Annotated in this window: 194 protein-coding genes, 3 pseudogenes and 1 riboswitch (1 of these 198 running past the window's edge); of the genes and pseudogenes, 105 read left to right on the forward strand and 92 right to left on the reverse strand. The window is 72.2% G+C overall.

Annotated features, from left to right (window positions below):
• A partial coding sequence (locus tag BM076_RS13180) for a type III effector protein (RefSeq protein ID WP_107416955.1) occupies window positions 1-505 on the forward strand: 505 nt, incomplete at its 5' end.
• A gap of 48 nt (window positions 506-553) precedes the next feature.
• Here BM076_RS13180 and BM076_RS13185 read toward each other — a convergent pair.
• Window positions 554-1,684 (reverse strand): glycosyltransferase family 4 protein, encoded by a 1,131-nt coding sequence (locus BM076_RS13185; RefSeq protein ID WP_093713691.1) that lies wholly within the window; start codon window positions 1,682-1,684, stop codon window positions 554-556.
• A gap of 100 nt (window positions 1,685-1,784) precedes the next feature.
• Here BM076_RS13185 and BM076_RS13190 point away from each other — a divergent pair, with 100 nt between their 5' ends.
• Window positions 1,785-3,062, forward strand: coding sequence for a glycosyltransferase family 87 protein (locus tag BM076_RS13190; protein ID WP_093713961.1), 1,278 nt, complete (start codon window positions 1,785-1,787; stop codon window positions 3,060-3,062).
• 9 nt (window positions 3,063-3,071) lie between these two features.
• On the opposite strand, the gene BM076_RS13195 is transcribed toward BM076_RS13190, so the two are convergent.
• The 6 genes and pseudogenes from BM076_RS13195 to BM076_RS13220 all read right to left on the reverse strand — a co-directional run.
• Window positions 3,072-4,247, reverse strand: a complete 1,176-nt coding sequence (locus BM076_RS13195) for a M48 family metallopeptidase (RefSeq protein WP_093713692.1) — start codon at window positions 4,245-4,247, stop codon at window positions 3,072-3,074.
• The gene (locus BM076_RS13200; protein ID WP_245796030.1) at window positions 4,244-5,524 is read right to left on the reverse strand and encodes a hypothetical protein; all 1,281 of its coding nucleotides are present in this window, start codon (window positions 5,522-5,524) and stop codon (window positions 4,244-4,246) included. Before BM076_RS13200 ends, BM076_RS13195 begins: the two co-directional genes overlap by 4 nt.
• A 65-nt stretch (window positions 5,525-5,589) precedes the next feature.
• Window positions 5,590-6,636: a C40 family peptidase gene (locus BM076_RS13205; protein WP_093713693.1), complete on the reverse strand. Its 1,047-nt coding sequence runs from the start codon at window positions 6,634-6,636 to the stop codon at window positions 5,590-5,592.
• Window positions 6,637-6,827: 191 nt separating this feature from the next.
• Complete coding sequence (locus tag BM076_RS13210; protein ID WP_093713694.1) at window positions 6,828-7,856, reverse strand: C40 family peptidase; 1,029 nt, start codon at window positions 7,854-7,856, stop codon at window positions 6,828-6,830.
• A 318-nt stretch (window positions 7,857-8,174) separates the two neighbouring features.
• Complete coding sequence (locus BM076_RS13215) at window positions 8,175-9,548, reverse strand: NYN domain-containing protein (protein ID WP_093713963.1); 1,374 nt, start codon at window positions 9,546-9,548, stop codon at window positions 8,175-8,177.
• A gap of 293 nt (window positions 9,549-9,841) precedes the next feature.
• Window positions 9,842-10,072 (reverse strand): annotated as a pseudogene (locus BM076_RS13220) (hypothetical protein); the annotation flags it as partial.
• A 151-nt stretch (window positions 10,073-10,223) separates the two neighbouring features.
• On the opposite strand from BM076_RS13220, the gene BM076_RS13225 reads away from it, so the two are divergent.
• Both BM076_RS13225 and BM076_RS13230 read left to right on the forward strand, forming a co-directional pair.
• Window positions 10,224-11,003 (forward strand): rhomboid family intramembrane serine protease, encoded by a 780-nt coding sequence (locus tag BM076_RS13225; protein ID WP_093713696.1) that lies wholly within the window; start codon window positions 10,224-10,226, stop codon window positions 11,001-11,003.
• Entirely contained in the window at window positions 11,000-11,281 is a 282-nt protein-coding gene (locus BM076_RS13230; protein WP_093713697.1) for an Lrp/AsnC ligand binding domain-containing protein, read from the forward strand. Before BM076_RS13225 ends, BM076_RS13230 begins: the two co-directional genes overlap by 4 nt.
• 22 nt (window positions 11,282-11,303) lie before the next feature.
• On the opposite strand, the gene BM076_RS13235 is transcribed toward BM076_RS13230, so the two are convergent.
• Both BM076_RS13235 and BM076_RS13240 read right to left on the reverse strand, forming a co-directional pair.
• On the reverse strand, window positions 11,304-11,891 hold the full coding sequence (locus tag BM076_RS13235; protein WP_093713698.1) for a TetR/AcrR family transcriptional regulator: 588 nt from the start codon (window positions 11,889-11,891) through the stop codon (window positions 11,304-11,306).
• Between the two features lie 118 nt (window positions 11,892-12,009).
• Complete coding sequence (locus tag BM076_RS13240; RefSeq protein WP_177246436.1) at window positions 12,010-12,549, reverse strand: GNAT family N-acetyltransferase; 540 nt, start codon at window positions 12,547-12,549, stop codon at window positions 12,010-12,012.
• Window positions 12,550-12,633: 84 nt separating this feature from the next.
• Between BM076_RS13240 and BM076_RS13245 the strand changes: the two genes are divergently transcribed.
• Complete coding sequence (locus BM076_RS13245) at window positions 12,634-13,518, forward strand: NAD(P)-dependent oxidoreductase (RefSeq protein WP_093713700.1); 885 nt, start codon at window positions 12,634-12,636, stop codon at window positions 13,516-13,518.
• 15 nt (window positions 13,519-13,533) lie between these two features.
• On the opposite strand, the gene BM076_RS13250 is transcribed toward BM076_RS13245, so the two are convergent.
• The 6 genes from BM076_RS13250 to ctaE all read right to left on the reverse strand — a co-directional run bounded on the left by BM076_RS13250 (window position 13,534) and on the right by ctaE (window position 20,746).
• The gene (locus BM076_RS13250; RefSeq protein WP_093713701.1) at window positions 13,534-14,904 is read right to left on the reverse strand and encodes an aminotransferase class V-fold PLP-dependent enzyme; all 1,371 of its coding nucleotides are present in this window, start codon (window positions 14,902-14,904) and stop codon (window positions 13,534-13,536) included.
• Between the two features lie 157 nt (window positions 14,905-15,061).
• Window positions 15,062-15,179: riboswitch (SAM riboswitch) on the reverse strand.
• Window positions 15,180-15,321: 142 nt separating this feature from the next.
• Window positions 15,322-16,386 carry an anthranilate phosphoribosyltransferase gene (gene trpD, locus BM076_RS13255; RefSeq protein WP_093713702.1) on the reverse strand — a complete coding sequence of 355 codons (1,065 nt, stop codon included), beginning with the start codon at window positions 16,384-16,386 and terminating at the stop codon, window positions 15,322-15,324.
• Between the two features lie 171 nt (window positions 16,387-16,557).
• Window positions 16,558-18,192, reverse strand: coding sequence for a cytochrome bc1 complex cytochrome b subunit (gene qcrB, locus BM076_RS13260; RefSeq protein ID WP_093713703.1), 1,635 nt, complete (start codon window positions 18,190-18,192; stop codon window positions 16,558-16,560).
• Window positions 18,189-19,253, reverse strand: a complete 1,065-nt coding sequence (qcrA, locus tag BM076_RS13265; RefSeq protein WP_093713704.1) for a cytochrome bc1 complex Rieske iron-sulfur subunit — start codon at window positions 19,251-19,253, stop codon at window positions 18,189-18,191. Before qcrA ends, qcrB begins: the two co-directional genes overlap by 4 nt.
• The gene (qcrC, locus tag BM076_RS13270) at window positions 19,250-20,059 is read right to left on the reverse strand and encodes a cytochrome bc1 complex diheme cytochrome c subunit (RefSeq protein ID WP_093713705.1); all 810 of its coding nucleotides are present in this window, start codon (window positions 20,057-20,059) and stop codon (window positions 19,250-19,252) included. The genes qcrA and qcrC overlap by 4 nt, the downstream gene beginning before the upstream one ends.
• Window positions 20,060-20,125: 66 nt before the next feature.
• Entirely contained in the window at window positions 20,126-20,746 is a 621-nt protein-coding gene (gene ctaE / locus BM076_RS13275; RefSeq protein WP_093713706.1) for an aa3-type cytochrome oxidase subunit III, read from the reverse strand.
• 250 nt (window positions 20,747-20,996) lie between these two features.
• On the opposite strand from ctaE, the gene BM076_RS13280 reads away from it, so the two are divergent.
• On the forward strand, window positions 20,997-21,416 hold the full coding sequence (locus BM076_RS13280) for a hypothetical protein (protein ID WP_093713707.1): 420 nt from the start codon (window positions 20,997-20,999) through the stop codon (window positions 21,414-21,416).
• A 54-nt stretch (window positions 21,417-21,470) separates the two neighbouring features.
• On the opposite strand, the gene BM076_RS13285 is transcribed toward BM076_RS13280, so the two are convergent.
• From BM076_RS13285 to ctaC, 4 genes are all read right to left on the reverse strand, one after another.
• Window positions 21,471-22,748, reverse strand: a complete 1,278-nt coding sequence (locus BM076_RS13285; RefSeq protein WP_093713708.1) for a L,D-transpeptidase — start codon at window positions 22,746-22,748, stop codon at window positions 21,471-21,473.
• A 142-nt stretch (window positions 22,749-22,890) separates the two neighbouring features.
• Window positions 22,891-23,289: a cytochrome c oxidase subunit 4 gene (locus tag BM076_RS13290; protein ID WP_093713709.1), complete on the reverse strand. Its 399-nt coding sequence runs from the start codon at window positions 23,287-23,289 to the stop codon at window positions 22,891-22,893.
• Window positions 23,286-25,043, reverse strand: coding sequence for an aa3-type cytochrome oxidase subunit I (gene ctaD / locus BM076_RS13295; RefSeq protein WP_093713710.1), 1,758 nt, complete (start codon window positions 25,041-25,043; stop codon window positions 23,286-23,288). Before ctaD ends, BM076_RS13290 begins: the two co-directional genes overlap by 4 nt.
• On the reverse strand, window positions 25,040-26,032 hold the full coding sequence (ctaC, locus tag BM076_RS13300; RefSeq protein ID WP_093713711.1) for an aa3-type cytochrome oxidase subunit II: 993 nt from the start codon (window positions 26,030-26,032) through the stop codon (window positions 25,040-25,042). Before ctaC ends, ctaD begins: the two co-directional genes overlap by 4 nt.
• A gap of 247 nt (window positions 26,033-26,279) precedes the next feature.
• Between ctaC and BM076_RS13305 the strand changes: the two genes are divergently transcribed.
• Window positions 26,280-27,704 (forward strand): cysteine desulfurase/sulfurtransferase TusA family protein, encoded by a 1,425-nt coding sequence (locus tag BM076_RS13305; RefSeq protein WP_093713712.1) that lies wholly within the window; start codon window positions 26,280-26,282, stop codon window positions 27,702-27,704.
• Window positions 27,705-27,720: 16 nt separating this feature from the next.
• Here BM076_RS13305 and BM076_RS13310 read toward each other — a convergent pair whose 3' ends face one another.
• Window positions 27,721-28,698: a carbohydrate kinase family protein gene (locus BM076_RS13310; protein ID WP_093713713.1), complete on the reverse strand. Its 978-nt coding sequence runs from the start codon at window positions 28,696-28,698 to the stop codon at window positions 27,721-27,723.
• Window positions 28,699-28,847: 149 nt separating this feature from the next.
• On the opposite strand from BM076_RS13310, the gene BM076_RS13315 reads away from it, so the two are divergent.
• Together BM076_RS13315 and BM076_RS13320 are read left to right on the forward strand one after the other, a co-directional pair.
• Window positions 28,848-29,072, forward strand: coding sequence for a hypothetical protein (locus tag BM076_RS13315; protein WP_093713714.1), 225 nt, complete (start codon window positions 28,848-28,850; stop codon window positions 29,070-29,072).
• Between the two features lie 126 nt (window positions 29,073-29,198).
• Complete coding sequence (locus BM076_RS13320) at window positions 29,199-30,827, forward strand: hypothetical protein (RefSeq protein ID WP_245796031.1); 1,629 nt, start codon at window positions 29,199-29,201, stop codon at window positions 30,825-30,827.
• Between the two features lie 90 nt (window positions 30,828-30,917).
• Here BM076_RS13320 and BM076_RS13325 read toward each other — a convergent pair whose 3' ends face one another.
• Window positions 30,918-31,274: a HesB/IscA family protein gene (locus BM076_RS13325; RefSeq protein WP_093713715.1), complete on the reverse strand. Its 357-nt coding sequence runs from the start codon at window positions 31,272-31,274 to the stop codon at window positions 30,918-30,920.
• Window positions 31,275-31,529: 255 nt separating this feature from the next.
• On the opposite strand from BM076_RS13325, the gene nadA reads away from it, so the two are divergent.
• Window positions 31,530-32,702 carry a quinolinate synthase NadA gene (gene nadA, locus BM076_RS13330; RefSeq protein ID WP_093713716.1) on the forward strand — a complete coding sequence of 391 codons (1,173 nt, stop codon included), beginning with the start codon at window positions 31,530-31,532 and terminating at the stop codon, window positions 32,700-32,702.
• 32 nt (window positions 32,703-32,734) lie between these two features.
• Entirely contained in the window at window positions 32,735-33,613 is an 879-nt protein-coding gene (locus tag BM076_RS13335) for a GNAT family N-acetyltransferase (RefSeq protein ID WP_093713717.1), read from the forward strand.
• Window positions 33,614-33,725: 112 nt separating this feature from the next.
• Here BM076_RS13335 and BM076_RS13340 read toward each other — a convergent pair whose 3' ends face one another.
• The 4 genes from BM076_RS13340 to BM076_RS13355 all read right to left on the reverse strand — a co-directional run bounded on the left by BM076_RS13340 (window position 33,726) and on the right by BM076_RS13355 (window position 37,073).
• Window positions 33,726-34,445, reverse strand: a complete 720-nt coding sequence (locus BM076_RS13340; protein WP_093713718.1) for a response regulator transcription factor — start codon at window positions 34,443-34,445, stop codon at window positions 33,726-33,728.
• The gene (locus BM076_RS13345; protein WP_093713719.1) at window positions 34,442-35,824 is read right to left on the reverse strand and encodes a sensor histidine kinase; all 1,383 of its coding nucleotides are present in this window, start codon (window positions 35,822-35,824) and stop codon (window positions 34,442-34,444) included. Before BM076_RS13345 ends, BM076_RS13340 begins: the two co-directional genes overlap by 4 nt.
• Window positions 35,825-35,931: 107 nt before the next feature.
• Complete coding sequence (gene pspAA, locus BM076_RS13350; protein WP_093713720.1) at window positions 35,932-36,210, reverse strand: PspA-associated protein PspAA; 279 nt, start codon at window positions 36,208-36,210, stop codon at window positions 35,932-35,934.
• A gap of 71 nt (window positions 36,211-36,281) precedes the next feature.
• Complete coding sequence (locus BM076_RS13355) at window positions 36,282-37,073, reverse strand: PspA/IM30 family protein (protein WP_093713721.1); 792 nt, start codon at window positions 37,071-37,073, stop codon at window positions 36,282-36,284.
• A 205-nt stretch (window positions 37,074-37,278) separates the two neighbouring features.
• Between BM076_RS13355 and BM076_RS13360 the strand changes: the two genes are divergently transcribed.
• Window positions 37,279-37,863 (forward strand): DUF3043 domain-containing protein, encoded by a 585-nt coding sequence (locus BM076_RS13360; protein ID WP_093713722.1) that lies wholly within the window; start codon window positions 37,279-37,281, stop codon window positions 37,861-37,863.
• 284 nt (window positions 37,864-38,147) lie between these two features.
• Window positions 38,148-38,882 (forward strand): class I SAM-dependent methyltransferase, encoded by a 735-nt coding sequence (locus BM076_RS13365; RefSeq protein WP_093713965.1) that lies wholly within the window; start codon window positions 38,148-38,150, stop codon window positions 38,880-38,882.
• Between the two features lie 30 nt (window positions 38,883-38,912).
• On the opposite strand, the gene BM076_RS13370 is transcribed toward BM076_RS13365, so the two are convergent.
• Complete coding sequence (locus BM076_RS13370) at window positions 38,913-39,626, reverse strand: SDR family NAD(P)-dependent oxidoreductase (RefSeq protein ID WP_093713723.1); 714 nt, start codon at window positions 39,624-39,626, stop codon at window positions 38,913-38,915.
• A 111-nt stretch (window positions 39,627-39,737) separates the two neighbouring features.
• Here BM076_RS13370 and BM076_RS13375 point away from each other — a divergent pair, with 111 nt between their 5' ends.
• Window positions 39,738-40,364 carry a TetR/AcrR family transcriptional regulator gene (locus tag BM076_RS13375; protein ID WP_093713724.1) on the forward strand — a complete coding sequence of 209 codons (627 nt, stop codon included), beginning with the start codon at window positions 39,738-39,740 and terminating at the stop codon, window positions 40,362-40,364.
• A 145-nt stretch (window positions 40,365-40,509) separates the two neighbouring features.
• The gene (locus BM076_RS13380) at window positions 40,510-41,613 is read left to right on the forward strand and encodes a S1C family serine protease (protein WP_093713725.1); all 1,104 of its coding nucleotides are present in this window, start codon (window positions 40,510-40,512) and stop codon (window positions 41,611-41,613) included.
• Window positions 41,614-41,732: 119 nt separating this feature from the next.
• Here BM076_RS13380 and BM076_RS13385 read toward each other — a convergent pair whose 3' ends face one another.
• On the reverse strand, window positions 41,733-41,942 hold the full coding sequence (locus tag BM076_RS13385) for a hypothetical protein (protein ID WP_093713726.1): 210 nt from the start codon (window positions 41,940-41,942) through the stop codon (window positions 41,733-41,735).
• Between the two features lie 170 nt (window positions 41,943-42,112).
• Here BM076_RS13385 and BM076_RS13390 point away from each other — a divergent pair, with 170 nt between their 5' ends.
• The 14 genes from BM076_RS13390 to BM076_RS13460 all read left to right on the forward strand — a co-directional run bounded on the left by BM076_RS13390 (window position 42,113) and on the right by BM076_RS13460 (window position 61,940).
• Window positions 42,113-43,300: a bifunctional adenosylcobinamide kinase/adenosylcobinamide-phosphate guanylyltransferase gene (locus BM076_RS13390; protein WP_093713727.1), complete on the forward strand. Its 1,188-nt coding sequence runs from the start codon at window positions 42,113-42,115 to the stop codon at window positions 43,298-43,300.
• A 433-nt stretch (window positions 43,301-43,733) separates the two neighbouring features.
• A complete protein-coding gene (gene cobT, locus BM076_RS13395; RefSeq protein ID WP_093713728.1) occupies window positions 43,734-44,873 on the forward strand; it encodes a nicotinate-nucleotide--dimethylbenzimidazole phosphoribosyltransferase in 1,140 nt (379 codons plus the stop codon).
• Window positions 44,874-44,930: 57 nt separating this feature from the next.
• Entirely contained in the window at window positions 44,931-46,664 is a 1,734-nt protein-coding gene (locus BM076_RS13400; protein ID WP_093713729.1) for a phosphatidylglycerol lysyltransferase domain-containing protein, read from the forward strand.
• Entirely contained in the window at window positions 46,661-47,434 is a 774-nt protein-coding gene (locus tag BM076_RS36590; RefSeq protein ID WP_245796032.1) for a hypothetical protein, read from the forward strand. The genes BM076_RS13400 and BM076_RS36590 overlap by 4 nt, the downstream gene beginning before the upstream one ends.
• A gap of 22 nt (window positions 47,435-47,456) precedes the next feature.
• Entirely contained in the window at window positions 47,457-48,233 is a 777-nt protein-coding gene (locus BM076_RS13415; protein ID WP_093713731.1) for an adenosylcobinamide-GDP ribazoletransferase, read from the forward strand.
• A gap of 254 nt (window positions 48,234-48,487) precedes the next feature.
• Complete coding sequence (locus BM076_RS13420; RefSeq protein ID WP_093713732.1) at window positions 48,488-49,993, forward strand: leucyl aminopeptidase; 1,506 nt, start codon at window positions 48,488-48,490, stop codon at window positions 49,991-49,993.
• A gap of 249 nt (window positions 49,994-50,242) precedes the next feature.
• Complete coding sequence (lpdA, locus tag BM076_RS13425; protein ID WP_093713733.1) at window positions 50,243-51,631, forward strand: dihydrolipoyl dehydrogenase; 1,389 nt, start codon at window positions 50,243-50,245, stop codon at window positions 51,629-51,631.
• A gap of 51 nt (window positions 51,632-51,682) precedes the next feature.
• Window positions 51,683-53,491, forward strand: a complete 1,809-nt coding sequence (sucB, locus tag BM076_RS13430) for a 2-oxoglutarate dehydrogenase, E2 component, dihydrolipoamide succinyltransferase (protein WP_093713734.1) — start codon at window positions 51,683-51,685, stop codon at window positions 53,489-53,491.
• A 110-nt stretch (window positions 53,492-53,601) separates the two neighbouring features.
• Window positions 53,602-54,240, forward strand: coding sequence for a GntR family transcriptional regulator (locus BM076_RS13435; protein ID WP_093713735.1), 639 nt, complete (start codon window positions 53,602-53,604; stop codon window positions 54,238-54,240).
• Window positions 54,241-54,756: 516 nt separating this feature from the next.
• Entirely contained in the window at window positions 54,757-57,429 is a 2,673-nt protein-coding gene (aceE, locus tag BM076_RS13440) for a pyruvate dehydrogenase (acetyl-transferring), homodimeric type (RefSeq protein WP_093713736.1), read from the forward strand.
• Window positions 57,430-57,615: 186 nt separating this feature from the next.
• On the forward strand, window positions 57,616-58,611 hold the full coding sequence (locus BM076_RS13445) for a GNAT family N-acetyltransferase (protein WP_093713737.1): 996 nt from the start codon (window positions 57,616-57,618) through the stop codon (window positions 58,609-58,611).
• Window positions 58,612-58,862: 251 nt separating this feature from the next.
• A complete protein-coding gene (locus BM076_RS13450) occupies window positions 58,863-59,375 on the forward strand; it encodes a DUF4240 domain-containing protein (protein ID WP_093713738.1) in 513 nt (170 codons plus the stop codon).
• A gap of 118 nt (window positions 59,376-59,493) precedes the next feature.
• The gene (locus tag BM076_RS13455) at window positions 59,494-60,390 is read left to right on the forward strand and encodes a TIGR01777 family oxidoreductase (protein WP_093713739.1); all 897 of its coding nucleotides are present in this window, start codon (window positions 59,494-59,496) and stop codon (window positions 60,388-60,390) included.
• 296 nt (window positions 60,391-60,686) lie between these two features.
• Window positions 60,687-61,940, forward strand: coding sequence for an NAD(P)/FAD-dependent oxidoreductase (locus BM076_RS13460; RefSeq protein WP_093713740.1), 1,254 nt, complete (start codon window positions 60,687-60,689; stop codon window positions 61,938-61,940).
• 473 nt (window positions 61,941-62,413) lie between these two features.
• Here BM076_RS13460 and BM076_RS13465 read toward each other — a convergent pair whose 3' ends face one another.
• Entirely contained in the window at window positions 62,414-63,910 is a 1,497-nt protein-coding gene (locus tag BM076_RS13465) for a regulator (protein WP_093713741.1), read from the reverse strand.
• Between the two features lie 259 nt (window positions 63,911-64,169).
• On the opposite strand from BM076_RS13465, the gene lipB reads away from it, so the two are divergent.
• The 4 genes from lipB to BM076_RS13485 all read left to right on the forward strand — a co-directional run bounded on the left by lipB (window position 64,170) and on the right by BM076_RS13485 (window position 67,407).
• Entirely contained in the window at window positions 64,170-65,003 is an 834-nt protein-coding gene (gene lipB / locus BM076_RS13470) for a lipoyl(octanoyl) transferase LipB (protein ID WP_093713742.1), read from the forward strand.
• Between the two features lie 140 nt (window positions 65,004-65,143).
• Window positions 65,144-66,121, forward strand: coding sequence for a lipoyl synthase (gene lipA, locus BM076_RS13475; RefSeq protein WP_093713743.1), 978 nt, complete (start codon window positions 65,144-65,146; stop codon window positions 66,119-66,121).
• 325 nt (window positions 66,122-66,446) lie between these two features.
• The gene (locus BM076_RS13480; RefSeq protein WP_245796033.1) at window positions 66,447-66,686 is read left to right on the forward strand and encodes a hypothetical protein; all 240 of its coding nucleotides are present in this window, start codon (window positions 66,447-66,449) and stop codon (window positions 66,684-66,686) included.
• A gap of 31 nt (window positions 66,687-66,717) precedes the next feature.
• Window positions 66,718-67,407: a DUF4191 domain-containing protein gene (locus BM076_RS13485; protein ID WP_093713744.1), complete on the forward strand. Its 690-nt coding sequence runs from the start codon at window positions 66,718-66,720 to the stop codon at window positions 67,405-67,407.
• 85 nt (window positions 67,408-67,492) lie between these two features.
• Here BM076_RS13485 and BM076_RS13490 read toward each other — a convergent pair whose 3' ends face one another.
• Complete coding sequence (locus BM076_RS13490; RefSeq protein ID WP_093713745.1) at window positions 67,493-67,960, reverse strand: RDD family protein; 468 nt, start codon at window positions 67,958-67,960, stop codon at window positions 67,493-67,495.
• A 200-nt stretch (window positions 67,961-68,160) separates the two neighbouring features.
• Between BM076_RS13490 and glnA (BM076_RS13495) the strand changes: the two genes are divergently transcribed.
• A complete protein-coding gene (gene glnA, locus BM076_RS13495) occupies window positions 68,161-69,570 on the forward strand; it encodes a type I glutamate--ammonia ligase (protein WP_093713746.1) in 1,410 nt (469 codons plus the stop codon).
• Between the two features lie 406 nt (window positions 69,571-69,976).
• Here the strand turns inward: glnA (BM076_RS13495) and BM076_RS13500 are convergent, their stop codons facing one another.
• Window positions 69,977-70,768 (reverse strand): alpha/beta hydrolase family protein, encoded by a 792-nt coding sequence (locus BM076_RS13500; RefSeq protein WP_093713967.1) that lies wholly within the window; start codon window positions 70,766-70,768, stop codon window positions 69,977-69,979.
• Between the two features lie 226 nt (window positions 70,769-70,994).
• Between BM076_RS13500 and BM076_RS13505 the strand changes: the two genes are divergently transcribed.
• The 3 genes from BM076_RS13505 (at window position 70,995) to BM076_RS13515 (ending at window position 72,977) form a co-directional block, all read left to right on the forward strand.
• Entirely contained in the window at window positions 70,995-71,951 is a 957-nt protein-coding gene (locus BM076_RS13505; RefSeq protein ID WP_093713747.1) for a sigma-70 family RNA polymerase sigma factor, read from the forward strand.
• Window positions 71,952-72,006: 55 nt separating this feature from the next.
• Window positions 72,007-72,564, forward strand: coding sequence for a dihydrofolate reductase family protein (locus BM076_RS13510; protein ID WP_093713748.1), 558 nt, complete (start codon window positions 72,007-72,009; stop codon window positions 72,562-72,564).
• 200 nt (window positions 72,565-72,764) lie between these two features.
• On the forward strand, window positions 72,765-72,977 hold the full coding sequence (locus BM076_RS13515) for a hypothetical protein (RefSeq protein ID WP_093713749.1): 213 nt from the start codon (window positions 72,765-72,767) through the stop codon (window positions 72,975-72,977).
• Window positions 72,978-73,080: 103 nt separating this feature from the next.
• Here the strand turns inward: BM076_RS13515 and BM076_RS13520 are convergent, their stop codons facing one another.
• Together BM076_RS13520 and BM076_RS13525 are read right to left on the reverse strand one after the other, a co-directional pair.
• Entirely contained in the window at window positions 73,081-74,157 is a 1,077-nt protein-coding gene (locus tag BM076_RS13520) for a trypsin-like serine peptidase (RefSeq protein WP_093713750.1), read from the reverse strand.
• A 311-nt stretch (window positions 74,158-74,468) separates the two neighbouring features.
• Window positions 74,469-74,903: a VOC family protein gene (locus BM076_RS13525; RefSeq protein ID WP_093713751.1), complete on the reverse strand. Its 435-nt coding sequence runs from the start codon at window positions 74,901-74,903 to the stop codon at window positions 74,469-74,471.
• A 45-nt stretch (window positions 74,904-74,948) separates the two neighbouring features.
• On the opposite strand from BM076_RS13525, the gene BM076_RS13530 reads away from it, so the two are divergent.
• On the forward strand, window positions 74,949-75,467 hold the full coding sequence (locus BM076_RS13530) for a hypothetical protein (protein WP_093713752.1): 519 nt from the start codon (window positions 74,949-74,951) through the stop codon (window positions 75,465-75,467).
• A gap of 17 nt (window positions 75,468-75,484) precedes the next feature.
• On the opposite strand, the gene BM076_RS13535 is transcribed toward BM076_RS13530, so the two are convergent.
• Complete coding sequence (locus BM076_RS13535; protein ID WP_107416956.1) at window positions 75,485-76,285, reverse strand: FG-GAP repeat domain-containing protein; 801 nt, start codon at window positions 76,283-76,285, stop codon at window positions 75,485-75,487.
• 45 nt (window positions 76,286-76,330) lie between these two features.
• On the opposite strand from BM076_RS13535, the gene BM076_RS13540 reads away from it, so the two are divergent.
• From BM076_RS13540 to BM076_RS13570, 7 genes are all read left to right on the forward strand, one after another.
• Window positions 76,331-76,771 carry a VOC family protein gene (locus tag BM076_RS13540; RefSeq protein ID WP_093713753.1) on the forward strand — a complete coding sequence of 147 codons (441 nt, stop codon included), beginning with the start codon at window positions 76,331-76,333 and terminating at the stop codon, window positions 76,769-76,771.
• A gap of 63 nt (window positions 76,772-76,834) precedes the next feature.
• Window positions 76,835-77,761 carry an alpha/beta fold hydrolase gene (locus BM076_RS13545; protein WP_093713754.1) on the forward strand — a complete coding sequence of 309 codons (927 nt, stop codon included), beginning with the start codon at window positions 76,835-76,837 and terminating at the stop codon, window positions 77,759-77,761.
• A 112-nt stretch (window positions 77,762-77,873) separates the two neighbouring features.
• Window positions 77,874-78,641: a VOC family protein gene (locus BM076_RS13550; RefSeq protein ID WP_093713755.1), complete on the forward strand. Its 768-nt coding sequence runs from the start codon at window positions 77,874-77,876 to the stop codon at window positions 78,639-78,641.
• 144 nt (window positions 78,642-78,785) lie between these two features.
• Window positions 78,786-79,700: an Fpg/Nei family DNA glycosylase gene (locus tag BM076_RS13555; protein ID WP_093713756.1), complete on the forward strand. Its 915-nt coding sequence runs from the start codon at window positions 78,786-78,788 to the stop codon at window positions 79,698-79,700.
• Between the two features lie 366 nt (window positions 79,701-80,066).
• Complete coding sequence (locus tag BM076_RS13560) at window positions 80,067-80,762, forward strand: response regulator transcription factor (protein WP_245796034.1); 696 nt, start codon at window positions 80,067-80,069, stop codon at window positions 80,760-80,762.
• A 192-nt stretch (window positions 80,763-80,954) separates the two neighbouring features.
• Entirely contained in the window at window positions 80,955-82,730 is a 1,776-nt protein-coding gene (locus tag BM076_RS13565; RefSeq protein ID WP_143120564.1) for a hypothetical protein, read from the forward strand.
• Between the two features lie 178 nt (window positions 82,731-82,908).
• Window positions 82,909-84,162 (forward strand): serine hydrolase domain-containing protein, encoded by a 1,254-nt coding sequence (locus BM076_RS13570; RefSeq protein WP_093713759.1) that lies wholly within the window; start codon window positions 82,909-82,911, stop codon window positions 84,160-84,162.
• 53 nt (window positions 84,163-84,215) lie between these two features.
• Here BM076_RS13570 and BM076_RS13575 read toward each other — a convergent pair.
• Window positions 84,216-84,467: pseudogene (locus tag BM076_RS13575) on the reverse strand (discoidin domain-containing protein); the annotation flags it as partial.
• A gap of 273 nt (window positions 84,468-84,740) precedes the next feature.
• Here BM076_RS13575 and BM076_RS13580 point away from each other — a divergent pair.
• Entirely contained in the window at window positions 84,741-85,928 is a 1,188-nt protein-coding gene (locus BM076_RS13580; RefSeq protein ID WP_177246437.1) for a serine hydrolase, read from the forward strand.
• 19 nt (window positions 85,929-85,947) lie between these two features.
• On the opposite strand, the gene BM076_RS13585 is transcribed toward BM076_RS13580, so the two are convergent.
• On the reverse strand, window positions 85,948-86,439 hold the full coding sequence (locus tag BM076_RS13585) for a DUF5990 family protein (RefSeq protein WP_093713970.1): 492 nt from the start codon (window positions 86,437-86,439) through the stop codon (window positions 85,948-85,950).
• A gap of 49 nt (window positions 86,440-86,488) precedes the next feature.
• Between BM076_RS13585 and BM076_RS13590 the strand changes: the two genes are divergently transcribed.
• Window positions 86,489-87,232, forward strand: a complete 744-nt coding sequence (locus BM076_RS13590; protein WP_093713760.1) for a phosphotransferase family protein — start codon at window positions 86,489-86,491, stop codon at window positions 87,230-87,232.
• 380 nt (window positions 87,233-87,612) lie between these two features.
• Window positions 87,613-87,885: pseudogene (locus BM076_RS37985) on the forward strand (globin); the annotation flags it as partial.
• A gap of 54 nt (window positions 87,886-87,939) precedes the next feature.
• Here BM076_RS37985 and BM076_RS13600 read toward each other — a convergent pair.
• Both BM076_RS13600 and BM076_RS13605 read right to left on the reverse strand, forming a co-directional pair.
• A complete protein-coding gene (locus tag BM076_RS13600; protein WP_093713971.1) occupies window positions 87,940-88,311 on the reverse strand; it encodes a hypothetical protein in 372 nt (123 codons plus the stop codon).
• A gap of 136 nt (window positions 88,312-88,447) precedes the next feature.
• Window positions 88,448-89,314 carry a Gfo/Idh/MocA family protein gene (locus BM076_RS13605; protein WP_093713761.1) on the reverse strand — a complete coding sequence of 289 codons (867 nt, stop codon included), beginning with the start codon at window positions 89,312-89,314 and terminating at the stop codon, window positions 88,448-88,450.
• A gap of 246 nt (window positions 89,315-89,560) precedes the next feature.
• Between BM076_RS13605 and glnII the strand changes: the two genes are divergently transcribed.
• Together glnII and BM076_RS13615 are read left to right on the forward strand one after the other, a co-directional pair.
• Complete coding sequence (gene glnII, locus BM076_RS13610) at window positions 89,561-90,580, forward strand: glutamine synthetase (protein WP_093713762.1); 1,020 nt, start codon at window positions 89,561-89,563, stop codon at window positions 90,578-90,580.
• Between the two features lie 203 nt (window positions 90,581-90,783).
• The gene (locus tag BM076_RS13615; RefSeq protein ID WP_093713763.1) at window positions 90,784-92,805 is read left to right on the forward strand and encodes a hypothetical protein; all 2,022 of its coding nucleotides are present in this window, start codon (window positions 90,784-90,786) and stop codon (window positions 92,803-92,805) included.
• A 37-nt stretch (window positions 92,806-92,842) separates the two neighbouring features.
• On the opposite strand, the gene BM076_RS13620 is transcribed toward BM076_RS13615, so the two are convergent.
• Window positions 92,843-93,355: a GNAT family N-acetyltransferase gene (locus BM076_RS13620; RefSeq protein WP_093713764.1), complete on the reverse strand. Its 513-nt coding sequence runs from the start codon at window positions 93,353-93,355 to the stop codon at window positions 92,843-92,845.
• A gap of 157 nt (window positions 93,356-93,512) precedes the next feature.
• Window positions 93,513-98,972: a pullulanase-type alpha-1,6-glucosidase gene (gene pulA / locus BM076_RS13625; RefSeq protein ID WP_407640654.1), complete on the reverse strand. Its 5,460-nt coding sequence runs from the start codon at window positions 98,970-98,972 to the stop codon at window positions 93,513-93,515.
• A 481-nt stretch (window positions 98,973-99,453) separates the two neighbouring features.
• Here pulA and BM076_RS13630 point away from each other — a divergent pair, with 481 nt between their 5' ends.
• From BM076_RS13630 to BM076_RS13655, 6 genes are all read left to right on the forward strand, one after another.
• Window positions 99,454-100,755, forward strand: coding sequence for an extracellular solute-binding protein (locus tag BM076_RS13630; protein ID WP_093713766.1), 1,302 nt, complete (start codon window positions 99,454-99,456; stop codon window positions 100,753-100,755).
• A 181-nt stretch (window positions 100,756-100,936) separates the two neighbouring features.
• Window positions 100,937-101,917 (forward strand): carbohydrate ABC transporter permease, encoded by a 981-nt coding sequence (locus tag BM076_RS13635; RefSeq protein WP_093713767.1) that lies wholly within the window; start codon window positions 100,937-100,939, stop codon window positions 101,915-101,917.
• A 13-nt stretch (window positions 101,918-101,930) separates the two neighbouring features.
• Window positions 101,931-102,842, forward strand: coding sequence for a sugar ABC transporter permease (locus BM076_RS13640; RefSeq protein ID WP_093713768.1), 912 nt, complete (start codon window positions 101,931-101,933; stop codon window positions 102,840-102,842).
• An 83-nt stretch (window positions 102,843-102,925) separates the two neighbouring features.
• Window positions 102,926-104,746 carry a glycoside hydrolase family 13 protein gene (locus BM076_RS13645; protein ID WP_093713769.1) on the forward strand — a complete coding sequence of 607 codons (1,821 nt, stop codon included), beginning with the start codon at window positions 102,926-102,928 and terminating at the stop codon, window positions 104,744-104,746.
• Window positions 104,747-104,780: 34 nt separating this feature from the next.
• Entirely contained in the window at window positions 104,781-105,872 is a 1,092-nt protein-coding gene (locus BM076_RS13650; protein ID WP_245796036.1) for a LacI family DNA-binding transcriptional regulator, read from the forward strand.
• Between the two features lie 37 nt (window positions 105,873-105,909).
• Window positions 105,910-106,809 (forward strand): phosphatase PAP2 family protein, encoded by a 900-nt coding sequence (locus BM076_RS13655; RefSeq protein WP_093713771.1) that lies wholly within the window; start codon window positions 105,910-105,912, stop codon window positions 106,807-106,809.
• A 37-nt stretch (window positions 106,810-106,846) separates the two neighbouring features.
• On the opposite strand, the gene BM076_RS13660 is transcribed toward BM076_RS13655, so the two are convergent.
• Window positions 106,847-107,665 (reverse strand): thioesterase family protein, encoded by an 819-nt coding sequence (locus tag BM076_RS13660; protein ID WP_093713772.1) that lies wholly within the window; start codon window positions 107,663-107,665, stop codon window positions 106,847-106,849.
• A gap of 102 nt (window positions 107,666-107,767) precedes the next feature.
• On the opposite strand from BM076_RS13660, the gene BM076_RS13665 reads away from it, so the two are divergent.
• Window positions 107,768-108,103, forward strand: a complete 336-nt coding sequence (locus BM076_RS13665; protein ID WP_245796037.1) for a winged helix-turn-helix transcriptional regulator — start codon at window positions 107,768-107,770, stop codon at window positions 108,101-108,103.
• Between the two features lie 53 nt (window positions 108,104-108,156).
• Here the strand turns inward: BM076_RS13665 and BM076_RS13670 are convergent, their stop codons facing one another.
• Window positions 108,157-111,168, reverse strand: a complete 3,012-nt coding sequence (locus tag BM076_RS13670) for a bifunctional [glutamine synthetase] adenylyltransferase/[glutamine synthetase]-adenylyl-L-tyrosine phosphorylase (protein WP_093713773.1) — start codon at window positions 111,166-111,168, stop codon at window positions 108,157-108,159.
• Window positions 111,169-111,445: 277 nt separating this feature from the next.
• Here BM076_RS13670 and BM076_RS13675 point away from each other — a divergent pair, with 277 nt between their 5' ends.
• The 3 genes from BM076_RS13675 (at window position 111,446) to BM076_RS13685 (ending at window position 114,798) form a co-directional block, all read left to right on the forward strand.
• The gene (locus BM076_RS13675; protein WP_093713973.1) at window positions 111,446-112,315 is read left to right on the forward strand and encodes an alkaline phosphatase family protein; all 870 of its coding nucleotides are present in this window, start codon (window positions 111,446-111,448) and stop codon (window positions 112,313-112,315) included.
• A gap of 3 nt (window positions 112,316-112,318) precedes the next feature.
• Window positions 112,319-113,698 (forward strand): MFS transporter, encoded by a 1,380-nt coding sequence (locus BM076_RS13680; RefSeq protein ID WP_177246438.1) that lies wholly within the window; start codon window positions 112,319-112,321, stop codon window positions 113,696-113,698.
• A gap of 77 nt (window positions 113,699-113,775) precedes the next feature.
• The gene (locus BM076_RS13685; RefSeq protein WP_093713975.1) at window positions 113,776-114,798 is read left to right on the forward strand and encodes a TolB family protein; all 1,023 of its coding nucleotides are present in this window, start codon (window positions 113,776-113,778) and stop codon (window positions 114,796-114,798) included.
• A gap of 21 nt (window positions 114,799-114,819) precedes the next feature.
• Here BM076_RS13685 and BM076_RS13690 read toward each other — a convergent pair whose 3' ends face one another.
• From BM076_RS13690 to glnA (BM076_RS13700), 3 genes are all read right to left on the reverse strand, one after another.
• On the reverse strand, window positions 114,820-115,041 hold the full coding sequence (locus tag BM076_RS13690) for a helix-turn-helix domain-containing protein (protein WP_093713774.1): 222 nt from the start codon (window positions 115,039-115,041) through the stop codon (window positions 114,820-114,822).
• Window positions 115,041-115,532, reverse strand: coding sequence for a DUF2975 domain-containing protein (locus BM076_RS13695; protein WP_093713775.1), 492 nt, complete (start codon window positions 115,530-115,532; stop codon window positions 115,041-115,043). Before BM076_RS13695 ends, BM076_RS13690 begins: the two co-directional genes overlap by 1 nt.
• A 119-nt stretch (window positions 115,533-115,651) precedes the next feature.
• The gene (gene glnA, locus BM076_RS13700; RefSeq protein WP_093713776.1) at window positions 115,652-117,013 is read right to left on the reverse strand and encodes a type I glutamate--ammonia ligase; all 1,362 of its coding nucleotides are present in this window, start codon (window positions 117,011-117,013) and stop codon (window positions 115,652-115,654) included.
• A gap of 275 nt (window positions 117,014-117,288) precedes the next feature.
• Between glnA (BM076_RS13700) and BM076_RS13705 the strand changes: the two genes are divergently transcribed.
• Genes BM076_RS13705 through BM076_RS13715 form a run of 3 tightly spaced genes read left to right on the forward strand, consistent with a single transcriptional unit; the run spans window position 117,289 to window position 121,977 of the window.
• On the forward strand, window positions 117,289-118,407 hold the full coding sequence (locus BM076_RS13705) for an iron-siderophore ABC transporter substrate-binding protein (protein WP_143120565.1): 1,119 nt from the start codon (window positions 117,289-117,291) through the stop codon (window positions 118,405-118,407).
• On the forward strand, window positions 118,400-120,208 hold the full coding sequence (locus BM076_RS13710) for an ABC transporter ATP-binding protein (RefSeq protein WP_218160068.1): 1,809 nt from the start codon (window positions 118,400-118,402) through the stop codon (window positions 120,206-120,208). Before BM076_RS13705 ends, BM076_RS13710 begins: the two co-directional genes overlap by 8 nt.
• Window positions 120,205-121,977, forward strand: a complete 1,773-nt coding sequence (locus BM076_RS13715) for an ABC transporter ATP-binding protein (RefSeq protein ID WP_177246439.1) — start codon at window positions 120,205-120,207, stop codon at window positions 121,975-121,977. The genes BM076_RS13710 and BM076_RS13715 overlap by 4 nt, the downstream gene beginning before the upstream one ends.
• 71 nt (window positions 121,978-122,048) lie before the next feature.
• On the opposite strand, the gene BM076_RS13720 is transcribed toward BM076_RS13715, so the two are convergent.
• The 15 genes from BM076_RS13720 to BM076_RS13790 form a co-directional block, all read right to left on the reverse strand.
• Complete coding sequence (locus BM076_RS13720) at window positions 122,049-122,798, reverse strand: hypothetical protein (RefSeq protein ID WP_093713778.1); 750 nt, start codon at window positions 122,796-122,798, stop codon at window positions 122,049-122,051.
• Window positions 122,799-122,830: 32 nt separating this feature from the next.
• The gene (locus BM076_RS13725) at window positions 122,831-123,451 is read right to left on the reverse strand and encodes a hypothetical protein (protein ID WP_245796038.1); all 621 of its coding nucleotides are present in this window, start codon (window positions 123,449-123,451) and stop codon (window positions 122,831-122,833) included.
• A gap of 46 nt (window positions 123,452-123,497) precedes the next feature.
• Window positions 123,498-124,127 carry a hypothetical protein gene (locus tag BM076_RS13730; RefSeq protein WP_093713779.1) on the reverse strand — a complete coding sequence of 210 codons (630 nt, stop codon included), beginning with the start codon at window positions 124,125-124,127 and terminating at the stop codon, window positions 123,498-123,500.
• A gap of 19 nt (window positions 124,128-124,146) precedes the next feature.
• Complete coding sequence (locus BM076_RS13735) at window positions 124,147-124,659, reverse strand: hypothetical protein (RefSeq protein WP_093713780.1); 513 nt, start codon at window positions 124,657-124,659, stop codon at window positions 124,147-124,149.
• Window positions 124,656-125,978, reverse strand: coding sequence for an MCE family protein (locus BM076_RS13740; RefSeq protein WP_093713781.1), 1,323 nt, complete (start codon window positions 125,976-125,978; stop codon window positions 124,656-124,658). Before BM076_RS13740 ends, BM076_RS13735 begins: the two co-directional genes overlap by 4 nt.
• Complete coding sequence (locus tag BM076_RS13745; protein ID WP_093713782.1) at window positions 125,975-127,186, reverse strand: MCE family protein; 1,212 nt, start codon at window positions 127,184-127,186, stop codon at window positions 125,975-125,977. The genes BM076_RS13740 and BM076_RS13745 overlap by 4 nt, the downstream gene beginning before the upstream one ends.
• On the reverse strand, window positions 127,183-128,367 hold the full coding sequence (locus BM076_RS13750) for an MCE family protein (RefSeq protein ID WP_093713783.1): 1,185 nt from the start codon (window positions 128,365-128,367) through the stop codon (window positions 127,183-127,185). Before BM076_RS13750 ends, BM076_RS13745 begins: the two co-directional genes overlap by 4 nt.
• Window positions 128,364-129,470, reverse strand: a complete 1,107-nt coding sequence (locus BM076_RS13755) for an MCE family protein (protein ID WP_093713784.1) — start codon at window positions 129,468-129,470, stop codon at window positions 128,364-128,366. The genes BM076_RS13750 and BM076_RS13755 overlap by 4 nt, the downstream gene beginning before the upstream one ends.
• Window positions 129,467-130,501: an MCE family protein gene (locus BM076_RS13760; RefSeq protein ID WP_093713785.1), complete on the reverse strand. Its 1,035-nt coding sequence runs from the start codon at window positions 130,499-130,501 to the stop codon at window positions 129,467-129,469. The genes BM076_RS13755 and BM076_RS13760 overlap by 4 nt, the downstream gene beginning before the upstream one ends.
• Window positions 130,498-131,817: an MCE family protein gene (locus BM076_RS13765; RefSeq protein WP_093713786.1), complete on the reverse strand. Its 1,320-nt coding sequence runs from the start codon at window positions 131,815-131,817 to the stop codon at window positions 130,498-130,500. Before BM076_RS13765 ends, BM076_RS13760 begins: the two co-directional genes overlap by 4 nt.
• The gene (locus tag BM076_RS13770) at window positions 131,814-132,701 is read right to left on the reverse strand and encodes an MlaE family ABC transporter permease (RefSeq protein WP_245796039.1); all 888 of its coding nucleotides are present in this window, start codon (window positions 132,699-132,701) and stop codon (window positions 131,814-131,816) included. Before BM076_RS13770 ends, BM076_RS13765 begins: the two co-directional genes overlap by 4 nt.
• Window positions 132,702-132,704: 3 nt before the next feature.
• Entirely contained in the window at window positions 132,705-133,553 is an 849-nt protein-coding gene (locus BM076_RS13775; protein WP_093713787.1) for an MlaE family ABC transporter permease, read from the reverse strand.
• Window positions 133,550-134,530, reverse strand: a complete 981-nt coding sequence (locus BM076_RS13780; protein ID WP_093713788.1) for an ABC transporter ATP-binding protein — start codon at window positions 134,528-134,530, stop codon at window positions 133,550-133,552. Before BM076_RS13780 ends, BM076_RS13775 begins: the two co-directional genes overlap by 4 nt.
• A gap of 18 nt (window positions 134,531-134,548) precedes the next feature.
• Window positions 134,549-136,435 (reverse strand): DUF6801 domain-containing protein, encoded by a 1,887-nt coding sequence (locus BM076_RS13785; protein WP_245796040.1) that lies wholly within the window; start codon window positions 136,433-136,435, stop codon window positions 134,549-134,551.
• A 259-nt stretch (window positions 136,436-136,694) separates the two neighbouring features.
• Entirely contained in the window at window positions 136,695-137,327 is a 633-nt protein-coding gene (locus BM076_RS13790) for a hypothetical protein (protein ID WP_245796041.1), read from the reverse strand.
• Window positions 137,328-137,854: 527 nt separating this feature from the next.
• On the opposite strand from BM076_RS13790, the gene BM076_RS13795 reads away from it, so the two are divergent.
• Window positions 137,855-139,114: a helix-turn-helix domain-containing protein gene (locus BM076_RS13795; protein WP_093713789.1), complete on the forward strand. Its 1,260-nt coding sequence runs from the start codon at window positions 137,855-137,857 to the stop codon at window positions 139,112-139,114.
• 21 nt (window positions 139,115-139,135) lie between these two features.
• On the opposite strand, the gene BM076_RS13800 is transcribed toward BM076_RS13795, so the two are convergent.
• Window positions 139,136-141,388 carry a galactose-binding domain-containing protein gene (locus tag BM076_RS13800; RefSeq protein ID WP_093713790.1) on the reverse strand — a complete coding sequence of 751 codons (2,253 nt, stop codon included), beginning with the start codon at window positions 141,386-141,388 and terminating at the stop codon, window positions 139,136-139,138.
• A gap of 170 nt (window positions 141,389-141,558) precedes the next feature.
• On the opposite strand from BM076_RS13800, the gene BM076_RS13805 reads away from it, so the two are divergent.
• The 6 genes from BM076_RS13805 to BM076_RS13830 all read left to right on the forward strand — a co-directional run bounded on the left by BM076_RS13805 (window position 141,559) and on the right by BM076_RS13830 (window position 150,075).
• On the forward strand, window positions 141,559-142,584 hold the full coding sequence (locus BM076_RS13805) for a LacI family DNA-binding transcriptional regulator (RefSeq protein ID WP_093713791.1): 1,026 nt from the start codon (window positions 141,559-141,561) through the stop codon (window positions 142,582-142,584).
• A 339-nt stretch (window positions 142,585-142,923) separates the two neighbouring features.
• Entirely contained in the window at window positions 142,924-144,333 is a 1,410-nt protein-coding gene (locus BM076_RS13810) for an ABC transporter substrate-binding protein (protein WP_093713982.1), read from the forward strand.
• 84 nt (window positions 144,334-144,417) lie between these two features.
• A complete protein-coding gene (locus BM076_RS13815; protein ID WP_093713792.1) occupies window positions 144,418-145,374 on the forward strand; it encodes a carbohydrate ABC transporter permease in 957 nt (318 codons plus the stop codon).
• 14 nt (window positions 145,375-145,388) lie between these two features.
• Window positions 145,389-146,279 (forward strand): carbohydrate ABC transporter permease, encoded by an 891-nt coding sequence (locus tag BM076_RS13820; RefSeq protein WP_093713793.1) that lies wholly within the window; start codon window positions 145,389-145,391, stop codon window positions 146,277-146,279.
• Between the two features lie 66 nt (window positions 146,280-146,345).
• On the forward strand, window positions 146,346-148,049 hold the full coding sequence (locus tag BM076_RS13825; RefSeq protein ID WP_093713794.1) for a glycoside hydrolase family 13 protein: 1,704 nt from the start codon (window positions 146,346-146,348) through the stop codon (window positions 148,047-148,049).
• Window positions 148,050-148,320: 271 nt separating this feature from the next.
• The gene (locus BM076_RS13830; protein WP_093713795.1) at window positions 148,321-150,075 is read left to right on the forward strand and encodes an NAD+ synthase; all 1,755 of its coding nucleotides are present in this window, start codon (window positions 148,321-148,323) and stop codon (window positions 150,073-150,075) included.
• 48 nt (window positions 150,076-150,123) lie between these two features.
• Here BM076_RS13830 and BM076_RS13835 read toward each other — a convergent pair whose 3' ends face one another.
• The 3 genes from BM076_RS13835 to BM076_RS13845 all read right to left on the reverse strand — a co-directional run bounded on the left by BM076_RS13835 (window position 150,124) and on the right by BM076_RS13845 (window position 153,603).
• A complete protein-coding gene (locus tag BM076_RS13835) occupies window positions 150,124-151,044 on the reverse strand; it encodes an endonuclease/exonuclease/phosphatase family protein (protein WP_407640655.1) in 921 nt (306 codons plus the stop codon).
• 334 nt (window positions 151,045-151,378) lie between these two features.
• On the reverse strand, window positions 151,379-152,005 hold the full coding sequence (locus tag BM076_RS13840) for a TetR/AcrR family transcriptional regulator (RefSeq protein WP_093713797.1): 627 nt from the start codon (window positions 152,003-152,005) through the stop codon (window positions 151,379-151,381).
• Complete coding sequence (locus tag BM076_RS13845) at window positions 152,002-153,603, reverse strand: MFS transporter (RefSeq protein WP_093713798.1); 1,602 nt, start codon at window positions 153,601-153,603, stop codon at window positions 152,002-152,004. Before BM076_RS13845 ends, BM076_RS13840 begins: the two co-directional genes overlap by 4 nt.
• A 159-nt stretch (window positions 153,604-153,762) precedes the next feature.
• Here BM076_RS13845 and panB point away from each other — a divergent pair, with 159 nt between their 5' ends.
• From panB to BM076_RS13870, 5 genes are all read left to right on the forward strand, one after another.
• Complete coding sequence (gene panB, locus BM076_RS13850; protein ID WP_093713799.1) at window positions 153,763-154,662, forward strand: 3-methyl-2-oxobutanoate hydroxymethyltransferase; 900 nt, start codon at window positions 153,763-153,765, stop codon at window positions 154,660-154,662.
• 510 nt (window positions 154,663-155,172) lie between these two features.
• Window positions 155,173-155,664, forward strand: a complete 492-nt coding sequence (locus BM076_RS13855) for a sigma-70 family RNA polymerase sigma factor (protein WP_245796043.1) — start codon at window positions 155,173-155,175, stop codon at window positions 155,662-155,664.
• On the forward strand, window positions 155,661-156,344 hold the full coding sequence (locus tag BM076_RS13860) for a zf-HC2 domain-containing protein (protein WP_093713801.1): 684 nt from the start codon (window positions 155,661-155,663) through the stop codon (window positions 156,342-156,344). The genes BM076_RS13855 and BM076_RS13860 overlap by 4 nt, the downstream gene beginning before the upstream one ends.
• Before the next feature lie 121 nt (window positions 156,345-156,465).
• Window positions 156,466-157,542, forward strand: coding sequence for an ATP-binding cassette domain-containing protein (locus BM076_RS13865; protein WP_093713802.1), 1,077 nt, complete (start codon window positions 156,466-156,468; stop codon window positions 157,540-157,542).
• Window positions 157,539-158,372 (forward strand): ABC transporter permease, encoded by an 834-nt coding sequence (locus tag BM076_RS13870; protein WP_093713803.1) that lies wholly within the window; start codon window positions 157,539-157,541, stop codon window positions 158,370-158,372. The genes BM076_RS13865 and BM076_RS13870 overlap by 4 nt, the downstream gene beginning before the upstream one ends.
• 51 nt (window positions 158,373-158,423) lie before the next feature.
• On the opposite strand, the gene BM076_RS13875 is transcribed toward BM076_RS13870, so the two are convergent.
• The gene (locus tag BM076_RS13875) at window positions 158,424-162,005 is read right to left on the reverse strand and encodes an AfsR/SARP family transcriptional regulator (RefSeq protein ID WP_093713804.1); all 3,582 of its coding nucleotides are present in this window, start codon (window positions 162,003-162,005) and stop codon (window positions 158,424-158,426) included.
• 287 nt (window positions 162,006-162,292) lie between these two features.
• Between BM076_RS13875 and BM076_RS13880 the strand changes: the two genes are divergently transcribed.
• On the forward strand, window positions 162,293-163,084 hold the full coding sequence (locus BM076_RS13880) for a site-2 protease family protein (RefSeq protein WP_093713805.1): 792 nt from the start codon (window positions 162,293-162,295) through the stop codon (window positions 163,082-163,084).
• Window positions 163,085-163,123: 39 nt separating this feature from the next.
• Here the strand turns inward: BM076_RS13880 and BM076_RS13885 are convergent, their stop codons facing one another.
• Both BM076_RS13885 and npdG read right to left on the reverse strand, forming a co-directional pair.
• Window positions 163,124-163,330: a hypothetical protein gene (locus BM076_RS13885; RefSeq protein ID WP_093713806.1), complete on the reverse strand. Its 207-nt coding sequence runs from the start codon at window positions 163,328-163,330 to the stop codon at window positions 163,124-163,126.
• Between the two features lie 79 nt (window positions 163,331-163,409).
• Window positions 163,410-164,126 (reverse strand): NADPH-dependent F420 reductase, encoded by a 717-nt coding sequence (npdG, locus tag BM076_RS13890; RefSeq protein WP_093713807.1) that lies wholly within the window; start codon window positions 164,124-164,126, stop codon window positions 163,410-163,412.
• A gap of 103 nt (window positions 164,127-164,229) precedes the next feature.
• Between npdG and BM076_RS13895 the strand changes: the two genes are divergently transcribed.
• Together BM076_RS13895 and BM076_RS13900 are read left to right on the forward strand one after the other, a co-directional pair.
• A complete protein-coding gene (locus BM076_RS13895; protein ID WP_093713808.1) occupies window positions 164,230-164,814 on the forward strand; it encodes a hypothetical protein in 585 nt (194 codons plus the stop codon).
• Between the two features lie 319 nt (window positions 164,815-165,133).
• Window positions 165,134-166,441: an MFS transporter gene (locus BM076_RS13900; RefSeq protein WP_093713809.1), complete on the forward strand. Its 1,308-nt coding sequence runs from the start codon at window positions 165,134-165,136 to the stop codon at window positions 166,439-166,441.
• Between the two features lie 13 nt (window positions 166,442-166,454).
• Here the strand turns inward: BM076_RS13900 and BM076_RS13905 are convergent, their stop codons facing one another.
• Window positions 166,455-166,700, reverse strand: coding sequence for a hypothetical protein (locus BM076_RS13905; RefSeq protein WP_093713810.1), 246 nt, complete (start codon window positions 166,698-166,700; stop codon window positions 166,455-166,457).
• Between the two features lie 80 nt (window positions 166,701-166,780).
• Here BM076_RS13905 and map point away from each other — a divergent pair, with 80 nt between their 5' ends.
• Both map and BM076_RS13915 read left to right on the forward strand, forming a co-directional pair.
• Complete coding sequence (gene map / locus BM076_RS13910; RefSeq protein WP_093713811.1) at window positions 166,781-167,638, forward strand: type I methionyl aminopeptidase; 858 nt, start codon at window positions 166,781-166,783, stop codon at window positions 167,636-167,638.
• The gene (locus BM076_RS13915; protein ID WP_093713812.1) at window positions 167,635-168,603 is read left to right on the forward strand and encodes a hypothetical protein; all 969 of its coding nucleotides are present in this window, start codon (window positions 167,635-167,637) and stop codon (window positions 168,601-168,603) included. Before map ends, BM076_RS13915 begins: the two co-directional genes overlap by 4 nt.
• Window positions 168,604-168,643: 40 nt before the next feature.
• On the opposite strand, the gene BM076_RS13920 is transcribed toward BM076_RS13915, so the two are convergent.
• Window positions 168,644-169,306 carry a biliverdin-producing heme oxygenase gene (locus tag BM076_RS13920; protein WP_093713813.1) on the reverse strand — a complete coding sequence of 221 codons (663 nt, stop codon included), beginning with the start codon at window positions 169,304-169,306 and terminating at the stop codon, window positions 168,644-168,646.
• A 209-nt stretch (window positions 169,307-169,515) separates the two neighbouring features.
• Here BM076_RS13920 and BM076_RS13925 point away from each other — a divergent pair, with 209 nt between their 5' ends.
• Window positions 169,516-170,301, forward strand: a complete 786-nt coding sequence (locus BM076_RS13925) for a bifunctional DNA primase/polymerase (RefSeq protein WP_093713814.1) — start codon at window positions 169,516-169,518, stop codon at window positions 170,299-170,301.
• 89 nt (window positions 170,302-170,390) lie between these two features.
• Here the strand turns inward: BM076_RS13925 and BM076_RS13930 are convergent, their stop codons facing one another.
• Window positions 170,391-171,935 (reverse strand): HtaA domain-containing protein, encoded by a 1,545-nt coding sequence (locus BM076_RS13930; protein WP_093713815.1) that lies wholly within the window; start codon window positions 171,933-171,935, stop codon window positions 170,391-170,393.
• Window positions 171,936-171,999: 64 nt separating this feature from the next.
• Window positions 172,000-173,463, reverse strand: coding sequence for an HtaA domain-containing protein (locus BM076_RS13935; protein WP_093713816.1), 1,464 nt, complete (start codon window positions 173,461-173,463; stop codon window positions 172,000-172,002).
• A 253-nt stretch (window positions 173,464-173,716) separates the two neighbouring features.
• On the opposite strand from BM076_RS13935, the gene BM076_RS13940 reads away from it, so the two are divergent.
• The 6 genes from BM076_RS13940 to BM076_RS13965 all read left to right on the forward strand — a co-directional run bounded on the left by BM076_RS13940 (window position 173,717) and on the right by BM076_RS13965 (window position 181,030).
• On the forward strand, window positions 173,717-174,772 hold the full coding sequence (locus BM076_RS13940) for a heme/hemin ABC transporter substrate-binding protein (RefSeq protein ID WP_093713983.1): 1,056 nt from the start codon (window positions 173,717-173,719) through the stop codon (window positions 174,770-174,772).
• A gap of 71 nt (window positions 174,773-174,843) precedes the next feature.
• The gene (locus tag BM076_RS13945) at window positions 174,844-175,887 is read left to right on the forward strand and encodes a FecCD family ABC transporter permease (protein WP_093713984.1); all 1,044 of its coding nucleotides are present in this window, start codon (window positions 174,844-174,846) and stop codon (window positions 175,885-175,887) included.
• Window positions 175,884-176,735, forward strand: a complete 852-nt coding sequence (locus BM076_RS13950; RefSeq protein ID WP_093713817.1) for a heme ABC transporter ATP-binding protein — start codon at window positions 175,884-175,886, stop codon at window positions 176,733-176,735. The genes BM076_RS13945 and BM076_RS13950 overlap by 4 nt, the downstream gene beginning before the upstream one ends.
• A gap of 612 nt (window positions 176,736-177,347) precedes the next feature.
• Window positions 177,348-178,169 (forward strand): dimethylargininase, encoded by an 822-nt coding sequence (ddaH, locus tag BM076_RS13955; RefSeq protein ID WP_366564604.1) that lies wholly within the window; start codon window positions 177,348-177,350, stop codon window positions 178,167-178,169.
• A gap of 61 nt (window positions 178,170-178,230) precedes the next feature.
• Window positions 178,231-179,838 (forward strand): phytoene desaturase family protein, encoded by a 1,608-nt coding sequence (locus BM076_RS13960; protein WP_245796044.1) that lies wholly within the window; start codon window positions 178,231-178,233, stop codon window positions 179,836-179,838.
• Between the two features lie 25 nt (window positions 179,839-179,863).
• Window positions 179,864-181,030, forward strand: coding sequence for a magnesium and cobalt transport protein CorA (locus BM076_RS13965; RefSeq protein WP_245796045.1), 1,167 nt, complete (start codon window positions 179,864-179,866; stop codon window positions 181,028-181,030).
• A 26-nt stretch (window positions 181,031-181,056) separates the two neighbouring features.
• Here BM076_RS13965 and BM076_RS13970 read toward each other — a convergent pair whose 3' ends face one another.
• Window positions 181,057-182,103 (reverse strand): small ribosomal subunit Rsm22 family protein, encoded by a 1,047-nt coding sequence (locus BM076_RS13970; RefSeq protein WP_245796058.1) that lies wholly within the window; start codon window positions 182,101-182,103, stop codon window positions 181,057-181,059.
• A gap of 274 nt (window positions 182,104-182,377) precedes the next feature.
• Between BM076_RS13970 and BM076_RS13975 the strand changes: the two genes are divergently transcribed.
• Entirely contained in the window at window positions 182,378-183,898 is a 1,521-nt protein-coding gene (locus BM076_RS13975; protein WP_093713820.1) for a sugar transferase, read from the forward strand.
• Here the strand turns inward: BM076_RS13975 and BM076_RS13980 are convergent.
• A complete protein-coding gene (locus tag BM076_RS13980; RefSeq protein WP_093713821.1) occupies window positions 183,895-184,857 on the reverse strand; it encodes a GDP-L-fucose synthase family protein in 963 nt (320 codons plus the stop codon). The genes BM076_RS13975 and BM076_RS13980 overlap by 4 nt on opposite strands.
• A 105-nt stretch (window positions 184,858-184,962) precedes the next feature.
• Between BM076_RS13980 and gmd the strand changes: the two genes are divergently transcribed.
• The 4 genes from gmd (at window position 184,963) to BM076_RS14000 (ending at window position 189,960) form a co-directional block, all read left to right on the forward strand.
• The gene (gene gmd, locus BM076_RS13985; RefSeq protein WP_093713822.1) at window positions 184,963-185,976 is read left to right on the forward strand and encodes a GDP-mannose 4,6-dehydratase; all 1,014 of its coding nucleotides are present in this window, start codon (window positions 184,963-184,965) and stop codon (window positions 185,974-185,976) included.
• Window positions 185,977-186,095: 119 nt separating this feature from the next.
• On the forward strand, window positions 186,096-188,318 hold the full coding sequence (locus BM076_RS13990) for a LamG-like jellyroll fold domain-containing protein (RefSeq protein ID WP_093713823.1): 2,223 nt from the start codon (window positions 186,096-186,098) through the stop codon (window positions 188,316-188,318).
• Window positions 188,315-189,067, forward strand: a complete 753-nt coding sequence (locus tag BM076_RS13995; RefSeq protein ID WP_093713824.1) for a hypothetical protein — start codon at window positions 188,315-188,317, stop codon at window positions 189,065-189,067. The genes BM076_RS13990 and BM076_RS13995 overlap by 4 nt, the downstream gene beginning before the upstream one ends.
• Window positions 189,068-189,135: 68 nt before the next feature.
• Window positions 189,136-189,960, forward strand: coding sequence for a glycosyltransferase family 2 protein (locus tag BM076_RS14000; protein WP_093713825.1), 825 nt, complete (start codon window positions 189,136-189,138; stop codon window positions 189,958-189,960).
• Between the two features lie 103 nt (window positions 189,961-190,063).
• Here the strand turns inward: BM076_RS14000 and BM076_RS14005 are convergent, their stop codons facing one another.
• On the reverse strand, window positions 190,064-191,209 hold the full coding sequence (locus tag BM076_RS14005; protein WP_093713826.1) for a glycosyltransferase: 1,146 nt from the start codon (window positions 191,207-191,209) through the stop codon (window positions 190,064-190,066).
• Between the two features lie 168 nt (window positions 191,210-191,377).
• Between BM076_RS14005 and BM076_RS14010 the strand changes: the two genes are divergently transcribed.
• Window positions 191,378-192,865 carry an O-antigen polymerase gene (locus BM076_RS14010; protein WP_107416957.1) on the forward strand — a complete coding sequence of 496 codons (1,488 nt, stop codon included), beginning with the start codon at window positions 191,378-191,380 and terminating at the stop codon, window positions 192,863-192,865.
• Here the strand turns inward: BM076_RS14010 and BM076_RS14015 are convergent.
• The 3 genes from BM076_RS14015 to BM076_RS14025 form a co-directional block, all read right to left on the reverse strand.
• Window positions 192,834-194,084 carry an MATE family efflux transporter gene (locus tag BM076_RS14015; RefSeq protein ID WP_245796060.1) on the reverse strand — a complete coding sequence of 417 codons (1,251 nt, stop codon included), beginning with the start codon at window positions 194,082-194,084 and terminating at the stop codon, window positions 192,834-192,836. The two genes, BM076_RS14010 and BM076_RS14015, sit on opposite strands and share 32 nt — an antisense overlap.
• A 236-nt stretch (window positions 194,085-194,320) precedes the next feature.
• On the reverse strand, window positions 194,321-196,021 hold the full coding sequence (locus BM076_RS14020) for a lipopolysaccharide biosynthesis protein (RefSeq protein ID WP_093713827.1): 1,701 nt from the start codon (window positions 196,019-196,021) through the stop codon (window positions 194,321-194,323).
• On the reverse strand, window positions 196,018-197,298 hold the full coding sequence (locus tag BM076_RS14025; protein ID WP_093713988.1) for a glycosyltransferase family 4 protein: 1,281 nt from the start codon (window positions 197,296-197,298) through the stop codon (window positions 196,018-196,020). The genes BM076_RS14020 and BM076_RS14025 overlap by 4 nt, the downstream gene beginning before the upstream one ends.
• Window positions 197,299-197,560: 262 nt before the next feature.
• On the opposite strand from BM076_RS14025, the gene BM076_RS14030 reads away from it, so the two are divergent.
• The gene (locus tag BM076_RS14030; protein ID WP_093713828.1) at window positions 197,561-198,016 is read left to right on the forward strand and encodes an adenylyltransferase/cytidyltransferase family protein; all 456 of its coding nucleotides are present in this window, start codon (window positions 197,561-197,563) and stop codon (window positions 198,014-198,016) included.
• On the opposite strand, the gene BM076_RS14035 is transcribed toward BM076_RS14030, so the two are convergent.
• Window positions 197,994-198,674 (reverse strand): CDP-alcohol phosphatidyltransferase family protein, encoded by a 681-nt coding sequence (locus BM076_RS14035; protein ID WP_093713989.1) that lies wholly within the window; start codon window positions 198,672-198,674, stop codon window positions 197,994-197,996. The two genes, BM076_RS14030 and BM076_RS14035, sit on opposite strands and share 23 nt — an antisense overlap.
• 438 nt (window positions 198,675-199,112) lie before the next feature.
• Here BM076_RS14035 and BM076_RS14040 point away from each other — a divergent pair, with 438 nt between their 5' ends.
• Complete coding sequence (locus BM076_RS14040) at window positions 199,113-199,910, forward strand: polysaccharide deacetylase family protein (protein WP_093713829.1); 798 nt, start codon at window positions 199,113-199,115, stop codon at window positions 199,908-199,910.
• Window positions 199,910-201,220, forward strand: a complete 1,311-nt coding sequence (locus tag BM076_RS14045) for a YVTN family beta-propeller repeat protein (RefSeq protein WP_093713830.1) — start codon at window positions 199,910-199,912, stop codon at window positions 201,218-201,220. The genes BM076_RS14040 and BM076_RS14045 overlap by 1 nt, the downstream gene beginning before the upstream one ends.
• A gap of 100 nt (window positions 201,221-201,320) precedes the next feature.
• On the opposite strand, the gene BM076_RS14050 is transcribed toward BM076_RS14045, so the two are convergent.
• From BM076_RS14050 to BM076_RS14060, 3 genes are read right to left on the reverse strand one after another with little or no spacing between them, the layout of a single operon-like run.
• Window positions 201,321-202,409 (reverse strand): serine hydrolase domain-containing protein, encoded by a 1,089-nt coding sequence (locus tag BM076_RS14050; RefSeq protein ID WP_093713831.1) that lies wholly within the window; start codon window positions 202,407-202,409, stop codon window positions 201,321-201,323.
• Window positions 202,375-202,650 carry a hypothetical protein gene (locus tag BM076_RS14055; RefSeq protein WP_407640653.1) on the reverse strand — a complete coding sequence of 92 codons (276 nt, stop codon included), beginning with the start codon at window positions 202,648-202,650 and terminating at the stop codon, window positions 202,375-202,377. The genes BM076_RS14050 and BM076_RS14055 overlap by 35 nt, the downstream gene beginning before the upstream one ends.
• Window positions 202,651-202,679: 29 nt before the next feature.
• On the reverse strand, window positions 202,680-203,930 hold the full coding sequence (locus BM076_RS14060; protein WP_245796062.1) for a multidrug effflux MFS transporter: 1,251 nt from the start codon (window positions 203,928-203,930) through the stop codon (window positions 202,680-202,682).
• Between the two features lie 138 nt (window positions 203,931-204,068).
• On the opposite strand from BM076_RS14060, the gene BM076_RS14065 reads away from it, so the two are divergent.
• A complete protein-coding gene (locus BM076_RS14065) occupies window positions 204,069-205,085 on the forward strand; it encodes a Gfo/Idh/MocA family protein (RefSeq protein WP_093713832.1) in 1,017 nt (338 codons plus the stop codon).
• A 96-nt stretch (window positions 205,086-205,181) separates the two neighbouring features.
• Here the strand turns inward: BM076_RS14065 and BM076_RS14070 are convergent, their stop codons facing one another.
• Window positions 205,182-205,502: a 4a-hydroxytetrahydrobiopterin dehydratase gene (locus tag BM076_RS14070; protein ID WP_093713833.1), complete on the reverse strand. Its 321-nt coding sequence runs from the start codon at window positions 205,500-205,502 to the stop codon at window positions 205,182-205,184.
• Window positions 205,503-205,565: 63 nt separating this feature from the next.
• Between BM076_RS14070 and BM076_RS14075 the strand changes: the two genes are divergently transcribed.
• The 3 genes from BM076_RS14075 (at window position 205,566) to BM076_RS14085 (ending at window position 208,326) form a co-directional block, all read left to right on the forward strand.
• Window positions 205,566-206,321, forward strand: coding sequence for an SDR family oxidoreductase (locus tag BM076_RS14075; protein ID WP_093713834.1), 756 nt, complete (start codon window positions 205,566-205,568; stop codon window positions 206,319-206,321).
• A gap of 55 nt (window positions 206,322-206,376) precedes the next feature.
• A complete protein-coding gene (locus BM076_RS14080) occupies window positions 206,377-207,261 on the forward strand; it encodes a PhzF family phenazine biosynthesis protein (protein WP_093713835.1) in 885 nt (294 codons plus the stop codon).
• A gap of 87 nt (window positions 207,262-207,348) precedes the next feature.
• Window positions 207,349-208,326 (forward strand): acetylxylan esterase, encoded by a 978-nt coding sequence (locus tag BM076_RS14085; RefSeq protein ID WP_093713836.1) that lies wholly within the window; start codon window positions 207,349-207,351, stop codon window positions 208,324-208,326.
• Between the two features lie 78 nt (window positions 208,327-208,404).
• Here BM076_RS14085 and BM076_RS14090 read toward each other — a convergent pair whose 3' ends face one another.
• The 5 genes from BM076_RS14090 to BM076_RS14110 all read right to left on the reverse strand — a co-directional run bounded on the left by BM076_RS14090 (window position 208,405) and on the right by BM076_RS14110 (window position 215,265).
• Window positions 208,405-212,559: a beta-galactosidase gene (locus BM076_RS14090; protein WP_093713837.1), complete on the reverse strand. Its 4,155-nt coding sequence runs from the start codon at window positions 212,557-212,559 to the stop codon at window positions 208,405-208,407.
• 255 nt (window positions 212,560-212,814) lie between these two features.
• The gene (locus BM076_RS14095) at window positions 212,815-213,012 is read right to left on the reverse strand and encodes a hypothetical protein (protein WP_093713838.1); all 198 of its coding nucleotides are present in this window, start codon (window positions 213,010-213,012) and stop codon (window positions 212,815-212,817) included.
• 114 nt (window positions 213,013-213,126) lie between these two features.
• Window positions 213,127-214,308 (reverse strand): GDSL-type esterase/lipase family protein, encoded by a 1,182-nt coding sequence (locus tag BM076_RS14100; RefSeq protein ID WP_093713839.1) that lies wholly within the window; start codon window positions 214,306-214,308, stop codon window positions 213,127-213,129.
• Window positions 214,309-214,428: 120 nt separating this feature from the next.
• Window positions 214,429-214,938 (reverse strand): NUDIX domain-containing protein, encoded by a 510-nt coding sequence (locus tag BM076_RS14105; RefSeq protein WP_093713840.1) that lies wholly within the window; start codon window positions 214,936-214,938, stop codon window positions 214,429-214,431.
• A 6-nt stretch (window positions 214,939-214,944) separates the two neighbouring features.
• On the reverse strand, window positions 214,945-215,265 hold the full coding sequence (locus tag BM076_RS14110) for a hypothetical protein (protein ID WP_143120567.1): 321 nt from the start codon (window positions 215,263-215,265) through the stop codon (window positions 214,945-214,947).
• A 446-nt stretch (window positions 215,266-215,711) separates the two neighbouring features.
• Here BM076_RS14110 and BM076_RS14115 point away from each other — a divergent pair, with 446 nt between their 5' ends.
• Window positions 215,712-218,969 carry an ATP-binding protein gene (locus BM076_RS14115; protein WP_093713842.1) on the forward strand — a complete coding sequence of 1,086 codons (3,258 nt, stop codon included), beginning with the start codon at window positions 215,712-215,714 and terminating at the stop codon, window positions 218,967-218,969.
• On the opposite strand, the gene BM076_RS14120 is transcribed toward BM076_RS14115, so the two are convergent.
• The 5 genes from BM076_RS14120 to BM076_RS14140 all read right to left on the reverse strand — a co-directional run bounded on the left by BM076_RS14120 (window position 218,950) and on the right by BM076_RS14140 (window position 223,067).
• Window positions 218,950-219,741, reverse strand: a complete 792-nt coding sequence (locus BM076_RS14120) for an ABC transporter permease (RefSeq protein ID WP_093713843.1) — start codon at window positions 219,739-219,741, stop codon at window positions 218,950-218,952. The two genes, BM076_RS14115 and BM076_RS14120, sit on opposite strands and share 20 nt — an antisense overlap.
• Complete coding sequence (locus tag BM076_RS14125) at window positions 219,738-220,751, reverse strand: ATP-binding cassette domain-containing protein (protein WP_093713844.1); 1,014 nt, start codon at window positions 220,749-220,751, stop codon at window positions 219,738-219,740. The genes BM076_RS14120 and BM076_RS14125 overlap by 4 nt, the downstream gene beginning before the upstream one ends.
• Window positions 220,752-220,918: 167 nt before the next feature.
• Window positions 220,919-221,728: a hypothetical protein gene (locus BM076_RS14130; protein WP_218160069.1), complete on the reverse strand. Its 810-nt coding sequence runs from the start codon at window positions 221,726-221,728 to the stop codon at window positions 220,919-220,921.
• Window positions 221,725-222,678: an ABC transporter ATP-binding protein gene (locus BM076_RS14135; protein WP_093713845.1), complete on the reverse strand. Its 954-nt coding sequence runs from the start codon at window positions 222,676-222,678 to the stop codon at window positions 221,725-221,727. The genes BM076_RS14130 and BM076_RS14135 overlap by 4 nt, the downstream gene beginning before the upstream one ends.
• Entirely contained in the window at window positions 222,675-223,067 is a 393-nt protein-coding gene (locus BM076_RS14140) for a GntR family transcriptional regulator (protein ID WP_093713846.1), read from the reverse strand. The genes BM076_RS14135 and BM076_RS14140 overlap by 4 nt, the downstream gene beginning before the upstream one ends.
• A gap of 425 nt (window positions 223,068-223,492) precedes the next feature.
• Here BM076_RS14140 and BM076_RS14145 point away from each other — a divergent pair, with 425 nt between their 5' ends.
• Together BM076_RS14145 and BM076_RS14150 are read left to right on the forward strand one after the other, a co-directional pair.
• Window positions 223,493-226,030 carry a carbohydrate-binding protein gene (locus BM076_RS14145; RefSeq protein WP_093713993.1) on the forward strand — a complete coding sequence of 846 codons (2,538 nt, stop codon included), beginning with the start codon at window positions 223,493-223,495 and terminating at the stop codon, window positions 226,028-226,030.
• A gap of 76 nt (window positions 226,031-226,106) precedes the next feature.
• A complete protein-coding gene (locus BM076_RS14150; protein WP_093713847.1) occupies window positions 226,107-227,237 on the forward strand; it encodes an SGNH/GDSL hydrolase family protein in 1,131 nt (376 codons plus the stop codon).
• Between the two features lie 66 nt (window positions 227,238-227,303).
• Here the strand turns inward: BM076_RS14150 and BM076_RS14155 are convergent, their stop codons facing one another.
• Window positions 227,304-228,023 (reverse strand): DUF2470 domain-containing protein, encoded by a 720-nt coding sequence (locus BM076_RS14155; RefSeq protein ID WP_093713848.1) that lies wholly within the window; start codon window positions 228,021-228,023, stop codon window positions 227,304-227,306.
• 293 nt (window positions 228,024-228,316) lie between these two features.
• Between BM076_RS14155 and mscL the strand changes: the two genes are divergently transcribed.
• Together mscL and BM076_RS14165 are read left to right on the forward strand one after the other, a co-directional pair.
• The gene (gene mscL, locus BM076_RS14160) at window positions 228,317-228,784 is read left to right on the forward strand and encodes a large conductance mechanosensitive channel protein MscL (RefSeq protein WP_093713849.1); all 468 of its coding nucleotides are present in this window, start codon (window positions 228,317-228,319) and stop codon (window positions 228,782-228,784) included.
• 228 nt (window positions 228,785-229,012) lie between these two features.
• Window positions 229,013-229,433, forward strand: the 5' end (the start) of a protein-coding gene (locus tag BM076_RS14165; RefSeq protein ID WP_177246441.1) for an ATP-binding protein. Its footprint extends 554 nt past the window's final position; the window shows 421 of its 975 coding nt (coding positions 1-421); its start codon is at window positions 229,013-229,015; its stop codon lies beyond the right edge, outside the window.

Raw genomic sequence — 229,433 nt, forward strand, 5'->3', positions numbered from 1 at the left:
CGCGCCGGATTCCGCCGGCCCCGGAGCGGAACAGGCACTGGCCTCCCTGCTGTTGCTGCGGCAGGTGCGCGAGCGGCTCGCCGGATGGGAGAACGGCCTGATCGAGACCGCCCGGGACGCGGGCGCCAGTTGGGCCGACCTCGCCTCCCCGCTGGGCGTCGCCAGCCGCCAGGCCGCAGAACGCCGCTATCTGCGCGGTCGGCCCGGCCCCGCGGGGACCACCGGGGAACAGCGTGTCCAGGCCACCCGGGGCCGCCGCGCCGCCGAACGCACCACCGCCGCCTGGGCCCGCCACAACGCGGCCGACCTGCGCCGCCTCGCCGGCCAGATCACCGCGCTCACCGATCTGCCCGCCGCCGCCCGCCTGCCGCTCAGCCGGATCCGGGCCGCCCTCGCCCACGACGACCCCGCCGAGCTGGTCCACCCGCTCAACGCCGCCCGCCCGCACCTGACAGCGGGACACCACGACCTGGCCGCACAACTCGACGCCCTCACGCCGCCCTGAGAGCCGCGGACCCCGTCGGCGCACCGGGGCGAGGTCCGTCTCCTCCGGCTACAGCAGTGACCGCAGCCGCTGCGCCAGCAGGTCCCAGCGCCAGGACTCCTCGACCCAGCGGCGGCCCCGCTCGCCCATCCGGCGGCGCAGCTCCGGGTCGTGCAGCAGGGTGAGGACGCGGTCGGCGGCCTGGGTCGGGGAGCCGCCCGCGACCACCCAGCCGGTCTCGCCGTCCAGCACCGCGTCCGGCGCGCCGCCGGAGTCGCCCGCGACCACCGGCAGGCCGGTGGCGGACGCCTCCAGGTAGACGATGCCGAGCCCCTCCACGTCCAAGCCGCCGCGCCGGGTCCTGCACGGCATCGCGAAGACGTCGCCCGCGCCGTAGTGCGCGGGCAGTTCCTCCCATGGCACCGGGCCGGTGAAGCGCACCGCGTGGCTGACCCCGGTCCCGGCGGCCAGCTTCTCCAGGTCGCCGCGGTACGGGCCGCCGCCGACGATCAGCAGCACCGTGTCCGGCACGTCGTGCAGGATCCGCGGCAGCGCCCGGATCAGCGTGTCCTGGCCCTTGCGCGGCACCAGCCGCGACACGCACACCACCACCGGGCGGTCGGCGAGGCCGAGCCTGGCCCGTACGACCGCGCCGCCCGAGCCGGGGTGGAAGGTCTTCTCGTCGACACCCGGCGGCAGTTGGACCATGCGGGCGGCGGCGGCCGGGGTCAGCACGGGGGCGATCCGGGAGCGGGTGTACTCGCCGAGGTAGGTGAGGGTGTCGGTGCCCTCGCCGATCCGGCGCAGCAGCCGGCGGCTGCCGGGCAGCTGCGCCCAGCCCGCCTCGTGGCCGTGCGTGGTGCCGACCAGCCGGCGCGCGCCGGCCTCGCGCAGCGCGGGTCCCATCAGGCCGAGCGGAGCGGCGGCGCCGAACCAGACCGAGGAACAGCCGTGCCGGCGCAGCAGTTCGGCGGCCCTGCGGGTCACCCGGGGCGTGGGCAGCAGCATCGAGGTGCGGTCGCGGACCACAGGGAAGGGCTGCTCGGCGTCGAAGGCCGCGACCTCGCTGCCGTCCTTCCACGTGGAGGCGTAGACGACCACCTGCCCGGGGTCCATGCGCAGCGCCATGCTGTGCACGAAGGACTGGATGCCGCCGGGGCGGGGCGGGAAGTCGTTGGTGACGATCAGGGTCTTGTCCATCCCCGCCGACAGTACCCGTCCGGTGGCCGGGTCCGCGGTTCACCCGGCTGGCGGCGCGGGGGCGCGTCCGTCCGGCGGCGGCACCGCCGTTCACCGCATGATGCATATCGTGACAAACACACATATCAGCAGTCGGAGCTGGGCTGTCATCGTCTGGGTCCTCACCCGCACCGCGTTCCTGCTGTTCGTGTTCGAGGTCGTCCGTTTCCCCGGTCAGTACATCGCCAACGACGTCTCGTCGATCTACCACGGCTGGTACGGGGTGCTGCGCGGCGGCACCTTCCCGCTGCACGACGTGACCTGGCAGTATCCGCCGGGCGCCGCGCTGGTCGTGCTCTCCCCCGGCCTGCTGCCCTTCCTCGGCTACAGCGCCGCCTTCTTCTGGCTGGCCTTCCTCGCCGACGCCGTCGTGCTCGGCGTGCTGCTGCGCGACTCGGCGGTCCGCAGGTCGGGGCGGCTCGCCGCGGTGTGGGTGTGGGTCGGCGGTGTCACCCTGCTCGGCCCGATCGTCTACGCCCGCTACGACGTGATGGTGACCGCCGTCGGCGTGCTCGCGCTGCTCCGCTTCCCGCGCCGGCCGCGGGCCGCGGGACTGCTCGCCGGGTTCGGCGCGATGCTCAAGGTGTGGCCGCTGCTGCTGCTCATCGGGGCGCCGCGCGGCCGGTCCACCCGGCGGTCGTGGCTGACCGCCGCGGCCACCATGGCGGTGCTCGCGCTCGCCTTCCACCTGGCGATGCCGGGCTCGATGTCCTTCCTCACCTTCCAGCGCGAACGCGGCACCGAGGTCGAGTCGCTGGGCGCGATGGTCTTCCACCTCGGGCGGCACCTGGGCTGGCACGGCACCGTGCGGATGAACTACGGCTCGATGGAATTCCTCGGCCCGCACGTGCACCTGGTCAGCACCGCCGCCATGGCGCTGTCGGTGCTCGCCTTCGGCTGGCTGCTGCTGTGGCGGCTGCGGGCCCGGACGTTCACCGTCGCCACGCCGTACGACGCGGCCTTCGCCGCGCTGCTGGTCTTCACCACCACCAGCCGGGTGATCAGCCCGCAGTACATGGTGTGGCTGATCGGCATCGGCGCGGTCTGCGTGACGCTGCGCGAGTCGGTGATGCGGCGGCCGGTCGCGCTGGTGCTGGCGGCGACGCTCTTCACCACGCTGGAGTTCCCGGTCTTCTTCTCCGACGTCGTGGCCAGCGACAAGCTGGGCGTGGCGCTGCTGCTGGTGCGCAACGGGCTGCTGGTCCTCGCCTCGCTGAGCGCCTGCCGCCGGCTGTGGGCGGCCACCGTGCCGCGGCGGGCGGCGCGCGGTCTGCCGGAGCGCGGGATGCCCGCCGCGCGGGACGACCGTACGTCGGTACTGACCTCGACCTCGCGCTGAAACCCGGTCTCAGCCGGGCACCCGCCAGGCGCGGGCCGCGGCGATCCGCTCGGCCGGCGCGGGGTGGGTGCCGAAGAGCAGGTGGAGCGCGCGGGGCGGGCTGGGCTCGCCGACGTTGACGACGGTGAGCCGGCGCTGCATCGCGATGAATCCGGCCGGGTCCGCGGTGAGTTCGAGGGCGTGCCGGTCGGCGCGCCGCTCGACGCGGCGGCTGACGGCCGCGCCCAGCGGCGCGGCGACGGCGCCGCCGACGGAGGCGACCGCCGCGAGCAGCCAGGCCGAGCGCGGGTCGGCGAAGCCGTCGGCGCCCGCCAGGTCGAGCAGCGGCCGCCAGGTGACCACGGCGGCCAGTACGCACACCCCGGCCGCCGCGCCGAGCGCGCCGAGCGCGGTGCCGCGCGGCACGTCCCGGTGCACGACATGGCCGAGTTCATGGGCCACCACCAGCTCCACCTCGCGCGGGTCGGCCGTGCTCAGCAGGGTGTCGTAGACGACGATCCGGCGGGTGCGGCCGAAGCCGGAGACGTACGCGTTGAGGGCGGTGGTACGGCGGGAGGCGTCGGCGACGAGGACGTCCTCGACGGTGACGCCGTCGCGCTCGGCGAGCGCCAGCAGGGCGTCCCTGAGCGGTCCCGGCGCCATGGGCGTGAAGCGGTTGAAGAGCGGTTCGAAGACCAGGGGCGCCGCCCAGGACAGCAGGACGGTCACGGCGGCGGCGCCGAGCGCGGCCCACACCCACCAGTGGCCGGTCACGCCGGCCAGGGCGTAGACGGCGAAGAGGGCGCCGGCGGTGAGCGGCAGCGAGATCAGCAGGCCGCGCAGCACATCGGCCCACCAGCCGCCCCAGCCCTGGGTGATCAGGCCGAAGCGGCGCCGCACCACCCGCCCGCGCGCCCCGAACGGCAGCCCCAGCGCCTCCGGCAGCAGCACCAGCGTCACCGCCGCCCCGGCCACCCGCGCGGCCCACGCCCCGCCGAATCCGGCCACCAGGCCCGCTCCCCCGCCGGTCAGACCCAGGGCCAGCACCAGCCCGAGCCCGGCGGCCCGCCCCCCGACGGCCACGGGCCACACCCCGCGCCGCAACTCCCGTGCCCGCGCGACGTATTCGGCGCTGAAGTCGTCCCCGGGACCGCCGGACACGTCGCCCGGCACATCGGCGGGGACGCGGTCGGGTGGAGGGGTCATGCCAGCTCCTGCTGAAGGTAGGCGCGCCAGCGCGCGGTGAAGGCGGGGAGGGTGAGGCCGAGGGTGGCCCGCAGGTGGCTGTCGACGGAGCCGCCGGCGGCGACGGCGCGGTAGAGATCGGTGAGCCTGGCCGGGGACCACTGGTCCGCGACCATCCGGCAGGCGAGCCAGCCGCCCTCGTAGGCGCGGGAGAGAGCGGCGGCGTCGGTGGCGTGGAAGTCGGCGTCGGCGGGCAGCGCCGCCGGGACCCGGCCCGCGGCGACGGCGGTCGACAGCTCGGCGGCGATCTCCCGGGCGGTGCGCCCGGCGGTGCGGTACGCCGTCCAGTCCGCGACCCCCTCCGACAGCCACAGCGGAGTGTTCGCCGTGGTCGTGGCGCGCGTCGCGACATGCGTCGTCTCATGGGTGAGCGTGGTCTGCCGCCCGAACTCCGACAGCCCCGCGAACGCCTCGGGGTTGATGATCACCCGGTCGGAATGGAAGGTCGCGGTCCCGCCCGCCTCGCCCGCCGTGACGGCGGCGAAATTGCGGTAGTCCGCGGGCTCCGCCCCGAGCAGCGCGGCCATCCGCGCCAGCGACCCCGGCACCTCGACCACGACCTTGCCGGTCCAGCCGTCCGGCCAGGCGTGCCGCACCTGCGGCACCGCCTCGTCCGCCTCGTCGGCGTAGCGGCGCAGCGCCGTGACCGACCCGGGCCCGAGCACCAGGCTGTACCGGCCGCGCACCACCGTCACCGGTCCCTGGTCCCACAGTTCGACGGCGCTGTGCTTCCCGGCCGCCGCGCCGTCGTCGTCACCGGCGACGTACCAGCGGCCGTCCCGGTGCGCGAAGGTCAGGTAATACGTCGCCGAGACCGGCTGGGTGTCGAAACCGGTGAGGCGGTAGCGGAGTTCGACCTGCGCCGCGGTCCGCACGGTGCCGTCCGCGGCCGGCGGCAGCGGGAAGGCACCGGTCGCGACGAGCCGGTAGGACCAGGCCGCCAGCGGTACGTCCGCGAGGTCGTCGAAGACCTTGCGCTGCCGGGTCAGATAGCCGGTCGCGCGCGGGTCGACGGCGGCGAGGAACGCCGGCCGGTCGCGGTGCAGCACGGCCGCCGCCTGCCGGGTGAGCAGCTGCCGCATCCCGGCCTCGGCGGCGTCGGCCGCCGTCGCGGTCGCCTTCGCGGGGTGCGACGAGGGGTGCACGGTGCACTGGAAGAGCAGCGCGAAGAGCGCGGCGAGCACCGCCACCCGGACCAGGGAGGCGGTCAGCGAACGTCTCAGCTGCGCCGCGGCCATGCGCCCGATCGTACGGCCCCGCGCCGCCCCTCACGGCCCCCGCCCACGGGCCGTCCCGCGGCCCCTTACGGCCGGGTCACCGCCGTGATCGGCATCATGCCGACCGGGTCGTAGCGCACCCGCGCGCCGGGGTACGGCGCGTGGATGACCTGGCCGCCGCCGACGTACATCGCGACATGGCTGGCGTCGCTGCGGTAGATCACCAGATCGCCGGGCCGCGCCTGGTCGAGCGGCACCCGCTGCCCGGCGTTCATCTGCTCCTGCGAGGTCCGCGGCAGCGACACCCCGGCGCGCGCGTACGCGTACTGCATCAGGCCCGAGCAGTCGAAGGAGTTCGGCCCCGTGGCGCCCCAGACGTAGGGCCTGCCGATCATCTGCCGGGCGGCTGCCACGGCCATCGCGCCGCGCCCGGAGGCGGCGGGCAGATCCGGGATGTCGGGGGTGGCGCGGTCGCGGGAGGCCCGCTCGCCCATGCCCGGGCGGTAGTCGGCGCGCTGCGCGGCGGGCATCGCGTTGAGCAGCCGCCGCGCCTCGGCGAGCGCCTGCTGCACCGACCGCTTGCGCTTCTGCAGTTCGGTGCGGTTCCGGTCGAGTTCCGCGAGCTTGCCGGTGGCCTGGGCGCGTTGCTGGAGCAGCAGCCGCTCGGCCTCCTGCAACTGCCGCAGCCGCTCGGTCTGCTGGGCGCCGAGCCGGTCCAGGGTGGTGGCCCGGTCCAGGTACTGGTCGGGCTCCGAGGTCATCAGCAGCGCGAGCGAGGGGTCGATGCCGCCGCTGCGGTACTGCTCGGTGGCGAGCGCGCCCATTTCGTCGCGCATCTCGTTGACCTGCTGCTGGCCGCGGGCGGCCCGGTCCTGGAGGGTCGCGAGGTCGGCCCGCAGCTGCTTGGCGTGCTCCTGCGCCGCGTCGTACTTCTCGGTCGCCTGCTCGGCCTGCTGGTAGAGCCGGTCGAGCCGGGACGCCTGGTCGGGCGGGCCGCCGCCGGGGTCGGCCGCCGCGACCTGGGCCGCGGTGCCGGACAGCGCCGCGGTCGCCGCGGCGGCCGCGGACAGCACGGTGACGCGGGTGGTGCGGGCGGCGAGGCCCGGCTGCGTGGAGCGTCGATGGGAAGCCACGAGCGCTGACAGTAGTCAGCAGGACGCGGAGAGTTCAAAGAACCGGGCACACCGGGCTTCGCGCGCCCCGCCTCCGCCGCAGGTCACGTGCCCGGCGCGAGGCGGTGCGCGCAGGTGTTCATCACCCGAACGCCGTAGGTGTCCGAGCCCGGTTGGCGTCCGGACGCCGTGTCGGCTCCGGACGGCGGGTGTCAGATCCGGACGCCGAACTGGAACGGCATGTTGCCGATCGACTCGTAGCGCACCGACGCGCCCGGCTTCGGCGCGTGCAGCACCATGCCGTTGCCCGCGTACAGGCCGACGTGGTGGGCGTCGCCGTAGAAGATCACCAGGTCGCCGACGGCCAGCTGGGACTGGGAGTAGATCCGGGTGCCCGCGTTGGCCTGCGCCTGCGAGGTGCGGGGGATGCTCACGCCCGCCTGGTTGTAGGCCCAGGAGGTGAGGCCGGAGCAGTCGAAGGAGCTGGGGCCGGAGGCGCCGTAGACGTACGGCATGCCGATCCGGGTCTGCGCGGCCGAGAAGGCGGCGGCGGCCCGCTGCGAGGCCGGCTTCGCGTCGCCGAGGTCGACGCGGGTGGTGGAGCGGTTGGCCCGGGCGTCGGCGGCGGCGATGGACGCGCGCTGCGCGGCGGTCAGCGAGTTGAGGATCCGCTGCGCCTCGGCGAGCTTGTCCTTCGCCTCGGCCTTGCGCTTGGCCAGTTCGGTCCGGGTGGACTGCAACTCGGTGAGCTTGGCGGTCGCTTCGGCCCGCTGCTGGTCCAGGGTCCGCTTGGCGTCCTGGAGTTGGCGCAGCGAGTCGGTCTGCAGCGACGTCATCTGGTCCAGGCGGGTGGCCTGGTCCAGGTAGCTGTCCGGGTTGGCGGAAAGGAAGAGCTGCAGCGTCGGGTCGATGCCGCCGTTGCGGTACTGCGAGGCCGCGATGGTGCCGAGGCCGTCCCTGAGCTGGTTCAGGTGCTGCTGCTGGCGCGCCACCTGGTCCTGGAGCGTGCCCGCCTCCTTCTGGAGGGTGTGCAGCTTCTCGTTGGCCCCGTCGTACTTCTCGGAGGCCTGCTCCGCCTGCTCGTAGAGCGCGTCCACCTTCGCCTTGGCGTCCTTGACGGTCGGCTTGGCGGGGGCGGCCTGTGCGGCCTGGGCCGTGAGGGCCACGGCGGCAGCGGCGGTGGCGGTCAGCACGGTGACGCGCGTGCGGTTCGCCGGCTTGGGACGACGGTGGGACGCCACGAAGGCGAGCTCCTTCTTCCTTCAGCCGCCTACCGGTTGACTGGCGGGCGGCCCCCGACGCGCCATCCGGATTGGATGATCGACTGCGCGGAGGTTCGACGCCTGACCCTAGTGACCTTCCTGTGATCGGTTCAAATCCTTGTAGGCAAAATCTCGACCGGTTCGCACATTCTTTACGACCTTCGTACGCGCAGTGAGGGTCGATCAACGCTGGGTTGACGCTGGTGCGTTCGTGAAACGCGCAGGTGTACGAAGCGGGGCCGCAGGTACACGGAGCGGGCCGACGCGGCCCCCGCGGCCCCGTACGGTCCGGGTCGGTCAGACCCGCGCGAGCCGTTTCAGCAGCAGCACCGAGGCGACCGGGCGGGCGCCCGCCTTGGCCACGCCGTCGGCGACCTCGCGGTCGGCGGAGACCACCACGATCTGCCGGCCCGGCGGTTCGGCGCGCACCAGCCGCCGGATCAACTCGTCCGCGGTCTCACCGGCCTTGCTGAACAGCACCCGTACGCCGCGCGGCGGCGCGAGCAGTACCGGCATGTCCAGGTCGGCGCCGTCGAAGACACAGGTGACCTCGGCGCCGCTCTGCGCGGCCAGTGCCGCGAGCCCGCCCAGCAGCCGCAGCCGCTGCTTCTCCAACGGCATCGACGGATAGCCGGTCTTGGTGACGTTGTAGCCGTCCACGACCAGATGCGCCTGCGGCAGCGCGAGCAGCTGGTCGAGCAGCGCCGGGTCGGTCTCGGACAGCGCGCGGGTGGCGATGTCGCGCGGGCTGAAGGCGCCGGGCGCGACCGCGTCCACGGTGTCCGCGGGCCGTACGCCCATGGACTCGCGCGGCGGCAGGGCCAGTTCGCGGCGCAGCCCGGAGGCCGCGTCGAGCACGGTGTCCAGCAGCAGCCGCAGCCGTACGTCCTCGATGCTGCGGCCCTCGCGGGCGGCGCGGCGGCCGGACTCGACGGCCGCCTCGGCCTCGGCGACCCGGGTGCGCAGTCGCCGGGCCTCGGTCTCGGCGGCGGCCCTGTCCCGGTCGGCGGCCGCCCGCGCCTCGTCCAGTTCCGCCTGGATCCGGCGCTGCGCGGCCTCGGCTCGTTTGACGTCGCTGAGCGCGCTGCGCAGTTTGCGGTGCGCCACGTCGCCCTCCTTGCGGACGGCGTCCAGTTCGGCGCGGGCGCGTACCGCCTCGGAGCGGAGCTGGGCGTGCAGGCTCTGCACCTCCTCGCGGAGCTTGGCCAGTTCGCGCAGCGTCTCCTCGTCGGCCCGCTCGGCGTGCGCGCGCTGCGCCTCCTCGCCCGCGGTGGCGACGAGCTTGGCCCAGCCAGCCGGGCGCAGCAGATACGCCGCGGCGGCCACGTCCAGCGGGTCGGCGGCGGGCGGCGGGGTGCCGGCGTCCAGCGCGCCGGTCAGCTCCGGCTGCGCCTCGCGGAGTTTTCCCGCGACCTTGTGCCGGAAGGCGGGGTCGCTCTCCAGAGCGGCGGCCAGTGCGGTGGCCGCGTGTTTCGCCCGTCTTGAGGGGGTGAAACGGGCGTACGGCCGCAGTGGCAGCGGCAGTTCGGCGAAGGTGAAGCTGCCGAAGGCGTCGGCCGCGACGGCGACGACGCGGTGCCGTACGCCTTCCGGCAGCGGCCGGTCGAGCGTCGGCTCCTGGGCGTCGTCGGCCGTCCCGTCCGCCGCCGTGCCGGGTGTCCCGTCCCCCACTGCGTCCGGTGCGTCGGTGACAGCCGTGTCCGGCGCGCCGGTGGCAGCCGTCGGCTCGGCGGCACCCGTCTCGGGCCCGTCCGCCTCGGCCCGTAGATTGCCGCCACTACCGTCCACCAGTCACTCCCGTCGGGTTGCGCGGCGCCTCCCCGGCCCCCTTCGATCCCTCCGGCCGCCGCCTCTTGCATCCATTGTCCCCGTAAGGAGGCTCAACCCTGCCCCGGACCCGCTTCCGTGTCCGTACTGTCGTCCGCGCCGTCGCCGGCCGCCGCCGTACCGTCCTCGGTCCCTGCCGCGCCGGGCCGGTCGACCAGTTCGATCCGGTCCGCGGTGTTGCACCAGCGGCAGCGCACCGACTCGACCGTCTCGCTGAGCACCTCGGTCTCCTCGATCCGCGGCTCGCCGCCGAGGTCGAGGTGGACGTACTCGGTCAGCCGGGTGGACCGGGTCACGTCGAAACGGGTCAGATTGCCGCACTGCGTGCAGCGCCAGCGGGTCGTCGTGGTCGGCATGGGCACCGGCATCGGTCCTGCACCTCTTCCTCGGGGAATTCGGGACTGTCGGGCGTACCTGCGCTGACGGGCGTGTGTCGGGGTCACCCTACGGCCTCGGGCCCGCGACGCGCTGCGGCGAGGCGGCCTATGTCCGTTACGCCCGCTGCGTCATCATCGGTCCATGGTCATCCCGGTGTACGACAAGAACCCCGTCCGCCGCACGCCGGTCGTGACGTACGCGCTGATCGGTCTGTGCACCGTGGTCTTCCTGCTGGGGCCGCTGTCCGGCTTCAACGCCGGTTACGGCACCGGCGACAAGCTGCAGTGCGCGCAGGCCGTCTACTTCGCGCACTGGGGCGTCATCCCGAGCGAGCTGTTCCACGGACAGCTCCCGATGGACCGGCTGGAGCTGCCCACGGGCTGCGCGGCGCCGCACGCGTACACCAAGTCGCCGCTGCTGTCGGTGCTCACCGCGATGTTCCTGCACGGGAGCTGGCTGCATCTGATCGGCAACATGCTCTTCCTCTACGTCTTCGGCGACAACGTGGAGAACCGCATGGGGCGGCTGCGGTTCGCGCTCTTCTACCTGGTGGCGGGCTGCCTGGCGACGTACGGTTTCGCGCTCGCCAACCCGGAGTCGACGCAGAGCCTGGTGGGCGCGTCGGGGGCGATCTCGGGTGCGCTCGGTGCGTATCTGTACCTCTACCCCAAGGCCCGGGTGACCAGCCTCTTCCCCTTCCTCTTCTTCATCCCGCTGCGGTTCCCCGCCTGGATGGTGCTGGGCTTCTGGTTCGTCCTCCAGTGGCTCGCGGCGCAGACCGGCGGCAACGGGCCCGGGGTCGCGTACCTGGCGCATGTCGTCGGCTTCGCCTTCGGGTTCCTGTGCGCCTGGGTGTGCTACCGGCCGCGTCGTAAGCTGAGCGTCGTAGTCGGGTCGACCCAAGGAGACATCCAGCCGTGATCACCGCGATCGTGCTCATCAAGACGTCCGTCGACCGGATTCCGGAGATCGCCGAGGCCATCGCCGCGCTGGACAACGTCAGCGAGGTCTACTCGGTGACCGGCACCTACGACCTGGTCGCGCTGGTGCGCGTCGCCCGGCACGACGACCTGGCCGACATCATCCCCGGCCGGATCTCCAAGATCGCCGGTGTCGAGGCGACCGACACGCACGTCGCCTTCCGTACGTACTCGCAGCACGACCTGGAGGCCGCGTTCGCGATCGGTCTCGACGCCTGAGCCGTACGTCTTCGCCCGGTCCCTACGCGCGCGCCGCGTCCAGCAGCGGGCCGAGTTCGCGGGCGGCGGTGGTGAGGGCGCGGGTGTCCTGTTCCGCCCGGGCGATCAGGATCGCGCCCTCCAGGGTGCTGATCATGAGGGTCGCCAGCGGTACGGACCGCTCCCGCGGGACGCCCATGGCGGCCAGGGCCTCGGCGAGCGGCGCGGTCCAGGCGGCGAAGGCGGCGGCGGTCGCCTCCCGGGTGGACTCGGTGGCCCGCGCGCAGTCCACGGCCGCGGCGGCGACGGGGCAGCCGCCGTCGAAGCCGATCGCCGCGTATTCGTCGGTCCACTGGGTGACCATGCCGGCGAACAGCGCGCTCGGGGCCGGCTCGTCGAGCGCGGCGAGGAAGCGGGCGACGCGCTTGGCCGCGTAGCGCCCGCCCCAGGCCACCGCCTCGTTGACCAGCTGTTCCTTGCCGCCGGGGAAATAGTGCTGGAGCGAGCCGCGCGGCGCGCCCGCGTGGGCGGCGACCTCGCGCATGCCGGTCGCGCCGACGCCCTCGCGCCGGATGAGCTGGGCCGCGCTGAAGACCATCCGCTCGCGCGGTCCGCGGTCGGTTCCCGTCATCGCCGTCCTCCACCGGGCCCGTCGTCCCACTGTTCTCGCTGACACCGCTGACACTGCCGGCACCGCCGCGCGTCCCGTACGGCCGACCCCACGTCCACGCCCACTTCTATACGGTCGGCTATACGGTCGGCGCCAGCTTATAGACGCCGGTGAGGCCGTCCCCGGTGAACGACGCGCGGACCGGCTCCAGTCGGCGGCCGAGGGCCGCCAGCAGCCCGTGCCGGCCCGGCAGCACATTGGCCACGACCTGCTCGACGCCCCGCGCCCGCGCGCGGGCCAGCAGCAGGCCGATCATCGCGGTGCCGACGCCCTGCCGCTGCCACGCGTCCACGACCAGCACGCCCAGCTCACCGCTGCCGGGCCGGCCGTCCGGCCCGGCGGCGAAGCCCGCGATGCCGACCAGCTGGTCCCGGCCGCCGCGGTGGGCGACCACCGCGTCGTGCTCGGCGGGCGGCCCGGCCAGCAGCGCGTCCAGGTGGTCGCGGGGGAATTCGCGGCGGCCGCCCCAGAACCGCAGCCGGACCGTCTCGGCCGAGCAGGCCGCGAAGAGCCGGGCCACGGCGTCCCGGTCGGTGGGCCGCAGCACGTCGATCCCGTCCGGTGCCGCGGGTTCACCGCCCGTGACGACCGGCTCCCCATCCACTATGACGACTGTCATAGCGACCAGTATTATGACGGCTGTCATAAACGGCAAGTGCGGCCCGCCGATCGACCGGCACGGGCCGCGGAAGGCGGTGGCGCGGTGGACATCGGTTTTCTGGGACTCGGGGTCATGGGCCGGCCCATGGCGCTCAATCTCCTGCGGGCCGGCACCCCGCTGACGGTCTGGAACCGCAGCGCGCCCGCCGCCGACGCGCTGCGGGCCGCCGGGGCGAAGACGGCCGACAGCCCGGCCGACCTCCTCGCCCGTACCGACACCGTCTTCGTGATGCTCGCCGACGGTGCCGCGATCGACACCTGCCTCGGCCGCGGCACCCCCGCCTTCGCCGAGCGCGTCGCGGGCCGCACCCTCGTCCACATGGGCACCACCGCGCCGGACTACTCGCGCGCCCTGGAGGCCGACATCCGCGCGGCGGGCGGCCGTTACGTGGAGGCGCCGGTCTCCGGCTCCCGCGTCCCCGCCGAGCAGGGGCGGCTGGTCGCGATGCTGGCGGGCGATCCCGAGGCGGTCGAGGACGTACGGCCGCTGCTGGCGCCGATGTGCCACGAGACCTTCGCCTGCGGGCCGGTGCCCGGCGCGCTGCTGATGAAGCTGTCGGTCAATCTCTTCCTGATCACCACCGTGACCGGGCTGGCCGAGGCCTTCCACTTCGCCGAGCGGCACGGTCTGGACCGCGGCCGGTTCCTCGCGGTGCTGGACGCGGGGCCGATGGCCAGCGGGGTGTCGCGGATGAAGGCGCCCAAGCTGCTGGCGCGCGACTTCGGCGTCCAGGCCGCGGCCGCCGACGTCCTGATGAACAACCGGCTCATCGCCGAGGCCGCCCGCGCCTCCGGGACGGCGACACCGCTGCTCGACATCTGCCACGCCCTGTTCGCCGAGACCAGCGCGGCCGATCCGGCCGCCGACATGATCGCGGTGCTGCGGGCGATCGAGTCCCGCACGGCGGCCGTCGCCCCTGCCGGGTGACCGCCGCCCGCGGCATCAGCCCCGGTCGGGCACGCAACGGCCGTCCTCGGTGCGGTAGCTCCACCGCGCGCCCTCGCGCACCAGGGTGCGCACCGCCGTCAGGAAGCGGTCGATGTGCTCCTCGGGGGTGCCCGCGCCGAAGCTGACCCGGATCGCGTTCAGCGACCGCTCCCCCGGCGCCGCCTCCGGCGCCCCGCACTCCCCCGGGTCGTCGCTCTCGCCGCCGAGCAGCGTCCGCACCAGCGGGTGCGCGCAGAACAGCCCGTCGCGCACCCCGATCCCGTACTCGGCGGACAGCGCGGCGGCGAAGTGCGAGCTGTTCCAACCGCTCACGACGAAGGACAGGACGCCGACGCGGGGCGCGTCGTCGCCGAACAGCGACAGCACCCGCACCTCGGGCACCTCGGCGAGCCCGGCCCGCAGCCGGGCCAGCAACTGCTGCTCGCGGTCGACGAGTTCACCGAAGCCGGCCTCGGTGAGCGCCTTGCAGGCCGACGCGATGGCGTAGACGCCGATGACATTGGGCGAGCCCGCCTCGTGCCGGGCCGCGGTGGTGTGCCACTCCACGTCCACCCCGCCGTCCGCACGCCGGGCGACCTTGCGGCTGGCGCCACCGCCCGCCAGGTACGGCTCGGCCTCGCGCAGCCAGTCGGCGCGGCCGGCCAGCACACCGGAACCGAAGGGCGCGTAGAGCTTGTGGCCGGAGAAGGCGACCCAGTCGACGTCCAGCGCGGCCACGTCCACCGGGTGGTGCGGGGCCAACTGCGCCGCGTCCAGCACGATCCGGGCGCCGTGCCGGTGCGCGGCGGCGGCCAGTTCCCGTACCGGCCACAGCTCCCCGGTCACATTGGAGGCGCCGGTGACGCAGACCAGCTTGGGGCCCTTGGCGGCGCCGTGCAGCGCCACGTCAAGGACGGCGACGGCCTGTTCCGGCGTACGCGGCGCGCTCAGCACGGTCACCCGCACGTCGTCGCGGGTCCGCCAGGGCAGCAGCGAGGCGTGGTGCTCGGTCTCGAAGACGAAGACATGAGTGCCGGCCGGGACCACGGCGGCCAGCAGATTGAGCGAGTCGGTGGTGGACCGGGTGAAGATCACCTGGTCGCCGTCCCGGCAGCCGAGGAAGTCGGCGACGGTGTCGCGGCTCTGCTCGAACAGGTCGGTGGACAGCTGGGAGAGGTAGCCGGCACCGCGGTGCACGCTGCCGTAGTAGGGGGCGTACGCGGCGATGTCGTCCCACACCCGCTGGAGCGCGGGGGCGCTGGCGGCGTAGTCGAGCGCGGCGTACGGCACGGTGCCGCCCGTGACGAGCGGAACGAGGACGTCCCGGCCCAGAACGGGCAGCGGGGTACAAATACGACGGTCGGTGGCAGCAGTGGTCACAGTCATGGCGATCTCCCGGATTACGGCAGGCGAAATCACCGCACACCCGGAGCCGAAAGAAAAGGCTCACCGTACGGGTACGCGGGATGAATACGTCGGGCGGAAAAGGCGGAACCGGGCCGACAGGCCCTATCGCATTCGCTTGCTCATGAAAGAACTCCCCAAGTCCGGCTTGCCGTGAGCCTCGCTGCTTCACGGCCTGGTCATCACCCGGGGCACCCCGCCTCGGACGGAGGGTTGCCGGACAGCGAGCCGGGGCCTTGACGCTGTCACTCGTGACCTGAACAGCATTCTGCCATACGTCCTCAGACGCACAAGACGCCGTCCAGAAATTGGACAGCGTCTTGTGCCACACCCGTCACGTACGGCCGGAATTCGCCCGTACGGCGGCCGTTCCATGGTTCTACGCGATACCGGTGACGGTCACGCGTTGCTCGCCGCGGCCCACCGCTCCAGTGCCGCCGCCGCCGCGCCCGAGTCGATCGACTCGGCCGCCGCCTCCAGGCCGGCCGCGATCTGCTTCTCCAGCGGGTCGTCATTCGGCCGCAGCGCGACCAGCGCCGCCGCCGAGTTGAGCAGCACCGCGTCCCGTACGGGCCCGGTCTCGCCCGCCAGCAGCCGGCGGGCCACCGCCGCGTTGTGGGCCGCGTCGGCGCCGCGCAGCGCCGCCACCGGCACCAGGGGCAGGCCGACGTCCCGCGGGTCGAAGGCGACCCGCTCGACCGCGCCGTCCCGCACCACCCACACCTGCGAGGTGGCCGTGGTGGTCAGCTCGTCCAGGCCGTCGTCACCGCGGAACACCAGCGCGGACGAGCCGCGCTCGGCGAGCACCCCGGCGACGATCGGCGCCATCCGCGGGTCCGCGACCCCGGTGGCCTGGGACCGCACCCGGGCCGGATTGGTCAGCGGGCCGAGGAAGTTGAAGGTGGTGGCCACCCCCAACTCGGCGCGGGCGGTCGCCACATGGCGCAGCGCCGGGTGGAACTTCACCGCGAAGCAGAAGGTGATCCCGGCCTCCTCGGCGACCTCCACGACGCGCTGCGGCGTCAGCTGGAGATTGACGCCGAGCTGTTCCAGGACGTCGGAGGCGCCGCTGGCGGAGGACGCGGCGCGATTGCCGTGCTTGACGACCTTCGCACCGGTGCCGGCCACCACGATCGCCGACATCGTGGAGATGTTCACCGTCTTGGCCCGGTCGCCGCCGGTGCCGACGATGTCCACCGTCGGGCCCGGCACCTCGATGGTGTTGGCGTGCGCGTACATCGCCCGCACCATGCCGGAGACCTCCTCGACGGTCTCCCCCTTCGCCCGCAGCGCGACCGCGAATCCGGCGATCTGCACATCGGTGGCCTCGCCCCGCATGATCGCGTCCATCGCCCACGCGGTGTCCGCCGCGCTCAGGTCCTGCCGGGCCAGCAGCGTGCTGAGCACGTCGGGCCAGGAACGCGTGGCCGGGGTCTCGCCGCCTGCCGGTGTCACAACGCTCATGGTCCACGCTCCTGGTGGTGGGAAAGGGAAACAGCGCTCTCAGCCTATCGGCGCGCCGACCGCCGATTCCCGGTTGACCGCAGTCCGGACAGGCGCGCGAAAGGGCCGGGCCCGGAAGCCCCCGAAGGGTCTTCCGGGCCCGGCCCGTGTGTGGCGAAGCTCAGCGGTCCGTCAGTGGTGACCGTGCCCGCTGGTGATCTCCTCGTACTCCTCGACCGTCGGCTTGGCGATCTGGCCGTTCTCGCCGTAGAAGCCGCGGGACAGCTTGGCCCGCACCTTCGAGACCGGGTTGATCTTCCGCTCGACGCCGTTCTCGTCCACCTCGGGGCCCGGGTCGATCGGCTCCGGCTGGACGTGCGCGGTGAGGACGTGCCGCTGCTCCTGCGAGAGCGGCTCGTGCACCTCGATGTACTCGCCGTGCGGCAGCCGCTTGATGATGCCGGTCTCGCGGCCGTGCAGCACCTTGTCGCGGTCGCGCCGCTGGAGGCCCAGACAGATCCGCTTGGTGACCAGGAAGGTCAGCACCGGCACCACGAAGAAGCCGATCCGCACGAACCAGGTGATCCAGTTCAGCGACAGGTGGAAGTGCGTGGCCCACAGGTCGTTGCCGCCACCGATCAGCAGCACGAAGTACAGCGACAGCCAGGCCATGCCGAGGCCGGTGCGCACCGGACGGTTGCGCGGCCGGTCCAGGATGTGGTGCTCGCCCTTGTCGCCGGTGACCCACGCCTCGATGAACGGGTAGACGGCGATCGCCGCCAGCACCACCGGGAAGATCATCAGTGGGATGAACACGCCGAGGACCAGGGTGTGGCCCCAGGCGTTGATCTCCCAGCCGGGCATCACACGGATCAGGCCCTCGGAGAAGCCCATGTACCAGTCGGGCTGTGCGCCGGTCGACACCTGGTCGGGCCGGTACGGTCCCATCGTCCAGATCGGGTTGATCGACACGGTCGCGGCGATGGCCGCGATCACACCGAAGACCAGGAAGAAGAAGCCGCCCGCCTTGGCCGCGTAGATCGGCAGCAGCGGCATGCCGACGACGTTCTTCTCGGTCTTGCCCGCACCCGGGAACTGCGTGTGCTTGTGGTAGAAGACCAGGATCAGGTGGGCGGTCAGCAGACCGGCCATCAGACCCGGCAGCAGCAGGATGTGGATCGAGTAGAACCGCGCCACGATGTCGTGCCCCGGGAACTCCCCGCCGAACAGGAAGAACGACAGGTACGAGCCGACCACCGGGGTGGCGAGCACCGCGCCGTCGGCGAACCGGATACCGGTGCCGGACAGCAGGTCGTCGGGGAGCGAGTAACCGGTGAAGCCGGTGAACATGCCGAGGAACAGCAGCGTCCAGCCGAACAGCCAGTTGATCTCGCGCGGCTTGCGGAAGCCGCCGGTGAAGAACACGCGCATCATGTGCACGAGCATCGCCGCGATGAAGATCAGCGCGGCCCAGTGGTGGATCTGCCGGATCAGCAGACCGCCGCGGACCTCGAAGCTGATGTGCAGCGTCGAGGCGTACGCCTCCGACATCCGCACGCCCTGCAGCGGCGCGTACGGGCCGTGGTAGACGACCTCGTTCATGCTCGGGTGGAAGAACAGCGTCAGATACACACCCGTGAGGATGAGGATGATGAAGCTGTAGAGGCAGATCTCACCGAGCATGAAGGACCAGTGGTCCGGGAAGATCTTCCGCAGGTTGCTCTTGGCCAGCTTGTACAGGCCCAGCCGGGGGTCAGTCCACTCGGCGGCCCGCTGGCCGACCGGCTTTTTGCCCCGACGGGTCGAGCCTTCCGTCGTCGTACTCATCCGCGCTCCCAGAATGCCGGACCGACGGGCTCCTCGAAGTCGCCCAGAGCGACCAGATTGCCCTCATCATTGACGCTGATCCGAAGCTGCGGCAGCGCGTGACCCGCCGGGCCGAAGATCACTCGGGCCCCGTCCGCCAGGTCGAAGGTCGACTGGTGACACGGGCAGAGCACGTGGTGCGTCTGCTGCTCGTAGAGGCTGATCGGGCAGCCCACGTGCGTGCAGATCTTGGAGAACGCCACGATTCCCTGGTGTGCCCAGTCACGCTCGCGCTTGTCCTTGATGTCCTCCGGCTTGATCCGGATGATCATCAGGGCCGCCTTGGCGATCTGCTCCTGGAAGTCCTCCTGGGACTCCTCCAGACCCTCGGGCATCGCGAAGGTGAGCGAACCCACCACGACGTCCTCGGGGCGCAGCGGCTTGTTGGTGTTCTGGTTGATCAGGACCTTGCCCTTGGACCACAGGGTGTGCCGGAGCTTGTCCTCCGGCAGCGGGCCGAGGTCGCGCAGGATCACGACACCGGCCAGCGGGACCAGGGTGAGCGCACCGAACATGGTGTTGCGGATCAGCTTGCGCCGTCCGAAGCCGCTCTCCTTGGCGCCCTGGATCCACTGCTGCTCGACGTTCTCGCGCAGCGCGTCGTCGGCGCCGGCCGAGTGCCGGTCGTCGGAGAACTCCTCGTCCGACATCAGGGTGCGGGCCCAGTGGACCGCGCCGGCGCCGATGCCGATCAGCGCCACGGCGAGCGTGAGGCCGAGCGAGAAGTTCAGCGCGCTGACGTTGCCGAACGGGAAGATGAAGACGATCTTGTCGACCGGGAAGATGACGAAGCAGGCGATGAAGGCGATGGTGCCGAGCATCGACAGCCCGAACAGACCGGCGGTGACCCGCTCGGAGTGCTTCGCGGCCCGCTCGTCGATGTCCTGACGACGGAACTCGTGCGGGGGGTGGCCGGGGTTGGCGAACGGGTCGTCAGGGACCGCTACGTCGCCACCGTGAGCGCCGTGCTCACTCGGCAGGTTCTGTTCTGGCACGTCGTTGTGGGATCCAGTCTCGCTCATGACTTCTTGGCCTTAGTCGTCCGGGCGGCGATCCAGGTGGCGATGCCGAGCAGGAGGCCGAGGCCGAAGACCCAGGCGACGAGACCCTCGGACACCGGGCCGATGCTGCCCAGCGAAAGACCGCCGGGGTTCTTCGAGGTGCTGCTGTCGACCTCTTTGAGGTACGCGATGATGTCGGCCTTCGTGTCCTGCGGCATCGTGCTGTCCGGGAAGGACGGCATGCTCTGCGGACCGGTCAGCATCGCCTCGTAGATGTGCTTGGGCGCGACACCCTGCAGCGTGGGGGCGTACTTGCCGTTCGTCAGCGCTCCGCCCTTGCCCACGAAGTTGTGGCACTGGGCGCAGTTGGTGCGGAACAGTTCCCCGCCCTTGCCGGCGTCCGCGCCGGTCGGGCTGTACTGGTCCTTGGTCGGTACCGCGGGACCGGGGCCGAGGGACGCGATGTACGCGGCGAGCTGGTCGATCTCGGCCTGGTCGTAGATGACCTTCTTCTTCGGGATCTGCGCACCCGGCTGCTGGGCCGGCATCCGGCCGGTGCCGACCTGGAAGTCAACGGCGGCCGAGCCGACGCCGACCAGGCTCGGGCCGTCGGAACTGCCCTGTCCGGACGTGCCGTGGCAGCTGGCGCAGCCGACCGAGTACAGCTTCTTGCCCTGCTCGATGGCCAGGGACTGGGCCGAGTCGTCGGCCTGCGCCTTCGGCGCCGGCGCGAGCGCGGCGTACAGCCCCCCGGTGACCGCGAGCGCGAGGAGTAGGACGACAAGCGCCGCCAGCGGGTGGCGCCGTCGTGCGGAGAGCTTTTTCACGGATTACCCCGGTGTCAGGATCTCTTGCGTCGATGCTTCTGGATGGTGTGTGCGGTGCGCGACCGGCTACTTGATCAGGTAGATCGTGGCGAAGAGGCCGATCCACACGACATCGACGAAGTGCCAGTAGTAGGACACGACGATGGCTGCGGTGGCCTGCTGGTGGGTGAACCGCTTGGCCGCGTAGGTCCGGCCGAGTACCAGCAGGAACGCGATCAGTCCGCCCGTCACGTGCAGCCCGTGGAACCCGGTCGTCAGGTAGAACACCGAGCCGTAGGGGTCCGAGCTGAGCGAGATCCCGTCCTTCTTGACCAGGTTGGTGTACTCGAAGATCTGTCCGCCGATGAACACCGCACCCATCACGAAGGTCACGATGAACCAGGAGCGGAGCTTCTTCACGTCGCCGCGCTCGGCGGCGAAGACGCCCATCTGGCAGGTGAAGGAGGAGAGCACCAGGATCGTCGTGTTCGTCGCCGAGAACGGGACGTTCAACGCATGGGCGTGTTCCTTCCAGAAGTCGGCACCCGTGACCGACCGAAGGGTGAAGTACATCGCGAAGAGGGCCGCGAAGAACATCAGCTCGGAACTCAGCCAGATGATGGTTCCGACGCTGGTGAGGTTCGGCCGGTTGACCGACGGGTGCGCGTGCCCGGTATCTACTGCTGTTGCTGTCGCCACGTCCGACATTATGTCGGTCGCTTATCTGGCGCTGACTCCGGGGGGTGCCATTCGGTGTGTCAAGCCCTTGAGGAGACCCGCGTGGCCTAGTGCGGCCGTCCCCCGAAGGAGGGATGACGGTCCGTCGAGTCGCGCGGGAAGCGCCGGTCCCGATCTTCCGCGGGTACGAACCCTCCTCGCGAAGCCCCTGGCGGGAGTAGCATCCGACGCACCTTGAGAATGCCTTCACGAGGACACGAGGACACGAGGAGGAGCCACGATGCAGGCGACCGCCACGGTGCTGGTCTACAGCGACGACGCGAACACCCGGGAACAGGTCCGGCTCGCCGTCGGCCGCCGGCCTGCGGCCGACCTGCCGCCGGTGGAGTACGTGGAGTGCGCGACGCTGCCCGCGGTCCTCACCGAGCTGGAGCGCGGCGGCATCGACCTGTGCGTGCTGGACGGGGAGGCCAACCCCGCGGGCGGCATGGGCGTGTGCCGGCAGATCAAGGACGAGATCTTCCGCTGCCCGCCGGTGCTGGTGCTGATCGGCCGCCCGCAGGACGCCTGGCTGGCGACCTGGAGCCGGGCCGACGCGGCGGTCACCCACCCCGTCGACCCGGTGGCCCTCAGCGACGCCCTGGCGGTGCTGCTGCGTGCCAGGCTGGCGCCGAAGGCCAAGGCCGTCGCGACCCGCTGAGCCGGATCCCGGGCCGGGCCGGTCCGTTCCGGACGGTCCGACCGTCCGGGACGGTCAGACCGTCTCGGGCCGCAGCCGGGCCGGGTCCGTGCTGTTGACGGACTCGGCGCCGCCGCCGGACGTCGCGGACTGTCCCGCGTCGCCCAGGGCGCTGCCCTTCTTCCACTGGGACCAGTTCAGGTTCCAGTCGCCGAAGCCGTTGTCGAACGGCGTCATCATGTCGCCGAGGCTGTTGACGACCTGCACGATGTCGCCCTCCCGCACATTGTCGAAGAACCAGTGCGCGTTCTCGGTGCTCATGCCGGTGCAGCCGTGGCTGACGTTGGCGTACCCCTGCGAGCCTTCCGACCACGGCGCGGCGTGCACGTACTCGCCGCTCCAGGTCACCCGGGTGGCCCAGTAGACGGGCAGGTCGTAGGAGTCGGAGCTGCCAGCCGCGATGCCGATGCTTTCGCTCTGCATCCGGACGAACGACTCCTTGCCCAGGACGACCTTGATGCCGTTGCGGGTGGAGAAGCCGGGCTTGCCGGTGGTGACCGGCAGCGTACGGACCACCTTGCCGTTGCGCTTGAACGTCATCTCGTGGGTGCCCGCGTCGGTGAGCGCCTCGACCCGGTCGCCGGTGTGCACCGTCAGGGACTTGTCGGCGCCGCCGTAGAGCCCGTCCTGGACGCGGACGCCGTTCAGCGTGCTGCTGACGTTGATCGTGGCGTGCGCGGGCCAGTACGTGCTCGGCCGGTAGTGCAGGGTGCGGTCGTCGACCCAGTACCAGGAGCCGGCGGCGGCCTGCGGGGACGAGGTGACCTTGAGGTTGCCCTCCACCGCGGCGCGCGCCGCGCGGTCCTTGACGGGCACGCTCAGTTCGGCCGTGATCGGCTCCCCGACCCCGTACGTCCCGGCGTCCGGGCCGAAGGCGACGTGCAGTCCGGCGTCGGCGGGGGTGGTGTCGAAGCCGAGCACCTTGCGGCCGGGCCGGCCGTCGGAGTCCTCGGTGCTCACCCGGACGGTGTAGTGGGCGCCTGCGGCCAGCGCGCCGGTGGAGTGCCAGCTCAGCCCGTCGGCGCTGAGTTCGCCGCGTACGTAGCGTCCTGCGGCGTCGGTGGCGGTCACATCCGTTATCCGGCTGCCGTCGTCCTTGATGGAGACCTGGAGCGGCTTGGAGGGGTCGGCCTTGCCGCCGGCCGCGGAACCGAACGCGACCTTGGCCGCCGCGTCGTACGGGGCGGCGGCCAGCGGATTGCCGCCGCCTCCGCAAGCGGTGAGCCCCACCGCGAGGGGCGCCACCAGCAGGGAGCAGCGCAGCGCGTTACGGCGTCGAGAATTGTGGCTCATGCACCCAAGTTAGGAACAACCGGGTGATTCCGCGCGGTGGATACGTGCAAAAGGGGCGGGCCCGGACACCTGACGCGGTGTCCGGGCCCGGCCCGTACTTCTGTTCCCGTCCCACCGGACGGGACTGCTGCCTGCCGCCGCCCTACTGGGTGCGGTTCTCACCGTGGTAGTACTCGAACACCCAGCCGTACACGCCGATCAGGATGACCGGCAGCGAGACGAACAGCAGCCACCAGCCGAAGATGATGCCCAGGAACGCCAGCGCGCCACCGGCGGCCAGCGCGAGCGGCTGCCAGCTGTGCGGGCTGAAGAAGCCCAGCTCGCCCGCGTCGTCGGCGACCTCCGCGTCCTCCCGGTCCTGCGCGCCGGTGTCGGCCCTGCGCGCGGTGAACGCGAGGTAGAAGCCGATCATCGTGCTCAGTGCGAAGGCGAGGAAGAGCGCTGTCGTACCCGCCGGCTCCTTCGACCACAGGCCGTACACCACGGCCGAGGCCAGGATGAAGACGGCCAGGCCGAGGAACATCTTGCCTTGGATCCTCACTGGCCGGCCTCCTTGCCGTCACTGTGCAGGTCGCCGCTGACGCCGGACAGCGCCTGGTCGGGACCGCGGTTGACCAGCGCGTCGATCGCCGAGATCTCCGGGTGGTGCAGGTCGAACGCCGGGGATTCGGACCGGATGCGCGGCAGCGTGGTGAAGTTGTGCCGCGGCGGCGGGCAGGACGTCGCCCACTCCAGCGAACGGCCGTAGCCCCACGGGTCGTCGACTTCGACCTTCTTGCCGTACTTGGCGGTCTTCCAGACGTTGTACAGGAACGGCAGGATCGACAGGCCGAGCAGGAACGAACTGATGGTGGAGACGGTGTTCAGCGTGGTGAAGCCGTCGGCCGCCAGATAGTCCGCGTACCGCCGCGGCATGCCCTCGGCGCCCAGCCAGTGCTGGACGAGGAAGGTGCCGTGGAAGCCGAAGAACAGCGTCCAGAAGGTGATCTTGCCGAGCCGCTCGTCGAGCATCTTGCCGGTCATCTTGGGCCACCAGAAGTGGAAGCCCGCGAACATCGCGAACACCACGGTGCCGAAGACGACGTAGTGGAAGTGCGCGACCACGAAGTACGAGTCCGAGACGTGGAAGTCCAGCGGCGGCGCCGCCAGGATGACACCGGTCAGACCACCGAAGGCGAAGGTGATCAGGAAGCCGATGGACCACAGCATCGGTGTCTCGAAACTCAGTGACCCCTTCCACATCGTGCCGATCCAGTTGAAGAACTTCACACCGGTCGGTACCGCGATCAGGAAGGTCATGAACGAGAAGAACGGCAGCAGGACTCCGCCGGTGACGTACATGTGGTGCGCCCACACGGTCACGGACAGACCGGCGATGGAGATCGTCGCGGCGACCAGGCCGATGTAGCCGAACATGGGCTTGCGGCTGAAGACCGGGATGACCTCGGAGATGATGCCGAAGAAGGGCAACGCGATGATGTACACCTCTGGATGGCCGAAGAACCAGAAGAGGTGCTGCCAGAGCAACGCGCCGCCGTTGGCCGCGTCGAAGACGTGTGCCCCGAATTTCCGGTCGGCCTCCAGCGCGAGCAGCGCGGCGGCGAGCACCGGGAAGGCCAGCAGGACCAGCACACCGGTCAGCAGCACGTTCCAGCAGAAGATCGGCATCCGGAACATCGTCATGCCGGGCGCGCGCATGCAGATGATCGTGGTGATGAAGTTGACCGCACCGAGGATGGTGCCGAAGCCGGAGAGCGCCAGACCCATGATCCACATGTCCGCGCCGACGCCCGGCGAGCGGACCGCGTCGGACAGCGGCGAGTACGCGAACCAGCCGAAGTCGGCCGCGCCCTGCGGGGTGACGAAGCCGCCGACCGCGATGAGCGAACCGAACAGGTAGAGCCAGTAGGCGAACATGTTCAGCCGCGGGAACGCGACGTCGGGGGCACCGATCTGGAGCGGCATGATCCAGTTCGCGAAGCCCGCGAACAGCGGGGTGGCGAACATCAGCAGCATCACGGTGCCGTGCATCGTGAACGCCTGGTTGAACTGCTCGTTCGACAGGTACTGATTGCCCGGCCGGGCCAGCTCCGCACGCATCAGCAGTGCGAGCACACCGCCGATGAGGAAGAAGGCGAACGACGTGATGAGGTACATCGAACCGATCGTCTTGTGATCGGTGGTGCTCATCCACGTGACGATCACCGAGCCGGGCTTCCGCTTGCGGGCCGGGATCTCGTCCGCGTAGGAGTCGTCCGCCGCGGCGGCGCCCTGCGGTTCGTTGAGAATGCTCATGTGGTCTTGGGCTCCGAGTTCTTCGCGTTGCCCGTGGTGGCGATGCCCGCCGGGATGTACCCGGTCTGGCCCTTCGCCGCCAGGTCCTTGAGGTGCTGCTTGTACTCCTCGGGCGAAACGACCTTCACGTTGAAGAGCATCCGGGAGTGGTCCACACCGCAAAGCTCGGCGCACTTGCCAAGGAAGGTGCCCTCCTTGCTCGGAGTCACCTCGAAGACGTTGGTGTGGCCGGGGATGACGTCCATCTTCATCAGGAACGGAACGATCCAGAAGGAGTGGATGACGTCACGCGAGGTGAGGACGAACCGCACGCTCTCGCCCTTGGGCAGCCAGAGCGTCGGGCCGGGGTTCCCCGTGTCCGGGTTCTTGCTGGCCGGGGTGCCGACGTCGTAGACGCCCTCGGCGCCGGCCGGCATCAGCAGCTTGTTCGTCGGGATCTCGGACAGTTCCTTCGGCACGCCGGTGGGCGTCGCCGGGTTGCCGTCCACGTCCTCGACGTAGTTGAAGCCCCAGCTCCACTGGAAGCCGACCACGTTGATCACGTGCTGCGGCTTCTTGGAGGTGTCCAGGATCTTCGACTCGTCACGGGCGGTGAAGTAGAAGAGCACCGCGATGACGATGATCGGAACGATCGTGTAAAGGGCCTCAAGGGGCATGTTGTAGCGCGTCTGCGCGGGGACCTCGACCTTGGTCCGGCTGCGCCGGTGGAAGATCACGCTCCACAGGATCAGGCCCCAGACGAGGCAGCCGGTCACCAGTGCGGCGGCCCAGGAGCCCTGCCACAGCGCCAGGATCCGGGGTGCCTGTTCCGTGGCCGGACTGGGCATGCCGAGGCGGGGATAGTCCTTGTACGAGCAACCGGTGGCGGTCGCAAGGACCAGGCCCGCGGCCAGCGCCCGCGGCAGCCATCGCCGCATCGGGCGTCGCGACGAGGGGTTACCTCCCACGCCGTTCTGGCCGTGGGGGAGGTCGGAGCCGTTGGGACTCACGTAGCGCCTTCCCGAGAGTCTCGCCCGAGCGTGCCGGGTTCGGCCGCCTGCTGGTCGGTCGCTCCGTGCTTGGGCAATGAGGTGTGGATGTTTATGCGGACCAAACCCTACTGGACGCAATTTGAGGTCACGCGGGGAGGGGGTCCAACGCGCCGGGGCACTCCCCGAAGGGATGGAATCCCGCGCTCAGGACGCCTTCTGACAGTGCGCCCGGCCGGTCCCGCGGGGGTGGTTGTAGCGTGCTGAGGTGTCCTATTTCGATATGGCTTCCGCCGCTCCGCTGCACCCTGTCGCCCGGCAGGCGATGATCGCCGCGCTCGACGAGGGGTGGGCGGATCCGGCCCGGCTGTACCGCGAGGGGCGGCGTGCCCGGCTGCTGCTGGACGCGGCCCGGGAGGCGGCGGCGGAGGCGGTCGGCTGCCGCCCCGACGAGCTGGTGTTCACTCCTTCGGGTACCCACGCGGTGCACTCGGCGGTGTCGGGCGCGATGGCGGGCCGCCGCCGGACGGGCCGTCAGGTGGTGGTCTCGGCCGTGGAGCACTCCTCGGTGCTGCACGCGGCGCAGGCGTACGAGCAGGTGACCGTGGGCGTGGACCGCTCGGGCCTGGTGGCCGCGGACGACGTACGGGCGGCGCTGCGTCCGGACACCGCGCTGGTCTGCCTGCAGTCGGCCAACCACGAGGTGGGGACGGTGCAGCCGGTCGCCGAGGTGGCGGCGGTGTGCCGGGCGGCCGGGGTGCCGCTGCTGGTGGACGCGGCACAGTCGCTGGGCTGGGGCCCGGTGGAGGGCGACTGGTCGCTGCTGACGGCCAGCGCCCACAAGTGGGGCGGGCCGCCCGGGGTGGGGCTGCTCGCGGTCCGCAAGGGCACCCGCTTCGCGCCCCAGGGGCCCGCGGACGAACGGGAGTCGGGGCGCGCGCCGGGCTTCGAGAACCTGCCGGCGATCGTCGCGGCGGCGGCCTCGCTGCGCGCGGTGCGCGAGGAGGCCGAGCGCGAGGCGGCCCGGCTGTCGGTCCTGGTGGACCGGATCAGGGCGCGGGTGCCGCGGCTCGTGCCGGATGTGGAGGTGGTCGGCCACGGCACCCTGCGGCTGCCGCATTTGGTGACCTTCTCCTGCTTGTACGTGGACGGCGAGGCGCTGTTGACCGGTCTCGACCGGGCCGGCTTCTCGGTGTCCTCGGGGTCGTCGTGCACGTCGAGCACGCTCACGCCGAGCCATGTGCTCAAGGCGATGGGGGTGCTGTCGGAGGGCAACGTCCGGGTGTCGCTGCCGCCGGGCACGGTCGCCGAGGACGTGGAAGGCTTCCTCGACGTGCTGCCGGGTGTGGTCGCGGAGGTCCGGTCGGCGCTGGGCGCGCCGGCCGGGGGCGCGATCCCGGACCCCGGTACGGCGGCGGATTCCGGCGCGCCTGGGGAAGCGGCCACGGAGGCGGGCTCCGATCCGGCCACGGCCCTGGTCGTGGACTCGCTCGGCACGCTCTGCCCGATCCCGGTGATCGACCTCGCCCGGGTGATCGGCGATGTGCCGGTCGGCGGCCTCGTCACGGTGCTCTCCGACGACGAGGCCGCCCGGCTGGACATCCCGGCGTGGTGCGCGATGCGCGAGCAGGAGTACGTGGGCGAGCGCCCGGCCGAGCGGGGCACCGCCTACACCGTCCGCCGTCGCGTCTGAAACCTCTGCGAGGGGCTCAGGCGGGCAGGTGGCCGCGCACCTCTTCGGCCGCCTCGTCGCCGTACGCCTTGCTGAAGCGCTGCATGAAGTGGCCGCGGCGCAGCTCGTACTCCTGGGTGCCGACCGTCTCGATGACCAGGGTCGCCAGCATGCAGCCGATCTGCGCGGCGCGCTCCAGGCCGACGCCCCAGGCCAGGCCGGACAGGAAGCCGGCCCGGAAGCCGTCGCCGACGCCGGTCGGGTCGGCCTTGGTCTGCTCCTCGGCGCAGCCGACCACGATCGGCTGCTCGCCCTTGCGGTCGATCCGGACGCCGTTGGAGCCGAGCGTGGTGACCCGGGTGCCGACCCGGTCCAGGATCTCCTCGGCCGTCCAGCCGGTCTTGGTCTGGATCAGTCCGGCCTCGTACTCGTTGTTGAACAGGTAGGCGGCGCCGTCCACCAGGACGCGGATGTCGTCGCCGTCCATCCGCGCGATCTGTTGCGAGAAGTCGGCGGCGAAGGGGATGGCGCGGGTCCTGCACTCCTCGGTGTGCCGGATCATCGCCTCGGGGTCGTCCGCGCCGATCGACACCAGGTCGAGGCCGCCGACCCGCTCGGCGACGGCCTGCAGCTCGATCAGCCGGGCCTCGCTCATGGCCCCGGTGTAGAAGGAGCCGATCTGATTGTGGTCGGCGTCGGTGGTGCAGATGAAGCGGGCGGTGTGCAGCACCTCGGAGATCCGTACCGACGCGGTGTCCACGCCGTGCCGGTCCAGCCAGGCGCGGTACTCGCCGAAGTCGTTGCCGGCCGCGCCGACCAGGACCGGCCTGGTGCCGAGCTGACCCATGCCGAAGGCGATGTTGGCGCCGACACCGCCGCGCCGCACGTCGAGGCCGTCGACGAGGAAGGACAGCGACACCGCGTGCAGCTGGTCGGCGACGAGCTGGTCGGCGAACCGACCGGGGAAGGTCATCAGGTGATCGGTGGCGATGGATCCGGTGACGGCGATACGCACGGCGGCTGACTCCTGCGGGAGATCGACGAGTGGGGTGCGGGTGGCGGCCCGGGATTCCACGCTACCGGTTGCGCCGTCGCAGTCGGACACGGCGAAACTACCCGATAGTAGGGCTTTCTCGATGGTCCGGCCGTGCCTAGGGTCGAGACATGAGCTCTACTCCCCCGGTCACTCCCCGTATCCCGTCCGGTGCCCCGCTCGCCGAGCCGGAGTCGCTCGACCAGCTGATCGGCGACTGCCGCAGGATGGCCGCGCACTGGAACACGCCGGCCGCCACCGCCAAGAAGACGGCCGTCCCGGCCGTCCCGCACGGCATCGTCGTGCCGCCGGCATCCGCGCACGTCGTCAGCGGGATGGCCGAGTTCGGCGACTGATCGCCCGGACGGCCCAAGCCGCCTTCTCCGGTTCGTCGGCCGCGCCCGGGCGGAACCGGTACGCGGTCCGCCACGTCACATCGGCATCTGACGTACATCCGACGTACGGAGCCGAAGGAGCACGCGGTGAGCACCGAACGCGACGACGACACGACGGACCCGGCAGAGCCGACGACGGAGCCGGAGCCGGCACACGACCCGGACGCCCCCGGACGGCCCGCGCGCAGGTCACGGCTGCTGGTGACGGCGGTGGCCGCGGCAGTGCTGCTGGCCGGTGGCGGCGGCGCGTACTGGGCGGCGACCGCGGACGACGGCGGCGGGTCCAAGGCCGCGCCCGCCCCGCTGAAGCTGACCGGCGCCACGGGCGAGGACGCCCCGGCCCAGAACGGCACGGGTGACAGCGGCACGAGCGGCGGTACGGGCACGACGCCGGGCACGGGCAGCGCTCCGGCCGACGGCGCCGGCGGCGGTACGTACACGCTGACCGGCAGCCTGCCCAAGGGCCCGGATTCCGCGGCCGTCTACCGCGGGCACGGCCCGGTGGGCGCCGCGGACGTGCAGCGGCTGGCGAAGCTGCTCGGGATGAGCGGCACGGCCGTCGCGCAGGGCGACTCCTGGCGGGTCGGCCCGGCCAATGGCGCGGGCCCGACGCTGCTGGTGACCAAGGCGGCGCCCGGCACCTGGTCGTACAGCAGGTACGGCGCGTCCGGTGTCGGCCCGGTGCAGCCCGGTGGTCCCGCCTATCCCCCGCTGCCCGTCGATCCGGGCGGCCCGCGGAAGATGGTCCCGATGAAGCCGCAGAGCGACGGCGGCACCGGCTCGGACAGCGGTACGGACTCCGGTACGGCCTCCACGCAGGCGCCGAGCCCGCAGCCGCCGGTCTCCGTACAGCGCGCCGAGGACGCCGCCGCACCCGTGCTGTCGGGTCTCGGGCTGTCCGGCGCCCGGGTGCACGCGGACGAGACCGTGGGCGCCGTCCGGGTGGTGAGCGCGGACCCGGTGGTGGACGGGCTGCCGACGCACGGCTGGAGCACCGACCTGGACATCGCCTCCGACGGGCGGATCACGCTCGGGCACGGCCGGCTGGCGACGCTCGACAAGGGCGACAGCTATCCGGTGGTGAGCGCGGCCCAGGCCCTCAAGGAGCTGAACGGGCATGTGATGCACCCCGATCACGGGATCGCCGCCTGCCCCGCGCAGTCCGCGCCGAAGCCGTCACCGACTCCGACCACGACGCTGCCCGGCCAGGACAAGACCCTCCCGCACACGCTGCCCTGCGTGCCGGGCAACGGGCATCCCCTGCAGGTGCGCGGCGCCGTGTTCGGGCTGACGCTCGACTACGTCTCCGGCGCCCAGGCCCTGGTGCCCGCCTGGCTCTTCGACGTGGCGCAGCCCGGCGTGAGCCGCACCGGCGTGGTCGCGCAGACCGCCGTCGACCCGAAGTACATCCAGCGGGATGCGCCCGGGCAGCCGACCGACCCGAAGCTGCGGCACCGCACGGTGGGCCTGAGCACGTACCACGCGGACGGCAGGACGCTGGAGCTGACCTTCTACGGCGGGGTGTGCAGCACCTACAGCGCGAAGGCCGCCGAGTCGGCGGGCCAGGTGCGGGTGACGGTGACCTCCACGGAGAAGGAGGGCACGGTGTGCGTGGCGCTCGCCAAGAAGTTCACCGAAAAGGTGACGCTGGACAAGCCGCTGGGCGGCCGTACGGTCGTGGACACCTCGGACGGCAAGCCGCTCACGGCCCGCTGACGACCGACCCGCGCACGGCGGGCCCGTACACGGCAGAGCGGCGGCACCCCATCAGGGGTGCCGCCGCTCTTCGGTGTGCCGGAGCGGGACTCAGTGGAAGGAGTCGCCGCAGGCGCAGGAACCGGTCGCGTTGGGGTTGTCGATCGTGAAGCCCTGCTTCTCGATGGTGTCGACGAAGTCGATCGAGGCGCCGCCCAGATACGGGGCGCTCATCCGGTCGGTGACGACCTTGACGCCGCCGAAGTCCTTGACCACGTCGCCGTCGAGCGAGCGCTCGTCGAAGAAGAGCTGGTAGCGCAGGCCCGAGCAGCCGCCGGGCTGGACGGCGACCCGCAGCGCGAGGTCCTCACGGCCCTCCTGCTCCAGCAGGTTCTTCACCTTGGTGGCGGCAGCATCCGACAGGAGGATGCCGTCCGTCTCGGTGGTCGTCTCGTCCTGAACCGTCATGTGCTTGTCTCCCGGGTTGTACGGACTGCTGGCTACCGGTGCCAACCGGCCGCCGCGCGGATTCATTCCGTGTGTGACGGGTGTCCGCTCCGACTTATTCCCCTCCATGCTCGCACACCCCGGCAAGAGGGAGCCGGCAAGAGGGAATGCGTCACATTGACGAAACCGGCATCGTCAATCTGACACGAACGGGCTATCATAGATAACGTCAAGTAGACGAAAAGGTCTGCGCTGCAAAGAAAGGGCTACGGGCCCGTGACCACGACGCAAACGCTGGACGTTCAGCCCACGCCTCTCGCACTGCTGCTGCTCGGCCGGGAGTCCGACCCCCGCAGCGAGCGCGGGGTCGACTGCCCGGGCGACCTGCCCGCGCCGTCCGACCCCGACCTGGTGGCCCGCGCCCGGGCCGCCAAGGCCCGCCTCGGCGACAAGGTGTTCATCCTCGGCCACCACTACCAGCGGGACGAGGTGATCGAGTTCGCCGACGTCACGGGCGACTCCTTCAAGCTCGCGCGGGACGCGGCGGCCAGGCCCGACGCCGAGTACATCGTCTTCTGCGGTGTGCACTTCATGGCCGAGTCCGCCGACATCCTCACCTCGGAGCGGCAGCAGGTCATCCTCCCCGACCTGGCGGCGGGCTGCTCGATGGCCGACATGGCCAGTGCGGAACAGGTCGCCGAGTGCTGGGACGTGCTGGCCGAGGCGGGCGTGGCCGACGTCACCGTGCCGGTGTCGTACATGAACTCCTCCGCCGACATCAAGGCGTTCACCGGTCGGCACGGCGGCACCATCTGCACCTCGTCCAACGCACAGCGCGCCCTGGAGTGGGCCTTCTCGCGCGGCGAGAAGGTGCTCTTCCTCCCCGACCAGCACCTCGGCCGCAACACCGCGGTACGCGACATGGGCTTCGCGCTGGAGGACTGCGTCGTCTACAACCCGCACAAGCCGAACGGCGGGCTGACCGCGGAGCAGCTGCGCGACGCGAAGATGATCCTGTGGCGCGGCCACTGCTCGGTGCACGGCCGCTTCTCGCTGGAGTCGGTGGAGGACGTGCGCGCCCGGATCCCCGGGGTCAACGTCCTGGTGCACCCCGAGTGCAAGCACGAGGTCGTCGCGGCGGCGGACTACGTCGGCTCGACCGAGCACATCATCAAGATGCTGGACGAGGCCCCGGCCGGCTCGGCGTGGGCGCTGGGCACCGAGCTGAACCTGGTGCGCAGGCTCGCCAAGGCCCACGCCGACAAGCAGATCGTCTTCCTCGACAAGACCGTCTGCTTCTGCTCGACGATGAACCGGATCGACCTGCCGCACCTGGTGTGGACGCTGGAGTCGCTGGCCGACGGCAAGCTCGTCAACCGCATCCAGGTCGACGCGGAGACCGAGCACTTCGCGAAGCTGGCCCTCGAACAGATGCTGGCACTGCCGTAACTCCGGGCGCGTTCCGGCGCGATGATGGAGGGGTGATCCTTCGACCGGTACGCGACGACGAGGAGGACGCCGAAGTCGTGCGGGTGATCTCGTCCGCCGCCTTCGGCGCCTCGCACATCCTGAAGGGCGAGGCTCCGGACGGCCCGGCGACGGCCGAGGAGATCGCCGCGCGGCACAGCGTCACCCGGCACCTGGCGCGCACCGATCCCGGCGGCTGCTGGCTGATCGAGGACGAGACCGCGGGCCCGGCGGGCGCGGTGCTGTCCACCCGGCGCGAGGGCACCTGGGGCCTGTCGCTGCTGGCCGTGGTGCCGGGCGCGCAGGGCAAGGGCGTCGGCAAGGCGTTGCTGGCCCGGGCGCTGGTGCACGGCAGGGCGTGTCTGCGCGGCATCATCTGCGGCTCGCGCCACCCGGTGGCGGCCCGTACGTACCGCAGGGCCGGCTTCACGCTGCATCCCGCGATGCGGCTGACCGGGCCGGTGGACGCCTCGGGGCTCAAGCCGCCGGACGGCGCGGTGCACGAGGGCACGGTGCGCCACCGCGACCTGATGGACTCCCTCGACCGCAGGACGCGCGGCGGCGCGCACGGCGCCGACCACGAGGAACTGCTGCGCCACCACCGGCTGTTCGTGGTGGACGACCTGGCGGGCAGCGGCTACTGCTATCTGCGCGGCGGCAGCGTCGAACTGCTCGCGGCGACCTCGCGGCGGCTGGCCGCCCGGCTGCTGACGGCCGCGCTGCTCAGCGTGCCCGAGGGTACGGCCGCCCGCGTCGACCGGCTGACCGCCGAGCAGGACTGGGCGCTGGACGTGGGGATCGCGGCGGGCCTGGAGATCACCAACGCCGGCTATGTGTGCCTGCGCGGCATGCGGCCGCCGATGCCGTACATCCCGTCCGAGGATTTCCTCTGAGCACTTCTCCGCCGTGCGTCTTTTCGCCGGGCGCCCCTGCCCCGGGGACCCCGGCCCCGGGCACCTCGGCCCCGTGCGCCTCGCCTCCGGGCGCCGGGCGTACGGCGCGGGCTCAGCGCGGGTGCGGGCGGACCAGGCCCGACTCGTAGGCGGCGACGACCAGTTGGGCGCGGTCGCGGGCGGCGAGCTTGGCCATGGTGTGGTTGATGTGCGTCTTGACCGTGAGCGGGCTGACGCCGAGCCGTACGGCGATCGCCGCGTTGGACAGCCCGCCCGCCACCTCGACCAGCACCTCGCGCTCGCGCACGGTGAGCGCGTCGAGCCCGGAGACCGCGACCGCCCCGGCGTCACCGTGCTGCTGCGACACGAAGCGGGCGATCAGCGACTTGGTCGCGGACGGCGACAGCAGCGCGTCCCCGGCCGCCACCGTCCTGATGCCGCCGAGGAGTTCGGCCGGCTCGGCGCCCTTGCCGAGGAAGCCCGCGGCCCCGGCGAGGATCGCCTGCACCACGTACTCGTCGGCCTCGAAGGTGGTCAGCACCAGCACCGCGACCCCGTTCAGCGCCGGGTCGGCGGTGATCTCCCGGGTGGCGGCGAGACCGTCGGTCCGGGGCATGCGGATGTCCATCAGCACCACGTCGGGGCCGGCGGTCCTGGCCAGTTCGACCGCCTCGGCGCCGTCGGTGGCCTCCCCGACCACCTCCATGTCCGGCTCGGACTCGACCAGGACGCGCAGCGCGCCGCGCAGCAGCGCCTGGTCGTCGGCGAGCACGACCCGCAGCGGGCGGTCCCCTGCCCGCGGCCGTGCCGGCCGCTCCTCCACCGCGCTCATCCGGTGCCGCCGGACACCGGGTTCTGTGCGGGTGCGGCTGCCGGTGGAGGCTCCGGCGGCGCGGTCAGCGGCAGCCGCACCCAGACCCGGAAGCCGCCGCCGGGCCGGGCGCCGGTGCGGCACATCCCGCCCAGCGCGCTGGCCCGCTCGTGCATGCCGAGCAGGCCGTGCCCGCCCGAGGTGCCGTCCGGCGGGTCGGCCGGGCAGGGGATGCCGGGCGGCAGCACCGCGTCGCCCGAGCCGCGCCGGGGCGCGGGCAGGGCGGGCGACGGGAGCAGCGAGGCGGCCGTGCCGGGAGCGCCGTCGTCGTCCACCACCACTTCGAGCGCGCGGGGTTCACGGCGGATGCGGACGACCGCGCCCGCGCCCGGGCCCGCGTGCTTCTGCACATTCGTCAGCGATTCCTGGATGACGCGGTAGGCGGTGAGGTCGACGCTCGCGGGCAGCGGGGTCGTGGGGCGGTCGCCCGCGTCCTCGGCCCTGTCCGCGGGCTCCTCGCCTTCCGTTCCTTCCGTCCCTTCCTCCACGACGCATTCCACGGTCACCCGCAGCCCCGCCCGCAGGAAGCCGTCGAGGAGCTGGTCGAGCACGGCCAGGCCCGGTGCCGGTTCCATCGGGGCCTCGGGCTCGCCGGACTGGCGCAACAGGCCGACGGTGGCGCGCAGTTCGTGCAGTGCCGAGCGGCTCGCCTCGCGGACGTGCGCGAGGGCCTGCTTGGCCTGGTCGGGACGGTTGTCCATGACGTGTGCGGCGACCCCGGCCTGCACATTGACCAGGGCGATGTGATGGGCGACCACGTCGTGCAGCTCACGGGCGATCCGCATCCGCTCCTCGGCCACCCGCCGCTTGGCCTCCTCCTCGCGGCTGCGCTCGGCGCGCAGCGCCCGTTCCTCGACGGCGGCGACGTACGCGCGGCGGCTGCGGGCGGCGTCACCGGCCGCGGCGGCCATGCCCGTCCAGGCGAAGACGGCGAAGTTGGACTGCCCGTACCAGGGCCCGGGGCCGAAGGACATGGCGAGCGCGGTCAGTCCGACGCAGACCAGCAGTCCGGTCAGCCAGGTGGTGTGCCGGTCAGTGCGGGCCGCGACCGTGCACAGGGCGAGCGCCACGGCGAGGACGACCGGGATCCGGCCGTCGAGCGGGCGCAGCACGATGAACACCACGGACAGCAGACAGGTGAAGCCCAGTACGGCCCACGGCGCCCGGCGGCGCAGCACCAGCGATCCGCAGGCCAGCGCGGCCAGCGCGGTGTCCACGACGCCGAGCCGGTACGCCTGGATGCCCGCCACGGTCCCGGCCAGGATCACCGCGAGGACGACGGCGGCCAGTCCCGCGTCGGCGGTCCCCTGATGCGCCCGCAGCCAACGGCGCGGGCCCACGAGAGGATTCCTCGGCGGATACGGATACTGCACGGTAGCCAACCGTACGGGAAGCCCGGCGCGTCCCGTACCCGTCCGGCAGGCCGCCGCCGGCCCGCGGGCCGCCGTCAGCCCGGGATCAGACCGTCGTCGTTGAGCAGGCCGCGCACCTCTTCGAGGGTCGCGTCCGGCGACGGCAGGATGAGCGTGGACGGCTCCAGGGAGTCGTCCGGCACCGGCTCGCCGAGCCGGCGGACCGCGTCGAGCAGAGCGCCCAGCGTGCGCCGGAAGCCCTCCTCGTCGCCGCGCTGGATCTCGGCGAGCAACTCGTCGTCGAGCTTGTTCAGCTCGACGAGATGGCTCTCGTCGAGTCCGATCTGGCCCTCCCCCATGATCCGCACGATCATGACGGCCTCCTCCGTAGCCCCGCTGACGCTGATTTCCCGCTGACGCCGGTCTGCCGCTCGCCCGCTGCCCGCTACTGCTTGTCGAACCGCGGGGCGTCCTGCGGCTGCGACTGGGCCGACTGGTTGCCCTGGCCGCCCTCGATCGCCTGCGGCGCGCTGCCGCCGGCCAGTTCGGCCTTCATCCGCTGGAGTTCCAGCTCGACGTCACTGCCACCGGAGAGCCGGTCGAGCTCGGCCTGGATGTCGTCCTTGGCCAGACCGCTCGGGTCGTCCAGCGCACCCGAGGCCAGCAGTTCGTCCAGCGCCCCCGCGCGGGCCTTGAGCTGCTCGGTCTTGTCCTCGGCACGCTGGATCGCCATGCCGACGTCGCCCATCTCCTCGGAGATGCCGGAGAACGCCTCGCCGATCTGCGTCTGCGCCTGGGCCGCGGTGTACGTGGCCTTGATGGTCTCCTTCTTCGTACGGAAGGCATCCACCTTGGCCTGCAGCCGCTGGGAGGCGAGCGTGAGCTTCTCCTCCTCGCCCTGGAGCGTGGTGTGCTGCGTCTCCAGGTCGGCGACCTGCTGCTGGAGCGCGGCCCGGCGCGAGAGCGCCTCGCGGGCCAGGTCCTCACGGCCCAGCGCAAGCGCCTTGCGGCCCTGGTCCTCGTAGGTGGCGGACTTCTTCTGCAGCTCGGTGAGCTGCAGTTCCAGCCGCTTGCGGGAGGTGGCGACGTCCGCCACGCCCCGCCGTACCTTCTGCAGCAGTTCGAGCTGCTTCTGGTACGAGTAGTCGAGCGTCTCGCGCGGGTCCTCGGCCCTGTCCAGGGCCTTGTTGGCCTTCGCGCGGAAAATCAGTCCCATCCGCTTCATGACACCGCTCATGGGCCTCGCGCGCCCCCTTCTCCGGCAACTGCTCCAGCATGCCTCAGCACCTCTACAGACCCCAGCCTACGGGCCCTGGTTCCATTACCGCACTGTTCGGGCGCGGATGCGGTCATCCGTAGGGACGATCACGGTTCGGTGACCTCAGGCCCAAGGAGTAGGTGAGGGGCTGGGGGCGGGGCCGCGGACCACGTAACCTGGAGGTGTGTTCCGACGTCGTTCCGAAGATGAGCAGGTCTCGACCACCACCGCGGTGCTCGACGACCAGGTACGTGACCCGCAGGCTCCCAAGGGTCGCCCCACGCCCAAGCGCAGTGAGGCCCAGAGCCAGCGCCGCAAGGCCGCCACGGCGCCCACCGACCGCAAGTCGGCGGCGCGGCAGGCCCGCGACGCCCGGCGGACGGAGATGGCCAAGCAGCGCCAGGCGCTGGCCGGCGGCGACGAGCGCTACCTCCCCGTAAGGGACAAGGGTCCGGTGCGGAAGTTCGCCCGGGACTACGTGGACTCGCGCTTCCGGGTGGCGGAGTTCTTCCTGCCGATCGCGGTGCTGATCCTGATCATGAGCATCATCGGCTCGCTGCAGAGCCTGTCGCTGCTGCTGTGGCTGGTCGTGATCGTGGCCATCGTCGTGGACTCGGTGATCACCGCGGTACGGCTGCGCGGCCAGCTGCGCGCCCGCTTCCCCGACAAGAGTCACAAGGGCGCCGTCGCCTACGGGCTGATGCGCACCCTCCAGATGCGGCGGATGCGGCTGCCCAAGCCGCAGGTACAGCGCGGCGTCAAGCTCTGAACGGCGAAGGCTGGGCCGGATTCGGCCCGCCCGACTTTCCCGGGCCCGACCTCACGGCACCGGGCTCCCCGGGGCCGGACGTGCCCGGCGCCCGGGTCCCGGACGTCCCGGTGCCGGGCATCAGCGCGCCCAGGGGCGCCGGATACGGCAGCGGCCTCGGCACCCCGGCCGGCGGTGTGCCGCTGGGTGAACTGCCGCCCGCGCCCGGCTCGGGCGGTTTCACCGGCGGCGCGGCGAACTGGCTCGCCGGGCTCGGCGGACTGCGGAACACGGTCCGCCAGGAGCTGGTGGCGCGGCAGCTCGACGAACAGCTCGCGGCGCACTTCCCGCCGAGCGGCGGCGCGCACGGCCGCCGCCGGTCGCTGCGGGTGCTGGACATCGGCCCGGGACAGGGCACCCAGTCGCTGCGGCTGGCCCGCGCGGGCCATGTCGTCACCGGCCTGGAGTCCGACCCGGTGATGCTGTCCACGCTGCGCGCCGCCGTCGCCGAGGAACCGCCGGAGGTGCGCGAGCGGATGGCGCTGCTGAGCGGCGACGGCCGGCAGACCGGCCGGCACTTCGGGCCCGCCTGCTTCGACGTCGTGCTGTGCCACGGCGTCCTGATGTACGTGCCCGACCCGGAGCCGCTGCTCGCCGCGCTGGCCCGGGTGCTGGCGCCCGGCGGGATGCTGTCGCTGCTGGTGCGCAACGGCGACGCGCTGGCCATGCGGCCGGGGCTGCTCGGCGACTGGCCGGGGGCGCTGGGCGCCTTCGGCGCCGATGCGTACACCAACCGGCTCGGGCTCGCCACGCGCGCCGACCGGCGCGAGCCGCTGACCGCGATCCTGGCCGGGATCGGGGTGCCGCTCCAGGGCTGGTACGGGGTGCGCGTCTTCACCGACGCCGTGCCCGACAGTGCCCCCGTACCGTCCGACCCCCGCGAGATGGCCGGGCTGCTGGACGCCGAGGAGGCCGCGGGGCGCACCGATCCGTACCGGGCGGTGGCCGCGCTGCTGCATCTGTGCGGGACGCGTACGTAGCCGCCCGCCCGGCTCTTTCCGGCGTCGGCGTCAGGCCCTGGCGTGCACTCCGAGACCGCCGGAGACGACCAGTTCGTCGCCGGTGATGTAGCCGGCCGCGTCCGAGGCGAGGAAGGCGACGGCCTCCGCGATGTCGGCGGGGGCGCCGACCCGGCCGAGCGGTACGTCGGCGGCCCAGGTGTCGAGCATGTCCCGGGTGATGCCGAGCCTGGCGTAGGCGGGGGTGTCGATCATGCCCGGGCTGACGGCGTTGACCCGGATGCGGCGCGGGGCCAACTCAAGCGCGAGGGACCGCACCAGGGGTAGCAGCGCGCCCTTCGCCGCGGTCGTGGCCGCGCCGATCCCCTCGCCCGCGCCGACGGTCACGACGACCGAGGCGCCGTCCTTGAGCAGCGGAAGCGCCTTTTGCAGGGTGAAGAAGGTGCCCTTGACGTTGGTGTCGAACAGCTCGTCGTAGGCGGCCTCGTCGGTCGACTCCAGCGGGCCGGGGCGGGAGACGCCCGCGTTGAGGAAGAGCACGTCCAGCGCGCCGAGGTCGGCCTTCACCCGCTCCATCAGCCGGTCGAGGCCGGGCAGCGAGCGGGCGTCGGCGCGGACGACGGCGATGTCCGCGGGCAGCCCCTCGGGCGTCGTGCCGCCCGTGCCGGTGACCATGACGCGGTGGCCGCGGGAGTGGAGCAGCTCAGCGGTCGCCCGGCCGATGCCGCTGGTGCCGCCGGTGATCAACGCTGCGGGTGCGGACATGACGTTCTCCTTCGTCGGGGTGGCCCTTCCCTGGCAGCGTACGCCCGTTTGGCAGTCACTGCCAAACTGCTAGCGCATGCCATCGTGGCAGCACCCGGATAGGCTGGGCCCATGACGGGCGACACCAGGGCGACGACGGGCGGACCGGCCACCTTGTGGGACCGGACGCGGCAGCTGGCCTCGCGGGAGATCCTCGACACCGCGCTGCGGCTGTTCACCGAGCAGGGCTACGACGCGACGACGGTCGCCCAGATCGCCCGCGAGGCCGGCGTCTCCCAGCGCACCCTGTTCCGCTACTTCGGCGGCAAGGAGGAGCTGCTCGGCGGCGGCCAGGAACGTTTCGGCGCCGTCCTGACCGAGACGATCGGCGCGCTGCCCGCCGACACCGACGTCTGGACGGCGCTGCGCGCGGGCGTCGCGGCCGTCCTCGACCTGCACGACAGCCGCGACCAGGCGCTGCGCCGCTTCCGGCTGCTGCACACCACCGCTTCGCTGCGCGCGGGCTGGCTGGAGAAGCGGCTGCGCTTCCAGGAGGAGCTGCTGCCGCTGGTCGAGCCGCGGCTGGCCGCCGCCGGCGGCGCTACGGACGGCGGGGCCCGCACCGACGCCCGGGCCCGCGCGGTCGTCGCGACGGCATTCGCCTGCCTGGACGCCGCCTCGATGGCGTGGGTCGACCGGGACGGCGAGGGCGAGTTGCTCGACCTGTACGACGAGTGCCTGGCCGCCGTGCGCGGTTGAGGCGGTCCCGGGCGGGTTGAGGCGGTCCCCTACGGTCGGGGCCGTCCCCGTAGGCATGCGGCCGGGATCGTAGCCGTACGGGAGGGGCACCCGGTTGGCCGCGCGGAACGGGTGGCGGGGGCGGCCGAAAGGAACAATTCGGGGCATGAGTCGATCGCGTACCCTCCGGTCCCGTGTCCTGCTGCCCGGCGCCGCCGCGCTCGCGGTGGCCTTGCTCGCCACGGGCTGCAGCTCGGACTCCTCCGGCAAGGACAGTGCCTCCCACCAGGCGGACCGGAGCCCGGTGGCCGCGCACCCGGCGGCCGAGTCGTCGCCCGCGGCGGGCGCGAACGATCTCCAGACCGCCTACCAGGACACCGTGAAGGCGGTGCTGCCGTCGGTCGTGCAGATCACCACCGACTCCGACCTCGGCTCGGGCGTCGTCTACGACGACAAGGGCGACATCGTCACCAACGCCCATGTCGTCGGCGACGCCAAGTCCTTCCAGGTCTCGCTGGCCACCGGCGGCCGGCCGCTCGACGCGACCCTGGTCGCCGCCTACCCGGCGGGGGACCTCGCCGTCATCAAGCTGTCGTCACCGCCGAACGGCCTGCGCCCCGCCACCTTCGCCGACTCGGCGAAGGTGGCGGTCGGCCAGATCGTGCTGGCGATGGGCAATCCGCTGGGCCTGTCGAGCAGCGTCACCCAGGGCATCGTCTCGGCGACCGGACGGACCGTCAGCGAGGGCGCCACCGGCGGCGGGACGGGCGCGACCATCCCCGACATGGTGCAGACGTCGGCGGCGATCAACCCCGGCAACAGCGGCGGCGCGCTGGTCGACCTCGGCAACGAGGTCGTCGGCATCCCGACGCTCGCCGCCACCGACCCGCAGCTCGGCAGCGGCGCCGCCCCCGGTATCGGCTTCGCGATCCCGGCCTCGACGGTCAAGCGGATCGCCGACCAGATCATCAAGGACGGCAAGGTCACCGACTCCGGCCGGGCCGCGCTCGGCATCACCGTCCGCGGCGTGGTGGACAACGGTCTCCAGCCGGCGGGCGCCGCGATCGTCAAGGTCACCTCGGGCGGCGCGGCCGACAAGGCGGGACTGCGGGCGGGCGATGTGATCACCCGGCTCGGCGGCACGGACATCACCACCGCGCAGAGCCTCACCGAGGCGCTGGCCTCGTACAAGCCCGGCGACAAGGTGAAGGTCGCATACCGGCGGGACGGCGACAGCGGGTCCGCCGAGGTCACGCTCGGCTCGCTCTGAGCCGGTACCCCGGCTCCCTCTGAGCCGGTACCCCGGCTCCCTCTGAGCCGGTACGCGGACGGCGGCGCCGTACCCCGAGTGGGGTACGGCGCCGCCGTCGTCGCGTCCGGGACGCGGGGTCAGTCCTCGTCGCCGCGCAGGCTCATCGGGCCGTAGATCTTGGTGTCACCGTCGTACAGGTGCACCTGGTCGGTACCGCCCTCCAGCAGGTCCTTCCAGACCTCGCCCACCCAGGACTCCGCGTCCCCCTGCGTGGTGAACTCGTCGGGCTGCACCGCGGGCTGCACCTCGGTGCCGTCGGCCTTCTCGAACCGCCACGTCCACGCCATATGTGTCTCTCCTCGGTCCCGTCGGTCCACCGTGCCGCCCGCGCGCCTGCCGTACCCGCCGCCGTCAGCGGCGGTCACAGGGTGCGTGCCGCCTGCACCGCAGCGTATCGGGAGTCACCGCATGGCGGACCCCGCGCGCCCGTCGCGGCCGGACGCGAGACGATCGTCACGTGGAACTGACTCTGCTCGGCACCGGCGCGCCCGAGGGGCTGCCGGCGCCCGACTGTCCCTGCGCGGCCTGTGCGCTCGCCGTCGGCGCGGGCGCGCGCGGTGCGACCGCCGCGCTCGTGGACGGGGTGGCGCTGCTCGACCTCACGCCCGGGGTGGCGCTGGCCGCGGCGCGCGCCGGGCACACCCTCGGCGGGCTGCGGCTCGTCCTGCTCTCGCACCCGCACGACGGGCCCGCCGTGGAGATCCCGGCCGGGCTGCCCGCGCCGGCCCGGGTGCCCGACGGCCAGCGGCTGACGCTGATCACCGGGCACGAGGTGGAGGCCGTCGCCATGGACGCGCCGGGCACCGGTTACGCCGTCGAGTCGCCCGACGGGCTGCGCGTGCTCTATCTGCCGCCGGGCGGCGCGCCCGCCGGACTCACCGCCGGTCGGCCGCCGTACGACCTCGTCCTGCTGGACGCCGTCGGCCGGCCGGACGCGCTCGCCCGGCTGCGGGACGCCGGGGCGGTCGGGCCGACGACCGATGTCGTCGCCGTCCACCTCGGCCACGACGCGCCGCCGGAACCCGAGTTGGGCCGGCGGCTGGCCGCTCTCGGGGCGCGGGCCGTCCCGGACGGTACGACGCTGGCCGTCGGCGACTACCAGCAGGTGCCGGACGTGCCGCGCCGCACGCTCGTGCTCGGCGGCGCCCGGTCCGGCAAGTCCGCCGAGGCCGAGCGGCGGCTCGTCGGCTTCCCCGGCGTCGTCTACGTCGCGACCGGCGGGGCGCGGGAGGGTGACGCCGAGTGGGCGCGGCGGGTGGCCGCGCACCGCGAACGGCGGCCGTCGTCCTGGCGCACCGAGGAGACCTGTGATCTTGTGCCGTTGCTCGGGGAGGATTCAGGGCCGCCGCTGCTCATCGACTGCCTCGGGCTGTGGTTGACCGATGCTCTTGACCGGGCTGGGGCGTGGGAGTCCGGGGCGTCCCTCGACCCTGTCCGTGCCCGGACCTCGGCTCTTGTCGATGCCTGGCGCCGCACCCGGCGCACCGTTGTCGCCGTCTCCAACGAGGTCGGGTCCGGCGTGGTCCCCTCCACCGGCTCCGGGCGCCTCTTCCGTGACGAGCTGGGGCGCCTCAACGCTTCTTTGGCTGCCGCCAGTGAGTCCGTCCTTCTCCTCGTCGCCGGCCTCCCCCTCCCCCTGCGCTGACCGCGCCGGCCTCCTGCGGAGTGCGGCGCCCCTCCGGGGGTGCCTGAGGTCTCCTGCGGAGGGAGGGTGCCCCTTCAGGGGCGCGGGGAACTGCGCGCTCAGCCGTAGCGCGCCTTCAGGCAAAAAACCGCCCCCAGCGGGGCAGACGCTGTTGTTTTGCGACCACCGGGCCGGTGGGGGTTGGGCGCGCAGTTCCCCGCGCCCCTATCGGGCACCCACTTCCGCCAGCGCAGCACGCGTCCCCGCGCCCCTAAAAAGACCTCGCTCGCCGCCAGGCGAATACGCACCGCACTCCGCAGGAGATCAGACACCCTCCTCCGCAGAGCGCGGGTAGGGGCCGCGGCCCCGGAGGGGGGGCGTACTCCGCGAGGTGCGGGGACAGGGGTGTGACCCTGGGGGCCGCGCCGGCGAGGCGACCGGTACTGTTCGGCGGGTGAGCGGCATCGACGTGGACGACTTCGGCTCCTTGGTGGAGCGCCCGGACGCAGGCATCCGGCGGGACTCGCAGGAAAGGTGGCGGGAGCTGCTGCTCCCGGCGGGCGGCCTGGGCAAGGCCGCCGAACTGGCGGACTGGCTGGCCGCCGTACAGGGCCAGGTCCCCACCCGCCCGATCACCGCGCCCCGCGCCATCCTCTTCGCGGCCGACCACGGCGTCGCCGCCCTGGACGTATCGGCCAGGACGGCGGGTACGACGAGCGACCTGGTCAGGGCGGTGCTCGACGGCACCGCGCCGGCGAGCGTCCTGGCCCGCCAGTACGGCGCCCATGTCGAGGTCGTCGACATGGCGGTGGACTGCGACCCGGCCGACCTGCCGGAGTACGTCACCGCGCACCGGGTGCGCCGCGGCTCGGGCCGGATCGACATTGAGGACGCCCTCACCCGCGAGGAGGCCGAGCAGGCGTTCCGCGTCGGCATGGCCGTCGCCGACGACCAGGCGGACTCGGGTACCGATCTGGTGCTGCTGGGCGACCTGAGCGTCGGCGGTACGACGCCCGCCGCCGTACTGATCGCCGCGCTGTGCGGCACGGACGCCTCCGTGGTCACCGGCCGCGGCTCCGGCATCGACGACCTCGCCTGGATGCGCAAGTGCGCCGCGATCCGTGACGCGCTGCGCCGGGCCCGCCCGGTGCTCGGCGACCAGATCGCGCTGCTCGCCGCGGTCGGCGGCGCCGACTTCGCCGCGATGACCGGCTTCCTGCTCCAGGCCGCGGTACGCAAGCTGCCGGTGGTGCTCGACGGAGTCGTCAGCGCCGCGTGCGCGCTCGTCGCCCAGCGGATCGCCTTCCGGGCGCCCGACTGGTGGCTGGCCGGCCACGCGAGCGGCGAGCCGGGCCAGGCGAAGGCACTGGACCGGATCTCGCTGGAACCGCTGCTCGACCAGGGCGTGCACTTCGGCGGCGCGACCGGCTCGCTGCTCGCCCTCCCCCTCGTCCAGGCCGCCGCCGCCCTCTCGGCCGAACTCCCGCACCCGGGCGGGAAAGCCGAGGAATCCGGGAAACCCGAGGAAGCCGGAGAGCCGGAAGCCGATCCGGAGCCCGAAGCGGAAGCCGAGGCCGGGACCGACGCCACCTAGACCGGCGGTGCCCCGCCTGACCCAAAAATCGGGCATTACGTCATAAAATCCCCTCTCATGGGAAATCGGCACCCCGCTCCACGCTCGCGGCGCGCAGCCGCCTTCACCACCTGGTACCTGCGCGCCGTCGCCTGCGTGAATCTGCTGGGCGCCGTCTGGGTCTCCCTCGGCCAGGACATCCGCCGCCACAATGTCGAGGACTACTTCACCCCGTACCTGCTGGGCGCGGGCTTCACCTCGGGCGCCTTCACCCTCTTCCTCGCGGTGACGATGCGCCGCCGCAAGCGCGCCGCGTGGCTCCTCAACCTGGTGCTGTGCGGCGTGTTCCTGGCCGCGCTCTCGGTCAGCATGGTGTGGCCGGACATCCACCGGCACGCCCAGAACTGGGTCTCGCTGGCGCTGACCGCCGGCTTCATGGCCGCCCTGCTCGCCGGGCGCGGCGAATTCCGCGCCAAGGGCGACCCGGCCAATCCGCGCGACGCCGCGCTGGTGGCCGCGGCCGGCCTGCCGCTGGCGGCGCTGCTCGGCACCGCCCTGGTCACCGTCACCGACCGCGACCAGGGCGCGGGTTTCACCGACCGCCTCGGCTACGCCGTCCTGCGCCTGGTCTCGCTCGTGCCGGACGACAGCGGTTCGCTGACCATCTCCACGCCCGGCTGGGTGGACGTGGTCATCAACGCGCTGAGCGCCCTGCTCTTCCTGCTCGTGCTCTTCGTCGCCTTCCGCTCGCCGCGCGGCCGGGCCCTGCTGTGCCCGGCGGACGAGGAGCGGCTGCGCCTCCTGCTGGAGCAGCACGGCGAACGCGACTCGCTCGGCTACTTCGCGCTGCGCCGCGACAAGAGCGTCATCTGGTCGCCCAGTGGCAAGGCGGCCATCGCGTACCGGGTGCTCGGCGGGGTCTCGCTGGCCTCCGGCGACCCGATCGGCGACCCCGAGGCGTGGCCGGGCGCCATCGACGCCTGGCTCGCGGAGGCCGCCGCGCACGCCTGGGTGCCGGCCGTGATGGGCGCGGGCGAAGAGGCCGGTACGGTCTACGCCCGGCACGGCCTGGACGCCCTGGAGCTGGGCGACGAGGCGATCGTACGGACCGCCGGTTTCTCCCTCGACGGCCGCGCGATGCGGACGGTCCGGCAGGCGTACAACCGGGTGGCGCGCTCCGGCTGCACCGTACGGATCCGCCGGCACTCCGACATCCCGGCCGCCGAGATGGCGCAGCTGCTCCGGCGCGCCGACCGCTGGCGGGACGGCGCCACCGAGCGCGGCTTCTCGATGGCGCTCGGGCGGCTCGGCGACGCGGGCGACGGGCAGTGCGTGATGGTCGAGTGCCACGACGGCGACGGGGTGCCGCGGGCGCTGCTGAGCCTGGTGCCGTGGGGGCCGCACGGCCTCTCGCTGGACCTGATGCGGCGTGACCGGGACGCGGACAACGGGCTGATCGAATTCATGGTGATCGAACTCGTCCGGCGCGCCGACGAGGTGGGTGTCGCGCGGATCTCGCTGAACTTCGCCATGTTCCGGTCGGTCTTCGAGCGCGGCTCACGGCTCGGCGCCGGGCCCGTGCTGCGGGTGTGGCGGTCGCTGCTGACCTTCTTCTCGCGCTGGTGGCAGATCGAGTCGCTGTACCGGGCCAACGCCAAATTCCGCCCGGCCTGGGAACCGCGCTATCTGCTCTTCGGCAAGGCCGGCGAACTGCCCAGGATCGGCATCGCGGGCGCCCGCGCGGAAGGCTTCCTCGAAGCGCCCAGGATGCCGTCGCCGCTGCGCCGCAAGGATCGGCTCGCCCCCAGGTGAGGGGCCCCGCCGGGGCACCGGGCACGAACAGGCGCGGCGCGGCCGACCGGCTGCGGGATCTCGCGCGCGCCGAATGGGGACCGCTGGCGTACGCCGTACGGGCCCGGCTGCGCGAGCGCGGCCCGCGCGCGCTCGTCCTCACCGCCTCCTCCTGTCTGGGCATCCTCGCCCTCCAGCTCGTCCAGCACGCGCAGGGGCCGGGCGACTGGGTGGACCGGCTCGGCGGCGTCTACTGCACCCTGCCCTGGTGGAAGGCGCTGCTGCGCACCCCGCTCTCGCTGTTCGTGCCCGATCCGACGCTGCCGGTCTGGGGACTGCTGCTCCAGGTCGTGGTGGTGTTCGGGATCTCCGAGGCCGCGATCGGCGCTCCCCGCTGCCTGGGCATCGCCCTCTACGCGACGCTGGCCGGCACGACCTTCGCCCGCTACTCCCTGTGGGTCGGTCCCGACGGCTTCCTCGGTCTGCCCGTCGCCGATCTCATCGGCCGCGACACCGGCCCGTCCGCCGCCGTGGTCGCCCTCGCGGTGTACGTCGCCTGCCGCTACCGCGCCTGGTGGACCGCGGGGGCCGTGATCCTCGCCATGGTCATCGAGGTCGCCGCGCTCACCAATCTGGCCGGCTGCGAGCACCTCACCGCGATCGTGGCGGTCCTGCTGCTCTTCGGCGCCGAGACCTGGCGGGCCGGGCGCCGCCGCCCCCGCCGCCCGTCGGCGCCCGCCGGCCGAACCGACCGTGCCGCGAGCGGTACGGGGCGGCCCCCGCGCGGCTGACCTGGCGCGATAGCCTCACGCGGTGACCGAGCCCGCGCCCTCCGCCCCCACGACGGGCGACGCCCTGCGCTTCGCCTTCGGCACGCTCAGCGTGCTGCCGGTGACGGTACGGCGGTGGGACCGGGCGGCGGCCCGCGGCGGGATGCTCGCCGCGCCGCTGGTCGGCGCCGTGATCGGGTTCGGCGCCGCGGTCGTGGGCGGCGTCCTGGTCGCGCTCGGCGCGAGCCCGCTGCTGGCCGCGGTCGGCGCCGTGGCCGTGCCCGCCGCCGCGACCCGCGGGCTGCACCTCGACGGGCTCGCCGACACCGCGGACGGGCTCGGCAGCGGCAAGCCCGCGCAGGACGCGCTGCGGATCATGAAGCAGTCGGACATCGGGCCGTTCGGGGTGCTCGTCCTCGTCCTCGTCCTGCTCGGCCAGGTCGCCGCGCTCGCCTCCTGCTACGGGGACGGGTGGCGCTACGGGTGCGCCGCCGCCGTGCTGTCCGCCGTCACCGGGCGGGCCGCCCTCACCCTCGCCGCCCGGCGCGGTGTGCCCGCCGCCCGGCCCGGAGGTCTCGGCGCCGCCGTCGCCGGTGTCGTCCCCCCGGTCCTCGCCTTTGCCCTCGCCGGGGCGTGCGTCCTCCTCTGCGCCGCCCTCGCCTCTCTCCGCGGCGGGGTCGCTGCCGCTGTGGCCCTGGCCTGCTCCGAACTTCTCCTGCGGCGGTGCCGGCGCCGCTTCGGTGGGGTCACCGGGGACGTTTTCGGTGCCCTCGCAGAAGTCGCGACAACCGTCACCCTCGTCATCCTGGCCCTGCGCTGACCCTCCCTCCCGCGGAGAGCGGCGCCCCTCCGGGAAGGGGGTGCCTGATGTCTTGAGGGGCACCGTTTTCCGCAGGAGGCATCGGGCACCCCCGGCAGGGGATCAGGCACCGCACTCCGCAGGAGGGAGCAGGCGTAGATTTGGGCCGGAGGCCGTACCGCCCCGCTGATGTGGCGGAATACGATGCCCCGGGCCAGGCCGGGCCAACCACCGGCCGCTGCACAGGACCTCGACCGAATAGGACTCCTTCCACCGTGACTGCTCTGACACTCAGTACCTCCTCCGCCGCAGCGTTGCGTGCGGACGCCGTCGTCGTGGGCGTGACCAAGGGTCCAAAGGGGCCCCAGGTCGCACCGGGGGCGGAAGCGGTGGACAAGGCGTTCGACGGCAAGCTCGCCGCCGTACTGGAGACGCTGGGCGCCTCGGGCGCGGACGGTGAGGTCACCAAGCTGCCCGCCCCCGCCGGCCTGAAGGCCCCGCTGGTGATCGCGGTCGGCCTCGGCGACGCCCCGGAGGACGGCGCCGGCTTCGACGCGGAGGCGCTGCGCCGCGCGGCCGGCGCCGCCGCCCGCGCCCTGAGCGGGGCGAAGAAGGCGGCCTTCGCGCTGCCCGCCGCCGAAGCGGCGGACCTGGAGGCGGTCGCGACCGGCGCGCTGCTGGGCGCGTACGCGTTCACCGCCTATCAGGCCGACAGCGGCAAGAGCACGCTCGGCGAGGTCGCCGTGACCGGTGCGAAGCCGCGTGACAAGGCGCACAAGGCCGCCGCGGCCCGCGCCGCCGCGGTGGGCGCGGAGGTCAACCGGGCCCGCGACCTGATCAACACCCCGCCCAACGACCTCAACCCGAAGGCGTTCGCCACCGCGGTGCAGGCCGCGGGCAAGGAGCACGGCCTGAAGGTCGAGGTGCTCGACGAGAAGGCCCTCACCAAGGGCGGCTACGGCGGCATCCTCGGCGTCGGCCAGGGCTCGGCGACCCCGCCGCGGCTGGTGCGGGTGGCGTACACCCACGCCAAGGCGACCCGCACCCTCGCCTTCGTCGGCAAGGGCATCACGTACGACTCGGGCGGCATCTCGCTGAAGCCCCCGGGGCACAACGAGACGATGAAGTGCGACATGAGCGGCGCCGCCGCCGTGTTCGCCGCGGTCGTGGCGACCGCGAAGCTCGGCCTCGAGGTCAATGTGACCGGCTGGCTCGCGCTGGCCGAGAACATGCCGGGCGGCAACGCCATCCGCCCGGGCGACGTGCTGAAGATGTACAGCGGCAAGACGGTGGAGGTGCTCAACACCGACGCCGAGGGCCGCCTGGTGCTGGGCGACGCGCTGGCGCGCGCCTCCGAGGAGGCGCCGGACGCGATCGTGGACGTGGCGACGCTGACCGGCGCGATGGTGCTGGCGCTGGGCGAGGGCCGGTTCGGCATCATGTCGAACGACGACGGTTTCCGTACCCGGATCCACACCGCCGCGCTCGCCGCGGGCGAGGACTCCTGGCCGATGCCGCTGCCCAAGGAGCTGCGCAAGACCTTCGACTCGCCGACCGCGGACATCGCGAACATGGGCGTACGGCCCGGTGGCGGCCTGATCGCCGGCCTGTTCCTGAAGGAGTTCGTCGGCGAGGGCATCACCTGGGCGCACCTGGACATCGCCGGTCCGGCCTTCCACGAGGGCGCGCCGTTCGGCTACACCCCCAAGGGCGGCACCGGCACCGCGGTGCGCACCCTGGTGAGCCTGGCCCACCAGGCGGCGGACGGGAATCTTCTCTGACCGGCGCGCGCCACCCTGCTCCGATCGGGTGAGATCGGTCACGTACGGCCCCGGATGTCATGTCCGGGGCCGTACGCGGTCCGTATCTGCTGCGTCTCACCTCACAGCCCGATGACCCGTCCGCCGCCAACAAGTGCGAAGATGTGGATCGGCACGACAGGGCCCCCTTTGAGACAAAGCGGCCGAACTACAGCCGCCGCCCGGTCATGGTGGACCGGCTCCGGCGAACCCATGCATGGAGGACGTGACGTGGCGAACGACGCCAGCACCGTTTTCGACCTAGTGATCCTCGGTGGCGGCAGTGGCGGTTACGCGGCTGCCCTGCGTGCCGCGCAACTGGGACTGGACGTCGCCCTGATCGAGAAGAACAAGCTCGGGGGCACCTGTCTGCACAACGGCTGCATTCCCACCAAGGCGCTGCTGCACGCCGGTGAGATCGCGGACCAGGCTCGCGAGAGCGAGCAGTTCGGAGTGCGCACCACTTTCGAGGGCATCGACATCGCGGCCGTCCACAAGTACAAGGACGACGTGATCGCGGGCCTCTACAAGGGCCTGCAGGGCCTGGTGGCATCGCGCAAGGTGACGTACATCGAGGGCGAGGGGAAGCTGTCCTCCCCCACCTCGGTCGATGTGAACGGCCAGCGGATCCAGGGCCGGCACGTCCTGCTCGCGACCGGTTCCGTACCGAAGTCGCTGCCGGGCCTGACCATCGACGGCAACCGGATCATCTCCTCCGACCACGCCCTGGTCCTGGACCGGGTACCGCAGTCGGCGATCATCCTGGGCGGCGGCGTGATCGGCGTCGAGTTCGCCTCGGCGTGGAAGTCCTTCGGCACCGACGTGACGATCGTCGAGGGTCTGCCGCACCTGGTGCCGGTCGAGGAGGAGAACAGCTCCAAGCTGCTGGAGCGGGCCTTCCGCAAGCGCGGCATCAAGTTCAACCTGGGCACCTTCTTCCAGAGCGCCGAGTACACCGACAACGGCGTGAAGGTCACCCTGGCCGACGGCAAGACCTTCGAGGCCGAGGTGCTGCTGGTCGCCATCGGCCGCGGCCCGGTCTCGCAGGGCCTGGGGTACGAGGAGCAGGGCGTCGCGATGGACCGCGGCTACGTCCTGGTCGACGAGTACATGCGCACCAACGTGCCGACGATCTCGGCGGTCGGCGACCTGGTCCCGACGCTCCAGCTCGCGCACGTCGGCTTCGCCGAGGGCATCCTGGTCGCGGAGCGGCTGGCCGGTCTGAAGACCGTGCCGATCGACTACGACGGTGTCCCGCGCGTCACGTACTGCCACCCGGAGGTCGCCTCCGTCGGCATCACCGAGGCGAAGGCCAAGGAGCTGTACGGCGCGGACAAGGTCGTCACCCTGAAGTACAACCTGGCCGGGAACGGCAAGAGCAAGATCCTCAAGACCTCCGGCGAGGTCAAGCTCGTCCAGGTGCGCGACGGGGCCGTCGTCGGCGTCCACATGGTCGGCGACCGGATGGGTGAGCAGGTCGGCGAGGCCCAGCTCATCTACAACTGGGAGGCGCTGCCCGCCGAGGTCGCGCAGCTCATCCACGCGCACCCGACCCAGAGCGAGGCGCTCGGCGAGGCCCACCTGGCCCTCGCGGGCAAGCCGCTGCACTCGCACGACTGACCCTCCTCCACGCCACCCCATCCGCACAGATCGTTAGGAGTAACCGCAACCATGGCGGTTTCCGTAACCCTGCCGGCGCTCGGCGAGAGCGTGACCGAGGGCACCGTCACCCGCTGGCTGAAGGCCGAGGGTGAGCGCGTCGAGGCCGACGAGCCGCTGCTCGAGGTCTCGACCGACAAGGTCGACACCGAGATCCCCTCCCCCGCGTCCGGCGTGCTCGCGTCGATCAAGGTCGCCGAGGACGAGACGGTCGAGGTCGGCGCCGAGCTGGCCGTCATCGACGACGGCAGCGGCGCCCCCGCGCCCGCCGCCGCCGAGCAGGCGCCCGCCCCGGCCGCCGAGCCGACGCCGGCCCCCGCCGCTCCGGAGCCCGCCGCGGCGGCCCCCTCCACCGAGCAGGCGGCGCCCGCCCCCGCTCCGACCGCGCAGGCGGCCACCGGCGGCAGCGGCGCGAGCGGCACCGATGTGGTGCTGCCCGCGCTCGGCGAGTCCGTCACCGAGGGCACCGTCACCCGCTGGCTGAAGGCGGTCGGCGAGAGCGTCGAAGCCGACGAGCCGCTGCTGGAGGTCTCGACCGACAAGGTCGACACCGAGATCCCGTCGCCGGTGGCGGGCACGCTGCTGGAGATCCTGGTCCAGGAGGACGAGACCGCGGAGGTCGGCGCGAAGCTGGCCGTGGTCGGCGCGGCCGGTGCCGCTCCGGCCGCCGCGCCCGCCCCCGCGGCCCCGGCTCCCGCCGCGGCCCCCGAGCCGGCGGCTCCGGCACCCGCCCCGGCGGCTCCCGCTCCGGCGCCGCAGGCCCCGACGGCTCCGGCCCCGCAGCAGCAGACCGCGCCGGCGCCCGACCCGGCGCCGTCGCAGCCCGCGCCCGCCCCGGCTCCCGCGCCCGCTCCGGTGGCCCCGGCCGCCCCGGCGCCCGCCGCCACCAGCGGTGACGACGGCGCCTACGTGACCCCGCTGGTCCGCAAGCTCGCCTCGGAGAGCGGCGTGGACCTGGGCTCGGTGCGCGGCACCGGCGTCGGCGGCCGGATCCGCAAGCAGGACGTGCTCGCCGCCGCGGAGGCCGCCAAGGCCGCCGCCCCGGCGCCGCAGGCGACCGCGTCCACCGCGAAGAAGGCCCCCGCCCTGGAGGCTTCTCCGCTGCGCGGCCAGACCGTCAAGATGCCGCGGATCCGCAAGGTCATCGGCGACAACATGGTCAAGGCCCTGCACGAGCAGGCGCAGCTGTCCTCGGTCGTCGAGGTCGACGTCACCCGGATCATGCGGCTGCGCGGCCTGGCGAAGGAGTCCTTCGCCGCCCGCGAGGGCGTGAAGCTGTCCCCGATGCCGTTCTTCGTGAAGGCGGCGGCCCAGGCGCTGAAGGCCCACCCGGCCATCAACGCCCGGATCAACGTGGACGAGGGCACGATCACCTACTTCGACACCGAGAGCATCGGTATCGCGGTGGACTCCGAGAAGGGCCTGATGACCCCGGTCATCAAGCACGCCGGTGACCTCAACGTGGCGGGCATCGCCAAGGCCACGGCGGACCTGGCGGGCAAGGTCCGGTCGAACAAGATCACCCCGGACGAGCTGTCCGGCGCGACCTTCACCATCAGCAACACCGGGTCGCGCGGCGCGCTGTTCGACACGATCATCGTGCCGCCGAACCAGGTCGCGATCCTCGGCATCGGTGCCACGGTCAAGCGTCCGGCCGTCATCGAGACGGAGGAGGGCACCGTCATCGGTGTCCGCGACATGACGTACCTGACGCTCTCCTACGACCACCGCCTGGTGGACGGCGCGGACGCCGCCCGTTACCTGACGGCGGTCAAGGAGATCCTGGAAGCGGGCGAGTTCGAGGTCGAGCTGGGCCTGTAGGACCGTCCGGTACCACCACCCGTGACGGAGCCCCCGTCCCTGCCGGGACGGGGGCTCCGTCGCTTCCTGGCCGTATCGTCTATGTCACGCAAACCGTGAAGGAGTGCCCCATGGCTTCTGCCGTCGACCGGCACCTGGTCGTCCACAGCCTGCGTGAGCAGATCCGCGAGCACATCCTCGAAGGCATCGTGAGCGGGCGCTGGAAGCCGGGCGAGCGGATCGTGGAGCGCCGGATCGCGGTGGAGCTCCAGGTCAGCCAGACTCCCGTGCGGGAGGCGCTGCGGGAGCTGGAGACGCTGCGGCTGATCGAGTCCGCGCCGAACAAGGGCGTCCGCGTACGGAGTCTGACGGCAACCGATCTGCGGGAGAGCTATCCGGTGCGGGCCGGGCTCGAACAGGTCGCGGCCGAGCTGGCCGCGGAGCGGCTGGCCGCGGAGCCGGCCGCGCTCGAACGCGAGGTCGCCGCGCTGCGCGCGGCCGATGCGGCGCTCGACAGCGAGGCCCAGGTCAGGCATACGGTGGCCTTCCACCACGAGCTGGTCCGCGCGGCGGACAACGCCGTTCTCCTCCATGCCTGGGAGGCTCTCGGTATCGAGGTCTGGACGACCCTCTCCATCCGCTGGCTCAGCCCCGCGCCGCGCGCCTACGCCGCGGAGCACCAGGATCTCGTCGACGCCTTCACCCGTCGCGACCCCCGCATTTGCGCTCTCCTCAAGTCCCACGTCCTGAGCTGCGCTCCGCAAATCTAATACCCGCACCCTTGCGGAAGAGGGCGCCCCTCCTGCGGAGGGCGGTGCCTGAGTTCTCCTGCGGAGTGCGGTGAGTCAGGTCTTTTAGGGGCGCGGGGAACTGCGCGGCCCGCCCCCACCGGCCGGTGGTCGCAAAACAACAGCGTCTGCCCCGCTGGGGGCGGTCTTTCACCCGAAGCCCCGCGCGGCCTGAGCGCGCAGTTCCTCCCCCAGCTACCGCTGGGAGGTGCCCCCAGCGCCCCTAACGAACCGCACTCCGCAGGAGACCTCACGCACCCGCCGTCCGCAGGAGGGCACCCTCACCCGCGAGGGCGCGGGTTCCGTGACATCCAAGGCCGGGAAGCGCATGGCACCGCGTGCCTAAAGGCATGGCACCCCGTGCCGACTTGGAATTACCGGGCCGGAGGCCATTGATCGATCATCGATCGAAAGCGTATCGTCGTCCCCGGGGAGCAACCTGTCGTGCCGACACGCCCACTTCCCACCCACCCCGCTTCGTTCGGAAGGCGGCACCCCATGCCCGACGACGTACGACCTCGGCTGGCCGGCGGTCAGCTCGACCAGATCCCGGACCGCGACCCGGAAGAGACCAGGGAATGGCTCGCGTCGCTGGACGCGGTCACCAAGGCCGCGGGCCCGCACCGCGCCGCGTATCTGATGCGCCGCACCCTGGAGGGTGCGGGCGCCGGCGTCGGGCTGCCCTCGCTGCTGGAGACGGAGTACATCAACACGATCCCGACCTCCGCCGAGCCCGCGTACCCGGGCGACGAGGCGATCGAGGCCCGGATCACCGCCTGGAACCGGTGGAACGCCGCGGCGATGGTGACCCGCGGCAGCCGGCTGGGCCTCGGCGGCCACATCGCCACCTTCGCCTCGGCGGCCTGGCTCTACGAGACCGGCTTCCAGCACTTCTTCAAGGGCAAGGACGGCGCGGGCAGCGGCGACCAGCTCTATCTGCAGGGCCACGCCTCCCCCGGCATATACGCCCGCGCGTTCCTCGACGGGCGGCTGTCGCAGGAGCAGCTGGACCGCTTCCGCCAGGAGGCGAACGGCGACGGCCTGCCCTCGTACCCGCACCCGCGCCGGCTGCCCTGGCTGTGGGAGTTCCCCACCGTCTCGATGGGCCTCGGCCCGCTCTCCGCGATCTACCAGGCGCGCTTCAACCGCTACATGGAGCACCGCGGCATCAAGGACACCTCGGACTCCCACGTATGGGCGTTCCTCGGTGACGGCGAGATGGACGAGCCCGAGTCGACCGCCGCCCTGGCGCTGGCCGGCCGCGAGGGCCTGGACAACCTCACCTTCGTGATCAACTGCAATCTGCAGCGGCTCGACGGCCCGGTCCGCCCCAACTTCAAGATCGTGCAGGAGCTGGAGTCGCAGTTCCGCGCCGCGGGCTGGAACGTCATCAAGTCGCTGTGGGGCGCCGCCTGGGACGAGGTGCTCGCCCAGGACGTCGACGGCGCGCTGATCAAGCGGCTGCGCGAGGTCCCGGACGCGCAGTTCCAGACGTACGCCACCCGTGACGCGGCCTATCTGCGCGAGCACTTCTTCGGCGCCGACGCCTCGCTGCGCGCCATCGGCGCGCGGCTGACCGACGCCAAGCTGATCGAGCTGTTCCAGCAGTCGCGGGCCGGCCACGAGCCGCGCAAGGTCTACGCGGCCTACCGCGCCGCCGTGGAGCACAAGGGCGCGCCGACGGTGATCCTGGCGCAGACGGTCAAGGGCTGGACGCTCGGCGCCGGCTTCGAGTCGCGCAACGCCAACCACCAGATGAAGAAGCTCACGGGCGCGCAGTTCCGCACGATGCGCGACCTGCTGGAGCTGCCGATCCCGGACAGCGCGCTGGACGCGGACGTGGTCCCGTACTGGCACCCCGGCGAGAACTCGCCCGAGGTCCAGTACCTGCGCGAGCGCCGGGCCGCGCTCGGCGGCCTCGCCCCGGCCCGCAAGGTGGTCGCCAAACCGCTGCCGCTGCCGCCGGAGAAGGCGTACAAGGCGCTGGAGAAGGGCTCGGGCACGCAGGAGATCGCCACCACGATGGCGTTCGTCCGGCTGGTCAAGGACCTGATGCGGGAGAAGGAGACCGGCCGCCGCTGGGTGCCGGTCGTCCCGGACGAGGCCCGTACCTTCGGCATGGAGTCGCTGTTCCCGTCCGCGGGGCTCTACTCCCCCAAGGGCCAGACGTACGACCCGGTCGACCGTGACCAACTGCTGTATTACAAGGAGGCGAAGGACGGCCAGATCCTCAACGAGGGGATCACCGAGGCCGGTTCGCTCGCCGACTTCACCGCCGCCGCCACCGCGTACGCCACGCACGGCGAGCCGATGATCCCGTTCTACATCTTCTACTCGATGTTCGGGTTCCAGCGGACCGCCGACCAGTTCTGGGCGCTGGCCGACCAGCTCGGCCGCGGCTTCGTGATCGGCGCCACCGCGGGCCGCACCACGATGACCGGCGAGGGCCTCCAGCACGCCGACGGCCACTCGCACCTGATCGCCTCCACCAACCCGGCGGCGATCTCGTACGACCCGGCGTTCGCGTACGAGGTCGCGGTGATCGTCCGCGAGGGCCTGCGGCGGATGTACGGCCCCGACGCCGAGGATGTCTTCTACTACCTGACCGTCTACAACGAACCGAAGGTGCAGCCCGCGATGCCCGAGGGCGTCGAGGAGGGCATCCTCAAGGGCCTCTACCGCTACAGCCGGGCGCAGGCCCCGGCGGCGGACGCGGCCCGGCTGCAACTGCTGGCGTCGGGCACCGCGATCCACTGGGCGACCGAGGCGCAGCGGCTGCTGGCCGAGGAGTGGGGTGTGGCCGCCGACGTGTGGTCCGCGCCGTCCTGGACCGAGCTGCGGCGCGAGGCGCTGGAGTGCGACGCGGCGCGGCTGCGCGGCGAGGAGCGGGTGCCGTACGTGACGCGGGCGCTGGAGGGCGCACCGGGTCCGGTGGTCGCGGTCAGCGACTGGATGCGGGCCGTGCCCGACCAGATCGCGCCGTGGGTGGAGCAGGACTGGACCTCGGTGGGCACCGACGGCTTCGGTCTGTCCGACACCCGCGACGCGGCCCGCAGGCACTTCGGGGTGGACCCGCAGTCGCTGGTGGTCGCGGCGCTGGCCGCGCTCGCCCGGCGCGGCGACATCAAGCCCGAGACGGTCAAGGAGGCCGCTCAGCGGTACGGGCTGTAGGACCCCGGCACCTTCCGGAGAACCGGTACGGCCGCGCGCGGACACCCTCAGCCGCGCGCGGCCGTACCGCGTTGCGCGCCGGTACACGCCGGGGCACACCCGGGCGCGCGAAAAGGCTTTCGCACGCCCCTGTCCTGGCCGGAAAATGATTGCGGGCGGTTACAGCTACCGACTACGTTCCACCGGATGCCACCGAATCCCGCTCCCCTGACGTCGCCCACCGCCGAGGACTTCCGTGCCTGGCACCGGGTGCAGTCGGCCGCCCTGGCGCACGACCGGCCCGGCGAGCCGGTCCCGACCGCCACCGCGCTCCAGGCGGAGCTGACCACCACCAGCACCCGCAGCAGGATGCTGCTGTGGCTGGTGCGCAACGCGAACGAGGAGCCGGTGGCGACGGCCACCCTGCGACTGTTCACCGACCCGGGGCGCAGCCACCTCGCCGAGGTGAGACTGACCGTGCACCCCGCCTACCGGCGGCTCGGCACCGGCTCCCGGCTGCTGTCGACGGTGACCGAGGCCGCGGCGCAGGCGGGCTGCCGCAGCGCCGTCACCGAAGTGATGGCGGGCACACCGTACGAGGGATTTCTGGCCACCCGCGGCTTCACCGCGGTGCTGCGGCTGACCTGGCTGCGGCTCGCACTGGACGACATACCCGAGCGGATCGACAAGCTCCCCGACGTCCCGCACCCCGGCTACCGGCTGACCGGCTGGCCCGGCGTCGTGCCCGACGCGCTCGCCGAGTCCTTCGCCCGCGCCCGGCAGGGCATGGACGACATGCCGACCGGCGGGATGGACTTCGGCGAGGTCCGCTGGGACGTGGCCCGGGTCCGCGAGATCGCCGAGGTGGTGGCCCGGCGCGGCGAGCAGTTGCTGACGGTGGCCGCGGTCGCCGAACGGGACGGCGCGGTGGCCGGCTACACCGAACTGGTGGTCCCGCGGGAGGGCGGCGGCACCGCCCAGCAGTACGACACGGCGGTGCTGCCCGAGCACCGCGGCCACGGCCTCGGGCTGTGGACGAAGGCGGAGATGCTGCGCCGGGCGCGGGCGCGGTTCCCCGGGCTGACGGCCGTGCAGACCGACTGCGCCGACGACAACCGGCACATGCTCGCCGTCAACACGGCGCTCGGTTTCCGCCCGCTGCGCCGCACGGTCGAGTATCAGCTCGACCTGGCCCGTCGTTGACCCGGCCCCGGCCCGCTCCCGGCCTGCGGCGCCCACGGCCTTCGGGCCCGGCCGTCACCCGCCCGTACGACGCACCCGCGGCGTCCGTGGCGCGCCCGTACCGCGTCCGTCCGACCTCGCGCGGCGCCGCGCGCCCGGACCTCGTACAGTGGGCGCCCCGCCCCACAGGGACGGCGCGTCCGTAACGACACGGACGCATCAGGGGCACTCCGCGTGCGGGCGCGCGCGGCAACCGGGAAGCTGGACCAGTGATGGACGAGACGGAGTTCTGGGAGATCGTCGACCGGACGCGCGAGGCCGCGGACGGCGATCCCGAGGAGCATGCCGACCTGCTGATCGAGCGGCTGGCGCAGCTGGACCCGGATTCCGTGCTGGACTTCGCCCGGCACTTCGAGACCCGGTTCGTCCGGGCCTTCCGCTGGGATCTGTGGGGCGCGGCGGACATCATGCTGGGCGGCGCCGACGACGAGGCGTTCGACTTCTTCCGCTGCTGGCTGATCGGGCAGGGCCGCCATGTCTTCGAGGGCGGTCTGGCCGCCCCCGACGACCTCGCCTTCCTGGTCGCCGAATTCGACCCGGAGGCGGACGGCGACGCGGAGGACCTGGGATACGCGGCGGACGAGGCGTACGAGCAGCTCACCGGAGTGCGGCTGCCGGACCTCGAACTGCCGCAGCCGGACAGTCCGGAGGGCGAACCGCTGGACCTGGACGACGAGCGGGCGATGGCCGAGCGCTATCCGCAGCTGTGGTCCCGCTTCGGATAGTCCCGTTCGGACCTTTCTGTCCGGTTCCGGTCTTCTGCCGGCCGCTTCCGGCTCCTTACGAGTGGCCGGGCCCGGGTGGTGACGGCGTTCACCGGCCGCCTGTGGGCACAATGCCCCTATGCGTATCGCTGTCACGGGTTCGTCCGGCCTGATCGGCTCCGCTCTGTGCGACTCCCTGGCCGCCGACGGCCACGAGGTCGTCCGGCTGGTGCGGCGGGCACCCGCCGGGCCCGCCGAGGTGCGCTGGGACCCGCGGCGCGGCACCGTCGACGGCGCGGGCCTGGCGGGCTGCGAGGCGGTGGTGCACCTGGCGGGGGCGGGGATCGGCGACCGCCGCTGGACCGACGCGCGCAAGAAGGAACTGGTCGACAGCCGGGTGCTCGGCACCGGCACGATCGCGCGCGCCGCCGCGGGTCTCGACAGCCCGCCGCGGGTCCTGGTGAGCGCCAGCGCGATCGGGATCTACGGCGACACCGGGGACCGGGCCGTGGACGAGGACACCCCGCCGGGCAGCGGCTTCCTGGCCGAGCTGTGCCAGGAGTGGGAGGCGGCGGCCGACCCGGCCCGGGCGGCCGGGATCCGTACGGTGCACCCCCGTACCGGTCTGGTGGTCGCCAAGGGCGGCGGCGCGTGGGCCCGGCTCTTCCCGCTGTTCAAGGCGGGCCTGGGCGGCCGGCTCGGTGACGGGCGGCAGTTCTGGAGCTTCATCTCCCTGCACGACGAGGTGGCCGCGATCCGGTACGCGCTGGACACCGCCGAACTGTCGGGACCGGTCAATCTGACGGCGCCGGAGCCGCTGACGAACCGTGAGATCACCGCGCTGATGGGGAAGGTACTGCACCGGCCGACGGTGGCGGCGGTGCCGGAGTCCGTCCTGCGGCTGGTCCTCGGCGAGCTGGCGCAGGACGTGGTGGGCAGTCAGCGGGTGCTGCCCAAGCGGCTGTCGGAGTCCGGTTTCCGCTTCGCCTTCCCCGCGTTCGAGCAGACGGTGACGGCGGCGCTGAGCGCCGGATAGCGGCGCGCGGCGGCCGCATAGCGACCGCGCGGGCACGGTACGGGCGGCGGCCGGCCACCGGCCGCGCCGACGTGCCGAAAACCGCTGCATAAGGGCTGGAATCGGCGGGTTGCCCCGGCATCAGATGGCTTTGATGAGGGCATGACCCTTACCAGCGTTCTGCGGCACCTGGGGCGTGACGCCGGCGCGAGCGGGGACCGTACCCGACCTCGGGGAGGGGCACAGTGCTCTCACCAGCACGCCAGGGTGTCGCGAACACCGCCGGAATCGTGGATGTCGTCGTGATAGGCGCAGGGATGTCCGGGCTGTCGGCGGCGCATCATCTCGTCGCCGGCGGCCTGTCGGTCACCGTTCTGGAAGCCGCGGAACAGGTCGGCGGCCGGATGGTCACCGATGTCGTGGACGGCTTCCGGCTCGACCGGGGCGCGCATCTGCTCAACACCTCCTACCCGGAGCTGCGCCGCACTCCGGGGCTGCGCGGGCTGCCGCTCGCGCCGCTGGCGCCCGGCGCGCTGGTCAGGGTCGGCGGGCGCGGCCACCGGGTCGGCGACGCGCGCGGTCCGCGCGGCGCCCGCGGCCCGTCCCGCGCGCCGATCGCCTCCACCCTGGACCGGGCGCGGCTCGGTGCCACCCTCAACCGGCTTGCCACAACGCCGACTTCGCGGCTGGCGGCGCGTCCGGAGACGACCGCGGCGCGGGCCCTGACCGCGCGCGGCTTCGCGCCCAGAACGGTCGAGGGCTTCGTCCGGCCGCTGCTGGCCGCGCTGTTGTGCGACCCGGAGCTGCAGACCTCCAGCCGGTGCGCCGACCTGGTGCTGCGCGGCTTCGCCCGGGGGCGTACGTGTCTGCCGGCGACCGGTGCCGCCGCCGTACCGCAGCGGCTGGCCGCCGCGCTCGCGCCCGGCACGATACGGCTCGGCACCCGCGTGGAGCAGGTCGCCGTCAACTGCGTACGGACCGCCGACGGCGCCGAACTGCCCTGCCGGGCGGTGCTCGTGGCCACCGGGGCGCGGGCGGCGGCCGAACTGCTGCCGGGGCTTCGGGTGCCGTCCTTCCACGACGTGACCGTCCTCCACCACGCGGCGCCCGTCGCGCCCGTGCGCGAACCCGTCCTCGTCCTGGACGCCGACCGGCTCGGGCCCGTCTCGCACAGCCTTCCGGTCAGCGAGATCGATCCCGGGCGGGCGCCTTCCGGGCGGGCGCTGATCACCTCCGTCGTCCTCGGGCCGCCGCCCGACGGGACCGGCATCGGCGCCGGCGGCGGCGACAAGTCGGTGCGGGCGCATCTGGCCGAGCTGTACGAGACGTCCACCGACGGGTGGGAACTTCTCGGGGTCCACTACGATCCCGAGGCCGTGCCCGCGATGCCGGCGCCGCACGACTTGCGGCGTCCCGCCCGGTTGCTCGACGGGCTCTACGTCTGCGGTGCCCATCGCACCACCTCGACCCCCCAGGGCGCCCTCGTCTCCGCTCGGCGTGCTGCGCACAGCATCCTCCGCGACCTCCGCGACCGCCCTGCGGGCCGCCCCCCGTCCGAGGAGGCCGCCTGATCTCCCGCGGAGTGCGGTCCCCGATGTCCTTCAGGGCGCCACCCCTGTCCGGCTCCCCTACGGGCGACAGTGCCCGATGTCCCGGCCCGCCAGGGCCGCGGCCCTGTACCCGCACCTCGCGGAGGGTGCCCGATGTCTTTCAGGGGCGCCGCCCCCTGTCCGGCTCCCCTACGGGCGACGGTGCCCGATGTCTTTAGGGGCGCGGGGAACTGCGCGGCCCGCGCCCACCGGGCCGGTGGTCGCGAAACAGCCAGCATCTGCACCGCTGGGGGCGGTCTTTCACCAGCAGCCCCGCGTGGGCTGAGCGCGCAGTTCCCCGCGCCCCTAAAGACATGACTCCCGCACTCCGCAGGAGATCAGGCACCCCCGGCAAGGGATCACGAACCGCCTTCCGCAGGAGGCATCCGGCACCCCGCGCCCGGAGGAGCACCGTCCTCCGGGGGGAGGCGTCGGGCGCCCCCTTGCGAAGGGGGTTACGGGGGCGTGAGGCCCAGGGCGAGGGCGCGGTCGTGGAAAGCCCGTACGGACGCGGCATCGCGATAAGGCTCAAGGCGCCGCCCGAGGTCACGGACGTACTCGACGGCGCGAGCCGACCGCATCTCGACAGCCTGCTGCATCACCTCGATCCCGAGCGAACAGGCGACATCGACCTCGCCGAGCCCGAGCCGGGCGCAGGCGAGGACGGTGCGGCAGAAGAGCCGCGAACGGGCGTACCCGGCGGCCCGCAACTGAAGCGACCGCTCGGCGTGCTGCGCAGCAGCCCGGTGCTGCTGAAGGTCCCGGTGACAGTGCCCGAACTCGTCGGCAAGCTGCGCCTCGTCGAAGAACCGCGCCCACGAGGGCACCTCGTCCCCCGGCCGCGCGGCCCCGAGCGACCGCTCGGCCCGGGCGAGCGCCGCGGAACACGCCCGGATCTCCCCGAGCAGCCCGTGCCCGCGCGCCTCCGCGCTGTGCAGCAGCGCCTGGACGGCGGCCGGCGCCCCGGAGCCGACGCCCTGCTGGGCGACCCGGGCGAGCTGCACGGCCTCGCGGCCGTGCCCGAGGAAGACCGCCTGCCGGCTCATCGTGACCAGCACATAGCCGCCGTAGACCCGGTCGCCCGCGGCCTGCGCGAGCCGCAGCGCCTGCACGAAATAGCGCTGCGCCAGCCCGTGCGCGCCGATGTCGTACGACGTCCACCCGGCGAGCCGGGTGAGGTCGGCGACGGAGGCGAACAGCCGGCGGCCGAGCGCCTCCCCGTAGCTGCCGCGCAGCATCGGCTCGGCCTCGTGCTCCAGGTAGCGGACCAGTGCCTGCCGCGCGTGCCCGCCGCCGTACGCGTGGTCAAGACCGCGGAAGAGGTCGCCGACGGCGCGCAGCGCGGCGACGTCCCCGGCGCCCACCTTGGCGGGCGCCGACCCCGGCCGTCCGCCGCCCGCGCCCCCGGGCGGACCCGTGACCGTACGGCCGCGGCTCTGCGCGGGCACCCGGGCCGCCACGGCCGCGGCCGTGACCCCGGCCTCCGCGGCGCGCGCCACCTTCTCGTCGGCGCGCCCGATCAGCCAGTCCCGGCTGGGCACCACGAGCCCGGCCGGGGTGAAGGCGATCTTCCGCAGCTCCGCCTGATTCCCGGTGTCCTTGCGCCACAGCCCGCTGACGATGTCCACCGCCTCCCCCGGCGACCCGGCGAACTCCAGTCCCGCGTAGACGGGCGCGCACGCATCGAGCCCGAGGTCCTGCGCGGACAGCCGCCGCCCGAGCCGCTGGGTGAACACCTCGGCGATGAGGGCGGGTGTGGTGCCGCGCGGCTGCTGGCCGCGCAGCCAGCGCGTCACGGAGGTCTTGTCGTACCGCAGGTCCAGGCCGTGCTCTATGCCGAGCTGGTCGACCCGGCGGGCGAGTCCGGCGTTGGAGAAGCCTGCCTCCGCGATCAGCGAGGCGAGCCTGCTGTTGGGACGGGTCGGGGTTCGCTGCGTGGAACGGTCCGTCATCGGCAGTGCGGTCCACTTCCTGGGGAGGTCTCCGGAACGGCGCGAATGTAACGGTCAGTGCCGGGAAGCTCACCGTAGGACCTCGTTATTCGCCCGAATGGGCGATAACGACCCTCAACGATCGGCAAACCGTCCTCATCGCCTCAAGTCACCGTGGTAAGGCGACGGCCGCTCGCCGGTACGACGGGCCGCCGCCGTACAGTGGCTGGGGCGTGCATCGAGCCGTCGGAGCAGCGGAGCAGGACGTGGAGGAGTCGTCATGGCGTTGCCGCAGGACGTCGTACCGGCGAGCGGGCAGGCCGACGGACGGGCGGGCGGGCTGCGCTTCGTCCACCTCGGGTTCGGGGCCGACGCGGTGGAGTACACGCGGGCCTGGCAGGAGCAGCGCCAGGTGCACGCGGCGCGCGTCGAGGGAGAGATCCCGGACACCTGCCTGCTGCTCGAGCACCCGCCCGTCTACACCGCGGGGCGGCGCACCGAGGACAGCGAGCGCCCGCTGGACGGCACCCCGGTGGTGGACGTGGACCGCGGCGGCAAGATCACCTGGCACGGCCCGGGCCAGCTCGTCGGCTACCCGATCCTGCGGCTGCCGCAGCCGGTCGACGTCGTCGCGCACGTACGGCGGCTGGAGGAGGCCCTGATCCGCACCTGTGCGGACTTCGGCCTGGAGACCACCCGGGTCGAGGGCCGCAGCGGCGTGTGGGTGCTGGGCGACCCGGTGGCGGAGCGCCCCGCGCTCGGCGGCCTGACCCTGGACCTGGACCCGCGGGTGGACAACGCCGAGTTCGACGCGCGGCTGAGCGGCCCCGAGTACGCGCCCTCCAACGCCGGACAGCGCGGCGAGGACCGCAAGCTGGCCGCGATCGGCATCCGCGTCGCCAAGGGCGTGACGATGCACGGCTTCTCGCTGAACTGCGACCCGGACAACACCTGGTTCGACCGGATCGTGCCGTGCGGCATCCGCGACGCGGGCGTGACCTCACTCTCCAACGAACTGGGCCGCGACATCACCGTCGCCGAGGTGCTGCCGGTGGTCGAGAAGCACCTCACCGACGTCCTGACCTCCGCCGTACCGCTGCCGCACGCCGTGTGACAGCCGTATCGCCGTACAGCCGTACGGAACCGGCGTTCATCGTGAGCCCGCGAATGCCGGTCTGGGAATGCGGGGGCGTACCCTGGCGTTCACATAAGAATTGAAGCCGCAGGCAGAATCTCAGCTTTAGGGAGCCGGTCGTGTCCGCAGTCGCACCCGACGGACGCAAGATGCTGCGCCTGGAGGTCCGCAACAGCCAGACCCCCATCGAGCGCAAGCCCGAGTGGATCAAGACCCGCGCCAAGATGGGCCCCGAGTACACGCAGATGCAGAAACTCGTCAAGAGCGAGGGCCTGCACACGGTGTGTCAGGAGGCCGGCTGTCCCAACATCTACGAGTGCTGGGAGGACCGCGAGGCGACCTTCCTCATCGGCGGCGACCAGTGCACCCGGCGCTGCGACTTCTGCCAGATCGACACCGGCAAGCCGCAGGCGCTGGACCGCGACGAGCCGCGCCGCGTCGGCGAGTCCGTGGTCACGATGGACCTGAACTACGCCACGATCACCGGCGTCGCCCGCGACGACCTGGAGGACGGCGGCGCCTGGCTGTACGCCGAGACCGTCCGGCAGATTCACGCCATGACGGCGGAGCGCGAGGGCGGCCACACCAAGGTCGAGCTGCTCATCCCCGACTTCAACGCCGAGCCCGCGCAGCTCGCCGAGGTCTTCGGCTCCCGCCCCGAGGTGCTGGCGCACAACGTCGAGACGGTGCCGCGGATCTTCAAGCGGATCCGCCCCGGCTTCCGCTACGAGCGCTCGCTCGAGGTGATCACCCGGGCCCGCGAGGCCGGCCTGGTCACCAAGTCCAACCTGATCCTGGGGATGGGCGAGGAGCGCGAGGAGATCAGCCAGGCGCTGCACGACCTGCACGACGCGGGCTGCGAGCTGATCACCATCACGCAGTATCTGCGGCCGTCCGTACGGCACCACCCGGTGGAGCGCTGGGTGAAGCCCGCGGAGTTCGTGGAGCTGAAGGAGGAGGCCGAGGAGATCGGCTACGCGGGTGTGATGTCCGGGCCGCTGGTCCGCTCGTCGTACCGCGCCGGGCGGCTCTTCCAGCAGGCGGTCGACAAGCGGCTGCGGGAGGGCGAGCGGCTCGCGGTGGCCCCCGCCGTATGACCGTGCCGGCCCGCTCTGTCCGGGCCGCCGGATGACCGCCTCGGCCCGCTCCGTACGGGCCGCCGTGTGAGTCCCCTCACCACTGACGACGCCCCGCCGGGCGAGTGACCTGGCGGGGCGCCGTGCTGCCGGACTGAGGCTTTCATGCGAGATTGACCGAGTGGTCACCGGCTGGTAACACATTGTGGCGAGCCTGGTGTCACGCAATCGCTCGACCCGTACGGCCCGCCCCCGTACGACCCCGCAGTTCCCGTACTCCCTGCATTCCCCGCATTCTCCGCACATCCCGCACTCCCCAGCTCTCAGCCGCTACGAGGGGGACGCCATGACGTCCGAGTCCGTGCACATCGCCGCCGCCACGCACCTGCGTGCCGCGCACCTCCGCCCGCGCCGGGCGCTGCGCGCCGTGGAGTCGTTCCTGCTGAGCGGGGGCCAGCAGACGGCCCGCCGCAACGCCTGGGCGGCCGTCGTCGAGGACCGGCGCAGGGCCCGGGACCGGCGCGAGGCGCAGTACGAGATGGACGCCCTGGTGAGTGCCGCACGAGGAAGCGCCCTGAACGACTGACGGGGCACCCCCCTCGCGTATCCTGAGCGGCATGGCGAGGAAGGAAACACCCGAGAACCCCGAGAATTCTGGGCGACTGAAGCAGATCGCTCAGACCTACAAGATGACCAGGCAGGCCGACCCCAAGGTCGGGCTTGTCATTACGGCTGTGGGAATCGTCACCTTCGGTGTCATCCTCGCCCTCGGCTTCTTGATCGGTCACCCCATTTACGCGGCCATCCTTGGCTTCCTGCTGGCCTTCCTGGCGATGGCGATCGTCTTCGGCCGCCGGGCCGAGAAGGCGGCGTTCGGACAGCTGGAAGGCAAGCCCGGTGCCGCGGCGGCCGTGCTGCAGAACGTCGGGCGCGGCTGGACGGTGACCCCGGCGGTCGCGATGAACAAGTCCCAGGACGTCGTGCACCGCGCGGTCAGCAAGGCCGGCGTCGTGCTGATCGGCGAGGGCAACCCGAACCGGGTGAAGGGCCTGCTGGCCGCCGAGAAGAAGAAGGTCAACCGGGTCGTCTACGACGTGCCGGTGCACGACTTCATCATCGGTACCGGCGAGGGCGAGCTGCCGCTGAAGAAGGTGCGCACGACGCTGCTGAAGCTGCCGCGCGTCCTGCCGGGCCCGAAGGCCACCGAGGTCAACGACCGGCTGCGGGCGCTGGGCGACTTGATGAGCAACATGCCGATCCCGAAGGGGCCGATGCCCAAGGGCATGCGGATGCCGAAGGGCCGCTAGGCGCTCGGCCGGCACGCGGGAAGGGGTTCGGGGACCGCGGTCCCCGGGCCCCTTTTCGTATGCCGTGCTTCCCGTGTGCCGTGCCTCAGATCCGTACCTGTACGGACTTGGCGGCCTTGTCGTGCAGGCCGCGGGTGTCGCGGTCCCAGATGACGGCGGGCAGGACGAGCAGCAGCAGCACCGTACGGATGACAACGGCGAGCGGGCCGAGGCGGCCACCGTCCAGCCGTACGACGCGCAGGCCCATGATCCGCTTGCCCGGTGTACTCCCGACGGTCGCCAGCGTCAGGAGACTGACGACACCGAAGACGACGAGTGTCCACGTATTGGACTTGGCCGCGTCACGGTGTGCGATCAAGCCGTATGCGATCACCAGGCAGAGGAACCAGTCGATGAAAATCGCGACGACCCGGCGGCCGATCGTCGCGATGGAGCCCGGGCCCTGCTCGGGCAGACCCAGCCGCTGTCCCCGGTAGCCGAACTCCACGCCCATCTGCTCGGCGGCGGCGCCAGGCCCCGACAGCCACGATCCGATTGCATCCCTGTTGTCCACCCGACCACGGTAACCCGCGGCCCGTGTCCCCCGTACGGCGCGGTCGCCGGCCGCCCCGACCTCGCGGTTAACGCCTCGGAAACAAATGGGTCATGCTGGAGAAATCCCTGATCCCTATGGTCGTGGCAGAGTGCGCCACCGCACTGGCGCGCCTCGAAGCTGTCGACCCGTCCCGCGGGGCCGGGCCTAGGAGGAGTTGGATGTTCCAGAACGCCGACGACGTCAATCGGTTCATCACGGACGAGGACGTCAAGTTCGTCGACGTCCGGTTCTGTGACCTGCCCGGCGTCATGCAGCACTTCACGGTCCCGGTCTCGACGTTCGACCCGACCGAGGAGCTGGCCTTCGACGGCTCCTCGATCCGCGGCTTCCAGGCCATCCACGAGTCGGACATGGCGCTGCGCGCCGACCTCTCGACGGCCCGCGTCGACCCGTTCCGCAAGGACAAGACGCTCAACATCAACTTCTTCATCCACGACCCGATCACCGGCGAGCAGTACAGCCGTGACCCGCGGAACGTGGCGAAGAAGGCCGAGGCGTACCTCGCCTCCACCGGTATCGCGGACACCGCGTACTTCGGTCCCGAGGCCGAGTTCTACGTCTTCGACAGCGTGCGCTTCCAGACGTCCTCGAACGAGTCCTTCTACCACATCGACTCCGAGGCCGCCGCCTGGAACACCGGCGCCACCGAGGACAACCGCGGCTACAAGGTCCGCTACAAGGGCGGCTACTTCCCGGCCCCGCCGGTCGACCACTTCGCCGACCTGCGCGCCGAGATCTCCCTCCAGCTGGAGGCGTCGGGCCTCCAGGTCGAGCGCCAGCACCACGAGGTCGGCACCGCCGGCCAGGCGGAGATCAACTACAAGTTCAACACGCTGCTCGCCGCCGCCGACGACCTGATGCTCTTCAAGTACATCGTGAAGAACGTCGCCTGGCGCAACGGCAAGACCGCGACCTTCATGCCCAAGCCGATCTTCGGTGACAACGGCTCCGGCATGCACGTCCACCAGTCCCTGTGGCAGGGCGGCACCCCGCTCTTCTACGACGAGCAGGGCTACGCGGGCCTGTCGGACACCGCCCGCTACTACATCGGCGGCATCCTCAAGCACGCCCCGTCGCTGCTGGCCTTCACCAACCCGACGGTGAACTCCTACCACCGCCTGGTCCCCGGCTTCGAGGCCCCGGTCAACCTGGTCTACTCCCAGCGCAACCGCTCCGCCGCGATGCGCATCCCGATCACGGGCTCCAACCCCAAGGCCAAGCGCGTCGAATTCCGCGCCCCTGACCCGTCCTCGAACCCCTACCTCGCCTTCTCCGCCCTCCTCCTGGCGGGCCTCGACGGCGTCAAGAACAAGATCGAGCCGGCCGAGCCGATCGACAAGGACCTCTACGAGCTCGCCCCCGAGGAGCACGCGGGCGTCCCCCAGGTCCCCACCTCCCTCCCCGCCGTCCTCGACGCCCTCGAGGCCGACAACGAATACCTCCAGGCCGGCGGCGTCTTCACCGCCGACCTGATCGAAACCTGGATCGACTACAAGCGCACGAACGAAATCGCCCCGATCCAGCTCCGCCCGCACCCGCACGAGTTCGAGCTCTACTTCGACATCTAAAACGGGGGTGCCGCACATCTGCGGCAATCGCCTTTGGATGCCACGTAGCTGACGTTACGTCAGAGAACAGGGTCCACCCGGAGCCCTGCCACCCTCACGGAGGGCGGCAGGGCTCCGGCGTGCGCAAAGGGGCTGCCCCGCACTCGACGCTTGCTCAACGCGGCGGAGGTTGTTCGATCGTGCCGCCCCGATGAGGGGTGGGGATGTAGCCCTTCGCCCCGGGCGCACAACGTACGCATCCACTCGGCGGCGATGATCCTCCGCAAGCCCATGCTGTGGCCGGCCACGTACGTGAAGGGCCGTGCGTGAACCATGAGCCGTGAGCAGAAAGGCCGTGAAGCCGGAAGGCCGTGAGCTCGGTGCCGGGCGCGGCGGAGCGGACTGCTCCGGGGAGTTGCCCCGGGGGTTACGTCACCGGTCGCTTCAGATGCCGTTCGAAGAACCGGGCCGCGGCCTCGCCCGCGTGGGGTGGGACGCCGGTGTGGCCGCCCATGTTGGCCTCCAGGGTCTTCTCCGGGCTGCCGAAGGCGTCGAACAGGTCGAGTGCCGCCTGCCGGTCGTTGCCCTCGTCGTCCCATTGCAGCAGGACGTGCAGCGGGATGGTGACGCGGCGGGCCTCGTCGAGGATGGTGCGGGGGACGAAGCTTCCGGCGAACAGGCCGGCGGCCACGATGCGCGGTTCGGTCACCGCGAGGCGGACGCCGATGGAGATCACTCCCCCGGAGTAGCCGACCGGGCCGCCGATGCCGGGCAGCGCGAGCAGGGCGTCGAGGGTGGCCCGCCACTCCGGGACCCCCTGCTCGACCAGCGGGAGGATCAGGGCGTCGATGACGTCCGCGCCGACCGGGCCGCCGGCCTGGAGCGCCTGGCGCACATCGGCCCTGGCCTGCTGGACGACGGGCAGCGGGGGCCGGTCGCCGGTACCGGGAAGCTCGATCGTGGCGGTGGCGAAGCCTTCGGCGGCGGAATGCCGGGCCCGTCCCACCAGCCGGGGGTACATCCTGCGCAGCCCGCCGGGGTGGCCGAGCAGGATCAGCGGCGCCGGGGGTACGGCGTCGGACGCCGGCGTCCAAAGAATGCCGGGGATGCCGGAGGTGTCAGGGGTGCCGGACGCATCAGGAGTGCCGGAACTGCCGCCGAGGACGAATTCGCGTTCGAGGACGCCGTCGTCGAGGCGCTGCTCCGCCGTGAACCGCAGCGCGGGAGTGACGTGCATGGTCGTGCCTTTCGGGAGTGCGCGTGAAGGCGCTCCCGGACGACCTACCGTCCGACCGTGACCCCGGAGGGAAGCACCCATGTCGATACGTTCACGGGTACCACCTCCTCTGTCTCTCGCACGGCCACCGGCAAGGTAGCAGCGCCCGCGGAGCCGCGCCAAACCGTTTTCCCGACCCGCCGGCGGACCCGTACGCCATGATGGGCCCGTGGATTTCGAGCCGTACCGGGGCGAGCTGGTGACGTACTGCTACCGGATGCTGGGCTCGTTCCACGAGGCCGAGGACATGGTGCAGGAGACGATGCTGCGCGCCTGGAAGGCCCGCGAGCGGTACGACGCCACGCGCGCGTCGGTACGGACCTGGCTGTACCGGATCGCGACGAACGCGTGCCTGACCGCCCTCGAAGGGCGGGCCCGGCGACCGCTGCCGTCCGGGCTCGGCGCGCCGAGCGAGGATCCCGGGGCACCGCTCACCCCGGCCCTCGACATCCCGTGGCTGCAGCCCTTCCCCGACGCGCGGTGCGACACCGAGGTACGGGCCGACCTGCGGCTGGCGCTGGTGGCGGCGATGCAGGTGCTGCCGCCGCGGCAGCGGGCCGTGCTGGTCCTCCGCGAGGTGCTGGAATTCTCCGCCGCCGAGGTCTCGGAGCAGCTCGGGACGACGGTCCCGGCCGTCAACAGCGCGCTGCAACGCGCCCGGGCCGCGTTGGCCGACGCGGGGGTCGGCGGGGCGGCGGACGTCGACGAGCCGGACGACCCCGGCGTACGCGCGGTGGTACGGCGGTACGCGCGCGCCTTCGAGGCCGCCGACGTGCCCGGGCTCGTCCGGCTGCTCACCGACGACGCGGTACTGGAGATGCCGCCGGTGCCGCTGTGGTACCGGGGCAGCCGCGACTACGGCCTGTTCATGGACCGGGTGTTCCGGATGCGCGGCAGCGGCTGGGCCACGACGCCGCTCACCGCCAACGGCCAGCCCGCGTTCGCCGCGTACGCGCCGGAGCCGGACGGCGGCCTCGGCCTGCACACGCTCCAGGTCCTCACGGTGGCCGGCGGCCGGATCGCGCGCAATACGGTCTTCGCCGATCCGCGCGTGTTCGGGGCGTTCGGCCTTCCCCCGCGGATTTCCTCGCGGATTTCCCCCGCGGATTCCCGCCGGGCGCGATGAGTCCGGGCGGTGCCGCCGGTATGTACCGGTGAGCACCGACCGGAAGGAACCTCTCATGAGCGTCGTCGTCATCGAATTCATCACCCTGGACGGGATCGTGTCCGACCCGGACGGCTCCGGCGGCACCCCGGCCGGCGGCTGGGCGTTCCGTTACGGCCCCGAGGCCGTCGCCGGGGACAAATTCCGCCTCGGCGGCACGCTGGACAACGGGGTCATGCTGCTGGGCCGCACGACCTGGCAGCTGTTCTCGCGCCTGTGGCCCGGACGGGACGACCCGTTCTCCGCCCGGATGAACGCCGTGCCCAAGCTGGTCGCGTCCCGCACCGTCACCGACGCCTCGGCGTGGGCGAATTCGCGGGTCCTGGACGGCGGTCTCGTCGACGCCGTACGGCGCGAGCGGCGCGATGTGGTCGTGACCGGCAGCCTGAGCGTCGTCCACGCGCTGGCGGCCGAGGATCTGATCGACGAATACCGCCTGCTGACCTTCCCCACCGTCCTCGGCACCGGCCGGCGGCTCTTCCCCGAGGGGGCTCCGCGCGCCGACCTGGAGTGCGTATCGGCCGAGCGGGTCGGCGCGGCCGTCCTCAGCGTGTACCGGCGGGCGGCCCGCTGAGGGCGGGCCATTGGTCGAGCCATTGGGAGCGGGTCGCTGAAGGCCGGGCGGTCGCCCGGGATCAGGTCCCCGGTCGTGCCGGGGGCGTGGATGCGGTGGGGCGCGGATGCGAGCAGGCCGCAGGTCGGGGATCTTCCGCCGACCGGGCCGGTCGGCGGAAGATCCCCGGATATCGGGGGCCGGGGCGGCAGACTGGGGGCATGTCCTCACCCCGTCGTCGCTGCCCGCGGTGCGGGCGGGAGATCGCGGTCGTGGCGGGCCGCATCGCCCGCCACGACCCGCCCGCCGGTATGGGGAACGCCGGCCTCGTGTCCTGCCCGGGCTCCAAGGCCACCGTCGGCGCCGGCGCGGCGCAGCGGGCCCTCGACGGCTATGTCGTACCGGACTTTCCCGGTCAACTGCCGCTGTTCTGAGCATTGTTGACGGTACGTCATGGTGGAGCCGCCCGCCGGGGACGGGGCGGGCGGACGGCCCCACCGTCAGCCGTAGAGCTGAAGTGCCGTAGGCAGTACGGCCTTACGCCCCGGCCTGCTGGTACAGGCTCAGCGCCTCGTTCCCGAGATACGGGTGGTATTCGTTACTGCCCGCGCTCACGCTGATGTTGCCGACGAGATAGCCACCACCGCCGGAGGCGTTGAAGTTGGAGAGGAAGCCGCCGCCGCTGGAGCCGCCGGTCTGCACGCAGTCGATGCCCCACATCGTGGAGCCGGCCCGGCCCGCGTCGGGGAATTCCGTGCCCGTGCAGTAGTTGAGCCGCTCGCCGCCGCCCTCGGCCGCCGAACCGCCGTAGCCGAAGGAGTACACGAACTGGCCGGTGGGCGAGTTGAAGGCGATGCCCTCGGCGCCGACGGTGTCGACGAGCGTCCTGCCGTTCAGCGGCGCGACCCGCGCGAAGGCGAAGTCGTAGTTGGCGTTGCCGCCCGTGGACACGTACTGGCCGTCGTGGAAGAGGGTCTGCGCGGTGAAGGTGCCGAAGGGCCGGTTGCCGTTGCCGTAGCCGGGGATGAAGACCCAGTTGCGGTAGACCTCGCCGGTGCCGGCGTTGACCACGCAGTGGCCCGCGGTGAGCACGACCGACTTGTTGTTGCTGTTGGCCACGGTGGCGGAGCAGGCGAAGGTGCCGCCGGACGCGTTCTGGAAGAAGACCTTGCCCGCGGTCGTGGCGATCAGGCCGCCGCCGTTCCACGCGCCGGGGGACGACACGGCGGGCGCCGCCGAAGTCCCGTTCGCCGTACGGGAGGTGGCCGCCGCGGGACCGAGGGCGGGCGGCACCAGGACGGGGTGCTGCCCCGCCGTGGCGGCCGGCGCCGTACGGGGCGGCGCCGCGCCGTCCGGCACGGCGAGCGAGGTCACGTCCCGCGCGGCACGCAGCCGCTGCGGCGTCCAGAAGCGCAGCGCCGCGTCCTGGGCCGCGGCGGAGACCTTGGTGGCCGAGGCGTGACCGGCCGAGACGTGTGCGGCCGAGGCGTGACCGGCCGAGGCGTGCGCGGCGTCCGGCGCCGCGGCCAGTGCCGGGGCGGCACAGGCCAGGGCCAGGGCCAGCGCCGTGGTCAGCGCGGCGGCCAGACCGGTGGTCGTACGTCGTACGTGCATGGAGCGCTCCTCGTCATGGGGGTTGGAGGGCATGCGGAACCAGGCCGGGCGACGCTCGTTTGACAACGTTGCCAATGAGCGGCCAGGGCCTGAGTAGCCGTCAATCCAGGCTGGCACCACGGCAGTTGACTGTCCATGCTCAAACACAAAAACACATATGCGCGCGGGCAGGAGACGGTGACCGTGCGCCGCACGCCGGGGAGCGGCCAGGAGCAGGCGTCGGTGCGGCGGGCGGGCAGCACGCGCTCCCCGACCCGTGGTCGCGCGGCGACCGCCGCACCATCCAGGGGCCCGAACCCGTCACTTCCGGGTCAGTCGAGGCAGAATTCGTTGCCCTCGACGTCCTGCATCACGATGCACGACTCGTTCTCCTCGTCCGCGAGCAGCACGCGCTGCTGCGTCGCGCCGAGCGCGGCCAGCCGGGCGCTCTCGGCTTCCAGCACTGCCAGGCGCTCCGCGCCCACCAGGCCGGTGCCGACCCGGACGTCGAGGTGCAGGCGGTTCTTGACCACCTTGCCCTCGGGCACCCGCTGGAAGTACAGCCGCGGCCCCTCCCCCGTGGGATCGGTGCACGCGAACCAGGTGTCCCGCTCCGCCTCGGGCAGGCCGCTGTTGTACGCGTCCCAGCTGTCGAAGCCGTCCGGCGGCGCCGGCGGCTCGTACCCGAGCACCTCGCACCAGAAACGGGCGACCCGCTCGGGCCGCGCACAGTCGAAGGTGACCTGGAACTTCTTGATCGACGGCATCGGCGCACCATAGCAGGGGGGCCGCGGCGGCGGGACAATCGCGGCATGACGGATTCGGCGGGGGAATCGGCGGGGGCGGCGGACAGGTTCTGGGAGAAGTGCGTCGCGTACGGCGACGCGGTGTTCGACGTCCACGACCAGGTGGCGTGGCAGCGGGACCGCAGGACGGAGATGTACGAGGGGTGGCGGATGACCGCCCCCATGGCGGACCGGCTGAGCCGGACGCTGCTGGCGCTGCGCCTGTACGCGCTGTCCCTCGACGACGCCGCCGCCGGACGGCCGCTCGGCGAGGGCGGGTTGGCGGAGGTCACCCTCGCGCGGGCGGTCGCGGAACGGCCGTGGCCGTACGAACTCTTCGCCGGTCTCGACGCGTTGACGCCGGACGCCCCACGGGCCGCCGACGTGAACACGCTCAGGCTGCTCACCTACGACGAAGTCGGCCGCGGCGCCCACACGTTGGCCCGGCTCGACGCGGGGATCCGCACGGTGACCGGCCGGCTCACGGAGCGGTACCGGAATCCCGGTCTGACGCTCCGTGAGGTGCGGCGGGTGCTGGGCGGCTGAGTGCCGGGGGCGGGGCGTCAGCTCATGTTGGTGTACGCGTTGCCGGTCTGGGCGTCGGAGACGGTGCGCGGCTCGAAGGGGCGGGCCGGGTCGCCGGTGCCGGCGTAGAGGTAGACGGTCCTGGTGCCGGGGAGGTAGCCGAAGAGGTCGGCCTTGCCGTCGTGGTCGACGTCGCCCGCGCCGACGAGCTGGGAGTAGACCTGCCAGCCGCCGCCGATCCGGGTGCGGCGCTCGTAGGGGCGGGCCGTCTCGCCGGTGCCGCGGTAGAGCCAGAGCGTGCCGGAAGTGTCGGCGGCGACGAGGTCGGGGCGGCCGTCACCGTTCAGGTCGCTGCCGCCGTTGAGGTGGGTGTACGTCTGCCAGCCGGGGCCGACCCTGACCCGCGGGGTGAAACCGCCCTTCTCCTGGCCGGAGTAGAGCCACAGGACTCCGGCCTTGTCGCGGGCGACGATGTCGGGCAGGTGGTTCCACGGCTCCGCGATGTCACCGGCGGCCTCGATCTTGTCGTAGATCTGCCAGCCGGGTCCGACCCGTGCCCGCGGCCGGCCGGCCGCCCGGCTCCGACGCGGTCGTGCCGCCGCCCTGCCCCTCCGCGGCCTCGACGGGCGCCCCGGCCAGCGCGCCGGCCCCCAGCGTGACGGCGAGTACGACGGCGACCGCGGCGCCGCGACGGCGCCGGCCCGTATGAAGTGAACGCACCGTGAATCCCCCCGGACGCCTGGCTGTCCTGGACGCGACGTCCGCGCCCCGGGCTGTCCGACCGCCGACCGGGCGCATTGGTTGTGCCCGGGCCCGGCGGGGGCGTCCGGCGTGTACACACGTATGACGCACTGACGGATACGCGGCGCGCAGGGAGGCCCGGCATGGCGGTTCGGCGGATGGACAATGTGCTCTTCGTGGTGGACGACATGGACGCGGTGATCGCGTTCTTCGTCGCGATCGGCCTGGAGCTGGAGGGGAAGGGGCCGCTCGAAGGGCGGTGGGCGGAACGGGTGATCGGGCTCGACGACGTACGGCAGGACGTGGCGATGCTGCGGGTGCCGGGCGGTCACGGAAAGGTGGAGCTGGCGAAATTCCACCGGCCGGAGGTGATCAGGCCGGAGCCGGCGGACGCCCCCGCGAACACCCTGGGCATCCGCCGCGTCATGTTCGCGGTGGACGACATCAAGGACACCGTGACCCGGCTGCGGGCGCTGGGCGCCGAACTCGTCGGCGAGATCGTCCCGTACGAGAACATCTTTCTCCTGTGCTACATGCGCGGCCCCGAGGGCATCGTCGTCGGACTCGCCGAGGAGCTGACCTGACGGCGGTCCCGTGCGGGTGGATTCTCGGGTGCGCGGTGATCATCGCGGTGGGAGACTCCGGGCATGTCCCATGCCGAGGTGTCGCCAGGAGTGTTCGTCGCGTACGAGACGTTCGGCGATCCTTCCGATCCGCCCGTCCTGCTGGTCATGGGCTTCGGCGCGCAGATGATCGCGTGGCACGAGGACTTCTGCCGGGAGCTGGCGGCGCGCGGGCGGTACGTGATCCGGTACGACAACCGGGACTGCGGGCTGTCGACGCGCTTCGACGACCATCCGGTGGACATGGGACGGTTCATCGCCGCCGTCAGCTCCGGGGACATCGCGGCGGCGCTGGCGATGGTGCCGTACTCCCTGCGGGACATGGCGGCCGACGGGCTCGGCCTGCTCACCGCGCTGGGCATCGGGCGGGCGCATGTGTTCGGCTCCTCGATGGGCGGCATGATCGCGCAGCGGATGGCGATCGACGCGCCCGACCGGGTGCTCACGCTCACGTCGATGATGTCCTCGACGGGCGAGCCGGAGTACGGCCGGGCGAGCGACGCGGCGCAGGCGGTGCTCTTCGGCCCGAAGCCGGCCGACCGCGAGGGCTATGTCGCGGCGGCCGAGCGCGAGTTGGTGTGGGCGTCCAAGCGCTACGGGAGCGCGGAGGCCGTACGGGAACTGGCGGGCCGGAGCTTCGACCGGGCCTACTACCCGGCCGGGGTCGGCCGCCAGCTCGGCGCGATGATCCTGGACGGCTCGCGCGCCGACGCGCTGCGCGCGCTGCGGATGCCGACCCTCGTCGTGCACGGCCTGGACGACACCCTGATCGACCCCAGCGGCGGCAGGCGCACCGCGGAGGTGGTGCCCGGCGCCCGTCTCGTCCTGCTCGCCGACATGGGCCACGACCGTCCCCGCGAGCTGTGGCCGGAGATCATCGGCCTGGTCGTGGAGCACACCGCTGTGGGCCAGGCCGCCGTGGGCCAGACCGCCGGGGAGCACACCGCCTGAATTTCCGGTGACGGTGCCGATACGATCCGTCGTGGATTGTGTACCGCGTATACGATGGGCGGAGCTTCGCGCCCAGGGGTTCTCCCTGACACCGGAAGGCAGGTACGTCAGCATGCTCACTACGGATTCCATTCTCGGATCGCCCACCTGGATCGACATCGCGGCCACGGACACGGTCGCGGCGGCCGGCTTCTACGGGGCGGTCTTCGGCTGGACCTTCCACCCCGCGGGGCCCGACGCGGGCAGCTACGGGACGCTGCAGAAGGACGGGAAGATCGTGGCGGCGCTCGGGCCGCTGGTGGACGAGGGGGCGACCCCGGCCTGGACGGTCTACTTCGAGACGCCGGACGTGAACGCCACCGCCAAGGCGGTCGCCGAGGCCGGCGGCACGGTGCGCGCCGAGCCCTTCGACGCCCAGGAGGCGGCGCGGATGGCGGCCCTCACCGACCCGGCGGGCGCCGAATTCGCACTGTTCCAGCCGCGGGCGCTGAAGGGCCTCGAGGAGACGTCGAAGTACGACACGCTCGGCTGGGTGGAACTGCAGACGCCCGACACTGCGGCGGCGCTGGCCTTCTACCGCGGCCTGTTCGGCTGGCGGGCGGCCGACACGAAGGTGGGCGACGCGGCGTACGCGTTCATCTCCACGGCCGAGGGCGACCAGGGGGCGACGGCCTTCGGCGGCATCACGGCCGCGCCCGAGGGCGTGGGCCCGCGCTGGGTGCCGTACTTCGACGTCGAGGACGCCGACGCCACGCTCGGCAAGGTGCGGGAGGCGGGCGGCAGCGTCCTGGTGCCGACCGTGGACGTGCCGGGCATCGGCAAGATCGCCTGGTTCGCCGACCTGTCCGGCGCGACCTTCGCGGTGCTCCAGCCCGCCTGACCCGGTCTTCCGTCCTTTTTCGCCGCCGCCCCCGGTGCGTTCCGCGCCACCGGGGGCGGTGTGCTGCCGGGAGGGCTGGGGGCGGCGCGATGCCGGCGGCCGCCGTCCGAGGCGGTCCGGGCGGCCGCGGGGCAGACTGGGAGCATGCCTGAATTGCCGGAGGTCGAGTCCCTCAGCAGATTTCTGGCCGAGCAGCTCGTCGGCCGGACCGTCGACCGCGTGTATCCCGTCGCCGTACACGCGCTCAAGACGTACGACCCGCCGATCACCGCGCTGGAGGGGCGCTCCTTCGACGCGGTGACCCGGCACGGCAAATTCCTCGACCTGACGGCCGGGGACGCCCACCTGGTGATCCATCTGGCCCGCGCCGGGTGGGTGCGGTGGACGGAGAAGATGGCGGACGCGCCGCCGCGCCCCGGCAAGGGGCCGCTGGCGCTGCGGGTCCGGCTGGCCGCCGACCCGGACGGCGATACGGGCACGGGTACGGGTACGGGTACGGGTACGGACAGCGGCACGGGATTCGACGTGACCGAGGCGGGCACCCAGAAGGGCCTCGCCCTCTATGTGGTCCGCGACCCGCTGGACGTGCCGGGCGTCGCCCGCCTGGGCCCCGACCCGTTCGCCCCCGACTTCACGCTGGCGGCGTTCACCGAGCTGCTGGCGGGCAGGCGCAGCCAGATCAAGGGCGTACTGCGCGACCAGAGTGTGATCGCCGGGATCGGCAACGCGTACTCCGACGAGATCCTGCACGCGGCCCGCATGTCGCCGTACAAACTGGCCACCGCGCTCACCGAGGACGAGATCGGCACCCTCTACGAGGCGATCGGTACGACGCTGGCGGACGCCGTCGAGCGGTCGCGCGGGCTGCCGTTGCGCGATCTGAAGTCGGAGAAGAAGAGCGGTCTGCGGGTGCACGGGCGCAAGGGCGAGGCGTGTCCGGTGTGCGGGGACACCATCCGCGAGGTGTCCTTCAGCAGTTCGGCGATGCAGTACTGCCCGACGTGCCAGACCGGCGGCAAGCCGCTGGCGGACCGGCGGATGTCTCGGCTGCTCAAGTAGGCCCGGACGCACGGGGGTCCGGACGCGCGAGGTTCCGGACGCGCGGCGTCCGCCCGTGGACGCATCGCTTCCGCACATTGGTTGACCAAGGATATTTACCGTTGGTAGCGTCATGACGCTAAAATGTGATCACACGCGATCCGGAGCGCTCAGGCCCGTAAGTGCTCCCGTTGTCGCCTTCCTCGGCCGCGCCGTTGCGGCCGTCGTGGGGTGGGGCGGCGTCGCGTCGCTGTAAGGCGCCCGCTCGGGGGCAGGCCGCCGAAGTGGTTCTTACTCGGAAGAGACACGGGCGGACATATGACTTCGGAAATTCTCCACCATTCGCGTCGCATGCCGTTTCCCGCGCGGCTCCGCGTGGTGTTGTTCATGGAGGACCAGATCCTGCGCCTGGGTGTGCAGGCGATCATGTCGGGCCTCGCCACCGGCGTGGAGACGTACTTCGCCGCGAACGAGTTCGACTTCGTGGGCAAGGTGCGCGAGCACGCGCCCGATGTGGCGGTGCTGACCCCGGCCAACCGGCGGTTGTGGGACGTGATCGGTCAGGAGCGGGCGGCCCGTACGGGCCCGGACCGTACGGGCCGCGCGGGGCGGGACGGGCGGGGGGCCAGCGGCGTAGCGGGCGAACGGCCTTCGCCGCGGCTGCTGTTGGTGATCGAGCAGCATCAGACGGACGATCTGGCGGGGCTGCCCGCCGACGGTTATCTGATCCGGCAGGACCTGTCGGCGGCCGGAATGGCGCGGGCGCTCGACCAGTTGGCGGCCGGGGAGATGGCCATCCCGGTGGAGCTGGGCCGCAGCCTCATCCAGCAGGCGGCGTCCGCCGCCCCTGCCAAGCGGCGCGGGGCGCTGACGGCGCGGGAGAACGAGACGCTGGTTCTGCTGGTGCGCGGGCTGAGCAACAAGCAGATCGGGCGCCGGCTGCTGATCTCCGAGCACGGGGCGAAGCGGCTGGTGAGCAGTGTGCTGCTGAAGCTCGACGCGACCAACCGGACGAGTGCGGTGGTCAAGGCGATCAGGACGGGTCTGGTGGACGAGGCGACGCTCGCCGACACGGCGAACTGACCGGAGGCCGAACCGGGACCGGGCAGGGGCCGGACAGGGACCGGGCAGGGGTCGAACAGGGACCGGGCCGGGGTCGAACAGGGCACCGGCCCAGGAAGCTTCGCCAACGCCGGGGGAATTCTCGGCGAACTTCCGCCGCACGCCGCGCACATGGCATTTCCACGCGCGGGCGTGCGGCTATGGTCGGCGGCCGTGACCTCCGTTTCCGGGACCGACGACGGTGCCATGACGGGCGCCGACGGGGGCGCCGTGAGCGGCGCCCCGGCCGCCGGTGAAGCGTCGGCCTCGGCTCCCGCCCCGGCGGCCGTCCCGTATCCGGCCGCCGCTCGCGTCCTGGCGGCGGTCCTCGCGGTCGCGGCCGTCGCCGCGATGTGCTGGAGCGGTCTCAATCACGATGTGCGGTACGTGCTCGGCGGCATGCGGGCGAGCGGGCGCGGCAGCATCCCCGCGTCCGGCACCTTTGTGCACCGGCCGCTGGCGTACCGCTGGCTGCTGTCCTGGCTCGACCATCTGACCGCGGGTCCGGTCGCCGTGCGCGAGGCGTGGATCCGGCTGCTGGTGATCGTCGTGACGGCGGCCGTGGCGTGGTGGCTGCGGTCGGGCCTTGCCCGCCGGCTGCCGCGCCGGGAGGCGACGGCCGTGGCGGGCGCGGTCGGGCTCGCTCTGCTCTTCGCGCCCGCCTGGGACTTCCTGCAGCCGGAGTGGGTCGCGGTGCTGCTCGCGGTGGCGGGTCTCGCCGCCGCGCTGGGGCCGCGCCGGACATGGCTCGCGGCCGGCGCGGGCGGTGTGCTGATCGCGCTCGTGGTGCTGGTGAAGTACACGACCGCGCCCACCGCGCTGCTGCCGCTGGGCGCGCTGTGGGTGCTGGACCGGCGCCGCGCCCTGCTGACGACGGCGGTCGCCGTCGTCGCCACGCCGGCCGGTTTCGCGCTGGCGATCGCCGTGCAGCCGCGCGAGTGGCGCTGGTTCAACGAATTGTCCGCGCTGAATCCCGACACCCCGGTGCAGCACGGTCTGCGCGCCGCCGATCTGCACGCGATGGTCACCACCGTCGGCGTCGAGGCGCTGATGAATCCGGTGGTGGCGCTGCTGCCCGCCGCCGTGGTGCTGCTGGCGCGCGGCAGTGCGTCGCGCGCGGGCCGCTGGGGGTGGCCGCTGCTGACCGCGGCCGGGGTCGCGGGGGTGCTGGCCGCGCTGGTGGCGCAGGGCCAGTGGTTCCAGTACCACCTGGCCGCGCTCCCCGTGCTGGCCGCCGCGCTGTGCGGGCTCGCGGTGGCGCGCCGTCCCCAACTGCCGCTGCCCGGCGGGGCGTTACTGCTCGGCGTCGCGGTCCCGCTGCTGTCCGGGCAGTCCTGGAACTGGCGGCACGCGCACGAGACGGCCGCGTACGCGCTGGTCTGGACGGTCGTACTGGTCACGCTCGTCGCCGCCGCGCTGCCCGGCCGCCGGGGCGTCCGGTTCACCAATGTGCGGGGCACGGCGGGCCGTTACGTGCCCGCCGCCGCGCTGCTGCTCGCGCTCGCGATTCCGGTGTGGCCGACGACGCCGTACTCCTACGACACCCGGCACTCCACCTTCACCGCGCTCGAACGGGCCCGCACCCGGCACGAGTTGAGCCACTGGATGGACGGGGTACGGGACCGGATCGGGGCCGACACCCCCGTCACGTACCTGGCGTTCGGCGACAACAACTACCTGCTGGGCAACCCGACGCACTGCCGCTACCCCACCCCGGACTTCCTCCAGCGCACCCGTTACGACCGGTCGATCACCGGCCAGGCCAGCTACCGGGAGAATCTGCGCTGCCTCGACGACCCGGCGTCGCGCTACGCGCTGCTCGACACTTTCTGGTTCCCGCTCGGGCAGATCGCGCCGCAGGCCGCGGCGCGGATCAGGGCGCGCTTCGACTGCGACCGGCCGGTCGCCGCGCTGCCCGCCTTCCACCTGGTGGTCTGCCCGCGCCGCTGACCCGCGGGCCTGCGGGGGGGGCTGGCCCCACCCCGGGGCGGGGTGGCAGCTCCATCGATCGGGCCCGGCCGCGGGCGTTGGATGGACGGTGTCCGCACCGTGCGGGCCGGACACGCGGCCAGGGTCTGTCGTTTGGATCAGGCCCTGGAGTCCGAGGCGTTCGACGGGGAGAGCTGTCATGAAGGTGTCGTGGGCGGGGAAACGCGGTCTGGTGGCGGCGTGGACGGTGGCGCTGGCCGTGTCGGCGCTTGCGGCGGTGCCCGCCGGGGCGAAGGGTACGGACGGCGGACGTACGGACGGGCGCGGGGCGCACGGATCCGGCTACGACGAGGCGGCGCTGCGGCACGACCTCGCCGCGGTGCGGGCCGCGGGCGACGGCCAGGTCAATGTGGTGGCGCGGGTGGACACCCCGGCCGGGCCGCTGCGGGCCCGCTACGGCACCGCGGGCCGCGGCTCGGACCAACCGGTGCCGTGGGACCCGGAGTTCAGGATCGCGAGCACCACCAAGGCGTTCACCGCGGTGGTCGTGCTCCAGCTCGTCGCGGAGAAGAAGCTGTCGCTCGACGACACCGTCGAGCACTGGCTGCCCGGTGTGGTCGCGGGACACGGCAACGACGGCTCGCGGATCACCGTCAGGGACCTGCTCCAGCAGACCAGCGGGCTCTTCGACTACGTCGCCGACCCGGACGTGCAGGACCGGCTCTTCCAGCACTTCGACGAGAACCGCTACGACAACACGCCGCCCGCGCAGTTGGCCGCGATCGCGATGGACCACCCGCCGCTGTTCGTCCCGGGACCGGCCGGCAGCGCGCGCAAGTGGGCGTACTCCAACACCAATTACCTGCTCGCCGGGATGATCGCGGAGAAGGCGGACGGCACCGGCGCGACCTGGCGGGACCTGGTCGAGCACCGCGTGATCGCGCCGCTGGGGCTGCGGCACACCTACATCCCCGGCTCGAACCCGTTCCTCGTCGGCCCGCACGAGCGGATCACCCTCGACACCCCGGACGGCGGGGTGCTCGACGCGACCGAGCTGAGCTTCGAACACACCGCGGATTCCGGTGTGGTGAGCACCCCCGCCGACCTCAACACCTTCTTCCGCGCGCTCGCCACCGGGAAGCTGCTGCCCGCCGAGCAGTGGCGGCAGATGCGGCAGACCGTGCCGTACGACGATCTGCCGGTGCCGCCGGCCGGCACGCAGGGCGGGTACGGCCTGGGCCTGCGGGTGGTCCCGCTGACCTGCGGCGGGGTGTACTACCTGCACGAGGGCGACGGCTTCGGCGTCTACAGCAGGCCGGCCGTCAGCGCCGACGGCCGCCGCGCGGTGACGGTGTCGATCACGTCGACCACCGCGATGATCGACCAGGACAAGGTCAACCGCGCGGTGCAGACGCTCACCGATCACGCGCTGTGCGACCGTCGGACGCCGTGAGGGCGTAGGGCCGACTAGGTGCTGTAGACCTCGAGTTCGGAGAGCTGGGCGGCGGGCCAGCCGGTGTTGGACGGGGACGGGGTTTGGACCCAGTTCTGCGTCCAGTGCCACCAGCCGTTGATCGGGGCGCCGTCACCGACGCAGGCGAACCAGCCCTGATAGCCGACCGTCACCTTGCCGACCACATCCCCCGGTCCGCTCGCCGCGGACGCGCCGCCCGCGACCGCGGTCTCCGTGACCCCGATGGCTCCTGCCGCGGTGGCCGCGACGGCGGCCTGCAGGAAGACCCGGCGTGTGACACCCATCTGGAACTCCTCCGATCGGCTGTCAACTCCCGCCGCCCGCGCGGCCGTTGTGCGTGCCCTGCGGCGGGGGCCGGAAGTCTGGTGCCGGGGATCGGCATCACGGCGACACCCGTGCGCGATACTCCGCGCGACAGGCGAAATAATTGACAGAATTGACGCAAGAACCGTTCTGTCGGGGTTTTCCACGGTGTGGCGCCGGGCGGCCGACGGGGTTCACACGATTGGAACCGGGATCTCAGCGGAATCCAAGAAACGGTTCATACCGTCCTCGGCATGGACGAGGAAGAGGCGTCCCGCCCGGCCGGGGGTGCCGCCGGGGACGGGGACGCGCACGGTACGGGCGCCGCGCCCGGCACGCCCGACGATGCGGCCGTCGGGCTCCGGGCGGTGCCGCTCGGGCCGGTCGAGGCCGGGGCCTGCGACGACGGGCCGGACGCGGCGCCGGGGCCGGGGGCGGCTCCCGGTGCGGCGGGCAGGCCGTGGTGGGCGCGGCGCCCGCTGGTGGTGTCCACCACGACGGTCGCCGCAATCGCCGCGCTGACGCTGGCCGCCGTCGTCCACTCGCCGTCCGCGCGGGCCGGGGCGGACGGTACGGCCGCCCCGGGCACAGCGGAGGCGTCCCGCCCGGCGACGACGCCGGCGCCCACGACCACCGCCCAGGCCGTCTCGCCGACGACGAAGGCACCGTCCGTAAAGACCGCGCCGTCCGCGTCATCCGTCAAGGCCGCGGCGTCCGCGCAGGACGAATTGCGGACGGTGCTGAAAGCCCTGCCCGACAGTGGCTCCGGGCACTATTCGGTGGCCGTGACCGACCTGGACGGCGGCGCCGTCGCCACCTACGACAGCGGCGCCACCACCGCCTACGACACCGCGAGCATCGTCAAGGTCGACATCCTCGCGTCGCTGCTGCTCCAGCACCAGCACGCGGGCACGCACCTCACCGCCGGGGAACGCGCGCTGGCCACCGCGATGATCGAGGAGAGCGACAACGACGCGGCGCTCACCCTGTGGCACACCATCGGCTCGGGCCCCGGCCTGCGGGCCGCCAACGCCACGCTCGGCCTGGACCACACCACCCCCGGCAGCGGCGAACTGTGGGGACTGACGCAGACCACCGCCGCCGACCAGGTCACCTTGCTGCGCGCGGTCTACGGCGCCGCCGCCGACTCCCCGCTCAGCGCCGACTCGCGCGACGTCGTCTCCGGCCTGATGCGTGCCGTCGACCCGGACCAGCGGTGGGGCGTGTCCGCCGCCGACTCCGACGGCGCCGGCTACGCGATCAAGAACGGCTGGCTGCCGCGCAGCGCCACCGGCCTGTGGGACATCAACAGCGTCGGCGAGATACGGCACGACGGCCACACCCTGCTGATCGCCGTCCTGTCCGGCGGCCACCTCTCGGAGCAGGCCGGGATCTCCCTCGTCGAACGCGTCGCCGCGGCGACGGCCGAGGCTGTCGCCTAGTCCGGGCCGCGCGGGGCCTTCACGGCGCCGTCCACTCGATCGCCGGCGGCACCACCCGGGCGCACAGCGGGTGCCCCTTGGCATCGGTCAGGCCGAGCCGGGCCGTGAGCCGTCCGGTGCGGGCCGCCTCCGCCAGGACCTCCGGGTCCACGGCGGCCAGCATCAGCTTCGCGCGGCGGAACATCCCGAAGCCGGCGGGGCCCACGTCGCCCCAGGACAGATAGACGAAGCGGTCGCCCGGGCCGCCCTGCACATACGGCCCCGTCAGGTCCGTACGCCCGTCGGCCCCGGGGCGGGCCGCGCACTCCAGCTCCCACACCGCGCGCTCCGCGTCACCGGGCGTCACCCCCGTCAACTCCCCCGGTTTCCCGCGGCGCTGCACCCCGACGTGCACATTCGCGTACCCGGGAAAGCCGCCGCCCTCCCCGCACACCCTTCCGGGCAGGTCGCTGCCCTCGATCGTCACGGTCACGGTCACGGGTGCGCCTGGCGTACGACTCTTCGGGGCCATGCCCCGATTCTCCCCCGCCCGCGCGCGGACACCGGGATACTCCTCGCCCATGGAGGAAGTCGAGATCGTCGTCGCCCACTCCGAGCGTGCGACCCTGCGGGTCGGCGGAGTGTTCCTGAAGGTGGACGCCGATCAGGCGCGCCTCGACACCGAGGCCGAGGCGATGGCCCTGGCACCGGTCCCCACCCCGGAGATCCTGTGGCGCAAGCCGTCCGTGCTCGCGCTCGCCGCGCTCCCTGGCGCGGCGCTCGGCCGCCTCGGCGCGCCCTCCACGGCGCCCCCGGCCGCGTGGGCCGCCGCCGGCGCCGCCATCCGCACGCTCCACGACGCGCCGCTGCCGCCCTGGACCGGCCGGCGCCGTCAGGGTCCCGCCGAACTGGCCGCGGAGCTCGACCGCGAGTGCGGGGCGCTGGTGGCGCGCGGCATCCTCCCCGCCGGTCTGGTCGCCCGCAACCGGCGGCTCGCCGAGGGGGCCCTCCGGGCGTGGACGCCGGTCTTCGCGCACGGCGACCTCCAGGTCGATCACGTCTTCACCGACGGTGCCGGGGTCACCGGGGTCCTCGACTGGTCCGAGGCCGGTCCCGGGCCCGCCCTCTTCGACCTCGCCACCTTCACCGTCGGGCACCAGGAGCGTCTCGGCGACGTCCTCTCCGGCTACGGTGCCGGCGTCGATCCGGCCGCGGTCCGCGCCTGGTGGTCCTTGCGCGCACTTCTCGGTGTGCGCTGGCTCGTCGACCACGGCTTCGACCCGTTCGCCCCTGGCTGCGAAGTCGACGCCCTCACCCGCCCCTAACAGGGGCGCAGCCCCTGCCCCCGCACCGTGCGGATGGGGGTGCCCTTTTAGGGGCGCGGGGAACTGCGCGCTCAGGCCGCGCGGGGCTGCGGGTGAAAAACCGCCCCCAGCGGGGCAGACGCTGTTGTTCTTGCGACCATCAGGCCGGTGGGGGCGGGCCGCGCAGTTCCCCGCGCCCCTAAAAGACCTGACTCACCGCACTCCGCAGGAGATCGAGCACACTACTCACGCACCCGGAAGAGCGGGGTCCGGTTCGTGCGCCGGGCGCGAAACGGACCGCCGCCCGTATCGGGGAGGGTGATCCTGGAGGCGCAAGCGCACCGAAGCCCCGGGAGACCCTATGACCACGGAGAACAGGCCCACCTTTTTTCGGCGGCCCGGCCGAGTACACCGAACGGCTCGGCGGCCACCACTCCCTCCTCGCGCAGCACCTGAATCTGCGGATCACCGAGGAGCAGCGCGCCCGCTGGGTGGAGCTGATGCTCGCGACGGCCGCGAAGGAACTCCCCTCCGACCCGCTGCTGCAACAGCGCTTCGCGGAGTACATCGAGTGGGGCACCCGAATCGCCAAGTCCGTCTCCGACCAGGAGAGTTCGGAGCTGGGCGAGCCGGGACCGGTGCCGCACTGGGGCTGGGACGGCCTGGCGGAGTAACGCACCTGAGCGGCAGGCCCCAAGAGCGGGCGGGGCGCGCTCGGTGCGCCCCGTTCACGCCCCGGCCGGCTCGGGCAGCGCCACCCGGTCCGCGCTGGGTGCGATCCGCGGCAGCCGCGGTACGTAACCGCCGGACGCGCCGCCGTGTCCGCGGTGCACGAGCAGGCCGCTCACCGGGTCGGGTACGGCGTCCAGCGCGGCGCGGGTGCCGGGCAGCGAACGCCACGCCGACCAGGCGCTCTCGGTGCGGAAGGCGATCTCAAGGACCACGCCCCACGCGAATTCGAACCACGTCCACTGGACGGCGCCATTGGTGACCGCCGACTCCACGAGCGTCTGCGCGTACGCGTCGCGCCACTGGTCGGCGGAGGTCACCGCGTGCTCGGCGTCCAGGATCTCGATCGACCACCAGTCCGCAGGCCTCATGTCTTCGACCATAGACACCGGGTCCTGCGGCCGGAAGGGGTCGCGCGGCGGCGGGGATTGATCCTTTTGCGGCGGTTGATCCACGGGGGCGCGGGCCGCCGGAGAACCGCCGCCGGGAGCGCGGTCCGGGCTGCTGTCAGGACAGCTGCGCGGCGGCCTCGACGAGGATCTCCGTGACCCGCAGGCCGAACCGCGCGTCGCAGGTGTGCGGGGTGCCCGAGGTGAGCGCGGTGACGGCGTGCGCCAGCGCGTCCGTCGCCTCGCCTGCGATGTCCTCGGGGTAGCCCACCACGCCCTGGGTGCCGCGCAGTTCGATCGCGACGCCCGCGGCGGCCGGCGGCGCGGTCAGCGTGAGCACCGACGTACTGGACGCGCCCGACGCGTGACGCAGCGTCAAGTGCACGGTGTCGCCCGGGCCTTGGGCCGCGCGGACCGATGTGACGTCGCCGAGTACGGGCAGCAGGACGGACAGCGCGTGCGGGCCGACGTCCCACAGGCCGCCCTTCTCCCGGCGCCACGGCGAGTCGGCGAACGGGCTGTCGTCGGCGCTGAACACCGCGCTGTACCAGTCGGCCCTGCCCGTGTACCAGCCGCCGGCCGCCGCCTGCCGCTCGATCCATCCGGCGCTGCCCTCGCCGAAGCGCAGCGTGAAGAAGACCACCGAGCGGACGCCCGCCTCCTCGACCGCGTCGGCCACCGCCCTGGCATCCGCCACCGTCGTCGCCAGCGGCTTGTCCAGCAGCAGATGCTTACCGGCCCGCGCCGCCGTCACCGCGAGCGGCGCCTGGAGGTGCGGCGGCAGTGCCACCGCGACCGCGTCCACGTCCGCGATCAGCGCTTCCGCGTCCCCGTACGGCCGTGCCCCCAGCTCCCCGGCCAGCGCGGCCGCCGCTTCCGGCCTGCGGCCCCACACCCCGACCAGTTCCACCCCGGGGTGCGCCGCCAACGCGGGCCCGTGCGTCTGCCGTGCCCACGGCCCCGTCCCCAACAGCCCGAATCGCATGCTCATGCGCCGACCCTAGCCGCCGCGGATGCGGGTGCGGCCGGCCGCCTCCCCGCCGCATGTCCTCCACATCCTCCTCTGCCACCTCCGTCACCTCACTCCCGTCCCCGCTGCTCACGCGCGCTCGTTCACACTGGGTTAACACGAGGGCAACAGTCGGGAAAAGGGGTTTTGCGACGCTGCGCGTGGTCCGATCAGCGCAGCTCGGCCGCACCCGCGAAGACTGTTCGTTAAGGATGGCGCCCCGTGAGCTTCAAGGCCGAGTACATCTGGATAGACGGCACCGAGCCGACCGCCAAGCTGCGGTCCAAGACGAAGATCCTGGCCGACGGCGCCGAGCTGCCGGTGTGGGGCTTCGACGGTTCCAGCACCAACCAGGCCGAGGGGCACGCCTCCGACCGGGTCCTCAAGCCGGTCGCGTCCTTCCCGGACCCGATCCGCGGCGGGGACGACGTGCTGGTGATGTGCGAGGTCTTCGAGATCGACGGGACGCCGCACGTGTCGAACACGCGGGCCGCGCTGCGCGAGGTCGCCGAGCGCTACGCCGCGCAGGAGTCGCTGTTCGGCATCGAGCAGGAGTACACCTTCTTCCAGGGCTCGCGCCCGCTCGGCTTCCCCGACGGCGGTTTCCCCGCGCCGCAGGGCGGTTACTACTGCGGTGTCGGCGCCGACGAGATCTTCGGCCGCCCGGTGGTGGAGAAGCACCTGGAGAACTGCCTGGCCGCGGGCCTGGGCATCTCCGGCATCAACGCCGAGGTGATGCCCGGCCAGTGGGAGTTCCAGGTCGGTCCGCTGAGCCCGCTGGAGGTCTCCGACCACCTGTGGGTGGCGCGCTGGCTGCTGTACCGCACGGCGGAGGACTTCGGGATCTCGGCGACGCTGGACCCCAAGCCGGCCAAGGGCGACTGGAACGGCGCGGGCGCGCACACCAACTTCTCGACGAAGGCGATGCGCGAGAACTACGCCGCGATCATCGAGGCGGCCGAGTCGCTGGGCCGTGACGAGAAGCCGCTGGAGCACATCAAGAACTACGGCGTGGGCGTCGAGTCCCGCCTGACCGGCGCGCACGAGACCGCGCCGTGGAACGAGTACAGCTACGGCGTGTCCAACCGCGGCGCGTCGGTGCGCATCCCGTGGCAGGTCGAGGTGGACCAGAAGGGCTACATCGAGGACCGGCGGCCGAACGCCAACATGGACCCGTACGTGGTGACCCGGCTGATGGTGGACACCTGCGGCTCGGCGCTGGAGAAGGCCGGTCTGGTCTGACGTCCCCCGGGCCCGGCGAAGGGCGCCCGTCACCGCGCGTGGTGACGGGCGCCCTTCGTGCGTACGGCAGTTGCGGTACGGGCCGGGCCGCGCCCGTACGGCGACGGACCGTACGGCGACCGTGCGGACCGTACGGCGACCGAGCGGCGACCGCGCGGTGCGGGATCTCGTGACCATCGGATGATCCACTCGTTTGACGTGGCATGAACAGCCGATCGGCAGCCAGCGATTCCGCCCGCGACGAGCACGGCACGATCGCCGTGGAGGAGGCCGAGGCGGCACTCGTCGAGCACTATCCGCGACTGGTGCGGCTGGCGTATCTGGCGCTGCCGACCGGACTGGGCACGCACCGCAGGGTGTTGACCGCGCACCGCCTCGTCCAGCGCTCGTTGCCGCGCACCCCGCGGCCCGTCCCGGACTCCGCGGGCGCGCGTACGGCCGGTGCGCGCGGCGACGCGTACGCGCTGCTGCGGCTCACGGTCCTGCGGGAGGCGCTCGCCGACGGGCGCCGGGACGGCGGGAGTCCGGGCCGGTTCGGCCGGCTGCGGACGGCCGCCTCGGACGGTGCGGCGCTGCCGCGGGTCATCGGTCTGCGGCTGCATCCGCGGGCGGGCGGCAGCGAGGAACTGGCCCTGGAGCGCGCGCTGGCCGAACTGGAACCGCAGGCGCGCGCGGCCTACGCGCTGCGCGGGGTCGAGGAGTTGACCGAGGCCGAGGTGCTCACGGTGCTCAAGGCGGCAGGGGTCGCGGAGCCGCGCGCCGCGGTACGGGCCGCGGCCGGCGTCGGGGGCGGCGAACACCTGCTGACGGCGGGCGAGTTCGACCCCTGCACGCTCCAGGTGGGGCCGACCGATCTGCTGCGACGCCGGCAGCGCGGGCGGGCGGGCCTGGTGACGGGCGCCGCCGTCGCGGCGGCCGTGCTGCTGCTGTCGGGCTGGGCGGTGTGGGGCGGCGGGGACGGCGACCGCGGTTCCGCGTCGTACGCGGCCCCCGCGTCGTCGGCCGGCGCCGGGGACGCGGCCCGGGCGCTCGATCCGGCCGCCCTCGTACGGCAGGACCCCGAGGTGTGGGCGGCCACGTCGCGGATGGACTTCACGGCGTGGCCCGCGCGCGGCGGCCGGAAGGACGACAAGGCGCTGCTCGGCCGGGCGCTGGCGGTGTGGGCGCGGCCGGGCGCCGGGGTGGACGTCTCGGCGACGCCCGGCACCCCGCGCACCGCTCCCGCGTCGCCGCCGCAGTTGCTGTACGCGGGCGATGTCGACGGCGCGACCGTGGTGATCTTCTACGACGGGCTGCGGATCGTCCGTTACGCCCAGCCTCGCTCCGGTTCCGGTCGGGCGGCACTGGACTTCGCGCAGGTCCAGGACGCGGATGTGACGACGGCCGGGGCGGTCGTGATGGACCGGGTGGACGGCAACACCCGTTTCCTGACCGCCCCGTGGATCGCCGACGCGCAGACGCGCGACCTGATGAAGCCCAATGTGCTGGGCGCGCCGCTGCACCGGGACGCGGACGGCGTGACCGACCCGGTACGGATGCCGGGGGCGGGCGCCGCGGCCGGCACCTGTGGCGGCACCTGGCCGGTGGTGCAGCTCAAGTCGTCGTCGCGGATCGTGGAGAGCCACACCTTCCTGCTGACCGACCTCGGCGATCTGTCGCCGGTGCACCTGACGTACACCCCGCCGCCCGGCAAGGGCGCGCCCGCGCGGCAGCCGCGCGAGGCCACCGGGGCGCAGGCGCTGGTGAGTTGGGCGCACGACGCCTGTCATCTGGGCGAGCTGCGCGGGCAGGGTGTCAAGGCCGTCAACATGTGGGAATTCGCCCGCACCCCGCTGCCGGAGAAGGGCGGCGAGGCGTCCTGGACCTGCTCGCGCGCCGACACCTGGCGCGGGCCGGGCCAGGCGACCGTGTCCTTCGTCCCGCCGTCGGCCGGCGCCGCCGCGCCCGGCACGGTCACCGGGCAGCAGACCGACGGCAACGCGTGCAGCCGCTTCGGCCAGCACGTCATGGCGGGCGTGATGTGGAAGTCCGCGGCCGGCCACTGGTATCTCGTCGCGGCGGGCTCCCGCGACGTCACCCGGATCACCGCCACCGCGGGCCTGCGCGCCACGGCCGACGGCCCCTATCTCACCGCCCGCGCCCCGCGCGGCACCCGCGCCACCCTCACCGGCCGCCTCACCACGGGCGGCACCCTGACCCCGCTCCCGGCGCCGCGGGGCGACTGACCGCGGGCGCGGCCGGGCGGGCCAGGGGCCCGTCAGGTCATTCGCCGACCCGCTGCGGGGAACGTATGTCGGTGGGGACGCGCAGCACCATGCGGACGTGGTCGTCGACGCGGCCGTCCTCCTGCCAGCCCTGGTCGGCGTAGAAGGCGCGGGCGCGGGCGTTGGGGGCGAAGACCTCCAGGCGGGCGCGGGTGAGGCCGGCGGTCCGCCACACGTCGACGCAGGCGTGGTGGAGGGCGGTGCCCGCGCCGGTGCGCCAGACGGAGGGGTCGATGTGGAAGTGGAAGAGCTTGTCCTCGTCGTGGCGGGCGGCGAGCACGGCGAAGCCGACCACATGGTCGTCGCGGACCGCGCAGAGCACGGTGTGCTCGTCGGAGGCGATGGCCCTGGCCGTGGCCTCCCGCTGCCGTTCCAGCTCAGCCGGGCCGCTGTACTCCTCGGCCGGTATGTGTCCGGCGTAGTAGCTGGCCCGGGCACGCGCGTGGATGTCCGACAGGGCGCTCAGGTCTTCGGGCGTGGCAGGGCGGACCCTGGTGTGCGGGGTGCTCATGTGTGGCTGGACGCAGCCAGGGCAACATTGGTTCCCTCGGGCGCACGAACGCCTCCGTACAACGTGACGCCGCGGAGGGAGCCCGCGGTTCCTTCCGACGGCGGACCGCCGCGGAATCGGCCGGATACGGGCTCCCCCTGCGGGTGTCGGCCGACGCTCAGCCGGTCGCCCTGAACACCGCGACGGTGCGGCCCGGCACAGTGAAGGTGCCGGTGTCCGCCGCGTAGCGCGCCGTCTTCACGACCGGGTCGGCGCCGCCCGCCTGCACCGGGTGCAGGGCGTACGGGGTGCCGCGCAGCGTGTCGACGCGCTGCCGCTGCGTCGTCGGGCTCGCGTTGAGGACGATCACCAGGTCACCGGCCTTCATGGTGATGACGCCGGGCGTCTCGTCGGGCCCGGACAGCGGGAAGGAGATCTGCCGCTGGACCTGCGCCGCGGTGGTGAGCCGGAAGGCGGGTTCACCGGTGCGGATCCGCAGCAGGTCCTGATACGCGGCGGAGGCCGCGGTGATCCGCGCGCAGTCCGGGGTGAGCTGAGGCGCCGTCAGCAGCGGTTTGGCGTAGGGCCACTTGGGCGCGTTGTCGGCGGCGGGCGGCAGTCCGCGGCCGAAGCCGTTCGTGCTCCCCCCGGTGTCCGCGCACTGCCAGTGGATCGCGTTGAACCAGTCGCCGGAGTCGAAGGAATTGCGGTCGAGGGACTTGGACCGCAGCAGGTCGGAGCCCGCCTGGTAGAGGGCCGGGCCCTGGGAGAGTGCGGCGGTGGCCTCGGCGAGCACCTGCATACGGGCCCGGTCGGCGGCCGAGGTGCCAGCCGGCAGTTTGTAGGCGAGGGCGTCGTAGAGGGATTCGTTGTCGTGGGCGTCGACGTAGGCGAGGGCGTCGCCGGGCGCGTCGGCGTATCCGGCGGGCGCTCCGTTGTAGTCGATCTCGGCGCCGGTGACCTTCTTGCCGGCGGAGTCGGTGAAGCCGAACTCCTTGAGATTGCCGGTGAGTCCGACCTTGATCAGGTCCTGGTAGTGCAGCAGCCGAGCCTTCTGCTCGGCCGCGGTGCCGTTGTTCTGCGAGGAGTTGGGGTCGGTGTAGAGCCCGGAGACGAAGCCCTGCACGCCCGGGTCCTCGTCGAAGGGGCTGCCGCCGCGGACGGCGTCGCGCGCCCGGTCGGAGAAGGTGGCGATGCCGGTGCCCGCCATGTTGGCCTGGGTGGCCTGTACGAAGCGGGCGTCGTCGGCGACCTCGCCGAAGTTCCAGCCCTCTCCGTAGAGGATGATCTTCTTGCCGTCCACGCCGTCGTGGGCGAGGGTCAGCGCGTCCAGCGCCTTGCGGACGGCGAGGATATTGGCCTTGGGGTGGTGGCCCATCAGGTCGAAGCGGAAGCCGTCGACCTTGTACTCCTTGGCCCAGGTGACGATCGAGTCGACGACGAGCTTGCCCATCATCGTGTTCTCGGGCGCGGTGTTGGCGCAGCAGGTCGAGGTGGCGACCGAGCCGTCCGGCATCAGCCGCTGGTAGTAGCCGGGCACGATCTTGTCGAGCACGGAGGTGTCGGCCTGGCCGGCGGCGGAGGTGTGGTTGTAGACCACGTCCATCACCACGCGCAGGCCCGCGTTGTTGAGGCCCTGCACCATCTGCCGGAATTCCGTGGTGCGTTCCGGACCGTCCGGGTCCTTGGCGTAGGAGCCCTCGGGCACGGTGAAGTGGTACGGGTCGTAGCCCCAGTTGTACGCGTCCTTCGCCGCGGTCGCGGTCACGCACGCCTGCTGCCGGTCGCCGTCGGGGGCGTACGCGGTGAGGTCGCAGCCGGGTTCCGCCTGGTCCTGGGCGCGTTCGGGCACGGAGGAGAAGTCGAAGGCGGGCAGCAGGTGGACGTAATTGATGCCCGCCTTCGCGAGCGCCGTCAGGTGCTTCATGCCCGCGGACGAGGTGTCGGTGAAGGCCGCGTATTTGCCGCGGTCGGCGGCCGGGACAGTGGAGTCGGCGACGGAGAAGTCCCGGATGTGCAGCTCCTGGATCTGCGCCTGCCCGATGGGGGCGGCGGGCGGTTTGGCCTGCCGCGCCCAGCCCTTGGGCGCGAGCTTCGGGTCGTTCAGGTCGACGAGCAGGCTCCGCCTGGAGTCGGTGGTCAGGGCCACCGAGTACGGGTCGGTGACCTTGTTGACCACCAGCTTCCGCACACTGGGCGCCCAGACGGTCACGTCGTACAGATACGGCTTCCCCGTCCACGATCGGCTGCCGGTCACCGACCAGACGCCGCTCGCCGCGTCGCGCCGCATCGGTACGGTCCGGCCGCCGATCTCCACGCTCACGCTGTGCGCGGTCGGTGCCCACAGCGACAGGCTCGGGGTGCCGTGCCGGAAGACCGGGCCGAGCGTGGCGTGTTGAGCCGCCGCGCCGTACACATCGTCCAGTACGCCCTGCGTCTGGACGCCGGTCGCGGCCAGCAGGGCGCCTCCCCCAGAGCCTCCGGCCTGGGAGGTACCCCCAGCGGCCCGTTGGGTGGCGATGAGCTGGCCGCGCAGCGCGTCGGTGGCGCGGGCGCGGTCGCGCGGGTCGACCGTGAAGGCCGAATACCCCTTGAGCTGCGGGTATGTGGCGAGCTGTGCGGCGGTGAGACCGCCCGCGACCTTGGTGAGGCGCAGCCATTTGCCCTCGCCGGAGAGCGCGCCGTCCTTGATCGTGATACCCCCGTCGCGCGCGTAGACGAGCTGCTGGGAGGCGGACGCGGCGGACGTCTGCCAGGCGACGGTGTCGCGGTCGATCCACTGGGCCTGCGACTTGGTGAGGTCCAAGTCCGCTCCTGATCCCTGGGGTTGCGGCAGCAGATACTTTTCCGTGCCGCCGAGCAGCCACACCTCGTGGCCGGTCCCGGTCAGGTCGAGCGACTGGTCGCTGGGCAGATCCTTGGTGTCGCCGTTGTGCAGGATGTAGCTGAGCGAGGTCGCCCCGGCGGCCAGCGGGACCTCGTAGACGGCGCCGTAGGAGTCGATGCGGGCGGGCGTGATCGGAGCGCCCCAGTCGGTGGGCGTGGCGGCGCCGGTCCATACGTGCAGACCCCAGCCGGTGTAGTCGCCATCGGCCCGGTGGTAGTGCAGGACGGCCTTGCTCTGGTCCTGCGGCGGATAGGCGCCGTCCGGCGGCGTCGTGGCCACGTCCGGGCTGCCCTGGGTGATCCACACCTCGCCGGTCGCGGTGAGGTCGATCGCGCGGTCGCCGTCGGTGTCCTTGACGCCGTCCTTGTTCACCACGAGGAAGCCGACGTTGGACGCGCCCGGCTTGAGCTTCACATAGGCGAAGGCGCCGTACGCGTCGCGCCCGGTGAAGGGGTGGCCGGCCGGGTAGGTGGTGGCCTCGCCGTCGGCGATGTCGCCCCAGGCGTAGAGATTCCAGTCGGCGTAGTCCTGGTCGGTCCGCCGGTAGTGGACGATCGCGTAGTCGTGGCTGACCGCGGTGGGCGGCGGCGTCACCGGGGGCGTACCGGTGCTGGTGGCGGCCGTCGCCGAGGCCGTACGGCCGGCGCTGTCGATCACGACGGCCTTGTAGCGCACGGGGGTTCCGGCGGCCGTCTTCGGGTCGATGGCCTGCGTCACCTTGTACGGGGCGTGGTCGGCCGAGCCGAGCACCTGCCATGTGGCGTTGCCGGTCTGGGCGGCGAAGACGACGCGGTTGAGGCCGCCGCCGCTGACGTCGGCGGTCAGCTCGACGGTGCCGGTGGCGCCCGGCGCGGGCGCGGTGAGGGTGACCGCGGGCTTCGCGGCGGGCGCGGGCAGCGGCCGGGCGGCTTCGTACACCACCGCGCTCAGGGCCGGCACGGTGATCCGCAGCGAGCCGTCGGCGCCCGTGGTGGCCGTGCCCTTGGTCCCGTACAGCGCCCGGTAGGCGGCGTTCGGCGCGCCCGCCGCCGGGATCGTGACCGTCTTCGCGGCCGTCGCGTTGTTGACGGCCACCAGGTAGTCGTCGCGCGTGCGGGCGTCGGTGCGGGAGTAGGCGTAGACGCCGGCCGCCGTGCCGGGCTCGGCGTACCGCTCGGTCTGCACACCGTCGCGCAGCGCCGGGTGGTCTTTGGTGAGCTTCGACAGCGCAGCGATCGTCCGGTAGAGCGGGTGCGTGGGGTCGTACGCGTCGCTCGCGTGCGTCCGGCCGGTGCCGATCTCGTCGTCGTCCAGGTAGTCGGCGACCTTGGAGGCGAACATCGTCTGCCGGGCGTCCTTGTCGCCGCCGGCGCCGGTGAAGCCCTGCTCGTCGCCGTAGTAGACGACCGGATTGCCGCGGCCGAGGAACATCAGCTCGTTGGCCAGCTCGTCGCGGCGCAGCAGTTCGGCGTCGGTCGCCTTCGGGTTGTCCTGCGCGAGGAAGGAGCCGATCCGGCCCATGTCGTGGTTGCCGAGGAAGGTGACTTCCTCGTACGCGTTGGCCTTGTCGGTGGTGTAGCGGTAGTCCTGGCCGTAGAGATTGGCCAGCTTGCCCGCGGGCGCGCCCTGCGAGACGTAGGCGCGGGCGGCGTCCTGGAAGGGGAAATCGAGGGTGGCGTCGAGCCGGCCCTGGGTGACGTACGGCGAGGTGACCGCCGGGTCGGCGGAGTAGGTCTCGCCGAACATGAAGAAGTTCTTGCGGCCGTGCCGGGCCGCGTAGGTGTCCAGCGCGGTCGCCCACTGCGTCCAGAACGGCATGTCGACGTTCTTCACGGTGTCGATCCGGAAGCCGTCGACGGCGAAGTCCTTCACCCACTTCTCGTAGATCTTCTCCATGCCGGAGACGACCTCGGGGCGCTCGGTCCACAGGTCGTCCAGGCCGCTGAAGTCGCCCTGGTCGGCGCTCTCGCCGGCGAAGGTGGAGTCGCCGCGGTTGTGGTACATCGTCGGGTCGTTCAGCCAGGCCGGGACCTTGGCGTTCCTCTTGTCCGCGGGCACGGTCGGGGTGCGCGGGAAGGAGGCGGCGGTGACCTTCGGGAAGAGCTTCGTGCCGTCGGCGTACGTCGTGTCGTCGAAGGGGGTGCCGTCCGCGCTCAGGTACGGGAAGGCACCCTTGGACAGATAGCCGTAGGTGTTGTCGGTGTTCCCGATGACGTCGGCGGTGTGGTTGGTGATCACGTCGAAGAAGATCTTCATGCCCTTGGCGTGGGCGGCGGCGATCAGCTTCCGCAGGTCGTCATTGGTCCCGAAGTGCGGGTCCACCTGCGTGAAGTCGGTGATCCAGTAGCCGTGGTAGCCGGCGCTGGCGTCCTTGCCCGTGCCCTGCACCGGCTGGTTCTTGAAGATCGGCGCCATCCATATCGCGGTGGTGCCGAGGCCCTTGATGTAGTCGAGCTTCTTCGTCAGGCCCTTGAGGTCGCCGCCCTGGTAGAAGCCCTTGTCCGTGGGGTCGTAGCCGGTGGTGAGCCGGCTGCCGGTCAGTCCCCCGGTGTCATTGCCCCGGTCGCCGTTCGCGAACCGGTCGGGCAGCACGAAGTAGAACTGCTCCCGGGTGTCGTCGTGCCGCGCGGGCTGCGCCGCCAGCTCCCGGTCCGACGGCGGCCCCGGCGGCGCGGGCGCGCCGTGCGCCTCCGCCGTGGGAACGACCAGGGCCGCGAGCGCGGCCAGTGCGGTGGCGACGGCAGTACCCGCCACACGTCTCCGCGTGATCAGCGTGTTCCGCGTGCCACGTCCTCCGGTCCGCGACCGGTACGCGGGCAGCCTGAACGGCAGGGCCACGGGCGGTTCTCCTTGCGACTCCTCCGCCTTCCGGCGGAAAGGGGACAGCCTCGCGCCGGGGCCCCACGCGCATGAAAACCCGGTGCTCCCCGGCCTCGGTGCCGGGACTGTCCGGGACCGTATCCCCAGCCGACCGCTTACAGCAAGATGTCGTAAGGGATTCCAGTGAGTTGACCATTCCGGGCCGCCCCGGGGCGTACGGGCCGCCGGACCGCCCGTGCGCAGGCCGGACGACATCCGCCGGTAACGAAAGCGTCACACCGGACCCGACGCGCAGAAAGTTCCTTGCAACGTCTTTCGCAAGGGATTGCATCGCTGTTACGGTCCTGCCCAGCCCGAGTGGCCGCACGGGACGAATGCGGCCCGGCCTGGACGCACCAGGCGGACGGGCACTTCCCTCATCAAGGAGTCAGGTATGCGACGCGGCATATCCGCCGTGGCGATGGCCGCGGCCATCGTTCTCGGGGTCACCGCTTGTGGCGGTGGCGGTAGTGACAGCAAGGACGACAAGGGGTCGGCGGCCAAGGACCCGGCCGCGGTGGCCGGGTCGATCACGTACTGGGACACCTCGGACGCGAAGAACGAGGCTCCGACGTACAAGGCGCTGATCGCGGACTTCGAGGCGAAGTACCCGAAGATCAAGGTGAACTACCAGAATGTCGACTTCACCACGGTGGAGCAGAAGTTCAAGGCCGCCGCGCAGAGCGGCAAGGGCGCGCCGGACGTGATCAGGACCGACGTCGGGCTGATCCCGGAGTACGCGTCGCTGCACTACATCGCGCCGCTTGACGGCACCCCGGCGCTGACCGACACCGGCGACTACCTGGCCGGGCCGCTGAGCACCACCAAGTACGACGGCAAGAGCTACGGGGCGCCGTCGGTGACCGACACGCTCGGCCTGCTCTACAACAAGGACATCTTCGCCAAGGCCGGGATCACGGCGCCGCCGAAGACCTGGGACGAGCTGATCGCCGACTCCAAGACGATCAAGGAGAAGGTGCCGGGCGTCACGGGCACCTACGTCAACCCGGACTCGTACTTCCTGTTCCCGGTGCTGTTCGGCGAGGGCGCCGACCTGGCGGACCCGGCGGCGAAGAAGATCACGATCAACTCGCCGGAAGCGGTCAAGGCCGTCACCGAGGCGAAGAAGATCTACGACACCTCCTCGCTGAAGGTCGACTTCGCGAGCGCGTACGACAACATGCAGACGTCCTTCAGGACCGGCAAGGTCGCGATGCTGATCCAGGGCCCCTGGTCGGTCAGCGACGACCTGACCGGCAGCGCCTTCAAGGGCAAGGAGAGCAACCTCGGCTACGCGCCCGTCCCGGCCGGCTCCACCGGCAAGGCGCTGGCGCCGACCGGCGGCCACGACCTGGCGGTCTACCAGGGCTCGAAGAACCTGGACGCGTCGTACCTCTTCACGCAGTTCATGACGTCCTCCAGCAGCCAGCAGAAGATCGCGCTGAAGAACGGCACGCTGCCGACCCGGACGTCCGCGTACACCGCGGAGGTCACCAAGAACCCGCAGATCGCCGGCTTCAAGCCGATCATGGACACCGCCCGGCCGCGGGTGGCGCTGCCCCAGGTCGGCAGTCTGTTCACGCCGCTCCAGCAGCAGTACATCAAGATCCTGCAGGGCCAGACCTCGGTGCAGGACGGGCTCGACGCGGCGGCCAAGGAGTTCGGCAAGCTGCTGCCCGGTTTCAGCGTGCAGTGACCCCGTCGCCGTGCGACCCGTAGCCGTACGGCCCCGTGACCCCGGGCCGGCCGGCCGGGGCCCCGCCGCCTGAACAGGCGGGGCCCACGCGCCCGGCCGGCCGGTCCGGCCCCTCTCCCCCGCCGTGACCCGAGCGGCCCCCCAGCAGATCCCGAGCAGACCCCAGCAGAGCCGAGGAGCGATGACCACCGCCACCATGGACCCTCCCGCCCGGGTGAAGGCCCCCCGGCCGGGCCTCAGGACGTCACTGCGGCGGTCCTGGGACAAGTACTGGTACGCCTGGGTGATGGTCGCCCCGGTGATCATCGTCATCGGTGTGCTCGTCCTCTACCCGCTGGCGTACGGCATCTACCTGTCGCTGACCAACGCCACCGAGCAGAACGTCGCCAAGGACATCGGCCCGGTGCACATCGGCGCCTCGTACGACTTCGTCGGCCTGCACAACTACTGGCAGATCATCTCCGGCCAGGACGGCGACTTCTATCCGCGCCTGGAGTGGACGGTCATCTGGACCGTCTCCTGCGTCGCGATCACGTACGCCATCGGCCTCGGCATGGCGATGCTGCTCAACCGGCCGGTGCGCTTCCGGCTGTTCTACCGGCTCGCGCTGATCCTGCCGTGGGCGGTGCCCGCCTTCATCGGCGTCTTCGCCTGGCGGCTGATGTTCAACTCGCAGTACGGCGTCTTCAACGACATCATCACGCACCTGGGCATGCCCCAACAGGACTGGCTGGGCACGCCGTTCGCGCAGAAGGTCGCGGTCATCATCGTCAACGTCTGGTGCGGTGTGCCGTTCATGATGGTGGCCACCCTCGGCGGACTCCAGTCCATACCCAACGAGTTGTACGAGGCGGCCGAGATGGACGGCGCGACGCCGTTGCAGCGCTTCCTCAATGTGACGCTGCCGGGCCTGCGCCCGGTCACCAGCACGGTGATCCTGCTGAGCACCGTGTGGACGTTCAACATGTTCCCGATCATCTTCCTGCTGCTCGGCAACAACACCACAGGGGACACCGACATCCTGGTGACCTACGCCTACGAGAAGGCGTTCACCGGGGTGTCCGACTACTCCGGCGCCGCGGCCTACGGCATCGTCATCCTCCTCATCCTTGTGGCCTTCTCCACCTTCTACCGCCGCCAGTTGAAGTCCGAGCAGGTCTAGGAGCCGGATCACCATGAGTGCCACCACCCATCGCGGCCCGGCCGCCACCGCCCCCGCCTCCCGTACCGGTACGTCGCCGAGGACCCGCAAATACCGCCCGCGCGGCTCCCGCGGCCGCGGCGCGTCGGTCGCGCTGCACGCCACGCTGCTGACGGCCAGCGCCGTCGCGGTCTTCCCCGTGCTGTGGATCGTCTTCATCTCGCTCGGCCCCGGCAGCGCCTGGCAGCAGCCCTCGGAGGTCGTGCACCACCTGGGCCTGGCCAACTACCGCTTCGTGCTGTTCCACTCCAGCTTCCCCAAGTGGTTCCTCAACTCGGTGATCGTCGCCGCGGCCACCACCCTGCTGGGCGTGCTGATCGCGGCCAGCTCCGGCTACGCGATCTCCCGGATGAAGTTCCCCGGGCACAAGTCGCTGATGTGGACCTTCCTGATCACCCAGATGTTCCCGGTCGCCGTGCTGATCGTGCCGCTGTACAACCTGATGGCGCAGCTCGACCTGATCGACACCTACCTCGGTCTCGTCCTCGTCTACTGCACGATCTCGGTGCCGTTCTGCGCCTGGATGCTCAAGGGCTACTTCGACACCATCCCGCGCGACATCGACGAGGCGGGCCGGGTCGACGGCCTCACCCCGTTCGGCACCTTCTGGCGGCTGATCGTGCCGCTGGCCCGGCCGGGTCTCGCGGTCACCGCCTTCTACAGCTTCCTCACCGCGTGGGGCGAAGTCGCCTACTCCAGCCAGTTCATGAGCAGCAAGCACGCCACGCTCGCGGCCGGCATCCGCACCTTCGCCTCCGACCAGCGCGCGGACTGGGGCAGCATGACCGCCGCCTCGGTGGTGATCGCGATCCCGGCGGGCATTGTCTTCCTGCTCGTCCAGCGCCATCTGGTGGCCGGCCTCACCGCCGGCGGCACCAAGGGCTGAGCACCCGCCCCCCCCGACCCACCCCGTACGCAATCCAGTTGTCGTTCCCCCGCCGCCGAAGGCCCGGAACAATGAAGGAAGCCATGAGCCAGCACCTCACCCACGCGCCCAGCTCCGCAACCGCCGACGCCGTCGGCGAGGTCGACGCCGAGCGCGGGGACTGGTGGCGCGACGCGGTCATCTACCAGGTCTACCCGCGCAGTTTCGCCGACGGGAACGGCGACGGCATGGGCGACCTGCCCGGGGTCACCGCCCGGCTGCCGTACCTGCGCGACCTGGGCGTGGACGCGGTGTGGCTGTCGCCGTTCTACGCCTCCCCGCAGGCCGACGCCGGTTACGACGTGGCCGACTACCGGGCCGTGGACCCGATGTTCGGCACCCTCAACGACGCGGACGACCTGATCAGGGCCGCGCACGCGCTGGGTCTGAAGGTGATCGTCGACCTGGTGCCCAACCACTGCTCGGACCAGCACGAATGGTTCAAGCGGGCGCTGCACGAGGGCCCGGGTTCGCCGCTGCGCGAGCGCTTCCACTTCCGCCCCGGCAAGGGCGCGGCCGGTGAACTGCCGCCCAACGACTGGGAGTCCATCTTCGGCGGCCCCGCCTGGACCCGTACGGTGAACCCGGACGGCACACCCGGCGAGTGGTATCTGCACCTGTTCGCGCCCGAGCAGCCGGACTTCAACTGGGACCACCCGGCAGTGCACGACGAATTCCGCTCGGTGCTGCGCTTCTGGCTGGACCTGGGCACCGACGGCTTCCGGATCGACGTGGCGCACGGCCTGGTCAAGGCCGCGGGCCTGCCGGACATCGGCCACGCCGAGCAGCTCAGCCTGCTGGGCACCGCGGCCATGCCGTACTTCGACCAGGACGGCGTGCACGAGATCTACCGCGGCTGGCGCCGGATCCTCGACGAGTACGCGGGCCCCGCCGGCGAGGAGCGGATCGCGGTCGCCGAGGCGTGGACGCCGACGATCGAGCGGGCCGCGCTCTACCTGCGCCCCGACGAGCTGCACCAGGCGTTCAACTTCGAGTATCTGAGCACCTCCTGGGACGCGGCGGCGCTGCGCAAGGTTATCGACACATCGCTGACCGCGATGGGCGCGGTCGGCGCGCCCGCCACCTGGGTGCTGTCCAACCACGACGTGACCCGGCACGCGACGCGCTTCGGCAACCCGCCGGAGCTGGGCACCCAGCAGCGCGAGCCGGGCGACCGCGAACTGGGCCTGCGCCGGGCGCGGGCCGCGATCCTGCTGATGCTGGCGCTGCCCGGTTCCGCCTACCTCTACCAGGGCGAGGAGCTGGGGCTGCCGGACGTCACGGACCTGCCGGACGAGGTGCGGCAGGACCCGTCGTTCTTCCGCGCGGCCGGGCAGGACGGCTTCCGCGACGGCTGCCGGGTGCCGATCCCGTGGTCGGGCGACGAGCCGCCGTACGGCTTCGGGCCGGCGGGCGGGCCGAGCTGGCTGCCGCAGCCGAAGAGCTGGGCGGCGCTGAGTGTCGCGGCGCAGACCGGCGACCCGGCGTCCACCCTGGAGCTGTACCGGTCGGCGCTCGCGGTCCGCAGACAGCGCCAGGAGCTGGGCGCGGGCACCGCGGTGACCTGGCTGGACGCGCCGGAGGGGGTGCTGGCCTTCCGCCGGGACGCCCCCGGCGGCGGCTTCGTCTGCACGGTCAACCTGACCTCGGAGCCGGTCCGGGTGCGGCTGCCGGCCGGGAGCCGGGCGCTGCTGTCCAGCGGCGCCGACTACGCTGAGGGGGTGCGTCCCGCGGTCGCGGACGCGACGGCGGACCGGCCCGCGGGCGGCCCGCTCGGCGTCGGCGGCCCCGTGACCGACAATCCCGTACATGACGGCATTGAGCCGGTTATCGCCGCGGACACGGCAATTTGGTGGGCGATCTGACGTGGTGGCGTTCCGTCCCCTAGCATCCGGTGCTGTGACCGCGCGGCTCGCAGACATCGCAGCCCAGGCGGGGGTCAGTGAAGCGACGGTCAGCCGGGTACTCAACGGCAAGCCCGGTGTCTCCGCGACCACCCGTGAATCCGTACTGGCGGCGCTCGACCTCCTGGGGTACGAGCGGCCGGTCCGGCTGCGTCAGCGCAGTGCCGGCCTGGTCGGGCTGATCACGCCCGAGCTGGAGAACCCGATCTTCCCGGCCTTCGCGCAGATCATCGGGCAGGCGCTGACCCGGCAGGGGTACACCCCGGTGCTGGCCACCCAGACGCCCGGCGGCTCCACCGAGGACGAACTGGTGGAGATGCTGGTCGAGCGCGGGGTGGCCGGGATCATCTTCGTCTCCGGGCTGCACGCCGACTCCACCGCCGACATGGAGCGCTACACCCGCCTGCAGGGCCAGGGCGTGCCGTTCGTGCTGATCAACGGCTTCTCGGAGAAGGTCAACGCGCCGTTCGTGTCACCGGACGACCGGGGCGCGGTACGGCTGGCCGTCACCCATCTGGCGGCGCTCGGGCACCGCAGGATCGGTCTGGCGGTCGGGCAGAAGCGTTTCGTCCCCGTGCAGCGCAAGATCGAGGGCTTCGTGGCGTCCATGGCGGACGTGCTGGGCCGCACCGAGGAGCAGGCGCAGGAGCTGGTCCAGCACTCGCTGTTCACCCTGGAGGGCGGCCAGGCGGCGGCCACCGCGCTGATCGCGTCCGGCTGCACCGCGATCGTCTGCGCCTCCGACATGATGGCGCTCGGCGCGATCCGGGCGGCCCGGCAGCAGGGCCTGTCGGTGCCGGACGACGTGTCGGTGGTGGGTTTCGACGACTCGCCGCTGATCGCGTTCACCGACCCGCCGCTGACCACCATCCGGCAGCCGGTGGCGGCGATGAGCCAGGCCGCGGTGAACGCGCTGCTGGAGGAGATCGGCGGCACCCCGGCGCCGCACAGCGAGTTCGTCTTCCTCCCCGAGCTGGTCGTCCGCGGTTCGACGGCCGCGGCGCCCGCCGTACGGAGCACGCCGGTGCCGCCGCAGCAACCCTCCTCAGGAGTGACACGCGGGACACCGGATCCGACCGAAGTCTGACCTGCGATACGGGGCGAATCTGGCAGACTGGTGTCCCATGGGGGAACCGACAGCGAAGACCGTCAACGACCGTACGGCCACCCCGACGCACTCCGCCGGTGCCACGCTTCCGGACGGGGCGACGGGTGTGGCCCGCACGGAACCCCGGCACACCCTGCTCGGACGGCTGCGTACCCCCCGCAGACCCCGCCTGTGGTTCGAGATCCTGCTGATCGGTGTCAGTTACTGGCTGTATTCACTGGTCAGGAACGCGGTGCCGGAGCAGGAGCGGGTCGCGCTGCGGCACGCCTCGTCGGTGTGGTCCTTCGAGGGGCACCTCGGTCTCGACATCGAACGGTCCGTCAACCACAGCGTGAATTCCGTGACGTGGCTGATCGTCGGGATGAACTACTACTACGCCACGCTGCACTTCGTCATCACCATCGGGGTGCTGGTCTGGCTCTACCGCGCCCACCCCGGCCGGTACGGCGCGGCCCGCCTGGTGCTCTTCGTGACGACGGCGATCGCCCTGGTCGGTTTCTACCTCTACCCGCTGGCGCCGCCCCGGCTGATGACCGGCGGCGACTTCATCGACACCGTCCAGGTGCACCACACCTGGGGCTCGATGGCCTCGGGCAATCTGGCCCATGTGTCCAACCAGTACGCGGCCATGCCGTCGATGCACATCGGCTGGTCGCTGTGGTGCGGCATCACGATCGCGACGCTGGCCACCCCGCTGTGGGCGAAGATCCTGGGCGGCCTCTACCCGCTGTTCACCCTCTCGGTGATCATCTCCACCGGCAACCACTTCTGGCTGGACGCGTTCGGCGGCATCGCGTGCCTCGCGGTCGGTTACGGGGTCGCCTACCTGATCTACGGGCGCTGGATCTACCGGCTGCCGCGGCAGCCGGTGGACCGTACGGTGGCCCCCGGGGCGTCGGACCCGCGGACGGCCTGACCGTCCTCTCCCTCGTGTTTCTGCGGCAGCACCGGCGTCAGCGTGACGCGTGCGGCGCCACGTACAGCGTCTGGAGGCCGAAGCCGTAGTAGCCGGACGTGTCGGCGAGGCGGGTGCTGGTGGTGCCGCCGCCCGCCGGGTCCAGCGCGGTGACGGCGTCCAGCGCCACCCAGGGCCCCGACGGCGGGCGCAGGAAGCTCAGCACGATGTCGAGATTGCTGAACAGGTGCGTACGGAAGTCCAGCGCGGCGCTGAGGCCGCTGGCACCGTCCGCGACGAGCACGGCCTGCTGGGTGCCGCTGGTCGACTCGCCCGCGACGAGCGGCAGCCGGGGGCGTACCCATACGGTGGCCGGGCCCGGCGTGGCGTGGAAGCCGGAGACGTAGCGGAAGTCCATCGAGGCGATCCAGCCGCGGTCGAGGTACCGCGACAGGTCGTCCTCGGCCTTCGTGGTGGCCAGCCCCTCGGGGTCCGGCAGTGGCGGCGCCGCCACCGGTACGTCGGGGACGAGGCCCGGTTCGCGGCGGCGCCACCAGGCGCGGGCGGTGAGCAGCGTCCGGCCGTCCACGCTCAGCTCGGCCCCCAGCAGCCGGGCCCGCCGGCCGGGCTTCAGCACGGTGGCGCCGACCTGGACCGGGGCGACCGGGACGGGGCCGTGGAAGTCCAGCACGATTCTGGCGAGGTGGCCGTCGGGCCCGGTCCCGTCGTCCGCGAGGAGGGCTTCCATGGCGTGGACCAGCAGGGCGCTGGGCGGGCCGCCGTGCTGCTGGTCGGGCGACCAGGGGCCCTGGGTGGCTTCCGTGGCGACGAAGGACCCGTCAGGGCCGGGCTCGTAGAAAGCGGTCGGCTCGCCCATCGGTGCTCCTCCGGTGCCTTCTGTGCGTTTCGTATTCCGTAACGCCTTCCGTCACCGTAGGGTTACGGAATCCGAAACGTCAAGGAGGAGGCGGATGCCGTCATGACCGTCCCGCTCCCCGGCCGCCCCGTCCGCGGCTCCCGGACCGGCCGCCCTCTCATGGCCGCGCTCGACCTGCTCGGCCGGAGGTGGGCGCTGCGGATCCTGTGGGAGCTGCGGGACGGTCCCGTCGGGGCGCGCGACCTCCGCGCCCGGTGCGACGGGATGTCGCCGAGCGTGCTCTACCAGCGGCTCCGGGAGTTGGGCGCCGCCGGTCTTCTCGGGCAGACCCCGTCCGGGCAGTACGCCCTGACCCCTGTCGGCCTCTCCCTCCGCGACGCGATCGCTCCACTCGACCTCTGGGCCCGCACCTGGTCTCCTCCGGAGGGGGGTGAGTGAGGTCTTTCAGGGGCGCGCGCCCCTGAGGGTTACCGCCCTCCGCAGGAGTCGGGTCAGGTGTAGAAGAGGCGGTCGACGACGAGGCGGGCACGACGGGTGCGCCGCCGGTAGTCCTCGAGCATGTCACCGACGTGCCCAGGCGGATAGCCGAGGTAGCGGGCGACGGCGGAGAGCTCACGGCCGTCGCCGGGAAAGGTGTCCCCGGGCCGCCCCCGGACGAGCATGACGGCGTTACGGACCCGCGTCGCGAGAACCCACGCATCGTCCAGTACGCACGCGTCCTCGGGATCGATGAGCCCGGCCGAGAGGGCGGCGGCGAGGGCCGGCCGGGTCCCGGTGGTGCGCAGCTCCGGGAGCGACCCCGCGTGCCGCAACTGAAGAAGCTGCACCGTCCACTCGACGTCGGACAGCCCGCCGCGCCCGAGCTTGGCGTGCGTGGTGGGATCGGCGCCGCGCGGCATCCGCTCGGACTCCATCCGGGCTTTGAGACGCCGTATCTCGCGCACCGCCTCCTCGTCGAGCCCGTCGGCGGGGTAACGGAGCGGGTCGACCAGGGCGGTGAAGCGTTCGCCGAGGTCGGCGTCGCCCGCGACGGGCAGGGCGCGCAGCAGCGCCTGGCTCTCCCAGACCCGCGACCAGCGGCGGTAGTAGGCGCCGTAGGAGGCGAGGCTGCGGACCAGCGGCCCGCTCTTGCCCTCGGGCCGCAGATCGGCGTCGAGCAGCAGCGGCGGATCGGCGGTGGGAATCTGGAGCAGCCGCCGCATCTCGTCGGCGACGGCGCCCGCCGCCCGGGTCGCCTCGCTCTCGTCGGCGCCCTCGCGCGGCTCGTGCACGAAGAGCACATCGGCGTCCGAACCGTACGCCATCTCGCGCCCGCCGAAGCGGCCCATGCCGATGACGGCGAACCGGGTGGGCAGCAGATGCGCGTCGTTGCCGGTGACGTGGTTGACGGCGGCCCGCAGCGCGCCGGCCAGGGTCGCGGCGGTGAGCCCATAGATGGCGGTGCCGACGCGGTCGACGAGCACGGCCGGGTCGGCGGGGCCGTCCGAGGTGTCCTCCTCGTCGTCCCCGTACGTGTCGATGAGGTCGGCGGCGGCCGTACGGAACAGCTCGCGCCGCCGGACGCCGCGGACGGAGGCGATGGCCTGTTCCGGGGTGTCGGCCCGGCCGACGGCGGCCAGCACTTCCTGTTCGAGCGCGGCGTGCTCGCGCGGTACGAGCCCGTCGGGGGCGCCCAGCAGGGCGACCGCCTCGGGGGCGCGCATCAGCAGGTCGGGGGCGAGCCGCCCGGAGGACAGCACCCTGGCCAGCCGCTGCGCCGCCGCGCCCTCGTCGCGCAGCAGCCGCAGGTACCAGGGCGTCTTGCCGAGCGCGTCGGAGACCTTGCGGAAGCCGAGCAGTCCGGCGTCGGGGTCGGCGGAGTCGGCGAACCAGCCGAGCAGGACCGGCAGCAGCGTCCGCTGGATGGCGGCCTTGCGGCTGACGCCGCTGGCCAGCGCCTCCAGGTGGCGGACGGCCGCGGCGGGGTCGGCGTAGCCGAGCGCCTGGAGGCGCTGGCGGGCCGCGTCGGTGCTGAGCCGGGTCTCCTCGCCGCCGAGCTGGGCGACGGCGTCCAGCAGCGGCCGGTAGAAGAGCTTCTCGTGCAGCCGCCGTACTTCCTTGGAGTGCCGCTTCCACTCCCGGTTCAGCTCCGCGACCGGGTCGGCGCGGAAGCCCAGGCCGCGGCCGAGCCGCCGCAGGCCCGCCTCGTCGTCGGGCACGAGGTGGGTGCGGCGCATCTTGTGGAGCTGGATGCGGTGTTCCATCAGCCGCAGGAAGCGGTATGCGTCGTCGAGGGCGGCGGCGTCGGTGCGGCCGACGTACCCGCCGGCGGCGAGGTCGCCGAGCGCGGTCAGCGTCGTACCGCTGCGCAGTGACGGGTCGGTGCGGCCGTGCACCAACTGGAGGAGCTGGACGGCGAATTCGACGTCGCGCAGGCCGCCGGGTCCGAGCTTCAGCTCGCGGTCGACGTGGGCGGCGGGGATGTTGTCCACGACGCGGCGGCGCATCTGCTGGACGTCGGTGACGAAATTGTCCCGCTCGGCGGCCTGCCAGACCAGCGGGTGCACGGCGGCCAGATACTCCTCGCCGAGCGCCTCGTCCCCGGCGACCGGCCGGGCCTTGAGCAGCGCCTGGAACTCCCAGGTCTTGGCCCACCGCTTGTAGTAGGCGAGGTGGCTGGAGAGCGTACGGACCAGGGGGCCGTTCTTGCCCTCGGGCCGCAGATTGGCGTCGACCGGCCAGATCGTCCCCTCGGCGGTGGTGTCGGAGCAGATCCGCATCATGCGGGCGGCCAGCCGGGTGGCGGCGCGGACCGCCGCGCCCTCCGCGTCGTCCTGGCCGAGGGTGTCGTCGGCGGGTTCCGCGACGTAGACGACATCGACGTCGGAGACGTAGTTCAGCTCGTGACCGCCGCATTTGCCCATGCCGATCACCGACAGCCGGCAGGCCGCGGCGTCCTGCGGGCTCTCCGCGTACGCGATGGCGAGCGCGGCGCGCAGGGTGGCTGTGGCGAGGTCGGCCAGTTCGGCGGCGGTGCGCACCAGGTCGCTGGTGCCGCACACATCGCGGGCCGCTATGCCGAGCAGGCAGCGGCGGTAGGCGACGCGCAGCGCGTCGGGGGTGTCGGCGCCGGCCAGGCCGCGGACGAAGTCGGCGACGCCCGGGTGCAGGTCGGCGGGCTCGTAGGTGACCAGGGCGTGCCAGTGGGACGGGTGCCTGGCCAGGTGGTCGCCGAGCGCCTCGGAGGCGCCGAGGACGCCGAGCAGCCGGTCGCGCAGCGGTTTGGCGGTGGTGACGGTGTCGAGCAGAGCCCGCCGCTCCCCCGGGTCCAGGGCCTCGGCCAGCCGGACCAGGCCGAGCAGCGCCTGGTCGGGGTCGGCGGTGCCGCCGAGCGCTTCGAACAGCACCGGGTCGGTCCGGACCGCGGACAGCACGGGCAGGTCCAGCAGGCGTTCGGCGGCCGCGGGGTCGGTGAAGCCGTGCCGCAGCAGCCGTGTGAACGTACTGCTCCGGCGTCCTTGCATCGGCCCTCCCGGCGGGTCTTGTGGTGTCACGGCTGCCCCGTACCCCTGATCGGTGCCGCTCTATCCCGGCCGCACCGGACGGATCAGGCCGGACCACGGTACCCGCGGCCGGAAACACGCTGCGAGCAGGGGCAACGTTCGTCGGCTGTTCACCCGGGGAGGGGTCGCCCGGCCGGGTCGCGCACCCTAATTTTGGCATGCACACTGTGAACATACCCCCGCCCCCCGCCTGTCCTACCGGAGGTACGCCGTGCACGGCTGGACCCTGCCCCGCCGCATGCCCCGCCGCAGTCGCACCGCCCTGCTGACCGCCGCCGGCCTCGCCGCCGCCTCCGCCGGCCTGTGGGCCGGGATCGGCGGCTCGGCGCACGCGGCGGGCTCCGTACCCACCCCCGACCACACCATCGTGGTGGTCATGGAGAACCACGCGTACAGCCAGGTGATCGGCAGCTCCAGCGCCCCGTACATCAACTCGCTGAAGTCGGGCGGCGCCAATCTCACGCAGAGCCACGCCATCACCCACCCGAGCCAGCCGAACTACTACGCGCTGTTCTCCGGTTCCACGCAGGGCGTGACCGACGACAGCTGCGTGAAGACCGGCTTCAGTTCCGCCGCGAATCTGGGCTCCGAGGTGATCGCCGCGGGCAGGACCTTCGGCAGCTACAACGAGACGCTGCCGAGCCAGGGTTCGACCACCTGCAAGAGCGGCAACTACGCGCAGAAGCACAATCCGTGGTTCGGTTTCTCCAATGTGCCGACGTCGAGCGCGAAGACCTTCGCGCAGTTCCCGTCCGACTACTCGACGCTGCCGCGGATGTCCTTCGTCGTGCCGAATCTGTGCAGCGACATGCACGACTGCTCGGTGAGCACCGGCGACACCTGGATCAAGAACAACCTGGGCGCGTACGCCACGTGGGCCAAGACCCACAACAGCCTGCTCGTCGTCACCTTCGACGAGGACAACTCGCTGAGCGGCAACCGGATTCCGACCGTCTTCTACGGTCAGCCGGTCACCGCGGGCAGCTCGTCCGCGACCAACTACAACCACTACAACCTGCTGCGCACGCTGGAGGACCTGGCGGGGACGTCGACGCACGCGGGCAATGCCGCGTCGGCGGCGGACATCGCCGGCATCTGGGCCGGCTGACCGGTGTACGTCAGCGAGAGCCGCGGCAGTACGCCCGCGGCGCCCGCGCCGAGCGTCGCGCCCGACACCGCCGCGCCCGGCACCACCACCGCGTCCGACACCGCCCGGGGTCCGCGCCCCGGGCGGCCGTCCGCCGCCGGTCCCGTCGCCTCGACGGTGCTCGCGCTGGGCGCCGTCAGCCTCATCACCGATGTGTCGTCGGAGATGGTCACGGCGGTGCTGCCGCTGTACCTGGTCACCGGGCTCGGTCTGTCGCCGCTGGGCTTCGGCCTGCTCGACGGCGTCTACAACGGTTTCAGCGCGCTGGTCCGGCTGGTCGGCGGGCATCTCGCCGACCGCGGCGGGCGGCACAAGTCGGTGGCCGCGCTCGGCTACGGGCTGTCCGCGCTGTGCAAGCCGCTGCTGCTGGCCGTGCACACGCTGCCGCTGATCGGCGCGGTGCTGGCGGTGGACCGCACCGGGAAGGGGCTGCGGACGGCGCCGCGCGACGCGCTGATCTCGCTGTCCTCGGCGCCGCGGGCGCGCGGGCGGGCCTTCGGGGTGCACCGCGCCATGGACACCACGGGCGCCCTTCTCGGGCCGCTGGTCGCTTTTCTGATTCTGCGTCAGGCGGCGGAGGGATACGACGCGGTCTTCACCGTCAGCTTCTGCGTGGCGGCGGTCGGCGTGGTCGTGCTGCTGCTGTTCGTGCCGTCGCACGTACGGCAGGCGTCCGCGACGGGTGCATCAACTCCCTTGCCGGACAAGGCCACTGACCGTCCGTCGCTGAAGGCCGCGGTCGGGCTGCTGGGCCGCCGCGAGCTGCGCGGGCTCACGCTGTGCGCGATGGCGCTGGGCCTGGCCACCGTCAGCGACTCCTTCGTCTATCTGCTGCTGCAACGCCGGCTCGGCGTGCCCGACCGCTGGTTCGCGCTGCTGCCGCTGGGCACCGCCGCCGCCTTCCTGCTGCTCGCGGTGCCGCTCGGCCGCTGGGCGGACCGGGTCGGCCGTTGGCGGGTGTTCGTCGGCGGCCACTTCGCGCTGCTGGCCGCGTACGGGCTGCTCCTGGGCCAGCTGCGGACGGGCATCCTGCCGTACGCGGTCCTCGCGCTGCACGGCGCTTTCTACGCGGCGACCGACGGGGTGCTGATGGCGGCCGCGGCCGGGTCCGTACCGGAGTCGCTGCGCTCCAGCGGTCTCGCGCTCGTCCAGACCGGGCAGGCGGCGGCGCGGTTCGTCTGCTCGATCGGCTTCGGCGCCGCGTGGACGGCCTTCGGGGACAGGTCGGCGCTGTCGGGCGCCGCGGTGGCACTCGCGCTGAGCGTCGTGCTGTCGCTGCGGCTGCGGCCGTCGCCTACCGACCGCGGCGCTCCGGCCGGAACGGAAGCGGGGGAGACCGCATGAGTGACGGGGTCGACGAGGCGCAGGTCGAGGAGCCGGCGGTCGGGGCGGCGGAGCCCGGCGCGGGCCCGGGCGGCGGCCTGAGCATGCGCGACCGGCTGCTGGTGCTGGTCGCGTGCGTCACGGTGCTGGCGTGCGTGGCCGGGGTCGCGGTGTGGCACGCCTCGGCGCGGGCCGACCGCAGGAACCATGTGCAGGCGGGCGGTCCCGCCGTCAGCGCGGGCAGGGTGTCGCTCGCCCCGGGCGGCGGCCCACGGATCGTCTTCCGCTCCATGGCGTGGGGCCCGCACCGCGACGAGCTGACCTCGGTGCCCGCCGCCGCGCCGGACGGCCCGCGCGTCGCCTCCGGCGTGAAGTGCCTGCGCTTCTCCGCGGCCGGCGGCACCGGCATCTGCCTCCAGGCCGAGCGCGGCGCGATCAACGACTCGTACGACGCGGTCGTGCTCGACGCGGACCTGCGGGTGGAGCGCCGGGTGCCGCTCGCGGGCATCCCGACCCGGGCGCGGGTCTCGCCGAGCGGACGGATGGCGGCCTGGACCGTCTTCGTCGGCGGCGACTCGTACGCGGGCACCGACTTCTCCACCCGCACCTCGATCCTCGACACCCGCACCGGCGCGCTCCAGGCGTCGCTTGAGGACTACGCCATCACGCGCGATGGCCACCGGCTGCACGCCGCCGACGTCAATTTCTGGGGCGTCACCTTCGCCGACGACAGGCACTTCTACGCCACGCTCGCCACCGGCGGCCACACCTACCTGGTGCGCGGCGACGTCGCCGCCCGTACCGTCACCACCTTGCGCACCAACGTCGAATGCCCGTCGCTGTCCCCCGACGGCACCCGGATCGCCTTCAAGAAACGCGTCCCCGGTCTGTCCTCGGACGCGCCCTGGCGGCTGTACGTCCTGGACCTGGCGACCCTCCGGGACCACCCTGTGGCCGAGACCCGTGACGTGGACGACCAGGCCGTCTGGTCCGACGACGCCACCCTCGCCTACGCCCTCCCCGGCGACTACGGATCCGACCTGTGGACCGTCCCCGCCTCAGGCGCCGGCGCCCCGCGCCGTCTCACCGCCTCCGCCCTCGCCCCGGCCTGGCTGCCGTAACGGCACGGCCTCCGGCCCGCTTCAGCCGCTCGCGGCGTCCTCGGCTTCCCAGCGCAGCAGGTCGCCCGGCTGGCACTTGAGCACCTCGCAGAGCGCGCCGAGCGTCGCGAAGCGCACCGCCTTGGCGCGGCCGTTCTTGAGCACCGCGAGATTGGCGGGTGTGATGCCGACGCGGTCCGCGAGTTCGCTCACGGACATCTTCCGCCGGGCCAGCATCACATCGATGTCGACGACGATCGGCATCAGATCACCGTGTCCAGCTCGGCCCGCATCCGTACGGCTTCGCCGTCGCGCGCGACGGCCTGGGCGAGCAGCATCCGCAGCACGAGCACGATGAGCGCGACCCCCAGGATGGCCACGCCGACGGCGCCCATGATGAGCGTGACGCCCGGGTCGTCGCGCTGGCCGGGCGCGTTGATGGCCGTGACCGTGAACCACACCGCGGCGGCGGCGACGATCGCGCCGATCACACCGTCCACGTACCGGAAGGCGGCGTCCGAGAACACCGTGCCGCGCCGCACCATCGACACCAGCCGCCACACACAGACCACGGCGACCTGCACCGACACCATGCCCAGGATCGTGACCACGCGCAGCGGGGTCAGCGGCAGCGACCCGTCCTCCGCGTCCTTCCCGCCCACCAGCGCCCACACCATCCCGGCCTGCACGAACACGGTGCCGACGAGCATCACCACCAGCACACCCCGCAGCGCCCGCACCGTCAGCTTCCCCATGACCCGCCCTCCGTCCACGAACCCCTCAGCCCATCGACCAGCGATGGAAATCTATCGAATCTCGATAGCCGAGGCAAGAAGAAGGGCCCCCTCCGCAGAGGGGGCCCACCGGCCCGGGCCTACAGATTGGGCAGGTTCTTGCGGAGTTCGAAGGCGGTGACCTCGGAGCGGTACTCCTCCCACTCCTGCTTCTTGTTGCGGAGGAAGAAGTCGAAGACGTGCTCGCCGAGGGTTTCGGCGACGAGTTCGCTGCGCTCCATCAAGGTGATGGCCTCGCCGAGGTTCTGCGGGAGGGGTTCGATGCCGAGGGCGCGGCGTTCGGAGTCGGACAGGGCCCAGACGTCGTCGTCGGCGCCGGCCGGGAGTTCGTAGCCCTCCTGGATGCCCTTCATGCCGGCGGCGAGCAGGACCGCGTAGGCGAGGTAGGGGTTGGCGCCGGAGTCGATGGAGCGGACCTCGACGCGGGTGGAGCCGGTCTTGCCGGGCTTGTACATGGGGACCCGGATGAGGGCGGAGCGGTTGTTGTGGCCCCAGCAGATGTACGAGGGGGCCTCGCCGCCGGCGCCCGCGGTGCGCTGGGAGCCGCCCCAGATCCGCTTGTAGGAGTTGACCCACTGGTTGGTGACCGCGGAGATCTCGCCGGCGTGCTGGAGCAGGCCGGCGATGAACGACCGCCCGACCTTGGAGAGTTGGAATTCCGCGCCGGACTCGTAGAAGGCGTTGCGGTCGCCCTCGAAGAGGGACAGGTGGGTGTGCATGCCGGAGCCGGGGTGCTCGGAGAACGGCTTGGGCATGAAGGTGGCGTGCACGCCCTGCTCCAGGGCGACCTGCTTCATGACGAGCCGGAAGGTCATGACGTTGTCGGCGGTGGACAGCGCGTCGGCGTAGCGCAGGTCGATCTCCTGCTGGCCGGGGGCGCCTTCGTGGTGCGAGAACTCCACCGAGATGCCCATGGACTCCAGCATCGTGATGGCCTGGCGGCGGAAGTCCATGCCGATGTTCTGCGGGGTGTGGTCGAAGTACCCGGAGTTGTCGGCGGGGGTGGGCCGGGCGCCGTCCAGCGGCTTGTCCTTGAGCAGGAAGAACTCGATCTCGGGGTGGGTGTAGAAGGTGAAGCCGAGGTCGGAGGTCTTGGCGAGCGCGCGCTTGAGGACGTAGCGGGGGTCGGCGTACGACGGCGAGCCGTCGGGCATCAGGATGTCGCAGAACATCCGGGCGGTGCCGGGGCCCTCGGCCCGCCAGGGCAGGATCTGGAAGGTCCCGGGGTCCGGCTTGGCGATCATGTCGGACTCGTACACCCGGGCGAAGCCCTCGATCGCGGAGCCGTCGAAGCCGATGCCCTCGTCGAAGGCCTGCTCCAGTTCGGCGGGCGCGACGGCGACCGACTTCAGGTAGCCGAGCACGTCGGTGAACCACAGCCGGACGAAGCGGATGTCCCGCTCCTCCAGCGTGCGGAGAACGAACTCCTGCTGCTTGTCCATATCCATCCATCCTTGCCGGTCAGGCCACCTGCTCCCCGCCGCGGAGCACATCGGGGAATCACCGCCGAGCATCCCATCACACGGTTTCCGACGCGTTGCCGGGGCGCACTCCCCCATAGTGCCTGTCCGCGGCGCGGGCTTCATCACCACGGAGCGGGCAGATCGTTGACGGTGCCGCACACCGGATGATGTAGTAAGGCTAGCCTTACCTAAATATCCCAACCTTGATCATCCGACGTCTCCCCCGCGTCGGCCGCCGCGCGAGGAGCCCAGCAGTGAGTACACGCACGCGTCCCGGTACCGCCCGCCAGTCCGGGTCCCAGCCGCAGCCCCGGTTCCTGCCCCGGTCGCTGTCCCGCAGGGGTTTCCTGCTCGGTACGGGCGCGACCGCGGCCACCGCCGCCCTGGCCCTGGCGGGCTGCTCGTCCGACGACGACTCCGGCAAGGGCGGCACGAAGAGCGACGCGAAGGGCGCCGGGAACCCGACGGCGAGCGGTACGGCGGCGGCCGGCGCCTTCCCGGTGACCGTCAAGGGCACCCCGGGCTCCACCACGGTGAAGGCGGCGCCCAAGCGCGTGGCCGCCTGCGGCTATCTGCGGGACACCGACCTCGCCCTGGCCCTCGGCGCCCCGCTCGTCCTCGCCGCCCGCAACGCGGTCTTTCCCAGCGGCCTGGCCCCCTGGCAGAAGCCGACGACAAGTCCTGAGCTGGTCGGCACCACCGACGGTCTGCCGCTGGAGAAGATCGCCGCCGCGCGGCCCGATCTGATCCTGGCCAGCGACGACTACCAACTCGCCACCGACTACGCGAAGTTGACGAAGATCGCGCCGACCCTGGCGTACGGCAACGGGGTCGGCAAGGACGGCTGGGACCTGATGGCCCAGCGGGCCGGCGACGTGCTGGGCAAGCGGGCCGAGGCGGACAAGCTGATCACCGAGGTGCGCGCGAAGATCGCCCAAGTGAAGTCGGAGCACCCGGAGTTCACCGGCAAGACCTTCACCTTCGGCCCGGTCGGCGCGGACGGTTCCGTCTACACCACCAGCAGCACCGCGGACGCCGCGGCCACCTTCTTCCACCAGCTCGGCCTTGAGCTGTCGCCGAAGGTCACCAAGCTGCCGCCGTCCGCCACGCCCGGCCGCTCGCAGATAGCCCGCGAGCGCCTCGACCTGCTGGACGCCGACGTCGTCATCCTCACCTACCCCGACGAGGCGACGCGCAAGAAGTTCGAGTCCGACGCCCTGTTCAAGCGGCTGCCCGCGGTCAAGCGCGGCTCGTACATCCCGCTGGACATGCCGACCGCGATCGCGCTGGCCTTCCCGTCGGTGCTGAGCATCCCGTACGGCCTGGACGCGGTGACGCCCAAGCTCGCGACGGCGGTCAAGAACGGTGCCTGACGCGTCCACCGCGAAGAACCCGGAGCACTCCCCCGCCCGCGACCTGGCCGCGCTCCAGCGGCCGGTCCGCGGGCGGGTCACCGTCGCCGCCGTCCTCCAGGCGCTGGCCGCCGCGCTGTCGGTGGCCCCGATGGTCGCGGTCGTCGAGATCGGTCGCCGCCTCCTCGACGGCGAGGGCGACGGCGGCGCGCGGTCCGACCGGCTGTGGCCGCTGGTGTGGCTGGCCGTCGGCCTCTTCGCCGCGCGCCTGGCGCTGTATCTGCTCGCCGCCCTGGTCGCGCACCTGGCGGACGCGGAGCTGGCGTACGGGCTGCGCCGCCGGCTGGCCGCGCATCTGGCGGTGCTGCCGCTGAGCTGGTTCGCCGGCGGTGTCTCCGCGCGGGTGAAGACCACCGTGCAGGACGACGTCAACGCGCTGCACCACGCCGTCGCGCACGCCCGGGGCGACATGGCGGCTGCCGTCGCCGGTCCGACGGTGATCGTCGGCTATCTGCTGTATGCGGACTGGCGGTTGGCGCTGCTGACCGTCGCCGTGGTGGCGGGCGCGCAGAGCATACGGATGCGGCTGGCCGCCAACGCCGCGGAGCCCGTACGGAAGATCGCCGCCGCGAACGCCGAACTGTCGGCCGCCGTCATCGAGTTGACGCATGGCATCGCCGTCGCCAAGGCGTTCGGCGGCTCCAAGGCGCCGCAGCGCTTCCGGGACGCGGCCGCCGCGTACGCCGACGCCAACGACGAGGCGCAGCGCGTCTTCATCCGGCAGCGGTCACTGACCCGCGCCACGGTGGCGCCGGCCACGATCCTGCTGCTGATCACGGGCGCGGGCGTCGGCTGCGTGGCGCTGGGCTGGACCGAGCCGGTGGACATCGTGGCCTTCGCGCTGCTGGCGCTCGGCCTGTTCGAGCTGCTGACCCCGGTCTACGCGGCCCGCGACATGCGGCGTACGGCCCGGGCGGCGGCGCACCGGGTGGCCGGGCTGCTGCGCGAGCCGGCGGAAGAGGTGCCCGCGGAGCCCGAGAAGCTGCCCGACCCGGCGCCCGGCAGCCGGGCGCTGCCACTGGAACTGGCCGGGGTGACCTTCGGCTACACCCCCGACCGCGAGGTGCTGCACGGCATCGACGCGGTCCTGGAGCCCGGTACGGTCACCGCCGTCGTCGGCCCGTCGGGCGCGGGCAAGTCCACGCTCGGGCTGCTGCTGGCCCGTTTCCACGACGTCACGGGCGGCGCGATCCGGCTCGGCGGCACCGACATCCGCCGCCTGGAGCGGGCGGAGCTGTACCGGCACATCGGCTTCCTCTTCCAGGACGTGGTGCTGCTGCGCCGCTCCGTACGGGAGAACATCGCCCTGTCGCGGCCGGACGCGGGCGACGCGGCGGTGGAGGCGGCGGCGCGGGCCGCGGCCGTGCACGACCGGATCATGGAACTGCCGCGCGGCTACGACTCGGTGATCGGCGAGGACGCCCTGCTGTCGGGCGGCGAGGCGCAGCGGGTGAGCATCGCCCGCACGCTGCTCGCGGACACCCCGATCGTGGTGCTCGACGAGGCCACGGCCTTCGCCGATCCGGAGTCCGAGGCCGCCGTGCAGGACGGACTCGCCGAACTGGCGGGCGGGCGCACCCTGTTGGTGATCGCCCACCGGCTGCGTACGGTCACCGCCGCGGACCGGATCCTCGTCCTGGACGAGGGCCGGATCGCCGAACGCGGCACGCACGACGAACTGCTCACCGCCGGCGGGCGTTACGCGAGGCTGTGGGCCGCCCAGCACCAGGCGGCCGAGAGCCACCAGGGAGGTCCCGCGTGATCACGCTGCTGCTGCGGATCGTCGGGGACACCCAACGCCGCCCGCTGCTGCGCTACTTGCTGTCCACCACCGTCTACGCGGTCAGCGAGGGCGTCGCCTTCGGCCTGCTGGTGCCGCTGCTCACCGCCCTGCTCGGCGGTGACACCCGCACGGCGGGCTGGTGGCTGCTGCCGCTGGCCGGCACCGTGGTCGTCGGCTGGATCGCCCACTACGACATGGGAATCCGGGCGCTGCTGCTGTCGTCGGCCTGGCGGCGCTCGCTGTACGAGCGGCTCGGCGCGCATGTCGTACGGCTGCCGCTCGGCTGGTTCGACGGCGCCCGCACCGGGCAGTTGGAGCGGCTGCTGGGGCAGGGCGTGAACACCGCGACGCGGTCTGTGCACCTGGCGCAGACCCTGATCGGCGCGGTGCTCACACCGGCCACCATCTTCGTCTTCCTGGTCTGCTACGACTGGCGGATCGCGCTGTCGGTGCTGGTCACGGTGCCGGTGGTGCTCGCGGTCTTCGCGGTGGCCAGGCGGCTGACCGACCGCAGCGAGGCCGAGCACGACGCGGCGGCGGCCGAGGCCGGGGCACGGCTGGTGGAATTCGCGGGCGCGCAGCCGGTGCTGCGCGCCAACGGCCGGTCGGCGGAGGTGTCGGGCGGCGGGCACGGGCAGTTGGACGACGCGCTGGCGGCGCAGCACAAGGCGGCCAGGCGCGAGGTCACCGGGGCGCTGCCCGGTCTCCAACTGGGCCAGCTCGCCATCCAGTCGGCCTTCACCGCCGTCCTGGTGATCGGGGTGCTGCTCGCCACCCATCACGAGGTGTCGCCCGCGCGGGCGGTGGCGCTGCTGGTGCTCGGGGTGCACTTCCTCCAGCCCTTCGCGGTCGTCGCGGGCGCGGTGCAGGCGCTGCGCTCCTGCCGGGCGGCGGTCGAACGGATCGACGCGGTGCTGAGCACTCCCCCGCTGCCGGAACCGGCCGAACCCCGCACCCTCAAGGGCGGCGCCGGCCGTACGGGCGGGCTGTCCGTGGAGATCGACGACGTCCGCTTCGGATACGGCGACGGTCCGGGGGCGGCGGGACCGGTGCTCGACGGGCTGACGCTGCGGATCCCGGCGGGCGGCACGACCGCCCTGGTCGGGGCGTCCGGCGCGGGCAAGACCACGGTCACCAAGCTGATCGCGCGCTTCTTCGACGTCGACGGCGGCGCGGTCAGGATCGGCGGCGTCGACGTACGGGAGCTGACCACGGACGAGCTGATGGACACCGTGTCGATGGTGTTCCAGGACGTCCGGCTCACCGACGGCACCGTGGAGGACAACATCCGGCTCGGCCGGCCGGACGCGACCGACGCGCAGGTGCGGGAGGCGGCGCGCCGGGCGCGGGCTGACCTCGTCGCGGAGAGCCTGCCGGACGGCTGGGCGAGCCGGGTCGGCGAGGGCGGCGGTCTGCTGTCCGGCGGCGAGCGGCAGCGGGTGGCGATCGCCCGCACCCTGCTCAAGGACACGCCGATCGTGCTGCTGGACGAGGCGACGTCGGCGCTGGACGCGGAGAACGAGCGCGACGTTCACGAGGCGCTGGCCGAACTCGGCGCCGGGCGAACCCTGTTGGTGATCGCCCACCGGCTGACGACGGTCGCGGGCGCGGACCGTATCGCGGTGCTCGCCGACGGCCGGATCGCCGAACAGGGCACCCATGAGGAGCTGTTGGCGGCCGGCGGGCGTTACGCGGCGCTGTGGGCGGAGCACGAGCGGGCGCGCGGCTGGCGGCTCACCAACCGCTGAGGCATGTCGGTGGCGCGACCGGTGGCGCCGGCCGCCGGCCGCCATCGGCTCGTACGCCCGCGCCGTCCGGGTCAGTTGAAGGTGTCGATGGCGGAGATCTTCCAGCTGCCGCCCTGCCGCACCGCGTCCACCGCGAACATCGCCGCCGCGTACGTGGTGGCGTCGTTCGCGGCCTTGGCGGTGCTGGTGTTGCTCTGGTCGGCGAAGACCAGCAGCCGGGCCCGGTCGCCGTCGAGTAGTTCGACGCCGGTGTCGGTGACGGTGGTGGTGAGCACCAGCTTCTGCTTCGGCGCCTGCGCGCGGACCTGCGCGAGCATGGTGGCGTACTGCTGGACGGCCTTGCCGGTCAGTACGCGCTCGGCCGCGTCGTCGGTACGGGCGGTGTCGGCGTAGTTGTAGGAGAAGACGGCGTTCACGGCCTGCGTGACGCTGCCCTTGACCTCGCTGGTGCGGGCGGTGTCGGTGAGCGCGCTGTTGCCGGTGGCGGCGGAGTCGCGCAGGTCGGCCGCCTTGCCCGCGGACCAGGCGGCCAGGCCCCCGAGCAGCACCGTCAGCACCGCGAGGCAGACGGTCAGCACCGTCGCGGCGCTCGGGCGCCTGCGCGCCGCCCCGGGCTTCCCGTCGGCGGCGGGAGTGTCGGCCGGGACATCGGCGGGCGCGTCGATGGAGGTGTCGGCGGGCGCGTCCGCCGGGGCCGGGCGGGCGCGCAGGGCCGTACCCGTACGGGTCGCGGTGCGCTCGGGACGCCCGGGCCGGTCGGTGGCGGCCGCGGTGGCCGCCAGCCGGCGCTGACGGTTGATCAGGTGGCGGGTCGTCGACATGGCGGCGGCTCCTCTCGCGGACGGCGGGGCGGCTACTGGCCGTCGGTGGTGGAAGGGGCCGGGGACGACGTGTCGCCGGCGGCGCTGTCGCCCATCGGAGCCTGGCCGAGAGCGCTGAGCTTCCAGCCGGACGCGGTACGGGTGAGCTCGCCGAGCATCCGGCTCTCCTTGACGGCGGGCTTGGCCTTCGGTGCCTCGACGGTGATCCGCAGCGCGATCATCACGCTCGCCTTTCCGGTCCTGGTGTCCAGCTCGGTGACCGCGCCGGACAGCACCTTCGCGGTGCTGACCGTCTGCACCTGCTGCACCTGCTTCTCGAACGCGGCCCGGCCCTGCACCAGTTGGCTGTGCAGGTCGCCGGTGGTGGAGTCCTCCCAGATGTCCAGGCCGCGGTCGACGTCGGAGTGATCGAGCGTGTTCATGTTCTGCACCGCCTGCTCCCCCGCCGCCAGGACGGTGTCGCGGGTCCGCGCGAAGGCCGCGTCGTCGTCGTGCGCGGCCCCGTACCAGGACCAGCCGGTGAGTGCGGCGGCCACCGCCGCGACGACGGCGAGCGCGACGGCCGCCGCGAGCAGCGGCCGGCGCGGCGCGCGGGCCCGTGCCGCGAGACCGTCGAGCAGCGCCTTGCGGCCTGCGAGGGGCGTACGTGCCATCTGCCGTCCTCCTACCGGGACTTGCGTTCCGCTGCTTCGGTGGTGCTCATCGGGCCTTGAGATCGGTGATCCGCCAGTGGCCGCCGTCCAGCCGCGCGCTGACCGACAGTTGGGCGGCCGCGGTGGTGGGCGCGGCGCCCGCCCGCTGCGCGGTCTGGTCGAGGAAGACCAGCAAACGGGCCTGGCCACCCGCCAGTCGGACGACGCCGGCGCGGACCACCCGGGTGGTGAGCGTGAGGTGCTGGTCGGCGACGCGCTGCCGGATCTGCGCGAACAGCGCCTGGTACTGGTCGGCCGCCGCGCCGTCCAGCAGGTCGCGGGCGGCGGCCTCGGTGGCGCCGGTGCCGTCCGGGGTGTACGCGAAGATCTTCTCCAGCGCGCTGCTCACATCGCCGGTGAGCCGGTCGGTGGCCCCGGTGTCGGTCAGCGCGTGATTGCCGGTGGCGGCCGGGTCCTTCAGCCGGTGGGCGGCCCAGCCGAATCCGCCGCCGCCCAGGAGCAGCAGCACGATCGCGGCGACGGCCGCCGTCCGCCGCCACCCGTACGGCCACCGCCAATTCCGTACGGCCGCCCACCTGTTGGCCTCGGGCGCCGCGGCCTCCTCGGCCTCGACCTCGCCATCTGCCTCGGCCTCGGGCACGTCGATGTCCGTCCCGGGTTCGTGGGTGGTGCTCACTGGGCCCCCTCCCCTGCCTCTACTCGTCCGCGCCGACGGGCACCGCGGTGAGCGCCGTGAGTTTCCAGCCGTCCGGGGTACGGGACAGGCCCGCCTCGAACCGCTTGCGGTCGGTGGTGGCCGCGCCCGACCGGGGCTCGACCCTGACCTGCACGGTCGCGATGAGCTTCGCCGTACCGGCCCTGGTGTCCAGTTCGGTGACCGCCGCGTCGGTGACCGTGCCCCGGGTGGAGGTGCCGGACCGTTTGAGTGCGGCGGCGTCCGCGCTGTGGGTGCCGGCCAGCCGGTCGTGCAGCGGCCCGGTGGTCGCGTCCAGCCAGGCCGCCAGGTCACGGTCCCGGTGCGCGCTGTCCACGGTGTTCAGCCGGGTGATGTCCCGCTGCCCGTCGGCGAGCGCGGCGTCGCGCGCCTTGGCGTAGCTCAGCGTGCCGTCGCCGCGGGTGCCGGCGTACGACCAGGCGCCGAGCGCGCACACCAGCGCCGCGATCAGCCAGGCCGTACCCCACAGGGCGGCCGGTCGGCGGGCCCTCATCGGGTGTTCCCGAGGCCGAGCAGGTCCGCCATCGTGCTGCCCGCGCTCCGGCCGGGCGCCGGCAGGGCGGGCAGGCCCAGCGCGCCGGGCAGCGCGGGCGCGCCGTAGGTGGTCGGGGTGCCGGACGAGGGTGCGGACCCGGTGGCGGTCGACGTCGAGGTCGAGGTCGGCAGCACGGAACCGGGCTGCGCCGGGTCCGGGACGCCGCCGCCGTACGGCGCGTTGGCCGAACCGCGGACATCGGTGCCGGAGGAGGCGGGGGCGGTGCAGCGCGCCGCGGTGTTGAGCGCGGTGGCGGGCGGCTTGAGGTCGAGGCCGTTGCGGTAGGTGGTGCCGCCGTATCCGGAGGTGCAGGGCAGCGGTGAGAAGAAGGTGACGGCCATGCCGAAGTGCAGGCCCTTGCCGTCCACCGCCGTGGAGCCGGCCGAGGCGACCGCGGGCATCTTCACCAGGAACTCCTCGATGCCGTGCTGCCGGGTGACGGCGATGTCGGACGTGGTCAGCAGATTCGCCAGCACCACGCTCAGCTGCGGCCCGACGTCCCGCAGCAGCGCGGTGACCTGTCCGGCCGCGCCCGGCGCCGCCGCGATCAGCCGGCGCAGGTCGGTGTCGGAGTCGTTCAGCTGGCCGGCCAACTGACTGGCGCTGGTGGCGAAGGACTTGATGGCGTCGCCCTCGTCGGCCTGGGTGCGCAGCACGGTCTGCCCGTCGACCATCAGCTTGGTGTCGGTCGGCAGATTGGTGTCGGCGGCGGCGATGAATTCGCCGCTGGTGTCCAGCAGCGACTGGAGGTTGTCGCCCTGCCCGGCGAACGCCTTCCCGAATTCGTCCACGACCGTCTGCAACGACTTCAGCGGTACGGAACCGGCGAGGCTGTTGACGCTGGTGAGCAGATTGGTGACGGGCGCGGGCGTACGGGTGTCGGCCCGTGCGATCCGCGAGCCGTTCGCGAGGTACGGGCGGGCGTCGGTGGTCGGCCGCAGGTCGATGTACTGCTCGCCGACCGCGGACAGGCTGGCGACGACCGCCTGAAGGTGGGCGGGGATGTGCGGCGCCGAGTCGTTGATCCGCAGCTCCGCCTCCACCCCGTCGTCGGTGAGCCGGATCGGGCCGACCCGGCCGACCGAGACGCCCCGGTAGGTGACGTTGGCGTGCTCGAACAGGCCGCCGGTCTCGGGGAGTTCGGCCGTGACGGTGTAGTAGCCGCGCATGCCGACGAAGCGGCCGAGGTCGGCGTAGCGGACCCCGATGAAGCCGAGCACGAGGACGGCGATCAGCAGGAAGGCGATGTTCTTGACGACGGTCGCGCGGGTGATCATCGGCGGCCCCCGCTCGTACGCGTCCCCGTGCTCGTACTCGTTCCCGTGCTCGTATGCGTCCCGGTGCTCGTACCCGTTCCGGTGACCGAGGGCAGGGGCAACGGAATGCCCGCGTCCCGCAGCTTCTTGTCGGTCGTGGCCTTGGACTTCCGTGCCGCCTGCGGCTGTTCGGGATCGGGCGGATAGACGTTGCCGGAGGCGGGCATCTCGGGGATGAGCCGGGTGCCCGGCACGGCGGTGAGGTCCAGGTAGACGTTGAGGTAGTCGCCCTTGACGCCGTTGAGCACCTCGTCGGTGAACGGGTAGGTGACCAGCACCTGGAGCGAGTCGGGCAGCGCCTTGCCCGCGTCCGCGAGGCGCCGCAAGGTGGGCGCGAGGGCCTGGAGGTCGGCGACCATGTCGTCCTTGCTGCGGTTGACGGTGTCCACGGCGACGCCGGAGAGCGTGTCCAGCGAGCGCAGCATCGTGACCAGTTGGCCGCGCTGCTCCTCCAGCACCTTCAGTCCCGGGCTGAGCCCGGTGAGCACGGTGCCGATCTGCTGGTCGCGGGCGGCGAGCGTCGCGGACAGGGCGTTGACGCCGTCGAGCGCGTCGGTGATGTCCTGCTTGTGCGCGTCGAGGTCGCTCACCAGGGTGTCGACCTGGCCGAGCATCGAGCGGATCTCGGGTTCGTTGCCGGTCAGCGCCTTGTTGAGCTGCACCGAAATGGTCTTGAGCTGATCGATGCCGCCGCCGTTGAGCAGCATCGACAGCGCGCCGAAGACCTCCTCGACCTCCGGATTGCGGTTGGTGTGCGACACCGGGATGACGGCGCCGTCCCGCAGCGTGCCCGAGGGCTGCTCCTTGCCGCCGGTCGGCGCGGAGAGCTGGATGTACTTCTCGCCGAGCAGGCTGGACTGCTCCAGGTGCGCGTACGCGTTGGCAGGCAGCTTCACCTTGCCGTTGACCTTCATGGTGACGGTCGCGGACCAGCCGTCGGCGCCCAGGCCGATCTTGGTGACGCGGCCGACGGCGACGTCATTGACGCGGACCGACGCCTGCGGGACGAGGTCGAGGACGTCGGCGAAGTCCGCCTTGACGGTGTAGGGGTGGCCGCCGAGGTCGGCGCCGCCGGGCAGCGGCACATTCTGTACGTTGAGCGAGCAGCCGGCCAGCGTGAGGGAGAGCAGCGCGGTCCCGGCGACGACGGCCGCTGTGCCGCGGTTCATCGGGCCGCCCCCTTGGTGTAGACGGTGCCGACCGCCGGCAGGGGCAGCGGCAGCGTCTTCTCGGCCTTGCCGGTCCCGCCGCCCTTCGCGGGGACGAAGTCGTCCGCGCCCGCACTCGACGTGGCCGATGTATTCGATGTGTTCGCCGACGTCGGCGTGAGATCGCCGCCCATGCTCAGCTCGTTGATGTTGGCGCGGCCGTCGATGGTGCCGTGCTGCGGGTCGTACGCGTTCAGCAGGTTGTCGGCGGCCAGCGGCGCGGTGTCGAGGAGTTCGGCGAGCGAGGCGCGCTGGTCGACCAACGTCTGTGTGATCGGCGCGAGTTTGGTGATGCTGGTCTTCAGCCGGGCGCGGTTGTCCTGGATGAAGGTCTTCACCTGGCCGAGCGCGGTGGACAGTTGGCGCAGCGCGCCGCCGAGATTCTCCTTGTCCTCGGCGAGGAAGCCGGTGACGGTGGAGAGCTGGTCGGCGGCGGCCCGTACCTTGCCGTCGTTGTTCTTCAGCATGGTGGTGAAGGACTGGAGGGAGGACAGGGTGGCGAACAGGTCGTCGCTGTGCCCGTTGAGGGTCTTGGTGGCCTGGCCGAGCTGCTCGATGCTGTCGCCGATGGCCTTGCCGTTGCCGTCGAGGTTCTTGGCGCCGGTGTCGAGCAGGTCGGACAGCGCGCCGGTGGCGTTGGCGCCGGTGGGTCCGAGGGCGTCGCTGAGCTGGGTGATGCTGTCGTAGAGCTGGTCGACCTCGACCGGGGTCGCGGTGCGCTTGGCGGGGATGACGGCGTGGGCGGCCATCCGCGGGCCGCCGGTGTAGGCGGGGGTGAGCTGGATGTAGCGGTCGGCGACGACGCTGGGGGCGACGACGACGGCGCCCGCGTCGGCGGGGACCTTCACCCCGTGGTCGAGCACCAGCACCACCTTGACCTGCTTGCCCTGCGGCCGCACCGAGTCGACGGTGCCGACCTTGACGCCGAGCACGCGCAGGTCGGAGCCGGCGTAGACGCCGACGGTGTGGTCGAAGTAGGCGGTGATCCGGATGCCGTCGGGTCCGCCGAACAGTCGCACACCGCCGTAGGCGAGGGCCGCGAGCACCAGGGCGAGTACGGTGCCGAGCGCGACCAGCCGCCGCCCGCGTACGGGCGTGACCCGCTCCCTGGACGGCAGGATCCGCGTGCGGAACGCGCTCATGACCGGCCTCCCGTCGCCTTGGGCGGCATGCACCCGCTCGTGGGCTGTGTGCCCTTGGGCAGGTAGTCCTTGGGGACGAGGCCGCACAGATAGCTGTCGAACCAGTGGCCGTTGCCGAGGGTGTTGCCGACCAGCCGGTAGTAGGGGCCGACCAGCGCGAGGGTCTTGTCGAGGCTCGACTGGTTGGCGAGCAGCACCCCGGTGACCCGGTCGAGGGCGTCCAGAGTGGGCGCGAGCTGCCGGTTGTTGTCGGCGACCAGGCCGCTGAGCTGGGTGCCGAGGTCCTGGGTGCCGGTGAGCAGGGTGTGGATGGCGTCCCGGCGCTTCTGGATCTCGCCGAGCAGAAGATTGCCGTCCGAGATCAGCGTCTGGAAGCGGCTGTTCTGGTCGGAGAGGGTCTTGGTGAGCTGTTTGCTGCCGGCGAGCAGATCGGCGAGCTGGGCGTCGCGGCTGGAGATCGTGCGCGACAGCGACGACAGTCCGGTGGCGGCGCTGCGGACCGAGGACGGGGTGTCCTTGAAGGTGTCGGAGATGGTCCGGAAGCTCGCCGCGAGCTGCCCGGTGTCGATCGAACCGAGCGTGTTCCCGAGGCCGTCGAGCGCCTGCGTGACGTCGTACGGGGAGGTGGTGCGGGACGTCGGGATGCGCTGCCCCGGCCGCTGTTTGTGGCTGCCGAGCGGGTCGACGGCCAGGTACTTCTCGCCGAGCAGGGTCTTGATGCCGATGGCGGCGGTGCTGGCGTCGCCGATCCAGGTGTCCTTCACCCGGAAGGTGACCTTGACCCGGTCGCCGTCCAGCGAGACCCCGGTGACCTTGCCGACCTTGACGCCGGCGACCCGTACCTCGTTGCCCGACCGCAGCCCGGCGGCCTCGGTGAAGTTCGCGCTGTACGTGGTGCCGCCGCCGATCAGCGGCAGGGCGTCCGCGTTGTACGCGACCAGGCCGGCCAGGGCGAGCACCAGCAGGCCGACGGTGCCGACGATCACCGGATTGCGCTCGCGCAGCGGCCGGAAGAGCGGACGGCCGCGGTTCGCGGGATCGCGGAACCGGAAGCGCGGGCGGAAGCGGACGCCCGAACGGGCGCGGAAGCGGGGGCGGTTCATGACCGGCACCTCGATTCGGTGATCGCTATGCCGGTGGGCGGCTTGCTGCCGTCGGAGGTGGTGACGCCGGCGACGGTGGCCTGGCAGAGGTAGAGGTTGAGCCAGGAGCCGTACGAGGCGAGCCGGCCGATGGTCGTCAGCTTGGTGGGTGTCCTGTTCAGGAAGTTCTCCAGCTGCGGTGTGCCGTCGGCGAGATGGGTGGACAGCCGGCCGAGCTGGTCGATGGACTCCTTCAGCGGCTGCCGCCCGTCGTCGAGCAACCCGGCGGTGCTGGTGGTCAGTTGGGAGATCGCGGTGATCGACTGGCCGATCGGTTCGCGGTCGGAGGAGAAGCCGGTGACGAGCTGCTGGAGGGTGGTCACCAGGTCGTTGAACCCGGCCTCACGGGTGTTGACGGTGGTCAGCACCGAGTTGAGGTTGTCGATGACCTGGCCGATCACCTTGTCCTTGGCGGCGAGCGTCGTGGTCAGCGAACCGACGTTGCTGATCAGGCTGTCGACGGTGCCGCCCTCGCCCTGGAGCACCTGGATGATCTCGCCCGCGAGCTGGTTGACGTCCTTGGGCGACAGGCCCTGGAACAGCGGCTGGAAGCCGTTGAAGAGCTGGGTGAGGTCCAGGGCCGGGGTGGTGCGGCCGAGCGGGATGGTCGCGCCGGGCGCCAGCACCCGGCCGACCGGGCCCGTGCCCTGCTGGAGGTCGACGTACCGCTGCCCGACCATGTTGAGGTACTTGATGGTGGCGGTCACCGAACCGGGCAGCTTGTGGTCGCGCTCGACGGAGAAGTGCACCTGCGCGATGCGGTGGTCGACGACCTTGATCGAGTCGACCTGGCCGACCTTCACCCCGGCGATACGGACGCTGTCGCCGGACCGCAGCCCGGAGGTGTCGGTGAACCGGGCGTTGTAGCCGGAGGTGTCGCCGACATCGGTGCCGCCCGCGATGCTCACCGCGAGCACCGTCGTGGCGAGCGCGGTGACCAGGATGAAGATCAGCGACTTGACGACCGGGCCGACCAGACTGCGGCGCTTCACCGCACCGTCACCTCCGCCCCGCGGTAGACGGGACCGGTGAGCACGCTGCTCCAGTCGGGCAGCGACCCCGGGTCGGTGCCGATGCCGGGCGCGAGCAGTTCGTTGATCAGCTCGTTCTCCTGCGGGGAGTTGGCGGGCGAGTCGGTGCCCGACGACAGCGAGGACAGCGACGACTGGGTGCTTGCCGGTGCGGTGCCGTGGCCGGTGTACGGGACGGGGTAGCAGCGCGGGCCGCCGCTCGCGTCGTACACCGGGGTGTCCTTGCCCGGCACGTACTTCCCGCGGGACGCGACGCTGGTGAGGTCGACGTGCAGTCCCGGTTCGTTGCTGCCCTTGCCGAGCGCCTTGTCCATCTCGGGGACGAAGGCGGCCAGGGTGCGCAGGGTGCAGGGGAAGGACGGGGAGTACTTCGCGAGCAGGCCGAGGGTGCCGCGGCTGTCGGCGGACAGCCGGATCAGGTTGTCCTTGTTCTGCCGCAGATAGGTCGTCAGGTCCTGCGCGGTGGCGGTGGCGCTGCCGTAGACGTCGCTGAGATTCGCCTGTTCCTCGGCGATGGTGCCGCTGGTCCTGGTGAAGTCGGTGAGGGCCCGCACGATGTCGGGTGCGGCGGTGTCGTAGACGTGGCTGACGGTGACCAGCTGCTTGATGTCGTCGTTGAGCGCGGGGAGTTCGGGATTGAGCCGGGTCAGGTAGTGGTCCAACGTGACGAGGGTGCTGCCCAGTTGGTCGCCCCGCCCGTCGAGGGCGGTGGCCACCGCGTTGAGCGTCGCGGCGAGCTTCTGCGGCTGGACGGCGGTCAGCAGCGGCAGCACATTGTCGAGCACCTGCTGGAGTTCGATGGCGTCGCCTGAGCGGTCCTGCGGGATGGTGCTGCCGGCGGCGAGCGTCGTTCCCCTACCGCTGGTGTCGGTGCCGGCGGGCGGTACGAGGGCCACGAAACGTTCGCCGAACAGGGTGGTGGGGAGCATCTGGGCGGTGACGCCGGCCGGGATGCGCCGCAGCTCGCCGGGGTCGATGGCCAGCTTGAGGCGGGCGCCGTCGCCGTCGGCGCTGACCGAGGCGACCCGGCCGACGACGACGCCGCGCAGCTTCACGTCGGCGCCCTGGTGCATCTCGTTGCCGACGCTGCCGGTCTCCACCTGGACAGTCGCGGAGTCGGTGAAGGTCTTGTCGTAGACGGCGACCGCGAGCCAGGCCAGCAGCGCGGGCACCAGCAGGAAGACCAGTCCCGCGGTCCTGCGTCCCGCGACGGTGCCGCGCGCCCGGCGGCGCGGGGCCGCGGGCGCGGCGGCGGGGCGGGTGTCGGTGCTGGTCATCCCGCCACCCGTACGGTCGTGGTGGCGCCCCAGATCGCCAGGCTGAGGAAGAAGTCCGTCACCGAGATGATGACGATGGCGTTGCGCACCGAGCGGCCGACCGCGATGCCGACGCCCGCAGGGCCGCCCTTGGCGGTGAAGCCGTAGTAGCAGTGGGCGAGGATCACGATGACGGAGAAGATCAGCACTTTCAGCCCGGACAGCAGCACGTCCTGCGGGGACAGGAAGAGGTTGAAGTAGTGGTCGTAGGTGCCCGGTGACTGGCCGTTGACCATGACGGTGACCAGCCGGGACGCCAGGTAGCTGCTGAGCAGGCCGATGCCGTAGAGCGGCACGATGGCCACGACTCCGGCGATGATCCGGGTGGTGACCAGGTACGGCATGCTGCGGATGCCCATGCCCTCCAGCGCGTCGATCTCCTCGTTGATCCGCATGGCGCCGAGCTGGGCGGTGAAGCCGGCGCCGACGGTCGCGGACAGCGCGAGTCCGGCGACCAGCGGGGCGATCTCGCGGGTGTTGAAGTAGGCGGAGATGAAGCCGGTGAAGGCGGCGGTGCCGAGCTGGTTCATCGCCGCGTAGCCCTGGAGGCCCACGACGGTGCCGGTGGCGAGCGTCATGCCGATCATCACGCCGACGGTGCCGCCGATGACGCCGAGCCCGCCGCTGCCGAACACGACCTCGGCGAGCAGGCGTTGGACCTCCTTCAGATAGCGGCGCAGGGTGCGCGGGATCCACAGCACGGCGGTGAGGTGGAAGATGAAGTGGTCGCCGGTCTCGTCCAGCCAGCGTAAGGAGCGGCCGAAGTCCGGGCGGCGGCGCGGGTGTTCGCCGCGCGGCGGCGGTGGCGGCTCGGCCTGCGGGGTGTCCTTGTCCAGGAGCGCCATCGGTCAGGCTCCCTTCTGCGGGACGAGTTGCAGATAGATCGCGGTGAGCACCACGTTCACCAGGAACAGCAGCAGGAAGGTGATGACGACGGACTGGTTGACGGCGTCGCCGACGCCCTTGGGGCCGCCCTTGGGGTGCAGGCCGCGGTAGGCGGCGACGATGCCGGCGATGAAGCCGAAGATCACCGCTTTGATCTCGCTGATGTAGAGGTCGGGCAGCTGGGCGAGCGCGGAGAAGCTGGACAGGTACGCGCCGGGGGTGCCGTGCTGCACGATGACGTTGAAGAAGTAGCCGCCGGCGGTGCCGACGACCGACACCAGGCCGTTGAGGAAGACCGCGACGAGCATGGTGGCCAGTACCCGGGGCACGATCAGCCGCTGCACGGGCGAGACGCCCATGACCTCCATGGCGTCCAGTTCCTCGCGGATCTTGCGGGAGCCGAGGTCGGCGCAGATGGCGCTGCCGCCGGCGCCCGCGATGAGCAGCGCCACGATCAGCGGGCTGGCCTGCTGGATGACGGCCAGCACACTGGCGCCGCCGGTGAACGACTGGGCGCCCAACTGCTGGGCGAGCGAGCCGACTTGCAGCGCGATGACGGCGCCGAACGGGATCGACACCAGGGCGGCGGGCAGGATCGTCACACTGGCCACGAACCAGAACTGCTCGATGAGTTCGCGCATCTGGAACGGCCGCCGGAAGGTGTCCCGTACGGTCGTGGCGGCCAGCGTCATCAGCTGTCCGGTCTCGCGCAGCGCCCCGGTGCCGGGGACCGGGCGGCGCGGCAGGGCGGCGCGGGCGGGCGGCGGGGACGGCTCGGGCCCCGCGCCCGGCACCCGGATCGGCGCGGTCATGCGGGCTCTCCCTGCGCGGGGACGAGCCCGGCCTGTACGGCCTCGCGGGTCGCGGCCGGCAGCTGGTCCCACATGGCCAGCACCCGGGCCCTGCGGCGCTGCACGGCCTGCCGGGGCGGCAGGCCCGGGGACGGTTCGAGCTGCGGGGCGACCCGGCGGGGCGCGGTCGGCAGGCTGTGCCCGCCCACCTGTTCGCGGGCGAGCGTCGCCTCGTCCTTCTCCTCCGACATCCCGATCGGGCCGTCCTTGCGCCCGCTGAGGAACTGCCGGACGACCGGTTCGTCGCTGGTGAGCAGCAGTTCGCGGGGGCCGAAGGCGACCAGTTCGCGGCGGAAGAGCATACCCATGTTGTCGGGCACGGTCGCGGCGATGTCGAGGTTGTGGGTGACGATCAGCATCGTCGCGTCGATCTGCGCGTTGAGGTCGATCAGCAGCTGCGAGATGAAGGAGGTGCGGACCGGGTCGAGGCCGGAATCCGGTTCGTCGCACAGGATGATCTGCGGGTCGAGCACCAGGGCGCGGGCCAGGCCCGCGCGTTTGCGCATGCCGCCGGATATCTCACCGGGCAGTTTGCCCTCCGCGCCGAGCAGACCGACCATCTCGACCCGCTCCATGACGATGCGACGGATCTCGGACTCTTTCTTCCGGGTGTGCTCGCGCAGCGGGAAGGCGATGTTGTCGAACAGGTTCAGCGATCCGAAGAGCGCGCCGTCCTGGAACATCAGGCCGAACAGCTTCCTGGCCTCGTAGATGTCGCGTTCCGGGCTGTTGACCATGTCGACGCCGCCGACCAGGACCCGGCCGCGTTCCGGTTTCAGCAGTCCGATGACGGATTTGAGGAAAACCGTCTTGCCGGTTCCGGAAGGGCCGAGCATCACGCTGACTTCACCGGGCGGCAGTGTGAGCGTGACGTCCTGCCAGACGGTCTGTGTACCAAAGGACTTGGTGAGTCCTTCGACGATCACTTCGATTCCCATTGCACCTCCCGGAGCTGATCAGTGGTGGGGCGGTTCGGGAAAGGCGATCTCCGGATCGCATCCCGAGGCCGCGATGGGCACGCACAGCGGTCCCTGGATGAGATTCAGCGAATTTCCGTGTCCCGAAATCGAGGAGGTGAAGAGGGAATTCAGATTCTCGCCGTGGCTGCCGCAGCCGGTGAACGGCGGGATGTAGAGGTCGTCCTGGGCCAGCGGGCCGCCGTCCTGCACGCCGTAGTCGGTGGGTCCCGTGGGGCGGCCGGTCAGTGAACTGCGGTCGTAGCCGACGAGTTTGATGTCCAGCGGCGCGGAGGCCCGGCAGTCGGGGCCGACGTCCAGCGGGACGCCGTTGACCTTCACGTCGGACAGCCGCAGTTCCTGCTTGCCATAGATGGTGCTGGTGGTGATGGTGCCGAGATTGCTGGTGCCGACGGTGACGACGGTCATCAGGCCCTTGGGGAGCAACTCCATCCGCGCGGTGACCGGCATGAAGCCGAACGTCAGGAAGCTGGTCTCGGACGGCGGCAGCACGAGCTTGGCGATGGAGTCGATCTCGAAGTACTGCTGGAGCGGGTCGGGGTTGGTGAACTCCGTCCACAGGCTCTTCTGCACGACGGTGACCCGGGTGGGTTTCTTGGTCAGGTCGTTGATGACCGCGGCGCCGTGCAGCTTCATGACGTTGGAGTAGCCGGTGACGTAACCGCACTGGGAGTACGGCGGGAACGGTGGGTCGTCGGGGCCGGGGCTGCGGACCGCGTTGGACGGGCGCGGGATCGAGGCCATCACCGCGGGGTCGGTGTCGCCCTTCGGCGGATCCTCGCAGTCGTGCACGCCGGAGTGCGGCGGCGAGGACAGCGTGATGGTGTTGCCGCCCGCGGACCGCGTCCCGGGGGCGCCGGCGGCAGGGGCGCCGGTGCCGGTGTGCGCGCGGGTGCCGGTGCCGCCGCCCGAGGCGGAACCGGAGCCGGAGCCCGTGCCGGGCGGGGCCGCGTGCCCGGGGCCGGTGGCGCCGCCGTCCATGGCACCGGCGACGGGGACGGCGCCGAGCAGGTCGTCCTGGCCGGGCTTGGGCGTGCAGGTGCCGACGAGGTCGGCGAGCGGGGCGGGGGCGCCGGTAGGGGTGCCGGCGTGGGTGTCGGCGTGGGTGTCGTCCGCGCCGGCCGCGGCCTGGGTGCCGGCGCCCGCCGCGTCGGCCGTACCCGTGCCCGTACCCGTACCGGCATCCGTACCCGTGCCCGTGCCCGTGCTCGGGGGGTCCGGCGGGGCGGAGGGTGTCCCGGCCTTCGGGGTGAGCTTCAGGTCCAGCTCCCCCGCCGCGAACCGTACGTCACCGGGTGCGGTGACGGTCACCGGCGGCACCGGGCCGCCGAAGGTGAGCACCACATCGCCGTCGCCGTCGGCCGGCGCGGCGGGGGCGGTCAGCGACGGCCACACGGCGTCGGCGCGCGAGGCGCCCTGGCTGACGTGGGCGGTCAGGCTCGCGGTGCCGGTCAGCGTCGCCGCGCCCGCGGGCAGCAGCGCCGCGGCGGCGGTGTGCGACAAGGTGAGCGTCACGGTCGGGTCGCCCGGCTGGATCGGCTTTCCGACCACGGCGGTGTCCGGGTAGTTCTGGACGACGGTGACGGTGGCGTCCTCGACGACCGCCTTGTCGGTGCCGCCCGGCGTCCCGGAACCGCCGGCGGTCGCGGCGCCGTCCGAACTCGCCGACGCCGTACCGGAGTCCGTCCCGGTGCCGGCGCCGTCCGTTCCCGTACCGGCCGGGAAGCGGCACGCGTAGCCGAGCGTCACCTTGCCGTCCGGCGCGCCCGCCGCGGAGTCCGGTCCGGGCAGTGACCCGGCCAGGAGCGCCACCGCCGCGACAGCGGCGAACCGCACCGCGCGGCGCGGTGTGCGGGCACCCCTCATGCTGGAACTCCTCAGGCTGGCGTCGGCGACGCAGGACATTACGGTCGGGTAATAAGGCCCCACAAGTGATCGACCGGACGAAAATTCGACGGCGCCCGGCGGGGCGGTTTTCCTGTCACCGGATGACAAAACGCGCGGCGGAATTTGTCATCCGGTGCGCGTTCGGGGCCCCGGCCGCACGGCGGCGGGCCGGGGCCCCGGGTCGGCCGGAGCGGCTCGGTCGGTCGCGGCGGCCGGGGCTGTGCGGTGGTCGCGCGGATCAGGGCGAGACGACCTTCAGCGTCGTCGGCGACACGACGTACTTGGCCGCGTAGGTGGCCAGGTCGTTGGTGTTGATCAGGCCGAGGCACAGACCGGAGACGCTGTACGCCTTCAGCGTGCCGCCGGTGATCTCCAGGGTGTGGGTGGAGTTGGTGTAGGTGGCGTTGAGGGTGGCGCCGGTGCTGGCGCTGGTGGGCGACGCGAAGGTGGCGTTGCACAGGCCGGACAGCGTGGCCTTCACCCCGCTGAGAGTGCCGACCGTGACGCCGGCCGAGGTGGTGGCCGCGGTGCCGGTCAGCGTCCAGGGCAGGCCCTGCGCGGCGACGGAGAAGGTGATGCCGCCGACCTTGCAGGTGTTCCACGACACGGTGTTGATGGTGCCGAGGGTGCCGCCGTGCGAACCGTTGGTCACGGTGGCGGTGGCCGCCGACGAGGTGCAGGTGAGCTTGGTGCCGGTCGTCGTGTCGGTCAGCGTGGGCGTGGCGGCGGACGCGGTGATCGCGCCCGTCGACGAGCTGCCGGAGACGGTGTACGTGACGGCGGAGGCCGGGCTGACCGCGAGACCGAAGGCGGAGGCGATCGCGACGCCGGCGACCATGCCGCCCTTGGCGGTCCTGGAGAACGTGTGCACGGGCTGGTCCTTCCTGAGGGATGACGTACCTGATAAACCGGCTTCCGCATCTTCCGCATGGCACGGGAAGGGGAATTCGGTTACGACTCACTACCTGGAACGTGGCACCGATTCCGCTCGGTTGCCCTTGCGGGGAGGGACGTTACGCACGGGTAACCCGGAGGCGCAATAATCCTGGCCAAGATTCTCGGGCGGACCTTACTCCCGGGTATTTTTCTGTCATCCGCGCAACACGGAGCCGGGATTTTTTATAAGCAAGTGAGCAAGTCGCTTACCCGGCAAGGGCCGGACAAGCGCCGGTCGAGGTCATCATCGGGACCATGACACCGTCACCGCCGGTGCAACCATGGCCATCGGTCGCACAACCCTGTCGCCGCACCGCCGGACACGTTTCCGCGTACAAGGTGCTGCGTTCGGTGCGTGATTGGTCTATGTTGCAGCGAGGTTGCCGACAACTACCGTGCGTGGCACACCGCTTCACCGGTTCAGCGGCCCGGAGCCAGCAGCGAGGGAAGGGGGGACGGGGCATGACCGTAATGCGTCAGACACCGGAACAGGCGGAATCACTCGGTCCGATTCCACGGGAGTTCGCGGCCATCATGCGCCCCGAACTCCCGAGTCTCTTAAAAGAGATGGCCACCGAAATCGTCACCTCGATCCCCGAATACGGCCACTTACTGGAAGGGCCGAACGCCCGGGTGATCAAAATCGGCATCGAGCAGAGCATCGCCACGTTCGTCGACCGGGTCGCCGCGCCCACCGCGACCACCGCGCTGCGCGACGACCTGTGCCGGCAGTTCGGCCGCTTCGAGGCGTACGAGGGCCGCAGTCTGGACAATCTGCAGGCCGCGTACCGCATCGGCTGCCAGGTCGCGCTGCGCCGGGTGCGCAGCGTGGGCCGCCGCTACAACCTGTCGGCGTCCTTCATGCTCACCTTCGCCGACGCGCTCTTCGCGTACATGGGCGATCTGGCCGAACTCTCCCGCGAGGGCTACGAGCAGGCGATGGCCGAACTCGGCGAGGAGCCGGACAACCGGCGGCGCCGGCTGCTGCGGCGCATCCTCAACGGCGCGTCGGTGGCCCGCAGCGCGCTCGCGGAACTGGCCGAGCACTCGGCGTGGCCGCTGCCCGAGGAGGTGACGCTGGTCGCGATCGCGCCCGACACCCGGCCGGCCGGGTCGGCGCTGGACAAGGACATCCTGGTGGACTTCGCGGACCCCGAGCCGCATCTGCTGGTGCCGGGGCCGCTCACCGAAGCGCGACGGGCCCGGCTGCACGCGGCGCTGAACGGCTGCCGGGCGGCGGTCGGGCTGACCACCGCACTGAGCGAGGCCGCCGACTCGCTGCGCTGGGCCCGGCACACCCTGGCGCTCGCGGACGCCGGGATCATCGACGACGACTCGGTGGCGCTCAGCGAGAATCATCTGCTGCCGCTGTGGCTGCTGGGCGACCCGGCCCTGGTCGAGCAGATCGCCAAGCGCTATCTGGGACCGCTGGTCGGACTGACCGCCACCCAGCGCGCCCGGCTGATCGAGACCCTGCGGATCTGGCTGACCACCCGCGGCACCGCCGCGCAGGTCGCCGACCGGCTCGGTGTGCATCCGCAGACGGTGCGCTACCGCATCCGTATTCTCGACCGCGCCTTCGGCGACCAACTCGCCCGGCCCGACGACCGGTTCGCCACCGAGATCGCGCTGCGCGCGCTGCATCTGCGGGAGAACGGCGAAACGCCGGACGGCGGCCCCCTGTCGGAGGACCGCCGCCCGGCGGGCGACGCGACGCGCTGAAGTGCGCAAACAAGCCGCGCGTTACGAGGAGTAGACCTCGAATTCGGAGAGCTGACCCGCGGGCCAGCCGGTGTTGCCGGTGATGGTCAGCCGTACGTAGCGGGCGGTCGCGGAGGTCACCGGGATGGTGACGGTGTTTCCGCTCGACGGGTTGAAGGTGTAGCCCGCGGACGACTTGAGCGTGCTGTAGCTGTTGTTGTCGGTGGAGCCCAGGACGCTCAGCGTCTGGGTACGGGTCGCCCACGCCGCGGCCGGCGGGAGCTTCAGGACGATCCGGCCGACGGTCTTGGCCGCGCCGAGGTCGACGGTCAGGGACTGGGGGAAGGCGTTGTTGGCGCTCTCCCAGTAGGTGTTGGCGTTGCCGTCCACCGCGTTGCCCGCGACGTAGACATCGGCGTGACCGGTGTCGGAGGCCGGGTGGCCCTGGGCGAGATTGCCGGTGGCGGGCGGTGTGGTCGGCGGGGTGGTGGGCGGCGAGGTCGGCGGGTTGCCGGAGCCCGGCTGCGGCCAGGTGCCGCAGTCGTTCCAGTTGCCGTCCCAACCGCTGTTGCCGGAGCCGCGGTTGATGGTGAAGGCGGGCAGGTTCGCCGGGTACGGGCAGTTGTACGTGCCCGTCACGCCGGTGCCGGTGGCGGTGACATTGCTGAAGGACGCCGAGCCCGGGGTCTCGGCCTGCACCACCACGGTGCCGGTGTTGGACGCGGTCGCGCCGCTGACCGTGACGCCGTTGATGGTGTAGCCGTGGCCGCCGCCCGAGACGAACTCGAAGTCGCTGTAGGGGCTGTCGACGAAGGTGGTGTTGCTGATCCGGATGTCGTTGTTGATCGCGTAGTCGTAGCTGTCGACGCGCAGCGCGCCCATCGGGTGACCCCAGTTGGGGTTGAGCGCACCGGTCCTGATCAGGGTGTTGCCGGAGACCGTGACCGTGCCCGACAGCGGGTTGAACGGCTGGAGGAACGCCTGGTTGGAGATGGCGATGCCGCCGCCGAGCGCGTTGGTGTCGGCGATCACGTTGTTGGAGACGGTGTTGTTGCTGCCGCCGTAGATCGCGATGCCGTTGGCCAGGTTGGGCTGCACGATGGTGTTGTTGCTGAAGGTGTTGCCGGTGTCCGGCGCGCCGAGCGACCACATGGCGAGCGAGTCGTCGCCCTGATTGCGCAGGAAGTTGTTCTTGACCTGGACGCCGTTGGCGCTGCCGTCCAGATTGAGGCCGTCGGCGGTGGTGCCGATGATGCGGTTGTTCTGCACCAGCAGATTGTTGTTGTTGCCGGTCAGCCACAGGCCGCACTTCTCGCGCTGCACCCAGATGCCGGAGACCACCGAGTTCGGGCCGAGGCTGCCGGTGATGAAGCTGTCGGGCGAGTTGTCGTTGCGGACGCTGACCTCGCCGAAGACGGCGAAGTCGTAGAGCTTGGTGTTGCCGCTCGCGCTGGTCTGGTCGATCAGGTGCGAGCTGTGCAGCACCGAGTACCAGTTGCCCGCGCCGCGGATGGTGACGCCGTCGGCCTGGATGGTGGAGCCCAGCTTGAAGTCGCCGGACGGGATCCAGACCTCCTTGCCCTGCGACTTGGCCTGGGAAATGGTGGTGTTGAAGGCGCTGGTGGAGTCGCCCGCGCCGGAGGCGTCGGCGCCGTTGGCGACGACGGATATGGAGTTGGCCGGGGCGCTCGCGGCGGCGGCGACCTGCTCGAAGTCGGCGACGTCGATGGTGGCCTGGCCGGTGTCGCCCGCGTCGAGCTGGAGCTTGACCTTGGCGCCGGAGTTCAGGTTCTGGCCGAGCTTGATCCGGGCGTCGTCGAAGAAGTGGTGGGTCTTGGAGCCCGCGATCCAGCCGGTGTCGACATAGCTGTACTGCGCGGTGACGGCGAGCTTCTGGCTGATCTTCGTGCCGTTGACGTAGACCGAGACGGTGCCGGAGGCGCCGCGCGGCAGGTTGTAGGCCACGTCCACGGCGTTGGCCGGGGCGGTGAGGGTGAATTCCACGTATTTGCCCTGGCCGCTGAGGTTGACCGCACGGCGTCCTGACGCCTCGGAGGCCACGGTGGACTGCGTGTAGTCGGGGCCGACCGCCGAGCCGTTGGTGGCCGCGGCCTCCGCCTCGTACTCGGTGAACGGCACGCTCGCCCCGCCGCTGACGGCGAACGGCGAGACGCTGGATACGGTCGGGGCGGCGCTTGCGGCCTGGGTGGTCACGGCGAGGGCGAGTCCGCCGGCCGCCACCGCGGCGGCGGTGGCCGAGGCCAGCCACACCGTTGAGCGACGTCTGTTGTCCATGGGGTGGGGGGTGTCCCTTCTGACTGGAGTCACAGAGGTGACGCACACCCTAGAGATGACATGCATGGGACAGCAAGATGTCGATTGGATTTCGCAAAATTTGGATGGCTTGCAGAGATCTCGCAAATAGACCGCAAGAAACTTGCGCCACCTGTACTAGAATCGACGCCATGACACGACGACTTGCCGAGGTGGCAAAGAAGGTCGGGGTGAGCGAGGCCACCGTCAGCCGCGTGCTGAACGGGAAGCCCGGCGTCTCCGACGGAACCCGGGCCGCGGTCCTCACCGCTCTTGACGTGCTCGGTTACGAACGGCCCACCCAGCTGCGCGGGGAACGGGCCCGGCTCGTCGGCATGGTCATGCCCGAACTGCAGAACCCGATCTTCCCGGCCTTCGCCGAGGTGGTCGGCGGCGCGCTGGCACAGCAGGGTTTCACCCCGGTGCTGTGCACGCAGACCGCGGGGGGCGTTTCCGAGGCCGACTACGTGGAGCTGCTGCTCCAACAGCACGTCTCCGGTGTGGTGTTCTTCGGCGGGCTGTACGCCCAGGCCGAGTCGCCGCACGATCATTACGCGCGGCTGGCGGAGCGCAATCTGCCCACCGTGCTGATGAACGCGGCGATCGACCATCTCGACTTCCCGCGCGTCAGCTGTGACGACGCGGTCGCGGTCGAGCAGGCGATGAACCACCTGATCTCGCTCGGCCACCAGCGCATCGCGCTGGTGCTCGGCCCGCCGGACCACGTGCCCTCACGGCGCAAGCTCGCCGCGGCCCGCCGGGTCGACCCGTCGGTCACCGTCGAGCACGCGCTGTTCACCCTGGAAGGCGGTCAGGCCGCGGCCAGCCGGCTGCTCGCGCGCGGCATCACCGCTTTCATCTGCGCGAGCGACCTGCTGGCGCTCGGCACCATCAGGGCGGCCCGCAGGCGACGGCTTTCCGTGCCCGAGGACGTGTCGGTAATCGGTTACGACGACTCCTCGTTGATGAACTGCACCGAGCCGCCGCTGACCACCGTCCGGCAGCCGATCGAGGCGATGGGCCGGGCCGCGGTGGACCTGCTGGCCGGGGAGATCAGCGGCGCGTCGGTCGACCACGACGAGCTGTTCTTCGAGCCGGAACTGGTGGTACGCGGTTCCACCGGACCCGCCCCGCACGCCTCCCGGCTGCCGCACCCGGAGTCGCGCGCGAACGTCTGAGCTGACCTGCGCGAGGGTCCGGTTCCCACCGCACACGGCGCCGGGGCGGGGAGTACGACTCCCCGCCCCGGCGCCGTCGCGTTCGCGCCCCGGGGCGCCCCCTGACGCCCTCCGCGGGCCCGCCGGCCGGTGGAGCCACTTCCACTTACCGGCCGTTCGCCGTCGTAACCGAGTCGTGTCTTTGCGAAATTCGCGCGACATCTTGCGGACATCTATCGGGTTAAGTACGTTGAGCCAACCCGAAACGGCGGCGTGCACCGGCGCCGAGCATCATGTGCCGCGGGGGTCCCAGATCGCAGTCCTACGACGCGCAGTGGTTCAGGGGAAAGGGTTTTGATCATGAGCAGAATCGGCTACCGCAGACTGGTGGCAGTCGCGCTGGTCGCCGGCATCGGCCTGGCCAGTGCCGCGTGTTCCAGCGACGACAAGAAGGACGACCCGGGGACGAAGTCCTCCAGCTCCAGCTCCAGCGCCGGCACCCCCTTGGACCCGAAGACCAAGGTGTCGATCACGGTCGACTGTGAGCCGCCGACCACCAAGAAGGCCGAGCGCCAGCAGTGGATCGACGACGTCGCCGAGTTCAACAAGACGTACCCGAACGTCACGATCAACAGCAAGGACGCGTTCCCTTGCGAGGACCCGGCCAAGTTCACCGCCCAGCTCCAGGGCAGCAGCCAGGCCGACACGTTCTACACCTACATGACCGACCTCCAGCAGGTGCTGGACGCCGGCCAGGCCGAGGACATCAGCGCCTACGTCAACGACAAGACGGTGCCGAACCTCAAGGACATCGACCCCAACGTGCTCAATGTCCTCAAGGACGGCGGCAAGCTGTACGGTCTGCCCACCTCGAACTACGAAATGGGCCTGATCTACAACCGCAAGATCTTCGCGGACGCCGGTCTTGACCCGAACAAGCCGCCGACCACGTGGGACGAGGTCCGGCAGGACGCCAAGGTCATCCAGGACAAGCTCGGCAGCAAGGGCATCCACGGCTTCATCGAGAACGCCGGCGGCAACCAGGGCGGCTGGCACTTCACCTCGGAGCTGTACGGCCTCGGCGGCACGATGGTCGACGACTCCGGCAAGAAGGCCACGTTCAACGACGACAACGCCAAGACGCTGCTGACCACGCTGCACGACATGCGCTGGACGGACAACAGCATGCCCGCCACCCCGGGCAAGGAGTGGGGCGACGTCCAGAAGGCCATGGGCACCGGCCAGGTCGGCATGTACGTCGGCGCGCCCGACGACATCCCGCTGGTCGTCCAGCAGTACAAGGCCGACTACAAGAACCTGGGCATGGCGCCGATCCCCGGCGGCAAGACCTCGCTCTTCGGCGGCAACGACTACATGTTCAAGAAGGGGTCCTCGCCGGACCAGATCAAGGCGGGCATCGCCTGGATCAACTTCAAGTTCCTCACCCCGGGCAAGGGCCAGTTCAACTACACCCGGAACAAGACGGACGGTCTGCCCGTCGGCCTGCCGGAGCCGTTCTTCTTCACCGGTGCGTCGAAGGACAAGGACAACCAGCTCAAGGCCGCCAGCGCCACCATCCCGGTCGACAACTTCAAGACCTACGTCGACACCCAGGTGCCGGTGAAGCCCGAGCCGCCGAACGCGCAGAAGATCTACACCGTGCTCGACACCGTGATGTCCGGCGTGCTCACCAACAAGGGCGCTGACATCGACAAGCTGCTCTCCACTGCCGAGTCGCAGGTCAACAGCCTGCTGGCCGCCAGTCAGTAACGAGCACCCCGCGGGGGCCGGTCCGGCGACCGGCCCCCGCTCAGCGGTACCGGCCCGACGCATCACTTCAGTCGAGGAGCACCCATGGCGGCGACAACCGTCCCCGAGAAATCGAGTAGGCGCCACGCCGGGCGCCCCGTTGGTCAGCCCGACGGAACGCAGCACCGTTCCGGCCTGAGCCGTAAAGTACGGAGCAACATCCAGGCGTACGGTTTCCTGATCGGCGCGATCGTCTGCTTCGGGTTCTTCTCCTGGTACCCGATGGTCCGCGAATTCATCATGAGTTTCCAGCGGACCAAGCGCGGTGTCACCACCTGGGTGGGCTTCGACAATCTCAAGCAGGTCTACCACGACCCGTACTTCTGGACGGCCTGGCGCAACACCCTGCAATTCACGGTGTACGCGCTGATCATCGGCTTCATCGTGCCGTTCTTCGTGGCGATCCTGCTCAACGAACTGCGGCACGCACAGGCGTACCTGCGCATTCTGGTGTACCTGCCGGTGATGCTCCCGCCGGTGGCCGGCGTGCTGCTGTTCAAGTACTTCTACAACCCGGAGTACGGGCTCTTCAACCACATACTGAAGACCCTGCACCTGCCCACATCACAATGGCTGGACTCGTCGCACACGGCGATGATCTCGGTGGTGATCGCGGCCACCTGGATGAGCATGGGAAGCGCCACCCTGATCTATCTGGCGGCGCTCCAGAACATCCCCGGCGAGCTGTACGAGGCCGCCGACCTGGACGGCGCCGGCCTGTTCAGCAAGATCTGGCACGTCACGATCCCGCAGACCCGCATGGTGCTCTCGCTCATGCTGCTGCTGCAGATCGTGGCCACCATGCAGGAATTCACCAACGTCTACCTGCTGACCGGCGGAAACGGCCCGGAGAATTCCACCACGACGGTCGTGTACATGGTCTACCAGTACGCGTTCCGCTACAACAATTTCGGAAGCGCCGCGGCGCTGGGCCTTTTCCTGCTGCTGGTGCTCGCCGGATTCTCCGGTCTGTACTCGCGGCTGAGCCGGAACAGCGACTAGGACGGAAGACGGACATGGCAGCGTTCACCCAGCAAAACCGGACCCTGATCTCGTCGGCCACCCTGAGCCGGCCCCGGGCCAAATTCGTCTACTGGACCGTACTGACCCTGGTCGTCGCGGTCTTCACCCTGGTGTTCCTCGGCCCGCTCTACTGGATGGTCACCGGCGGATTCAAATCGGCACAGGAAGTCCTGGCCAATCCGCCGACGCTCTTCCCGAAGCACCCGAAAGCCAGCAACTACTCGGACGCGTGGAGCGAGCTGAAGATCGCCCGGCTGCTCTTCAACACCTTCTACTACGCGTTCGGCGCGCTGCTGTTCCAGCTCGTCTTCGACGTGGCGGCGGCGTACGCGATCTCCAAGCTCCGTCCGGTGCTGGGCAATCTGATCCTCGGCATGATGCTCGCCACGCTGATGATCCCGGCCGCCGTGCTGATCGTGCCGCAGTACATGACCGTCCTGGACATCCCGCTGCTGCACGTCAATCTCATCGGCACCCCCTGGGCGATCTGGCTGCCCACGGTCGCCAACGGCTTCAACATCTTCCTGCTCAAGCGGTTCTTCGACTCGATCCCCGAGGACCTGATGGCCGCGGCGAAGATCGACGGCGCGGGGCCGCTGCGCACCCTGTGGTCGATCGTGCTGCCGATGTCCCGCCCGATCCTCGGCGTCGTGTCGATCTTCGCGGTGGTCAACGTCTGGAAGGACTTCCTCTGGCCGATGCTGGTGGAGCCCGACCCGAAGAACCAGCCGATCAACATCGGCATCAACTCGCTCTCGCAGGGCGTACCGCAGAACGTGCTCATCGCCGCGCTCGCCATCTCCGCGGTGCCGACCCTGCTGATCTTCCTGCTCTTCCAGCGCAACATCATGTCCGGCCTGACCGCGGGCAGCCTCAAGGGCTGACCCGACCGGTCGCCGTACCGCAAGCCTTCCCGTAACGCACCCCCAAGCACTCCGCCGCCGGCCCCCATGCCCACATCCCCGCCTTCCGGGGCCGGCGGCGGGGTCCCACCTGCCCGAAAGGACGTTGACGTGGCAGACACCCCTCGACCCGAGGCCGACGAGAACTGGTGGCGCGGCGCGGTGATCTACCAGGTCTATCCGCGCAGCTTCGCCGACAGCAACGGCGACGGCACCGGAGACCTCGCCGGGGTGCGTGCCCGGCTGCCCTACCTGGCCGAACTCGGCGTCGACGCCCTGTGGTTCAACCCGTGGTACCCGTCGCCGATGGCCGACGGCGGCTACGACGTGGCCGACTACCGGGACATCGACCCGGTCTTCGGCACGCTCGCCGAGGCGGAGAAGCTGATCTCCGAGGCGCTCGCGCTGGGCATCAGGACGATCATCGACATCGTGCCGAACCACATATCGGCCGCGCACCCGTGGTTCCGCGAGGCGCTGGCGGCCGGTCCCGGCTCCCCCGCGCGCGACCGCTTCTGGTTCCGCCCCGGCCGCGGCGAGAACGGTGAACTGCCGCCCAACAACTGGCCGTCGCAGTTCGGCGGCCCGGCCTGGACGCGGACCACCGACCCCGACGGCACGCCCGGCGACTGGTTCCTGAACCTCTTCGACTCCGAGCAGCCCGACCTCAACTGGAACCACCCGGACGTCCGCGCCGAGCACGAGGACATCCTGCGGTTCTGGTTCGACCGGGGCGCCGGCGGCGTCCGGATCGACTCGGCCGCGATGGTCACCAAGGACCCGGAGCTGCCGGACCTGTCCGCCGACCCGGGCGTGCCGCACCCGTACATCGACCGGGACGACCTGCACGACATCTACCGCGGCTGGCGGCGGATCGCGGACGCGTACGACAACACCCGCATCCTGGTCGGCGAGGTGTGGCTGCCGGACGCGGTGCGCTTCGCGCACTACCTGCGGCCCGACGAGATGCACACCGCGTTCAACTTCGACTTCCTGGCCTGTCCGTGGGCGCCGGAGCAGCTGCGGACCTCCATCGACACCACGCTCGCCGCGCACAAGCCGGTGGGCGCGCCCGCCACCTGGGTGCTGTGCAACCACGACGTGACGCGTACGGTCACCCGCTACGGGCGCGCCGACACCGGTTTCGACTTCGCCACCAAAGCCTTCGGCATCCCGACCGACCTGGAGCTCGGCACCTGCCGGGCGCGGGCCGCGGCCCTGCTCACCCTGGCCCTGCCCGGCTCGGTCTACCTCTACCAGGGCGAGGAGCTGGGGCTGCCGGAGGTCGAGGACATCCCGGCGGCCAAGCTCCAGGACCCGATGTACCTGCGGTCCGGCGGCACCGATCCCGGCCGCGACGGCTGCCGGGTGCCGCTGCCGTGGTCCGGGGACGCCCCGCCGTTCGGCTTCAGCCCCGAGGGCTCGGCCGAGGCGTGGCTTCCGCAGCCGGCGGACTGGGCCGGGCGCACCGCGGAGATCCAGTCCGCGGATCCCGCGTCGATGCTGTCGCTCTACCGCGCGGGGCTGCGGATCCGCTCCGCGGAGGGCGGGCTCGGCGACGGGCCCATGACGTGGCTCCCCTCCGCCCCTGAGGTCCTCGCCTTCAGCCGCGACGGTGATTTCGTGTGCGTCGTCAACCTCGGTGCTGCTCCTGCGGAGTTGCCCGCGCACACCGAGCTGCTGCTCACCAGCGGCCCCCTGGCCGACGACGGCCGCGTCCCGTCCGACACCGCCGTCTGGCTCCGCCAGTAGTACGGGAAAAGGGTGCCCCAGTAGGGGCGCGGGGACGCGGCGCTGCGCTGGCGGAAAAGGGTGCCCCATCAGGGGCGCGGGGAACTGCGCGACCAGCCCCCACCGGCCGGTGGTCGCGAAACAACAGCGTCGGCCCCGCTGGGGGCGGTGTGTAAGCCGCACCACCGCGGTGGCCGAGCGCGCAGTTCCCCGCGCCCCTGATGGGGCACCCTTCTCCCGGAGGTGACCGGGGTGACAGACATCGCGTCGTATTGACGATTATGATGAGGCCGTGCCTCAACTACGTGTCGCCCTGAATCAGATCGACAGCCGCGTCGGCGACATCGCCGGCAACGCCGAGACCGTCCTGCGCAGGACCCATGACGCAGCCCAGCGCGGAGCGCACCTGGTGGCGTTCCCCGAGATGATGCTGACCGGATATCCGGTCGAAGACCTCGCGCTGCGGTCGTCCTTCGTGGACGCGAGCCGCTCCGCGCTGGTGGAGCTGGCCAAGCGCCTCGCCGAGGAGGGCCTCGGCGAGCTGCCGGTGGTCGTGGGCTACCTGGGCCGCAGCGAGAACGCGCGCCCTCGCTACGGCCAGCCGGCCGGCGCCCCGCAGAACTGCGCGGCGGTGCTGCACCGCGGCGAGGTGGCGCTGCGCTTCGCCAAGCACCACCTGCCCAACTACGGCGTCTTCGACGAATTCCGCTACTTCGTGCCCGGCGACACCATGCCGGTGATCCGGGTGCGCGGCGTGGACGTGGCACTGGCCATCTGCGAGGACCTGTGGCAGGACGGCGGCCGGGTGCCCGCCGCCCGCGCGGCCGGCGCCGGCCTGCTGCTGTCGGTCAACGCCTCGCCGTACGAGCGCGACAAGGACGACACCCGGCTGGAGCTGGTCCGCAAGCGCGCCCGGGAGGCCGGCTGCACGCTGGCGTACCTGGCGATGGTCGGCGGCCAGGACGAGCTGGTCTTCGACGGCGACACCATCGTCGTGGACCGGGACGGCGAGGTGATCGCGCGGGCGCCGCAGTTCGCCGAGGAGACCGTCCTGCTCGACCTGGACCTGCCGGCCGCGCCGGACGGGGCGCCGTCCGGCGAGGTGGCCGACGGCCTGGAGATCCGCCATGTGACGCTGTCGGCCGAGCCGGTCGCCGCGTATCGCGCCGAGCACACCGGCGGCGAGGCCGAGCGGCTGAGCGACGACGCCGAGGTCTACGGGGCCCTGGTCACCGGCCTGCGCGCGTATGTGGAGAAGAACGGTTTCCGCTCGGTGCTGATCGGCCTGTCCGGCGGTATCGACTCGGCGCTGGTCGCCGCGATCGCCTGCGACGCGATCGGCGCCGGCAACGTCCACGGCGTCTCGATGCCGTCCGCGTACTCCTCGGACCACTCGAAGGGCGACGCGGCGGAACTGGCCCGCAGGACCGGCCTCAACTTCCGTACGGTGTCGATCGCCCCGATGTTCGACGCGTACATGGCGTCGCTGTCGCTGACCGGCCTGGCCGAGGAGAACCTCCAGTCGCGGCTGCGCGGTGTGACGCTGATGGGGATCTCCAACCAGGAGGGCCACATCGTGCTCGCGCCGGGCAACAAGAGCGAGCTGGCGGTCGGTTACTCCACGCTGTACGGCGACTCGGTGGGCGCGTACGGCCCGATCAAGGACGTCTACAAGACGACCGTCTTCCGGCTGGCCCGCTGGCGCAACGCCGACGCCGCCGCGCGCGGCGAGACCCCGCCGATCCCGGAGAACTCGATCAGCAAGCCGCCGAGCGCGGAGCTGCGCCCCGGGCAGGTCGACACCGACTCGCTGCCGGACTACGACGTGCTGGACCGGGTGCTCGAGCTGTACGTGGACCGCGACCAGGGCCGCGAGGCGATCATCGCGGCAGGCTTCGACCCGGAGCTGGTCACCCGGATCCTGAAGCTCACCGACACCGCCGAGTACAAGCGGCGGCAGTATCCGCCGGGCACCAAGATCTCCGCGAAGGGCTTCGGCAAGGACCGCAGGCTGCCGATCACCAACGCCTGGCGGGAAGGCTCGTAAGGCCGCAGAACCTCTTACGTTCTTACGGCACTTACATTCTTACGGCACTTACGACACCTGGAGGCGGGCGGCGACCGGCAGATGGTCGCTGCCCGTCCTGGGCAGGGTCCAGGACGCCTTGGGCTCGATGCCCTTGACCATGATCTGGTCGATCCTGGCCATCGGGAAGGACGCCGGCCAGCTGAAGCCGAAGCCGTTGCCCGCCGCGCCCTGCGTGGAGCGCATCTGCGAGGTGACCGAGGCCAGCGCCCGGTCGTTCATGGTGCCGTTGAGGTCGCCGAGCAACACCACGTCGCGCAGGCTCTCGTCGGCGATGGCCTGCCCGAGCGCGTCCGCCGCGCTGTCCCGCTGCCCGGCGGTGAATCCGGCGTTGAACTTCACCCGCACGGACGGCAGGTGCGCCACGTACACCGCGACCTGCCCGTGCGGGGTGCGCACCGCGGCCCGCATCGCCCGGGTCCAGCCCATCTTGATGTCCACCGTGCGCACCCCGGACAGCGGATATTTGCTCCACAGCCCGACCGTGCCCTGCACCGAGTGGTACGGGTAGGCCGCCGCGAGATCGCGCGCGTAGCGGGGGGCCTGGCTCTCGGCCAGCTCCTCCAGGGCGACGATGTCGGCGCCGGCCGCGACGACGTCCTTGGCGGTGCCGTCCGGGTCCGGGTTCTCGGCGTTGACATTGTGGGTGAGCACCGTCAGGTCGCCGCCGGCGGACGTCTTGTCGGTGAGCAGACCGCCGAAGAGGTTCAGCCAGATCACCGACGGCAGCAGCAGCGCGATCAGCGCCGTCACCGAGCGGCGCAGCACGGCGGCGACCAGCAGCACCGGCACCAGCAGCCCGAACCAGGGCAGGAACGTCTCCAGCAGACTGCCGAGGTTGCCGATCCGGTTGGGCACGTCGGAGTGGATGAACAGCACCAGGCCGAGCAGGACGGCGACGACGGCAATGACGATGCCGCGCCGCCACATGCCGTCCGGCTGCCACCAGCGCAGGAACCGGGCGCGGGCTCCGGAGGCGGTGCGGTCCGGCGGGGTGCTGCCGTCCGTGGTCGCGTCCGTGCTGCTCTGCGCCTGGGTCATGAGGGTCCTCACTGCCTTGCCGGGTGCTCTGCCGACCTTAGGGGATCGGTACAGGAACCGACGGACCGCGGGGTGCGGCGGGTTCCGCCGCACCCCGCAACGGCCTCAGCTGTGACACAACGCGGACACCCCGGACCTCTGCCGGTCATGTGCGCCGGGCGGCACGCCCCTGGAACCGGTGGGCACGCCCTTCGGACGGACGCCGCGACATTGCGGACACGCCCTAGAAGGGGCAGTCGCGCGGGCGCATCCCTTCGAGCAGCAGGTCGGCCAGCCGTTCGGGCAGGTCGTCCGGCAGGTCCGCGCCCGGGTGCAGGGTGGTGCGGATCAGCATGGGACCGGTCACGAAGTCGACGAGCAGCTCGACGTCGGAGCCCAGCTCCGGGCGGATGTGACCGTCGGCCATGCCGCGCTTCAGCAGATCCGCCAGCGCGGTGCGCCGGGTGGCGATCACCGTCTCGTGATAGCGCTTCCACAGCTCGGTGCTGGCCTGCGCCTCGGTGATCATGGAGCGCATGATCGCCGAGTCGCGCTTGGCCAGGCCGCGCCGCCGGATCCACTCGACCGCCCGGATCAGGTCGTCACGGAAGCTGGCGCCCGGGACCTCCTCCGGGATCTCCCCGTCGACCGTGGCGAGCACGTCGAGCAGCAGCGCCTCCTTGCCCGGCCAGCGCCGGTAGACGGTGGCCTTGCCGACCCCGGCCTCCCTGGCGATCCCCTCCATCGTCAGCTCGGCCAGGGTGCTGCCCTCGGCGATCAGCCGCAGCACCGCTTCGATGACCGCCTCGTCGACGGCCGCGGAGCGCGGGCGACCGCGCCGCGCGGCCGCCGTACTCGGCGGGTCGATCACTGCTCGGCACCCACTTTCTCGGGCTCGGCCTGCGGCTTCTGCGCGAGGTCCACCTCTTCCTTGCGGGGCAGGAAGACCAGGGTGACCACGGCACCGACCAGGGCGACGACGCCCGAGCACGCGGCGGTGATGTGCATCGCGTGGATGAAGGCGTCATTGGCGGGCTGCACCAGTGCCTGACCCTTGGGGCCGAGCTTGGCGGCGACACCGAGGGTGGCCTGAATGGACTCGCCCGCCGAGTGCCGGGCGCCCGCGGGCAGGACGTCGAGGTGGTCGTTGATGCCGTTGCGGTAGACGGTGGACAGCACAGAACCGAGGACGGCGACACCGATCGCACCGCCGACCTGGCGGAAGGTGTTGTTGACCGCGGAACCGGAACCGGCCTTCTCACGCGGCAGCGACGACATGATCATGACGGTGGCCGGCGGCATGACGTGCGCCATCGCCGTACCCATCAGGAAGAACAGCACTTCCAGCACCCAGATCGGGGTGCTCTCGCCGAGCAGCAGGAAGCCGAAGAAGGAGACCGCGGTCAGGGTGAGGCCGCCGGTGCACACCGCGCGCGCCCCGAAGCGGTCGACCACCAGCCGGGCGCGCGGCGCGAAGATCATCTGCGCGGCGGCCAGCGGGAGCAGCAGCAGACCGGTCTTGAGCGGGCTGTAGCCGCGCACGGTCTGGGTGTAGAAGACGATGAAGAAGGTGACGCCCATCAGGGCGAAGAAGACCAGGCCGATGGCCGCGACGGACGCGGAGAAGCGGCGGTCCTTGAAGTAGGTGACGTCGAAGGCGGGGTGGTCGCTGCGCGCCTCGTACCAGACGAAGGCGCCGAGCACGATCAGGCCGCCGAGGATGGTCGACCACACCTCGGGCTTGGTGAAGTCGCCGAACTGGCCGCCCTTGATGATGCCGTAGATCAGCAGCACCAGGCCGACGATGGAGAGCACCACACCGGCCGGGTCGAGCCTGCCGGGGCGCGGGTCGCGCGAGTCGGGCACCAGGATGAACATCGCGATCAGCGCGACGACCACGATCGGCACGTTGATCAGGAAGACCGAGCCCCACCAGAAGTGTTCGAGCAGCGCGCCGCCGGTGATCGGGCCGATGGCGATGGCCAGGCCCACGACACCGGTCCAGATGCCGATCGCCTTCGGCTGCTCCTTGCGCTCGAAGACGTTCATGATGATGGCGAGCGTGGCGGGCATGATGAACGCGCCGCCCAGGCCCATCACCGCGCGGTAGCCGATCAGCTGGCCGGCGGAGCCGGAGAACGCGGACAGCGCCGAGCCGGCGCCGAACACGATCATGCCGAAGAGCAGGACCTTCTTGCGGCCGAGGCGGTCGCCGAGCAGACCCGCGGTGAACAGCAGGCCAGCGAAGACCAGGGTGTAGGAGTTGATCGCCCATTCGAGCTGGCTCTGCGAAGCGCCGAGCCCGGTCGGCGACGGCTGGGCGATCGTCTTCATCGCCACGTTGAGGATCGAGTTGTCCAGCACCACGACCAGGAGGCTGAACAGCAGCACGGTCAGGATCGCCCACCGGCGGCGGTGGATCGCCTCCGGTATGACGTGCGGTGCGTCGGTGATCGAGTTTTCGGCCATGAGGCAAGCCTAAGTCAGTTTTCGATACGGACCCGTCTCGTATCGTAAAGCTGCGGCAAAAACGATCCCCCTCTTTCCGGACCGGGCACGGCGTGCCAGCATGGAAGGGATCCGGGGACGCCGTCAGGGCGCCTCGAGATGACTGAAGGAGCCGTCACCATGACGCAGCTTTCCGCTGCCCGCGACGCGGGCGCCGGCACCACCTCCGGCACTTCCTCCGGCACCTCCGACAACCCCAAGGCGCTCTACGGGGGCACCGGCACCCGCCGCATCACCGTCCGCGACCTGGCCCTGGCCAAGGAGCGCGGCGAGAAGTGGCCCATGCTCACCGCGTACGACGCCATGACGGCGTCGGTCTTCGACGAGGCCGGCATCCCCGTGATGCTGGTCGGCGACTCGATGGGCAACTGTCATCTGGGCTACGACACGACCGTCCCGGTCACCATGGACGAGATGACGATGCTGGCCGCCGCCGTGGTGCGCGGCACCAGCCGCGCGCTGATCGTCGGCGACCTGACCTTCGGCTCGTACCAGGAGGGCCCCGTCCAGGCGCTGCGCAGCGCCACCCGGCTGATCAAGGAGGCGGGCGTCGGCGCGGTCAAGCTGGAGGGCGGCGAGCGGTCGCTCGCGCAGACCGAGGCGATCGTCCGGGCCGGCATCCCCGTCATGGCCCACCTCGGCCTGACCCCGCAGTCGGTCAACACCATGGGCTACCGCGTCCAGGGGCGCGGCGACGAGGCGGCCCACCAGCTCGTCCGCGACGCCAAGGCCGCGGAGGCGGCCGGCGCTTTTGCCGTCGTCCTCGAACTCGTCCCGGCCGAGCTTGCCGCCGAGGTCACGCGGTCGCTGCACATCCCGACCATCGGCATCGGGGCCGGGCCCGACACCGACGCGCAGGTTCTCGTCTGGACCGACATGGCCGGTCTCACCGGCGGCAAGGTGCCGCGCTTCACCAAGCAGTACGCGGATCTGCGGCGCGTCCTCGGCGACGCGGCCAAGGCTTTCGCCGAGGATGTCGTCGGCTCGGCCTTCCCGGCCGAGGAACACACGTTCCACTAGGGCCCGGCCCTAGGACCCGCACCTTGCGGGAGAGGGCGCCCCAAAGGGGCGCGGGGAACTGCGCGGCCCGCCCCCACCGGCCGGTGGTCGCAAAACAACAGCGTCTGCCCCGCTGGGGGCGATTCTTTGTCCGAAGGCGCGCTTCGGCTGGGCGCGCAGTTCCCCGCGCCCCTAAAAACATGACTCCCGCACTCCGCAGGAGACATCGGGCACCGCCCGAGGTTTTGTCCGGAACGGGTGAGTCATCCGGCGCCGGCTTCCGTATGGAAGGTCGAGCACCGCCGAGAGGCGGCGACCTTCGCACGAGCCGGACGTCACCATGACCTTCACCACTCACAGGCCGACCGCGCCGGGCAAAGGCCACGGCTACTGATGGCGCGGCTCGCGACCGGTCAACTCGACCGGCGGCGGCAGGTACGGCAGGATGCCGCCGTGGACGGACCACCTCCGGGATCCCCCGGGCCGCCGGAACCGACGGGACCGCCGGCGTCAGCGCCCGAGGAGGAGCTGATGCGGGCGCTGTACCGCGAGCACGCGGGCGCGCTCTACGCCTATGTGCTGCGGCTGGTCGCGGGCGACCGCTATCTGGCCGAGGACGTGGTCCAGGAGACGCTGCTGCGGGCCTGGAAGAGCGCCGCCAAGCTCGACCCGGCGGCCCGCTCGCTGCGGCCCTGGCTGGTGACGGTGGCGCGGCGGATCGTGATCGACGGCCACCGCAGCCGGCAGGCCAGGCCGCCGGAGACCTCGCCCGCCGCGCTCGACCAGCTGCCCGCCCGGGACGAGCTGGAGCGGTCGCTGCGGCTGATGACCATCTCCGACGCCTTGCAGGACCTGTCGGAGGCGCACCGCGAGGTGCTGGTCGAGACGTATTTCCGGGGACGTACGGTCAATGAGGCGGCCGACGAACTGGGGCTGCCGCAGGGCACCGTACGCTCCCGGGTGTTCTACGCGCTGCGCGCCCTGCGGAACGCGCTGGAGGAGAGAGGGGTGACCACCACATGACACCGCATGTCGACGTGGGCGCCTATCTGCTCGGGGCGCTGGACGACGCGGAGATGACCCGCTTCGAGGAGCATCTGGCCGGGTGCGAGAGCTGCGGCCGGGAGCTGGACGAGCTGAGCGGTCTGCTGCCGGTGCTGGAGGAGATGCGCGAGGACGGTGTCGCCTTCGCCCGGCTGCCGGACGGCGACGCGATGCTGGACCGGCTGCTGGCCGAGGTGTCGGGCGAGCGCCGGGCGCGCAAGCGGCGGCGGCTGGTCGCGGTCGCGGCGGCCGCGGTGCTGGTGATCGGCGGTCCGACGGTCGCGGTGCTGGCCACCGACGACGGGGGCGGCGGCAAGCCGGTGGCGACGCAGACCTTCTCCGCCGACCGGCGCTCGGCGAGCGATCCGGCGACCGGGGTTCAGGCGACGGTCGGCATCGCCGACAAGAACTGGGGCAGCGTGGTGGATCTGCGGCTGTCCGGGGTGCGGGGCCCGCTGACGTGCAAGCTGGTGGTGGTCGCGCGTGACGGCAACGGCCAGACGGTGGCCTCCTGGTCGGTGCCGGTGGACGGCTACGGCGTCGACACGCAGCCCAGGCCGCTGACCGTGCACGGCGCGGCCGGACTGCACAAGGCCGACATCAGCCGCTTCGACGTCCGGGCCGAGGACGGAAAGCTGCTGGTCAGCGTCCCGATGTAGGGCGCGGGCGAGAGTGAACGACATATCGGCGAGCGGTCGCTGACACGTACCGATACCGGGTGTCAGGGGCTGTCGGTGCGATATCGGTGTGATGTCAGCGGGCCGCGCCATTGTTGTCGGCATGACGAAGCGACTGACTGACGACGGCGGACACTCCGCCGTGGAGGTGCGGGGTCTGGTCAAGCACTACGGTGCGACCAAGGCCCTGGACGGGGTGGACCTCGACGTCCGCCAGGGAACGGTGCTCGGTGTCCTCGGGCCCAACGGAGCGGGCAAGACCACCCTCGTACGGGTGCTGTCCACGCTCATCGCACCCGACGCGGGTTCCGCGCGGGTGGCCGGCTACGACGTGCTGCGCCAGCCGCGCCAGCTGCGCCGGGTGATCGGTCTGACCGGGCAGTACGCCTCGGTCGACGAGAAGCTGTCCGGCCGGGAGAACCTGTACATGATCGGGCGGCTGCTCGACCTGTCGAGCAAGGACGCCAAGGCGCGCGCCGACGAGCTGCTGGAGCGGTTCTCGCTGACCGAGGCCGCCAAGCGCCCGGCGCAGGAGTACTCCGGCGGTATGCGCCGCCGCCTGGACCTCGCGGCCAGCATGATCGGCAATCCGTCGGTGCTCTACCTGGACGAGCCGACCACCGGCCTCGACCCGCGCACCCGCAACGAGGTGTGGGCCGAGGTGCAGCGGATGGTCGCCGAGGGCGCGACCGTCCTGCTCACCACCCAGTACATGGAGGAGGCCGAGCAGCTCGCCAACGAGCTGACGGTCATCGACCGCGGCCGGGTGATCGCCAACGGCAAGGTGGCGGAGCTGAAGGCGAAGGTCGGCGGCCGCACCCTGGTGATCCGGCCGACCGATCCCGCGGCGCTGACCGCGATGGCCGCCGCGATCACCGAGGCCGGGCTCGACGGCGTGGCGGGCGCCACCGTCGACGCCAAGGACGAGGCGGTGAACGTGCCGATCCTCAGCGACGAGCAACTGACCGCCGTGGTCGGGCTGCTGGGCACCCGCGGCTTCTCCATCGCCCACATCGGCACCCATCTGCCCAGCCTGGACGAGGTCTTCCTCGCCATCACCGGCAAGAAGACCGACGACGGCGCCGGCCAGCCGTCCGGAGACGGAAACGGCGGCGGGGACGACAACGGCAGCGACACCCGTAGCACCCGGGTCGACAACGAAGTGGAGGTCGCGGCATGAGCGCGGCAACGGCGACCATCACCGCCCCCGCCAAGGCAGCCGCCGCGGACGAGGGACGGATCGGCCTGCGGGCCAACCTGCGGCACATCGGCGCGCTCGCCCGCCGCAATATGCTGCAGATCAAGCAGGACCCGGAGTCGATGTTCGACGCGGTCCTGATGCCGGTCATCTTCACCCTGCTGTTCGTCTACGTCTTCGGCGGCGCGGTCGCCGGCAAGGGCAACCAGCAGGAGTACGTGAACTATGTGATCCCCGGCCTGATGGCCATGATGGGCATGAACATCTCCATGGCCGTCGGCAGCGGTGTCAACGACGACTTCCGCAAGGGCGTCATGGACCGCTTCCGTACGATGCCGATCGCGCGCTCCTCGGTACTGATCGCGAAGATCGTCGTGGAGCTGGGCCGGATGATGATCGCCATCGCGATCCTGCTGGGCATGGGCTTCGCGCTCGGCCTGACCATTCACACCGATGTGCTGCACCTGTTCGGGGCGATCGCGCTGTCCGCGGTGTTCGGCGCGTCCCTGATGTGGATCTTCATCCTGCTGGGCCTGGCGATGAAGACCCCGCAGGCGGTCCAGGGCGTGGCGATGCTGGTGCTGATGCCGCTGCAGTTCGGCAGCTCGATCTTCGCGCCGCCGACCACGATGCCCGGCTGGCTGGAGGGCTTCACCAAGGTCAACCCGCTGTCCAACCTGGCCGACGCGGCCCGCGCGATGATCAACGGCGGCTCGTACGCCCATCCGGTGTGGATCACGCTGGCCTGGTCGGTGGGCATCACCGTCGTGACGATGCCGCTGGCGGTGGCCCGCTTCCGCAAGCGCACCTGAGCGGCCGGACACATCGGCGCCGCCGGGCACGGACCTACCGGTCAGCGGATGTCAGTCCACATCGCGCATGAGGGCGACGGCCTCCTCCACGGAGATGCCGTCGCCTTCGGCGTACGCGGCCTCGAAACCGGCGTCGGTGAGATACGCGCGCAGTCTCCGTTCGGCGTCGGCCATTTCGCGTTTCTCCGCCGGCGGCATCACGGCGGGACGCAGCCTGGCGTTGGCGTTGAGCATCAGCACCGCGCGCCGGGCCCGGGCCTCGTTCCTGGGGCCCGCGCCATCGGTGGCGGAGTCCTCCCGCGTGGCGAGGTCGGTGAGCAGTTCCACGACGCCCGGCGCCAGCATGATCGCCAGCCGCGGGGTGATGACATGGGCCAGCGGGTGACGGATCAGCTCCTCGACGCCCTCGGTCACCATCGCGAGGCCGGTGACCGGCTCGCCCAGCTTGCCGATCAGGAAGCCGCGCATGGCGTGCAGCATGCCCTTGATGAAACCGGGCACCCCCGCGCCGCCCCCGGCGCTGACCGCCACCGCCTCGTCGACCAGGCCGAGCGCCTCCTCCAGCGCGCCGCGGCGGGCGAGCACCCCGGCGAGCACGACCCGGCCGTAGAAGCCCGCACCCTCGCCGGCCGCGATGTACAGCTCGGCGGAGTCGACGCCCTCGCGCAGCAGCCGCTCGCCCTCCTCCTCCTGGCCCGCGTTGTACAGCGCCTCGCCCATCCGCACCATGAGCACCGGCACATGCTGGTGCGAGCCGATCTTGCGGGCCAGCGCGATGCCCTCGCGGCAGCACTCGGCGGCGTGCGTCCAGTCGCCGCCGTTGGAGGCCGCCTCCGCCTCGGCGGACAGCGTCTCCGCGGTGCCCCACTCGTCGCCGAGCCGCTGGAAGAGCCTGCGGCTCTCGGCGATGTCCGCCAGCGAGTCGCCGAGCCGCTCGGTCACATCGTTGTTGATCTTCGCGCGCAGTTGCAGGGCGAAGGCCAGCTCCCACTGCCGGTTGTGGGCGCGGCAGCTCCCCACGGTCTGGTTCATCAGCTCGTGCAGCCGCTCGAAGTCGCCGGAGAAGAAGGCGCCGTAGGGCCGCATGATGCCCGGGAAGCGCGCGGACTGCGGCAGATGCGGCGGGTAGGTGGCGATCAGCGCCTCGCCGACGGCCACCAGATGCGGGTCCTGCCACCACTCGGACTCGCCCTCGAAGGACGCCATGTCCTCTATCCGCACCCAGCGCCTGGCCTCCAGCAGGCGTTCGCCCTCCAGCGGCGGCGGGTCGTCCAGCGGACCGCGGTCCAGCGGCTCCAGGGCGGGCGGCGCCGCGAACGGGTCGGGGCCGAGCGCGGCCACCGCCTTGGGCCAATGGCGGCGCTCCGACAGGTAGTTGCGGATCTCCCAGAACCAGGAGCAGCTCAGCACCAGGATCAGGGCTTCCTGCTCGTCGCCCAGCTCCACCGCCCGGCGCAGCGCGGCCCGCAGATTCTCGTGCTCGCGCTCCAGCCGTTCCAGCCAGACGAGTTGGCCCGCGCCGCCACCGCCGCGCAGCATCGGGTCGGCGGTGCGGACGTACTCACGGAAGTACGTCAGGTGGCGGCGCTCGACGGCCGGGCGCTCACCGGACCCGTCGAGGCGCTCGGCCGCGTACTCCGCGATCGTCTCCAGCATCCGGTGCCGTACGCCGTCGTCGGTGACCTCGGCCAGCACCAGGGACTTGTCGACCAGGGACGACAGCAGCGCGGCGGCGTCGAGCGGGTCGATCCGGTCGGGCCCGGGGACGGCACCGGGGGTTCCGGGGGGCGGCGCGGGCGACGGGTCGGCGCAGACCGCCTCGACGGCCTCCAGTGTCCAGCCGCCGCGGAAGACGGCCAGCCGGCGCAGCAGAATGCGCTCGGCCGGTTCCAGCAGGTCCCAGCTCCAGTCCACGACCGCGCGCAGCGTCTGCTGCCGGGGCAGCAGCGTACGGCTGCCGCCGGTCAGCAGCCGGAAGCGGTCGTCGAGGCGGTCGGCGAGCTGGCGCGGCGACAGACTGCGCAGCCGGGCCGCGGCCAGTTCGATGGCCAGCGGCAGGCCGTCCAGCCTGCGGCACAGCTCGGCGCAGGCGACCGGGTCCTCCTCGGTCGAGAAGCCGGGCCTGGCCGCCGCGCCCCGGTCGGCCAGCAGCCGCAGCGCCGTCGGGTCCGGCAGCGGGTCCAGCGGCCGAACCAACTCCCCCGGTACGCCGAGCGGTTCGCGGCTGGTGGCGAGCACCGAGACGTCGGGGCAGGCCGCGAGGAGCTGCTCGGCGAGGGCGGCGGCCGCGTCGATGACGTGCTCGCAGTTGTCCAGCACCAGCAGCAGGCTGCGGCTCGCGCAGTAGTCGGCGAGCTGCCGGGCCGGGTCCTTGCTCTTGGTCTCCACGGCGAGCGCGGCCTCGGTGGCGCCGCCCGCGTGCAGCAGCGTCTCGCGCAGCCCCAGCGAACTGATCACCGCTTCCGGCAGGGTGCGCGGATCGCTCACCGGCGCCAGTTCCGCGTACCAGACGCCGTCCTTCCACCGGCCGCCCACCAGGTCGCCGGTCTCCTGCGACAGCCGCGTCTTGCCCGTACCGCCAGGACCGGTGATCGTCACCAGCCTGGCCCGTTCCAGATCGCCGCGTACCGCGGCCAGTTCGGCCTCCCGGCCGACGAAACTCGTCAGCCGCACCCGCCCGTTGCCGGGCGCGGACCGGCTGCCGCCGGGGTGCGCGGCGGCGCCGTGCCCCGAGCCGTCCGCCGCGGGCGCGGCGCCGTCCCGCCCCTGCCCGGACCGGCCGCTCGTACCCCGGCCGGCGGAGGGACGGCCGTTCTGCGTACGGCCGCCCGGCGTACGGCCTTCGCGGCTGCCGGGGCCGGGGCCGCGACCGCGGGCCGGGCCGGCCGGGGGCCAGGAATCGCCGGGCAGCGGGCCCGGGTTGAGCAATTCGGCGTGCAGGGCGCGCAGTTCGGGGCTGGGGTCGGCGCCGAGCTGATCGGCGAGGTCGCGGCGGACCGACTCGTACGCGGCGAGCGCGTCGGCGGTGCGGCCCGCGGCGCGCAGGGCACGGATGTGCAGGGCGCGCAGCGGTTCGTCCAGCGGGTGCGCGGCGGCGAGTTCGGCCAGCTCGGGCAGGACGGCGCCCGACCTGCCGAGGTCCAACTCGGCGGTGAGCCGCAGCCGTTGCGCGTCGCGGCGCAGCGCCTCGCTGCGGACGGCGGCCGTGCCGCGGTCGGGCAGATCGGCGAGCGCGGGCCCGCGCCACAGCGCGAGCGCGTCGCCGAGCAGCCCCGCGGCCTTGACCGGATCGCCGTCGGCCAGCGCCCGCGCCCCCTCCTCCGCGAGCCGTTCGAAACGGTAGAGGTCGACGTCGTCGGGAGCCGCCTCCAGCCGGTAGCCGCCCTCGACGGAGCCGACCGCGTCATGGCCGAGGGCCCGCCGCAGCCGCCCGATCAGCGCCTGGAGGGCGCCGGTCGCGCCGGCCGGCGGGTCGCCGTCCCACACGTCGTCGATGAGCGCGTCCGCGGTGACCACCCGGCCGGGCCGCAGCGCGAGCGCCGTCAGCAGCGCGCGCAGCCGACCACCCGCCAGCGTGGCGGGCGTACCGTCGTCGCGCAGGGCCTGAGTGGTGCCGAGAATCACGTATCGCACGGCCCCATTGTTACGGAGGCCCGCCGATCAGCGCGCCCCGGTTACGGACCGGCCGCGTACGGCCGCCCACCACCGCGTACGGCCGGCCGTGACCGCGTACGGCGGCGTACGGACCGGCGGCCGCCGGAACCCTCTGACCGTGCCGGACGTTCTGCCGGTACGGCCCGCGCCGTCCCGTGCCCGTGCCCCCGGCCCCTCCCGTACGCTCGCTGTGCGCCCGCGCGCCGCACCGCCGTCCACCGGGCCGTCCGCCCGTACCGTCCCCGCGTCCCGCCAGGAGTCCGTCCATGAGCGTCACATCGATCCGCGGGGCCGACCGCCGCGGCGGCAGCGACCGGCGGGTCAGCCCGATCTTCCTCGGCATCGTCGCGGTGGCGGCGGTGTCCGGCTGGGCGGTGTGGACCGAGTACGCCTCCGACCGCGGCTTCGCGGTCTTCCTGTTCGTGGTGTCCGCCTGGGTGGTCTCGCTCTGCCTGCACGAATACGCGCACGCCCGCAGCGCCCTGCACAGCGGTGACATCTCGATCGGCGCCAAGGGCTATCTGACGCTCAACCCGCTGAAGTACACGCACGCGCTGCTGTCCATCGTGCTGCCGGTGGTCTTTGTGATCATGGGCGGTATCGGCCTGCCCGGCGGCGCCGTGTTCATCGAGCGCGGCCGGATCCGCGGGCGCTGGCGGCACAGCCTGATCTCGGCGGCCGGACCGCTGGTCAATGTGCTGTTCGCGGTCCTGCTGATGCTGCCCTTCGCGCTGGGCGCGCTGGACTCCTGGCCGACCGACTTCCTCGCGGCGCTGGCCTTCCTGGCGATGCTCCAGGTGACCGCGGCGATCCTCAATCTGCTGCCGGTGCCGGGGCTCGACGGCTACGGCATCGTCGAGCCGTGGCTGTCACCGGCCACCCGCCGCCAGGTGGAGCCCTTCGCGCAGTTCAGCCTGCTCGCGGTCTTCGGTGTGCTGTGGATCCCGTCGGTCAATGTGGCGTTCTTCGACTTCATCGACCATGTGATGGGCTGGTTCGACGTGCCGCGCGACTACACCGACTACGGCTACACGCTGTTCCGGTTCTGGAAGAACTGACGGCCGGGGCCGTACAACTGACGGCCGAGGCCGGTCCCGTCAGCCCTGCGGGCGGCCGGCGTCCGCGGTCGCCGCGGCGGCGGCGTCCATCCGCGCCTTGCGGAAGTAGTACCAGCACATGTTGCTGGTGAGCCCGGCGAGCAGCACCCACACGATGCCCAGGAAGCTGCCGTTCGCGAAGGAGACGACCGCGGCGGCGACGGCGAGCACGCACACGATGAGGGCGTAGAGGGCGAGGCGGGGCATGGGGTGGGACTCCTGTCCTGGCGGACGCGTACGGTGGTCCGCCCATTGTCCCCCATGCCCCGGCCGGCCGGTGTACGGCTCAGACGTCGGTCAGGCGCAGGCCCGCGTGGGCCTTGTAGCGGCGGTTCACCGAGATGAGGTTGGCGACCAGCGACTCGACCTGGTGGGCGTTGCGCAGCCGGCCGGCGAAGACGCCGCGCATGCCGGGGATGCGGGCGGCCAGCGCCTGCACGATGTCGGTGTCGGCGCGGACCTCGCCGAGCACCATCACATCGGTGTCGATCTCGTCGATCTCCGGGTCCTGGAGCAGCACCGCCGACAGGTGGTGGAAGGCGGCGGTCACCCGGGAGTCCGGCAGCAGGGCCGCGGCCTGCTGGGCGGCGCTGCCCTCGTCGGGCTTGAGCGCGTACGCGCCCTGCTTGTCGAAACCGAGCGGATTGACGCAGTCGACGACGAGCTTGCCGGCCAGTTCGTCGCGCAGCGACTCCAGGGTCTTGGCGTGGCCGTCCCACGGCACCGCGACGATCACGATGTCGCTGCGGCGGGCGCACTCCGCGTTGTCCGCGCCCTCGACGCCGTGGCCGAGTTCGGCGGCGGCCGACTCCGCGCGGTCGGCGCTGCGGGAGCCGATGACGACCTTCTGTCCCGACCGGGCCAGCCGGTAGGCGAGCCCGCGGCCCTGGTCGCCGGTGCCGCCGAGCACGCCCACCACCAGGCCGGACACGTCCGGCAGCTCCCACGGGTCCTTGGCCGGGGCCGGCGCGGCAGCGGTCTTCTCATCCTCAGGGGTAGTCATACCGGCGATCCTGCCAGGTCCGCGGGGGCCGCGGCAGCGGGTGCCGGTGTTCGACGGGCGTTCGGTGGTGCGGATCACTCCGGGGGCGGCAGGATGCCGTGACATGGACGCCGTACGGGTCTCGCTGCTCCGGGAGATGCTGGCCGGCACGGAGTGGCTGCGTGCCACCCGGGCCTTCGCCGGGACGCTCACCACCGCGGTGCGCCGCGGGCCCGGCGGGCTGCTGCTGGTCGGCACCGCCGCGTACGAGCCGTGGCATCTGGCCGCCCATCTCGACGAGGAGGCCGCGTGGAGCGGTCTTCCCGCGCTCTCGCCGACGCTCGTGCGGTACCGGGTGCCGCCGGGGGCGCCGGCGCACCTCGCCGTGGACCTCGGGCGGCTGGCCGCCGCCGGGCGCGGCGAGACGCTGCTCGTGGTGGCGCCCGGGGCGCCCGGCGCTCCGCTGCTGGAGCGGGTGGACTCGGCCCGGCGCTCCGGGGCGACCGTCCTCGCCCTCGGCCCCGGGGGTGACCTCGCCGGTCTGGCCCACGACGCCCTCACTCTCCCGCCCGAGCCGGCTCTCTCCCTGGACGTCGTCCAGCACCTCGTCAGCGCCGCCGCGGGGCCCCCTCCCGGGGGGCGCCGCCCCTTCCGTGACCGTCTCTCCCGTCTCGCCGACCGCCTCACCACCCCACCCCCGCGCTGGTAGCGCCCCCTCCGGGGGGCGGGGTGCCCGAGGTCTCCTGCGGAGTGCGGCGTCTTCTCGCCTGACGGCGAGCGAGGTCTTTTAGGGGCGCGGGGACGAGCGCTGCGCCGGCGGAAGTGGGTGCCCGATAGGGGCGCGGGGAACTGCGCGGCCCGCCCCCACCGGCCGGTGGTCGCAAAAACAACAGCATCTGCCCCGCTGGGGGCGGTTTTTCACCCGCAGCCCCGCGCGGGCTGAGCGCGCAGTTCCCCGCGCCCCTACGGGGCACCCACTTCCGCGGGGGCGGGAAAAGGGTTTGCCGGGGGGACGCAGGTCAGGGAGGATGCGGCCGGTGAAAAGGCGCAACCTTCTACCGGATCTGGCGCCGTGGCGCACGTCACCGGACTTCCGGCGGATGTGGGTGGCCGGAGCGGTCACGAACTTCGGCAGCTTCCTGACCTTCGTCGCCCTGCCGGTCCAGATCAAGGACCTGACCGGCTCGGCCGTCGCGGTGGGCGCGATCGGCGCGGTGGAGCTGGTGCCGCTGATCGTGTTCGGGCTGTACGGCGGCGCCCTGGCCGACGCGATGGACAGAAAGCTGCTGATCAACGCGACGGAGGCCGCCCAGGGCCTCCTCGCGGTTGCGCTGCTGGTCAACACGCTGCTGCCGCACCCGGTGGTGTGGCCGCTGTACGTGGTGGCGGCCCTGTCGAGCGCGCTGACGGGATTGCAGCGCCCGGCGCTGGACGCGATCGTGCCGCGGATCGTGGAGCGCGACCAGCTCGCCGCCGCGGCGGCGCTGAACGCGCTGCGCTGGCAGGTCGGCGCGATCGCGGGCCCGTCACTCGCGGGCCTGGTGATCGCGTACGCGGGCCTGTCGTGGGCGTACGCCGCCGACGCGGCGACCTTCGCGTTCTCGGTGGCGCTCGGCCTCGGCCTGAGCCGGTCGCCGGCCGCGCACGACGCGAAGCCGCCGTCCCTGCGCTCGATCGCGGAGGGCGCCCGTTACGCGTGGAGCCGCAAGGAGCTGCTGGGCACGTACGCGATCGACATGGCCGCGATGTTCTTCGCGTACCCGGCGGCGATCTTCCCGTTCCTGGCGGACGACCTGCACGCGCCGTGGTCGCTGGGCCTGATGTACGCGGCCGGGTCCGTGGGCTCGCTCGCGGTGAGTCTGACCAGCGGGTGGACGACGCGGGTGCACCGGCACGGCCGGATGGTGGTGTATTCGGCGGCGGGCTGGGGCCTGGCGATGGCCGCGGCGGGCTGGACGGGTCAGGTCTGGCTGGTGCTGCTGTTCCTGGGCGCGGCCGGCGGCTGCGACATGATCAGCGGCATCGGGCGCTCCACGATGTGGAACCAGACCATCCCCGACGAACTGCGCGGCCGGCTCGCCGGTATCGAGCTGCTGTCGTACTCGGTGGGCCCGCAGCTCGGCCAGTTGCGCAGTGGCAGTGTGGCGGCGCTGAGCAGTGCCCGTACGTCGGTGTGGACCGGCGGCGCGGCCTGCGCGGCGGCGGTCGTCGCGCTGGCGGCGGCGCTGCCGAAGCTGATGTCGTACGACGCGAACGACCATCCGGCCGTGCCGCAGGGCGCCGTGGAGCAGGACGCGGCGGCCGGGACGGAACAGGCACCGGCGCCCGCGGCGTGAGGCGCGTACCTGGTCAGGAGGCGGCGGGCCCGTCCTCGTCGTCCCGGTCGCCCTTGTCGTGCCAGCGCGGGTCGGTGTCCCACTGGAGATTGCGCTCGGCGGCGGTGTCCATCGCGCGCTGCGCCTCCTCCCGGGTGGCGTAGGGGCCGAAGCGGTCCTTGGCCGGGCACTCGGGGCCTTCCTCGACCTTGTGGTGCTCGATGCAGTAGAACCACTCGCCGGGCTTGCCGGCCGGCTTCTTCGCCCTGAACAGCGCCATGATCGTCTCCTGTCGTCGGGGGCGCCGAAGCGACCGCCTGCGGCCATGTTCCCCGATGCGGCGCGGATACACTCGTCGGCATGTCTGGTCAGTCGCTGCTCGTTCCCGGCAAGCTCTCCCCCACCCGGCACGTTCCGGCCTCGATCCCGCGCCCCGAGTACGTGGGCAGGCCGGGCCCGGCGCCGTACAACGGTCCCGATGTGCAGGACGCGGAGACCGTCGAGAAGATGCGGACCGCCTCGCGGATCGCGGCGCGGGCGATGGAGGCGGCGGCCGCGGCGATCGCGCCGGGCGTCACCACCGACGAACTGGACCGGATCGCCCACGAGTACATGGTGGGCCATCAGGCGTACCCGTCGGACCTGGGCTACCGCGGCTTCCCGAAGTCGCTGTGCACCTCGGTCAACGAGGTGATCTGCCACGGCATCCCGGACTCCACGGTGCTGCGCGACGGCGACATCGTGAATCTGGACGTGACGGCGTTCATCGACGGGGTGCACGGCGACTGCAATGCCACGTATTTCGTCGGCGAGGTCGCCGAGGAGTCCCGGCTGCTGGTGGAGCGCACCCGCGAGTCGCTGGAGCGGGCGATCAAGGCGGTGCGCCCCGGGCGGCAGATCAATGTGATCGGCCGGGTCATCGAGTCGTACGCCAAGCGCTTCGGATACGGCGTCGTACGGGACTTCACCGGGCACGGCATCCACACGTCGTTCCACTCCGGGCTGATCGTCCCGCACTACGACGACCCGCGCGCGACGACGGTGATGCGGCCGGGCATGACGTTCACCATCGAGCCGATGCTGACGCTGGGCACGCACGAGTACGACATGTGGGACGACGGCTGGACGGTCGTCACCAAGGACCGCAGGCGCACGGCCCAGTTCGAGCACACCCTGGTCGTCACGGCCGACGGCGCGGAGGTGCTGACGCTGCCATGAACCGCCGGGGGTTCTGCCTGGCAGCCGCCGCCACCGCGCTGGCCGTGCCGCTGACCGGATGTGTGACGGTGCACGGTGAACGCGCGGACATCCCCGCGGTACGGTCCGACGGGGCGGCGCAGGTGCTGGCGCGTTTCGCGCGGGCCAGCAACGCGGCGACGAGGGCGTACGACGAGTCGCTGATCGACGCGACCGAGTCCGGTGCGCTGGGCGACACCGACCGGGCGGGGCTGCGGGCCAAGCACGCCAACCACCCCGAGGGGAACCCGGAGTTCACGCCGCTGGTCTTCTCCGACACCCGGTTCCTGGTGCCGAGGCAGCGCGGCTGGCCGAAGTTCTTCGTCGCGGACACGGCGACCAATCGCGGCGCCGACCGCTGGCTGCTGGTCTTCCGCCGGTTCGCGGCCGGCGATCCGTGGAAGGCGTCCTTCCTCGCGGTGCTGCCCGCGGACGCGCTGCCCGCGCCGGCCACCGACAAGGACGGGCATGTGCTGCCGCTGCCGCTGTCGGGCACCGATCTGCTGGTGCAGCCGGGCCGGTTGAGCGCCGCGTACAGCTCGTACCTCCAACAGGCCGCGGACGCGCCGCCGTTCGCCGACGGGCCGTCGACCTCGCAGCAGCTGGCGGGGCGGGACAAGAACCGGCGGACCGCCAACTCGGTGACGCAGTACGCCGATCAGCCCGCCGACGGCGGCGACTTCACCCCGGTCGCGCTGCGCACGAAGGACGGCGGCGCGCTGGTCTTCTTCGCCGGCCGCCACCAGACCCGCGCCACGTACCGCGAGGGCTACCGCCTGACGATCGACCAGGACACCCAGGCCCTGATGACCGGCACCCCCCGCACCTCCGTCACCCTCTCCCGCCTCGGCCAGCAGGCGGTGACGGTCCCGCCCGCCGACGCCCCAGGCGCCAAGGTGACGGTCCTCAGCCGCCTGGCGGGCCTGGTTGCCGCCACCGGCGCGTAGCCGCCCCTCAAGGGGGCGCGGCCCCGCACCCCAAAATGCCTCAGGCGCTCAGGGTGAAGGCTTCGCCCAGTTCGCGGAAGACCGCGATGTTCAGGGCGAAAGCGGTGCGGCACTCTTCGACGACGCGGCGGCGTTCGAGTTCGTCGGCGGGGAGGGCGTCGAGGAGGTCGCGGTATTCGCGCTTGAAGGCGGCGGGGTTGTCGATGCCGTCGAAGACGTAGAAGCGGACACCGTCGCCCTTGCGGGCGAAGCCCCAGGTCTTCTCGGCGACGCCGCGGACGACCTGGCCGCCGGAGAGGTCGCCGAGGTAGCGGGTGTAGTGGTGGGCGACATAGCCGGCCGGCCAGGTGGCGGCGACCTCGGTGATGCGGGCGGCGTAGCGGGCGGTGGCGGGCAGCGGGGTCGCGCGGTCCTGCCAGCCGGCGCCGAGGAGGTGTTCGAGGTCCTGCTCCAGGGCGCCGACGCGCAGCAGTTCGGTGCGGGTGAAGGGCGCCGCCACCGGGTCGTCGGCGAGCAGCCGGGCACCGTCCTCCAGGGCGCGGTAGACGTACCAGAGCTGCTCGGTGTAGCGCGCGTACGCCTCGACGCCGAGCCGCCCGCCGAGCAGGTCGCCCATGAAGGGCGAGTCGTGCGCCTCCTGGTGCTGGTCGCGGCTGGCGGCGCGGATCACGGCGGAGAACGAGGACGCGTCGGGCGTGGGCATGGAAACCTCCAGGTCAAGGCTGCGAAGCTGCCTCGATACTCCCAACTTAGGCTTACCTAAGTCAATGGCTTGCCGACAACTTGTCGGAAACGGTCGTCCCGGGAACACTTCCACCCCGGGTGGGTGTTCATTCCTGGCAAGAGGGAGGATGTCCTCCACCGTCCGCGTACCGTGGTCCGCGGGACGGGTGTGGCGAGGAAAGGAGCCCGATGGCAGGCAAGAGCAGGGTGTCCGACTGGTTGCGCCGCCGGTCCGAGAACGCTTCGGGTTCCGGCCGGTCCGCACGGGCCGCCGCCCCGGACGACCTGCGCCGCGACGAGTTGATCCAGGCCGCCGTCGCCGCCTCGTACCCCGTCGCACCGGCCGTGCATCCCGAGGGCTTCGGCTGTTCCTGCGACCGCATCGGCTGTCACATCCCCGGTGTGCACCCCGTCTCGCAGGCGTGGCAGACGCAGGCGAGCACCGACCCGCAGCGCGTCGCCCAGTGGCTCGACGGCCAGCCGCTCGCCAACTTCATCACCGCCACCGGCCTCAACCACGACGTCCTTGACGTGCCCGCGCAGGCGGGCCGGCTCGCGCTGGAGCGGCTGTCCGCCGACAGCGCCACCGCGGGCCCGGTGGCCCTCCAGGGCGAGGACCGGATGCTGTTCTTCACCGCCACCCGCGGCACCCCCGCCGACGAGGACGAGTGGTGGCCGTGCGCGCTGGACTGCAATCCGGAGACCGCCGACGAGCACCCCGGCATCCGCTGGCACTGCCGCGGCAGTTATGTGCTGCTGCCGCCGGCCAGGCTGCCGTCCGGCGGCACCGTCTCCTGGCTCCCCGGCCTCGGCCCCGACCTTCCGCTGCCCGACCCGCTGCCGGTGCTCGGCATCCTCAGCGACGCGTGCGCGCAGCTCGACGACGGCGGCGACGGCACCGAACGCGCCGACCGCGCCGACGTCGCGGGTGACACCGACGACGCCCGGCCCGAGCCGGCCGTCTGGAGCCGCTGAACCCTTTCGCCACCCGCGGCCCCCGCACCCCCGGAAGGGTGCGGGGGCCGCGGCGTCGGCCGGCGCCCGGGGGGCCACGGTCCGGACGGTCAGGCCGTCGGGGTGGTGGTGCGGCGGCGGGCCGCCGTGACGGTGGCCGCGGCGCCGGTCAGGACGAGGGCGCCGGCCGCGGCGAGCAGGGCGGCCGAGGGCGTACCGGAGCCGGTGGAGGCCAACTCGCCACCGTCGGGGCCGAAGTCGCCGGTGCCGCCGACCGTACTGCCGGAACCGCCGGTCGTACCGCCAGAGGTGCCGCCGGAGCCGCCGGTGGTCGCGGCGGCGTCGGTCGGGCTCGCAGTCGGGGCGCCGGTCGGCAGGGTCGCGTCGGCGTCGAGGGAGACCGCGACCGTCACCGGGTCGAGGGCGTCGCCCGCCTTGTAGAAGCCGCCGAAGACCTTCGCGCCGTCCGCGGTGAGCGCGGCCGCCGCGGCCGGGACGGTCACGACGTCGCCCTTCACGGTCGGCGCGACACCGCTGAGCGTGGCCACGGCGATGTCGTCGTACTCGGTGACCTTGCCGGTGGTCATGTCCTTGCTGGACACGTCCGCGGTGAGGGTGCCGGTGCCGCCCTTGGTCGTCACCTTGAGGTCGCCGAACTTCAGGTCGAGGGCGTACGTGCCCTGCTGGAGGTGGCCGAGGAAGCGGACGGCGCCGGAGAAGGACGCGTTGAGGGTCTTGCTGTCGGCGGTCCAGCTGCCGGTGCCCTTGGGGAAGCGGTAGCCGGCCGAGCCGGTGGTCGCGCCGTCGGTGAGTTCGACCTTGCCGTCGGCGATCGGGCCGGTGACGTAGGTGCGGAAGGACTCCTTGACGCCCCAGTCGAGATTGCCGTCCACGACGGCGGCGGGCTTGCCGGGTTCGGCGGGCGCCGTGGTGGTGGGGTCGGTGCCCGGCGTGGTGGTGGCGCCCGTGGTGGGCGGCGTCGTGGGCGCGGTGGTCGGGGGCGTGGTGGGCGGCGTGGTCGGCGGTGTCGTGGTCGGGGCGGCGCCCGGCACCACCGACAGGTTCGCCGGGTCAAGCACCGTACCGGCCTGGTACATGCCGTTGAAGGCGCTCGCGCCGTCCGCGGTCAGGGTGGCGGGGATGCCGTCGAAGGTCATCGCGCCGCCCGCGCCGCTGCCGGGCCGGACGGCCGACAGGTCGAGGGTGGCGAAGGACACGTCGTCCGAGGTGCTGCCCGCGGCGGTCACGTCGGCGGTGATCGTGCCGGTGGTGCCGACGGTGGCGACCTTGAGGTCGGCGAGCGTGATGTCGAAGCCGTGCAGGGTGGACTTGAACTCCACGCTGCCGTCGAAGGCGACCTTCACCCCGTGGGTGGTGGTGTCGTACGTGCCCTCGCCGTTGCTGAAGCGGAAGGTGCCGTCGGCGTTGGTGCTCGCGCCGTCGGCGGTGGTGATGGTGCCCGCGGCGATGCCGGTCACGTACGAGCGGAACGACTGCTTGACGCCCCAGTCGAAGGTGCCGCCGGTCAGCGGCAGGGTCGGGGACGACGGCGAGTCGGCGGCGGCGAAGGCCGGGACCAGCAGGGCGGTGGCCGCGCCGGCCGTGGCGGTGGCTATGGCCAGGGCGAGCGCGCGGGAACTGCGGCGGGCGGTCATGGGGTGTCTGCTCCTTGCGTGGGATGGGCCTTCTGGCGATGCGTGAGGGGTGGGTGACGCGGCGTCAGTCACCTTGTGCGGTACGGCGTTTGCGCCGTACGACGGTGATGACGGCCGCTGCCGCCAGCGCGGCGACCGCCGCGGAGCCGCCGGCCAGCAGACCGACGGGCGTGCCGTCGTCGTGGCTGTCGGCGGCGGACGCGGTACGGGGCGCGGCGGGTGCGGTGCTCGGTCCGGTGGACGCCGCCGGGGTGGCGGACGCCGTGGGGCCGGTGCCGATGTCGGGCAGCGCGGGGAGGACCGCCGCCTTGTCGAGGGCGACGGAGAGGGTGAGCGGGTCCATCGAAGTTCCCGCGGTGTAGAGGCCGTTGAACTTCTTCGCGCCCTGCGCGGTCAGGACGGTCGGCGCCTCGGTGACGGAGAGCAGGCCCTTCTTCGACGCGAGCGTCTTGGGGGCCGCGAAGGTGACGAAGGGCTCGCCGTCCGCGTACAGCGTGCCCTTGCCGCCGGCGACGGTGACGCGGACCGCGGTGAGCGTCAGGTCGAGGCCGTACGTGCCGTCCGCGCCGCGCAGCCCGAGGAAGCGCAGGGTGCCGCCGAACCGGGCGTCCAGGGAATGGTGTTGGGTGTCGTACGTGCCGCGGCCGGCGCCGAAGCGGAAGAGGGCGCCGCCGTCCCGGGCGCCGTCCGACAGCTCCCAGCGGCCCTTGGCGATGTCGCCGGTCACGTACTCCCGGAAGGTGCGGCGCACTCCCCAGTCAACGGCGGCGTCGACGACCTTGCCGGATACGGCAGTTGAGGTGGCGGTCGGTTTGCCCGATGCCGTGGTGGGCGGCGCCGCGGGTTTCGTGGTCGGCGCCGACGCGGTGCGCAGATTCGCCGAGAGGCTGACCGGGTCCAGTTGCGTACCGGCGGTGTAGTAGCCGGCGAAGGCGCGGGCGCCCTGTGCGGTGAGGGTGGCCGGGATGCCGGTCAGCGTGATCGTCGGACCGGTCACCCCGCGGGTGCTGACGCCGCCGAGGGCGAGCGAGGCGAGCGGCACCTGGGCGGTCGTGGTGAACTTTCCGGAGTCCTTGTCCTTGCTGCGCATGTCGGCGTAGAGGGTGCCGTGGCCGCCGGAGATCCGGACGGTGGGGCGGCTGATCGTGAGGTCGAGCACATAGCTGCCGTTGCTCTGCCGGTGGCCGAGGAAGTGGACGCCGCCGGCGAAGGCGGCGGTCAGCGCGCCACTGCCCGGGTCGTACGAACCCTGCGCGGAGGGGAAGCGGAACTGGTCGCTGCCGACCGTGCCCGCGCTCCCCGTCAGCTGCCAACTCCCCTTGGCGATGGGGCCGGTGACATAGCTCTGGAACGACGCCTTGATCCCCCAGTCCAGCCGGCCGCCGGCCACGGCGCGGCTCCCTTCGGCCGCGTACGCGCGCGGCGCGGGCAGTGCCGCGCTCGCGCCGAGCAGCACGGCGCCCACGGCCGCCGCGGCGACGGCGAACCGCCCCGTACGGCGTACGCGGGCATGACGGAACAACGGCATGGACCCCTCCCGGGCTGGCGAACTCAGGTAAGGCTAACCTAAGCTAAACGCGATTCGGCGGGAACCCTCCCGCTCAGCGCTTCGTACGCGGCGCGCGGCCGGTCACCAGGACGGACGCGGCCGGTGCGCGGCGGCACCACGGAACGACGGATCGACGGAACGACAAGGGGCGGGAGCACACGTGCAGACAGAGACCGACCACCGGCCCCCGCCCCCGGAACCGGACCCCCGCGCGACGGAAGCACGCGCGTCCGTGCCCGCCGCACCCGTACGCCGGAAGCGGCCGGCCACCGTGGCCGCGCTGCTGGCGGCGGTGCTCGCGCTCGTCCTCGGCGCGTGCGGGGGCGGTGGCGGCGGTGCGTCCGGTACGTCGTCCTCCGGCAAGGACGGCTCGGACAAGGGGAGTTCGGCGACGGCCGCCGCCGACCGGATCGAGCCGCTCGGCGGCCCGGCGCCGACGCCTGTACTGCCCGCGACGGTGGCCTCGGCCGACGGCCGCAAGGTGACGGTGCGGTCGACCGACCGGATCGTGCCGCTGACCGGCGGCCTGTCGGAGATCGTCTTCACGCTGGGCCTGGGCAAGGACGTGGTGGCCCGGGACATCACCGCGACCTTCCAGCAGGCGGCGAAGCTGCCGCTGGTGACCCGGGCGCACGACGTGTCCGCCGAAGGCGTGCTGTCGCTGCACCCCGGCCTCGTCCTCGCCGAGGACAGCACAGGACCGGCCGAGGCGATCCAGCAGATCCGCGCCGCGGGCGTCCCGCTGGTGATCGTCAAGACGGCGACGTCGCTGGACGACGTGGGCCCCCGGATCGACGCGGTGGCCGCGGCGCTCGGCGTACGGCCGGCCGGCGACAAGCTGCGGGAGCGCACGGCGCAGCGGATCGCCGCCGTGCGCAAGGCGATTCCGGCCGCGGCGGACAAGCCGCGGGTGGCCTTCCTCTATCTGCGCGGCACCGCGTCGGTCTACCTGATCGGCGGCCGCGGCTCCGGCGCCGACTCGCTGATCGCCGCCGCGGGCGGCGAGGACGCCGGGGTCGCCTCGGGCCTGGACAAGGACTTCACGCCGATCACCAGCGAGGCGCTGGTGAAGGCCGCGCCCGATGTGATCCTCGTGATGACCAAGGGCCTGGAGTCGGTCGGCGGCGTCGACGGCCTGGAGAAGGTCCCCGGTGTCGCCCAGACCCCCGCGGGCCTCGACCGCCGGGTCGTCGCGATCGACGACGGCACCCTGCTCAACTTCGGCCCCCGCACCGACGTCGTCCTGCGCCAACTGGCCGACGGCATCCACCGCAAGGCCGCGCAGTGACGGCGACGGCGCCGCGCGAGGACGACCGCACGACCGCGCCGCCGGTCGAAATCATCGGCGGCAAAAGCCGTATGACGGACCGTCACATACGGCCGCGCACCGTCTGGTTGACGGCCGGCCTGGCCGTCGCGCTGCTCGCGCTGAGCGTGCTGTCGGCCGGTATCGGCGCGTACGGGATACCGGCCGGGGACGTGCTCGCCTCGGTGGCGCACCGCTGCGGTCTCGGCGGCCACCGGCTGGACCGGGTCGCCGAATCGGTGCTGTGGGACGTACGGCTGCCGCGCATCGTGCTCGCGCTGCTGGTCGGCGGGTCGCTGGGGTGCGCGGGGGCGCTGATGCAGGGGGTGTTCGGCAATCCGCTCGCCGAGCCGGGTGTCATCGGCATCTCGTCCGGCGCCGCGGTCGGCGCCGTCGGCTCGATCGCGCTCGGCCTGTCCTTCGCGGGTTCCTGGACGGTGACGGTGTGCGCTTTCGCCGCCGGACTGCTGACCGTCCTCGTCGTCTACGGCCTGTCCCGGTCCGGCGGCAGGACCGAAGTCGTCACCCTCGTCCTCACCGGCATCGCCGTCAACGCCTTCGCGGGCGCGCTGATCGGCCTGTTCATCTTCGTCGCGGACAACGCCCAGCTCACCCAGATCACCTTCTGGCAGCTCGGTTCGCTCGCCCAGGCGACCTGGCCCAAGGTGCTCGCGGTGCTGCCGTGCGCGGCGGCCGGGCTCGGCGCCGCGCCGTTCTTCGCCCGCCGCCTCGACCTGCTCGCGCTCGGCGAGCGCCAGGCCCGGCACCTCGGGGTGGACGTCGAACGGCTGCGGATCGCCGCGGTCCTGGTCGTCGCGCTGCTCACGGCCGCCGCCGTCGCGGTCGCCGGGATCATCTCCTTCGTCGGGCTCGTCGTGCCCCATCTGCTGCGGATGGCCGCGGGCCCCGGGCACCGCTTCCTGGTGCCGGGCAGCGCGCTCGGCGGCGCGCTCGTGCTGGTCGCGGCCGACCTCGCCGCCCGTACGCTCGCCTCGCCCGCGGAACTGCCGCTCGGGGTGCTCACCGCGCTGATCGGCAGCCCCTTCTTCTTCTGGCTGCTGCGCAGGACCCGCGGCCGGCAGGGAGGCTGGGCATGAGGCGGCTCTCCCTGCGCGCCCGGCCGGACCTTCCGCCGCCGCCCGCGCCCGGCGACGTCCTCGCCGAGGCCCACGGTCTGGTCGTACGGCTCGGGGGGCGGCCGGTGCTCGACGGGGTCGACCTCACCGTCCGGGCCGGCGAGGTGCTCGCCCTTGTCGGGCCCAACGGCGCCGGCAAGTCCACGCTGCTCGGCGCGCTCGCGGGTGATGTGCCCGCCGACGGCGGGGGCGTACGGGTCGGCGGCGCGCCGGTCGGCGAACGGTCCGCGCGGCAGCTCGCGCTGCGGCGGGCCGTGCTGCCGCAGTCCTCGCCGCTCGCCTTTCCCTTCACCGCCGAGGAGGTCGTCCGGATGGGGCGGGCGCCGTGGGCGGGCACGGCTCTCGCCGACGAGGACGACGCCGCGGTCGCGGCGGCCCTGGCCGCCACCGAGGCGGCCGGCTTCGCCGGCCGGGCCTTTCCCGCGCTTTCCGGGGGTGAGCGGGCGCGGGTCGCCCTCGCGCGGGTCCTCGCGCAGCGTGCGCCGCTCCTTCTTCTGGACGAGCCGACCGCCGCGCTCGATGTGCGGCACCAAGAGCTTGTTCTCCGGGTGTGCCGGGAGCAGGCCGCGCTCGCGCGCGGGGTCGTCGTCGTGCTCCACGACCTCGGGCTCGCCGCCGCGCACGCCGACCGCGTCGCCCTCCTCTCCCACGGTTCCCTCGTCGCCTCCGGCCCGCCCTCCTCCGTCCTCACCCCGGCCCGTCTCTCCGCCCTCTACCACCACCCGATCGAAGTCCTCCCCCACCCCCACGGGGGTGCCCCCGTGATCCTCCCCGTCCGGGGACCGTCAAAGGACTCGGGCGCCCGATAGCGGCGCGGGGACGCCGCGCTGCCCTTGCGGAGGAGGGTGCCCGATAGGGGCGCGGGGACGCCGCGCTGCCCTTGCGGAGGAGGGTGCCCGATAGGGGCGCGGGGAACTGCGCGGCCCGCCCCCACCGGCCGGTGGTCGCAAGAACAACAGCGTCTGCCCCGCTGGGGGCGGTTTTTCGCCTGAAGGCGCGCTACGGCTGGGCGCGCAGTTCCCCGCGCCCCTGATGGGTTGCCCCCTTCCGCAAGGTGCGGGCAAAGGGCCGCGCCCCTGAGGGTGAACGTCATCCGCACAGAGCGGGCACGGGGGCCGCCCCCCATCGGGCGCCCCTCCTCCGCAGAGGTGCGGGCACAGGGGCCGCGCCCCGAAAGACCTCGCTCGCCGTCGGGCGAGAAGGCACCCCACCCCCGGAGGGGTACCGCACTCCGCAGGAGGGGCGCCGACCTCCGCGCGAGGGGAACCGTTCTCCGCACGCGCGGGACGGGACAAAGGGGCGCAGCCCCTTTGTGGTGCGGGGCCCCAGCCGGAGGCGCACAATCAGCGATACGCGAACGCATTCCGGTGGGCCGACCGTCCGCCGGAGGCGGCCCTTCACCACCCCTCGAGGAGCCCGATTTGCGCACTGCGACCCCTCGCCGGTATCTGATGTGCCCACCGGCGCACTTCCGTGTGACGTACTCCATCAACCCGTGGATGGACCCGACGAAGCCGGTCGACCCGGCCCTGGCACTGTTCCAGTGGGAGGACCTGCGCGACCGTTACCGGGCGCTCGGCCACACCGTGGAGCTGCTCGACCCGGTGCCGGACCTGCCGGACATGGTGTTCGCGGCGAACGGCGCGACCGTCGTGGACGGCAAAGTGCTGGGAGCACGGTTCGCGAATCCGGAGCGCGAGGCGGAGGCGCCCGCGCACCTGGCGTGGTTCAGGAGCAACGGCTTCCCCGACCCGCGCGAGCCGGTGCACATCAATGAGGCGGAGGGCGACTTCGCCGTCACCTCGACGTGGATCCTGGCGGGCCAGGGCTTCCGCAGCAGCCCGCTGTCGCACTCGGAGGCGCAGGAGTTCTTCGGCCGCCCGGTGATCGGTCTTGAGCTGACCGACCCGCGCTACTACCACCTGGACACCGCGCTGGCCGTCCTGGACGACGCGCGGGACGAGATCATGTACTACCCCGGCGCCTTCTCCCCCGGCAGCCGCGCGGTGCTGGCCCGGCTGTTCCCGGACGCGCTGCTGGCCACCGACCGGGACGCGGCGGCGCTCGGCCTCAACGCGGTGAGCGACGGCCGCAATGTGCTGCTGCCGCGCACGGCGGGCGGCCTGCTCGGCCCGCTGCGCGAGCGCGGCTTCGAACCGGTCCCGGTGGACATGTCGGAGCTGCACAAGGCGGGCGGCAGCGTGAAGTGCTGCACCCAGGAGCTGCGCCCGCCGGCGCCGTAGCGCGTCGCGCCGTAGGGCGTCGGGGCACCGCCGCGTCACCGGCAGCCCGTAAGGTGCGGCCATGCCGATGGACGCCCCGCACCACCCGCAGCACGCCACGTACGACGCCGTGATCGTCGGCGGCGGCCACAACGGACTGGTCGCCGCCGCCTACCTCGCCCGCGCGGGCCGCCGCGTGCTGGTGCTGGAACGGCTGCCCGCGACGGGCGGCGCCGCCGTGTCCACCCGGGCCTTCGCCGGGGTGGACGCGCGGCTGTCGCGCTACTCCTACCTGGTGAGCCTGCTGCCCGCGCGGATCACCGACGAGCTGGGGCTGCGCTTCGCGGTGCGCCGCCGCCGCATCTCCTCGTACACCCCGCGCGGCACCACCGGGCTGCTGGTGGACGCGGGCGACGCGGGCCGTACGCGCGAGCAGTTCGCCGCGCTCACCGGCTCGGACCGGGACTTCGAGGCGTGGCAGCGCTTCTACGGGATGACGCGGCGGGTCGCGGAGGCGGTCTTCCCGACGCTGACCGAGCCGCTGCCCTCGCGTACCGCGCTCCAGGAGCGGATCGGCGACCCGGCCGCCTGGGAGGCGCTGTTCGAACGGCCGCTGGGCGAGACGGTGGAGGCGGCCTTCGCCGACGACCTGGTGCGGGGCGTGGTGCTGACCGACGCGCTGATCGGCACCTTCACGCACGCCCACGACCCGTCGCTGCGGCAGAACCGCTGCTTCCTCTACCACGTGATCGGCGGCGGCACCGGCGACTGGGACGTACCGGTCGGCGGGATGGGCGCCTTCACCGACGCGCTCGCGGACGCCGCCCGTACGGCCGGTGCGGAGATCGTCACCGGCGCCGAGGTGACGGCCGTCGCGTCGGACGGCGCCCGCGCGGAGGTGAGCTACGAGGGCGACGGCGGCGGGCACACCGTCGGCGCGCGGCACGTCCTGGTCAACGCGGCCCCGCACACCCTGGCCCGGCTGCTGGGCGAGCCCGCGCCGGGACCGGCGCCGGAGGGCGCCCAGCTCAAGGTCAACATGCTGCTGAGCCGCCTGCCCCGGCTGCGGGACACCGCCGTGGACCCGCGCGAGGCGTTCGCCGGGACCTTCCACATCGCCGAGGGGTACGGGCAGTTGGCGGCCGCTTACGAGCAGGCCGCCGCGGGCGTGCTGCCGTCGGCCCCGCCGTCGGAGATCTACTGCCACAGCCTGACCGACCCGTCGATCCTCGCCCCGGAGCTGGCCGCGCGGGGCGTGCACACGCTGACGCTGTTCGGACTGCACGCGCCCGCGCGGCTGTTCGCGGCGGACCCGGCGGGCGCCAAGGAGGCGCTGCTGGCGGCGACGCTCGCCCAGCTCGACGCGGTACTGGCCGAGCCGCTGGCGGACTGCCTGCTCACCGACGCCGACGGGAAGCCGTGCCTGGAGGCGAAGTCGCCGCTGGACCTGGAGCGCGAGGTGGGGCTGCCGGGCGGCCACATCTTCCACCGCGACCTGTCGTGGCCCTACGCCGACGACGGCGGCGACCTGCACGGGGAGCCGGACCGGGTGACGTACGCCACAGGCCGCTGGGGCGTCGGCACCCCGTATGAGAACGTCTTCCTCTGCGGCGCGGGCGCGGCCCGCGGTGGCGGGGTCAGTGGCGTTCCCGGCCACAACGCGGCCATGGCGGTGCTGGAGAAGGCATGACGACCGGGGCTCTGGAGAAGGCACGATGACCGATGACCGGCACGGCACCCACCGCCATCTGCGGCTGGACCCGCGGCTGATGGACCCGCGGCGGCTGGCCCGCCGTACGGTGGCCGGCGGGCGGCAGTGGCGGCGCGGCGGGCGCTGGCACACCCTCGGCGAGGACGGCGCGCTGCCGGAGCAGCGGCGCTGCACCGCGGACGTGGTGGTCGACTGCGCGGTGTACGCCGGCGGCGACCGGGTGGCGTCGCTGGCGCCGCGCGAGGCGCTGGAGGAGGCCGGGAAGCACGACGGCGGCTTCGCCTGGATCGGCCTGCACGAGCCGGACGCGGAGCACATCGCGGAGATCGCCGAGGTGTTCGGACTGCACCCGCTGGCGGTCGAGGACGCGGTGACCGCGCATCAGCGGCCGAAGCTGGAGCGGTACGGCGACACGCTGTTCATGGTGGTCAAGACGATCGTCTTCGTCGAGCACGAGAAGCTGACCGCGACCAGTGAGGTGGTCGACACCGGTGAGCTGATGATCTTCCTCGGCGCGGACTTCGTCGTGGTCGTACGGCACGGCAGCGCGCCGGGCCTGACCCGGGTGCGGCGGGCGCTGGAGAGCCGCCCGGAGATGCTGGCGCACGGTCCCGCGGCGGTGCTGCACGCCATCGTCGACCAGGTCGTGGACGACTATCTGGACGTCGCGGACGAGGTCGAACTGGACGTGGACGAGCTGGAGTCCGACGTCTTCTCGGCCGCGCACGGCGACGACGCGGAGCGGATCTACCAGCTCAAGCGGGAACTCATCGAGTTCAAGCGGGCCGTGCACCCGATGGCCCGCCCGCTGCAACGGCTCAGCGAGGAGCCCGACCGGCTCATCGGTGCGGAGATCGCCCGCTATCTGCGGGACGTCGCCGACCATCTGACGCACGTGCGCGAGCGGCTGGTGGGCTACGGCGAGCTGGTGGACGGGCTGCTTGCGGCCAATCTCAGCCAACTCGCCGTGCAACAGAACGTCGACATGCGGCGGATCAGCGCGGGCGCCGCGATCCTCGCCGTCCCGACGATGATCGCGGGCTTCTACGGCATGAACTTCGACCACATGCCCGAACTGCGCTGGACCTTCGGCTACCCCTTGATGCTGGGCGTGACGGCCACCTTGTCCTACCTGTGCTTCCGCGCCTTCCGCCGCTACGGCTGGTTGTAGAGGAGGAGGTCACCCCGTCCCGGGGGTCACCCCGTCTCGGGAGTCTCCTCCGGCGGCCAGGTGTCGCCCCAGTCGGTGGTGCGGGCCGCGCGGTAGGCGGGGCCGTGGCGTTTGCTGACGGTGTCGCGGACCAGGCCGCGGTCGGGGGTGCACAGGTCGAGCAGGACCAGGCCCTTGCGGATCTGCGGGTGGCGGGTGACGCGGGCGGCGGCCGGGGCGGCGGGGAAGCGGGCGGCGGCCACGTAGCTGAACTTCTCGTCCTCGTACGGCAGTGAGCCGCCCTTGAGCTGCCGGTGCAGGGCGGTGCGCTGGACGCGGGCGGCGAAGTGGCACCAGTCGTCGCCGGTGACCGGGCAGGCGGTGTCGTGCGGGCAGGGCGCGAGGACGTGGAGGCCGGCGGCGAGCAGCCGGTCGCGGGCGGCCAGGATGCGCGCGTGGCCCTCGGGGGTGCCGGGTTCGACGACCAGGACGGCGCCGGTCGCGGCCCGGGCGGCGGCGTCGATCAGCGCGGTGCGGTCGGCGGGGCCCAACTCGCCGATCACGTACGAGACGGTGACGAGGTCGGCGGCGGGCAGCGCGGGGCCGCCGCCGAGCGGGGAGCGGGTCCAGGCGGCGCCGCGCACGGCGGGCGCCGCCGCGTCGCGGGCCAGTTCGCGGCCGAGGTCGAGGGCGGACTGCGACCAGTCCAGGACGGTCGACGTATGACCGGCGCCCCCTTCCGCGGCGGAACCGGAATACGGTCCCGGAGCGTCGTCCCAGGCGTCCGCCACCGCCCAGGTCGCGGCGCCCGTCCCGCCGCCCAGGTCGAGATGGCTGCCGGGCGCCCACGCGCCGGCCTGCAAGCGGAACGCGTCCAGCGCGGCCCGGACGGCCGCGTAGGTGGCGGGCATGCGGTAGGCGGCGTAGGCGGCGACCGACGCGTCGTCCCGAAGAATCGGTGATGAGGCGGGTGACGTGGGCGAATTGCCGCGATACGTTTCGATCAGCCGGTCGACCTCCGCGGACGCCCGCGTGGGTGCCGTGGCACGCAAGCGGACGGCGAGGGCTGTACGCAGGTCGTCGGGAAGGTGCACAGTGGACACAAGTCACAACTGTAAGGGCCGTACACACCCGTAACTGTCCCCTTACACTCAGTGCTCAGCACATATCCATACCTGTGTTAACTCGGTCATAACAACGGCTCGAATCTGCGTAAACCGCAGCGGAAAGCCCGCGCCGTGGCTTAGCGTTCGCTCTTATCCAGGCGTGCTGCCTCTTGGGGAAGTGGCAGGGCGTCTCGTCGGTCGCGATGTGCCAGGGGGGTCCATGCGGCGTGTCGAAGCAAGTCCGGTGGTACCGGGCGTACCCATGAGTGCCGATACGAGACCGGTGCGCGGTTCGACCGCGCGCACGATCGGCGCCAGGGCATCGGAATCCACCGGTGCCCATGCTGTTGTGCCCGCGCAGTACGGCGGGCACGGGAGGTTCAGCGACAAGGCGCGGTGGTATCTGCCGCTCGCGCTGACCGTGGACGCGCTCGGGGCCGCGGTCCCGGTCGCGATGATCATGCGGGCCACCGGCCAGCCCGACCCGGTGCTGAGCGCCGTGGTGGCCGGGGTGGCCTGGACGGGTGTGCGGGCGTCCAGACGGCGTTACGCGGTGGACGCGCTCGGCGAGCACCGCGGCGCCGGTGCGGCGGTGCGCGACTGGCTGGTGCTGCTCGGGGTGCTCGCGGTGACCGCCGCGGCCTTCGGCCGGCATCCGGAACCGTCGTACGCGCTGGCGGCGCTGGCGCCGGCCGCGCTCCTGACGGTGGTCTGCCGGATGCTCACCCACCACCATCTGGTGGCCGCCCGGCGCGAGGCGCACGCGGTGCGCCGGGTGCTGGTGATCGGCGAACCGAGCGCGGCCGACCATGTGGTGGGCCATCTGGCGGCCCGTACCGATCACGCGTACGTGGTGGTCGGGGTGGTCCCGGTGGGCAGCGCCAAGCTGGAGTGCGGGGCCCCGGTCACCGCGCGGCTCGGCGCGGTCGACCCGTCGGGTCTCACCGAGGACGCGGGCATCGTGCTGGGTGCCGCCCGCGACCACGGTGCCGAACTCGTCCTGGTGGCGCCAGGACCGCGGCTGTCCGCGGCCCGGCTGCGGCGGCTGTCCTGGTCGCTGCACGACGCGGGCCTGCCGCTCGCGGTGCTGCCGGGGCTGGTCGATGTGGCGGTGCGCCGGGTGGAGCTGGACGCCCCGGCGGGCCTGGCCATGCTGCACATCGCGCCGCCGTCGCGGCGCGGGGTGCAGCCCGCGCTCAAGTCGGCCCTGGACCGGGCCGGCGCCGCGCTCGGACTGCTGCTGCTCTCGCCGCTGTTCGGGCTGGTGGCGGCGGCGGTCCGGCTGACCTCGCAGGGTCCGGCCTTCCACCGGCAGGTCCGGTACGGGCAGGGCTGCGTGCCGTTCACCATGTGGAAGTTCCGCACCATGGTGGTCGACGCGGAGGAGCGCAGGCCCGAGTTGAACGGTGCCAATGAGAACGACGGTCTGATGTTCAAGATGCGCCGCGATCCGCGGGTCACCCGGATCGGGCGCGTGCTGCGCCGGCTGTCGCTGGACGAGCTGCCGCAGCTGTTCAATGTGCTGCGCGGCGAGATGTCGATGGTCGGCCCTCGCCCGCCGCTGCCCGACGAGGTCGCCCGCTACGACGAGGTGGAGATCCGCCGCCTGTCGGTCAAACCGGGCATCACCGGCCTGTGGCAGGTCAGCGGCAGGTCGGACCTGTCCTGGGACGAAACCCTCGCGATCGATCTGCGCTACGTCGACAACTGGTCGCTCGGCGGCGACGTGGACGTCATGGCCCGCACCCTGCGGGCCGTGGTCGACGGACGCGGGGCCTACTAGTGCGCCATGGAACCGGTCACAGACCCGGCGGCCGTCCGCCAGTCCGCGTACACCGCGGCGATCCCGTCCTTCAGTGCGATCTCCGGCCGCCAGCCGAGCGCCTGGAGGCGGGACACGTCGAGCAGCTTGCGCGGCGTGCCGTCGGGTTTTGTGGTGTCCCAGCCGATCGTGCCGCGGTAGCCGACGACGTCCTGGACGGTCTCGGCCAGTTCGCGGATGGTGAGGTCCTCGCCGCAGCCGACATTGACCGGCTCGGCGCCGTCGTAGACCCGCAGCAGCAGCGCGCAGGCCGCCGCGAGGTCGTCCACGTGCAGGAATTCGCGCCGCGGTGTGCCGCTGCCCCACAGGGTCAGCTCCGGCACCCCGTCCCGCTCGGCCTCGTGGAAGCGGCGGATCAGCGCGGGCAGCACGTGCGAGGTGGCGAGGTCGAAGTTGTCGCCGGGGCCGTAGAGATTGGTCGGCATGGCGGAGATGTACGAGGCGCCGTACTGCTTGCGGTAGGACTGCACCTGGACGATGCCGGCGATCTTGGCGAGCGCGTACGCCTCGTTGGTGGGCTCCAGCGGGCCGGTGAGCAGCGCGTCCTCGGGGATCGGCTGCGGGGCCAGCTTCGGGTAGATGCACGAGGAGCCGAGGAAGAGCAGCCGGGGCACGCCCGCCTCGTGGGCGCCGGCGATCACGCTGAGCTGGATCCGGAGGTTGTCCTCCAGGAACTGCACGGGGTAGGTCGAGTTGGCCATGATCCCCCCGACCTTGGCCGCCGCGAGCACCACCGCGTCGGGCCGCTGATCGCGCAGGTAGGCGGCGGTCGCCGCCGCGTCCCGCAGGTCGAGTTCGGCGCGGGTCCTGGTGAGCACCCGGTGGCCGTCCGCGGTGAGGCGGCGGGTCACGGCGGAGCCGACGAGGCCCCGGTGACCCGCGACGAAGATCCGGGCCGCATCCGGCAGTAGGTCAGTCATAACGGCATTGTGCCAGCACACTTCACCCGATCGGGTGTCAACTCCGCTTTCCATACGAAACTACGCATGAAATACCGCACAACCCGACCAGTTGGGGGGACTCACATGGGCAAGACCGCGCTCATCACCGGCGTCACCGGGCAGGACGGCTCGTACCTCGCCGAGCTGCTGCTGTCCAAGGGCTACACGGTGCACGGCATCGTGCGCCGCTCGTCGACGTTCAACACCGAGCGGATCGACCACATCTACCAGGACCCCCAGGAGCAGAATCGTTCCTTCGTTCTGCATCACGCGGACCTCACCGACGGCATCGCGCTGGTGAGCCTGCTGCGCGATCTGCGGCCCGACGAGATCTACAACCTGGGCGCCCAGTCCCATGTCCGGGTCTCCTTCGACGCACCCCTGTACACCGGCGACGTCACCGGCCTGTCCGCGCTGCGGCTGCTGGAGTCGGTGCGGGCCAGCGGCATCGAGGCACGGGTCTACCAGGCGTCGTCCTCGGAGATGTTCGGCGCCGCCCCGCCGCCGCAGAACGAGCACACCCCCTTCCACCCGCGCAGCCCGTACGGCTGCGCCAAGGTCTTCGCCTACTGGGCGACGGTGAACTACCGCGAGGCGTACGGGATGTACGCCGTCAACGGCATCCTGTTCAACCACGAGTCGCCGCGCCGCGGCGAGACCTTCGTGACCCGCAAGATCACCCGCGCCATCGCCCGTATCAAGGCCGGCCTCCAGGACCGGCTCTACCTGGGCAATCTCGACGCGGTCCGCGACTGGGGCTACGCGCCGGAGTACGTGGACGCGATGTGGCGGATGCTCCAGCGCGACGAGCCCGAGGACTACGTGGTGGCCACCGGCGAGGCCGCCACCGTACGGCAGTTCCTGGAAGTGGCCTTCGAGCACGCGGGGCTGGACTGGACCGAGCACGTCCGGTACGACCCGAAGTACGAGCGGCCCTCCGAGGTCGACGCGCTGATCGGCGACGCGAGCAAGGCCCGCGACCTGCTGGACTGGAAAGCGCAGGTCAAGGTCGCGGAACTGGCCCGGATCATGGTGGACGCGGACATCCGGCAGGTCGCGGACCAGCTGTCCGGTGCCACGATTCGCATCGATAGATGATGTGATTTCACTGTATTCGTCAAAAAGGCATCCCGACCTAAGCGGAACCCCCTACTCTGCGTGCACCACGACGGCTGGGGTCAGCCGTCGGCACACATCAGGGGCCAGGGGGGCAACTCATGCGTAAACTGCCGGTGTTCTCGGCTGCCATCGTGCTGGCAGCCGCGACACTGGGAGCACTGTCGTCGCCATCGGCGACCGCGCTCCAGCCACCGGTCGGCATCACCGCCGACAATCTCAGCACGTACCAGACCAACGGCGTCGTCTGGGCGATGGCCCAGGCCAATGGCGTGGTCTTCGCCGGGGGGACCTTCTCCGCGGTCCGGCCCGCCGGATCCGCGGCCGGCACCAATGAGACACCGGCCGCGAACTTCGCGGCCTTCGACGCCGCCACGGGCGCGCCGACCGGCTGCCAGCTCAACTTCACCGTCGGCTCCAACAACGCGACGGTCCGGGCGCTCGCGGTCTCCCCGGACGGCTCCACGCTGTACGCGGGCGGCTTCTTCGGCCAGGTCAACGGGGTCGGGGTGAGCAGCCTCGCCGCCATCGACCTGGCCACCTGCACGGTCAGCACGACCTTCCACCCGGCGGTCTCCGGCACGGTGCGCACCATCGCCGCGACCGCCGGCGCCGTGTACTTCGGCGGCGACGTGACCTCGGTCGGCGGCACCGCCAGGGGACGGTACGCGGCCGTGGACACCTCGGGCGCGCTGCTGCCGTGGTCGCCGGACGCGGACAACCCGGGCCGCGCGCTGGCAATCACCCCGGACGGGCAGGACGCCATCCTCGGCGGCGACTTCAACACCGTCGGCGGCACCGCCTCGCATTCACTGGCCGTGGTCGACACCTCGACCGGCGCACTGGTCAAGGCGTACCCGCCCGGCTTCATCGACGCGACCTCGGTCACCAAGTCGATCTACGTCGACCCGGCGAGCAACGCCTTCTACACCGGCAACGAGGGCACCGGCGGCGGTGTCTTCGACGGCCGGATCGCGCTCAGCCTCACGGACTTCAACCAGATCTGGCGGGACAACTGCCTGGGCGCCACGCAGACCGTCGCGGTCTACGGCACGGTGCTCTACAGCGGCTCGCACGCGCACGACTGCTCCAGCATGGGCGAGTACCCGGACTCCACCCGCAAGCACCTGCTCGCGGAGTCCGTCACCGACCCGCACCTGCTGTCCTGGTACCCGGACACCAATGACGGGATCGGCGAGAAGATCGGCCCGCGCGTCATGACGGTCTCCTCCTCCGGGGGCACCGACTACATGTGGGTCGGCGGCGAGTTCACCACCGTCAACGGCGCCGCGCAGCAGGGCCTGACGCGCTTCTCCAACGGCGCGGACACCGGCGCCCCGACGCTGCCGCAGACCGCAGCGAGCAGCATCGACCCGGGCTCGGTCAAGGTCACCTGGCAGTCCAGCACGGACAACGACGACGGCACCCTGACGTACCGCGTCTACCGCAACGGCGGTACGACGCCCGTCTACACCGTCACCGGTGACTCCAAGCCGTGGATCCGGCCGCAGATCACCTTCACCGACACCAATGTCACGCCCGGCGTGAAGTACCTCTACCGCGTCTCGGCCAGTGACGGCACCAACACCAGCGCCCTGTCGCCGAACGTGGCGGCCACCGTGCCCACCACGGCCGAGGCGTACCCGACGCAGGTCCTCGCGGACGGCGCGAATCTGTACTGGCGCTACGACGCGGCCTCCGGCTCGTACAACGCGGACAACTCGGCGTCCGACGACAGCGGGATCAGCGTCGGCGGGCCGGTGCACGCGGTGACGCCCGGTGCGGTGCCCGGGTCGAAGGCGTACACCTTCAACGGCTCCACCCAGTGGACGTACAGCGACCGGCAGCACCCCACGCCGTCGACGTACAGCATCGAGACGTGGTTCAAGACCACCACGACCTCGGGCGGCAAGCTGATCGGCTTCGGCAATCTGCCGACCGAGACCAGCGGCAATTACGACAAGCACATCTACATGACCAACAGCGGTCAGCTGATCTTCGGCGTCTACACCGGCACCACCCGCACCATCGCCACGCCCGGCGGCGGCTACAACGACGGCGCCTGGCACCAGGTCGTCGCCACACAGGGGCCGAACGGCATGCGGCTGTACGTGGACGGCGTGCTCAAGGCGAGCAACACCTCCATCACCACCAGCCAGAACTTCAACGGCTACTGGCGGGTCGGCGGGGACAATCTGAACGGCTGGCCGTCGCAGCCGTCGAGCAACTTCTTCGCCGGCTCCATCGACGAGGCCGCCGTCTTCCCGACGGTCCTGTCCGCGAGCCAGGTCGCCAACCAGTACGCGCTGGGGACCGCTCCGTGATCCGGATCCACCGCCGCGCTGCCGCCGCCGTCCTCGTGACGGCGGCGGCGGTGCTGCTCTCCGGCTGCGGGGGCGGCGGCCACGACACGGCGGCCGACGGCAAGTCCAAGGACAAGGCGACGGCGACGGTTTCCGCGCCTTCGGCGGGCGGTACGGCGCCGGCTCCTTCCGCGTCGTCCACCGGCGCCCAGGACCCCGGGACGACCGAGGCGCCCGGCTCGGCCGCCGACGCGCCCAAGGTGCCGGACGCGCAGCTCACCCCGCCCGGCGGCGGCACTTTCACCGCCGAACAGAAGACGTACCTGTCCGGGCGCGTGCCCAAGGGCACCGACCCGGTGGCCGTGCTCGAAGGCGGCCAGGAGATCTGCGACCGGCTGACGCGTACGGCCGCGACCGACAAGGACGCGGCGGCCACCGCGATCGTCACCGGAGACATCACCATGGCGGGCGCCGAGGCCGCCGTGGACAGCCTCTGCCCCGACCTGAAGCCGGTGATCACGGCGGCGTCCCGCGGCTTCGCGGACGGTACGTTCACGGTCGCGGCCACGGCCGTCGCCGGCAAGTCGGTGGCGCCGGGGCACTACCGGGCGCCGCACCCGTCGCCGAACTGCACCTGGCGGGTGACCGGGAAGGGCGGCGGCGTGCTGGACTCGGGGTCCTCGGGCTCCCCCGGCGGCGCCCGGCTGACCGTCCCGGCGGGCGCGCGCGGGGTGACCTCCAGCGGCTGCTACGCCTGGCTGGCGGGCTGACGACCACAACGCCCCGGGAAAGCGGGACGTACGAGATGAACGACGTACGAGATGAACGGAGACAGCGCATGAGCAGGCTGCCGATCGTGGTGGCGATACCGACGAAGAACGAGGCGGAGAACATCGCCCGTACGGTGTCGTCGGTCATCGACCATGTGCAGGCGGTCGTCGTGGTCGACTCGGCCAGCACCGACGACACCTGCAAGATCGCGGCGGAGCTGGGCGCGGAGATCGTCGAGTACGCGTGGGACGGCCGCTACCCGAAGAAGAAGCAGTGGTGCCTGGACCATGTGCGCACCGAGATCCCGTGGCTGCTCTTCCTCGACGGCGACGAGACGCCGAGCCCGGAGCTGCTGGCCGAACTGGCGGTGGCCTTCGCGGCCGGGCCGCCGTCCGTCGCGGCCTTCGACATCCCGCTGGGCTACTGGTTCGCGGGGCGGCGGCTGCGGCACGGCTACACCATCGTCAAGCGCGCCCTGCTGGACCGCACCCGCTGTCACTTCCCCGAGCTGGGCGACCTCGACGCGCCAGGGATGGGCGAACAGGAGGGCCACTACCAGCCCGTGGCGCCCTCGGCGGCCCGGCTGCGCTCCCCCATCGAGCACGAGGACCTGGACCCGGTGCGCACCTGGTTCGAGCGGCACAACCGCTACTCGGACTGGGAGGCGTGGCTGGAGCTGAACCCGGCGGTGAAGGAGGAGATCCGGCAGGTCAAGACCCGCCAGGGCCAGCTCTTCCACAAGGCGCCGTTCAAGCCGCTGGTGTCCTTCGCGTACGCCTACGTCTACAAGCGCGGTTTCCTCGACGGCCGGGCGGGCCTGGACTACGCGCTCGCCATGAGCTTCTACCGCTGGCAGATCGGCCTCAAGACGCGCGAGGGCCGCAAGGACTGAACTCCCGTCGTACGGCCCCCGGTCCGGTGCGCGCGGCGCGCGTGCCGGGGGCCGTCCGTGAGCCGCGTCCCGGGACCCGGGGTCCGGGGCGCACGCGGGGGCGTCACCCGGCGCGGGTGACGCCCCTGTACACCTCCAGCAGGGTGTCCACGACCGCGCCGATCGAGAACCTGTCCCGGATCAGCCGCCAGGCGGCGTCGGACGCCTCCTCGTTGGCGGCCGGGTCGAGCAGTTCCAGGATCGCCTGGCCGACCAGCGGGCCGTTGTCCGCGTCGGGGTCGCTGTCCGTCAGCCGCCCGGCGCCCGCCGCCTCGACGTCCGGCGACAGGCCGCCGGTGCGGGTCACCACCACGGGCAGGCCGACCGACATCGCCTCCAGGATCGAGACGGCGAACGGCTCGACGACGGACGGCAGGACGTACACGTCCGCGGCCTTCAGCTGCTTCAGCACGTCCTCGTGGCCGAGCGCGCCCACGCACTCCAGCGAGTCCGCGACGCCCAGCTCCGCCGCCAGCTCCTTCATCGGACCGGTCAGATCACCGGTGTCGGGACCGGCCAGCACGAACCGGGCGTCCGGGTACTTCGCCAGCACCGCCGGCATCGCCGCCACGAAGTCCTCCGGGCGCTTGCGCTTCTGCACCCGGGCCAGATAGAGCACCGTCGGCGGCCGGTCGCCGCGCGGCGGCCTGCGCTCCTGCAACGTCACGCCGTTGACCAGCCGGTGGAACGTGGACAGCGGGGTGTCGGGCACCACCGCCTGGACGCCCTCGCGCTCCATCTCCGTCAGGTGCAGGATCGCGTCCGCCTTGCGCAGCACCCGCTTCATGCCCAGCACGTCCACGGCCCGCGCGAACAGCTTCTCCGTCGGGTCGATCATCCCGTGCGTCTGGATCACCAGCGGCACCCCCGCCTCGATCGCGACCAGCGCGAACGGGAGCGTGATCAGGTCCCTCATGAGGTGGACGTGGACCACGTCCGCCGCCTTCACCATCCGGCGCGCGCGGGCCAGCAGGCCCGGCGAGGTGATGCCGCTCACCTCGAACGGCAGCACGTGCCGTGCCTGGTGCACGAAGGACGGCACTCCCTCGACCTCCGTCGGCAGCGGGCCCGTGAAGCCGTCGCCCAGCGTGGCGATCCGGGCGTCGACGCCTTGCGCTCGCAGCCCCTTCGACAGGTTCAGCGCCACCCGCGTGGGGCCGCCGAAGTCGTTCGTCGGCGTATGCAGCGTGACGACATGCAGCACTCTCATTTTTTGCTCCCCACCCCGGTCCGCCGGCGCCCCCGCGCCTCGGGGTCACTTTATCCTCGCGCCGCCGTCACCAAGGGTTCGCTTCCGGAAGTGGGTGCCCGTAGGGGCGCGGGGAACTGCGCACTCCGCAGCTAGACTCGGCTCGGGGAGCACGAAGGGGGGTGGGCCATGGCCCTGGACGTCGAGCAGGTGCGGCTGGACACGGACGCGGCCGAGGCCGCGAGATCCGTGCCGCGCGCAGCGCTGTCGCGGGCACTCGCCGTACCCCTCGTGATCGCCCTGGTGGGGTTCCTGCCGGCGTATGTGACGGCGCAGAGCGGCACAGGGGTGCGGGACACCGCGTACTGGCTGCAGCTGACGCTGACGGTGTACGGCGGCGGCCGCCTCGCGGCCATGGTGCTGACCCGCCGCAGGCGACTGATCCAGGGCGCGTTCTGGCTCTTCGTGTACGTGGCCATGGGCGTCGCCCCGCTGGCGCAGGCGGTCATCGGGCAGGTCCCGACACCGGTGGTGGGCCCGCGCTCGGACACCACGACGGCGATCACCCTCGTACTGATCGGCTGCGTCGCCTTCGACGTGGGCGCCCTGCTGGCCCGGCACCGCCCGGCGGCGCGGATCAGGAAGGCCCGCCCGCAGGCGTCGGTGTCACGGCGCCGGCTGTGGCTGCTGATCGTCGTGGCGTATCTCGGCAGCGCCCTGTGCATCGTCAAACTCGGCGGCCCCGCCGTCTTCTTCACCAGCCGCCAGAGCATCAGCGAATCGGTGCAGGCCAACGGCCTGGCGGGCAGCGGCGGCGACAGCCATGTCGGCTCGGCCTTCATCCGCGGCTTCGGCACCGTACCGGCCCTGCTGGCCATGCTGTTCCTGATCCGCTGGATGATCACCTCGCGGATCGCCCGCCGCCGCCCGCTGGCGATCGCCGCACTGGCCGGTCTCGTGGTGATCAACGCGATCGTGAACAACCCGGTCTCGAACCCGCGCTACTGGTTCCTGACCGTCGTCTTCTCGCTGCTGTTCACGGCCTTCCCGCGCAGCCCGGTGATGTACCGCACGGCGCTGGTGACGGGCGTGGTCGCGGCGCTGGTGCTCTTCCCGTTCCTGGACCGTTTCCGGTACGACTCGGGCGGCTACCACCCGGTGGAGTCCACGTCGGTGCTGGAGCCGCTGACGCTCAAGGACTACGACCAGATCGGGATGTTCGCGAACACCATCACCTTCGTGAAGTCCGGTGCCGGGCACTCCAACGGCAAGCAGCTGGCCGCCGACGCCTTCTTCTTCGTGCCGCGTTCGGTGTGGCACGGCAAACCGCTGGACTCCGGCGTGCAGGTCGGCCAGTGGATGGGCATGACCAACACCAATCTGTCGTCGCCGCTGTGGGCCGAATTGTGGCTGGACTTCGGCCCGCTGGGCATGACCGGCGGTTTCCTGCTGCTGGGCTACTTCTGTGCCCGCGGCGACCGCAGATACGCCCAGCGCACCCTGGAGGAGGGCCGCCCCGGCACGGTGATGGCCGTGGTGATCCCGCTGGTGTGCGGCTACTCCTTCATCCTGCTGCGCGGCCCGCTGCTCCAGGCGTCGGGCCGGATCGGCATCGCGGCGGTGTGCCTGCTGCTGGTGACGACCTTCAGCGAGGACCGGCGGAAGATCCTGCGGTGAGGCCCTGGGCCGTGGGGCCCGGCGCCTGACCGGCGGGGGCCGGTGCGGGCGTCCGCTTGACGGCGAGGATCCGCAGCCACAGCGCCGCCGCCTTGAAGGCCGAGCCCAGACACAGGCCCCAGGCGGCGCCCATCACCCCGTCCAGCCGGTAGCCGGCCAGCATGAGGGCGACCGACGCGAGCGAGAACACCACCTGGATCGGCAGCGTCGCCTTCGGCCGCAGCACGCGCAGCGTGAGCAGGGCGCTGGTGCCGAGCGCGATGCCCGCGTACTGGCTGCCGGAGGCCGCCAGCAGCGAGGAGGACGCCGCCCAGGTGTCGCCGAGGAGCTGGCGGCCGACGTGGTCGGGCAGCAGCATCAGCACGATCGTCCAGGACGCCGCGATCCAGGCGAGGACGACGGCCAGTACGGCGGTCGCGCGCACCTTGTCGTCGGCGCCGCGGACCCGGTTGAGCAGCGGCGGCCCGAAGGCGGTCGCGGAGTTGAACAGCACGTTCATCGGGCCGAAGAGCGTGGTGGCGCCGCGCAGCGCGCCGACGGCCAGCGGCGCGGCGAACAGGCCGAGGCCGACGACCGCCAGCTGGCTGGTGGCGTTGCCGACGCCGAATTCGATGACGAAACGCTGCCCGAGGTGCCCGCGCCGCACGAATTTCCGCAGGTCCAGCGGCGCCCCCTTGACCTTGGGCGCGAGCAGCGCGGCGGCCACCAGCAGCGCGGGCACCGCGGACAGCCCCCAGACGGCGACCAGGCGTACGGCGCCGGCCCCGTGCGGCTGCATCGCCAGCGCGGGGACGGCCACGGCCAGCCGTACGGTGTCGGCGGCGAGCGCGTAGTGCGGCAGCCGCAGGGCGGAGAAGCAGTAGCGCAGGCCGTCCTGGGTGAGCACGATCGGCAGCACCAGGCCGAGTACGGCCAGGCCGCGGGCGGTGCCGCCGGGGACGAAGGCGAGCGCGGCGGCCATGGTGAGGCCGATGACGGCGGACGCGACGGCGGTGAAGGCGGCGGCGCTGCGGCAGGCGGCGCGCACCCGGTCGGCGCCGCGTTCCAGCACCAGCGCCTGGCCGACGTAGGAGACATTGATGCCGAGCAGCACCGTGAAGACCATGTAGACCATGGAGAACACGGAGAAGGCGGCGGCGCTGGACAGCCGTGCGGCCACCACCAGCACGATGATGTTGGTGAACGCGGCGACGCCCTGATCGGCGACGGAGCTGACGATGGCGGCCTTGGTGCCCGCCTTCCGCCCGCCGTCCTCGCCGTCGCCCTCCCCCGCATCGTCGGCAGCGGAATGCTCGGCCGGCGGCGGGTCGTAGGGATCGCCGTTCCGGTCGCCGTACGGATCGCCGTACAGGTCGGTGCCACCGGCGGGCGGGTCGAACCCGCCGTCGCCGTACGCGTACTCGGCCCCGGGGCCCGCGGCGGCCGTCGTGACGGGGTGCCGCGGGTCGGGGCCGGTCAAGGGACCGGGTGGCGTTCCGGGGCCGCGGGGCTGTGGGCCTGGCCGGTGCGGCCCTCCTCGGGCGGCCGGGTGCCGGGCGGCGCGCTGTGGCCGCTGTCGCCGCGGCCGGTGCCGGTACGCCGGCGGCGCAGGCCGAAGCGGCGCCGGCGGCCGGCGCCCTCCTCGGAGTGCAGGACGACGCCGAGGACGGCGCCGCCCGCGGCGGTGACCAGTTCGCGGACCCGGACCAGGTCGGCGCGGTGCACCTCGCGCGGGTCGCAGACCACGACCACGCCGTCCACCCGGTCGGCGAGCGCCAGCGCGTCGGCGTAGGCGAGGACGGCGGGGGCGAGGACGACCACGGCGGCGCCGGGGGTGTCGGCCTCGGAGAACAGCCGGGTGGCGGGCGCGGAGGTCAGCGCGCGGGCCACATTGCGCACCCGGCGGCCGGGCACGAGGTCGAAGGACCCGGACTCGCCCGCGTCGATGGAGACCTGGAGCCCGGCGGGCCAGCCGCCCTCGCCGAGGCCGGGCGAGCGGGCCCAGCCGGGGCGGCCGCCGCCGTCGGCGGTGCGCAGCCGGGCGGACAGCGACGGGGTGCGCAGATCGGCCTCGATCAGCAGCACCTCCATGCCCATCTCGGCGAAGGACGCGGACAGGTTGACGGCGACGGCCGCGGCGGTGTCGCTGCTGCCGCGCGGCGCCACGACCAGCAGCCGCCGCCGTTCGGCGAACCGCTTGTCGTGGGCGAGCCGGAAGCCGACCGCGCGGTACTCCTCGGCGAGCCGGCCGCCGCTCTGCCCCTCGGCGAGCAGCGGCGCGGGCCCGCTGCCGCGCCGGCGCCGGCCGCTGGGCAGCGTGCCGAGCACGGGGGCGCCGAGGGTGCGGGTGACCTCGCCCTCGGAGCGGACGGCCGGGTCGAAGACCAGCCGCACCCAGGCGCCGAGCAGGCCGAGCGCGATGCCGACACCGCCGCCGAGGCCGAGCATCATCGGCAGGCCGGGCCCGGACGGCGCCTTGGGCACCGCGCCGGTCTTGATGACGGAGCCGGGGGTGCTGTCCAGGGCGCGCAGACCGCTGATGTTGCCGTTGAGTTCGAGGATCCGGGACAGCAGGTTGGTCTGCTGGCTGGTGAGGGAGCTGATCACCTGCTGGTCGGTGGTGTTGTCGATCTGCTTGAGCAGGTCGTTGCGCTGCTTGTTCAGCGGGTCGAGCTGCGCCTTGTAGCCGTCGATCATCGTGTTGATGGTGGCCTTGGTCTGCGCCTGGCGGTCCGCCAGATACGCCTTGGTGAAGGCGTTGACCCAGGCCGCGGAGTCGGCGGCGGAGCCGGTGCTGCACGTGAAGCGCAGGACGAGCGTGTTGGGCGGGTTGGTGACCTGGAGGCAGTGCGCCATGGTCTCGGACGGCGCCTTGGCGATCTTGGCGGCGGCGTCCGCGACGCTGGTGCTCAGCGCGGTCTGCCGCTCGGAGCCGATGTCGATGCCCTTGTCGGCGGAGGCGCCGACCGCGAACGGGTCGACAGTGGCGGCCCGCAGCCGTACCTCGCTGGTGGAGGTGTAGGTGTCGGCGCCGGTCAGGGCGAGCCAGGCGCCGCCGAACAGGCCGACGAGCACGCCCGCCACGATCAGCGCGCGGTAGCGGATGAGCTGCCGGAACTGGTCGCGGAGCAGGTCCGGTTCGTCCTGCGCCTCACCGGCGCGCGTCGTGTCGCTCACTTGCCCACTGCCCCCTCGGTCTCCCCGGTCTCCCCCGCGGTCTCCCCCGTCGTGGAAGCGGTCACGGGAGCGGTCTCGCGGGGCGCCCCCAGCGCCTCCGCGAGCAGTGCGTCGATCCGCGCGAGACCGGCCTCGCGGCTGAGGTGCGCGTCCACGTACTCGGGCCCGCGCGCCCCCAGCGCGTCGGCCCTACCAGGATCTTCCGCCAGTGTGCGCACCACGTCCAGCAGGGCGGCGGGATCCTCCGGCGGTACGACGATTCCGGCGCCGGAACGTTCCACCTCCTGGGCGGTGCCGCCCTCGGCCGCGACGGAGGCGACGACCGGCCGCCCTGCGGCGAAGTAGGAGGTGAGTTTGGACGGGATGCTCATGTCGAGCACCGAGGCGCGCTGGGTGACCGCGAGGACGTCGGCGGCGGCCAGCATGTCGGGGAAGTCGGCGTCGTCGGCGGGCGGCGCGAATTCCAGGTTGGGCAGGCCGCCGGCCAGGGTGCGCAGGTGCTCGCGCTGATTGCCGTCGCCCATCAGCACCACCCGCAGCGCCGGGTCCCGCCGCGCGGCCTCGACCAGCACCTCCAGGCCCTGCTTGAGGCCCATGTTGCCGGAGTGCAGCAGGACGGTCTGGCCGGTCCGCCAGCCGAGCCGGGCGCGCATCTCGGCGCGCGGCCGGGCCGGGCGGCCCACGTGCGACCAGTTGGGCACCAGCCGTATTCGGTCCTCGGGCACGCCCATCGCGGCGACCTTGGCGACGAAGCTCTCGTGGATGACGCCGACCAGGGCGGCGCGCTTGAGCGCGTACGCCTCGACCGCGCCGGCCGCGGAGGCCGCCCTGCCGCCGCCGCGTATGCCGCTCTGCGCCGCCGCGGCGCCCATCAGGTCCTGCACGACCGGTACGTAGGGCACGCCGTGCCGCTTGGCTATCCGGGCGGCGATGACACCGCCGCCGAGGCTGGGCAGTTGCGCCACGACCGCGTCGGGGCGGCCGATGGCGGGCGGCGCGAGCAGGCCGTGGCCGAGCACGGTGGCCTCGAACAGGGCGCGGGTGACGGCGGTCTGCTTGGGCGGTACGAGATGGCGGCGGCGGTGCACGGTGACCCCGCCGCGCCGCTCCTCGGCGCGCCACACCCCGGCGTACTCCGGGTCGAGCCGCCAGGCCGGGTAGTGCGGCATGCCCGCCAGGACGTGCACCTCGTCGCCGCCGGCCGCCCAGTGCTCGGCGATCTGCGTCGCGTACGGCCCTATCCCGGCGTGTTCCGGCGCGTAGTTGGTGGAGACCAGCAGCAGGCGGCGGCGCGCGGCGGACTCGGCCACGGAGTGTTCCCTTCCCCCGGCGTCCCCAGACCCCCCAGAGACCGCCAATGACGAACAGATGCCCACCCTAGCCGTTCACCGGGAGAGCAACCGCCCGCTTACCAAGCGTTGGACTTTCGCAAAGCGCCGTTTGACCGCCGTCGGGTGCGGCTATTGTGTGGGACTCGTCAACGCTGGGGAGCGTTGTACGGATTCGTCAGCGGAAATCGTACGACCGGGGGGTCGGTTCATGGCACAGCGAGTGGGCTACGCGCCCGGGGTCTACGACCTCTTCCACGTGGGACATCTCAACATCCTGCGGCACGCCCGCAGTCAGTGCGACTACCTGGTCGCGGGCGTGGTCTCTGACGAGATGGCCCGGTTGGCCAAGGGCCGCAGCCCGGTGGTGCCGCTGGTGGAGCGGCTGGAGATCGTGCGCAGTGTCCGCTTCGTGGACGCGGCCTTCGTGGAGACGGTGCCGGACAAGCTGGAGACCTGGCAGCAGGTCCGCTTCGACGTGCTGTTCAAGGGCGACGACTGGCGCGGTACGGACAAGGGGCTCCGGCTGGAGCGGGACTTCGCGACGGTCGGTGTGGAGATCGTCTACTTCCCGTACACCGTGCACACCTCCAGCACCCAGCTCCGCAAGGCGCTCGACGTGCTCGCGGAGCCGGCGCCGGAGGTCACACCCTCCGAAGCTCTCTGAACCACTTGGCGAGGAAGGCCACGAGGAAGAGCGCGTGCACGGCGAAGAGCGCGAGATAGCCGAGGCGGAAGGCGCGTTCGCTGCCGAGCAGCAGGAAGACCAGGCAGAAGACGCCGTAGTCGACGGGCAGCAGGGCGACCGCGCGCAGCCGTGACGGCGGCGCGGGCGCCGGGGCGCCCGGCCCGGCCTTCGGCTTGAGCTTGTCGGTGAGCAGGCCGCCGAAGAAGATCAGCACGGCGGCGAGCTGGAAGCCCAGCGGCAGCAGCAGCCAGCCGTCGCCCGGCAGGCCGAAGTGCCGGTAGAAGGTGATCAGTACGGCGGCGTGCACCGCGGTGATCTTCGCGCAGTCCACGACGTGGTCGAGCCACTCCCCCGCCGGGCTGCCCGCGCCGAGCAGCCGGGCGAGCTGGCCGTCGGCGGAATCGAAGGCGAAGCCGACCACCAGACCCGCCCAGACCGCGACGGCCAGCGGCCAGGAGGGCCGGCCGAGCGCGAGGGCGGCGACGGCGGCGCCGCTGAAGGCGGCGCTGACCAGGGTCACCTGGTTGGGGGTGAGCCGGGCCCGGTACGCGGCGGCGGCCAGCACCCGGCCGGCCGGCCGGTTCACGTACCGCGAGTACAGCGATACGCCCTTGGCTGTCTTCTGCGCGTCACGCAGCCGCCGGACGGCGGCCCCGAAGCTCAGCTCGCGTGCGCGGGCCTTCCCGGCACCACCGCCGCTCGCCCCGGCCGGATCGCCGTACATCCCGGCCGGACCGGCGGCCGTTCCCGCCGCTTCGCCGTCCGCCTCCGCAGCGCCGGCGGTCGTTCCCGCCGGTTCGGCGGTCGTTCCCGCCGGTGCACCGTCCGCCTCGGCTGGAACACTGCCGGTCCCGGCCGGACGGCCACTGGTCTCCGCCGGTCTGTCGCTCGTCGTCCCGGTCACGCAGCCCCCCACGTACCTCGTCGCGGTCGCCCGCGGTCCACCCCCCGGTCACCGCGGCGCGGTGTCCTGATCGGCCCATGATGGCAGGCGGCCCAGCCGGGTGACTCGTCCGTGCGACGCGGGCCCGGTGACGTGCGGAGAACATGCCGTTACGTCCTACAGTGATGCCCGATGTCCATCTCCCGCCGAAATCTCCTCCAGGTGACCGCGTCCGGGGCGCTGCTGGCCGGCTGCGCCGACGGCCGCCCGTCCGGTGCCGCGCCCGCCCCCGCGCCTTCCGCGTCCGAAGCGACCCCCACGTCAAAGGCACCGTCCCCGTCCCGTACGACGCCGGGCACGTCCGCCGCGCTCCCGCCGCTGCCGCCGGGCCTGCCCGACCAGATCGAGCACGGGCCCCGCGACCGGCCGCGGCTCGCCCTCACCTTCCACGGCCAGGGCGAACCGGCGCAGGCCGAGGCCCTGCTGACCGAGGCGGAGAAGGCCGGGGCGCGGGTGACGGTGCTCGCCGTCGGCAGCTGGCTCGACACGTATCCGCGGCTCGCCCGCCGGATCCTGGACGGCGGGCACGAGTTGGGCAACCACACCCAGACGCACGGCGACATCGGTGCGATGGACGCCGCCGCGGCGACCGCCGAGATCGAGGGCTGCGCGGAGCGGCTGCGCAAGCTGACCGGCTCGCGCGGGCGCTGGTTCCGCCCGTCGCAGGCGCGGATGGCGACACCGCTGGTGGTGCGGCTCGCCCAGCGGGCGGGCTACCCGCACCTGCTGTCGTACGACGTGGACCCGCTCGACTACACCGACCCGGGGGCCGGCCAGGTGCGCGCCGCGGTGGCCGCCCAGGCGCGGGCGGGTTCGGTGGTCTCCCTGCACTTCGGGCACTCCGGCACGGTCGCCGCGCTGCCCGGGATCCTCGACGACCTGCACCGCCGGGGCCTCCGCGCGGTCACGACCTCGGAGCTGCTGACCTGATGCGCCGCATCCCGTTCCGTTCCCCGAACTGCGACCCGACCGCCGACCCGGGCCCCCGTACGGACGCCCGTACCGCCCCCGACGCCCGTACGGCGGCGCCGGTCCGTACCGTCCGCGCCCGCTCCGTGCTCGTGGCCGTCGCCGTCCTCGCGGGCGCCGCGCTCGCCTCCGGCTGCGGCACATCGGCCACCGGCGGCACGCACCCGCACACCTCCGCGCCCACCCGGGCCGCCGCGAAGGCCGCGCCGCAGTCCACGCCGCGCGTGCAGGCGGCCGCGCAGGGGCTGCCCGGCATGCCGCCGCTGCTCGACCCGAAGGACGTCTACGCCGCCGACCGGCCGAACGCCCTGTCCCCCGTGGTGAAGAACTTCCCGTCCCGGGTGTACGTGCCCAACACCGACTCCAACACCGTCAGCGTCATCGACCCGAAGACGTACAAGGTGATCCGGACGATCCCGGTCGGGCAGCAGCCGCAGCACGTGGTGCCGTCCTGGGACCTCAAGACGCTGTGGGTCAACAACGACGTCGGCAACACCCTCACCCCGATCGACCCGGCCACCGGCAAGCCCGGCCCGACCGTCGACGTGCACGACCCGTACAACCTGTACTTCACGCCGGACGGCAAGTACGCGGTGGTGATGGCCTCGCTCGACCGGCAGCTGGTCTTCCGCGACGCGCACACCATGGCGGTCAAGAAGGCCGTGCCGGTGAGCTGTTACGGCGTGAACCACGCCGACTTCTCGCCGGACGGCAAGTACTTCATCGTGTCCTGCGAGTTCTCCGGCGAACTGCTGAAGGTGGACACCGCCGCGATGAAGGTGGTCGGCCAGCAGCGGCTGCCGTTCGAGGGCGCGATGCCGCAGGACGTGAAGATCTCGCCGGACGGCAGGACCTGGTACATCGCCGACATGATGGCCAACGGCGTGTGGGTGATGAACGGCGACACCTTCTCCAAGCCGACCCTGCTGCCCACCGGCAAGGGCGCGCACGGCCTGTACGTGTCGCGGGACTCCAAGGTGATGTACATCTCCAACCGCGGCGAGGGCTCGGTCTCCCTGCTGGACTTCGCCACCGGCAAGCTGGTCGACAAGTGGCACATCGACGGCGGCGGCAGCCCCGACATGGGCGGCGTCTCCGCGGACGGCAAGGTGCTGTGGCTGTCCGGCCGCTACGACGCCGAGGTGTACGCGATCGACACCACCAACGGCCGTACGCTGGCGAAGATCCCGGTCGGCTCGGGACCGCACGGCCTGGCCGTCTACCCGCAGCCGGGCCGCTACTCGCTCGGCCACACCGGGATCTTCCGCTGACCCGACCGTGAACTCCCGCACCATGAGCCGGTCTTGCCGCGAACCGGCCTTGCTGCGAGTCGGTCGTGCCGCGGACCGGCCTTGCTATGAACCGGCCTTGCTATGAATCGGCTTTGGCGATCGCCCGGGCCAGCCGGGTCGCGGCGGCGGCGCGCGGCGCGCTGCCGTCGCGCCAGGTGCGGGACGGGTGCACGGAGTTGGCGAGCAGTACCAGGAAACTGTCGCTCGCCGGGTCCATCACCAGGCTGGTGCCGGTGAAACCGGTGTGCCCGACCGCGCCGCGCCCGGCCAACTCGCCCATGAACCACGGCTGATCGGTCTCGAACCCGGGCCACGGCCCGCCGCGGTCCAGCAGCGCCCGGCAGAACAGCGCCAGGTCCCAGGCCGTGGAGAACAGCCCGGCGTGCCCGCTGACCCCGCCCATCGCGTACGCGTTCTCGTCGTGGACGGCGCCGTGCACCATGCCGCGGTCCAGCCGCCCCCACGGCCGCCGCTGGTCCTCGGTGGCCGCGATCCGCGGCAGCGCCTCGGGCGGCGGGTTGAAGCCGGTGTCGAGCATGCCGTAAGGGCCGGTGATCTCCTCGCTGATCAGGACGTCCAGCGGGCGGCCCGTGGCGCGTTCCAGCGCGTGCTGGACCGCGATGAGATTGAGGTCCGAGTAGATCCGGGCGCTGCCCGGCGGGTGGAGCGGCGCCTCGTCCCACAGCAGCCGGGCCCGTTCCTCGGCGGTCGGCCGGTCGTAGAAGGGCAGTTCGGGGCGGAGGCCCGAGGTGTGGTCGAGCAACTGCCGTACGGTGATGGCGTCTTTGCCCGCCGCGCCGAATTCCGGCACGTAGTCGGTGACTTCACGGTCCTGGTCGAGGTGGGCGGCGGCGACGGTGGCCGTGAAGAGCTTGGTGAGGGAGGCCAGGTCGAAGACGGTGTCGGGGCGCATCGGCACCTGCCGGTCCTGCGGCAGTTCGACGCCGCGGTCGGCGGTCTCCTCGTACCCGGAGTAGCGCACCGCCCGGCCGACCGCCTCGTGCAGCGCGACGGTCCGGCCCCGGCCGGCCAGTACGACGGCGCCCGCGCACCACGGGTGCACGGGCGCCGGTCGCAGGGACGCGGCCAGCCCGGGGACGATCGCGGTCAGCTCGGCGGTGTCGAGACCCGCCTCAGGGCAGGTACCTCTCGACAGCGGCGGCGCCATGTTCCTCCAGTGCTCTGCGGGCCTTCTCGACCAGTTCAGGTGTGGGCTCGCGGCCGGAGAGCAGCACGAGGTCCTCCGGGCTCACCTGGCCCTCGGCCCCGGTGTGCAGCGAGCTGTCGGCGCTCTTGAACGCCCATGTGCTCTCGTCCACGACGTTGTCCGGGCTCTTCATGACGTTGTCCGGGCTCTCCACTGCTTTGTCCGGGCTCTCGTCGGCCGTACCGGACACCGATTCCTCCATCGCAGCCTCCTGTCGGACAGACCCTGGGGTCACTCCACGGTACGTCGCCCGCGCACGCACAGCCCGACGAAGCAGCCGACGGCCACGAGTGCGCAGGTCAGCTGCACGACGGCCATCGGGACCGCGGTCCCGTCGCCCGCCACCCCGGCCAGCGGCGAGGCCAGCGCGCCGATCAGGAAGGAGGACGTGCCGACCAGCGCGGACGCCGACCCCACGTCCCGTTTGACGCGCAGCAGCGCCAGGGTGTTCGCCGTCGGCAGGGTCAGGCCCATCGACGCCATCAGGACGAACAGGGCCGCCGCGATCGCCGGGAGCCCGGCCCGGCCGAAGACGCCGGAGGTCAGCAGCACCAGGGCGACCGAGGCCGCGGTGATCAGGACCAGGCCCACGGTCAGCACCTTGTCCATCGCGACCCGGCCGACCAGCACCTTGCCGTTGAGCTGGCCGACACCGACGATGCCGATGGAGTTCAGCCCGAACAGCAGGCTGAAGGTCTGCGGCGAGGCGCCGTAGATGTCCTGCACGACGAAGGCCGACGCGGACACGTACGTGAACAGCGCCGCGAAGGCGAAGCTGCCGGTGAAGACGTACCCGGCGAAGACCCGGTCGCCGAGCAGCCGGCGGATCGCGCCGAAGGTGCCGGACAGTTCGCCGGAGTGCCGCTTGTCGGGCGGCAGCGTCTCGGTCATCCGCCGCCACACCAGCAGGGTGAGCAGCGTGCCGATCACGGTGAGGACGACGAAGACGCCGCGCCAGTCGGTGAGCCGCAGGATCTGGCCGCCGATCACCGGGGCGACGATCGGGGCGACACCGGAGATCAGCATCAGGGTGGAGAAGAAGCGGGCCATCTCCACGCCGTCGTAGAGGTCACGGACCACCGCCCGGGAGATCACGATGCCGGCCGCGCCCGCCAGGCCCTGGACCAGCCGGAAGGCGATCAGCAGCGGGGCGGACGGCGCGAAGGCGCAGACGGCGGTGGCCAGCACGTAGATGACCATGCCGGTCAGCAGCGGGGTGCGGCGGCCGAAGCGGTCGCTGAGCGGGCCGACGACGAGCTGGCCGAGGGCCATGCCCGCCAGGCACGCGGTGAGGGTGAGCTGCGCCGTCGCCGCTGTGCTGTGCAGGGCGTCGGTGACCTGGGGCAGCGCGGGCAGATACATGTCCATCGACAGCGGCGGCAGCGCGGTGAGGCCGCCGAGGACGAGGGTGACCAGCAGGCCGGTGCGGCGCTGGGCCGCGAGCGTGCGGGTCTTGTCTTCAGTAGGGACGGTTTCGGTGATGTGCGCGGGTACGGGGGGCCCGGCGTCCTGCACGGCACTCTCCAGCGGAAGTAGTTGAAGCCGTTCTCTATCCTTCCAGTGATCGCGCACGACCGAGACCACGTTTTGGGGCTGACCGATGACTTGTGGGGCTGACCGATGAGCGATGACAGCACGCGGACGATCCGCTGGGGCATCCTGGCGACCGGCGGCATCGCCGCCACCTTCACCGAGGCGCTGCGGACGCTGCCGGACGCGGAGGTCGTCGCCGTCGGCTCCCGCACCCTCGACGGCGCGAAGGCGTTCGCCGAGCGGTACGGGATTCCGCGCGCGTACGGCTCCTGGGCGGAGCTGGCCGCGGACGACGGGGTGGACGTGGTCTACGTCGCCACCCCGCACTCCGCGCACCGCGAGGCGAGCGGGATCTGCCTGGAGGCGGGGCGGGCGGTGCTGTGCGAGAAGGCGTTCACCATCAACGCCCGGGAGGCCGAGGAGCTGGTGGAGCTGGCGCGCGAGCGCGGCCTGTTCCTGATGGAGGCCATGTGGACGTACTGCAATCCGCTGGTTCGGCACATGCTCGCGCTGATCGCGGACGGCGTCATCGGTGAGGTGCGGGACGTCACGGCGGCCTTCGGCTTCTCCGGGGACTTCCCGGCCACGCACCGGCTGCGCGACCCCGCGCAGGGCGGCGGCGCCCTGCTCGACCTCGGCGTCTACCCGGTGTCCTTCGCGCAGTTGCTGCTCGGCGAGCCGGACGACGTCCAGGCGTGGTCGCACCTGACCCCCGAGCGGGTCGACGACAACACCGGGATCGTGCTCGGCTGGAACGACGGCGCCGTGGCCACGCTCTCCTGCTCCATCACCGCCGACACCGGCGCGCACGCGACCGTCACCGGTACGGCCGGCCGCATCGAGCTGCCCGAGGGCTTCTTCAACCCGCCTTACCTCACTCTCCACCGCCAGGGCGAGGCCCCCCGCACCGTCACCTTCTCCGACGTCGTCGACGACGGCCACGACCGGGGCACCATGCGGTACGAGGCCGCCGAGGTCATGCGCTGCCTCCGCGCCGCCGAGACCGAGTCCCCCCTGGTCCCCCTCTCCGGCTCCCTCTCCATCATGCGCACCCTCGACACGATCCGGGCCCGCACCGGCGTGACGTACCCGGGCGTGGACTGACCCCCACCTCGCCTCTCCGGACGAGGGCACCCTCCCACCCGAAGCTCTGCGGAGGAGGGTGCCCCGTCGCACGCGGCCTCGGCCGCGGCGGCGGGGTCAGGTGGCGGAGTGGGCCGGGGCCACGGAGTGGATGCGGGTCGCGAGGGCGAAGTCCTTGGGGGTGAGGCGGCCGCCGGCGGCGTGGGTGGTGACGGACACGGACAGGGTGTCGTAGCCGAGCGTCAGATCGGAGTGGTGGTCGAGCTCGGCCTGGATGCCCGCGATGTGGAGGGCGAAGATGGCCGCGGGCAGATGCGGCAGGTGGTAGGTGCGGCGGAGGGTGGCCGCGTCCCCCGGTCCGGGGACGACCTCCCAGCCGGGAAGCTCTGCGAGCCGCAGGCTGATCTCGTGGGGCGGGAGCGGTTCGGCGTAGGGCATGGGTGGACCTCCTGCGGGGGCGGGCGGACCCGAGCATCGTCGCACCGCCTACGCTGCGGAAGCATGAGCGAGAACGAGCGGGTCGCGGTGGTGACGGGTGCGGGCTCCGGCGTCGGCCGGGCCGTGGCGGTGGAGCTGGCGGCGGCCGGCTGGACGGTTGGCCTGGCGGGGCGCCGCCCGGACGCCCTGGCGCAGACGGCGGAGCTGGCCGCACAAGCGGCGGGCGGCCGTACGTACGCGGTGCCGACCGACGTGACCCGCCCGCAGGACGTGGCGCGGCTCTTCGACGCCCTGCCGGGCGGCCGCCTGGACCTGCTGTTCAACAACGCCGGGATGTTCGGCCCGCCGCTCCCCGTCGAGGAGCTGCCGTACGAGGAGTGGAAGGCCGTGGTGGACGTCAATCTGCACGGCGCCTTCCTGTGCGCGCAGGCCGCCTTCCGGCGGATGAAGGAGCAGGACCCGCAGGGCGGCCGGATCATCAACAACGGTTCGATCTCGGCGCAGGTCCCGCGCCCGCACAGCGTCGCGTACACCGCGACCAAGCACGCCATGACCGGCCTGACGAAGTCCCTGTCGCTGGACGGCCGCCCGTACCGCATCGCGTGCGGCCAGATCGACATCGGCAACGCGGCCACCGAGATGACCGCCCGGATGCGGACCGGAATTCTTCAGGCGAACGGCGACACCGCGGTGGAGCCGGTGATGGACGTCGCGGACGTGGCCCGTACGGTACGGCACATGGCCGAGCTGCCGCTGGAGGCGAACGTGCAGTTCGCGACGGTGATGGCGACGACGATGCCCTTCATCGGCCGCGGCTGACCGGGCCGCGCGGACCGCCGGGAACAGGGCCCACGACGGACGGGTTGGAGCGATCATGACGACAACGACGGGGACACCGGGCGACGCCTCGGCCGGCACCGGGATCCTGCGCTACACCGCCTTCTCCGGCGACCCGGCCGGCGGCAACCCCGCCGGTGTGGTGCTGGACGCGTCCGGCCTGGACGCCGCACGGATGCTCGCGATCGCGGCCGAGGTCGGCTATTCGGAGACCGCCTTCGTGACGGCGACCGAGGGCCGCACCCTGACCGTGCGCTACTTCAGCCCGAAGGCCGAGGTGTCCTTCTGCGGCCATGTGACGCTGGCCACCGCGGTGGCGCTGGCCGAGCGGATCGGCGCCGGCGAACTGCTCTTCCGCACCCCGGCGGGCGAGGTCCCGGTGACCGTCACGGCCGACGGCGAAGGACCGCCGCGGGCCACGATGACCAGCGTCACCCCGTACGTCGAGGACATCGCCCCGGACCGGCTGACCGAGGCGCTGGCCGCGCTGGACTGGCCCGTCGCCGACCTGGACCCGGCCTTCCGGCCGCGCATCGCGTACGCGGGCGCCCGCCATCTGGTCCTGGCCGCCGCGACCCGCGCGCGCCTCGCCGACCTCGCGTACGACTTCGACCGGCTCGAAGCGCTGATGACGGGCCTGGACCTGACGACCGTTCAACTCCTGTGGCGGGAGAGCGAGTCCGTCTTCCATGTGCGGGACCCGTTCCCGGTCGGCGGGGTGGTGGAGGACCCGGCGACGGGCGCGGCCGCGCTGGCGCTCGGCGCCTATCTGCGTGAGGAGCGCCTGGTGGAGCCGCCGGCCACCCTCACCCTGCACCAGGGCGACGATCTGGGCCGCCCCGGTGTGCTGACCGTGACGGTCCCGCCGGGCGAGGCCGCCCCGATCCGGGTGACCGGCACCGCCGTCCCCATCTCCGCCTGAGCCGACGGCAGTTGACACCCCCTCACCTCACCCCCGCCCCGCCCCCGCCGTCCGACATCGTTGCCGACCTGCCAGGAGTGCTGACCGATGGCCCTGTTCGACCTGCCCCTCGACGACCTGCGCGCGTACCGCAGCCGCTCCGCCGAGCCCGCCGACTTCGACGCCTTCTGGACGGCGACGCTCCAGGAGGCGCGCGGCCACCCGCTGGACGCGCGCTTCGAGCCGGTGCCGACCGGCCTGAGCACGGTCGACGTGTACGACGTGACCTTCGCGGGCTTCGGCGGCCATCCCGTCAAGGGCTGGCTGGTGCTGCCGGCCGCCGCCGCGGCCCCGCTGCCGCTGGTCGTGGAATTCCTCGGGTACGGCGGCGGGCGCGGCCTGCCGCACACCCATCTGCTGTGGGCGTCGGCCGGTTTCGCGCACTTCGTGATGGACACCCGTGGCCAGGGCAGCGGTTGGGCGACCGGTGACACCCCGGACCCGGTGGGCAGCGCGCCCGCCTACCCGGGTTTCCTGACCCGCGGCGTCGAGGACCCCGAATCCTTCTACTACCGGCGGGTGTTCACCGACGCGGTGCGCGCGATCGAGGCGGCCCGCTCGCACCCGCTGACCGACGCCGCGCGCACCGTGGCGCTGGGCACGAGCCAGGGCGGCGGCATCACGCTCGCGGTTGCCGGGCTCGTCCCGGACCTGGCGGCGGTCGCCCCCGATGTGCCGTTCCTGTGCGACTTCCCGCGCGCGATCCGGCTCACCGACCGCAATCCGTACCGCGAGGTGGGCCTGTACCTGAACACGCACCGGGCGAGCGTGGAGCGGGTGACGCGCACCCTCGCGTACTTCGACGGCGTGCACTTCGCGGCGCGCGGCACCGCGCCCGCGCTGTTCTCGACGGCGCTTGAGGACCAGACCTGCCCGCCGTCCACGGTCTTCGCGGCCTTCAACTCCTATGCGCACGACGACAAGGAGATCGAGGTCTACGACTTCAACGGCCACGAGGGCGGCGGCCCGTTCCAGGAGGCGGCCCGGCTGCGCTGGCTTCCCCAGCGGCTACCGGCGTCGGCCTGACGCCCCGTCAACACGGCGGCGCCGCCCCGGACCTGGCGGGTCCGGGGCGGCGCCGTGTCGTGCGGCCGGCCGGGGAGGTCAGCCGGCCGCGCAGGTCAGGACCGGATTCGCCCAGTCCCCGTGGTCGTTGCCGTTGCCGTCGCCCCCGTCGCCGACGCCCAGGTCGAGCACCTGGCCGCCGGTCACCGGCACATCGATGGTGACGGGCTGCGAACTGCCGCGCAGGACGGGCGTGGTGGTGAGCACCTTCCCGTCGAGCGTGACGGAGAAGGTGACGGAGCCGGGGTCGCCGTTGTCGACACCAACGGTCGCGGTGAAGCGGCTGCACCGGCCGTCGAGGTAGATCTGCACGTCACTGGGCGAGTTGGTGCCCAGGCCCTTGGCGTACGTGGTGCCGCCGAGCTTGAGCGGGGTGCCGTCGTTCGCGGCGGTGTTGCCGACGCTCTGGTCGCGTTCGACCGGTCCCCAGCCGTTGGTCGCGGACAGGAATTCCAGGTCGCTGACCTGGTTGTCGCCGGCCGGCGGCGGCGCCGGGATCGACCCGATGACCCGCTCGTCGCGGGTCGAGGTGCGATTCCACCCTTGCGTCAACCGGGCTTTCACCTCAAGGGCGTTGACCTTGCCCGGCGTCTGCGGCGCGGTGACGGTCCAGCGGAAGACCGCCGAGGAGCCACTGCGGATCAGCCCGACGGACGCGGGCTGCGAGTGCGTGCTGACCGTCCATCCGTCGGGTGCGTCGAGGGCGGCGGTCACCTCGCGCGCGGCGGGCTTCCCCCGGGGCACGCTGACCTTGGCGGTCGCGGTGAAGGTCTGGCCGCCGGCCACGGACCCGGGCACCTGGAGGGCGACCGTGGACGTGGGGGCGGCCGGCATGGCGTACGCGGCCTTGCTGTAGCGCGGGCTCGCGTTCTGCGCCACCTTCAGCGAGGAGGCGTAGCTGCCGTAGTTCGTGAGGGCGACCTTGCCGAGTCCGCCGGTGCTGCCGTCGAGATTCCACACGGCCAGCGCGATGGTGTTGCCGCCGTTGGGGTTCAGCACACCGTTGGGGATCGGGAAACTGTGCTGCGGGCCCAGGTAGTTGACGTAGTTGCCCATGTTCCAGCCGTTGACGTAGATCTCCACCCGGTACTTGCGGGACGCGTCGTCGGTGAAGGTCAGACCGAGCGAGGTGTCCTGTCCCTTGGGGAGGTTCAGGGCGACGTTCGTGCTGTACCAGGAGACGCCCGGGGTGGTGTCGGTGGTGGGCAGGGTGACCGGCTGCCAGCCGTCGGTGGGGTGGCCGGGCAGTGTCCAGCCGGCCCGTTCGCCGTACAGGCCACCGGTGTTGAGCGGGCCGCGCACGGTGTCGACGGGGGTCTCGCCGCCGCGTACGCCCTGCAGTCGCCAGGTGATGGTGTCCAGCGGGGCGCCGGCCAGCGAGGCGCCGGTCAGGCCGCGGGCGGCCTTGTTGCCGTTGGAGGAGTTGTAGTCCTCCTCGTGGCCCATGTTGACGGTGAGCACGGAGACGATGTTGTCGCCGTCGCTCTTGAGTACGCCGGCCGGGAAGGCGTACGTCTTCTGGCCGTCGGATGTGGAGCTGCCCAGGAAGGTGCCGTTGAGCCAGACCGAGGAGGCCGCGGCGCCGCCGCCGCTCTGCGCGGACAGCGTGATGCCGGTCTCCTTGCCGGTGGCGGTGAACCGGCCGCGGTACCAGGTGCTTCCGGTGTGGAAGCCGTAGTCGTCGGCGAAGAGCACCGGCAGGCTGCCGGGTGTGGTGGTGCTGTGCGAGCTGGTCCTGTCGGCCACCTGCCAGCTGGAGTCGTCGAAGCCGGGCTGAGCCTCCGGTGATTCCTGCTGGTGCTTCCAGCCGGTGAGCGCGGGCAGGGTGACGGTCGCGGCGGTCGGTACGGTGCCGGTGCGGCTGCCGCTGTCGGTGACGGTCGTCCGGACGCTCTTCCCGTTCCAGGTCACGGAGTTGGCGCCGCTGAACACCTCGATGGCGCCGTTGCCGGCGACGTCGCCGGTGAGGGCGAGGGTGCTGCCGGAGGGGCCGGAGGAGGTCGCGCCGCGCAGCAGGTGGGTGCCGCGGACGAGGACGGGGCCCGCGGCGGTGTCCTGCCGCCAGAAGGTCTTGGCGGTGTCGGTGTCGGCGAGCAGCAGGAGCAGCGGGTGGCCGCCGCCGTCGATCCGAACCCGGGTCAGGCCGCTGTGCGTGTAGTTGAGCCGCAGGTCGCCGGTGGCGGCGTCCCAAGTGCTGGTGACGGCGCCGCCGGTGGTGGTGACCTTGGGCTGCTTCGCGTAGTGCAGGACCGTTTCGCCGTCGGAGCCGTGGTCGCCGTAGAGGACGGCGATGTCGCGCCCGCCGATGGTGGCGTTGGTCATGATCTCCGAGGTGCTGTACTGGAGTTGGTTCCCGCCGAGGCTGTAGTCCGCGACGATGATCTTGCTCTGCCGGCCGTTGAGGGTCAGCGCGGTGCCGGGCTGCTGCGGCACCGTGTAGACCGGTGCGGTGCCGCCGGTGCCGCTGTCGACGTCGATGGCGTCCACGGTGACGAAGCGGCCGGAGGCGTCGGCGTTGCTGTTTCCGGTGACGACGACCTTGAGGGTGTGCGTCCCGGCGGCCAGGCCGCTGGCCCGGTAGGCGACGTACTGATTCTGCTTGGTCGCGCCGTACAGGTCGACGGTCTTGACCTTGGTGCCGTCGAGGTAGACGTCGGCGATGCCGTGATTGCCGTCGAGATTGCTGATCCACTTCACGCCGGTGCCGGTGAAGTCGGTGGAGAAGCTGTCGCCCGCGGTGTCGGAGAAGGACTCGGTGTGCTGGTAGTCGCCGCCGGTGTAATTCTGCTCGGCACCGACGTGCGACCACGAACCGCTGTACGACAGCGCCGAGTCGGCGTCGTCATGGGTGTAGCCGGGGTGCGCGCCGAGGTCGATCGTGACGTGCCCGCTGTCGTTGCTCGTCGCGGTGGAGTCGGCGTGCCGCAGCACATGGAACTGGGTGCCGGTGTCGGGGTTGCGGCGCGCGGTGTCCACGATCGAGGCGTTGTCGGTGGGGGTGGCGGGCAGCGCGTCGGTCTTGGCGAGCGGCGCGAGGGCCTGGGTGAAGTAGCCGATCAGCTTGTCCTGGTCGTACTTCGGGTCGAGCTGCCGGTTCTCGCGCAGCGCGGCGCCGTAGTCGTACGAGGTGTAGTTCTGCGGTTCGCCGAGCCAGCCCCAGTTGGTGCCGCCGTAGGTCATGTAGAAGCTCTGCGAGGTGGCGCCGACGGCGATGTTCTGCTTGTAGAAGACGTCGGCGAACTGGTCGTTGATCAGCTGCGCGCACTTGTCGTAGCCGGGGCCGCCCCACGGGTCGAAGGCGCCGCCCTGGAACTCGGCGGTGGCCAGCGGCTTTCCGGGCACGTGGTCGTAGCTGATGTCCGGGACGCCGTTCCAGCGGGTGGGGTTGGAGCAGTTGAAGCCCTGCGGGTAGGAGTCGGCGGCGTCCACGTCGAGGGCGCCGACACCGGAGTTGAAGGTGCCGTTGTTGTTGCCGACGAGGGGGACGGTGATGCCGTCGGCCTTCGCCTTGTCCTCCAGGTGCTTCATGTACGTGTGGCCGGCCGCGTTGCCGTTGTAGTACTCGTTCTCGACCTGGTACTCGATCACCGAGCCCTTGCCGTCGGTGAGTTGGTGCCGGGCCAGGATCCGGTCGATCTGCGTCTGCCACTCGTCGCTGTACTTCAGGTACTCCGGGTCGCTGGTACGGGTGTTGCCCGCCTTCGTCGACAGCCAGCCGGGGAAACCGCCGCCGTCCACCTCGGCGTTGATGTACGGGCCGGGCCGGGCGATGACGTAGATGCCGAGGTCGGCGGCCATGTCGAGCAGTTTGTCCACGTCGCGGACGCCGGTGAAGTCGTAGACGCCGGGCGCGGGCGAGTGGTAGCCCCAGTCGAAGTAGAGGGAGACGGCGTTGAATCCGGCCGCCTTCATCTTCTGCAGCACGTCCAGCCACAGGTCCTGGCTGGGCAGCCGGTAGTAGTGGAATTCGCCGCCCCACAGATAGGTGCGCTTGCCGTCGATCATGAACGAGTAGTCGTCGTAGGTGACCGTGTGCGCCGCGTGCGGGGCGGCGGCCGGTGCCGTCGTGCCGCTCCGGCCCGGTGGCTCGGCGGCCGATCCGGCGGTGATGCCGAACCCGGTCAGGAGCGCGGTGGTGACCCCCAGCGCCAGACAGCGCCGGAGCGCCTCCGCGCGTATTCGGTGAACAGCCATTCCTACCTCCACGTCACGTGCGGGAGTGTCGCGAGCTTCAGTGGTCGCTCATGAACAGCCAGGAAAGAGCAGAGTCCCTGTTGATATATGTGCGATCAAGTCGCTTAGCGACCGGAAGTGTTCCAGCCCGTCGGGGTGAGCGCAACCATACGAACGCAAATGACCAGTAGCCGCTGGAGGCTTGAGCGGCCGGCGGTCGATCGGCGGTTGATCGAGCACTGATCGAGCACTGACCAAGCACCGATCGGTGCTTGGTCAGTGCTCGATCAGCGGGGTGAAGGCGGTGCCGGTGGACGTGCCGAGCCGGTCGCGGACGGTGGCCAGTTCGAGGGCGAGGGTCGCCTGCCGCACGCTGCCGCGGGCCTTGGCGGTGAGCGCGCGGCCGGCGTCGGGGTACTGGTCGAGCTGCTGCTGGTCGCGGGTACGGGCCCGCGCCCACTCCTTGGCGGACATCAGGTCGTCGCCGCAGCCGACGAGGGCCGGCGGGCGCGGTGCGCGGGACGACGGCGGCGGAGCGGTCGGCCCCCGGGGACGGTCGGCCCCCGGGGACGGTCGGCCCCCGATGCGTCAGGCGAACGCGCCGTCCGCGCCGAAGACCTTGGCGGCGAAGCGCTCGCCGATGAGGCGGTGGGTGGCCGTGTCCGGGTGCAGGGCGTCGGGCAGCGGCAGCGCGCCGGTGTCGGCCTCGCCGTACAGCTCGCGGCCGTCGAGATAGCTCAACCGCGGGTCTGAGGCGGCGCGTTGGGCGACGATACGGGCCAGCTCGTCGCGGACGACGCGCAGCGTGAGCCGTCCGGCGGCGGTGTCGGCCGGATCGCCGGTGGCCTTGAAACGTACGTCGCCGGCGGCGAGCGCCTCCATGTCGAAGGCGGCCGGGCCCGGGGTGTCCTCGTGGATCGGGCACAGGATCGGCGAGACCACCAGCAGCGGGGTGTCCGGGTGGCCCTCACGGATCGTGTCCAGGAAGCCGTGCACCGCGGGTCCGAAGGCGCGCAGGCGCATCACGTCGCCGTTGACGATGTTGATGCCGATCTTCACGCTGATCAGGTCCGCGGGCGCGTCCCGCATCGCGCGGGCGGTGAAGGGGTCGAGCATCGCGCTGCCACCCAGGCCCAGATTGACCAGGTCCGCGCCGCCCAGGGACGCGGCGAGCGCGGGCCAGATCGTGGTCGGGCTCGCCGCGTTGGAGCCGTGGCTGATCGAACTCCCGTGGTGCAGCCAGACCTTGCGGCCCCGGTCGGGGGACGGTTCGACGGGCGCGTCGGTGCGCAGCGCGACCAGTTCGGTGGTTTCGGTGTGCGGCAGCCAGATCTCGACGTCCTTGGCCGTGTCCGGCAGGCCGGCGAAGCGGAGGGTGCCGGATGTGCCGTCGGTACGCTCGGCCGTCCCGTTCGCCATGTCGAGGGTCAGGGTGTGGCCGCCTTCCACGCTGCCCTGTCCGGCCAGGACACCGTCCACGACCAGGTCGTATACCCCGTCGGGGCGCGGCGGCGCGCCCGCGTACACCCGCTTGGTCGGCACCGTCTCCAGCTCCATGGCGGTCGCCCGCGTACGGAACGCCAGCCGCACTCCGGACGGCTGCGACTCGGCCATCGCCAGCTGTCCGTCCGCGTACTGCGCCCGCGCCCACCCGGGCAGCCGGTGCGGCAGCACACCGCTCGCGGTCTTCTCCAACTCCGTCGCGCCACGCACCAGCGCCGCGCCGCGCGCGGAGCCGAAGTCGGTACTGGTCCAGTCCTGCGTGTCCATCGCGTCACCCTCCGGGCACACGGCGCCGCTCCCGTTGCGCGCATGCCGCAGCCGTTCTCGTCATCACCTACACCTCATCATGAGCATACCTAATATCTTTAGGCAAATCCCTGGTGAGTATTAGTGGAGTGGCGCCGTCCGGCGGAGGTGGGTGCGGTAGCGGGCGTGGGCCTCGCGGGCGTCGGAGACGAAGGCGGGGTGGGCGAGGAGCGCGGTCAGCTCGGAGTCGGTGAGCCAGGCGTGCCAGGCGACTTCACGGGGGTCGGGCCGGACCGGAGTGGTCACGACTACCTCGTGGAGGCCGAGCCAGTAGGGGCTGATCTCGCCCGCGCACAGGAATTTCAGGACGAAGCGGGGTGCGGCCGTGACGTCCAGCTCTTCCGCCAGTTCGCGGGCGGCGGCCTCGGGGTAGGTCTCGCCGACGCCGACAGCGCCGCCGAAGAGCCAGTTGTAGCCGCCGGGGAAACGGGAGGCGTCGGCGGGGCGGCGGTGAACGAGCACGCGTCCGCGCGGGTCGCGGACCACGACGGTGGCGACGCGGTGCGGCCAGCCGCGGCGGATCGCCTCCGCGCGGTCGACGACCCCCAGCACCCGGTCGTGCTCGTCGACCCGCTCGACCCGCTCACCCACGGACGGTCACTTGGCGACGGTGAAGACCGCGACGATCAGCAGCACGATCAGCGCGCACAGCACGAGGACGACGGCCATCGAGGCGACGCAGCAGGCGCACAATTCCGCGGTACGCACCAGGGCCGCGCGCAGCGGCGAGTCCGGCGGCTCGGCCGCGACCCGGCGCGAGCGGCGGGACGGCGGCGCGTCCGGGCCGCGGCCCGTGCCGGTGCCGGTGCCGGTGCCGGTGGCGGACCCGTGGCCCGGGGCGCGCCGGGGCGGCGGCGGGCCCGGGGCGGGGGCGCGCCGGGGCGGCGGCGGCATACGAGGGGTGTCCGGACCGGGCACGGAACTCTCCTGACGTCGATCGGGGCGGACGCGGTCGGCCGGGTCGGTCGCCGCGACGCGGAACAGTGCCGGTGTTCCGTGCGGACGATCATCGCCGTGACCTACGGCTCCTTCCCGCCCGGGGTCGGGCAAAAAGGGGCCGAAACGCGCGTGGGCGCGACAGCCGTGATCGAGAGTAGTCGCCTGCGGCGCGCTTCGACGCCCCACGGACCCCAGCCACCCCTCCACCGACCGCGCCCGCGGGTCCCCTGTCGGGGGTGCCCGATCTCCCGCGGAGTGCGGGAGTCGGGTCTTTGAGGGGCACCCTCCTCCGCAGAGGTGCGGGCGCGGGGCCGCGGCCGTGAAGGGGCGCCCTTCTCCCTGGGGGGAAGCGGAGGCGCGTCAAGAGGGCGTATGGGGGCCGCGGGCGCGGGTGCGGGCACGAACGGGTTGGCTAGGGTGCCCGGATGGGGATCGAGCTGGTGGTGTTGGGGCGCGTCGCGCATCGGGGGGAGGAGGTGACGGCGCCGCGGGTGCGGGGGCTGGTGGCGCTGCTGGCGGGGGACGTGGGGGCAGGCTGCGGGGTGGGGCGGCTGGTGGAGGGGCTGTGGGGCGGCGAACCGCCCGAGCGGCCCGGGAAGGCGCTCCAGGTCGTGGTGTCGCGGGCCCGGGCCCTGCTGGGGCCCGAGGTGATCGTCAGCACGCCGAACGGATACCGCCTCGGCCTCACCGAGGAGCAGGTGGACAGCTCGGCGCTGCTGCTACGGGCCGCGGCGAGCGCGGCACTGGCCAGGGCAGGCGAGCACGCCGGGGCGCTCGCCGAGGCCGAGGCGGGCCTCGCGCTGTGGCCGGGGACGCCGGACGAGCCGGACGGTACGGACGACCCGGTGGCGGCGCTGCGGACCGAGCGCGCCCCGGTGCGGGCCGGGCTGGTGAGGGCGCGGACGCTGGCACTGGCCCGGCTGGGCCGGCACACCGAGGCGGCGGGCCCGCTGGCGGAGCTGGCGGCGGCCCACCCCCGCGACGAAGAGATCCTCGCGGAACTGCTGCGCGCCGAAGCGGCGACCGCCGGCCCCTCGGCCGCGCTGACCCGCTACGAGGCGTACCGCCGCGAGCTGCGCACCGACCTCGGCACCGAACCGGGCGCCGCGCTCCGCGCCGTACAGCGCGAACTGCTGGACGACGAACCGCCCGCCGTACGCGTCGGCGTCCCGCACGAACCGAATCAACTCCTGGGCAGGGAAGCCGACATCGCGGCCGTCGAGGAACTGCTGCGCCCGTCCCGCGCGGTCACCGTCGCGGGACCCGGCGGCCTCGGCAAGACCCGCCTCGCGCACGCCGTCAGCCGCCGCGCTGGGCGCCGCGCGGTGTACTTCGTACCGCTGGCCGGCGTCACCGAGGACGCGGACGTGGCCGCGGAAGTGGCGTCCGCGCTGGGCGCAGGCGCCGTCCGCGGCGCCACCGACCCGCTCGCCGGGACCCTCGCCGTGCTCGGCGCGGGCCCCGCTCTGCTGGTGCTGGACAACTGCGAACAGGTCGTGCGCGGCGCCGCCGACCTCGTACGGGCGCTGCTGTCGGCCGCGCCCGAGCTGCGGGTGCTCGCCACGAGCAGGGCGCCGCTCGGCCTGACGTCCGAGTCGGTGTACGCGCTGCCGGAGCTGGGGCTCGATACGACGGTCGAGCTGTTCACGCAGCGGGCGCGGGCCGCGCGCAGCGGGGTGCAGCTGCCGCCGGACGCGGTGGCCGAGCTGTGCCGGCACCTGGACGGGCTGCCGCTGGCGGTCGAGTTGGCCGCCGCGCGGGTCCGCGCGCTGTCGGTGCCGGAGATCGCCCGCCGCCTCGGCGACCGTTTCGCGCTGCTGCGCGGCGGCGCGCGCGACGCGCCCGAGCGGCACCGTACGCTGCACGCCGTCGTGGACTGGAGCTGGAATCTGCTCGCCGAGGACGCCAGGGCGGCGCTGCGCACGCTCTCCGTCCTCCCCGGCGGCTTCTCGGGCGAGGCCGCCGAACACGTGCTGGGCGAGGACGCGTTGCCGCTGCTGGAGCAGCTGGCCGACCAGTCGCTGCTCACCGTCGCCGACACCCCGGCCGGCGCCCGCTTCCGGATGCTGGAGACCGTACGGGAGTTCAGCGCGGCCCGGCTCGCGGAGGCGGGCGGGCAGGAGGAGGCCGTCGGCCGACTCCTGTCCTGGGCACGGGACTTCGGCCTCGCGCACCACACCGTGCTGTTCGGCCCCGAGCCGCGCGCGGCCGGCGAGCTGATCCGGCCGGAGCAGGACAATCTCGTGGCGGCGCTGCGGCACGCCCTGGCCCGTGACGACGGCCCGACCATTGCCGCGGCGACCGCCGTGCTGGCCACGATGTGGTCCAATGCCTCGGACTTCCCGCGCCTGGCGGCGCTCGCCGCCGACACCGGCCCGCCGCTGTCGCACTACTACCCCGAGCCCGACTACGTCGAGGTCGCGCGCGCCGCCGCCGCGGTGTGCGCGGCGGGTCTGCTGATGGGCTACGGCCCGCGCGCGATACGCCAGTTGGTCACACTGCGGCGGCTGCCGCCCGCCCCGCCGGACACCCTGCTGCGCGCCACGGCCGTGGCGCTGTGCGCGATCCCGGAGATGCGGCCGCCCGATTACGAGGCGCTGCGTCAACTCTGCGCCAGCGAGCAGCCGTTGGTCGTCGGCATCGCCGAGTGCGTGGCCAGCTATGTGTGGGAGTTCGAGCACGACCTCGGCCGCGGCCTGGACTCGGCACGCCGCTCGGTCACCGCCCTCGACCGGGTCGACAACCCGACCGTACGGCTGCTGGCGCACGCCCGGCTGAGCGAGCTGTATCTGCGCACTGGGCAGGGCGAGGCGGCGTACCGGCATCTGATGGTGGCCTTCGACGCGCTGCCGCGGCTCGGCAACGGGCAGGACCATCTCGGTATCCGCTGGGCGCTGGTGCTGGCGTGTGTGCAGTGCGGTGACCCCGACGAGGCCGAACGCTGGCTGCGGCAGGCCGAGCGGGACGACCTCCCGACGCAGGACGCCGCCTTCTACAGCTCCGACATCGGGGCGCGCGCCGAGATCTCGCTGGCGCGTGGCCTCACCGAGGTCGGCCTCGGGCTGTGGCGCGCCGCCGTGGACCGGCTGCGCACCGCGGACCCCACGCCGGGCGGCGACCGGTGGCAGGAGCCGTGGGCGCTGTACATCCTGTCGGCCGCCGTGACCGCGCACGCCCACCACGACCGCCTCGAACTCGTCGCGGACAGCGTCGAGTTGCTGCACGAGGGGGTACGGACCCTGCTGACGGCGCCGGCGCGCCGGCCGTCGCAGCTCATCCTGCTGGGCACCATGCTGCACGCGCTCGGTACGGCGGGGATCGCCGGAGCCCGTACCCCCGGGACCGTGGAGACGGACGTGCCGGCGGACACACGGGCGGACGTACCAGCAGACGTACGAGCTGACGTACCGGCAGACGTACGGACCGACGTACGGCTCGACGTACGGGCGGCCGTCCGCATGGTCGCGCTGGCCGAACGCGTCGGCGCCCTGCGGGAGTTCCAGCCGACGATGTCGGCGGACCGGGCGCGGCGCGCGGCCCGGGACGCCGACGGGGCGGCGTACGCCGACGCGGTGTCGGCGTACGCCGCCCTGGAGCGGGACCGGTTGTGGGACGCGGCCGGGGCGGCGGTCCTGACCGCCCCGGACTCCGCGGCGCCCACGGCTACTTCGGGTCGCGGCTGAACAGGGCGGTGGACCAGCGGTAGCCGAGCGCGGTCAGGCCGACGCACCACAGGACCGCGATCCACCAGTTGTCGCCGATCCCGGTGCCGAGCAGCAGACCGCGCAGCGTCTCGATGGCCGGGGTGAAGGGCTGGTACTCGGCGATCGGCCGGAACCAGCCCGGCATCGCGTCGACCGGCACGAAGGCGCTGGAGATCAGCGGCAGGACGATCAGCGGCAGCGCGTTGTTGCTGGCCGCCTCGGCGTTGGGGCTGCCCAGGCCCATGCCGACCGCGATCCAGGTGAGCGCGAGCGAGACCAGCACGATCAGCCCGAACGCGGCCAGCCATTCCAGCGCGGTGGCGTCGGTGGAGCGGAAGCCGATGGCCACCGCGACGGCGCCGACCAGCAGCACGCTCGCCACCGATTGCAGGACGCTGCCGACGACATGGCCGATGAGGACGGAGCCGCGGTGGATCGCCATGGTGCGGAAGCGGGCGATGATGCCCTCGTTCATGTCCATCGAGACGGACACGGCGGCGCCGACGACCGTGCCGCCGATGGTCATCATCAGGATGCCGGGGACGATGTACGCGATGTAGGCGGAGCGGTCGCCGCCCCCGCCGGCGATGCCCGCGCTCATCACGTCGCCGAAGATGTAGACGAACAGCAGCAGCAGGATGATCGGTGTGAGCAGCAGGTTCAGCGTCAAGGACGGATAGCGGCGGGCGTGCAGCAGATTGCGCCGCAGCATGGTGTTCGAGTCGCGGACGGCGAGGGCGAAGGTGCTCATCGGGCGGTCTCCTCGGTCTGGTGGGCGTCGGCAGGGGCGTCGGTGGCGGTACGCGTCCCGCCGGTGAGGGCGAAGAACACGTCGTCGAGGTCGGGGGTGTGCACGGTCAGTTCGTCGGCCTCGATGCCGGCGGCGTCCAACCAGTCCAGGACGGCGCGCAGTTCGCGCTGGCTGCCGTCGCTGGGGATCTGCAGTGCCAGCGCCTCGTCGTCGCGGGTGACCTCGCGCAGCGCCGCGGCGGCCGACCGGTAGGCGGCCGGGTCGGTGAACCGCAGCCGTACGTGGCCGCCGGGGACGATCCGCTTCAACTCCTCGGCGCTGCCCTCGGCGGCGATCCGGCCCTGGTGGAGCACCGCGATACGGTCGGCCAGTTCGTCGGCCTCCTCCAGGTACTGGGTGGTGAGGAAGACGGTCACGCCGCCCGCGACCAGTTCGCGGATGATCCGCCACATGGTGTGCCGGGCCCGGGGGTCCAGGCCGGTGGTCGGCTCGTCGAGGAAGATGATCCGCGGGCCGCCGACCAGCGTCATGGCGATGTCGAGCCGGCGCTTCATGCCGCCGGAATAGGTGGAGGCGGGCTTCTTCGCCGCGTCCGCCAGGTCGAACCGCTCCAGCAGTTCCGCGGCGGTGCGGCGGCCCTCGGCGCGCGGCAGGTGCCGCAGGTCGGCCATCAGCAGCATGTTCTCCTCGCCGGTGATCAGGCTGTCGACGGCGGAGAACTGTCCGGTGACGCCGACCGCGGCCCGTACCGCCTGCGGGTCGGCCGCCACGTCGTGCCCGCCGACGCGCAGGTCGCCGCCGTCGGCGCCGATCAGCGTGGAGAGGATCTTGACGGCGGTGGTCTTGCCCGCGCCGTTGGGGCCGAGCAGCGAGAAGACGCTGCCCGCGGGGACGGCGAGGTCGATGCCGTCGAGGACGGTCTTGTCCCCGTAGGACTTGCGCAGCCCGGTGGCGGCGACGGCCAGTGCTGCCGGTGCCTTCTTTATGGTCGGTGTCCCGTTCGGTGTCATGAACGGAAGAGTGCGGGAGCCCGCATTCAGCGCGGTTTCACCGCGGTTTCAGCGCCCTGGAACCGCCCGCGCGGGCCCGGCGGCCCGCCCGTAGAGCCCGCAAGCCCGCGCCCGTAAAGCCCGCGCCGGGCAGCCCGCCGCGGACGGGCCGCCCCGAACAGCCCGTCTCAGACGGCCAGTCGGCGGATCGTCGCGAAGCCGCCGACGATCAGGACGACGACGGCCGCGGCGAGCAGCCCGGTGACGCCGGTGGCGGTGACGGCAGCGAAGAAGTGGCCGATCCGGTGCCAGCCGTGCGCCCAGGTGGTGACGACCGCGGCGAGCGCGAGCACGGTGAGCTGGGCCGCGCCGAAGGCGGTGCAGCCGGGCAGCCCGCCGCGCCGGAACACCAGGCCGTACCACATGCCGTAGACGAAGAGCAGGACGAAGACGACCGAGGCGGTGAGCCAGGACAGGTACCAGGGGCCGTCGAGGAGGTAGGGGACGCGGAAGTAGGCCATGTGCATGCCCCAGCCGCCGGTGGCGCGTTCGGCGATCTGGCCGACGCCGACCAGCAGTCCGAAGCAGGCCGCCATGGCGACGGCGAGCGCGGTGGCGCCGAGGAAGTAGGTGCGGCGGCTGACGCCGAGGGTGAGCGCGTACGGCAGCGCCCGGACGACGGACTGCACGCCGACGGTGAAGGTGACCAGGAAGACCGCGGCCAGGCCGCCGACCCAGCGGTGGTCGGTGTGGCCGGCCGGGGTGAGCCGCAGCACCACCACGTCCAGGACGAAGCCGAACGCGGCCCAGGCCCACGGCAGTACGAGATACATCATCCGGTCAAGCAGCAGATAGCGGACGACGGTGACGACCGCGCCGGGGGTGGTGCCCCGCCCCGTGCCCCGCCCCGTGCCGGGGGCCGCTCTGGGAATCCAGTTGGGCGCGGTGCGGCGGTCGGCGCCGGGGGCCGGCGAGGCGCCCTCGGGGTGAGTGGTCACAGTGCCCTCGCGGTGATCGGTGCGGTGCGGTCGGGGTGTGCGGCGGCGTGCACCGCGAGTTGCTGGATGCCGACGTCCTCCAGGCGCAGCCGCAGGTGCCCGGCCAGTTCGCGGTCGCGCGCGTCGAGCCTGCCGATCATCACGGCCCTGGCCTGCGCGCCCAGGGTGGTACGGCCGAGGGTCGGCCGCCCGGCCACGAAGCGGTCGACGCCGGCGGCCGGTCCCGAGACGGTGGTGGCGGCGCCGCGCAGATCGTCGGCGGGCGCGTCGAGGACGATCCGGCCGTGGTCGAGGACCAGGACGCGGTCGAGGAGTTCGGCGGCCTCGTCCACCAGGTGGGTGGAGAGCACGATGCGGCGCGGGTGGGCGGTGTAGTCGGCGAGCAGCTGGTCGTAGAAGAGAGTGCGGGCGACGGCGTCCAGGCCGGCGTACGGCTCGTCGAACAGGGTGAGTTCTGCGCGGGCGGCGAGGCCGACGATGATGCCGAGCGCGGTCCGCATACCGCGCGAGAGCTTCTTGATCGGCCGGTCCGGCGGGAGTTCGTACGCCTCCAGCAGCTCGGCCGCCAGCGCGTCGTCCCAATGGGGGTGCAACAGGGCCGCGGCGGCCAGTGCGTGACGGACCTTCAGATCCGGATACGTCTGGTCCTCGCGCACCAGGATCATCCGGCGCAGCACCGCGTCGTTCTCCCGCGGCGGTGCGCCGAAGACGTGGACGCGGCCCGCGGTGCCGAATTCCTGTCCGGCCAGGATCCGCATCAGGGTCGTCTTCCCGGCGCCGTTGCGCCCGACGAGGCCGGTGATGCCGGGGCCGGCGATGTCGAAGGTGACGTCGGACAGGGCCCGGTGGTCGCGGTAGTCGCGGCCGAGCCCGGCCACGGAGACCGCGATCGCGGAACCGGCCGAGCCGGTGGGGCCGGTCGGGGCGGTCGAAGGGGAAGCGGCGGTCATGACCTCTCCCCCACGGTCACGTCGGCGGCGGCCGACTCCTCGCGGACCAGGGCGAGCAGCTCGTCCACGTCGATGCCCAGCCGCGCGGCCTCGACGACCAGCGGCCGTACGTAGCGGTCGGCGAACCGCTGCCGCCGGGCGCGCACCAGCCGCTCGCGGGCGCCCTTGGCGACGAACATCCCGACGCCGCGCCGCTTTTCGACCAGGCCCTCGTCCGACAGGACGGTGAGACTGCGGGCCGCGGTGGCCGGGTTGACCCGGTAGAACGCGGCGAGTTCATTGCTCGACGCGATCCGTTCGCCCTCGCCGACCGTGCCGTCGGCGATCTGGTTCGCCAGCTCGGCGGCGATCTGGGCGAAGATCGGACCACTGTCGTCAAGGACTGCCATCCTGCCTCCCTTACTCAACTGGTTCCCTACCCTACTAATGAACCAGAGCGGGGCACAAGAAGACGCCAGGAAGAGAGGCAGGACGACGGAAGCGCGCGGGGGTGCGCGGAGGTACGGGGACTGGGGGCCGCCCTCGCCGAGCAGGGCTCTCAGCCGCGCCGACCGATGGTCATGTATCTGAACATCGGTTGAATTGGTGAACTTGCCGGGGCGAGACGCTAGTCCTGGGGCGACGGAAGGGTCAACCCCGGCGCATTGCTTTCACATGGATGAACGAACGTTGAGAAGTGTTTCTTTGTCTTCACTCTTGACCACAAAAGAAACACGACACCACACTGAGCGTCATCCCTCGCCGGGTGAACAGCTTCTCCACGCATCGCACGGGCACCGCTGCCGCACCGCAACGAGACGAGGAGCACCCCCCCATGACCGGACTGAACCGTCGCGACTTCCTCAAGGCAACCGGCGTCGGGTCCGCCGCACTGGCCCTGCCCCTGATCGGCGCCGCGGGCCGCGCGAGCGCCCATCCCGTACGCCCGATGGTGCTCAAGGGGAACGTCAACGCCTCCGGCGCCTGGCAGGTCACCGCGAGCGTCCTGGGCTGGACCTTCAGCGGCTCGGTCGGCTCCGCGGCCACCGGCATCACCACCGCCTCGGGCACCGACGCGGTCGGCGCGTACACCGAGACCACGTTCACCTTCCAGTCCGGCGCGCGCAAGGGCGGCATCCGCGTGTACGACGGCGCGTCGTCGGTCGTCTTCACCGACACGTACGTCAAGGCCGGCGCCAACGGCAATCCGTTCCCGACCTTCACCGGCTACCCCAAGCTCGCGCACACGCTCAGCCACAGCGACTGCTTCGGGCGGTTCCAGTTCAACACCTTCGCGGGCGCCTCGGACAGCCCCTGGGTGTTCTTCGACGACGCGGGCAACACCTTCGTGCTGTCGGCCGCGAACCACTTCCAGGAGGCGCAGACCTCCCGGGCGTCGAACGGCGCGATCGCGGCGGGGGTGATCAGCTCGGTCGGCACCCTGCCGGCCGGCTACACCCGGCAGACGATCCTGGCGCCCAAGGCCGGTGTCGGCGCCGCCCACCGCGCCTGGGGCGGTGCGCTGACCCGGCTCGCGGGCAAGCCGCTGCCCGCCAACGACGCGGGCCCGGTACTGGGCACCCTCGGCTACTGGACCGACAACGGGGCGGACTACTACTACAAGTTCGACCAGTCCAAGGGCTACACGGGCACCCTGCTGGCGGTCCGCGACGAGTGGGCGGCGCACAAGATCCCGATGGGCTACATGCAGCTCGACAGCTGGTGGTACCCCAAGGGCCCGAACAGCGACTGGAACGACCTGCCGGACGGCACCTCGCTCTACGAGGCGGACAAGACCCTCTTCCCCGACGGACTGTCCGCGTTCCAGAAGCAGTTGGGGATGCCGCTGGTCACGCACGCCCGCTGGATGGACAAGTCCAGCCCGTACCACGGCCAGTACACGTTCTCCAACGACATCATCACCGACCCGGCCTTCTGGCAGAAGACGATGTCGTACCTCAAGGACGGCGGCGTCATCGTCTACGAGCAGGACTGGCTGTGCAACAACGCCAAGCCCGCCGAGAATCTCAACGACGCCGACACGTTCTTCGACAACATGGCCCACCAGGCCACCGCCAACGGGATGGACATGCAGTACTGCATGGCGCTGCCCCGCGACTACCTGCAGAGCGTCCGCTACCCCAACCTCACCACCATCCGGGTCAGCGACGACCGCTTCGACCGGCCCAAGTGGGACATGTTCCTCTACGACTCGCAGCTCGCGGGCTCGCTCGGGGTGTGGCCGTGGGTCGACGTCTTCATGAGCGGCGAGATCAACAACCTGCTGCTGGCCAACCTGTCGGCCGGGCCGGTCGGCGTCGGCGACGCGCTCGGCAAGGTCAGCCCCGGCAACCTCTTCCAAGTGGTCCGCCCGGACGGCGTCATCGTCAAGCCGGACGCGCCGATCGTGCCCACCGACGCCACCTACGTCGGCGAGGCCGCCGGGAGGATGCCCGCCATGGTGGCGAGCACCTACGCCGTGCACGCCACCGGTCTGACGTACCGTTACGTCTTCGCCTACGCACGGCAGTTCGTGGCACCGCAGCAGCTCTACCAGGCGGAGGACGCGACGCTGTCGGGCGCGGTCGCCGCCTCCGACGAGTCCGGCTACAGCGGCAGCGGATACGCCGACTACCAGCACGCGGACGGCGATTACGTGGAGTGGACGGTGCAGGCGCCGTCCGCCGGCACGTACACGCTCCAATTCCGGTACGGGAACGCCTCGTTCACCGACCGCCCGCTCGCGATCTCGGTGAACGGCGGCGCCGCGCACGACCTGTCCTTCCCCTCCACCGGCTGGTGGACCTCGTGGAGCGTGGTCGGCACGACGGTGACGCTGGCCAAGGGCGCCAACACCGTACGGGCGACCGCCACCGGGTCCAGCGGCGGCAACATCGACTGGCTTGGCGTCACCAAGGGCTCGGTGGCCACCGGCATGTCGCAGAGCGCCTCCTTCTCGCTGCCGGAGATCGGCGTCGGCGGGCAGGCGTACGTCTACGACTACTACGCGCGCACCGGCACGCTGGTCGGTGCGGGCGGCAGGGTCAACGCCACCGTCGGCAACGGCACGTACTGGGTGATCGCCCCGGTGGGGCCGTCCGGCATCGCCTTCCTCGGCGACGCGGGCAAGTTCGTGGCGCACGGCGACAAGCGGATCAAGAACCTCAGCGACGACGGCAGCGTGCACACCACCGTCTCCTTCGCGGCCGGCGAGGGCCCCGTGACGCTGCACGGCTACGCGCCGCGCAAGCCGTCGGTGACCGCCACCACCGGCAGCGCGGGCACCGTCTCGTACAACACCTCCACCAAGCTCTTCACCGTCACCGCCACCGCGGGTTCCGGGAATCAGGCCGTCCTCACCATCGCGCCCTGACCGCCGCCCACCGCCCGGCTCCCCCCGGGCACCCCGCATCCCACCTGTGGACCGACACGGAAAGCTGGGCAGTGACATGAAGAGACTCCTCACCGGGGCGGCGGCGCTGGCCGTCGCCGCCCTGGGGGCGGTCGGCGCGCTCGCGCCGACCGCCGCGGCGGCGGGATCCGCGACCCCCGCACCGGCCGCCGCCGCATCCACCGCGTTACGCCTGATGCCGATGGGCGACTCGATCACCTGGGGCGTCGGCAGCAGCCTCGGCAACGGCTACCGGGTCCCGCTGCGGGACGAACTCACCGCCGAGGGCCATACGTTGGACCTCGTCGGCAGTATGCAGAGCGGCAGCATGACGGACCCGGACAACGAGGGCCACCGCGGCTGGCGCATCGACCAGATCGCGGGCATCGCCGACTCGGTGCTGCGCACCTACCGGCCCAATGTCGTCACGCTGATGATCGGCACCAACGACCTCAATCAGAACTACCAGGTGGCCACCGCCCCCGACCGGCTGCACGCGCTGGTCGACCGGATCACCGCCGACGTGCCGGGCGTCACCGTCCTGCTCGCCTCGCTGATCGTGTCGACCAACGCGGTCGAGGAGCCGTACCGCCCGGCCTTCAACCAGCAGGTGCCCGCGATCGTCCAGGCCGAGCAGGCCGCGGGCAAGCACGTCCGTTACGTGGACATGAGTGCGCTGACCACCGCCGACCTCTCGGACGCCCTGCACCCCAAGGACAGCGGCTACCAGAAGATGGCAGACGCCTTCCACACCGCGCTCGTGGCCGCCGACACGGCGGGCTGGATCGGCGCGCCCGGTCCCAGCGGTGTGGTGCGCTCCGGCATCGCGGGCAAGTGCCTCAACGACGGCCACGCCAGGACCGACAACGGCACGCCCATCGAACTGCGCGGCTGCAACAACACCAACGCCCAGTGGTGGACCCGCACGTCCGGCAACACCCTGCGCATCTACGGCAAGTGCGTGGACGCCGCCGGCGGCGGCACCGCCGAGGGCACCCTGATCCAGCTCTACGACTGCAACGGCACCGGCGCGCAGGTGTGGGAGCCGTACAACGGCGGTTACCGCAATCCGCAGTCCGGCCGCTGCCTGGACGACCCCAACTCCTCGACCGTGGACAACACCCAGTTGCGGCTGTGGAACTGCAACGGCACCAACGCTCAGAAGTGGACGGCCCTTCCGGTCACCTGACGGGAGTCCTCCCGGTCACCCGACGGGAGCCCCGCCGAATCATGACGGCCGCCATCGCGTCCGGCGTCAGGCCGGTTTGCGGTGGCGGCCCGCGTGGGCGAGCAACTCGTGCAGCCGGTGGCCGAGTTCGTCGGAGCCGGACAGCGGACGGGCGAACGGCAGCCGCACGTCGCGGCTGCGACGGAAGTAGTCCAGGCGCAGCACGATGCCGTAGCGGTCCAGCGCCAGCGGGGTGATGCGGGTGACGCCGAGCAAGTGGCGGGTCTCCAACAGGTGGGACAGCGCCTCGACATGGCCCCGGTGGTCGGCGACCAGGTGCAGCAGCAGCCGCGCCTCGGCGGTGGCGAGCGGATCGGGGCGGGCCGCGAGCAGCGCGGCGGGCTCGACGAGGACGGCGCCGCGTTCGTCGGTCGCGACGGCGATCTGCCGGACGTCGGCGCGCAGCGCCAGGGTGCCGTCCCGCTGACCGGAATCCGGCGCGTGCAGCCGCGCGGTGATCCGTACCCGGGCGCGGACCCGGCCGCGGACCGGGACCGGCGCGACATCCGTCCACTCCAGGACGACCGGCGTCTGACGGCCGGGTGCGCACAGCGTCTCGCCGACGATGTGGCAGTCGGCGGGGACCCGCAGACCGAGCGCGCCGTCGACGGTCACGGAGGCTCCGGTCATGATCTCCTCGCACGCTCCCGCGGTCGTGACGCTGAGGGAATTCGCGGCGGCGAGGACGCTGCGGACCCGCTCGGCGGGCTCGGGCTCGCAGCGGACGGCGGACTTGAGGATGCTCACACAACCCTCCAGAGACTTAGGTAAGGCTTACCTTAGTTACCCGGAGGGCTTTGCGCCAGCGGCCGTTCACCCCGATGTTCACCCCGGTGTTCGCTTCGATGCTCGCTCCGGCATTCACCCCGGTCTTCACCCCGACGGAGGCGACCCGGCCGCCACCGGTAGGAGTTTTCACCGGAACCGGTGACCGAAATGGACCGCGAGGACGGCCGGTCGGCAGCATGGCGAGTCGTCACATTCACGGCATCCACCCCACCCCTCACGGCTTTTCGCCACTTCCACGACTGGAGCATCCGGTGTTCAAGGGTTTCCGCAGCTTCCTGCTGCGCGGCAATGTGGTCGACCTCGCGGTCGGCATTGTCATCGGCGCGGCGTTCACCGCCGTCGTCACCGGATTCGTCACCGCCTTCCTCACCCCGCTGATCGGTGTCGCGACCGGCGCGGTCGGCGACTTCAGCAAGCAGGCGTTCACCGTCGCGGACACCACCTTCCCCTACGGCGCCTTCCTGAACGCGCTGATCAGCTTCCTGCTGGTCGCCGCCGTCATCTACTTCGCCGTGGTGCTGCCGGTGAGCAAGCTCCAGTCCCGCTTCAACCCGGTCAAGGACGAGCCGGTGGCCAAGACCGACTGCCCCGACTGCCTGAGCACCGTCCCGACCGCCGCGGTCCGCTGCGCCTTCTGCACCACCGAGCTGTCCGGCCGCCCCGGTTTCCCCGCGCAGGTCGCCCGCGCGGACGCCGGGCAGGGTGTGCACGCCGGCTGACCACCCGTCCCGGCACGTCCTCGGCGGCCTCCCGGCGCCACGGTGTGGCGCGCGTCCTCGCGACGCGGGCCGCGCCGTTTTTTCGTGCCGGACGGCCGTCCACGCATGCCGGACGGCCGTCGCTCTTCATACCGGACGGCCTTACGGGTGAGGCGATTTGACAGGGCGTCGGCGGCCCTGAAGTCTTATCCGTACTGAAACTCATTTCCATCTAAGGACGTTCCGGTTGTGAAGACCGCTTTCGTGGGCAAGGGCGGCAGTGGCAAGACCACCCTGTCCGCACTCTTCTCCCGCCATCTGGCCGCCGCCGGCGGCACCGTCGTCGCGGTGGACGCCGACATCAACCAGCACCTCGGCGTCGCCCTCGGCCTGGACGAGGACACGGCCGCGCGGCTGCCAGCGCTCGGCGGCCGGCTCGACGGGATCAAGGAGTATTTGCGCGGCACCAATCCGCTGATCGCGTCCGCCGCCGCCATGGTCAAGACCACGCCGCCCGGCCGCGGTTCACGGCTGCTGCGGCCCGGCGGCCCCGATCCGCTGCACAGCGAGATGGCCCGCGAGGTGTCCGGCGTCCTGCTGCTGGCCACCGGCGCCTTCGCCGAGGAGGACCTCGGCGTCGCCTGCTACCACTCCAAGGTCGGCGCGGTGG

Source organism: Actinacidiphila alni, from assembly GCF_900112845.1.
Classification (GTDB): Bacteria; Actinomycetota; Actinomycetes; order Streptomycetales; family Streptomycetaceae; genus Actinacidiphila; species Actinacidiphila alni.

Excerpts from the sequence above, each read along its gene's own strand:
- BM076_RS13185 (WP_093713691.1), bottom strand. The coding sequence starts at position 1,684 with ATGGACAAGACCCTGATCGTCACCAACGACTTCCCGCCCCGCCCCGGC.
- BM076_RS13190 (WP_093713961.1), top strand. The coding sequence starts at position 1,785 with ATGCATATCGTGACAAACACACATATCAGCAGTCGGAGCTGGGCTGTC.
- BM076_RS13195 (WP_093713692.1), bottom strand. The coding sequence starts at position 4,247 with ATGACCCCTCCACCCGACCGCGTCCCCGCCGATGTGCCGGGCGACGTG.
- BM076_RS13200 (WP_245796030.1), bottom strand. The coding sequence starts at position 5,524 with ATGGCCGCGGCGCAGCTGAGACGTTCGCTGACCGCCTCCCTGGTCCGG.
- BM076_RS13225 (WP_093713696.1), top strand. The coding sequence starts at position 10,224 with ATGGTCATCCCGGTGTACGACAAGAACCCCGTCCGCCGCACGCCGGTC.
- BM076_RS13235 (WP_093713698.1), bottom strand. The coding sequence starts at position 11,891 with ATGACGGGAACCGACCGCGGACCGCGCGAGCGGATGGTCTTCAGCGCG.
- BM076_RS13240 (WP_177246436.1), bottom strand. The coding sequence starts at position 12,549 with ATGACAGTCGTCATAGTGGATGGGGAGCCGGTCGTCACGGGCGGTGAA.
- BM076_RS13250 (WP_093713701.1), bottom strand. The coding sequence starts at position 14,904 with ATGACTGTGACCACTGCTGCCACCGACCGTCGTATTTGTACCCCGCTG.
- trpD (WP_093713702.1), bottom strand. The coding sequence starts at position 16,386 with ATGAGCGTTGTGACACCGGCAGGCGGCGAGACCCCGGCCACGCGTTCC.
- qcrB (WP_093713703.1), bottom strand. The coding sequence starts at position 18,192 with ATGAGTACGACGACGGAAGGCTCGACCCGTCGGGGCAAAAAGCCGGTC.
- qcrA (WP_093713704.1), bottom strand. The coding sequence starts at position 19,253 with ATGAGCGAGACTGGATCCCACAACGACGTGCCAGAACAGAACCTGCCG.
- ctaE (WP_093713706.1), bottom strand. The coding sequence starts at position 20,746 with ATGTCGGACGTGGCGACAGCAACAGCAGTAGATACCGGGCACGCGCAC.
- BM076_RS13280 (WP_093713707.1), top strand. The coding sequence starts at position 20,997 with ATGCAGGCGACCGCCACGGTGCTGGTCTACAGCGACGACGCGAACACC.
- BM076_RS13285 (WP_093713708.1), bottom strand. The coding sequence starts at position 22,748 with ATGAGCCACAATTCTCGACGCCGTAACGCGCTGCGCTGCTCCCTGCTG.
- ctaD (WP_093713710.1), bottom strand. The coding sequence starts at position 25,043 with ATGAGCATTCTCAACGAACCGCAGGGCGCCGCCGCGGCGGACGACTCC.
- BM076_RS13315 (WP_093713714.1), top strand. The coding sequence starts at position 28,848 with ATGAGCTCTACTCCCCCGGTCACTCCCCGTATCCCGTCCGGTGCCCCG.
- BM076_RS13325 (WP_093713715.1), bottom strand. The coding sequence starts at position 31,274 with ATGACGGTTCAGGACGAGACGACCACCGAGACGGACGGCATCCTCCTG.
- BM076_RS13340 (WP_093713718.1), bottom strand. The coding sequence starts at position 34,445 with ATGAGCGCGGTGGAGGAGCGGCCGGCACGGCCGCGGGCAGGGGACCGC.
- pspAA (WP_093713720.1), bottom strand. The coding sequence starts at position 36,210 with ATGATCGTGCGGATCATGGGGGAGGGCCAGATCGGACTCGACGAGAGC.
- BM076_RS13355 (WP_093713721.1), bottom strand. The coding sequence starts at position 37,073 with ATGAGCGGTGTCATGAAGCGGATGGGACTGATTTTCCGCGCGAAGGCC.
- BM076_RS13370 (WP_093713723.1), bottom strand. The coding sequence starts at position 39,626 with ATGTCCGCACCCGCAGCGTTGATCACCGGCGGCACCAGCGGCATCGGC.
- BM076_RS13375 (WP_093713724.1), top strand. The coding sequence starts at position 39,738 with ATGACGGGCGACACCAGGGCGACGACGGGCGGACCGGCCACCTTGTGG.
- BM076_RS13380 (WP_093713725.1), top strand. The coding sequence starts at position 40,510 with ATGAGTCGATCGCGTACCCTCCGGTCCCGTGTCCTGCTGCCCGGCGCC.
- BM076_RS13385 (WP_093713726.1), bottom strand. The coding sequence starts at position 41,942 with ATGGCGTGGACGTGGCGGTTCGAGAAGGCCGACGGCACCGAGGTGCAG.
- BM076_RS13400 (WP_093713729.1), top strand. The coding sequence starts at position 44,931 with ATGGGAAATCGGCACCCCGCTCCACGCTCGCGGCGCGCAGCCGCCTTC.
- sucB (WP_093713734.1), top strand. The coding sequence starts at position 51,683 with ATGGCGGTTTCCGTAACCCTGCCGGCGCTCGGCGAGAGCGTGACCGAG.
- BM076_RS13435 (WP_093713735.1), top strand. The coding sequence starts at position 53,602 with ATGGCTTCTGCCGTCGACCGGCACCTGGTCGTCCACAGCCTGCGTGAG.
- aceE (WP_093713736.1), top strand. The coding sequence starts at position 54,757 with ATGCCCGACGACGTACGACCTCGGCTGGCCGGCGGTCAGCTCGACCAG.
- BM076_RS13445 (WP_093713737.1), top strand. The coding sequence starts at position 57,616 with ATGCCACCGAATCCCGCTCCCCTGACGTCGCCCACCGCCGAGGACTTC.
- BM076_RS13450 (WP_093713738.1), top strand. The coding sequence starts at position 58,863 with ATGGACGAGACGGAGTTCTGGGAGATCGTCGACCGGACGCGCGAGGCC.
- BM076_RS13455 (WP_093713739.1), top strand. The coding sequence starts at position 59,494 with ATGCGTATCGCTGTCACGGGTTCGTCCGGCCTGATCGGCTCCGCTCTG.
- BM076_RS13460 (WP_093713740.1), top strand. The coding sequence starts at position 60,687 with ATGTCCGGGCTGTCGGCGGCGCATCATCTCGTCGCCGGCGGCCTGTCG.
- BM076_RS13465 (WP_093713741.1), bottom strand. The coding sequence starts at position 63,910 with ATGACGGACCGTTCCACGCAGCGAACCCCGACCCGTCCCAACAGCAGG.
- lipB (WP_093713742.1), top strand. The coding sequence starts at position 64,170 with ATGGCGTTGCCGCAGGACGTCGTACCGGCGAGCGGGCAGGCCGACGGA.
- BM076_RS13480 (WP_245796033.1), top strand. The coding sequence starts at position 66,447 with ATGACGTCCGAGTCCGTGCACATCGCCGCCGCCACGCACCTGCGTGCC.
- BM076_RS13485 (WP_093713744.1), top strand. The coding sequence starts at position 66,718 with ATGGCGAGGAAGGAAACACCCGAGAACCCCGAGAATTCTGGGCGACTG.
- glnA (WP_093713746.1), top strand. The coding sequence starts at position 68,161 with ATGTTCCAGAACGCCGACGACGTCAATCGGTTCATCACGGACGAGGAC.
- BM076_RS13510 (WP_093713748.1), top strand. The coding sequence starts at position 72,007 with ATGAGCGTCGTCGTCATCGAATTCATCACCCTGGACGGGATCGTGTCC.
- BM076_RS13515 (WP_093713749.1), top strand. The coding sequence starts at position 72,765 with ATGTCCTCACCCCGTCGTCGCTGCCCGCGGTGCGGGCGGGAGATCGCG.
- BM076_RS13520 (WP_093713750.1), bottom strand. The coding sequence starts at position 74,157 with ATGCACGTACGACGTACGACCACCGGTCTGGCCGCCGCGCTGACCACG.
- BM076_RS13525 (WP_093713751.1), bottom strand. The coding sequence starts at position 74,903 with ATGCCGTCGATCAAGAAGTTCCAGGTCACCTTCGACTGTGCGCGGCCC.
- BM076_RS13530 (WP_093713752.1), top strand. The coding sequence starts at position 74,949 with ATGACGGATTCGGCGGGGGAATCGGCGGGGGCGGCGGACAGGTTCTGG.
- BM076_RS13540 (WP_093713753.1), top strand. The coding sequence starts at position 76,331 with ATGGCGGTTCGGCGGATGGACAATGTGCTCTTCGTGGTGGACGACATG.
- BM076_RS13545 (WP_093713754.1), top strand. The coding sequence starts at position 76,835 with ATGTCCCATGCCGAGGTGTCGCCAGGAGTGTTCGTCGCGTACGAGACG.
- BM076_RS13550 (WP_093713755.1), top strand. The coding sequence starts at position 77,874 with ATGCTCACTACGGATTCCATTCTCGGATCGCCCACCTGGATCGACATC.
- BM076_RS13555 (WP_093713756.1), top strand. The coding sequence starts at position 78,786 with ATGCCTGAATTGCCGGAGGTCGAGTCCCTCAGCAGATTTCTGGCCGAG.
- BM076_RS13560 (WP_245796034.1), top strand. The coding sequence starts at position 80,067 with ATGGAGGACCAGATCCTGCGCCTGGGTGTGCAGGCGATCATGTCGGGC.
- BM076_RS13570 (WP_093713759.1), top strand. The coding sequence starts at position 82,909 with ATGAAGGTGTCGTGGGCGGGGAAACGCGGTCTGGTGGCGGCGTGGACG.
- BM076_RS13580 (WP_177246437.1), top strand. The coding sequence starts at position 84,741 with ATGGACGAGGAAGAGGCGTCCCGCCCGGCCGGGGGTGCCGCCGGGGAC.
- BM076_RS13585 (WP_093713970.1), bottom strand. The coding sequence starts at position 86,439 with ATGGCCCCGAAGAGTCGTACGCCAGGCGCACCCGTGACCGTGACCGTG.
- BM076_RS13590 (WP_093713760.1), top strand. The coding sequence starts at position 86,489 with ATGGAGGAAGTCGAGATCGTCGTCGCCCACTCCGAGCGTGCGACCCTG.
- BM076_RS13600 (WP_093713971.1), bottom strand. The coding sequence starts at position 88,311 with ATGAGGCCTGCGGACTGGTGGTCGATCGAGATCCTGGACGCCGAGCAC.
- BM076_RS13605 (WP_093713761.1), bottom strand. The coding sequence starts at position 89,314 with ATGCGATTCGGGCTGTTGGGGACGGGGCCGTGGGCACGGCAGACGCAC.
- BM076_RS13615 (WP_093713763.1), top strand. The coding sequence starts at position 90,784 with ATGAACAGCCGATCGGCAGCCAGCGATTCCGCCCGCGACGAGCACGGC.
- BM076_RS13620 (WP_093713764.1), bottom strand. The coding sequence starts at position 93,355 with ATGAGCACCCCGCACACCAGGGTCCGCCCTGCCACGCCCGAAGACCTG.
- BM076_RS13630 (WP_093713766.1), top strand. The coding sequence starts at position 99,454 with ATGCGACGCGGCATATCCGCCGTGGCGATGGCCGCGGCCATCGTTCTC.
- BM076_RS13635 (WP_093713767.1), top strand. The coding sequence starts at position 100,937 with ATGACCACCGCCACCATGGACCCTCCCGCCCGGGTGAAGGCCCCCCGG.
- BM076_RS13640 (WP_093713768.1), top strand. The coding sequence starts at position 101,931 with ATGAGTGCCACCACCCATCGCGGCCCGGCCGCCACCGCCCCCGCCTCC.
- BM076_RS13645 (WP_093713769.1), top strand. The coding sequence starts at position 102,926 with ATGAGCCAGCACCTCACCCACGCGCCCAGCTCCGCAACCGCCGACGCC.
- BM076_RS13655 (WP_093713771.1), top strand. The coding sequence starts at position 105,910 with ATGGGGGAACCGACAGCGAAGACCGTCAACGACCGTACGGCCACCCCG.
- BM076_RS13660 (WP_093713772.1), bottom strand. The coding sequence starts at position 107,665 with ATGGGCGAGCCGACCGCTTTCTACGAGCCCGGCCCTGACGGGTCCTTC.
- BM076_RS13665 (WP_245796037.1), top strand. The coding sequence starts at position 107,768 with ATGACCGTCCCGCTCCCCGGCCGCCCCGTCCGCGGCTCCCGGACCGGC.
- BM076_RS13670 (WP_093713773.1), bottom strand. The coding sequence starts at position 111,168 with ATGCAAGGACGCCGGAGCAGTACGTTCACACGGCTGCTGCGGCACGGC.
- BM076_RS13675 (WP_093713973.1), top strand. The coding sequence starts at position 111,446 with ATGCCCCGCCGCAGTCGCACCGCCCTGCTGACCGCCGCCGGCCTCGCC.
- BM076_RS13690 (WP_093713774.1), bottom strand. The coding sequence starts at position 115,041 with ATGCCGATCGTCGTCGACATCGATGTGATGCTGGCCCGGCGGAAGATG.
- BM076_RS13695 (WP_093713775.1), bottom strand. The coding sequence starts at position 115,532 with ATGGGGAAGCTGACGGTGCGGGCGCTGCGGGGTGTGCTGGTGGTGATG.
- glnA (WP_093713776.1), bottom strand. The coding sequence starts at position 117,013 with ATGGACAAGCAGCAGGAGTTCGTTCTCCGCACGCTGGAGGAGCGGGAC.
- BM076_RS13720 (WP_093713778.1), bottom strand. The coding sequence starts at position 122,798 with ATGTCGACGACCCGCCACCTGATCAACCGTCAGCGCCGGCTGGCGGCC.
- BM076_RS13725 (WP_245796038.1), bottom strand. The coding sequence starts at position 123,451 with ATGGCACGTACGCCCCTCGCAGGCCGCAAGGCGCTGCTCGACGGTCTC.
- BM076_RS13735 (WP_093713780.1), bottom strand. The coding sequence starts at position 124,659 with ATGAGGGCCCGCCGACCGGCCGCCCTGTGGGGTACGGCCTGGCTGATC.
- BM076_RS13740 (WP_093713781.1), bottom strand. The coding sequence starts at position 125,978 with ATGATCACCCGCGCGACCGTCGTCAAGAACATCGCCTTCCTGCTGATC.
- BM076_RS13745 (WP_093713782.1), bottom strand. The coding sequence starts at position 127,186 with ATGAACCGCGGCACAGCGGCCGTCGTCGCCGGGACCGCGCTGCTCTCC.
- BM076_RS13750 (WP_093713783.1), bottom strand. The coding sequence starts at position 128,367 with ATGAGCGCGTTCCGCACGCGGATCCTGCCGTCCAGGGAGCGGGTCACG.
- BM076_RS13755 (WP_093713784.1), bottom strand. The coding sequence starts at position 129,470 with ATGAACCGCCCCCGCTTCCGCGCCCGTTCGGGCGTCCGCTTCCGCCCG.
- BM076_RS13765 (WP_093713786.1), bottom strand. The coding sequence starts at position 131,817 with ATGACCAGCACCGACACCCGCCCCGCCGCCGCGCCCGCGGCCCCGCGC.
- BM076_RS13770 (WP_245796039.1), bottom strand. The coding sequence starts at position 132,701 with ATGGCGCTCCTGGACAAGGACACCCCGCAGGCCGAGCCGCCACCGCCG.
- BM076_RS13775 (WP_093713787.1), bottom strand. The coding sequence starts at position 133,553 with ATGACCGCGCCGATCCGGGTGCCGGGCGCGGGGCCCGAGCCGTCCCCG.
- BM076_RS13780 (WP_093713788.1), bottom strand. The coding sequence starts at position 134,530 with ATGGGAATCGAAGTGATCGTCGAAGGACTCACCAAGTCCTTTGGTACA.
- BM076_RS13785 (WP_245796040.1), bottom strand. The coding sequence starts at position 136,435 with ATGAGGGGTGCCCGCACACCGCGCCGCGCGGTGCGGTTCGCCGCTGTC.
- BM076_RS13795 (WP_093713789.1), top strand. The coding sequence starts at position 137,855 with ATGACCGTAATGCGTCAGACACCGGAACAGGCGGAATCACTCGGTCCG.
- BM076_RS13800 (WP_093713790.1), bottom strand. The coding sequence starts at position 141,388 with ATGGACAACAGACGTCGCTCAACGGTGTGGCTGGCCTCGGCCACCGCC.
- BM076_RS13805 (WP_093713791.1), top strand. The coding sequence starts at position 141,559 with ATGACACGACGACTTGCCGAGGTGGCAAAGAAGGTCGGGGTGAGCGAG.
- BM076_RS13810 (WP_093713982.1), top strand. The coding sequence starts at position 142,924 with ATGAGCAGAATCGGCTACCGCAGACTGGTGGCAGTCGCGCTGGTCGCC.
- BM076_RS13815 (WP_093713792.1), top strand. The coding sequence starts at position 144,418 with ATGGCGGCGACAACCGTCCCCGAGAAATCGAGTAGGCGCCACGCCGGG.
- BM076_RS13820 (WP_093713793.1), top strand. The coding sequence starts at position 145,389 with ATGGCAGCGTTCACCCAGCAAAACCGGACCCTGATCTCGTCGGCCACC.
- BM076_RS13825 (WP_093713794.1), top strand. The coding sequence starts at position 146,346 with ATGCCCACATCCCCGCCTTCCGGGGCCGGCGGCGGGGTCCCACCTGCC.
- BM076_RS13835 (WP_407640655.1), bottom strand. The coding sequence starts at position 151,044 with ATGTGGCGGCGCGGCATCGTCATTGCCGTCGTCGCCGTCCTGCTCGGC.
- BM076_RS13845 (WP_093713798.1), bottom strand. The coding sequence starts at position 153,603 with ATGGCCGAAAACTCGATCACCGACGCACCGCACGTCATACCGGAGGCG.
- panB (WP_093713799.1), top strand. The coding sequence starts at position 153,763 with ATGACGCAGCTTTCCGCTGCCCGCGACGCGGGCGCCGGCACCACCTCC.
- BM076_RS13855 (WP_245796043.1), top strand. The coding sequence starts at position 155,173 with ATGCGGGCGCTGTACCGCGAGCACGCGGGCGCGCTCTACGCCTATGTG.
- BM076_RS13860 (WP_093713801.1), top strand. The coding sequence starts at position 155,661 with ATGACACCGCATGTCGACGTGGGCGCCTATCTGCTCGGGGCGCTGGAC.
- BM076_RS13865 (WP_093713802.1), top strand. The coding sequence starts at position 156,466 with ATGACGAAGCGACTGACTGACGACGGCGGACACTCCGCCGTGGAGGTG.
- BM076_RS13870 (WP_093713803.1), top strand. The coding sequence starts at position 157,539 with ATGAGCGCGGCAACGGCGACCATCACCGCCCCCGCCAAGGCAGCCGCC.
- BM076_RS13880 (WP_093713805.1), top strand. The coding sequence starts at position 162,293 with ATGAGCGTCACATCGATCCGCGGGGCCGACCGCCGCGGCGGCAGCGAC.
- BM076_RS13885 (WP_093713806.1), bottom strand. The coding sequence starts at position 163,330 with ATGCCCCGCCTCGCCCTCTACGCCCTCATCGTGTGCGTGCTCGCCGTC.
- npdG (WP_093713807.1), bottom strand. The coding sequence starts at position 164,126 with ATGACTACCCCTGAGGATGAGAAGACCGCTGCCGCGCCGGCCCCGGCC.
- BM076_RS13895 (WP_093713808.1), top strand. The coding sequence starts at position 164,230 with ATGGACGCCGTACGGGTCTCGCTGCTCCGGGAGATGCTGGCCGGCACG.
- BM076_RS13900 (WP_093713809.1), top strand. The coding sequence starts at position 165,134 with ATGCGGCCGGTGAAAAGGCGCAACCTTCTACCGGATCTGGCGCCGTGG.
- BM076_RS13905 (WP_093713810.1), bottom strand. The coding sequence starts at position 166,700 with ATGGCGCTGTTCAGGGCGAAGAAGCCGGCCGGCAAGCCCGGCGAGTGG.
- map (WP_093713811.1), top strand. The coding sequence starts at position 166,781 with ATGTCTGGTCAGTCGCTGCTCGTTCCCGGCAAGCTCTCCCCCACCCGG.
- BM076_RS13915 (WP_093713812.1), top strand. The coding sequence starts at position 167,635 with ATGAACCGCCGGGGGTTCTGCCTGGCAGCCGCCGCCACCGCGCTGGCC.
- BM076_RS13920 (WP_093713813.1), bottom strand. The coding sequence starts at position 169,306 with ATGCCCACGCCCGACGCGTCCTCGTTCTCCGCCGTGATCCGCGCCGCC.
- BM076_RS13925 (WP_093713814.1), top strand. The coding sequence starts at position 169,516 with ATGGCAGGCAAGAGCAGGGTGTCCGACTGGTTGCGCCGCCGGTCCGAG.
- BM076_RS13930 (WP_093713815.1), bottom strand. The coding sequence starts at position 171,935 with ATGACCGCCCGCCGCAGTTCCCGCGCGCTCGCCCTGGCCATAGCCACC.
- BM076_RS13935 (WP_093713816.1), bottom strand. The coding sequence starts at position 173,463 with ATGCCGTTGTTCCGTCATGCCCGCGTACGCCGTACGGGGCGGTTCGCC.
- BM076_RS13945 (WP_093713984.1), top strand. The coding sequence starts at position 174,844 with ATGACGGACCGTCACATACGGCCGCGCACCGTCTGGTTGACGGCCGGC.
- BM076_RS13950 (WP_093713817.1), top strand. The coding sequence starts at position 175,884 with ATGAGGCGGCTCTCCCTGCGCGCCCGGCCGGACCTTCCGCCGCCGCCC.
- BM076_RS13960 (WP_245796044.1), top strand. The coding sequence starts at position 178,231 with ATGCCGATGGACGCCCCGCACCACCCGCAGCACGCCACGTACGACGCC.
- BM076_RS13965 (WP_245796045.1), top strand. The coding sequence starts at position 179,864 with ATGACCGATGACCGGCACGGCACCCACCGCCATCTGCGGCTGGACCCG.
- BM076_RS13975 (WP_093713820.1), top strand. The coding sequence starts at position 182,378 with ATGAGTGCCGATACGAGACCGGTGCGCGGTTCGACCGCGCGCACGATC.
- BM076_RS13980 (WP_093713821.1), bottom strand. The coding sequence starts at position 184,857 with ATGACTGACCTACTGCCGGATGCGGCCCGGATCTTCGTCGCGGGTCAC.
- gmd (WP_093713822.1), top strand. The coding sequence starts at position 184,963 with ATGGGCAAGACCGCGCTCATCACCGGCGTCACCGGGCAGGACGGCTCG.
- BM076_RS13990 (WP_093713823.1), top strand. The coding sequence starts at position 186,096 with ATGCGTAAACTGCCGGTGTTCTCGGCTGCCATCGTGCTGGCAGCCGCG.
- BM076_RS14000 (WP_093713825.1), top strand. The coding sequence starts at position 189,136 with ATGAGCAGGCTGCCGATCGTGGTGGCGATACCGACGAAGAACGAGGCG.
- BM076_RS14005 (WP_093713826.1), bottom strand. The coding sequence starts at position 191,209 with ATGAGAGTGCTGCATGTCGTCACGCTGCATACGCCGACGAACGACTTC.
- BM076_RS14010 (WP_107416957.1), top strand. The coding sequence starts at position 191,378 with ATGGCCCTGGACGTCGAGCAGGTGCGGCTGGACACGGACGCGGCCGAG.
- BM076_RS14030 (WP_093713828.1), top strand. The coding sequence starts at position 197,561 with ATGGCACAGCGAGTGGGCTACGCGCCCGGGGTCTACGACCTCTTCCAC.
- BM076_RS14040 (WP_093713829.1), top strand. The coding sequence starts at position 199,113 with ATGTCCATCTCCCGCCGAAATCTCCTCCAGGTGACCGCGTCCGGGGCG.
- BM076_RS14045 (WP_093713830.1), top strand. The coding sequence starts at position 199,910 with ATGCGCCGCATCCCGTTCCGTTCCCCGAACTGCGACCCGACCGCCGAC.
- BM076_RS14050 (WP_093713831.1), bottom strand. The coding sequence starts at position 202,409 with ATGGCGCCGCCGCTGTCGAGAGGTACCTGCCCTGAGGCGGGTCTCGAC.
- BM076_RS14055 (WP_407640653.1), bottom strand. The coding sequence starts at position 202,650 with ATGGAGGAATCGGTGTCCGGTACGGCCGACGAGAGCCCGGACAAAGCA.
- BM076_RS14065 (WP_093713832.1), top strand. The coding sequence starts at position 204,069 with ATGAGCGATGACAGCACGCGGACGATCCGCTGGGGCATCCTGGCGACC.
- BM076_RS14070 (WP_093713833.1), bottom strand. The coding sequence starts at position 205,502 with ATGCCCTACGCCGAACCGCTCCCGCCCCACGAGATCAGCCTGCGGCTC.
- BM076_RS14075 (WP_093713834.1), top strand. The coding sequence starts at position 205,566 with ATGAGCGAGAACGAGCGGGTCGCGGTGGTGACGGGTGCGGGCTCCGGC.
- BM076_RS14080 (WP_093713835.1), top strand. The coding sequence starts at position 206,377 with ATGACGACAACGACGGGGACACCGGGCGACGCCTCGGCCGGCACCGGG.
- BM076_RS14085 (WP_093713836.1), top strand. The coding sequence starts at position 207,349 with ATGGCCCTGTTCGACCTGCCCCTCGACGACCTGCGCGCGTACCGCAGC.
- BM076_RS14090 (WP_093713837.1), bottom strand. The coding sequence starts at position 212,559 with ATGGCTGTTCACCGAATACGCGCGGAGGCGCTCCGGCGCTGTCTGGCG.
- BM076_RS14095 (WP_093713838.1), bottom strand. The coding sequence starts at position 213,012 with ATGTCCGCCAAGGAGTGGGCGCGGGCCCGTACCCGCGACCAGCAGCAG.
- BM076_RS14100 (WP_093713839.1), bottom strand. The coding sequence starts at position 214,308 with ATGGACACGCAGGACTGGACCAGTACCGACTTCGGCTCCGCGCGCGGC.
- BM076_RS14115 (WP_093713842.1), top strand. The coding sequence starts at position 215,712 with ATGGGGATCGAGCTGGTGGTGTTGGGGCGCGTCGCGCATCGGGGGGAG.
- BM076_RS14120 (WP_093713843.1), bottom strand. The coding sequence starts at position 219,741 with ATGAGCACCTTCGCCCTCGCCGTCCGCGACTCGAACACCATGCTGCGG.
- BM076_RS14125 (WP_093713844.1), bottom strand. The coding sequence starts at position 220,751 with ATGACACCGAACGGGACACCGACCATAAAGAAGGCACCGGCAGCACTG.
- BM076_RS14135 (WP_093713845.1), bottom strand. The coding sequence starts at position 222,678 with ATGACCGCCGCTTCCCCTTCGACCGCCCCGACCGGCCCCACCGGCTCG.
- BM076_RS14140 (WP_093713846.1), bottom strand. The coding sequence starts at position 223,067 with ATGGCAGTCCTTGACGACAGTGGTCCGATCTTCGCCCAGATCGCCGCC.
- BM076_RS14145 (WP_093713993.1), top strand. The coding sequence starts at position 223,493 with ATGACCGGACTGAACCGTCGCGACTTCCTCAAGGCAACCGGCGTCGGG.
- BM076_RS14150 (WP_093713847.1), top strand. The coding sequence starts at position 226,107 with ATGAAGAGACTCCTCACCGGGGCGGCGGCGCTGGCCGTCGCCGCCCTG.